At 75.3% G+C, this 227,136-nt stretch carries 228 protein-coding genes, 4 pseudogenes and 1 riboswitch (2 of these 233 cut by a window edge); of the genes and pseudogenes, 88 read left to right on the top strand and 144 right to left on the bottom strand.

Annotation, left to right across the window (positions count from 1 at the left end):
* Both BM158_RS02505 and metX read left to right on the top strand, forming a co-directional pair.
* Positions 1–929 carry the 3' portion of a bifunctional o-acetylhomoserine/o-acetylserine sulfhydrylase gene (locus BM158_RS02505; RefSeq protein WP_091554400.1) on the top strand. It extends 358 nt beyond the left edge of the window, so only the last 929 of its 1,287 coding nucleotides appear in the window; the start codon falls outside the window, past its left edge; it ends in the stop codon at positions 927–929.
* Position 930: 1 nt separating this feature from the next.
* Complete coding sequence (metX, locus tag BM158_RS02500; RefSeq protein WP_091554396.1) at positions 931–1,941, top strand: homoserine O-acetyltransferase MetX; 1,011 nt, start codon at positions 931–933, stop codon at positions 1,939–1,941.
* A 3-nt stretch (positions 1,942–1,944) separates the two neighbouring features.
* On the opposite strand, the gene BM158_RS02495 is transcribed toward metX, so the two are convergent.
* The 11 genes from BM158_RS02495 to BM158_RS22605 all read right to left on the bottom strand — a co-directional run bounded on the left by BM158_RS02495 (position 1,945) and on the right by BM158_RS22605 (position 12,661).
* On the bottom strand, positions 1,945–2,433 hold the full coding sequence (locus BM158_RS02495; protein WP_091554393.1) for a hypothetical protein: 489 nt from the start codon (positions 2,431–2,433) through the stop codon (positions 1,945–1,947).
* Complete coding sequence (locus BM158_RS02490) at positions 2,430–2,792, bottom strand: response regulator (protein WP_091554390.1); 363 nt, start codon at positions 2,790–2,792, stop codon at positions 2,430–2,432. The genes BM158_RS02495 and BM158_RS02490 overlap by 4 nt, the downstream gene beginning before the upstream one ends.
* Entirely contained in the window at positions 2,789–3,283 is a 495-nt protein-coding gene (locus tag BM158_RS02485) for a chemotaxis protein CheX (protein WP_091554386.1), read from the bottom strand. The genes BM158_RS02490 and BM158_RS02485 overlap by 4 nt, the downstream gene beginning before the upstream one ends.
* On the bottom strand, positions 3,280–3,657 hold the full coding sequence (locus BM158_RS02480; protein ID WP_091554382.1) for a response regulator: 378 nt from the start codon (positions 3,655–3,657) through the stop codon (positions 3,280–3,282). Before BM158_RS02480 ends, BM158_RS02485 begins: the two co-directional genes overlap by 4 nt.
* A 1-nt stretch (position 3,658) precedes the next feature.
* Complete coding sequence (locus BM158_RS02475) at positions 3,659–4,489, bottom strand: CheR family methyltransferase (RefSeq protein ID WP_091554380.1); 831 nt, start codon at positions 4,487–4,489, stop codon at positions 3,659–3,661.
* The gene (locus tag BM158_RS02470) at positions 4,486–5,577 is read right to left on the bottom strand and encodes a protein-glutamate methylesterase/protein-glutamine glutaminase (RefSeq protein ID WP_091554376.1); all 1,092 of its coding nucleotides are present in this window, start codon (positions 5,575–5,577) and stop codon (positions 4,486–4,488) included. Before BM158_RS02470 ends, BM158_RS02475 begins: the two co-directional genes overlap by 4 nt.
* A gap of 82 nt (positions 5,578–5,659) precedes the next feature.
* Positions 5,660–6,565, bottom strand: coding sequence for a hypothetical protein (locus BM158_RS02465; protein ID WP_191328573.1), 906 nt, complete (start codon positions 6,563–6,565; stop codon positions 5,660–5,662).
* Between the two features lie 2 nt (positions 6,566–6,567).
* Positions 6,568–8,178 (bottom strand): methyl-accepting chemotaxis protein, encoded by a 1,611-nt coding sequence (locus BM158_RS02460; RefSeq protein WP_229827501.1) that lies wholly within the window; start codon positions 8,176–8,178, stop codon positions 6,568–6,570.
* 26 nt (positions 8,179–8,204) lie between these two features.
* Complete coding sequence (locus tag BM158_RS02455; RefSeq protein ID WP_229827502.1) at positions 8,205–9,833, bottom strand: methyl-accepting chemotaxis protein; 1,629 nt, start codon at positions 9,831–9,833, stop codon at positions 8,205–8,207.
* Positions 9,834–9,924: 91 nt separating this feature from the next.
* Positions 9,925–10,371, bottom strand: a complete 447-nt coding sequence (locus BM158_RS02450) for a chemotaxis protein CheW (RefSeq protein WP_091554372.1) — start codon at positions 10,369–10,371, stop codon at positions 9,925–9,927.
* A 1-nt stretch (position 10,372) separates the two neighbouring features.
* Entirely contained in the window at positions 10,373–12,661 is a 2,289-nt protein-coding gene (locus BM158_RS22605; protein ID WP_091554369.1) for a chemotaxis protein CheA, read from the bottom strand.
* Positions 12,662–13,047: 386 nt separating this feature from the next.
* Between BM158_RS22605 and BM158_RS02440 the strand changes: the two genes are divergently transcribed.
* Positions 13,048–14,628: a peptide chain release factor 3 gene (locus tag BM158_RS02440; protein WP_091554366.1), complete on the top strand. Its 1,581-nt coding sequence runs from the start codon at positions 13,048–13,050 to the stop codon at positions 14,626–14,628.
* On the opposite strand, the gene BM158_RS02435 is transcribed toward BM158_RS02440, so the two are convergent.
* Positions 14,597–15,142, bottom strand: coding sequence for a gamma carbonic anhydrase family protein (locus tag BM158_RS02435; protein WP_091554363.1), 546 nt, complete (start codon positions 15,140–15,142; stop codon positions 14,597–14,599). The two genes, BM158_RS02440 and BM158_RS02435, sit on opposite strands and share 32 nt — an antisense overlap.
* 48 nt (positions 15,143–15,190) lie before the next feature.
* On the opposite strand from BM158_RS02435, the gene BM158_RS02430 reads away from it, so the two are divergent.
* The gene (locus BM158_RS02430) at positions 15,191–15,454 is read left to right on the top strand and encodes a DUF1905 domain-containing protein (RefSeq protein ID WP_091554360.1); all 264 of its coding nucleotides are present in this window, start codon (positions 15,191–15,193) and stop codon (positions 15,452–15,454) included.
* Positions 15,455–15,456: 2 nt separating this feature from the next.
* Here the strand turns inward: BM158_RS02430 and BM158_RS02425 are convergent, their stop codons facing one another.
* The 3 genes from BM158_RS02425 to BM158_RS02415 all read right to left on the bottom strand — a co-directional run bounded on the left by BM158_RS02425 (position 15,457) and on the right by BM158_RS02415 (position 17,251).
* Entirely contained in the window at positions 15,457–15,855 is a 399-nt protein-coding gene (locus BM158_RS02425) for an RNA polymerase-binding protein RbpA (protein ID WP_229827503.1), read from the bottom strand.
* Between the two features lie 75 nt (positions 15,856–15,930).
* Positions 15,931–16,212 carry a hypothetical protein gene (locus BM158_RS02420; protein ID WP_091554356.1) on the bottom strand — a complete coding sequence of 94 codons (282 nt, stop codon included), beginning with the start codon at positions 16,210–16,212 and terminating at the stop codon, positions 15,931–15,933.
* Positions 16,213–16,282: 70 nt separating this feature from the next.
* Positions 16,283–17,251, bottom strand: a complete 969-nt coding sequence (locus BM158_RS02415) for an EamA family transporter (protein ID WP_091554352.1) — start codon at positions 17,249–17,251, stop codon at positions 16,283–16,285.
* A gap of 80 nt (positions 17,252–17,331) precedes the next feature.
* On the opposite strand from BM158_RS02415, the gene BM158_RS02410 reads away from it, so the two are divergent.
* Positions 17,332–17,889, top strand: coding sequence for a CGNR zinc finger domain-containing protein (locus BM158_RS02410; RefSeq protein WP_091554348.1), 558 nt, complete (start codon positions 17,332–17,334; stop codon positions 17,887–17,889).
* Here the strand turns inward: BM158_RS02410 and BM158_RS02405 are convergent.
* Genes BM158_RS02405 through BM158_RS02390 form a run of 4 tightly spaced genes read right to left on the bottom strand, consistent with a single transcriptional unit; the run spans position 17,853 to position 20,474 of the window.
* Positions 17,853–18,215 (bottom strand): ArsR/SmtB family transcription factor, encoded by a 363-nt coding sequence (locus BM158_RS02405; RefSeq protein WP_091554345.1) that lies wholly within the window; start codon positions 18,213–18,215, stop codon positions 17,853–17,855. The two genes, BM158_RS02410 and BM158_RS02405, sit on opposite strands and share 37 nt — an antisense overlap.
* Positions 18,216–18,854: an SRPBCC family protein gene (locus tag BM158_RS02400; protein ID WP_091554341.1), complete on the bottom strand. Its 639-nt coding sequence runs from the start codon at positions 18,852–18,854 to the stop codon at positions 18,216–18,218.
* Positions 18,855–18,895: 41 nt separating this feature from the next.
* Positions 18,896–19,768 (bottom strand): NAD(P)H-hydrate dehydratase, encoded by an 873-nt coding sequence (locus tag BM158_RS02395; RefSeq protein ID WP_091554338.1) that lies wholly within the window; start codon positions 19,766–19,768, stop codon positions 18,896–18,898.
* Positions 19,752–20,474, bottom strand: coding sequence for a histidine phosphatase family protein (locus BM158_RS02390; RefSeq protein WP_091554335.1), 723 nt, complete (start codon positions 20,472–20,474; stop codon positions 19,752–19,754). The genes BM158_RS02395 and BM158_RS02390 overlap by 17 nt, the downstream gene beginning before the upstream one ends.
* A gap of 48 nt (positions 20,475–20,522) precedes the next feature.
* Between BM158_RS02390 and BM158_RS02385 the strand changes: the two genes are divergently transcribed.
* Positions 20,523–21,095, top strand: coding sequence for a YdeI/OmpD-associated family protein (locus BM158_RS02385; protein WP_091554333.1), 573 nt, complete (start codon positions 20,523–20,525; stop codon positions 21,093–21,095).
* 93 nt (positions 21,096–21,188) lie between these two features.
* Entirely contained in the window at positions 21,189–22,577 is a 1,389-nt protein-coding gene (locus BM158_RS02380; protein ID WP_091554329.1) for an aspartate aminotransferase family protein, read from the top strand.
* A 92-nt stretch (positions 22,578–22,669) separates the two neighbouring features.
* On the opposite strand, the gene BM158_RS02375 is transcribed toward BM158_RS02380, so the two are convergent.
* Complete coding sequence (locus tag BM158_RS02375; protein WP_091554325.1) at positions 22,670–23,086, bottom strand: universal stress protein; 417 nt, start codon at positions 23,084–23,086, stop codon at positions 22,670–22,672.
* Positions 23,087–23,102: 16 nt separating this feature from the next.
* Positions 23,103–24,623: an APC family permease gene (locus BM158_RS02370; protein ID WP_091554322.1), complete on the bottom strand. Its 1,521-nt coding sequence runs from the start codon at positions 24,621–24,623 to the stop codon at positions 23,103–23,105.
* Between the two features lie 161 nt (positions 24,624–24,784).
* Here BM158_RS02370 and BM158_RS02365 point away from each other — a divergent pair, with 161 nt between their 5' ends.
* The gene (locus tag BM158_RS02365) at positions 24,785–25,996 is read left to right on the top strand and encodes a saccharopine dehydrogenase family protein (RefSeq protein ID WP_091554319.1); all 1,212 of its coding nucleotides are present in this window, start codon (positions 24,785–24,787) and stop codon (positions 25,994–25,996) included.
* Between the two features lie 61 nt (positions 25,997–26,057).
* A pseudogene (locus BM158_RS22210) lies at positions 26,058–26,525 on the top strand (DedA family protein); the annotation flags it as partial.
* A gap of 138 nt (positions 26,526–26,663) precedes the next feature.
* Here the strand turns inward: BM158_RS22210 and BM158_RS02355 are convergent.
* The 4 genes from BM158_RS02355 to BM158_RS02340 form a co-directional block, all read right to left on the bottom strand.
* Entirely contained in the window at positions 26,664–27,692 is a 1,029-nt protein-coding gene (locus BM158_RS02355; RefSeq protein ID WP_207506114.1) for a C40 family peptidase, read from the bottom strand.
* A 169-nt stretch (positions 27,693–27,861) separates the two neighbouring features.
* Positions 27,862–28,164, bottom strand: a complete 303-nt coding sequence (locus tag BM158_RS02350) for a hypothetical protein (RefSeq protein WP_091554313.1) — start codon at positions 28,162–28,164, stop codon at positions 27,862–27,864.
* 102 nt (positions 28,165–28,266) lie between these two features.
* The gene (locus BM158_RS02345) at positions 28,267–28,632 is read right to left on the bottom strand and encodes a hypothetical protein (RefSeq protein WP_091554310.1); all 366 of its coding nucleotides are present in this window, start codon (positions 28,630–28,632) and stop codon (positions 28,267–28,269) included.
* Entirely contained in the window at positions 28,620–28,826 is a 207-nt protein-coding gene (locus tag BM158_RS02340; RefSeq protein ID WP_091556186.1) for a hypothetical protein, read from the bottom strand. The genes BM158_RS02345 and BM158_RS02340 overlap by 13 nt, the downstream gene beginning before the upstream one ends.
* 207 nt (positions 28,827–29,033) lie before the next feature.
* Between BM158_RS02340 and BM158_RS02335 the strand changes: the two genes are divergently transcribed.
* Both BM158_RS02335 and BM158_RS02330 read left to right on the top strand, forming a co-directional pair.
* Positions 29,034–30,248, top strand: coding sequence for a hypothetical protein (locus tag BM158_RS02335; RefSeq protein WP_091554307.1), 1,215 nt, complete (start codon positions 29,034–29,036; stop codon positions 30,246–30,248).
* 247 nt (positions 30,249–30,495) lie between these two features.
* Positions 30,496–32,355, top strand: coding sequence for a hypothetical protein (locus BM158_RS02330; protein WP_091554303.1), 1,860 nt, complete (start codon positions 30,496–30,498; stop codon positions 32,353–32,355).
* Positions 32,356–32,498: 143 nt separating this feature from the next.
* On the opposite strand, the gene BM158_RS02325 is transcribed toward BM158_RS02330, so the two are convergent.
* From BM158_RS02325 to BM158_RS02315, 3 genes are all read right to left on the bottom strand, one after another.
* Positions 32,499–33,926: a glycine hydroxymethyltransferase gene (locus tag BM158_RS02325; protein WP_091554298.1), complete on the bottom strand. Its 1,428-nt coding sequence runs from the start codon at positions 33,924–33,926 to the stop codon at positions 32,499–32,501.
* Between the two features lie 19 nt (positions 33,927–33,945).
* A riboswitch (ZMP/ZTP riboswitch) is annotated at positions 33,946–34,027 on the bottom strand.
* A gap of 36 nt (positions 34,028–34,063) precedes the next feature.
* Positions 34,064–35,476 (bottom strand): metallopeptidase TldD-related protein, encoded by a 1,413-nt coding sequence (locus BM158_RS02320; protein WP_091554294.1) that lies wholly within the window; start codon positions 35,474–35,476, stop codon positions 34,064–34,066.
* On the bottom strand, positions 35,473–36,987 hold the full coding sequence (locus BM158_RS02315; RefSeq protein WP_091554290.1) for a TldD/PmbA family protein: 1,515 nt from the start codon (positions 36,985–36,987) through the stop codon (positions 35,473–35,475). Before BM158_RS02315 ends, BM158_RS02320 begins: the two co-directional genes overlap by 4 nt.
* A gap of 43 nt (positions 36,988–37,030) precedes the next feature.
* On the opposite strand from BM158_RS02315, the gene BM158_RS02310 reads away from it, so the two are divergent.
* Both BM158_RS02310 and BM158_RS02305 read left to right on the top strand, forming a co-directional pair.
* Positions 37,031–37,534 carry a low molecular weight protein-tyrosine-phosphatase gene (locus BM158_RS02310; RefSeq protein WP_207506110.1) on the top strand — a complete coding sequence of 168 codons (504 nt, stop codon included), beginning with the start codon at positions 37,031–37,033 and terminating at the stop codon, positions 37,532–37,534.
* 10 nt (positions 37,535–37,544) lie between these two features.
* Positions 37,545–38,342 carry an MBL fold metallo-hydrolase gene (locus tag BM158_RS02305; protein WP_091554286.1) on the top strand — a complete coding sequence of 266 codons (798 nt, stop codon included), beginning with the start codon at positions 37,545–37,547 and terminating at the stop codon, positions 38,340–38,342.
* On the opposite strand, the gene BM158_RS02300 is transcribed toward BM158_RS02305, so the two are convergent.
* Positions 38,339–39,628, bottom strand: coding sequence for an amidohydrolase family protein (locus tag BM158_RS02300; protein ID WP_091554283.1), 1,290 nt, complete (start codon positions 39,626–39,628; stop codon positions 38,339–38,341). The two genes, BM158_RS02305 and BM158_RS02300, sit on opposite strands and share 4 nt — an antisense overlap.
* A 34-nt stretch (positions 39,629–39,662) precedes the next feature.
* Between BM158_RS02300 and BM158_RS02295 the strand changes: the two genes are divergently transcribed.
* The 4 genes from BM158_RS02295 (at position 39,663) to BM158_RS02280 (ending at position 43,393) form a co-directional block, all read left to right on the top strand.
* Positions 39,663–40,367 (top strand): DedA family protein, encoded by a 705-nt coding sequence (locus tag BM158_RS02295; RefSeq protein WP_091554279.1) that lies wholly within the window; start codon positions 39,663–39,665, stop codon positions 40,365–40,367.
* A complete protein-coding gene (locus tag BM158_RS02290; RefSeq protein WP_091554276.1) occupies positions 40,364–41,038 on the top strand; it encodes an HAD-IA family hydrolase in 675 nt (224 codons plus the stop codon). Before BM158_RS02295 ends, BM158_RS02290 begins: the two co-directional genes overlap by 4 nt.
* Positions 41,039–41,120: 82 nt before the next feature.
* Entirely contained in the window at positions 41,121–42,782 is a 1,662-nt protein-coding gene (locus BM158_RS02285; RefSeq protein WP_091554272.1) for a MinD/ParA family ATP-binding protein, read from the top strand.
* Entirely contained in the window at positions 42,779–43,393 is a 615-nt protein-coding gene (locus BM158_RS02280) for an alpha/beta hydrolase family protein (protein ID WP_091554268.1), read from the top strand. Before BM158_RS02285 ends, BM158_RS02280 begins: the two co-directional genes overlap by 4 nt.
* Before the next feature lie 106 nt (positions 43,394–43,499).
* On the opposite strand, the gene BM158_RS02275 is transcribed toward BM158_RS02280, so the two are convergent.
* The 10 genes from BM158_RS02275 to BM158_RS02230 all read right to left on the bottom strand — a co-directional run bounded on the left by BM158_RS02275 (position 43,500) and on the right by BM158_RS02230 (position 56,330).
* A complete protein-coding gene (locus BM158_RS02275) occupies positions 43,500–44,336 on the bottom strand; it encodes an SRPBCC family protein (protein WP_091554265.1) in 837 nt (278 codons plus the stop codon).
* A 76-nt stretch (positions 44,337–44,412) separates the two neighbouring features.
* Positions 44,413–45,273, bottom strand: a complete 861-nt coding sequence (locus BM158_RS02270) for an FAD binding domain-containing protein (RefSeq protein WP_091554263.1) — start codon at positions 45,271–45,273, stop codon at positions 44,413–44,415.
* Between the two features lie 28 nt (positions 45,274–45,301).
* Positions 45,302–47,776, bottom strand: a complete 2,475-nt coding sequence (locus BM158_RS02265) for a xanthine dehydrogenase family protein molybdopterin-binding subunit (RefSeq protein WP_091554259.1) — start codon at positions 47,774–47,776, stop codon at positions 45,302–45,304.
* Positions 47,773–48,258, bottom strand: coding sequence for a (2Fe-2S)-binding protein (locus BM158_RS02260; protein ID WP_091554256.1), 486 nt, complete (start codon positions 48,256–48,258; stop codon positions 47,773–47,775). Before BM158_RS02260 ends, BM158_RS02265 begins: the two co-directional genes overlap by 4 nt.
* 219 nt (positions 48,259–48,477) lie before the next feature.
* Positions 48,478–49,668, bottom strand: coding sequence for an MFS transporter (locus tag BM158_RS02255; protein WP_229827504.1), 1,191 nt, complete (start codon positions 49,666–49,668; stop codon positions 48,478–48,480).
* Between the two features lie 34 nt (positions 49,669–49,702).
* Complete coding sequence (locus BM158_RS02250) at positions 49,703–51,022, bottom strand: sigma-54-dependent transcriptional regulator family protein (RefSeq protein ID WP_091554253.1); 1,320 nt, start codon at positions 51,020–51,022, stop codon at positions 49,703–49,705.
* A gap of 54 nt (positions 51,023–51,076) precedes the next feature.
* Complete coding sequence (locus BM158_RS02245; protein ID WP_091554252.1) at positions 51,077–52,333, bottom strand: multidrug effflux MFS transporter; 1,257 nt, start codon at positions 52,331–52,333, stop codon at positions 51,077–51,079.
* A gap of 39 nt (positions 52,334–52,372) precedes the next feature.
* Positions 52,373–53,776, bottom strand: coding sequence for a mycofactocin biosynthesis glycosyltransferase MftF (gene mftF / locus BM158_RS02240; protein WP_091554248.1), 1,404 nt, complete (start codon positions 53,774–53,776; stop codon positions 52,373–52,375).
* On the bottom strand, positions 53,773–54,468 hold the full coding sequence (gene mftE, locus BM158_RS02235; protein ID WP_091554245.1) for a mycofactocin biosynthesis peptidyl-dipeptidase MftE: 696 nt from the start codon (positions 54,466–54,468) through the stop codon (positions 53,773–53,775). The genes mftF and mftE overlap by 4 nt, the downstream gene beginning before the upstream one ends.
* Positions 54,462–56,330 carry an oxidoreductase gene (locus BM158_RS02230; protein WP_091554242.1) on the bottom strand — a complete coding sequence of 623 codons (1,869 nt, stop codon included), beginning with the start codon at positions 56,328–56,330 and terminating at the stop codon, positions 54,462–54,464. Before BM158_RS02230 ends, mftE begins: the two co-directional genes overlap by 7 nt.
* Positions 56,331–56,393: 63 nt before the next feature.
* Between BM158_RS02230 and BM158_RS02225 the strand changes: the two genes are divergently transcribed.
* On the top strand, positions 56,394–57,362 hold the full coding sequence (locus tag BM158_RS02225; RefSeq protein WP_091554239.1) for an ABC transporter substrate-binding protein: 969 nt from the start codon (positions 56,394–56,396) through the stop codon (positions 57,360–57,362).
* On the opposite strand, the gene BM158_RS02220 is transcribed toward BM158_RS02225, so the two are convergent.
* Entirely contained in the window at positions 57,363–58,229 is an 867-nt protein-coding gene (locus BM158_RS02220; protein ID WP_091556180.1) for an alpha/beta fold hydrolase, read from the bottom strand.
* A 43-nt stretch (positions 58,230–58,272) separates the two neighbouring features.
* On the opposite strand from BM158_RS02220, the gene BM158_RS02215 reads away from it, so the two are divergent.
* Positions 58,273–59,055, top strand: coding sequence for a DUF1275 family protein (locus BM158_RS02215; protein WP_165628811.1), 783 nt, complete (start codon positions 58,273–58,275; stop codon positions 59,053–59,055).
* Between the two features lie 368 nt (positions 59,056–59,423).
* On the opposite strand, the gene BM158_RS21640 is transcribed toward BM158_RS02215, so the two are convergent.
* Positions 59,424–59,759: a hypothetical protein gene (locus BM158_RS21640; protein ID WP_091554232.1), complete on the bottom strand. Its 336-nt coding sequence runs from the start codon at positions 59,757–59,759 to the stop codon at positions 59,424–59,426.
* 7 nt (positions 59,760–59,766) lie between these two features.
* Here BM158_RS21640 and BM158_RS02205 point away from each other — a divergent pair, with 7 nt between their 5' ends.
* On the top strand, positions 59,767–60,165 hold the full coding sequence (locus BM158_RS02205; protein WP_131801960.1) for a hypothetical protein: 399 nt from the start codon (positions 59,767–59,769) through the stop codon (positions 60,163–60,165).
* Between the two features lie 112 nt (positions 60,166–60,277).
* Here BM158_RS02205 and BM158_RS02200 read toward each other — a convergent pair whose 3' ends face one another.
* Complete coding sequence (locus BM158_RS02200; RefSeq protein WP_131801959.1) at positions 60,278–60,484, bottom strand: hypothetical protein; 207 nt, start codon at positions 60,482–60,484, stop codon at positions 60,278–60,280.
* Between the two features lie 123 nt (positions 60,485–60,607).
* On the opposite strand from BM158_RS02200, the gene BM158_RS02195 reads away from it, so the two are divergent.
* Positions 60,608–62,332, top strand: coding sequence for an endo-1,4-beta-xylanase (locus BM158_RS02195; protein ID WP_165628810.1), 1,725 nt, complete (start codon positions 60,608–60,610; stop codon positions 62,330–62,332).
* A gap of 12 nt (positions 62,333–62,344) precedes the next feature.
* Here BM158_RS02195 and BM158_RS02190 read toward each other — a convergent pair whose 3' ends face one another.
* The 8 genes from BM158_RS02190 to mftA all read right to left on the bottom strand — a co-directional run bounded on the left by BM158_RS02190 (position 62,345) and on the right by mftA (position 69,739).
* Complete coding sequence (locus tag BM158_RS02190) at positions 62,345–63,274, bottom strand: vWA domain-containing protein (protein ID WP_165628809.1); 930 nt, start codon at positions 63,272–63,274, stop codon at positions 62,345–62,347.
* Between the two features lie 60 nt (positions 63,275–63,334).
* Positions 63,335–64,285: an AAA family ATPase gene (locus tag BM158_RS02185; protein WP_229827505.1), complete on the bottom strand. Its 951-nt coding sequence runs from the start codon at positions 64,283–64,285 to the stop codon at positions 63,335–63,337.
* A gap of 53 nt (positions 64,286–64,338) precedes the next feature.
* Entirely contained in the window at positions 64,339–65,175 is an 837-nt protein-coding gene (locus BM158_RS02180; protein WP_091554223.1) for a mycofactocin-coupled SDR family oxidoreductase, read from the bottom strand.
* Positions 65,172–66,008, bottom strand: coding sequence for a mycofactocin-coupled SDR family oxidoreductase (locus tag BM158_RS02175; protein WP_091554220.1), 837 nt, complete (start codon positions 66,006–66,008; stop codon positions 65,172–65,174). Before BM158_RS02175 ends, BM158_RS02180 begins: the two co-directional genes overlap by 4 nt.
* Before the next feature lie 154 nt (positions 66,009–66,162).
* Positions 66,163–68,079: a mycofactocin system FadH/OYE family oxidoreductase 1 gene (locus BM158_RS02170; RefSeq protein WP_091554216.1), complete on the bottom strand. Its 1,917-nt coding sequence runs from the start codon at positions 68,077–68,079 to the stop codon at positions 66,163–66,165.
* Between the two features lies 1 nt (position 68,080).
* Positions 68,081–69,295 carry a mycofactocin radical SAM maturase gene (gene mftC, locus BM158_RS02165; RefSeq protein ID WP_091554213.1) on the bottom strand — a complete coding sequence of 405 codons (1,215 nt, stop codon included), beginning with the start codon at positions 69,293–69,295 and terminating at the stop codon, positions 68,081–68,083.
* Entirely contained in the window at positions 69,292–69,624 is a 333-nt protein-coding gene (gene mftB / locus BM158_RS02160) for a mycofactocin biosynthesis chaperone MftB (RefSeq protein WP_229827506.1), read from the bottom strand. Before mftB ends, mftC begins: the two co-directional genes overlap by 4 nt.
* Positions 69,625–69,628: 4 nt before the next feature.
* Complete coding sequence (mftA, locus tag BM158_RS02155) at positions 69,629–69,739, bottom strand: mycofactocin precursor MftA (protein WP_091554209.1); 111 nt, start codon at positions 69,737–69,739, stop codon at positions 69,629–69,631.
* A gap of 86 nt (positions 69,740–69,825) precedes the next feature.
* Between mftA and mftR the strand changes: the two genes are divergently transcribed.
* Positions 69,826–70,404 (top strand): mycofactocin system transcriptional regulator, encoded by a 579-nt coding sequence (mftR, locus tag BM158_RS02150; protein WP_229827507.1) that lies wholly within the window; start codon positions 69,826–69,828, stop codon positions 70,402–70,404.
* Positions 70,405–70,411: 7 nt separating this feature from the next.
* Here mftR and BM158_RS02145 read toward each other — a convergent pair whose 3' ends face one another.
* The 11 genes from BM158_RS02145 to BM158_RS02095 form a co-directional block, all read right to left on the bottom strand.
* The gene (locus BM158_RS02145) at positions 70,412–71,614 is read right to left on the bottom strand and encodes a cysteine desulfurase-like protein (protein ID WP_091554204.1); all 1,203 of its coding nucleotides are present in this window, start codon (positions 71,612–71,614) and stop codon (positions 70,412–70,414) included.
* Between the two features lie 94 nt (positions 71,615–71,708).
* Positions 71,709–73,079, bottom strand: a complete 1,371-nt coding sequence (locus tag BM158_RS02140; protein WP_091554201.1) for a bifunctional 3-(3-hydroxy-phenyl)propionate/3-hydroxycinnamic acid hydroxylase — start codon at positions 73,077–73,079, stop codon at positions 71,709–71,711.
* Positions 73,076–74,854 carry a SpoIIE family protein phosphatase gene (locus BM158_RS02135; RefSeq protein ID WP_191328575.1) on the bottom strand — a complete coding sequence of 593 codons (1,779 nt, stop codon included), beginning with the start codon at positions 74,852–74,854 and terminating at the stop codon, positions 73,076–73,078. Before BM158_RS02135 ends, BM158_RS02140 begins: the two co-directional genes overlap by 4 nt.
* 111 nt (positions 74,855–74,965) lie before the next feature.
* Positions 74,966–75,556 (bottom strand): Asp23/Gls24 family envelope stress response protein, encoded by a 591-nt coding sequence (locus tag BM158_RS02130; protein ID WP_091554195.1) that lies wholly within the window; start codon positions 75,554–75,556, stop codon positions 74,966–74,968.
* Entirely contained in the window at positions 75,553–76,083 is a 531-nt protein-coding gene (locus BM158_RS02125) for a DUF6286 domain-containing protein (RefSeq protein WP_091554193.1), read from the bottom strand. The genes BM158_RS02130 and BM158_RS02125 overlap by 4 nt, the downstream gene beginning before the upstream one ends.
* Complete coding sequence (locus tag BM158_RS02120) at positions 76,084–76,473, bottom strand: Asp23/Gls24 family envelope stress response protein (RefSeq protein ID WP_091554190.1); 390 nt, start codon at positions 76,471–76,473, stop codon at positions 76,084–76,086.
* Positions 76,470–76,664: a hypothetical protein gene (locus BM158_RS02115; protein WP_091554187.1), complete on the bottom strand. Its 195-nt coding sequence runs from the start codon at positions 76,662–76,664 to the stop codon at positions 76,470–76,472. The genes BM158_RS02120 and BM158_RS02115 overlap by 4 nt, the downstream gene beginning before the upstream one ends.
* A 17-nt stretch (positions 76,665–76,681) precedes the next feature.
* Complete coding sequence (locus tag BM158_RS02110) at positions 76,682–76,909, bottom strand: hypothetical protein (RefSeq protein WP_091554184.1); 228 nt, start codon at positions 76,907–76,909, stop codon at positions 76,682–76,684.
* On the bottom strand, positions 76,906–77,232 hold the full coding sequence (locus BM158_RS02105; protein WP_091554181.1) for an Asp23/Gls24 family envelope stress response protein: 327 nt from the start codon (positions 77,230–77,232) through the stop codon (positions 76,906–76,908). The genes BM158_RS02110 and BM158_RS02105 overlap by 4 nt, the downstream gene beginning before the upstream one ends.
* On the bottom strand, positions 77,229–77,678 hold the full coding sequence (locus tag BM158_RS02100; RefSeq protein WP_091554177.1) for an Asp23/Gls24 family envelope stress response protein: 450 nt from the start codon (positions 77,676–77,678) through the stop codon (positions 77,229–77,231). Before BM158_RS02100 ends, BM158_RS02105 begins: the two co-directional genes overlap by 4 nt.
* A gap of 59 nt (positions 77,679–77,737) precedes the next feature.
* Positions 77,738–79,900, bottom strand: a complete 2,163-nt coding sequence (locus tag BM158_RS02095) for a putative bifunctional diguanylate cyclase/phosphodiesterase (protein ID WP_091554174.1) — start codon at positions 79,898–79,900, stop codon at positions 77,738–77,740.
* A gap of 198 nt (positions 79,901–80,098) precedes the next feature.
* On the opposite strand from BM158_RS02095, the gene BM158_RS02090 reads away from it, so the two are divergent.
* Both BM158_RS02090 and BM158_RS02085 read left to right on the top strand, forming a co-directional pair.
* Positions 80,099–80,365 carry a GlsB/YeaQ/YmgE family stress response membrane protein gene (locus BM158_RS02090; RefSeq protein WP_207506108.1) on the top strand — a complete coding sequence of 89 codons (267 nt, stop codon included), beginning with the start codon at positions 80,099–80,101 and terminating at the stop codon, positions 80,363–80,365.
* A 167-nt stretch (positions 80,366–80,532) separates the two neighbouring features.
* On the top strand, positions 80,533–81,210 hold the full coding sequence (locus BM158_RS02085) for a DUF4232 domain-containing protein (RefSeq protein ID WP_165628808.1): 678 nt from the start codon (positions 80,533–80,535) through the stop codon (positions 81,208–81,210).
* A gap of 22 nt (positions 81,211–81,232) precedes the next feature.
* Here the strand turns inward: BM158_RS02085 and BM158_RS02080 are convergent, their stop codons facing one another.
* Both BM158_RS02080 and BM158_RS02075 read right to left on the bottom strand, forming a co-directional pair.
* Entirely contained in the window at positions 81,233–82,141 is a 909-nt protein-coding gene (locus BM158_RS02080; RefSeq protein ID WP_091554168.1) for a sensor histidine kinase, read from the bottom strand.
* Positions 82,141–82,854 (bottom strand): response regulator transcription factor, encoded by a 714-nt coding sequence (locus BM158_RS02075; RefSeq protein WP_091554165.1) that lies wholly within the window; start codon positions 82,852–82,854, stop codon positions 82,141–82,143. The genes BM158_RS02080 and BM158_RS02075 overlap by 1 nt, the downstream gene beginning before the upstream one ends.
* Before the next feature lie 133 nt (positions 82,855–82,987).
* Between BM158_RS02075 and BM158_RS02070 the strand changes: the two genes are divergently transcribed.
* Positions 82,988–83,533: a hypothetical protein gene (locus tag BM158_RS02070; RefSeq protein ID WP_091556168.1), complete on the top strand. Its 546-nt coding sequence runs from the start codon at positions 82,988–82,990 to the stop codon at positions 83,531–83,533.
* Positions 83,534–83,563: 30 nt separating this feature from the next.
* On the opposite strand, the gene BM158_RS02065 is transcribed toward BM158_RS02070, so the two are convergent.
* Complete coding sequence (locus BM158_RS02065; RefSeq protein WP_091554161.1) at positions 83,564–85,393, bottom strand: AAA family ATPase; 1,830 nt, start codon at positions 85,391–85,393, stop codon at positions 83,564–83,566.
* Positions 85,394–85,423: 30 nt separating this feature from the next.
* Positions 85,424–85,921: an MOSC domain-containing protein gene (locus BM158_RS02060; RefSeq protein WP_242657449.1), complete on the bottom strand. Its 498-nt coding sequence runs from the start codon at positions 85,919–85,921 to the stop codon at positions 85,424–85,426.
* A gap of 99 nt (positions 85,922–86,020) precedes the next feature.
* Here BM158_RS02060 and BM158_RS02055 point away from each other — a divergent pair, with 99 nt between their 5' ends.
* On the top strand, positions 86,021–88,549 hold the full coding sequence (locus BM158_RS02055; RefSeq protein WP_091554158.1) for a SpoIIE family protein phosphatase: 2,529 nt from the start codon (positions 86,021–86,023) through the stop codon (positions 88,547–88,549).
* A gap of 3 nt (positions 88,550–88,552) precedes the next feature.
* Here BM158_RS02055 and BM158_RS02050 read toward each other — a convergent pair whose 3' ends face one another.
* The 3 genes from BM158_RS02050 to BM158_RS02040 are packed head-to-tail and all read right to left on the bottom strand — an operon-like array spanning position 88,553 to position 91,720.
* Positions 88,553–89,674, bottom strand: a complete 1,122-nt coding sequence (locus BM158_RS02050; protein WP_091554155.1) for an XdhC family protein — start codon at positions 89,672–89,674, stop codon at positions 88,553–88,555.
* Entirely contained in the window at positions 89,667–90,812 is a 1,146-nt protein-coding gene (locus BM158_RS02045; protein ID WP_091554151.1) for a vWA domain-containing protein, read from the bottom strand. The genes BM158_RS02050 and BM158_RS02045 overlap by 8 nt, the downstream gene beginning before the upstream one ends.
* The gene (locus BM158_RS02040; RefSeq protein WP_091554149.1) at positions 90,809–91,720 is read right to left on the bottom strand and encodes an AAA family ATPase; all 912 of its coding nucleotides are present in this window, start codon (positions 91,718–91,720) and stop codon (positions 90,809–90,811) included. Before BM158_RS02040 ends, BM158_RS02045 begins: the two co-directional genes overlap by 4 nt.
* Before the next feature lie 164 nt (positions 91,721–91,884).
* Here BM158_RS02040 and BM158_RS02035 point away from each other — a divergent pair, with 164 nt between their 5' ends.
* A complete protein-coding gene (locus BM158_RS02035; RefSeq protein WP_229827510.1) occupies positions 91,885–93,429 on the top strand; it encodes a GAF domain-containing protein in 1,545 nt (514 codons plus the stop codon).
* A gap of 52 nt (positions 93,430–93,481) precedes the next feature.
* Positions 93,482–93,772 carry a YciI family protein gene (locus BM158_RS02030; RefSeq protein WP_091554143.1) on the top strand — a complete coding sequence of 97 codons (291 nt, stop codon included), beginning with the start codon at positions 93,482–93,484 and terminating at the stop codon, positions 93,770–93,772.
* Positions 93,773–93,775: 3 nt separating this feature from the next.
* Here the strand turns inward: BM158_RS02030 and BM158_RS02025 are convergent, their stop codons facing one another.
* The 4 genes from BM158_RS02025 to BM158_RS02010 are packed head-to-tail and all read right to left on the bottom strand — an operon-like array spanning position 93,776 to position 97,175.
* The gene (locus BM158_RS02025) at positions 93,776–94,648 is read right to left on the bottom strand and encodes an ATP-grasp domain-containing protein (RefSeq protein ID WP_091554139.1); all 873 of its coding nucleotides are present in this window, start codon (positions 94,646–94,648) and stop codon (positions 93,776–93,778) included.
* Between the two features lie 39 nt (positions 94,649–94,687).
* The gene (locus BM158_RS02020; protein ID WP_091554136.1) at positions 94,688–95,503 is read right to left on the bottom strand and encodes a MetQ/NlpA family ABC transporter substrate-binding protein; all 816 of its coding nucleotides are present in this window, start codon (positions 95,501–95,503) and stop codon (positions 94,688–94,690) included.
* Between the two features lie 20 nt (positions 95,504–95,523).
* Positions 95,524–96,183 (bottom strand): methionine ABC transporter permease, encoded by a 660-nt coding sequence (locus BM158_RS02015; RefSeq protein ID WP_091554132.1) that lies wholly within the window; start codon positions 96,181–96,183, stop codon positions 95,524–95,526.
* Entirely contained in the window at positions 96,180–97,175 is a 996-nt protein-coding gene (locus BM158_RS02010; protein ID WP_091554129.1) for a methionine ABC transporter ATP-binding protein, read from the bottom strand. Before BM158_RS02010 ends, BM158_RS02015 begins: the two co-directional genes overlap by 4 nt.
* A 305-nt stretch (positions 97,176–97,480) precedes the next feature.
* On the opposite strand from BM158_RS02010, the gene BM158_RS02005 reads away from it, so the two are divergent.
* The 3 genes from BM158_RS02005 to BM158_RS01995 are packed head-to-tail and all read left to right on the top strand — an operon-like array spanning position 97,481 to position 99,912.
* The gene (locus BM158_RS02005) at positions 97,481–98,464 is read left to right on the top strand and encodes a sulfotransferase (protein ID WP_207506106.1); all 984 of its coding nucleotides are present in this window, start codon (positions 97,481–97,483) and stop codon (positions 98,462–98,464) included.
* Positions 98,461–99,345, top strand: coding sequence for a glycoside hydrolase family 32 protein (locus BM158_RS02000; RefSeq protein WP_207506104.1), 885 nt, complete (start codon positions 98,461–98,463; stop codon positions 99,343–99,345). The genes BM158_RS02005 and BM158_RS02000 overlap by 4 nt, the downstream gene beginning before the upstream one ends.
* 27 nt (positions 99,346–99,372) lie before the next feature.
* Entirely contained in the window at positions 99,373–99,912 is a 540-nt protein-coding gene (locus BM158_RS01995; protein ID WP_091554122.1) for a hypothetical protein, read from the top strand.
* Here BM158_RS01995 and mftD read toward each other — a convergent pair.
* From mftD to BM158_RS01980, 3 genes are all read right to left on the bottom strand, one after another.
* Positions 99,909–101,105: a pre-mycofactocin synthase MftD gene (mftD, locus tag BM158_RS01990; protein WP_091554118.1), complete on the bottom strand. Its 1,197-nt coding sequence runs from the start codon at positions 101,103–101,105 to the stop codon at positions 99,909–99,911. The two genes, BM158_RS01995 and mftD, sit on opposite strands and share 4 nt — an antisense overlap.
* Before the next feature lie 82 nt (positions 101,106–101,187).
* Positions 101,188–101,373, bottom strand: a complete 186-nt coding sequence (locus BM158_RS01985) for a hypothetical protein (RefSeq protein ID WP_091554114.1) — start codon at positions 101,371–101,373, stop codon at positions 101,188–101,190.
* Positions 101,374–101,476: 103 nt separating this feature from the next.
* Positions 101,477–102,322 (bottom strand): DUF2382 domain-containing protein, encoded by an 846-nt coding sequence (locus BM158_RS01980; protein ID WP_091554112.1) that lies wholly within the window; start codon positions 102,320–102,322, stop codon positions 101,477–101,479.
* A gap of 120 nt (positions 102,323–102,442) precedes the next feature.
* On the opposite strand from BM158_RS01980, the gene BM158_RS01975 reads away from it, so the two are divergent.
* Positions 102,443–103,186, top strand: a complete 744-nt coding sequence (locus BM158_RS01975; RefSeq protein ID WP_091554109.1) for a hypothetical protein — start codon at positions 102,443–102,445, stop codon at positions 103,184–103,186.
* Here BM158_RS01975 and BM158_RS22600 read toward each other — a convergent pair.
* The gene (locus tag BM158_RS22600; RefSeq protein WP_268247904.1) at positions 103,183–103,308 is read right to left on the bottom strand and encodes a hypothetical protein; all 126 of its coding nucleotides are present in this window, start codon (positions 103,306–103,308) and stop codon (positions 103,183–103,185) included. The genes BM158_RS01975 and BM158_RS22600 overlap by 4 nt on opposite strands.
* A 143-nt stretch (positions 103,309–103,451) precedes the next feature.
* Here BM158_RS22600 and BM158_RS01970 point away from each other — a divergent pair, with 143 nt between their 5' ends.
* Complete coding sequence (locus tag BM158_RS01970; protein WP_091556162.1) at positions 103,452–104,261, top strand: DUF3097 domain-containing protein; 810 nt, start codon at positions 103,452–103,454, stop codon at positions 104,259–104,261.
* A gap of 102 nt (positions 104,262–104,363) precedes the next feature.
* Here BM158_RS01970 and BM158_RS01965 read toward each other — a convergent pair whose 3' ends face one another.
* The 3 genes from BM158_RS01965 to BM158_RS01955 are packed head-to-tail and all read right to left on the bottom strand — an operon-like array spanning position 104,364 to position 107,759.
* Positions 104,364–105,200: an aldo/keto reductase gene (locus BM158_RS01965; RefSeq protein ID WP_091554106.1), complete on the bottom strand. Its 837-nt coding sequence runs from the start codon at positions 105,198–105,200 to the stop codon at positions 104,364–104,366.
* 59 nt (positions 105,201–105,259) lie between these two features.
* Positions 105,260–106,450: a GNAT family N-acetyltransferase gene (locus BM158_RS01960; RefSeq protein ID WP_091554104.1), complete on the bottom strand. Its 1,191-nt coding sequence runs from the start codon at positions 106,448–106,450 to the stop codon at positions 105,260–105,262.
* A 46-nt stretch (positions 106,451–106,496) separates the two neighbouring features.
* Positions 106,497–107,759: an MFS transporter gene (locus BM158_RS01955; protein ID WP_229827511.1), complete on the bottom strand. Its 1,263-nt coding sequence runs from the start codon at positions 107,757–107,759 to the stop codon at positions 106,497–106,499.
* Positions 107,760–107,883: 124 nt separating this feature from the next.
* Here BM158_RS01955 and BM158_RS01950 point away from each other — a divergent pair, with 124 nt between their 5' ends.
* The 7 genes from BM158_RS01950 (at position 107,884) to BM158_RS01920 (ending at position 112,950) form a co-directional block, all read left to right on the top strand.
* Positions 107,884–108,408: a hypothetical protein gene (locus BM158_RS01950; RefSeq protein ID WP_131801958.1), complete on the top strand. Its 525-nt coding sequence runs from the start codon at positions 107,884–107,886 to the stop codon at positions 108,406–108,408.
* A gap of 125 nt (positions 108,409–108,533) precedes the next feature.
* Entirely contained in the window at positions 108,534–109,586 is a 1,053-nt protein-coding gene (gene moaA, locus BM158_RS01945) for a GTP 3',8-cyclase MoaA (protein WP_207506102.1), read from the top strand.
* A gap of 1 nt (position 109,587) precedes the next feature.
* A complete protein-coding gene (locus BM158_RS01940) occupies positions 109,588–109,830 on the top strand; it encodes a MoaD/ThiS family protein (RefSeq protein ID WP_091554094.1) in 243 nt (80 codons plus the stop codon).
* 68 nt (positions 109,831–109,898) lie between these two features.
* Complete coding sequence (locus BM158_RS01935) at positions 109,899–111,299, top strand: hemolysin family protein (protein ID WP_091554092.1); 1,401 nt, start codon at positions 109,899–109,901, stop codon at positions 111,297–111,299.
* A complete protein-coding gene (locus BM158_RS01930; protein ID WP_091554090.1) occupies positions 111,292–112,317 on the top strand; it encodes a hemolysin family protein in 1,026 nt (341 codons plus the stop codon). Before BM158_RS01935 ends, BM158_RS01930 begins: the two co-directional genes overlap by 8 nt.
* 10 nt (positions 112,318–112,327) lie before the next feature.
* Entirely contained in the window at positions 112,328–112,513 is a 186-nt protein-coding gene (locus tag BM158_RS01925; protein ID WP_091554087.1) for a hypothetical protein, read from the top strand.
* 116 nt (positions 112,514–112,629) lie between these two features.
* On the top strand, positions 112,630–112,950 hold the full coding sequence (locus tag BM158_RS01920; RefSeq protein WP_131801957.1) for a hypothetical protein: 321 nt from the start codon (positions 112,630–112,632) through the stop codon (positions 112,948–112,950).
* Between the two features lie 36 nt (positions 112,951–112,986).
* Here the strand turns inward: BM158_RS01920 and BM158_RS01915 are convergent, their stop codons facing one another.
* From BM158_RS01915 to BM158_RS01900, 4 genes are read right to left on the bottom strand one after another with little or no spacing between them, the layout of a single operon-like run.
* Positions 112,987–114,570: a SpoIIE family protein phosphatase gene (locus BM158_RS01915; RefSeq protein ID WP_229827512.1), complete on the bottom strand. Its 1,584-nt coding sequence runs from the start codon at positions 114,568–114,570 to the stop codon at positions 112,987–112,989.
* 20 nt (positions 114,571–114,590) lie between these two features.
* Positions 114,591–115,001 carry a molybdenum cofactor biosynthesis protein MoaE gene (locus tag BM158_RS01910; protein ID WP_091554079.1) on the bottom strand — a complete coding sequence of 137 codons (411 nt, stop codon included), beginning with the start codon at positions 114,999–115,001 and terminating at the stop codon, positions 114,591–114,593.
* Between the two features lie 10 nt (positions 115,002–115,011).
* Positions 115,012–115,575 carry a nucleotidyltransferase family protein gene (locus BM158_RS01905; protein WP_091554075.1) on the bottom strand — a complete coding sequence of 188 codons (564 nt, stop codon included), beginning with the start codon at positions 115,573–115,575 and terminating at the stop codon, positions 115,012–115,014.
* A 20-nt stretch (positions 115,576–115,595) separates the two neighbouring features.
* Positions 115,596–116,075, bottom strand: a complete 480-nt coding sequence (locus tag BM158_RS01900; protein ID WP_229827513.1) for a phosphohydrolase — start codon at positions 116,073–116,075, stop codon at positions 115,596–115,598.
* Between the two features lie 20 nt (positions 116,076–116,095).
* Here BM158_RS01900 and BM158_RS01895 point away from each other — a divergent pair, with 20 nt between their 5' ends.
* Together BM158_RS01895 and BM158_RS01890 are read left to right on the top strand one after the other, a co-directional pair.
* A complete protein-coding gene (locus tag BM158_RS01895; RefSeq protein ID WP_091554068.1) occupies positions 116,096–117,997 on the top strand; it encodes a heavy metal translocating P-type ATPase in 1,902 nt (633 codons plus the stop codon).
* 69 nt (positions 117,998–118,066) lie between these two features.
* Complete coding sequence (locus BM158_RS01890; RefSeq protein WP_091554064.1) at positions 118,067–118,468, top strand: hypothetical protein; 402 nt, start codon at positions 118,067–118,069, stop codon at positions 118,466–118,468.
* On the opposite strand, the gene BM158_RS01885 is transcribed toward BM158_RS01890, so the two are convergent.
* The 3 genes from BM158_RS01885 to BM158_RS01875 are packed head-to-tail and all read right to left on the bottom strand — an operon-like array spanning position 118,437 to position 120,757.
* Positions 118,437–119,120 carry a GntR family transcriptional regulator gene (locus BM158_RS01885; RefSeq protein WP_091554061.1) on the bottom strand — a complete coding sequence of 228 codons (684 nt, stop codon included), beginning with the start codon at positions 119,118–119,120 and terminating at the stop codon, positions 118,437–118,439. The two genes, BM158_RS01890 and BM158_RS01885, sit on opposite strands and share 32 nt — an antisense overlap.
* Positions 119,104–120,009, bottom strand: coding sequence for a DMT family transporter (locus tag BM158_RS01880; protein WP_091554057.1), 906 nt, complete (start codon positions 120,007–120,009; stop codon positions 119,104–119,106). Before BM158_RS01880 ends, BM158_RS01885 begins: the two co-directional genes overlap by 17 nt.
* Positions 120,010–120,040: 31 nt before the next feature.
* On the bottom strand, positions 120,041–120,757 hold the full coding sequence (locus BM158_RS01875; RefSeq protein WP_091554053.1) for an aldolase/citrate lyase family protein: 717 nt from the start codon (positions 120,755–120,757) through the stop codon (positions 120,041–120,043).
* A 107-nt stretch (positions 120,758–120,864) separates the two neighbouring features.
* On the opposite strand from BM158_RS01875, the gene BM158_RS01870 reads away from it, so the two are divergent.
* Positions 120,865–121,998: a GGDEF domain-containing protein gene (locus BM158_RS01870; RefSeq protein ID WP_091554050.1), complete on the top strand. Its 1,134-nt coding sequence runs from the start codon at positions 120,865–120,867 to the stop codon at positions 121,996–121,998.
* A gap of 104 nt (positions 121,999–122,102) precedes the next feature.
* Complete coding sequence (locus tag BM158_RS01865; protein WP_207506100.1) at positions 122,103–123,305, top strand: phosphatidylserine decarboxylase; 1,203 nt, start codon at positions 122,103–122,105, stop codon at positions 123,303–123,305.
* Positions 123,306–123,311: 6 nt separating this feature from the next.
* Here the strand turns inward: BM158_RS01865 and BM158_RS01860 are convergent, their stop codons facing one another.
* Positions 123,312–123,785: a MarR family winged helix-turn-helix transcriptional regulator gene (locus BM158_RS01860; protein ID WP_229827514.1), complete on the bottom strand. Its 474-nt coding sequence runs from the start codon at positions 123,783–123,785 to the stop codon at positions 123,312–123,314.
* Positions 123,786–123,880: 95 nt separating this feature from the next.
* On the opposite strand from BM158_RS01860, the gene BM158_RS22205 reads away from it, so the two are divergent.
* From BM158_RS22205 to BM158_RS01830, 7 genes are all read left to right on the top strand, one after another.
* Entirely contained in the window at positions 123,881–124,360 is a 480-nt protein-coding gene (locus BM158_RS22205) for an NADP-dependent oxidoreductase (RefSeq protein ID WP_229827515.1), read from the top strand.
* Positions 124,361–124,363: 3 nt separating this feature from the next.
* Positions 124,364–124,822, top strand: coding sequence for a zinc-binding dehydrogenase (locus BM158_RS22200; RefSeq protein ID WP_229827516.1), 459 nt, complete (start codon positions 124,364–124,366; stop codon positions 124,820–124,822).
* A 90-nt stretch (positions 124,823–124,912) separates the two neighbouring features.
* Complete coding sequence (locus BM158_RS01850; RefSeq protein WP_091554043.1) at positions 124,913–125,695, top strand: ATP-binding cassette domain-containing protein; 783 nt, start codon at positions 124,913–124,915, stop codon at positions 125,693–125,695.
* Entirely contained in the window at positions 125,692–126,477 is a 786-nt protein-coding gene (locus BM158_RS01845) for an ABC transporter ATP-binding protein (protein WP_109504816.1), read from the top strand. The genes BM158_RS01850 and BM158_RS01845 overlap by 4 nt, the downstream gene beginning before the upstream one ends.
* A gap of 33 nt (positions 126,478–126,510) precedes the next feature.
* Positions 126,511–128,028 (top strand): ABC transporter substrate-binding protein, encoded by a 1,518-nt coding sequence (locus BM158_RS01840; RefSeq protein ID WP_091554040.1) that lies wholly within the window; start codon positions 126,511–126,513, stop codon positions 128,026–128,028.
* Between the two features lie 2 nt (positions 128,029–128,030).
* Positions 128,031–129,782 (top strand): ABC transporter permease subunit, encoded by a 1,752-nt coding sequence (locus BM158_RS01835; protein ID WP_207506093.1) that lies wholly within the window; start codon positions 128,031–128,033, stop codon positions 129,780–129,782.
* Between the two features lie 23 nt (positions 129,783–129,805).
* A complete protein-coding gene (locus tag BM158_RS01830) occupies positions 129,806–130,606 on the top strand; it encodes a TSUP family transporter (protein WP_191328577.1) in 801 nt (266 codons plus the stop codon).
* A 4-nt stretch (positions 130,607–130,610) separates the two neighbouring features.
* Here BM158_RS01830 and BM158_RS01825 read toward each other — a convergent pair whose 3' ends face one another.
* The 7 genes and pseudogenes from BM158_RS01825 to BM158_RS01800 form a co-directional block, all read right to left on the bottom strand.
* A complete protein-coding gene (locus BM158_RS01825) occupies positions 130,611–133,238 on the bottom strand; it encodes a putative bifunctional diguanylate cyclase/phosphodiesterase (RefSeq protein ID WP_131801956.1) in 2,628 nt (875 codons plus the stop codon).
* A 69-nt stretch (positions 133,239–133,307) separates the two neighbouring features.
* Positions 133,308–133,685, bottom strand: coding sequence for a TOBE domain-containing protein (locus tag BM158_RS22840; RefSeq protein WP_423221520.1), 378 nt, complete (start codon positions 133,683–133,685; stop codon positions 133,308–133,310).
* A 198-nt stretch (positions 133,686–133,883) separates the two neighbouring features.
* Positions 133,884–134,321 (bottom strand): annotated as a pseudogene (locus tag BM158_RS22835) (ATP-binding cassette domain-containing protein); the annotation flags it as partial.
* 29 nt (positions 134,322–134,350) lie between these two features.
* Positions 134,351–135,097, bottom strand: coding sequence for an ABC transporter permease (locus BM158_RS01815; RefSeq protein ID WP_229827517.1), 747 nt, complete (start codon positions 135,095–135,097; stop codon positions 134,351–134,353).
* A 59-nt stretch (positions 135,098–135,156) separates the two neighbouring features.
* On the bottom strand, positions 135,157–135,957 hold the full coding sequence (modA, locus tag BM158_RS01810) for a molybdate ABC transporter substrate-binding protein (protein WP_091554029.1): 801 nt from the start codon (positions 135,955–135,957) through the stop codon (positions 135,157–135,159).
* Complete coding sequence (locus BM158_RS01805) at positions 135,954–136,349, bottom strand: TOBE domain-containing protein (protein WP_091554026.1); 396 nt, start codon at positions 136,347–136,349, stop codon at positions 135,954–135,956. The genes modA and BM158_RS01805 overlap by 4 nt, the downstream gene beginning before the upstream one ends.
* Before the next feature lie 57 nt (positions 136,350–136,406).
* On the bottom strand, positions 136,407–137,231 hold the full coding sequence (locus tag BM158_RS01800) for a PIG-L family deacetylase (RefSeq protein WP_207506091.1): 825 nt from the start codon (positions 137,229–137,231) through the stop codon (positions 136,407–136,409).
* Between the two features lie 116 nt (positions 137,232–137,347).
* Here BM158_RS01800 and BM158_RS01795 point away from each other — a divergent pair, with 116 nt between their 5' ends.
* From BM158_RS01795 to BM158_RS01785, 3 genes are all read left to right on the top strand, one after another.
* Positions 137,348–139,042 carry a RecQ family ATP-dependent DNA helicase gene (locus BM158_RS01795; RefSeq protein ID WP_242657448.1) on the top strand — a complete coding sequence of 565 codons (1,695 nt, stop codon included), beginning with the start codon at positions 137,348–137,350 and terminating at the stop codon, positions 139,040–139,042.
* A gap of 70 nt (positions 139,043–139,112) precedes the next feature.
* Positions 139,113–139,571 (top strand): DUF4383 domain-containing protein, encoded by a 459-nt coding sequence (locus BM158_RS01790; protein ID WP_091554022.1) that lies wholly within the window; start codon positions 139,113–139,115, stop codon positions 139,569–139,571.
* A gap of 46 nt (positions 139,572–139,617) precedes the next feature.
* Positions 139,618–140,829: an acyl-CoA dehydrogenase family protein gene (locus BM158_RS01785; RefSeq protein WP_091554019.1), complete on the top strand. Its 1,212-nt coding sequence runs from the start codon at positions 139,618–139,620 to the stop codon at positions 140,827–140,829.
* Positions 140,830–140,833: 4 nt separating this feature from the next.
* Here the strand turns inward: BM158_RS01785 and BM158_RS01780 are convergent, their stop codons facing one another.
* The 4 genes from BM158_RS01780 to BM158_RS01765 all read right to left on the bottom strand — a co-directional run bounded on the left by BM158_RS01780 (position 140,834) and on the right by BM158_RS01765 (position 143,674).
* A complete protein-coding gene (locus tag BM158_RS01780; protein WP_091554017.1) occupies positions 140,834–141,037 on the bottom strand; it encodes a hypothetical protein in 204 nt (67 codons plus the stop codon).
* 80 nt (positions 141,038–141,117) lie between these two features.
* On the bottom strand, positions 141,118–141,318 hold the full coding sequence (locus BM158_RS01775; RefSeq protein ID WP_091554014.1) for a hypothetical protein: 201 nt from the start codon (positions 141,316–141,318) through the stop codon (positions 141,118–141,120).
* 32 nt (positions 141,319–141,350) lie between these two features.
* Positions 141,351–142,496: a xylose isomerase gene (gene xylA, locus BM158_RS01770; RefSeq protein WP_091554011.1), complete on the bottom strand. Its 1,146-nt coding sequence runs from the start codon at positions 142,494–142,496 to the stop codon at positions 141,351–141,353.
* A complete protein-coding gene (locus BM158_RS01765) occupies positions 142,493–143,674 on the bottom strand; it encodes an ROK family transcriptional regulator (protein WP_229827519.1) in 1,182 nt (393 codons plus the stop codon). The genes xylA and BM158_RS01765 overlap by 4 nt, the downstream gene beginning before the upstream one ends.
* Before the next feature lie 71 nt (positions 143,675–143,745).
* On the opposite strand from BM158_RS01765, the gene xylB reads away from it, so the two are divergent.
* A complete protein-coding gene (xylB, locus tag BM158_RS01760) occupies positions 143,746–145,131 on the top strand; it encodes a xylulokinase (protein WP_091554008.1) in 1,386 nt (461 codons plus the stop codon).
* A 112-nt stretch (positions 145,132–145,243) separates the two neighbouring features.
* Here xylB and BM158_RS01755 read toward each other — a convergent pair whose 3' ends face one another.
* Positions 145,244–146,797, bottom strand: a complete 1,554-nt coding sequence (locus tag BM158_RS01755) for an aldehyde dehydrogenase family protein (protein WP_091554005.1) — start codon at positions 146,795–146,797, stop codon at positions 145,244–145,246.
* Between the two features lie 126 nt (positions 146,798–146,923).
* Between BM158_RS01755 and BM158_RS01750 the strand changes: the two genes are divergently transcribed.
* Both BM158_RS01750 and BM158_RS01745 read left to right on the top strand, forming a co-directional pair.
* Positions 146,924–147,226, top strand: a complete 303-nt coding sequence (locus BM158_RS01750; protein ID WP_091554002.1) for a PTS lactose transporter subunit IIB — start codon at positions 146,924–146,926, stop codon at positions 147,224–147,226.
* A gap of 11 nt (positions 147,227–147,237) precedes the next feature.
* On the top strand, positions 147,238–147,705 hold the full coding sequence (locus BM158_RS01745; protein ID WP_207506081.1) for an SRPBCC family protein: 468 nt from the start codon (positions 147,238–147,240) through the stop codon (positions 147,703–147,705).
* Positions 147,706–147,709: 4 nt separating this feature from the next.
* On the opposite strand, the gene BM158_RS01740 is transcribed toward BM158_RS01745, so the two are convergent.
* Entirely contained in the window at positions 147,710–149,482 is a 1,773-nt protein-coding gene (locus tag BM158_RS01740; protein ID WP_229827520.1) for an LCP family protein, read from the bottom strand.
* 174 nt (positions 149,483–149,656) lie between these two features.
* Complete coding sequence (locus tag BM158_RS01735; RefSeq protein WP_091553996.1) at positions 149,657–150,208, bottom strand: GNAT family N-acetyltransferase; 552 nt, start codon at positions 150,206–150,208, stop codon at positions 149,657–149,659.
* A 71-nt stretch (positions 150,209–150,279) separates the two neighbouring features.
* Here BM158_RS01735 and BM158_RS01730 point away from each other — a divergent pair, with 71 nt between their 5' ends.
* Together BM158_RS01730 and BM158_RS01725 are read left to right on the top strand one after the other, a co-directional pair.
* Positions 150,280–151,242, top strand: a complete 963-nt coding sequence (locus tag BM158_RS01730) for an acyl-ACP desaturase (protein WP_091553992.1) — start codon at positions 150,280–150,282, stop codon at positions 151,240–151,242.
* A 131-nt stretch (positions 151,243–151,373) separates the two neighbouring features.
* Positions 151,374–152,171 carry an exodeoxyribonuclease III gene (locus BM158_RS01725; protein WP_091553989.1) on the top strand — a complete coding sequence of 266 codons (798 nt, stop codon included), beginning with the start codon at positions 151,374–151,376 and terminating at the stop codon, positions 152,169–152,171.
* Here BM158_RS01725 and BM158_RS01720 read toward each other — a convergent pair.
* On the bottom strand, positions 152,168–152,548 hold the full coding sequence (locus BM158_RS01720) for a hypothetical protein (RefSeq protein WP_091553985.1): 381 nt from the start codon (positions 152,546–152,548) through the stop codon (positions 152,168–152,170). The two genes, BM158_RS01725 and BM158_RS01720, sit on opposite strands and share 4 nt — an antisense overlap.
* A gap of 79 nt (positions 152,549–152,627) precedes the next feature.
* Here BM158_RS01720 and BM158_RS01715 point away from each other — a divergent pair, with 79 nt between their 5' ends.
* The 4 genes from BM158_RS01715 to BM158_RS01700 all read left to right on the top strand — a co-directional run bounded on the left by BM158_RS01715 (position 152,628) and on the right by BM158_RS01700 (position 156,246).
* On the top strand, positions 152,628–153,707 hold the full coding sequence (locus BM158_RS01715; RefSeq protein ID WP_091556141.1) for a spore photoproduct lyase family protein: 1,080 nt from the start codon (positions 152,628–152,630) through the stop codon (positions 153,705–153,707).
* 22 nt (positions 153,708–153,729) lie between these two features.
* Entirely contained in the window at positions 153,730–155,100 is a 1,371-nt protein-coding gene (locus BM158_RS01710) for an AAA family ATPase (RefSeq protein WP_091553983.1), read from the top strand.
* A gap of 11 nt (positions 155,101–155,111) precedes the next feature.
* Positions 155,112–155,861, top strand: a complete 750-nt coding sequence (gene yaaA, locus BM158_RS01705; protein ID WP_091553979.1) for a peroxide stress protein YaaA — start codon at positions 155,112–155,114, stop codon at positions 155,859–155,861.
* Positions 155,862–155,925: 64 nt separating this feature from the next.
* Entirely contained in the window at positions 155,926–156,246 is a 321-nt protein-coding gene (locus BM158_RS01700) for a putative quinol monooxygenase (protein ID WP_091553976.1), read from the top strand.
* Positions 156,247–156,295: 49 nt separating this feature from the next.
* Here the strand turns inward: BM158_RS01700 and BM158_RS01695 are convergent, their stop codons facing one another.
* Positions 156,296–157,336, bottom strand: a complete 1,041-nt coding sequence (locus BM158_RS01695) for an NAD(P)-dependent alcohol dehydrogenase (RefSeq protein WP_278247541.1) — start codon at positions 157,334–157,336, stop codon at positions 156,296–156,298.
* A gap of 95 nt (positions 157,337–157,431) precedes the next feature.
* Complete coding sequence (locus BM158_RS01690; protein WP_091553969.1) at positions 157,432–157,920, bottom strand: GNAT family N-acetyltransferase; 489 nt, start codon at positions 157,918–157,920, stop codon at positions 157,432–157,434.
* A gap of 64 nt (positions 157,921–157,984) precedes the next feature.
* Between BM158_RS01690 and BM158_RS01685 the strand changes: the two genes are divergently transcribed.
* The 5 genes and pseudogenes from BM158_RS01685 to BM158_RS22190 all read left to right on the top strand — a co-directional run.
* The gene (locus BM158_RS01685; protein ID WP_091553966.1) at positions 157,985–159,400 is read left to right on the top strand and encodes an amidase; all 1,416 of its coding nucleotides are present in this window, start codon (positions 157,985–157,987) and stop codon (positions 159,398–159,400) included.
* A gap of 33 nt (positions 159,401–159,433) precedes the next feature.
* Positions 159,434–161,089 (top strand): glycoside hydrolase family 13 protein, encoded by a 1,656-nt coding sequence (locus tag BM158_RS01680; RefSeq protein ID WP_229827522.1) that lies wholly within the window; start codon positions 159,434–159,436, stop codon positions 161,087–161,089.
* A 20-nt stretch (positions 161,090–161,109) separates the two neighbouring features.
* Positions 161,110–161,658 (top strand): hypothetical protein, encoded by a 549-nt coding sequence (locus BM158_RS01675; RefSeq protein WP_091553959.1) that lies wholly within the window; start codon positions 161,110–161,112, stop codon positions 161,656–161,658.
* 86 nt (positions 161,659–161,744) lie between these two features.
* Positions 161,745–162,167 (top strand): annotated as a pseudogene (locus BM158_RS22800) (response regulator); the annotation flags it as partial.
* Between the two features lie 118 nt (positions 162,168–162,285).
* Positions 162,286–162,468 (top strand): annotated as a pseudogene (locus tag BM158_RS22190) (winged helix-turn-helix domain-containing protein); the annotation flags it as partial.
* Here the strand turns inward: BM158_RS22190 and BM158_RS21630 are convergent.
* The 5 genes from BM158_RS21630 to BM158_RS01650 form a co-directional block, all read right to left on the bottom strand.
* Positions 162,423–162,854, bottom strand: a complete 432-nt coding sequence (locus BM158_RS21630; RefSeq protein WP_165628783.1) for a hypothetical protein — start codon at positions 162,852–162,854, stop codon at positions 162,423–162,425. The pseudogene BM158_RS22190 and the gene BM158_RS21630 sit on opposite strands and share 46 nt — an antisense overlap.
* Positions 162,851–163,381 carry a S26 family signal peptidase gene (locus tag BM158_RS21255; RefSeq protein WP_109504815.1) on the bottom strand — a complete coding sequence of 177 codons (531 nt, stop codon included), beginning with the start codon at positions 163,379–163,381 and terminating at the stop codon, positions 162,851–162,853. Before BM158_RS21255 ends, BM158_RS21630 begins: the two co-directional genes overlap by 4 nt.
* Before the next feature lie 12 nt (positions 163,382–163,393).
* Positions 163,394–164,041 carry a hypothetical protein gene (locus BM158_RS01660; protein WP_091553950.1) on the bottom strand — a complete coding sequence of 216 codons (648 nt, stop codon included), beginning with the start codon at positions 164,039–164,041 and terminating at the stop codon, positions 163,394–163,396.
* 122 nt (positions 164,042–164,163) lie between these two features.
* Positions 164,164–169,098, bottom strand: coding sequence for an NAD-glutamate dehydrogenase (locus tag BM158_RS01655; protein WP_091553947.1), 4,935 nt, complete (start codon positions 169,096–169,098; stop codon positions 164,164–164,166).
* Positions 169,099–169,152: 54 nt separating this feature from the next.
* Positions 169,153–169,539, bottom strand: coding sequence for a phage holin family protein (locus BM158_RS01650; RefSeq protein ID WP_207506079.1), 387 nt, complete (start codon positions 169,537–169,539; stop codon positions 169,153–169,155).
* Between the two features lie 100 nt (positions 169,540–169,639).
* Between BM158_RS01650 and BM158_RS01645 the strand changes: the two genes are divergently transcribed.
* Positions 169,640–170,131, top strand: a complete 492-nt coding sequence (locus BM158_RS01645; RefSeq protein WP_091553943.1) for a hypothetical protein — start codon at positions 169,640–169,642, stop codon at positions 170,129–170,131.
* 70 nt (positions 170,132–170,201) lie between these two features.
* Complete coding sequence (locus tag BM158_RS01640; protein ID WP_091553940.1) at positions 170,202–171,026, top strand: alpha/beta hydrolase; 825 nt, start codon at positions 170,202–170,204, stop codon at positions 171,024–171,026.
* A 6-nt stretch (positions 171,027–171,032) separates the two neighbouring features.
* Here BM158_RS01640 and BM158_RS01635 read toward each other — a convergent pair whose 3' ends face one another.
* The 6 genes from BM158_RS01635 to BM158_RS01610 all read right to left on the bottom strand — a co-directional run bounded on the left by BM158_RS01635 (position 171,033) and on the right by BM158_RS01610 (position 178,047).
* A complete protein-coding gene (locus tag BM158_RS01635) occupies positions 171,033–171,500 on the bottom strand; it encodes a GNAT family N-acetyltransferase (protein ID WP_091553937.1) in 468 nt (155 codons plus the stop codon).
* A 17-nt stretch (positions 171,501–171,517) separates the two neighbouring features.
* On the bottom strand, positions 171,518–173,143 hold the full coding sequence (locus BM158_RS01630; RefSeq protein WP_091553933.1) for an ABC transporter ATP-binding protein: 1,626 nt from the start codon (positions 173,141–173,143) through the stop codon (positions 171,518–171,520).
* Positions 173,144–173,145: 2 nt separating this feature from the next.
* The gene (locus BM158_RS01625) at positions 173,146–174,057 is read right to left on the bottom strand and encodes an ABC transporter permease (RefSeq protein WP_091553929.1); all 912 of its coding nucleotides are present in this window, start codon (positions 174,055–174,057) and stop codon (positions 173,146–173,148) included.
* Positions 174,054–175,067, bottom strand: a complete 1,014-nt coding sequence (locus BM158_RS01620) for an ABC transporter permease (protein WP_268247905.1) — start codon at positions 175,065–175,067, stop codon at positions 174,054–174,056. Before BM158_RS01620 ends, BM158_RS01625 begins: the two co-directional genes overlap by 4 nt.
* Before the next feature lie 72 nt (positions 175,068–175,139).
* The gene (locus BM158_RS01615) at positions 175,140–176,693 is read right to left on the bottom strand and encodes an ABC transporter substrate-binding protein (RefSeq protein WP_165628807.1); all 1,554 of its coding nucleotides are present in this window, start codon (positions 176,691–176,693) and stop codon (positions 175,140–175,142) included.
* Between the two features lie 97 nt (positions 176,694–176,790).
* On the bottom strand, positions 176,791–178,047 hold the full coding sequence (locus BM158_RS01610) for an aminotransferase class III-fold pyridoxal phosphate-dependent enzyme (protein ID WP_207506078.1): 1,257 nt from the start codon (positions 178,045–178,047) through the stop codon (positions 176,791–176,793).
* Between the two features lie 150 nt (positions 178,048–178,197).
* On the opposite strand from BM158_RS01610, the gene BM158_RS01605 reads away from it, so the two are divergent.
* Complete coding sequence (locus BM158_RS01605) at positions 178,198–178,797, top strand: TetR/AcrR family transcriptional regulator (protein WP_165628806.1); 600 nt, start codon at positions 178,198–178,200, stop codon at positions 178,795–178,797.
* Between the two features lie 3 nt (positions 178,798–178,800).
* Here BM158_RS01605 and BM158_RS01600 read toward each other — a convergent pair whose 3' ends face one another.
* Complete coding sequence (locus tag BM158_RS01600) at positions 178,801–180,582, bottom strand: NAD(P)/FAD-dependent oxidoreductase (RefSeq protein ID WP_091553920.1); 1,782 nt, start codon at positions 180,580–180,582, stop codon at positions 178,801–178,803.
* A gap of 81 nt (positions 180,583–180,663) precedes the next feature.
* On the opposite strand from BM158_RS01600, the gene BM158_RS01595 reads away from it, so the two are divergent.
* A complete protein-coding gene (locus BM158_RS01595; protein ID WP_091553917.1) occupies positions 180,664–181,314 on the top strand; it encodes a class II aldolase/adducin family protein in 651 nt (216 codons plus the stop codon).
* A complete protein-coding gene (locus BM158_RS01590) occupies positions 181,311–182,276 on the top strand; it encodes a carbohydrate kinase family protein (RefSeq protein ID WP_091553913.1) in 966 nt (321 codons plus the stop codon). Before BM158_RS01595 ends, BM158_RS01590 begins: the two co-directional genes overlap by 4 nt.
* On the opposite strand, the gene BM158_RS01585 is transcribed toward BM158_RS01590, so the two are convergent.
* From BM158_RS01585 to BM158_RS01570, 4 genes are all read right to left on the bottom strand, one after another.
* A complete protein-coding gene (locus tag BM158_RS01585; protein WP_091553909.1) occupies positions 182,273–183,193 on the bottom strand; it encodes an AEC family transporter in 921 nt (306 codons plus the stop codon). The genes BM158_RS01590 and BM158_RS01585 overlap by 4 nt on opposite strands.
* Positions 183,194–183,321: 128 nt before the next feature.
* Positions 183,322–183,891: a hypothetical protein gene (locus BM158_RS01580; protein ID WP_091553906.1), complete on the bottom strand. Its 570-nt coding sequence runs from the start codon at positions 183,889–183,891 to the stop codon at positions 183,322–183,324.
* Positions 183,884–184,903 carry a hypothetical protein gene (locus BM158_RS01575; RefSeq protein WP_091553903.1) on the bottom strand — a complete coding sequence of 340 codons (1,020 nt, stop codon included), beginning with the start codon at positions 184,901–184,903 and terminating at the stop codon, positions 183,884–183,886. The genes BM158_RS01580 and BM158_RS01575 overlap by 8 nt, the downstream gene beginning before the upstream one ends.
* The gene (locus BM158_RS01570; protein WP_091553900.1) at positions 184,900–185,421 is read right to left on the bottom strand and encodes a SigE family RNA polymerase sigma factor; all 522 of its coding nucleotides are present in this window, start codon (positions 185,419–185,421) and stop codon (positions 184,900–184,902) included. The genes BM158_RS01575 and BM158_RS01570 overlap by 4 nt, the downstream gene beginning before the upstream one ends.
* 205 nt (positions 185,422–185,626) lie before the next feature.
* Between BM158_RS01570 and BM158_RS01565 the strand changes: the two genes are divergently transcribed.
* The gene (locus tag BM158_RS01565) at positions 185,627–186,286 is read left to right on the top strand and encodes a TVP38/TMEM64 family protein (protein WP_165628805.1); all 660 of its coding nucleotides are present in this window, start codon (positions 185,627–185,629) and stop codon (positions 186,284–186,286) included.
* On the opposite strand, the gene BM158_RS01560 is transcribed toward BM158_RS01565, so the two are convergent.
* Positions 186,283–186,885, bottom strand: a complete 603-nt coding sequence (locus BM158_RS01560; protein WP_091553893.1) for a hypothetical protein — start codon at positions 186,883–186,885, stop codon at positions 186,283–186,285. The genes BM158_RS01565 and BM158_RS01560 overlap by 4 nt on opposite strands.
* A 67-nt stretch (positions 186,886–186,952) precedes the next feature.
* Here BM158_RS01560 and BM158_RS01555 point away from each other — a divergent pair, with 67 nt between their 5' ends.
* The 3 genes from BM158_RS01555 to BM158_RS01545 are packed head-to-tail and all read left to right on the top strand — an operon-like array spanning position 186,953 to position 189,260.
* Complete coding sequence (locus BM158_RS01555; RefSeq protein ID WP_091553890.1) at positions 186,953–188,143, top strand: ATP-binding protein; 1,191 nt, start codon at positions 186,953–186,955, stop codon at positions 188,141–188,143.
* Positions 188,144–188,175: 32 nt separating this feature from the next.
* Positions 188,176–188,697 carry an RNA polymerase sigma factor gene (locus tag BM158_RS01550; protein ID WP_091553886.1) on the top strand — a complete coding sequence of 174 codons (522 nt, stop codon included), beginning with the start codon at positions 188,176–188,178 and terminating at the stop codon, positions 188,695–188,697.
* A complete protein-coding gene (locus BM158_RS01545; protein WP_091553885.1) occupies positions 188,694–189,260 on the top strand; it encodes a hypothetical protein in 567 nt (188 codons plus the stop codon). Before BM158_RS01550 ends, BM158_RS01545 begins: the two co-directional genes overlap by 4 nt.
* A 1-nt stretch (position 189,261) precedes the next feature.
* Here the strand turns inward: BM158_RS01545 and BM158_RS01540 are convergent, their stop codons facing one another.
* A complete protein-coding gene (locus BM158_RS01540; RefSeq protein WP_091066490.1) occupies positions 189,262–189,723 on the bottom strand; it encodes an Lrp/AsnC family transcriptional regulator in 462 nt (153 codons plus the stop codon).
* 78 nt (positions 189,724–189,801) lie between these two features.
* On the opposite strand from BM158_RS01540, the gene BM158_RS01535 reads away from it, so the two are divergent.
* Complete coding sequence (locus BM158_RS01535; RefSeq protein ID WP_091553882.1) at positions 189,802–190,272, top strand: DUF2000 domain-containing protein; 471 nt, start codon at positions 189,802–189,804, stop codon at positions 190,270–190,272.
* A 92-nt stretch (positions 190,273–190,364) separates the two neighbouring features.
* On the top strand, positions 190,365–191,114 hold the full coding sequence (locus BM158_RS01530) for a ZIP family metal transporter (RefSeq protein WP_091556133.1): 750 nt from the start codon (positions 190,365–190,367) through the stop codon (positions 191,112–191,114).
* Positions 191,115–191,185: 71 nt separating this feature from the next.
* Here BM158_RS01530 and BM158_RS01525 read toward each other — a convergent pair whose 3' ends face one another.
* The 5 genes from BM158_RS01525 to BM158_RS01505 form a co-directional block, all read right to left on the bottom strand.
* Positions 191,186–192,523 (bottom strand): ABC transporter substrate-binding protein, encoded by a 1,338-nt coding sequence (locus BM158_RS01525; protein ID WP_091553880.1) that lies wholly within the window; start codon positions 192,521–192,523, stop codon positions 191,186–191,188.
* 34 nt (positions 192,524–192,557) lie between these two features.
* On the bottom strand, positions 192,558–193,268 hold the full coding sequence (locus tag BM158_RS01520) for an SDR family NAD(P)-dependent oxidoreductase (protein WP_091553877.1): 711 nt from the start codon (positions 193,266–193,268) through the stop codon (positions 192,558–192,560).
* Positions 193,265–194,557 (bottom strand): flavin-containing monooxygenase, encoded by a 1,293-nt coding sequence (locus BM158_RS01515; protein ID WP_091553875.1) that lies wholly within the window; start codon positions 194,555–194,557, stop codon positions 193,265–193,267. The genes BM158_RS01520 and BM158_RS01515 overlap by 4 nt, the downstream gene beginning before the upstream one ends.
* 102 nt (positions 194,558–194,659) lie before the next feature.
* The gene (locus BM158_RS01510) at positions 194,660–195,601 is read right to left on the bottom strand and encodes a LysR family transcriptional regulator (protein ID WP_207506073.1); all 942 of its coding nucleotides are present in this window, start codon (positions 195,599–195,601) and stop codon (positions 194,660–194,662) included.
* 94 nt (positions 195,602–195,695) lie between these two features.
* Positions 195,696–197,096, bottom strand: a complete 1,401-nt coding sequence (locus BM158_RS01505; RefSeq protein ID WP_091553872.1) for a cation:dicarboxylate symporter family transporter — start codon at positions 197,094–197,096, stop codon at positions 195,696–195,698.
* Positions 197,097–197,203: 107 nt separating this feature from the next.
* Here BM158_RS01505 and BM158_RS01500 point away from each other — a divergent pair, with 107 nt between their 5' ends.
* Both BM158_RS01500 and BM158_RS01495 read left to right on the top strand, forming a co-directional pair.
* Positions 197,204–198,808 carry a sensor histidine kinase gene (locus BM158_RS01500; RefSeq protein ID WP_191328580.1) on the top strand — a complete coding sequence of 535 codons (1,605 nt, stop codon included), beginning with the start codon at positions 197,204–197,206 and terminating at the stop codon, positions 198,806–198,808.
* Positions 198,805–199,482: a response regulator gene (locus tag BM158_RS01495; protein WP_229827524.1), complete on the top strand. Its 678-nt coding sequence runs from the start codon at positions 198,805–198,807 to the stop codon at positions 199,480–199,482. Before BM158_RS01500 ends, BM158_RS01495 begins: the two co-directional genes overlap by 4 nt.
* A gap of 19 nt (positions 199,483–199,501) precedes the next feature.
* Here the strand turns inward: BM158_RS01495 and BM158_RS01490 are convergent, their stop codons facing one another.
* Complete coding sequence (locus BM158_RS01490; protein WP_229827525.1) at positions 199,502–201,658, bottom strand: MMPL family transporter; 2,157 nt, start codon at positions 201,656–201,658, stop codon at positions 199,502–199,504.
* A 91-nt stretch (positions 201,659–201,749) separates the two neighbouring features.
* Here BM158_RS01490 and BM158_RS01485 point away from each other — a divergent pair, with 91 nt between their 5' ends.
* Both BM158_RS01485 and BM158_RS01480 read left to right on the top strand, forming a co-directional pair.
* A complete protein-coding gene (locus BM158_RS01485; protein ID WP_091553867.1) occupies positions 201,750–202,196 on the top strand; it encodes a MarR family winged helix-turn-helix transcriptional regulator in 447 nt (148 codons plus the stop codon).
* Positions 202,197–202,218: 22 nt separating this feature from the next.
* Positions 202,219–204,084: an alpha-amylase family protein gene (locus tag BM158_RS01480; RefSeq protein WP_207506071.1), complete on the top strand. Its 1,866-nt coding sequence runs from the start codon at positions 202,219–202,221 to the stop codon at positions 204,082–204,084.
* Between the two features lie 4 nt (positions 204,085–204,088).
* Here BM158_RS01480 and BM158_RS01475 read toward each other — a convergent pair whose 3' ends face one another.
* Positions 204,089–208,174 carry a fibronectin type III domain-containing protein gene (locus tag BM158_RS01475; protein WP_131801954.1) on the bottom strand — a complete coding sequence of 1,362 codons (4,086 nt, stop codon included), beginning with the start codon at positions 208,172–208,174 and terminating at the stop codon, positions 204,089–204,091.
* A 148-nt stretch (positions 208,175–208,322) separates the two neighbouring features.
* Between BM158_RS01475 and BM158_RS01470 the strand changes: the two genes are divergently transcribed.
* Entirely contained in the window at positions 208,323–209,201 is an 879-nt protein-coding gene (locus BM158_RS01470; RefSeq protein ID WP_091553862.1) for a dioxygenase family protein, read from the top strand.
* Positions 209,202–209,204: 3 nt separating this feature from the next.
* On the opposite strand, the gene BM158_RS01465 is transcribed toward BM158_RS01470, so the two are convergent.
* The 10 genes from BM158_RS01465 to crcB all read right to left on the bottom strand — a co-directional run bounded on the left by BM158_RS01465 (position 209,205) and on the right by crcB (position 219,019).
* Positions 209,205–210,815 carry a methyl-accepting chemotaxis protein gene (locus BM158_RS01465; protein WP_229827526.1) on the bottom strand — a complete coding sequence of 537 codons (1,611 nt, stop codon included), beginning with the start codon at positions 210,813–210,815 and terminating at the stop codon, positions 209,205–209,207.
* On the bottom strand, positions 210,812–212,365 hold the full coding sequence (locus tag BM158_RS01460) for a methyl-accepting chemotaxis protein (protein WP_268247906.1): 1,554 nt from the start codon (positions 212,363–212,365) through the stop codon (positions 210,812–210,814). The genes BM158_RS01465 and BM158_RS01460 overlap by 4 nt, the downstream gene beginning before the upstream one ends.
* Before the next feature lie 179 nt (positions 212,366–212,544).
* Positions 212,545–212,952 carry a universal stress protein gene (locus BM158_RS01455; protein ID WP_091556121.1) on the bottom strand — a complete coding sequence of 136 codons (408 nt, stop codon included), beginning with the start codon at positions 212,950–212,952 and terminating at the stop codon, positions 212,545–212,547.
* Positions 212,949–214,508 carry a tripartite tricarboxylate transporter permease gene (locus BM158_RS01450; RefSeq protein ID WP_091553857.1) on the bottom strand — a complete coding sequence of 520 codons (1,560 nt, stop codon included), beginning with the start codon at positions 214,506–214,508 and terminating at the stop codon, positions 212,949–212,951. Before BM158_RS01450 ends, BM158_RS01455 begins: the two co-directional genes overlap by 4 nt.
* Positions 214,508–215,041: a tripartite tricarboxylate transporter TctB family protein gene (locus tag BM158_RS01445; protein ID WP_165628804.1), complete on the bottom strand. Its 534-nt coding sequence runs from the start codon at positions 215,039–215,041 to the stop codon at positions 214,508–214,510. The genes BM158_RS01450 and BM158_RS01445 overlap by 1 nt, the downstream gene beginning before the upstream one ends.
* A complete protein-coding gene (locus BM158_RS01440; RefSeq protein ID WP_091553851.1) occupies positions 215,038–216,021 on the bottom strand; it encodes a Bug family tripartite tricarboxylate transporter substrate binding protein in 984 nt (327 codons plus the stop codon). Before BM158_RS01440 ends, BM158_RS01445 begins: the two co-directional genes overlap by 4 nt.
* A 92-nt stretch (positions 216,022–216,113) precedes the next feature.
* Positions 216,114–216,848: a trehalose-phosphatase gene (otsB, locus tag BM158_RS01435; RefSeq protein ID WP_091553849.1), complete on the bottom strand. Its 735-nt coding sequence runs from the start codon at positions 216,846–216,848 to the stop codon at positions 216,114–216,116.
* A complete protein-coding gene (locus BM158_RS01430) occupies positions 216,845–218,251 on the bottom strand; it encodes an alpha,alpha-trehalose-phosphate synthase (UDP-forming) (RefSeq protein ID WP_091553847.1) in 1,407 nt (468 codons plus the stop codon). The genes otsB and BM158_RS01430 overlap by 4 nt, the downstream gene beginning before the upstream one ends.
* A 40-nt stretch (positions 218,252–218,291) precedes the next feature.
* The gene (locus BM158_RS01425) at positions 218,292–218,645 is read right to left on the bottom strand and encodes a fluoride efflux transporter FluC (RefSeq protein ID WP_091553845.1); all 354 of its coding nucleotides are present in this window, start codon (positions 218,643–218,645) and stop codon (positions 218,292–218,294) included.
* The gene (gene crcB / locus BM158_RS01420; protein ID WP_091553842.1) at positions 218,642–219,019 is read right to left on the bottom strand and encodes a fluoride efflux transporter CrcB; all 378 of its coding nucleotides are present in this window, start codon (positions 219,017–219,019) and stop codon (positions 218,642–218,644) included. Before crcB ends, BM158_RS01425 begins: the two co-directional genes overlap by 4 nt.
* A gap of 41 nt (positions 219,020–219,060) precedes the next feature.
* Here crcB and BM158_RS01415 point away from each other — a divergent pair, with 41 nt between their 5' ends.
* Positions 219,061–220,161, top strand: a complete 1,101-nt coding sequence (locus BM158_RS01415; RefSeq protein WP_229827527.1) for a CaiB/BaiF CoA transferase family protein — start codon at positions 219,061–219,063, stop codon at positions 220,159–220,161.
* 55 nt (positions 220,162–220,216) lie between these two features.
* On the opposite strand, the gene BM158_RS01410 is transcribed toward BM158_RS01415, so the two are convergent.
* Positions 220,217–220,666, bottom strand: a complete 450-nt coding sequence (locus BM158_RS01410; RefSeq protein WP_091553837.1) for a peroxiredoxin — start codon at positions 220,664–220,666, stop codon at positions 220,217–220,219.
* A gap of 116 nt (positions 220,667–220,782) precedes the next feature.
* Positions 220,783–222,264, bottom strand: coding sequence for a S8 family serine peptidase (locus BM158_RS01405; RefSeq protein ID WP_191328582.1), 1,482 nt, complete (start codon positions 222,262–222,264; stop codon positions 220,783–220,785).
* Positions 222,265–222,423: 159 nt separating this feature from the next.
* Between BM158_RS01405 and BM158_RS01400 the strand changes: the two genes are divergently transcribed.
* Entirely contained in the window at positions 222,424–222,789 is a 366-nt protein-coding gene (locus tag BM158_RS01400) for a hypothetical protein (protein ID WP_091553834.1), read from the top strand.
* Positions 222,782–223,321, top strand: a complete 540-nt coding sequence (locus tag BM158_RS01395; protein ID WP_091553831.1) for a hypothetical protein — start codon at positions 222,782–222,784, stop codon at positions 223,319–223,321. The genes BM158_RS01400 and BM158_RS01395 overlap by 8 nt, the downstream gene beginning before the upstream one ends.
* Here BM158_RS01395 and BM158_RS01390 read toward each other — a convergent pair.
* A complete protein-coding gene (locus BM158_RS01390) occupies positions 223,225–223,833 on the bottom strand; it encodes a hypothetical protein (RefSeq protein WP_091553829.1) in 609 nt (202 codons plus the stop codon). The genes BM158_RS01395 and BM158_RS01390 overlap by 97 nt on opposite strands.
* Before the next feature lie 111 nt (positions 223,834–223,944).
* Here BM158_RS01390 and BM158_RS01385 point away from each other — a divergent pair, with 111 nt between their 5' ends.
* A complete protein-coding gene (locus BM158_RS01385) occupies positions 223,945–226,251 on the top strand; it encodes a SpoIIE family protein phosphatase (RefSeq protein WP_091553826.1) in 2,307 nt (768 codons plus the stop codon).
* A gap of 30 nt (positions 226,252–226,281) precedes the next feature.
* On the opposite strand, the gene BM158_RS01380 is transcribed toward BM158_RS01385, so the two are convergent.
* Together BM158_RS01380 and BM158_RS01375 are read right to left on the bottom strand one after the other, a co-directional pair.
* The gene (locus BM158_RS01380; protein ID WP_091553824.1) at positions 226,282–226,794 is read right to left on the bottom strand and encodes a flavin reductase family protein; all 513 of its coding nucleotides are present in this window, start codon (positions 226,792–226,794) and stop codon (positions 226,282–226,284) included.
* A 19-nt stretch (positions 226,795–226,813) separates the two neighbouring features.
* On the bottom strand, positions 226,814–227,136 hold the 3' portion of the coding sequence (locus tag BM158_RS01375; protein ID WP_091553821.1) for a VOC family protein. It continues 85 nt past the right edge of the window; only the last 323 of its 408 coding nucleotides appear in the window; its start codon lies off the right edge, out of view; it ends in the stop codon at positions 226,814–226,816.

Here is a 227,136-nt window from a genome sequence, read left to right as displayed (position 1 = left end):
ACTCGCTGCCCAAGCTCGGCATCACGGTGTCCTTCGTGGAGGACCCCGACGACCCGCAGGCCTGGCAGGCCCTGGTCCAGGAGAACACCCGCGCCTTCTACGCCGAGACCATCGGCAACCCGAAGGGCGACGTCCTCGACATCGCCGCGGTCAGCGAGGTGGCGCACCGCAACGGCGTCCCGCTGATCGTGGACAACACCATCGCCACGCCCTACCTGATCCGCCCGATCGAGTTCGGTGCCGACGTCGTCGTGCACTCGGCGACCAAGTACCTCGGCGGGCACGGCACCGCCGTCGCCGGGGTCATCGTCGACAGCGGCAACTTCGACTGGACCCAGGGCAAGCACCCGATGTTCACCACCGCCGACCCGACCTACCACGGCGTGGTCTACGCCGACCTGGGCGCGCCCGCCTACGCGCTCAAGGCCCGGGTGCAGCTGCTGCGCGACCTCGGCCCGGCGATCAGCCCGTTCAACGCCTTCCTCGTCGTCCAGGGCATCGAGACGCTGTCGCTGCGGCTGGACCGGCACGTGGCCAACGCCCAGGCCGTGGCCGAGTGGCTCGAGGCCCGCGACGAGGTCGAGTCGGTGCACTACGCCGGCCTGCCCTCCTCCCCGTGGCACGCCGCCGCGCAGAAGTACGCCCCCAAGGGCCCCGGCGCGGTGCTCGCGTTCGAGATCGCCGGCGGCGTCGACGCCGGCAAGGCGTTCGTGGAGGCCCTGGAGCTGCACAGCCACGTGGCCAACATCGGCGACGTGCGCAGCCTGGTCATCCACCCGGCCTCCACCACGCACTCCCAGCTGACCCCTGAGGAGCAGCTGACCACCGGCGTCACCCCGGGCCTGGTCCGGCTCGCCGTGGGCCTGGAGGGCATCGAGGACATCCTGGCCGACCTCGAGGCGGGTTTCCGCGCAGCGAAGGGCGCCTGAGGTGGCGGGCGCCTGGCGGGAGGGGGACCCGTCCGGCGCCCGGCAGTTCCTCGACCTCGGCCCGCTGGAGCTCGAGCGCGGCGGGTCGCTGCCGGGTGTCCGGGTGGCCTACGAGACCTGGGGCGACCCGGGTGACCCGCCGGTGCTGGTCGAGCACGCCCTCACCGGCGACAGCCACCTGTTCGGCGACACCGGGCCCGGCCACCCCACACCCGGCTGGTGGGCGGCCCTGGAGCAGCGGGTGACCGGCCACTTCGTGGTCTGCGCCAACGTGCTCGGCGGCTGCCAGGGGACGACGGGTCCGGCCTCGGACGCACCCGACGGCGGGCCGTGGGGGTCACGGTTCCCCGAGGTCACCATCGCCGACCAGGTCGCGGTCGAGGTGGCGCTGGCCGACGCGCTGGGCATCGACCGCTGGTACGCGGTCATCGGCGGCTCGATGGGCGGCATGCGGGCCATGGAGTGGGCCGTCGCGCACCCCGAGCGGGTGGCGCGGCTGTTCTTCCTGGCCTCGGGCGCGGTGGCCACCGCCGACCAGATCGGCACGCAGACCACCCAGCAGGCCGCGGTCGCCCTCGACCCGGTGGGCGGCCTGGAGGTGGCCCGCCGCATCGCGCACCTGACCTACCGCAGCGCCTTCGAGCTGCAGACCCGCTTCGGGAACGAGGTGCAGCCCGACGGCCGGTTCGCCGTCACGAGCTACCTGGAGCACCACGGCGCCAAGCTGGCCGGCCGGTTCGACCCGGACAGCTACGTCGTCCTCACCCAGGCCATGAACACCTGGGACGTCGGCCGCGGCCGCGGCGGGGTGGAGGCGGCGCTGGCGCGGGTCACCGCGCGCAGCCTGGTCGCCGGCATCGACTCCGACCGGCTGTACCGGATCGAGGAGCAGCAGCGGGTGGCCGACGCGCTCGGCGTCCCGCTGCGGGTGGTGGAGAGCCCCTACGGCCACGACGGCTTCCTGGTCGAGACAGCGGCCGTGGGGGCCCTCCTCCGCGAACTGCTGGACTGACCCCTAGGCGAGGACCACCGACAGCGAGCCGCTGCCGTAGCCGGCCACCGTGACGTCGATGTCGACGCGGTTGGTGGAGGCGGTCAGCCCGGCGATGTCGCCGGGCAGCGCCTCGCCGGGGGCGTAGAGCCGGTCCAGCTTGGAGTGCGTGACACCACCGGCGTTGAACAGCGACGCGGCCACGTTGACCACCTCGTGCAGCACCTCGACCTGCATGTCGGTCAGCTCGCCCTCCTCGACGGAGTCCTCGCAGCCGCCCTTGGGCAGCAGCGCGAGCGCGCCGGCGCACCAGGCCGACAGCGGCAGGTCGATCAGGACGATCGCGTTCAGCCGCGAGGTCGGGTCCACGTAGGCGGCCACGGCCGCCGGCCGGGACGGGTTCGGCGTCACCGGGGCGCCCGGGCCGACGGTGACGTCGCGGCCGAGCAGGCCCTCCAGCAGGTCGCGGACCGCCTTGTTGCTGGGCAGCCCGGTCTTGGCCGGGGCGGTCACGCCAGCACCGCGTCGAGCGCGTCGCGGAAGGTGTCCGGCGTGAACGGCTTGGCGATGAGGAACAGCGCGCCGGCGTCGGAGGCGGTCTCGCGCATCTCCGGCGAGCCCTCCGAGGTGACGAACCCGAACGGCACGGCCGAGCCCTGGGCGCGCAGCGCGCGCAGGCACTCGATGCCGGTCATGTTCGGCATGTTCCAGTCCGACAGGACCAGGTCGGGGGACTCGCTGCCGACCTTGGCCAGGCAGTCGGCGCCGTCCTCGGCCTCGACGACGTCCACGTCGTCGTAGCCGGCCTGGCGGAGGGTGCGGACGACGATCTGCCGCATCACCCGGCTGTCGTCGGCGACCAGGATCTTCACTTGGGGACCTCCGTGGTGTGGTGGGCGGGCGCCTCCGAGGCGCCCTGGATGGTGATGGCGAGGTCGTGGCCCCGCCAGCTCGCGGACACGCGGCAGGTGTCCTCGTCCTCGGCGCGCAGCGGGGCCGGTCCGGTCTCCGGCAGCCCGAGGGCCGACGGTCCGGGGAGCAGCGACTTGACGTTGCCGCCGAGGATGTTGGCCAGCTCGCGGAGCACGTCGTCGACGTCCTCGGCGGTGGGCTGCTCGTCGTCGTCCAGCTGCAGCACCGACCGGGTCAGGTCGGCGGTGCCGGACGCGCCGCAGGTGAGCACGACGACGCCGTCCCAGGGGCCGGTGACGGTGACCCAGGCGCTGGGGCCGTCGACCGCCGGGGCGACCGGGCCGAGGCCGGGCAGGAGGAGCTCCCCCTCGCCGACCAGCGCGCTCCACACCTCGCCGGCGACCGCGGTCACGGTCTCGCCGTCGAGCAGGGCGGTGATCGGGGCGCTCACGCCGGCACCGGCATCAGGCCGAGCAGGGACAGCTTGTCGCCGATGGCGTCGGCGGTGAAGGGCTTGATGACGTACTCGTGCGCGCCGGCGGCCAGCGCCTTGACGATCTGGCCGTGCTCGCTCTCGGTGGTGACCATCATCAGCGTCACCTGCCGCCAGGCCGGGACCGCCCGGACGGCGGAGACGAACTGCAGCCCGTCCATCACCGGCATGTTCCAGTCGATGCAGGCCAGGTCGGGGACCCAGCCCTCCTCGAGGACGTCCAGGGCCTCGCGGCCGTGCCCGGCGGGCCGGGTCTCGTACCCGAACCCCTCCAGGATGGAGGCGACGATCCGGCGCATCGCGCGCGAGTCGTCGATCACCAGCGCTCGCATGTCACTTCCCCTTCATCGGTCGGTAGGCGGAGCCGCGGCCGCAGGGGACCCGCTCCCAGGAGTCGTCGACGCCCAGCGTCGTCTCGGCGGCACCCAGGAACAGCCAGCCGTCCGGGCGCATCACCTGCCGCACCTTGCGCAGCACCTCGCGCTTGGTGGGCGGGTCGAAGTAGATGAGGACGTTGCGCAGGTAGACCACGTCGAAGGGACCGAGCCGGGGCAGGGGCCCAGCGAGGTTGAGCTCGCTGGCGGTCACCATCTGGCGCAGGGCGGGCGAGATCTCCCACTCCGCGCCCACCCGGCTGAAGTGCCGGACGAGCATGGGGGCCGGCAGGCCCCGGTTGACCTCGAGCTGGCTGAACCGGCCGGCCCGGGTGCGGTCGACCATCGCGCGGGAGAGGTCGGTCGCGGTGATCCGCACGCGGGTGGTCGCCGACGGCAGGGAGTCGGCCAGCAGCATCGCGATCGTGTACGCCTCCTGCCCGCTGGAGCAGGCGGCCGACCAGATGCTGATCGGCTCGCCGGGCCGGCGGGCGGCCTGCAGGGCGGGGACGACGGTGCCGGTGAGCGCGGTGAACGGGTCGCCGTCGCGGAACCACGAGGTCTCGTTGGTGGTGAGCGCCTCGACGATGCCGCGGGTGATCGCCGGCTCGGGCCGGGCGCGGACCCGCTCGACGAGCTCGGCGACGCCGGACAGCCCGAGCTGGCGGGCCAGCGGCATGAGCCGGGCCTCGACCAGGTACTCCTTGCCGGGCGCGAGGACGATGGCCGACTCCCGGCGCACGAGCTGGCAGACCCAGTCGAAGCCGGACGTGGCGAGGCTGGCGGTCATGGGCGGGCTCCGACCAGGGACGGGGATCGGGTGGTGAGGCGGAGGACGGTGTCGGCCACCCGGTCGAGCGGGACGACCTCGTCGGCGTGGCCGGCCTGGGTGACCGCACCGGGCATCCCCCAGACGACGGAGGTGGCCTGGTCCTGGGCGACGACGGTCCCGCCGGCGGCACGGACCTGGCCGGTGCCGACCTTGCCGTCGGACCCCATGCCGGTGAGGACGACGGCGAGCACGGCGCCGTCGTAGGCGGCCACCGCGGAGCGGAAGAGCACGTCGACGGCGGGGCGGCAGAAGTTCTCCGGCGCACCCTGGTCCAGCGCGGTGCGCCGCGGGCCGGCGCCGGCGGCGACGGTGAGGTGGAAGTCGCCGGGGGCGATGTGCACGGTGCCCGGGGCGACCGGGGTGCCGGCGGTGGCCTCGACGACGCGCAGCGCGCTGAGCCGGTCGAGCCGGGCGGCGAACTGGGTGGTGAACACCGGGGGCATGTGCTGCACGACCAGCACCGGGAGCGGGAAGTCCTTCGGCAGCCGGGGCAGGACGCGGGTCAGCGCGTCGGGGCCGCCGGTGGAGGACCCGATGACCAGCACGGCGGGGGCCTTGCGGACGCCGCGGGCGACCGGGGCGGGCGCGGGGGTGGCCGGCCGGGGGGCGGCGGCCGGGGCGGCGGGCAGCCCGACGGGGCGGCCGGTGAGCACCTTGATCCGGGGGATCAGCTGGGCCCGGACGCTCTCCATCGACTGCTGCACGCTGCCGACGTTGGCGGGCTTGGTGACGTAGTCGTCGGCGCCGGCGGCCAGCGCGTCGAAGGTGGCGGACGCGCCGCGCTCGGTGAGCGTGGAGAACATGATGATCGGCGTGCGGCGGCCGGCGGCGCGCAGCGCCCGGACCGCGGCGATGCCGTCCATCTCCGGCATCTCGATGTCCATCGTGATGACGTCGGGGCGCAGCTGGTCGACCTTGGCCAGGGCGACCTTGCCGTTGACCGCGGTGCCGACGACCTCGATGGCGGGGTCCGCGCCGAGCACGTCGGTGACGATCTTGCGGACGACGACCGAGTCGTCGACCACCATCACGCGGATCGGGGGCACGGTGTCCTGCTCTCTGCTCGGGCCGGGGTTCGGCCGTGGGGTTGGTTTCGGCACGGGATCGTCAGGAGTTGAGCCGGGTCGCTCAACCGGCGGGCGGCAGCACCCCCGACGGGTGGTCGCCCTCGGCCAGCAGCCAGGGCAGCAGCAGCTGGTCCAGCGCGGCGCCGTCGACCAGGTCGGCCATGGCGACGCCCTGCACGCAGCCGGCGACGGCGTTCCAGACCCCGCGGGCGCCGTCCCCGGGAGTGAAGCCGGCGGCGCGGAAGGCCCGGACGGCGGCCAGCAGCGCGGCGGCCAGGGCCCGGGTGCGGCCGGAGACGTGCGCGGCCCAGGAGGCGCCGTGCATGGCCGCGGCCCAGTCCTGCCGGGTGTCGCGGACCTCGTCGACGGCCACCCGCCACCGGCCCAGCACGACGGGGTCGGCGGCGGCGAGGTGGTCGAGCATGCCGAGCAGGGCGGTGGTGGCCGGGCCCAGGTCGGGCAGCGGTACGGCGCCGACCCGGTCGAGCACCTGGGCGAGGGCCCTCCGGTCGCGCTCGGGGACCGTGGCCGAGGCCCAGCCGGCGACGGCGGCGTCGGCGAGCACGTCGGCGGCCAGCTGGGCGACCTCGGGGGGCACCGCGGCCACCGCGGCCGACTCGGGTCCGAGCACGTCGTCGCGGAGCACCCGCTCCACGGCGGCGGCGTCGCCGAGCATGCCCTGCTCGAGCAGCGCCACCAGCGCCTCGCTGCGGGTGTGCTCGGCGCGGACGTCGCGCAGGCCGGGCACGCCGGCGGCGGCGAGCTCGCGCACCCGGACGGACCGGTCCGCCCACCGGGTCCGCTGGGCGGCGCTGCCGGACACCACCGGGTGCCCGGCGGCCCACCCGTGCAGGTGGTCCGGTCCGGCGCCGAGGCCGGCGAGCAGCACGGTGGCGACGTCCGGCCCGCCGGGGAGGCGGACCAGGTCGAAGCCGATCGTGGCCGCGCTGACCAGGGAGTAGGGCATGGTCAGTGGGTGAAGCGGCCGACGGTGGTGCGCAGGTCGCTGGCCATCCGGGACAGCTCGTCGACGGCGACACGGGTCTGCGACAGCGCCTGCGTGGTGGAGTCCGCGGCGGTGGAGACGCCGGTGATGGTGGCCGCGATCTCGGTGGTGCCACCGGCGGCCTCGGCCACGCTGCGCGACATCTCGTTGGTCGTGGCGGTCTGCTCCTCGACGGCGCTGGCGATGGTCAGCTGGTAGTCGTTGATCTGCCCGATGACCGCACCGATCCGGCCGATCGCCTCGGTGGCCCCGGTCGTGTCGGCCTGGATGGCCTCCACCCGGCGGGCGATGTCCTCGGTGGCGCGGGCGGTCTCCTGGGCCAGCTCCTTGACCTCGTTCGCCACGACGGCGAAGCCCTTGCCCGCCTCGCCGGCCCGCGCGGCCTCGATGGTGGCGTTGAGCGCCAGCAGGTTGGTCTGCTCGGCGATGCTCGTGATCACCTTGACCACGTCGCCGATCTCCTTGGACGAGACGCCGAGCTTGGTGATGGTGGCGTTGGTGGTCTCGGCCTCCGCGACGGCCTCGGCCGCCACCCGGGCCGCCTCGTTCGCGTTCTGCGCGATCTCCCGGATCGAGGCGCTCATCTCCTCCGCACCCGCCGCGACCGTCGCGACGCTGCGCGAGACCTCGTCGGCGGCACCGGACACCGCACCGGACTGCGCGCTGGTCTGCTGGGCCGACGCCGAGATCTGGGCGGCCGAGGCGGACAGCTCCTCGCTGGAGGTGGCCACGGAGTCGGCGGAGCCGGCGACGGTGGCCATCAGGGCGCGCAGGTCCACCAGCGCGCTGTCCAGCAGGGCCGCGGTCTGCCCCACCTCGTCGGCGCTGGTGATGCCGGTCTGCACGGTCAGGTCACCCCCGGCCAGCGCGGTCGCGGTGGCCTGCAGCCGGCCCAGCCGCCGGACGAAGGAGCGGGCGACCGCGTACCCGATGCCCAGTGCCAGCCCGACGCCGAGCACCAGCACCACGGCGAGCTCGGTGCGCGTGGACCGGTAGGCCGCCGCGGCCGCCGCGGCGTCGTCGGCCGCGGACGCGGTGCGGTCCTGCACCAGGGCGTCCAGGGAGTCGACCAGGCCGGTCATCAGCGGGGTCACCTGGCCGTCGCGCAGCCGGGTCCACCCCGCGGTGTCGCCGGCCGCGGTCAGCGCGTCCAGCTCCGCGGTCAGGTCGATGTACTCCCCCACCCCGTCGACGGCGCCCTGCACCGTGTCCCGGTTGGCCGGGGTCAGCTCGACGGTGTCGAGCAGCTCCTCGCCGGCCGAGGTCAGGCCGTCCACGGCCTCGCCGCGGGTGGTGGTCCACCGGGCCAGGGACTCGGTGTCGCCGGCCCGGGCGGCGTTGGTGCGGCTGGACTGCGCGAAGCGGATGGAGACCAGCTGGAAACGCATCTCCTGGGCGAGCAGGACGCCGCGCACGTCGTCGGAGTACACCGACTGGGTGCGGTCGGCGGAGGCGGACAGGGCGGTCAGCCCGGCCAGGCCGACGGCGCCGGCGACGAGCGCGGCGACCAGGACGGCGGCGAGGACCTGGGCGCGGACGCCGAGGGAGCCGAGGTGGCGGCGGAGGGTGGTCACGGGGGCTCCAGGGAGGTGTCGGTCGGTCAGGTGGTGAAGCGGCCGACGGCGGCGCGCAGGTCGGTGGCCATGCGGGAGAGCTCGTCGACCGACACCCGCGTCTGGCCCAGGGCCTGGGTGGTGGCCGACGCGGCGCCGGAGACGCCGGCGGTGTTGGCGGCGATCTCGGTGGTCCCGGCGGCGGCCTCGGCGACGCTGCGGGACATCTCGTTGGTGGTGGCGGTCTGCTCCTCCACCGCGGAGGCGATGGTGAGCTGGTAGTCGTTGATCTGGCCGATGACCGCACCGATCCGGCCGATCGCCTCGGTGGCGCCGGTGGTGTCGGCCTGGATGGCCTCCACCCGGCGGGCGATGTCTTCGGTGGCCCGCGCGGTCTCCTGCGCCAGCTCCTTGACCTCGTTCGCCACGACGGCGAAGCCCTTGCCCGCCTCACCGGCCCGCGCCGCCTCGATGGTCGCGTTCAGGGCCAGCAGGTTGGTCTGCTCCGCGATCGAGGTGATCACCTTGACCACGTCGCCGATCTCGCGGGAGGACTGGCCCAGCTTCTGGATGGTCGCGGTGGTCGCGTCGGCCTCGCTGACGGCCTCGGCGGCCACCCGCGCGGCCTCGTTCGCGTTCTGCGCGATCTCCCGGATCGAGGCGCTCATCTCCTCCGCACCGGCGGCGACGGTCGCGACGCTGCGCGAGACCTCGTCGGCCGCGCCGGACACCAGGCCGGACTGCGCGCTGGTCTCCTCCGCCGAGGCGGCGATCCGCCCGGCCGAGGCCGACAGCTCGGTGCTGGCCGCGGCGACCGCGTCGGCCGAGCCGGTGACCGAGCCGACCACGCCGGCCAGCTGCTCGGTGGCCCGGTCCAGCGCGGCGCCGGCGCGGCCCATCTCGCCGTCCCCGGTCAGCCCGGTGCGGCGGGTGAGGTCCCCGCTGCCGATGCCCTCGGCGACGTCCCGGATGCGGTGCAGCGGCCCGACCAGCGAGCGGGTCAGGTGCCAGGCCAGCCCGCCGGCCAGCAGCAGGCCGAGGACGCCGGCGGCCACCAGCAGCCAGGTGGCGCGGGTCTGCGCAGCCGACTGCCGGTCGCCCAGTGCGGTCAGCCGGTCCTCCGCGGAGCCGGCGATGGTGTCGGCGATGCCCAGCACCACGGTGTAGGCCTCGCCGGCCTCACCGCCGTTGATCGAGGTCTGCGCCTCGGCGAGCCCGGCCTGCGTGCCCGGGCGGACCCACTCCACCACCTGGTCGTCCCAGCGGTAGTAGTCGTCCCACGCCGGCCGCAGCTGGTCGAAGGCGGCCCGCTCGGTGGCGTCCATGCCCGAGGTGTCGACGCCGTCCAGCCACGCGTAGATCGAGGCCTTGCTGGCCAGGAACCCGGCCCGGTTGTAGGAGTCGTCGCGCAGCGACTCCTCCGGCCCGAAGGCGGCGACGTCGGCCAGCACGAAGCCCTGCCAGCCGGTGGCGTCGGCGATCTGGAAGCGCATGGTCTCCGCGTCGCGGAGCACGCCGTCCACGGCGCGGACCTGGCCGGCGAGCTCGCGCTGCTGGGCGACGGCGGCGACGCCACCACCGGCGCAGCAGAGGACGACGAGGGCGACGACGCCGAAGGCGAGTCCGAGGCGGGTCCGCAGGCCGAGGTCGGCGAGGCGGCGTCCGGGTGTTCTCACGGGATGGCCTTCCGGGCAGGGGTGGGGCCGGGTCGCCGGCGACGGGGTCGCCGGCGGTCCGGTGCGGGAGGGGGCGGGCGGGTCCGGCGCGTCAGGCGGCGACGGCGCGGGAGACGTCCAGGGCCAGCAGCAGCCGGCCGTCGAGCTTGTAGGCGCCGAGGATGAGCTCCCGGGCCCGGCCGTCGAGGGTGTCCGGCGGCTGCTCGAAGTCCGCGGCGTCGACGTGCACGACGTCGGCGATCCCGTCGACCAGGAAGCTGACGGCCTCGCCGTGCATCCGGACCACGATGACGACGGACTCGGCGTCGGCGGCGCGGGCCGGGCGGCCGAGCCGCTCGCGCAGCTCGATGGCGGTGACCACCTGGCCGCGCAGGTTGATCAGGCCGGCGACGGCCGGCGGGGCCAGCGGCACCCGGGTGAGCTTCTGCGCCCGGAGCACCTCCTGGACGTGCTCGACCTCGACGCCGTAGAGGTCGCCGTCCAGCCAGAAGGTGGCCAGCTGGGCGGTGCCGGTGCGGGGGGCGGTTGCCGTGCTCATGTCAGACCACCATCAGGTCGTCGCGGGCCGGCGAGCCGGCGGCGGTGTCGAAGGCGTAGAAGCCGGGGTCGGCGGCGAGGATCGCCGCGCGCACGTCGAGCAGCTCGGTGACCTTGTCGCCGAACACCGCCGAGCCGAGCAGGCCCATGTCGTCGATGTCGGAGTGCTTGGCCTCGCTGTCGTCGATGATGTCGAGGATCTCCTCGACCACGATCGCGACGCTGCGGTCGCGGTCGGCGTAGACGATGACCTCCAGCGTCTCGGGGGCCGGCTCGTCGTAGCCGTAGGACGACGTCGCGCCCAGGTGCCGGTCCAGCCGGACGATGGGCAGGATCGCGCCGCGGTACTGCACCACCTCCCGCGAGCCGACCCGTTCCACCGAGGCGGTGCGGATCTGCTCCAGCCGGGTGACGGTGTCCAGCGGGATCGCCACCCGGCGGCCGCCGCCGATGGAGGCCAGCAGCATCCGCTGCCGCTCGGCGCCGGCGCGGGCGGTGGCCGCCGCGACGCTGGCCGCGGTGCGCTGCTCGGCCCGCTCGACGGTCTCGGCGCGCAGCGCCCGGCGGGCCAGGGCCTGCACGTCGAGGATGAGCGCGACGGTGCCGTCGCCCAGGACGGTGGCCCCGGAGTAGAGGCCGATGGACTTCAGCTGGGCGCCGACTGCCTTCACCACGATCTCCTCGGTGTTGATGACCCGGTCCACGACCAGGCCGAAGCGGCGGCCCTCGGACCGCAGGACGGCGATGACCACGTGCCCGTCGTGCCGGTCGGAGCTCAGCCCGAACACGTCGGCCAGCCGGACCAGCGGCAGCAGCTCGCCGCGCAGCCGGTAGACCTGCGCCCCGCCGATCTCCTCGACCGCGGCGGCGGCCTTCTCGGCGTCCAGGCTGACCAGTTCCTGCAGGCTGACCTGCGGGATGGCGTAGCGGTCGCCGGCGCACTCCACGGTCAGCGCCGGGACGATGGCCAGGGTCAGCGGGATGCGCAGCCGGGTGCAGGTGCCGGTGCCCGGCTCGGACTCGATCTCGATGGTGCCGCCGATGGCCTCGATGTTGGTCTTCACCACGTCCATGCCGACGCCGCGGCCGGAGACGTTGGTGACCGCGGCGGCGGTGGAGAAGCCCGGGGCGAAGATCAGCTGCAGGACGTCGGCGGTGGCCATCCGGGCCAGCGCGTCGGGCGTCACCAGGCCCTTGCGGACCGCGCTCTCCCCGATCCTGGCCGGGTCGATGCCGGCGCCGTCGTCGATGACCTCGACCACGACCTGGCCGGACTCGTGCCGGGCCCGCAGGCTCAGCACGCCCTCGGCCGGCTTGCCGGCGGCGCGGCGGGCCTCGGGGGTCTCGATGCCGTGGTCGACGGAGTTGCGGACCAGGTGGGTCAGCGGGTCCTTGACCGCCTCGAGCAGCGTCTTGTCCAGCTCGGTCTCGTTGCCCTCCATCGCCAGCCGCACGGACTTGCCGCACTGCTGGCCCAGGTCGCGGACGACGCGCGGCAGCTTGGACCAGATGTGGTCGATGGGCTGCATGCGCGTCTTCATGACGCCCTCCTGCAGCTCGCTGGCGATGAGGTTGAGCCGCTGGCCGGCGCGCACCAGGTCGGTGTCGGTCTGCCGGGAGACGTACTGCACGATCTGGTTGCGGGTCAGCACCAGCTCTCCGACCAGCTGCATCAGGGCGTCGAGCAGGTCGACGTCCACCCGGATGGTGGAGTCGGCGACCGCCCGGCGGGGGGCCTGCTCGTCCTCGGCGGCCGGCGCCGGGGCGGGGACCGGGGCGGCGGCCGGGACCGGGACCGGGGCCACCGCGACCGGGGCCGGGACCACGACGGGCGCCTCGACCACCTCGGCGACCACCTCCGCGACCACGGGCTCCGCGGCGGCCGGCTCGGCGGCGGGGGCCGGCTCGTCGTCCATCGCGGCGGTGATCAGCTCGACCGCGCGGGTCACGTCGACCGCGCCCTCGCCGCCGGCGGTCTCGATGGAGCCCAGCAGCTCGCGCACCGTGTCCACCATCGCCAGCAGCGCGTCGGTGCGGTGCGGGGTCAGCTCCAGCACCCCGTCGCGCAGCTTGGAGAGCATGTTCTCCCCGACGTGGGCGACCTGCTCGAGCTTGCCGAAGGCCAGGAAGCCACTGGTGCCCTTGATCGTGTGGATCGTGCGGAAGATGCTCGAGAGCCGCTCCCGCGAACCCGGGTCCTGCTCCAGCGCGACCAGGTCGCGGTCGAGCTGGTCCAGGTTCTCGTGGCTCTCGACGAGGAAGTCCTCGACGATGTCGTCCAAGCCGTCCACGGTCGTCCTCCCCTGCTGCGGGGCGCTGTCCGCCCCGCGTCGTCAGGACCGGTTACGGCAGCCCCGCCACGTCCTCCACTCGAACCGCTCCAGTTCCGTCCCCTTTCTGCCGATGCGCGCGACCGTTCTCCGGCACCATTCCGGTGACCCTTCCCGCGCCATTCGGCGACCACGGGAGGAAACCCCCCTCGGAGGGGTGAACCTGCAGGTCGGGGGCGGTTGCGCACAATGGGGTGGAATGGTCGGCGCCATTCCGGGTCGACGTGTCGACACCCCTGCGGACGGTGACCGTCACCGTTGTCGACACGGGCCCGCGGACCATTCCCCGGAGTGCGCCCGGGATCACAGCGCGGGGTGGTCGGCGTCCCGGTCGTAGACTCGTCGGAATGAGCACTGCCGCCGGCGAGGCCGCGCGCCGTCGGACCTTCGCGGTCATCAGCCACCCGGACGCCGGGAAGTCCACCCTCACCGAGGCGCTGGCGCTGCACGCGCACGTGATCGGGCGGGCCGGCGCGGTGCACGGCAAGGCCGGCCGGGGTGCCACCGTGTCGGACTGGATGGACATGGAGAAGGCCCGCGGCATCTCCATCACCTCCGCGGCGCTGCAGTTCGCCTACCGCGACGCGGTGGTCAACCTGCTGGACACCCCGGGCCACGCGGACTTCTCCGAGGACACCTACCGCGTGCTCACCGCCGTCGACGCCGCGGTGATGCTGGTGGACGCGGCGAAGGGCCTGGAGACCCAGACCATGAAGCTGTTCGCGGTCTGCAAGCACCGCGGCATCCCGATCATCACGGTGATCAACAAGTGGGACAGGCCCGGCAACGAGGCGCTGGCGCTCATGGACGAGATCGCCGAGCGCACCGGCCTGCAGCCCACCCCGCTCACCTGGCCGGTCGGCATCGCCGGCGACTTCCGGGGCGTGCTGGACCGCCGCGACGGCAGCTACCGGCACTTCACCCGCACCGCCGGCGGCGCGACCATCGCCCCGGAGAAGGTGATGGACGCCGACGCCGCGCTCGCCCAGGAGGGCGACGCCTGGACCACCGCGCTCGAGGAGAGCGAACTGCTCGAGGAGACCGGCGCCCAGCACGACCAGGAGCTGTTCCTCGCCGGCGCCACCACCCCGGTGCTGTTCGCCTCGGCGGTCTCCAACTTCGGCGTCGCGGCGCTGCTGGACACCCTGGTCGACCTGGCCCCGCCCCCGGCCGACCGGCCCGACGCCGACGGCAAGCCGCGCGCCCTGGATGACCCGTTCAGCGCGTTCGTGTTCAAGGTGCAGGCCGGCATGGACACCGGCCACCGCGACCGGCTGGCCTACATCCGCGTCTGCACCGGCGTCTTCGAGCGCGGGATGGTGGTCACCAACGCCGCCAACGGCCGGCCCTTCGCCACCAAGTACGCCCAGCAGGTCTTCGGCCGCGACCGGGAGACGATCGAGACCGCCTACCCCGGCGACGTCGTCGGCCTGGTCAACGCCAGCGCGCTGGGCGTCGGCGACACCCTCTACACCGACACCCCCGTCGTCTACCCGCCGATCACCACGTTCGCGCCCGAGCACTTCGCCGTGGCCCGGGCCGCCGACACCAGCAAGTACAAGCAGTTCCGCAAGGGCATGGACACCCTGGCCGGTGAGGGCGTCGTCCAGGTGCTCATCTCCGAGCGCCGCGGCGACGGCGCGCCGGTGCTCGCCGTCGTCGGCCCCATGCAGTTCGAGGTGGCCAGCCACCGCATGGAGCACGAGTTCGGCTCACGGATCAGCCTGGACCACCTGCCCTACACCGTGGCCCGGGTGACCGACGCGGAGTCCGCACCCGAGGTCGCCAAGGCCCGCGGCGCCGAGGTGATGACCCGGCCGGACGGCGAGCTGCTGGCGCTGTTCACCGACAAGTGGGCGCTGCGCACGCTCGAGCAGAACAAGCCGCACCTCACGCTCACGCCGTTGGTGGCTGCCCAACTGGCCTGAGGGCGCGGTGCTGGTCCAGCCGGTCGGTGTAGCTGACCGCGTTGGCCCGGATGCGCTCGACGGCGCTGTCACCGAGGTCGCGGACGACCTTCGCGGGGACGCCGGCGACCAGCGACCCCGGCGGCACCTCCGCGTTCTCGGTCACCACCGCGCCGGCCGCCACGATCGAGCCCGAGCCGATGTGCGCGCCGTTCATCACCACCGCGCCCATGCCGACGAGGACGTCGTCGTCCACCCGGGCGCCGTGCAGCACCACCCGGTGGCCCACGGTGACCCGGTCGCCGAGCACCAGCGGGTAGCCGGGGTCGCTGTGCAGGGTGGAGCCGTCCTGCACGTTGGAGTCCGCGCCGATCCGGATGGACTCCGCGTCGGCCCGGACCACCGCGCCGTACCAGACCGAGGCCCGCGGACCGAGGGCCACGTCGCCCACCACCACGGCGGACGGCGCGACGAAGGCGGTGGGGTCGACGGCGGGGACGCGGTCCCCGAGAGCGGCGATGAGGGGTGCGGTCATGCGCACCTGCCTACCGCACGGGCCCCGGACCCGGCACCATCGGCGCCCGTGACCGTGTTCCGGACCACCCTGGAAGCCACCGGCGGCACCAACGTCGGCATCGTCGTGCCCGAGGACGTCGTCCTCGGCTTCGGTCGCGGCAAGCGGGTGCCCGTCGTCGTGACGATCGACGGCGACTACACCTACCCGACCACGATCGGCGTGATGGGCGGCCGGTACCTGGTCTCGTTCAACGCCGAGACCCGCAAGCGCACCGGCCGCGGGGCCGGCGACGAGGTCGAGGTCGAGCTGGTGGTCGACCCCGACCGCTGAGGTCAGGAGGCGCGGGTCCGCCGGGCGCGCAGCACCTCGAGACGCTCGGCGAGCAGGTCGTCCAGGTCGGCGATGTCGCGGCGCTCGAGCAGCATCTCCCACGGGGTCTTGCTGACCCGGGGCGGACCGGTCTTGCGGGCCCGGCCGCGGCGGGGCTGCTCCTCGTCCTCGCCGACCGGCGGGGCCACCGGGGTGTCCGGGGTGACCACCAGCGCGGCCGGCGTCCCGTGCCGGGGGCAGGTCCAGGTGGACGGCGGGACGGCGTCCGCAGCGAAGGTCACCTGCACGTCGTGGTCACGCGTGCAGACGTAGGTGTGGGTGGCGGCGTCCGCGAGCACGGCCCCGCGGACGCTCTCCAGGCTCGTGGCCCCCATGCGGGAGCCGCGCAGGTTGTCGGGCACGGCAGCCTCCTCGTCGGCGCGGTCTGACTACCACCGTACGCCGATCTGCAAACTGCGTTTACGCAGCGGGAAGGCTCAGCCGAACGGGCTCGGCACGATCCGCGGCGCGCGGGGGGCGCGACCTTCGGCCTCGGCGGCGCGGCGCGCGGATACCAGCTGGGACACCCGGTTGCGGGTCACCCCGGCCTCGCGGGCCACGGCGGAGGGCGCGTGGCCGGCGTCGACGGCCGCCACGAGGGCCGCCTCCCAGCGCCGCTGGGCCTCCCGCGCAGCCGCCTGGGCGGCCTGGCGCTCGGCGTCGGCGGCCCGGATGGCCTGCACGGCGGCGTCCTTGGCGGTGTCCTGGCTGCCGGTCATCACCCCACGATAGGCGCTCGCACGCCGGCTGGGGGGTCCGACGGGGCCGTGACCAGCCCGGATGTGCAGGTCAACGGCCGGGTGCGGGCGCCCCGGCGGGCTCGGGCAGCGGCTCGACGGCCGGCACCGGGCGCTGCTCCCCCACCCGGACCAGCACGATCCCGGCCAGCACGACCAGCCCGCCGACCAGCTGCACCGGCCCGGGCTGCTGACCCAGCGCCAGCCAGGCGAAGCCGACGGCGAAGAGCACCTCGGTGAGGCCGACGAAGGAGCTGGTCCGCGAGCCGAGCCGGCGGATGGCGGCGACCCCGGTGGCGTAGGCGAAGGCCGCGGCCAGCAGCGCCAGGCCCAGCACGGGGACCAGCCAGCTCACCCCGTGCCCGGCCAGATCGACCGGCGCGGCGGTGGTCCGCCACGGGACGACGCCGACGGCCGCGGCGACGCCCAGGGCCACCGCGCCGACGCCCAGACCGCCCCAGGCGCTGACCAGCGGGGGCAGCGCGTCGTCGGTGCGGCCGGAGACGACGAAGTAGACGGCCAGGCCGACCGCGGCCAGCAGACCCCAGAAGACGCCGAGCAGGTCGATCCGGGCGCCGGAGAGCACGTCGAGGACCAGCACCAGCCCGGCCACGGCCACGACGACGCCGGCCGCGGTGACGGGGCTGGGGCGCTGGCCGTGCCGCAGCCAGGTCCACAGCACCACGAGGACCACGCCCGAGTACTCCAGGAGCAGCGCGACGCCCACCGACAGCCGGCTGATGGCCAGGAAGTAGGCGAGCTGGCAGCCGGCGACGGCCAGCAGGCCGAAGGCGAGCACGGAGCCTGCGTTGGCGCGCAGCAGGTGCCACCGGCCGCGCAGCTGCAGCACGGCGGGGACGGTCAGCACCACCGCGGCCAGCCCGACCCGGACGGTCACCGCCGCCGCGGCGCTCCACCCGGCGTCCAGCAGCGCGGAGGCGAAGACGCCGGAGGTGCCGAAGGCGGCCGCGGAGGCCAGTGCGAGCAGCAGACCGGTCAGCCCGGCACGACGGTCCAGCACGGCGTCCTCCTCGAGACCCGTCAGGACCGAAGGGACGTACGATCCTGATGTGCGCGACCGTAGCAGACGTCAGGAGCAACATGCTCTTCGCTCATGACACCGAGGTGGCGCTGCAGGCGGCGGCCGCCCTGGTGAACACCGCCACCGGCTCGGGGACCGGCACCGAGCTGCTCCCCGACCCGGCCGCGCTCGACGCGTTCCTGGACACCTGGGGCTACACCGGCGACCGTGCCGGCGACGCGGGCGAGCTCGCCGCGGTGCACCGCCTGCGGGCCCGGCTCGGCGAGATGTGGGACGACGAGTCCGACGCCGTGGTCGGCGTGGTGAACCGGCTGCTGCGCGACGGCGACGCCCAGCCGCAGCTGGTCCGGCACGGCGAGTGGGGCTGGCACATCCACGCCACCGAGCCGCACGCCCCGCTGGCGCACCGGATGGCGGTGGAGGCCGCGATGGCGGTGGCCGACCTCGTGCGCGCCGGGGAGCTGGACCGGCTGGGCCGCTGCGAGGCCGAGGGGTGCGGCGCGGCCCTGGTGGACCTCACCAAGAACCGGTCGCGCCGCTTCTGCGACACCAGCTGCGCCAACCGCACGCACGCCGCGGCCTACCGGGCGCGCCGGGCCTCCACCCCGGGCGACTGAGCCCCCGCCCGGGCTCGGCGGCCGCGGGCGACCTCGGTGGCCAGGGCGTCCAGGGGCTGCGCGAAGGGGTCGACGAGACGGGCCAGCCAGTCCCCCGCGGCGGCGACCGCGGCGTCGTCCACCGCGTGGAACCGGCGGGTGCCCTCGGCGCGCACCCGCACCAGGCCGGCGTCCCGCAGCACGGCCAGGTGCTGGGAGACCGCCGGCTGGGAGATCCGGCCGAGCGCGGCGACCAGCTCCCCGACGGTGCGCTCGGTGCCGGCCAGCAGCTCCAGGATCCGGCGGCGGGTGGGGTCGCCGAGCGCGCCGAACGGGTCGGCGGCCACTCAGTCGGCGCTGGTGCCGGTGTAGAACGCGGCGGTCTGCGCGGCGGCCGCCCGGGCCGCGGCCGGGTCGTCGCCGTCCGCCACCGCGGCGTCGGCCCAGTCCCGCGCCGCGGCGCCGACGAACGCGTGCCCCTCGGGCGTGGTCGCGAAGGCCAGCCCCTCGTCCGGGTCGACCGGGGCGCCGGTGTCGACGTGCAGGCCCAGCCCCATGAGCCCGAGGTCCCAGCCGACGCCGACCGCGCCCGGGCCGTAGGTGTCCCACATGGTCGGGTCGACCGGCGCCTCGTGCACCAGCTCCAGGTCCGTGCCGCCGTCGGCCTCGGCGAGGGAGACGGTCACCCAGGACACCATCGGGCCCATCTCCCAGGTGACCGCGAACGACTCCGGGGCGGCGCAGCGCTCGACCACGCCGCCGGCGTTGCCCTGCAGCTGGTAGCGGCCACCCTCGTGCAGGTCGCCGGTGACCGGGAGGAACCAGCGCGGGATGCGCTCGGGGTCGGTGACGGCCTGCCAGAGGTCGGCGCGGTCGGTGCGGTAGCGGCGCCGGGCGACGACCAGCCGGGTGGGGACGCCGTCCCGGGAGCCGGTGCGCACCTCCCGGACGACGAGACCGGCGGTGGCGACGGGGTCAGTCAGCATAAGCAGCAGCTTATGGATGCCCCCCGTCGTCCGGCAAGGCCCTACAGGTCGACCTCGCTGATCACCCGGGGCAGCTCGGGCGGCAGCTCGCGGGCGAGGAAGCCCAGCCGGCCGACCGCCGCGGCCAGCCGCTCCCCCGCGCGGCCGTGCAGGTGCGCCGCCCACACCGCGGCCTGGGCGGGGTCCGCGCCACGGGCCAGCAGCCCGGCGACCACCCCGGCCCGCACGTCGCCCGAGCCGGAGACGCCCAGGCCGGCGCCGCCGCTCTCGTCCCGCCACAGCCGGCCGTCGGGGGCGGCCACCCAGCTGGTCTCCCCGCCGAGGGCCACCACCGCCCGGGCGCGCCGGGCCATCTCCGCCGCCGCGGCCGGGGCGTCGTCCACCTCGTCGACGTGCAGGCCGAAGGCGAGCTCCGTCGGGTTGGGGGTGAGCACCACCCGGCCCCCCAGGTGGTGCAGGCAGGTCGGGTCGGCGGTGACCGCGGCCAGCCCGAGCGCGTCCAGCGCGAGCGGGCCGGTCAGCTCGGGGAGCAGTCGCTCGACCAGCTGCCGGGTCTGCGGCTCGTCGACCATGCCCGGCCCGACCAGCACCGCGGCGGCCTGCTGCGCCAGGTCCAGCACCCGCTCGGCGGCGTCCGCGCGGACCGCGCCGTCCTCGGTCTCGACCAGGCCCCGGACCAGCGCCTCGGGCAGCGCCGCCGACGTCACCGGCGCCAGGCTGCGCGGGACGGCGACCTGCAGCTTCCCCGCGCCGGACCGGAGCGCTGCCTCCGCGGCGAGCAGCACCGCCCCGAGGGTCTCGGTGCTGCCGCCGACGACGAGCACGGAGCCGCGGGCGTCCTTGCCGCCGGTGGGCTCGGGCAGCCGCCAGCCACGCAGCAGCTGCGGGGTGACGAGGTCAGGGGTCGGGGACATCGGGCTCCTCGGTGACACGGGTGCCCGCCAGGTGCTCGACGGCGTTGAAGTCCTGCAGCTCCCACCCGGCGCCGGCGGCGCGGTAGCGGGTGAGGGAGGCGTTGGCGACCTGCTCGGCGCGGTCGAGCTCGAGCAGCCGCTGCTCGGAGAGCTCCTCGAGCACGTACCGGAAGACCATGACCACGGCCTGGTGGCTGACCACGAGCAGCCGCTCGCCGTCGTGCCGGAGCGCCTCGGTGGCCAGCGCGCTGCGCACCCGCAGGGCGACGTCGGCCCAGCTCTCCCCGCCCGGCGGGCGGTACCAGAACTTGCCGAGCAGCTCGCGCCGCGCGGCCTCCTCGGGGTAGCGCTCGCGGATGCCCCGGCCGGTCATGCCGTCGAAGGCGCCGAAGTCCCGCTCGCGCAGCCGCTCGTCGAACCGCACGGGCAGGCCCAGCGGCTCGGCGGCACGGCGCGCGGTGTCGGCGGCCCGGGTGAACGGCGAGGCCAGGACGGCGGTGGGCCGCTCGGCCAGCCCGGCCAGGTGCGCGCCCAGCGCGTCGGCCTGCCGCTCCCCGGTCGGGGACAGCGGGACGTCGGGGTCGCGGACGTCGAGGTCGAGCCGGTCGACGCCGAGCTCGTGGGCGCGGGCGTCGGCGAGGTTCCCCTGGCTCTCCCCGTGCCGCACCAGCCACAGTTGCTCCGGGCCGGGAGGTCGTCGGGTCACCCTCGACCCCTGACCGTCCGGGCAGGTTCCGAAACGCGGGGAGGGCTCGTGGTGGAGCGGGAGTTCGAGGTGCGGTCCTTCGCCGACGGCGCCGAGCTGGACGCGTGGCTGGCCGAGCACGGGGCGTCGGCACCGGGCCTGTACGTCCGGCTGGCCAAGAAGGGGGCCGGCTTCCCGTCGGTGACCTGGGAGGAGCTGGTGGAGGGCCTGCTCTGCCACGGCTGGATCGACGGCCGGGCCAACCGGCTGGACGAGGAGAGCTGGACGATCCGGGTCACCCCCCGCCGCCCGCGCAGCGTCTGGTCGGCCAAGAACGTCGCCACGGTGACCCGGCTGGTCGACGCCGGCCGGATGCGCCCGGCCGGGCTCGCCCAGGTGGAGGCGGCACGGGCCGACGGCCGGTGGGCCACGGCCTACCCGGGGTCGGCGGCCATGCCGGTGCCCGAGGACCTCGCCGCGGCGCTGGCCGCCACCCCCGGCGCACGGGCCGCCTTCGACGCACTGGACGCCGCCGGCCGGTACGCGGTGCTGTACCGGGTGCACACCAGGCGGACCGCCGCCGGGCGCGCGTCGGCGATCGCCGACGCGGTCGTGCGGCTGACCGATCCGGAACGGACGTGACGACGGTCTCGCTTTCCGGGGGGCCTCCTCGCTACGCTCTGCTTCGTCGACCCGTCGTCCGACGACGGAATCCGCAGTTCGAGGAGTGCTGACATGACCACCACCGAGCAGCCGGTCACCGAACCCGGGCACTACGGCCCGGCCGACGTCGACAACCTCTGGCTGCACTTCTCCCGGATGGGCGGCTACGCCCAGCAGGCGCCGCCGGTCATCGTGAAGGGCGAGGGCTGCTACATCTGGGACGACCGCGGCCGGAAGTACCTCGACGGGCTGGCCGGGCTGTTCGTCGTCCAGGCCGGGCACGGCCGCCGCGAGCTCGCCCAGGCCGCCGCCGCGCAGGCCGAGCAGCTGGCCTTCTTCCCGATCTGGTCCTACGCGCACCCCTCGGCCATCGAGCTGTCGCAGCGGCTGGCCGCCGCGGCACCGGGGGACCTGAACCGGGTCTTCTTCACCACCGGCGGCGGGGAGGCCGTGGAGACGGCGTGGAAGGCGGCCAAGCAGTACTTCAAGCTGGTCGGCAAGCCGGCCAAGCACAAGGTGATCAGCCGGGCCATCGCCTACCACGGCACCACCCAGGGGGCGCTGTCGATCACCGGGCTGCCGGCGCTCAAGCAGGACTTCGAGCCGCTGGTGCCCGGCGCCTTCCGGGCCGCCAACACCAACATCTACCGGGCGCCGTACTTCGGCGACGACCCCAAGGCCTTCGGCCACTGGGCGGCCGACCAGATCGAGCAGGCCATCCTCTTCGAGGGCCCCGACACCGTCGCCGCGGTGTTCCTGGAGCCGGTGCAGAACGCCGGCGGCTGCTTCCCGCCCCCGCCCGGCTACTTCGACCGGGTCCGCGAGATCTGCGACCGGCACGACGTGCTGCTGGTCTCCGACGAGGTCATCTGCGCCTTCGGCCGACTGGGCACCACGTTCGCCTGCGAGAAGTTCGGCTACGTGCCCGACATGATCACCTGCGCCAAGGGGATGACGTCGGGCTACTCCCCCATCGGCGCGATGATCGCCAGCGACCGGGTCATGGAGCCCTTCCTGCGCCCGGGCGTCACCTTCCCGCACGGCTACACCTTCGGCGGGCACCCGGTGTCGGCCGCCGTCGGGCTGGCCAACCTGGACATCTTCGAGCGCGAGGGCCTCAACCAGCACGTGCTGGACACCGAGCACGACTTCCGCCGCACCCTGGAGAAGCTGACCGACCTGCCAATCGTGGGCGACGTCCGCGGCGACGGGTTCTTCTACGGCATCGAGCTGGTCAAGGACAGGACGACCAAGGAGACCTTCGACGCCGACGAGAGCGAGCGGCTGCTGCGCGGCTTCCTCTCCGCCGCCCTGTTCGACGCCGGGCTCTACTGCCGGGCCGACGACCGGGGCGACCCCGTCGTCCAGCTCGCCCCGCCGCTGACCGCGGGCCAGGCCGAGTTCGACGAGATCGAGCAGGTCCTGCGCGGCGTCCTCAGCGAGGCCTGGTCCCGGCTCTAGGCGCCGTCCTCCTGCACCGGGGTCCGTCCTCCTGCGCCAGATCTGGCGCAGGAGGACGGACGTCGATCAACCCCCCTGATCCACGCTGGGGGTCAGGCCTCGGCGGGGACGCAGAGGACCGGGCGCGGGGACAGGTGCAGCAGCTTGTGCGGCACCGACCCGAGGATCGCGCCGCGCAGCGGGGTCTCGCCGTAGGTGCCGACCACGATGACCCGGGCGTCGTGCCGGTCGGCCGAGTCCAGCAGCGCGTCCACCGGCTTGGCCGGCAGCACCTCCACCACGGTGCGCACCCCGGCGGCGTCGGCGGCCTCCACCGCGCCGGCGACCGCCGTGCCGCCCATCTCGGCCAGCGCCTGCGCGTGCGCGCCGGACTCCTCGCCCACGGTGCCCGGCGGGGCGGCGCCGAAGACCAGCACCAGCTCCTCGTCCAGCCGGCCGGCCAGGTCGATGGCCAGGGACAGCGCCCGGCGGGCGCCCGGGGACTCGTCGTAGCCCAGCACGATGCTCACTGCTTGCTCCAGGGGGTCACGAGGCGGGGTCCTCGACGGCGGCGCCGGAGCGGCCGGCGGCGATGTCGGCCTGCATGCGGTCCGACGTCGTCGTCTGCTCGGCCCAGAACCGCTTGTCCTTCGCCCGCCAGAACAGCATGAAGACGACCCCGACGAGGAAGATCGCGATGCCCATCACCAGCGGCGGGCCGAGGCCGAACCAGGCGGTGCCGAGGTCGGAGTTGGCCGGGTCGGCCAGGTCGCCGATCGACTCGACCAGCAGCCAGATCAGCAGCGCCGAACCGATCAGCGGCCCGACGCCGATGAGCAGGAAGTCCTTGACGCTGCGGGTGAGCTGGCGGCGGTGGAACACCGCGCAGGCGATGCCGGTGAGTGAGTAGTAGAAGGCGATCAGCAGCGAGAGCGCGGTGAGCGAGTCGAACAGCGCGTTCTCGCTGATCAGGTTGACCACCACGTACCAGGCGGCGGCGATGACGGCGACCAGCCAGGTGGAGACGTCCGGCGTCCGGAACCGGGGGTGGATGCGGGCCAGCGAGCGGGGCATGGCGTGCCGCCGGGCCATCGACAGCCCGGTGCGCGACGCGGGCAGGATCGTGGTCTGCGTCGACGCGATCGCCGAGGTGGCCACCGCCAGCAGCAGCACCCAGTCCCAGCCGCCCAGCACCTCGGTGGCCATGGTCGCGAAGATCGTCTCGGCCTCGTCCTCGCGGGAGGCGAGGAAGTCGGTGCCGAAGTAGCTGAGGATCGCGATCGTGACGCCGAGGTAGGTGATCAGCAGGACGACGGTGGACACGATCGCCGCCTTGCCGGGGGTCGACTCCGCGTCGGAGGTCTCCTCCGTCAGGTTGACCGCGGACTCCCAGCCCCAGTAGATGAACACGCCCAGCAGCAGCCCGCCGGTCAGCGCGGCACCGCCGGCGCCGAAGGGGTTCAGCCAGTCCAGCGACGGGGTCAGGTTGCCGCCGTCGGCCTCGCCGTTGCCCGACAGGCCGGCCACCAGGGCGACGACGGCGAACACCAGCAGCGCACCGACCTGGGCGATGATCAGGCCGTTCTGCAGCTTGGCGCTCACCTCGGTGCCGATCACGCAGATCCAGGTCATGGCGAAGATCAGCAGCACGGTCAGCGTGCGCACCAGGAAGGTGTTGTCGGCCAGGCCGTCCAGCTGCAGGGCGAGCAGGCCGAACCGGACGCCGGTGTCGGCGAGGGACCCGATGACCAGCACGCCGGTCATCGAGATGGCCCAGCCGCCCATCCAGCCCACCCACGGGCCCATCGCCCGGGTGACCCAGGAGAACGTCGTCCCGCAGTCCTGGTCGGCCTTGTTCAGGTAGTAGAAGGCCGAGGCGATGAGCAGCATCGGGACGAAGGACGCGAGGAAGACGCCGGGCGCGTAGACGCCGACGAGGGCGACGACGGCACCCACCACGGCGGCCAGCGAGTAGGCCGGTGAGGTGGACGCCAGGCCGATGACCAGGGCGTCGACGAAGCCGATCGCGCCCTGCTTGAGCTGCGGCTCCTGCGAGGGGGCGCTCATGGGGCGCCCGGGCTGTCCGTCATCCCACGGTTATCGCAGGTAGAGACCTTCTTCACAAGGGTTTCCCGTGTTACGACTTGGTGAGGCGACGGAAGCCGTCGCCCTCGTGATCGTCGTCACCTACAGTCGGCGCACCCGTCCCGCGAGAGAAGAAGGTCCCCATGCGCATCCTCCTGGTCGGTGCCGGCGGCGTCGGCAGCGCCTTCGCCGCCATCGCCGCCCGTCGCGCCTTCCCCGAGGCCGTGGTCGTCACCGACTACGACGGCGACCGGGCCCGGGCCACCGCCGAGGCCGTCGGGGACCCGCGGTTCAGCTCCGCCGGGTCGGTGGACGCCGGGGACGCCGACGCGGTGGCCGCGCTGCTGGCCGAGCACCGCTGCGACGTGCTGATGAACGCCGTGGACCCCCGGTTCGTCATGCCGCTGTTCCGCGCGGCGCTGGCCGGCGGGGCGACCTACGTGGACATGGCCATGTCGCTGTCCCGCCCCCACCCGGAGAACCCGTACGCCGAGACCGGCGTCAAGCTCGGCGACGAGCAGTTCGAGCTGGCCGGCGAGTGGGAGGCCGCCGGGCAGCTGGCACTGGTCGGCATGGGCGTGGAACCGGGGCTGTCCGACGTGTTCGCCCGCTACGCCGCCGACCACCTGTTCTCCTCGATCGACGAGCTCGGCGTGCGCGACGGGGCGAACCTCGAGGTCAGCGGCTACGACTTCGCCCCGTCGTTCAGCATCTGGACCACGATAGAGGAGTGCCTGAACCCGCCGGTGGTCTACGAGGCCGGCCGCGGGTTCTTCACCACCCCGCCGTTCAGCGAGCCCGAGGTGTTCGAGTTCCCCGAGGGCATCGGCCCGGTGGAGTGCGTGAACGTGGAGCACGAGGAGGTGCTCCTCATGCCGCGCTGGGTGGACGCCGGCCGGGTCACCTTCAAGTACGGCCTGGGCACCGAGTTCATCGACGTGCTCAAGGCGCTGCACAAGGTGGGCCTGGACCGCACCGACCCGGTGACGGTCAAGGGTGTGCAGGTCAGCCCGCGGGACGTCGTCGCCGCGTGCCTGCCCGACCCGGCCGGGCTGGGCGACCGGATGACGGGCAAGACCTGCGCCGGGCTGTGGGTCACCGGTACCGGCCAGGACGGCGAGCCCCGGCAGGTCTACCTGTACCACGTGGTGGACAACGAGTGGTCCATGCGCGAGTACGGCCACCAGGCCGTGGTCTGGCAGACCGCGGTGAACCCGGTGGTGGCCCTGGAGCTGCTGGCCGCGGGCACCTGGTCGGGCTCGGGCGTGCTGGGTCCGGAGGCCTTCGACGCGGTGCCGTTCCTGGAGCTGCTCACCGCCTACGGCTCGCCCTGGGGCATGCGCGAGGGCGGCTGATCCCCGGGGACCCACAGGGTCCGGACAGCCACGGCCCAGTCGGTGGGGCACGACCCGTCGCATGACCGCCCTGCTCGAACGCCTGCTGTCGGTCCCGGCGATCTGGGTCTACGCGGTCGTGGTGACCCTGGTCGTCGTCGAGGACGCCCTGTTCGTCGGCTTCGTCGTACCGGCGGAGACCGCGGTCGTGCTGGGCGGGGTGGCCGCCTCGCAGGGCCACGGCGACGTCTGGCTGCTCGGCGCCCTGGTGGTCGCGGCGGCGGTCGTCGGCGACAGCCTGGGCTACGAGGTCGGCAGGCGGTTCGGGCCGCGCCTGCTCGCCGGCCGGCTGGCGCGCCGGCACCAGCAGGGCATCGACGCAGCGTCGGACACCCTGGCCCGGCGCGGCGGCCCGGCGGTGTTCCTGGCCCGGCTCACCGCGTTCCTGCGCGCGGTCACCCCGGCGCTGGCCGGGGCCGCCCGGATGCGCTACCGGACCTTCCTGGCCTGGAACGCGGTCGGCGGGCTGGTCTGGGGCGTCGGTGCGGTGCTCCTCGGCTACCTGGCCGGGGCCTCGTGGGAGACCGTGGCCTCGAAGGTCGGCACCACCGGTGCGGTGGTCGCCGCCGTCGTGGTGGTCGCCGTCGTCGTCGCGTGGAAGGTGCGCGGGCGGCGGTCGCGGAAGCGGTCAGGCGACGCGGCGCGCGCCGACGTAGCCCCGCTGGTCGACGCTGGTGACGGCGACCGGACGGCCGCTGACGCTGGCGTGCACCATCTGCCCGTTGCCGATGTACATGCCGACGTGGCTCACCGGTGAGTAGAAGAACACCAGGTCACCGGGCTGCAGCTCGGCTCGCGAGACCGGCGTCCCCAGGCCGGACTGGGCGCGGCTGGAGTGCGGCAGCGAGATGCCGGCGGCCGCGTAGGCGTACTGCATGAGACCCGAGCAGTCGAAGCCGTCGGGACCGGACGAACCCCACACGTAGGGCTTGCCGAGCTGGGCGAGGGCGGCCTCGATCGCGACCCCGGCCGCCTCGCTCGGTGCGGCCGCGGGAGCGGCGGCCGCCGCGTCGGCCATCGCCGCGGCGGACAGCTCCGGCCCGGCGACGGCGCGGTCCACCTGCGCCTGCAGCGGGGCGGCCAGCCGGGCGTAGTCGGCGCGGTAGGCGGCGAGCTGGGCCTGCACCTGGTCCTGCTGCGCCTCCAGGTCGGCCAGCGCGGTGGCGGCCTGCGCCGCGGCGGCGTCGGCGTCGGCGCGGGCCTGCTGCGCGGCCTGCTGGGCCAGCGCCAGCTGCCCGAGGACGGCGTCGGTGTGCGAGGTGAGCTGGTTGATCGTGGACACCCGCTGCAGCACCTCGTCCGCGGAGTCGCTGCTCAGCATGGTCTCCAGGCCCGACGGCACGCCGTCGACGAAGCCGCTGCGCACGATGGCGTCGACCTGGGGCTGCAGGGCGGTCACCGCGGCGGCGGCGGTGTCGGCCGCACCCGCGGCGGCGGCGGCCGCGGCCTGCTGGTCGGCCACGGCGAGCTCGGCGTCGTGGACCTGCTCGCCCAGCGCCTCGACCTGCTGGGCGGCCTGCGTGACCGCGTCGGCGGCCTCGGCGGCGGTGGTCGGCTCGGCGACGGCGGGCCCCGCGGTGAGGGTGAGCAGCACGCCGGCCACGACGGCCGGCACCGCCGTCCGGGTCCAGCGTCGCGCGGTCGATCGCGGTGCCATGGATGCCTCCGGTCCCTGCCCGCGCACCCGGGGAGGGGTGACGTCGCCGAGCGGGTCGGAACGCAACGTAACGAGGCCGGTGCTGACGGTCCGGACACTCGCGGAGGTGTGTCTGTCCCACCCGCCCCATCCGTCACAGCCCCTGGTCACCGCAGGACGGCGGCGTCCATCAGCCGGCGGTGCGCTCCCGTGCCTCGAGGGCGGCGACCGCGGCCACGTCCCGGAGCACGGCCCGCAGCTCGTCGACCCTCCACGGTCGGCAGCACCCGCACCCCGCGGCCGTGAAGCAGTGCAGCCCCAGCGTGCCGGCGACCCGGTCCTCGCTGATCCGCAGCTGCCCGCCCGCGGGGTCGCGGTGGCAGGCGCACCGGCCGGCGCACATGCCCAGGCCCCACCCGGAGACCACGGTGTCGCCCCCGGTCCCCTCGACCGCACCGAGCTGGAAGATCGACGGCCTCTGCTCCCGCACCACGCTGCCTCCCCTCGACCGGGCCCCGCACCGGGCGCCGGGACCCGGAGTCTGGTCCGGCGGCGTTCCCACCCGGTTCCGCGGTCGTGACGGGCGGGTTCCGTCTCAGGACGCCCGCAGTGCGCGCGCGATCTGGTGGACCGACTCCACCCGGCCGGTCATCACCCCGGTGACCAGGTCGACCGCGTCGGGGCCGGAGATGGTGGCCGGCTGGTCGTGCAGGCCCAGCAGCACGAGGGCGGCGGCGAGCGCGAAGGGCCGGTTGCCGGTGGCCAGGGGGCCGTTGAGCGCCAGCGAGTGCAGCAGGGCGGCGGCCTTCTCGGTCGGGCCGGGGTACACGTCCTCGCCGTCCACCACCGCCGTCACCCGGGCGACGGCGGCCGCGAGCAGGCCGTGGTCGGCGACCACGACGTCGGGCCCGACCACCCGGACGGCGACCTGCAGCAGGTCGTCGGTGGTCAGTCCGTCCACCGGGCCAGCTCGGCGAGCGCGTCGGCGTAGCGCGGGATCTCGGTGTCGAGCACGAGGTCGAGCGGGGTGGTGCGGCCGTGGTGGTCCAGGTACTCCGACACGGCCCGCTTGGCGACGTCCTGCATCGACGCGCCCTCGGCCCGCGCCTGGATCCGCAGCGCCTCGCTCTGCGCGGCCGACAGCCGCAACGTCATCGCCACCCGGGGCCCCCTCGCCCACCGCACCGACCCGTTCCGGTGATACCAGCATGGTGTCACGCGTCACACCGACGAGGGAAGGGTCAACCCAGCGTGATGGAGACGGAACGGTCCGTCGATCCGGCGGGCCCGACACGCCGTGCAACGGACCAGGGGTGACTCGTTTCGTGGTCAGGACCTTGCGGTCTCCCTAACTTCCGACCCGTGACCCAGGCCGACCTCCCCGGAGACGGCCGACCGCCGTCCGGTGGTCGGCCGTGGCGCCGTCGGCTGCTCACCGGGGCCGTCCTCGGCCTCGGTTCCGCGGCCGCCTGGGTCGCCCTCGCCGGGCCCGCGTCCGCCGACGAGGCGAGCGGCGCCGACCCGGGCACCGCGGCCGTCGAGACCGCCGGGAGCCCGGGCACCGGGACGGCGGAGAGCTCCACCGCCGCCCCCGAACCCGCCCCCGACAGCGGCGTGGCGACCTACGTCGTCACCCCGACGGAGCCGGCCCCCGCCGACCCCGCACCGGCCGAGCCGTCGTCCGGGCAGCCCGCGGACCCCGCGCCCGCCGAGCCGCCACCGGCCGGGCCCCCACCCGCCGACCCCGCCGCGGCCGGCGACACGACGTCGTCCGGGACCACCAACGGCACCAGCTCCACCACGAGCCCGACCACCAGCACCACCCCCAGCACCACCACCACCAGCACGACCGCCGCGTCGAGCCCGGCCGCGGGCGGCGCGACGGGCAGCGCGGCGTCGTCGGACCCGGCCACCGCGACGACCTCCACCGGGACGACATCCACCGGGACGACCTCCACCGCCGGGACGGCCACCACCACCGGGACGGGCACCGCGGCCGGCACGACGACCGGCACGACGGCGGCCGCCGGCTCGGACCCGGCGACCGCGGACACCGCGGACCGCCCCGCCACCGCGGACGCCGCCACCGCCGTCGCCGAGGCCGCCGCCGCGCAGGCCGCCGGGGCGACCGACGCCGGGACGACCGCTCCCGCCACCGCCGCCGCCGGGCCGCTCTGCGGACCGGCCACCGCCGCGGTCGAGGCCCCCACCGGCACCCCGGCCCGCACCGCCGCCCACCACCGCCCGACGGCCCTCACCCAGCACGCGGTCATCGCGCCGGCGCAGGCCCCCGCCCCCTGGGCGGTCCCGGTCGCCCCCGCCGGCCCGTCCGCGCTCGGTGCGCCCGCGCCGCTGCCGGCCCCTGGCTCGCCCGACGCCCCGGTCGCCGTCCCCGCGCCCTGCAGCTCCGGCGGCGGCACCTCGACCGCCTCCGCACTGACCGGCGGCGGCAACGCCTCCGCCGTCCTCGGCTCCGCCGTCCCCGCCGCCCCGGCCGGGACCGCCACCGCGCGCACCCTCGCCGCCGTGGCCACCGTCGTCGACACCGACGACGACCCGGGCTCCCGCCCGGACTGACCGCCTCCTCGCGCGGTCCCGCCCCGTCCCCGGTGTGCCCACGGGGGGCACATCACGACGGGCGACCACCCCGGGCCTGGCCAGTCCGGCACCCGCGCAGCAGCCCCGCCCCGACCGAGCCCGGCTCGGCGGACCGGCACCACGGGTCCGCGGTCCCCACGGGGGCTCGAGACCGCACCACCCTGCGCCACCCATCCCGCACCACCCGCTCGTGCGCAACGACGCACACCAGCACGAAGGACACGACATGAACCGAACCGTGCGCAACGGCCTCGCCGTTGCCACCATGGCCGGGGGCATCTGGCTCCTCGGCCAGGCGGTCGCCTCGGCCGACACCGGGGCCACCTCCGAGTCCGTCGGGGGCGGCACCGCCGTCACCGAGGTCGGCAACTCCTCGACCGGCGGCGACGCCGACGCGGTCGGGCACGACGTCTACGTCGCCCCCACCCAGGTCGCCGGCAGCGGCGGCAACGAGGGCGTCGCGAACAGCGGCAACGAGGTCTCCGTCGGCGGGGCGGACGTCCACAGCGACGGCAACGGCAACCCGCAGACCAGCAGCGGCAGCGCCTCGGTGAGCAACACCGGGGGCAACGCCGGCAACTCCGTCGGCGACACCACCGTCACCGGCACCACCACCGCGACGGGCGGCAACGCCTCCACCGGCAGCACGTCCGGCTCGTCCGAGGCGGTCGGCACCGGCGGCAGCAGCTCCGGCGGCGGCTCCGAGGCCGTCGCGTCCACGTCGGGCGGCGGCTCGGGCGCCTCGACCTCCGTCGACTCCTCCGCGACCGGCGGCGACGCCACCGCCGGGGGTCACGTGGTGGGTGTCGAGCCGACGCAGGGGGCGATCTCCGGCGGCAACTCGGGTGCGGCGAACAGCGGCAGCACGGTCTACGTCCTCTGCCTCAACTACAAGAGCCACTCCAACTGCAGCCCCGTGACCAGCACGGGCAACGCCTCGGTGACCAACACCGGCGGCAACGCCTCCAACACCGTCGGGGACACCACCGTCGGCGGGAACACCTCCGCCACCGGGGGCAACGCCTCGACCGGGAGCGCGTCGGGCAGCTCGGAGAGCGTCGACGTCTCGGACTTCCTGTCCTGGCTGAACGGCTGGTTCTACGGCAGCTCGTCGGGGGCCGACACCTCGGTGTCGAACTCGGCCGGCGGCGGTGACGCCGAGGCCTACGGGCACGGCGTCACCGTCGCCCCGTGGCAGTTCGCCGGCAGCGGCGGGAACACGGGCGCGGCGAACAGCGGCAACACCGTCCACGTCATCTGCTTCAACTTCAAGAGCAACGACAACTGCAACCCGGTGACGCACAGCGGCAACGCGTCGGTCAGCAACAACGGGGGCAACGCCTCCAACCACGTCGGTGACACCACGGTCAGCGGCAACACCGGCGCCACCGGCGGCAACGCCTCCACGGGCAGCGCCACCGGCTCGTCCGAGAGCGTCAGCCTGGGCTCCGGCTCGGGCGGTGCCAGCACCGGCGTCGGCAACTCGGCCTCCGGTGGGGACGCCGACGCCGAGGGCCACTGGGTCGAGGTCGCCCCGTGGCAGTGGGCCTGGACCGGCGGCAACAAGGGCTGGGCCAACTCCGGCAACACCGTCGTCGTCCACTGCTTCAACTACAAGAGCGACAACAACTGCAACCCGATCACCACCAGCGGTGACGCCACCGTCGTGAACGAGGGCGGCAACGCCTCCAACCACGTCGGCGACACCACGGTCGACGGCTGCACCTCCGCCGTCGGCGGCTCGGCCAACGGCGCCGCCTCCGGTTCGGGTTGCTCCGCCGAGGAGCCGACCAGCCCGGCCGGTCCCACCCACCCGGCGCAGCCGGGGACCCCGGCCCAGCCGGCCCAGCCGGCCCACCCGGCCCCGGCCGCCCCGGCTGCCGCGCACCCGGCCGCCGCGGTGCAGCACGCCGCCCCGGTCGTCGCCGGCTCCGGCCACGGCACCACGGTGAACGCGTCCTACTCGGCTCCGTCGTCGCTGGCCTACACCGGTGCCGACGTCTCCGACGCGGCCGCCCTGGGCCTGCTGGCCCTGGCGGGTGGCCTGGGCCTCGCCCTGGCCGGCCGTCGCCGCTCGGCGGCCTGACCGAGCCCGGTCCGCCGACCCTCTGACCCCGGGCCGGCGGACCACCCCTCCCGCTCAGCGATGACCAGGGAGGTTGATCGAAGTCCGGCCCCCTGCACCAGATCTGGTGCAGGGGGCCGGACTTCTGCGCGGGAGGACCCGGGTCAGACCAGCTCGACGCCCGGGTACAGCGGGTGCGCGCCAACGATCTCGGCGGCCCGGGCGCGGACCCGCTCGGCCACGCCGTCGGCGATGGTGAACTTGACCTTGGAGTCGCCCACCGCGGTGGTGGCCTCGAGGACGTCGGCCATCAGGTCGCCCACCTCGGCCAGCTCGGCGGTGCCCAGCCCACGGGTGGTCAGCGCAGGTGTGCCCAGCCGGATGCCGGAGGTGTACCAGGGTCCGTTCGGGTCGCCCGGCACCGCGTTGCGGTTGGTGACCAGGCCGCTCTCCAGCAGGGCCGCCTCGGCCTGCCGGCCGGTGAGCCCGACGCCGGAGACGTCGGCGAGCACCAGGTGGTTGTCGGTGCCGCCGGTGACCAGCACGACGCCGCGGCGCAGCAGCGACTCGGCCAGCGCCCGGGAGTTGTCCACGATCCGCTGCGCGTAGTCGGCGAAGTCGGGCCGGCGGGCCTCGGCGAACGCGACCGCCTTGGCGGCCATCACGTTGCCCAGCGGGCCACCGAGCACCAGCGGGCAGCCGCGGTCGATGGAGGGGGCGTACTCCTCGGTGGCCAGCACCATGCCGCCGCGCGGGCCGCGCAACGACTTGTGCGTGGTGGTGGTGACGACGTGGGCGTGCGGCACCGGGTCCTCGTCGCCGGTGAACACCTTGCCCGCGACCAGCCCGGCGAAGTGGGCCATGTCGACCATCAGGGTCGCGCCCACCTCGTCGGCGATCTCGCGCATCGCGGCGAAGTCGACCCGCCGCGGGTAGGCCGAGTACCCGGCCACCAGGATCAGCGGCTTGAACTCGTTCGCCTGCTTGCGCAGCGCGGCGTAGTCGATGAGCCCGGTCTCGGGGTCGGTGCCGTAGCTGGCCTGGTGGAACATCTTGCCGCTGATGTTCGGCCGGAAGCCGTGGGTGAGGTGGCCACCGGCGTCCAGGCTCATGCCGAGCATCCGCTGGTCGCCCAGCGCGCGGCGCAGGTTCGCCCAGTCGGCCTCGCCGAGCGCGTCGACGTTCTTCACCCCGGCCTCGGCGAGCGCCGGGGTCTCCACGCGGTGGGCGAGGATCGCCCAGAAGGCGACCAGGTTCGCGTCGATGCCCGAGTGCGGCTGCGGGTAGGCGTACTCGGCGCCGAACAGGGCGCGGGCGTGCTCGGCGGCGAGCCGCTCGACGGTGTCGACGTTCTGGCAGGCGGCGTAGAAGCGGCGGCCGGGGGTGCCCTCGGCGTACTTGTCGCTGAACCAGTTGCCCATCGCCAGCAGCGTCGCCGGGGAGGCGTAGTTCTCGCTGGCGATGAGCTTGAGGCTCTCGCGCTGGTCGTGCAGCTCCTGGCCGATCGCGGCGGCCACGGCGGGCTCGACGTCGGCGATCACCTGCAGCGCGGCCTGGAAGGCGGTGCTCTCGGGCGACGGGGTGGTGGTCATCGGGGCTCCTCCGTGGATGGCTCGGTGCCCAGGCGCGCGGCGGTCACGTCGGAGCCGCTCCCCGGTGGTGGACCACCTGTGCGCCAGTCACGGCCCGGCGACGAGGGTACCCACCCCCGCGCCGGGCCCGACCGGGATCAGCTCGCCGGCGAGACCGAGCTCATGTTGAAGTCCGGCACCCGCAGCATCGGCATGGCCGCGCGGGTGAACCAGTCGTTCCACTCCCGCGGCAGGGTGCGCTCGGTGACCGAGGCCTGGGTGGCCCGGCCCAGCAGCGACACCGGCGACTCGTTGAACCGGAAGTTGTTCACCGCGCCGGTGACCTCGCCGTCCTCGACCAGGAAGACGCCGTCGCGGGTGAGCCCGGTGAGCAGCAGCGTCTGCGGGTCGACCTCGCGGATGTACCAGAGCGTGGTCAGCAGCAGGCCGCGCTGCGTCGAGGCGATCATCTCGTCGGTGGTCGCGGTGGCGCCCGGGTCGCTGAGCACGATGTTGTCCAGCGCGGCGACGGCGGGGGCGGTCTGCTGCAGCGCCCACGCCCGCGGCCGGACGAGGTTGGTCAGCACGCCGCCGGAGATCCAGTCGGTGGCCGGGGTGGCCATGCCGTTGTCGAACACCGACGCCGCCCCGGAGGACCCGCCGACCACCTGGAACGGCGCGCACTCCAGGCCCGGCTCGGCCGGGTCGCTGCGCAGGGTCAGCGGCAGCCCGCAGATGCGGTCGCCGATGCGGTTGCCGCCCCCGGGCCGGGCGTAGACGTTGCGGCCCTCGTCGGCGTCGCGGGCCTCCATCGTCCAGTAGGCGTAGATCATCAGGTCGCTGACGGCGGACGGCGGCAGCAGCGTCTCGTACCGGCCGGCGGGCAGGTCGACCCGGCGCTGCGACCAGGCCATCTTGCGCTGCACGTCGGCGGCCAGCGCCTCGATCGAGACGTCGGTGAAGTCGCGGGTGCCGACGCCGGCCCACACGGAGCGGCCGAAGTCGCGGCTCTTGCCGTTGAGCTCCACCCGGCCAGTGGGCTGGTCGTGCCGCAGCCGCAGGCCGGTGGAGGTGCCCAGCCAGGTGGTGGACATCTGGTGCTCGGCGAACCCGAACAGCAGCTCGTCGCGCCCGCCGGCCTCCCCGAAGGCCTGGCCCAGCGCCGGGGCGACGTCGCGGAACACCTCGATGGACGTCGTGGCCGGGTCGGCGTCCCAGTCGCCGGTGGACACCGGGGCCATCGGGTCGCCGGGGCCGATCAGCGGCACCGCGTCCTCGGCGGGCCCGGCGTCGCGGGCGGCCTGCTCGCTGGCGGCGACCAGCTCGGCGACGTCCGGCGTCCCGGTGCGGGCGACGGTGCCGGCGGCCATGCCGGCGCCGCCGTCGACGAAGCTGATGACGACGACCTGGCGCGAGCGCATCGCGCCGTTGGTGGTCAGGCTGTTGCTCGCCCAGCGCAGGTTGGCCTCGGAGCTGTCGACGACGTAGGCCACGGCCCCGTCGGCGGTGGAGGCGGCGAGCGCGGCCTCGACGATCTGCTGACCGGTCTGCGACTTCGACTGAGCGCTCACTGGCCGCCCTCCTGCACCGTGTTGAGGATGGTCGTGCCCTCGAAGAGGGCGCTCGGGCAGCCGTGGCTGACCGGGGCGACCTGCCCCGGCTGGGCCTTGCCGCAGTTGAAGGCGCCGCCCAGGACGTAGGTCTGCGGGCCGCCGACCCGGCTCATCGAGCCCCAGAAGTCGGTGGTGGTGGCCTGGTAGGCGACGTCCTTGACCTGCCCGGCCAGCTTCCCGCCCTCGATCCGGTAGAACCGCTGACCGGTGAACTGGAAGTTGTAGCGCTGCATGTCGATCGACCAGCTCTTGTCGCCGACGACGTAGATGCCGCGCTCGACGCCGGAGATGATCTCCTCGGTGCTCGGCCCGTCGGGGGCGGGCTGCAGCGACACGTTGGCCATCCGCTGCACCGGCACGTGGCCGGCGGAGTCGGCGAATGCGCAGCCGTTGGAGCGGCCCATCCCGCGCAGCCGGGCCATGTTGCGGTCGACCTGGTACCCGACCAGCACGCCGTCGGAGACGATGTCCCACTGCTGGCCGGCGACGCCCTCGTCGTCCCAGCCGATGGTGGACAGGCCGTGCTCGGCCGTGCGGTCGCCGGTGACGTTCATCAGCGACGAGCCGTACTGCAGGCTGCCGAGCTTGTCGACGGTGGCGAACGAGGTGCCGGCGTAGGCGGCCTCGTAGCCCAGCGCGCGGTCGAGCTCGGTGGCGTGGCCGATCGACTCGTGGATGGTGAGGAACAGGTTGGAGGGGTCGACGACCAGGTCGTAGCGGCCCGGCTCGACCGAGGGCGCCTTGGTCCTCTCCCGCAGGTGCTCGGGGATCTCGGCCAGCTCGCCGCGCCAGTCCCAACCGGTGCCGGTGAGGTACTCCCAGCCGCGGCCGGCCGGCGGGGCCAGCGTGCGCATCGACTCGAACCCGCCGGTGACCCGGTCGACGGTGAGCGCGGTGAAGGTCGGGTGGATGCGCACCCGCTGCTGGCGGGTGCGGGTGCCGGCGGTGTCGGCGTAGTACTTCTGCTCCTTGACGTGCATGACGTCGGACTGCACGTGCTCCACGCCGTCGGCGGCCAGCAGCTGCTCGGACAGCTCGACCATCAGGCCGGTCTTCTCGGCCTCGGGGACCTCGAAGGGGTCGACGTCGTAGGCCGACACCCACTCGGCGTCGGGGTAGGCCGGCTCGGGGGCGAGCTCCACGCGGTCGGTGTTCAGCGCCGCGGAGACCTGGGCGACGGCGACGGCCTCCTCGGCCAGCCGGACCGCCTCGGCCGCGGTGAGGACGACGCCGGCGGCGAACCCCCACGTGCCCTCGTGCACGACCCGGACGGCCAGGCCGAGGTCCTCGCCGTCGGCGGCTGCCTCGACCCGGGCGTCGCGCAGCCGGATGGTCTGGGTGCGGATGCGCTCGACCCGGATGTCGGCGTGCTCGCAGCCCAGGTCGACGGCGCGGGTGAGCGCGGCGTCGGTGAGCGCGGACAGCGGGAGGGCCAGGAACGACGCGTCCACGGAACGGGGTTCTGCCACCTGTCCTTCCTACCAGTCGGGGGCGACGGGGACACTGGAGTTCGTGAGCACGGCTACCGGTCCCTACCGCGTCTCGATGGTCTGCCTGGGCAACATCTGCCGCTCCCCGATCGCCGAGGTGGTGCTGCGGGGGATGGTCGAGGCCGAGGGGCTGGACGTCGTCGTCACCTCGGCCGGCACCGGCCCCTGGCACGTGGGCGGGCCGATGGACCCCGGGTCGGCCGCCGTCCTGGCCGAGCACGGCCTGGACCCCAGCCGGCACGTCGCACAGCAGATGACCGCGCGGCGGGTCGGGGAGTTCGACCTGCTGGTGGCCATGGACCGCTCGAACCGCGACGACCTGCTGGACATGGTCGGCGACCGGCCGCACCCGCAGGTGGTGCTGCTGCGCGACTTCGACCCCGACGGCGAGCCGGACCAGTCCGTCCCGGACCCCTACGGCGGCGGGGCCGAGGGCTTCACCACCGTGTACCGGCAGGTCGAGGCGGCCTGCGCCGGCCTGGTCGCGCAGCTGCCGGCACTCATGGACCGGCGCGCAGCGGGGTAGGGGGTCGGGGGTGCCCCCCGACGACGTCACCCTCACCTTCGGCGGGACGGCGACCACCCTGCTCCGGCTCGGCCCGGTCACCCTCCTCACCGACCCCAACTTCCTGCACCGCGGCGAGCGCGCCCGCCTCGGCTACGGCCTGTCCAGCCGGCGGCTCACCGACCCGGCCCTGCAGCCCGACGACCTGCCCGAGCTCGACGCCGTCCTGCTCTCGCACATGCACGGCGACCACTGGGACCGCCGGGCCACCCGCGGCCTGCCGAAGCCGTCGCGGGTGCTGACCACGCCGGAGGCCTCCCGCTGCCTGGCCGACCGCGGGTTCACCGCCACCGAGGACCTCCGGCCGTGGCAGACCACCACCGTCGAGCGGGACGGCGTCGTCGTCCGGGTCACCTCGGTGCCCGGCGTGCACGGCCCGGGCCCGCTGGCCCGGCTGCTGCCGCAGGTGATGGGCAGCGTGCTGGAGCTGGTGCGGGACGGCGAGGTGCGCTGGCGCGGCTACGTCACCGGCGACACCCTGTTCCGCCCCGCGCTGGCCCAGGTGCTGGAGCGGTGCGGCCCGCTGGACGCGCTGGTGCCGCACCTCGGCGGCACGAAGCTCGGCCCGTTCCTGGTCACCATGGACGGCCGGCAGGGCGCCGACCTGGTCGAGCTGCTGCGGCCCGGGGTCACCGTGCCGGTGCACTACGACGACTACGGCCTGTTCAAGGACCCGCTGGGCACCGTCGTCCAGGAGGTCGCCCGCCGCCGGCTGCCCGGGACGCTGCGCACCGTCGTCCGCGGCCAGACGGTGTCGCTGGCGCCCTAGCCGCGGGCCAGGCGGAGGCCGCGCTCCTGCACCTGGGCGCGCAGCTCCGCCTCGTCCACGGTGGTGGAGACGCCGTCGCGGACGACCTGGCGGCCGGCGACCCAGGTGTCGCGGACGTGCCGCGAGCCGACCGACCAGACCAGGTGGGTGACCAGGTCGGTGAGGTCGCCGACCGGGGTGAAGGCGATGTCGTCGGCGTCCACGTGCACCAGGTCGGCCCGGCGGCCCACCTCCAGCTGACCGAGGTCGGGCCGGTCGATCGCCGCGGCCGCCGCGCCCGTGGCCAGCCAGAACGCCTCGGGCGCGGTCAGGGCGAGGGCGTCGCGCTCCCGCAGGCGGGCCAGCTGCGCGGCCAGCCGGAGGTCCTCGAACAGGTCGAGGTTGTCGTTGGACGCCGGGCCGTCGGTGCCGATCCCGACCCGGATGCCGCGGTCGAGCATGTCGCGCAGGCGCGCCGTCCCGCTGGCCAGCTTGGTGTTGGAGCCCGGGCAGTGCGCGACGGCGACGTCGTGCTCCCGCCAGATCTCGAGGTCGGCGTCGTCCATGTGCACGCAGTGCGCGCCGATCACCCGGCCGCCGAGGACGTCGTGGGCGGCGAGCAGCTGCGGCACCGACACCCCGTGCTCGGTGAGCAGGTCATCGCCCTCGGTGGCGGTCTCGGCGACGTGCACGGTGAGCAGCAGGCCGTGCTCGCGGGCGGCGGCCCCGGCGTCCCGGAGCACGGGCAGCGGCACGGTGTAGGCCGAGTGCGGGCCGATGCCGAACTCCACCTGCTCGTCCGAGGACGCCGCGAGCCCGACCGCGGTGGCCAGCTGCTCGTCGAAGGTGCCGAACCCGGGCAGCCCGATCAGCGGGTTGGCCACCACCGCCCGGGCACCGGTGGTGCGCACCGCGGCGGCCAGCCGCTCGGGCTGGAAGTACATCTCCACGCTGGTGGTGACGCCGTGCCGCAGCATCTCCGCCGACGCCGCGGTCATCGCGACCTCGATGTCCTCGGGGGTCAGCCGGGCCTCGCGGGGCCACATGACCTCGCGCAGCCAGCGGTCCAGCGGCAGTCCCTCGCCCTGGCCGCGGAACAGCACCATCGGCGCGTGCGAGTGCGTGTTCACCATGCCGGGCACCAGCACCCCGGGCAGCCGGGTCCCCTCGGCGTCCGACGCGGGCGCCTCGCCGGCGGGCCCGACCCAGCTGATCAGCCCGTCCTCGACGTCGAGCACGGCATCGGGGACGACGGTGCCGGCCCGGTCGCCGACGACGACGGCCCGGGCGGTGAATCGGTGCGCCATGCCCCCGGACGCTAGCCGCCGATACCGTGGGCGCATGTCCGTCCTCGCCGCGACCTCGTCCGACCAGGGTGGCATCACCGGGTTCCTGCTCGACCTGATCGAGACCCTGGGCCCGGTGGGCGTGGGGATGACCATCTTCATCGAGACGGTCGTCCCGCCCATCCCCAGCGAGGTCGTGCTCAGCGCCGCCGGGGTGCTCATCAACGACGGGCGCATGGCGCTGGTCCCGGTGATCCTCTTCGCCACCCTGGGGTCGGTGCTCGGCGCGGCCGTGCTCTACCAGGTCGGCCGCTCGCTGGGCCCGCGCCGGTCGCACGCCTTCCTGGACCGGCTGCCGCTGGTCAAGACCGAGGACGTCGACCGCACCTTCGAGTGGTTCGAGCGGCACGGCCGGCCGGCGGTGTTCTTCGGCCGCATGGTGCCGATCGTGCGCAGCTTCGTGTCGGTGCCCGCCGGGGTGGTCAAGATGCCGTGGGCGCAGTTCCTGGCCTACACGACCGCCGGGTCGCTGATCTGGAACTCGCTGCTCATCGGCCTGGGCGTGGCCCTGGGCGACGTGGTGAACGACTACCTGCAGTACTTCGACTACGTCATCTACGCCGCCGTCGTGCTGGTCGTCGCCTGGTTCGTCTACCGCGCGGTGAAGGAGAAGATCACCCAGGGCGACGTCGAGCCCGACCGCAGCGCGGCCGACCGCATCCTGGAGGCCGACCGGCGGCGGGAGGAGGACGACCGGTGACCCGCACCCGGCCGGCCGTCGTCGCCTTCGACGTCGTGGAGACGCTGCTCGACGTCGGGCCGGTGGCCGCGGCGCTCGCCGACCGCGGCGTGCCCGCCGAGCTCTTCGGCACCGTCTTCGGCCGCACCCTGGGCACCGGGTTCGCCGCCACCCTGACCGGGGCGTGGTGCTCCTTCCGCGACTCCTTCGACGCCGCACTCGCCCAGCTGACCGACCTGGACGACGAGGCCCGCTCGGCGGTGGCCGACGTGTTCGGCGACCTGGCGCCGCACCCCGACGTCCGGCCCGCCCTCGATCTGCTGGCCGGGGCCGGCGTCCGGGCCGTCACCCTCACGCACGGCGGTCCCGGCGTCGCCGAGGCCGGGCTCGCCCGGGGCGGGGTGGACCACCTCGTCGAGCGGTCCCTGTCCTCGCAGGCGATCCGGGCGTGGAAGCCGGCGCCCGAGGTCTACCTGTGGGCGGCGGGGGTCTGCGACGTCGTCCCGGCCGACCTGGCCCTGGTCGCCGTCCACGGCTGGGACGTGCACGGCGCGCAGCGGGCCGGGCTGACCGGTGGCTGGGCCGCCCGGGCCGAGCGTCGCCACGCCCCGGTGCTCGACGAACCGCACGTCAGCGGCGCCGACCTCGTCGAGGTCGTCCGCGGGCTGCTGGCACTGCCCCCGCAGGGGTGATCGGACGAGCCGGGGCCACAACCCTGCACTAGCGTGGCCCCGGCCTGCAGGTTCCGTCCCAGACTCCCGATGGGGGCCATCCGTGCCAGACCGCCCGACCGACCCCGCCGACGCACCCGCCGAGGGGTCGCCCGCCGACACCGGGGTGCCGTCGGACGAGGCGCGCCGCCGCACCGACGGCGACCGCTGGCAGGCCGCGCTGGACAGCTGGTCGGGCCCGGCGCCCGAGGGCGGCACCCGGGAGATCCGCCTGGACGGCGGCGCGGGGTCCTGGGAGCAGACGGCGCAGCAGCCCAACGTCCCCGAGGACCAGCGGCCCTGGGACCAGCAGTCCGCCGAGCACATCGCGTCGTGGCAGCAGCCGCCGTCCTGGCAGCAGGAGGCCCAGGCCCGGCAGGCCGCCGAGCCCGCGCCGGCCCCCTCGCAGCCCGCCGACCAGGGTGGCGAGCCGAGCTGGCGGCCGGCCGACCAGCCGGTCGGGCAGCCCCCGACGTGGGAGCAGCAGAGCTGGGACAACCGGTCCTGGGACCAGCAGGGCGGCCAGGCCCGGCAGGCACCGGCCGAGCAGCCCCGGGCCTGGGAGCCGCCGCCGGGTGCCCGCCCGTGGGAGCAGCAGCAGACCCCGCAGCCGCCCGCCCAGCAGGCACCTGCCCAGCAGGCACCTACCCAGCAGGCACCCGCCCAGCAGGCCCCGCAGCAGCCGCAGCAGTGGGGGCAGCAGCCCTCGGGCGGGTGGGGCAGCCAGGGCAGCACGTCCTGGACGCCGCAGGGTGGTGCACAGGGCGGTCCGGGCGGTGGTCCGGCGACTCCTCCGCCGTCGCTGACCTCGCAGTCCCTGCTGCGCCAGGCGCCCGAGGCCCCCACCCGGGGTTGGCGCCGGTTCGTGCACAAGGCCACCGGTGGCAGCTACAACCCCGGGCTGTCGCAGGCCGAGATCGAGCACCGGGCGATGGTGCAGCGGGTGACCACGCCGGTGCGCGGCTCCAACCGCATCGCCGTCGTCTCGCTCAAGGGCGGCATCGGCAAGACCACCACCACCTGCTGCCTCGGGCTGACCCTGGCCCACCACCGCGGTGACCGGGTGGTCGCCGTCGACGCCAACCCCGACGCCGGGACCCTGGCCGAGCGGCTCACCAACGTCACCGACGTGACCGTGCGCGACCTGCTCGCAGCCAAGGACCGCATCCGCTCCTTCACCGACGTCTCGGCGTTCACGTCGCTGGCCGGGCGGCTGCAGGTGCTGGCCAGCGACCAGGACCCGGCGCTGTCGGAGGCCTTCAGCGAGGAGGAGTACACGACCGTCGCCGACATCCTGGCGCGGTACTTCAACATCATCCTCACCGACTCCGGCACCGGCCTGCTGCACTCGGCGATGTCCGGGACGCTGGCCATCGCCGACTCGCTGGTCGTCGTCGGCGCGCCCTCGGTCGACGGCGCCAGCCGGGCGAGCAAGACCCTGGACTGGCTGATCGCGCACGGCCACGAGGAGCTCGTCGCGCGCTCCGTCGCGGTGATCTCCAGCGTCCGGCCCAACACCGGCGACGTCGACATGGGCATGGTGCGCGACCACTTCGCCGCCCGGTGCCGCGCGGTGGTCGAGATCCCCTACGACCCGCACCTGGTCACCGGCGGGCTCATCGACCTCGACCGGGTGGGCGCACCTGCCCGCACCGCGTACCTCGAGCTCGCCGCGCACGTCGCGGACGGGTTCGCCCTGCCGCCGCTGCAGCGCCGCCCGGCGTGACCACCCGGGACGTCGACACCCCGCTCGGCCCCGCCCGGGTGACCGTCGACGACCCGGTGGGGAACGTCGCCGGCACCCTGCTGCTGGGGCACGGCGCCGGCGGCGGCATCGAGGCACCGGACCTGCTCGCGGCCACCGACGCCGCGGTCGGGCTGGGCTGGCGGGTGCTGCGCGTCGAGCAGCCCTGGCGGGTGGCCGGCAAGCGCGTCGCCGCGGCGCCGCCGAAGCTCGACGAGGGCTGGACGGCGATCCACGGCGCGGTCGGCGACCTGCTCACCGGCCCGGTCGTGCTCGGCGGCCGCAGCGCCGGCGCGCGGGTGGCCTGCCGGACGGCGGGGGCCCTGGGTGCGGCGGGTGTGCTGTGTCTCGCGTTCCCGCTGCACCCGCCGGGCAAGCCGGAGAAGAGCCGGGCGGGCGAGCTGACCGCGGTCGCCGTCCCCGTGCTGGTGGTGCAGGGCGACAGCGACGCGTTCGGCGGGCCGACCGCGGTGGTCGCCGAGCTGGGCGAGCACCCGGCGACCGTGGTGGCGGTGCGCGGCGACCACGCGCTCAAGGCCGACCCGCCCGCCGTCCGCGCCGCCGTGACGACCTGGCTCGCCGCGCTCCCCTAGGCCCAGCAACGATCAGGGGGGTTGATCGAACTCCGTCCTCCTGCACCAGATCTGGCGCAGGGAGCGGGAGTTCGACCAACCCCCCTGATCAACGCTGCGGGGAGGGCTACCGCCGGCGGCGGCGGACGACGAGGGCGACCAGCAGCAGCGCGCCGACGCCGATCGCGGCGGGCTTGGCGAACCGGGTGAACGCCGCACCGCCGGCGACGTCGAGCAGGTCGATGGGCTCCGGCTCGGCCTGCGGCGTGCGGGCGGCCGGGGTGGCGGCGACCGGCTTCGCGGCCTCCTTCTTGGCCTCCTCCGCCCTGTCGGCGGCGGCGTCGGCGGCCTGCACCGTCGTGGAGGCGGCCTTGCGGGCGGCCTCGGCGATCGGGGTGTCGCCGTCGACGCCCGCGACGGACTCGGCGACCTCGCCGACCGCACCGGCGGCGGTGGCCGCGGCGTCGGCGGCCTTCTCCTTGACGGTGCTCTCGACCGTCGGCTCCTGCGCCGGGGCCTCGGTCTCGCCGAGCTGGGCGGCGAGCTTGTCGGCGAACTGGCCGAGCAGCTTGTTGCCGACGTCGGTCATCACGCCGCGGCCGAACTGGGCCGGGCGGCCGGTGATGTTGAGGTCGGTGAGGACGTCGACGCGGGTCGAGTCGCCCTCGCTCTTGAGCTGGGCGGTGACCACGGCGGCGGCGGTGCCGTTGCCGCGCTGGTCCTTGCCGCGGGCGTCGATGACGGCCTTGTGCGCGGCCTCGTCCTTCTCGATGAAGGACGCCTTGCCGGCGTAGGTCAGGTTGATCGGGCCGAGCTTGACCTTGACCCGGCCGGTGAAGTCGTCGCCCTCCACGCTGTCGAGCGCTGCGCCGGGCATGCACGGCGCGATCCGCTCGATGTCGAGCAGCACCTTCCACGCGTCGTCGACGGGGACGGGGACGAGGAACGAGTTCTCCAACTGCACGGGTGGGACCTCCGTAGGTGGGGCGGCCGACCCGCCCGGGCGGGGCGGGTCGGCCGTGAACTGCTTGAGACGGACGCTACAGCCCGGCGGCTGCCCGCACCGCTCGTCCGGTGAGCACCCGGGCGAGGTGCTGCCGGTAGTCGGCCTGGGCGTTGAGGTCACTGCTGGGCTCGGTGCCCTCGGCGGCCTGGGCGGCCGCCGCGGTGACCGTCTCGAGGCTGACGTCGGCACCGACCAGGGCCTGCTCCGTCGCGGTCGCCCGCAGCGGGGTGGAGCCCATGTTGGTCAGCCCGATGCGGGCCTCGGCGATGGTCGAGCCCTCGCGCCGGACGGCCGCGGCCACCGCCACGATCGACCAGGCCTGGGCGACGCGGTTGAACTTCTCGTACCGCACCCCCCAGCCCTCGCCCAGCTTGGGCACCCGCACCTCGACGAGCAGCTCACCCTCCTCCAGCGCCGTCGTCAGGTAGTCGACGAAGAACGCCGAGGCCGGCACCGAGCGCCGCGCACCGCCGGGACCGGCGATGACGAACTCGGCGTCCAGCGCCAGGGCCACCGCCGGCAGGTCACCGGCCGGGTCGGCGTGCGCCAGGGCGCCGCCGAAGGTGCCCCGGTGCCGGACGGCGGGGTCGGCCACCGTCTCGGTCGCCTCGGCGATCAGCTTCCCGTACCGGGCGACCAGCGGGTCGCGGAGGATGTCCGAGTGGGTGGTCATCGCCCCGATGACCAGCGAGTCGCCGTCCTCCCGGACGCCGCGCAGCTCGGTCACCTTCGTCAGGTCGACGACCGTCTCGGGGGCGGCCAGGCGCAGCCGCATGACCGGGATGAGCGACTGCCCACCGGCCATGATCTTCACGTCCTCCCCGCCGGCGGCGATGGCCTGCAGGGCCTCGTCGACGGTGGTGGGGCGGGCGTAGGCGAACGATGCGGGGATCATGGCTCCACTCCGAAGTCGTTTCCGCGGATCACTGCGCTGCCTCCTCGATGCCGGACTCGGTGGTGCGGGCACCGCCGTAGGCGTTGCTGCCCTCGGCGGCGCGGTCGCCGCCGTCGCCGCCCTGGTGGATGGCCCGCCAGACCCGCTCGGGGGTCAGCGGCATCCGGATGTCGGACACGCCCAGGTGCCGGACGGCGTCCAGCGCGGCGTTGACCACGGCCGGGGTGCTGGCGATGCACCCGGCCTCGCCGACGCCCTTGGCACCCAGCGGGTTCGACGTCGCCGCGTGCACCGTGTTGCCGGTGTGGAAGGTCGGCAGGTCGGCGGCCGAGGGCAGCAGGTAGTCCACGAACGTGCCGGTGGTCAGGTTGCCGTCGGCGTCGTAGATGGCCTCCTCGTACAGGGCCTGCGCGATGCCCTGCGCGAGACCGCCGTGCATCTGGCCCTCGACGATGATCGGGTTGACGATCGTCCCGATGTCGTCGACCGAGGCGTACTTGCGGATCTTGACGAAGCCGGTCTCGGTGTCGACCTCCATCGCGCACAGGTGGGTGCCGTGCGGGAAGGAGAAGTTGACCGGGTCGAAGGCGGCCTCGGCGTCGATGGAGGGCTCGATGCCCTCCGGGTAGTCGTGCGCGGCGAAGATCGCCAGGGCGATCTCCTGGATGCCCAGCCCGGCGCCCGGCGTCCCCTTGACGGAGAACGTGCCGCCGGAGAACTCCAGGTCGTCCTCGCTGGCCTCCAGCAGGTGCGCGGCGATCTTGCGGGCCTTGGCGACCACCTTCTCCGCGGCCTTGACCACGGCGGTGCCACCGACGACCAGGGAGCGCGAGCCGTAGGTGTCCAGGCCGCGGCTGGAGATGGCGGTGTCGCCGTGCAGCACCTCGACGTCCTCGAACGGCACGCCCAGCTCGTCGGCGACGATCTGGCTCCAGGCCGTCTCGTGGCCCTGGCCGTGCGGGGTGGAGCCGGTGACGACCTCGACCTTGCCGGTGGGCAGCATCCGGATGGAGGCCTGCTCCCAGCCGCCGGCGCCGAAGCTGAGCGACCCCAGCACCCGGGAGGGCGCCAGGCCGCACATCTCGGTGAACGTCGAGATGCCGATGCCCAGCTGCACCGGGTCGCCCGACTCGCGGCGCTGCTTCTGCTCGGCGCGCAGCTCGTCGTAGCCGAGCAGCTCGAGCGCGGCCTGGGTGGCCTGCTCGTAGTCACCGGAGTCGTACTCGAGACCCGCGACCGTGGTGAAGGGGAACTCCTCCGCCCCGATCCAGTTCTTGCGGCGGAGCTCCATCGGGTCCATGTCCAGCTCGACGGCGAGCTCGTCCATGATCCGCTCGATGGCGAAGGTGGCCTCGGGCCGGCCGGCGCCGCGGTAGGCGTCGGTGGGCACCTTGTTGGTGAACACGCCGTCGCACTCGAAGCGATAGGCCGGGAACTTGTAGATGCCGGGGAACATGAACGCACCCAGCGCCGGGACGCCGGGGGTGATCAGCCGCAGGTAGGCACCCATGTCGGCCAGCAGCCGCACGCGCAGGCCGGTGACGGTGCCGTCCTTCCTGGCCGCGACGTCGATGTACTGGATCTGGTCGCGCCCGTGGTGGGCGGTCATCAGGGACTCCGAGCGGGTCTCGGTCCACTTGACCGGCTTGCCCAACCGGCGGGCGACCAGCAGCGCCAGGATCTCCTCGGGGCAGACCTGCAGCTTGCCGCCGAAGCCGCCGCCAACGTCGGGGGCCACCACGCGCAGCTTGTGCTCGGGGATGCCGGTGGTCAGCGCGCCCATCACCCGCAGGATGTGCGGGATCTGGGTGGCCGACCACAGGGTGAAGTTGTCGCCCTGCACGCCGACGACGGCCGAGCGCGGCTCCATGAACGCCGGGATGAGGCGCTGCTGCACGAAGCGGCGGGAGACGGTGACCTCGGCGTCGCGGAAGGCGGCCTCGGTGTCGCTGCCGGTGCCGGCCTCGCCGGCGTCGAAGACGAAGTGGTAGCTGGTGTTGGACGACGTCGAGGCGTGCACCAGGTCGGCGCCGTCCTTGACCGCCTCCTCCATGTCCAGCACGACCGGGAGGTTCTCGTAGTCGACGTCGATGGCCTCGACGGCGTCCACCGCGGCGGTGCGGGTGCGGGCCACCACGATGGCCACGGCCTCGCCGACGTGGTTGACGGTGTCGACCGCGATCGAGGGGTGCCCGGGGTTGACCATGTCGGGGGTGACCGGCCAGGCGCAGGGGATGGTGCCCTGCTCGTCCTTGAAGTCCTGCCCGGTGAAGACCGCGACGACGTTCGGGCGGTCCTTGGCGGCGCTGACGTCGAGGTGGCTGATCGTGGCGTGCGCGACCGGGGAGCGCAGGAACGCCATGTGCAGCATCCCCGGCAGGACCATGTTGTCGGTCCAGGTGGTCTTGCCGGTGATCAGCCGGGCGTCCTCCTTGCGGAGGCGGGCGTTGCCGACCTCCTTGGCCGGCGCCTCGGCGGTGGTGGGCTCGTCGGTGAGGGTCATGCCTGCGCTCCTGCCGTGCTGCTCATCTCGCCGGCGGCCTGCTGCACCGCGCGGACGATGTTCACGTAGCCCGTGCAGCGGCAGAGGTTGCCCTCGATGCCCTCACGGATCTCGGACTCGCTGGGGTCCGGGTTGTTCTTGAGCAGGTCGATCGAGGCCATGATCATCCCGGGGGTGCAGTAGCCGCACTGCAGCCCGTGCTTCTCGTGGAAGGCCTTCTGCATCGGGTGCAGCTCGCCGCCCTCGGCGATGCCCTCGATGGTGGTGACCTCGCTGCCGTCGGCCTGCACGGCCAGCACGGTGCAGGACTTCACGCTCTCGCCGTCCAGGTGGACGGTGCAGGCGCCGCAGTTGCTGGTGTCGCAGCCGACCACGGTGCCGACCTTGCCGAGCTGCTCCCGCAGGTAGTGGACCAGGAGTGTCCTGGGTTCGACGTCGTCCGAGTAGGACGCCCCGTCGACCCGCACGTTGATCTGCGTCATGTCCTCCGCCTCGTTGCAGGGTCGTGTGACGGCGGTCTCCCGCCACCTGCAGCGAGTGTGCCGACGGACACACTTCTTAGGCCACGCTTACCTCGCGGCGCCCGGTGCCGCCGTCCGACGGTGCGGATCGAGAGGCGGCCAGGACCCGCAGGTGCGGGGCAGTGGCGAGGAGAGGTCCGCAGATCCGAGAGGCTGCAACGTTGCAGCGGGTTGCAGACGTCAGCGCAGCTCGCGGCGCCGCAGCACCGCCGACCAGGCCAGCACGCCCAGCCCGAGGACGGCGAGGACGACGCCGACCAGCGCGGTGGACCGGTAGCCCCACCCGGAGGCGATCACCCAGCCGCCCAGCAGCGCCCCCAGACCGTTGGCCGCGTTGAGCGCGGAGTGGTTGAGCGCGGCGCCCAGCAGCTCGGCCTCGCGGGCGACCTCCATGAGCCGCAGCTGCAGCGTCACCACCAGCACCGACGTGACGACCGTGGTGCAGAGGGCCAGCGCGACCAGCGACACCACCGACCGCGAGCCCACGTACACCGCGCCGAGCAGGACGCCGGTGGCGGCCATCGACCAGACCAGCGAGCGGAACAGTGCGACGTCGGCGAGCTTCCCGCCGAGCACGGTGCCCAGCACCCCGCCGACGCCGAACGCCAGCAGCACCAGCGGCACGAACCCGGCTGGGGCACCGGCGACCTCGGTGGTCAGCGGCGCGATGTAGGCGTACAGGGCGAAGAACCCGCCGAACCCGACGACGGCGACGCCGAGGGTCAGCCAGACCTGCGGCCGGCGCAGTGCCCCGAGCTCGGAGCGCACGGTCGCCCGCGGGTTGCCCGGCGTCCGCGGCACGACGGCCAGCACCGCGAGCAGGGTGAGGACGGCGACGGCGAGCACCGCCACGAACGCCGTCCGCCAGCCCAGGTGCTGCCCCAGCCAGGTGGCCGCGGGTACCCCGGCCAGCGTGGCGGCCGAGAGCCCGAGCATCACCGAGCTGACCGCCCGCCCCTTGGCCTCCGGGGCCACCAGCGAGGCCGCGACCAGGGACGCGACGCCGAAGTAGGCGCCGTGCGGCAGGCCCGCGACGAACCGGGCGGCGAGCAGGGTGCCGTAACCGGGTGCGACCGCGGTGAGCACCGTGCCGGCCAGGAAGGCGGCGAGCAGCCCGACGAGCAGGCCCTTGCGGGGCAGCCGGGCGGCGGTGGCCGCGATGACCGGGGCGCCGACGACGACCCCGAAGGCGTAGGCCGACACCACGTGCCCGGCGGTGGGGATGTCGACGTCCACCCCGCGGGCGATCTCGGGCAGCAGACCCATGACGACGAACTCGCTGATGCCGATGCCGAAGGCACCGCAGCCGAGCACCGCGATGGCCAGGGCGGCCCGGCGGGTGGCCGTCGGGCGGGTCGCGGTGGCGGTCACGTGGCCCGAGCATGCCAGCGCGGCCGGGCGGGCGTCAGGGGCGGCGGGGGGCGCGGCGCAGCCGGAGCAGGTGGTTGGCCGCGGCCGCCCGGCGCGGCGAGCTGACCGGCAGCACGTCCAGCAGCGCCTGCCAGACGGCGGGGTCGTCGACCGCCTCGGGGAGCCGGCTCCAGCGCAGCAGGAGGTCGGGGCGGGGGCTGCGCAGCACGGCGGCGCGCAGCGACCCGGCCAGCCGGGCCCGGGCGGCCCGCACGCCGGGCGCGTCGGAGCGGGGCAGGACGGGCCCGGTGTAGCGGTCGAGGGCGGTGGCGACCTGGCCGCGGGCCAGCAGCCGGCGGACCTGGTCGAGGTCGGTGTCCAGCGGCGCGGTGAGCCGGTAGGGGCGCGAGGCGAGCAGCTCGTCGCCGAGCAGCTTGCGCAGCCGGGAGAGCTCGGCCCGCACGGTGACCGGGGCGGCGTCCCCGCCGTGCACCTCGATGGCCAGCTGCTCGGCGGTGCGGCCACCGCCGGAGTGCGCGGCCTCGGCCAGCAGCAGGACCAGCTCGGAGTGCCGGAGGGAGAGCTCGACCGGCCCGTCGGGGGTGACCAGCCGGGCGCGGTCGCGGCCGAGGACCTCCAGCAGCGGGCTCGCCGGGCGGGGCCGCGGCGGGGCCGGGGCAGGGGTGGCGAGCTGCTCCCGGTGCAGCCAGCGCAGCTCGGACTCCGCGGCGGCCACGGTGGCCCGCACCAGGGTGAGCACGGCGGGGCTGGCGACGTGGTCGCCGCCGGTGACGTCGATGGCGCCGAGCAGCTGGCCGGTGACCGGGTGGTGCACGGGAGCGGCCGAGCAGCTCCAGGGCTGCACGGTGCGGCTGTAGTGCTCGCTGCCGTAGATCTGCACCGGGGTGTCCAGGGCCAGCGCGGTGCCCGGGGCGTTGGTGCCGACGACGTCCTCGCTCCAGCGGGACCCGGCGACGAAGTGCATGCCCTCGGCCTGGCTGCGCAGCCGCCGGTCGCCCTCGACCCAGAGGATGCGGCCGGCGGCGTCGGCGACCGCGACGATCATCTTGTCCACCTCGGCGTCGGCGACCAGCAGCCGGCGGATGACCGGCATGACGGCGGCCAGCGGGTGGGCGTCGCGGTAGCTGACCAGGTCGTCGTCGAGCAGGTCGACCGGCGCGGCCCCGGCGTCGGGATCGACACCGCTGCCCAGGCTGCGCCGCCAGGAGTCCCAGACGACGGCGCGGACGTCCTGGCCGGCGCGCGGGGGCCCGCCGCGGGTGACCAGCGCCTCGTGCGCGGCGCGCAGGCGACGGGTCAGCAGCGGCCCCGGGGCGCCGTCGGGCAGCGCGAGCCACGGGTTGACCGCGGTCACGCGGTCACCCGAGGCAACGCTGCCCGGTGGCTCATGTCACCGCCATGGTGACCGCTACCGGGCGATCACGCCAGGGACCTCCGCCTCCTGCACCACGGCGGGCTCGTCGACGTCGGGCAGGGACCTGGGCCGCACGACCAGGAACAGCACCAGCACCGCCAGCGCCGCGGCAGCCAGGATGACCGACCCGAGCGCGAGGGCGTCGTTGCCGAGCAGGCCGACGACCGGGGAGACGGCGGCGCCGACGCCGAACTGCACCGCACCCAGCAGCGCGGCGGCGGTGCCGGCGGCCTCGCCGTGCCGGGACAGCGCGAGGGCGGGGGCGTTGGGCATGCCGAGCCCGGCGCTGGCCAGCACCAGCCACAGCGGGACGGCGACGCCGAACAGGCCGCCGAACCCGGTGGCGGCGGTGACCACCAGGAGGGTGGCCGAGACCAGCCCGGCGAGCACCGCGACGGTGAGCAGCACCTGGGGGGAGGTGCGGCGCAGCAGCACGGGGTTGAACTGGGTGGTGCCGATCAGGAAGACCGCCCCGGCGCCGAACAGCAGGCCGAACTGCTGCTCGTCGAGGCCGAACTGCTGCTGGTAGACGAACGAGGCGCCGGAGACGTAGCTGAACAGCCCGGCGATGACCAGGCCGGCCACGAGCACGAGACCGACGTAGGCCCGGTCGCGGAACAGCCGGCCGTAGTCGGTGACGGTGCGGCGGAAGCGCAGCGGGTGCCGGTGCCGGGCCGGCAGCGTCTCGGGCAGCGTGAGGGCGACCGCGACCAGCGAGGCGGTGCCGATGAGGGCCAGCGCGACGAACAGCCCCCGCCAGGAGGTGAACCGCAGCAGCTCCCCGCCCAGGGTGGGCGCGAGCACCGGGGCGACGCCGATGACCAGGAACAGCCGGGACAGCAGGCTGGCCGCGGCCCGGCCGGAGTACAGGTCCCGGACGACGGCGAGGGCGACCACGGCGCCGGCGGCCGACCCGATGCCCTGCAGCACCCGCAGCGCGCCGAGGACCTCCACCGTCGGCGCGACGAGGATGAGCAGCGAGGCCAGCACGTGCAGCGCGGTGCCGGCCAGCAGCGGCTTGCGCCGGCCGACGGCGTCGGAGAGCGGGCCGAGGACGAGCTGGCCGAGCGCGAGGCCGGCGAACGTGCCGGTCAGGGTGAGCTGCACCGCGGCGTCGGTGGTCATCAGGTCGCTGGCGATGGTGGGCAGCGCCGGCAGGTACAGGTCGATGGTCAGCGGGCCGAGCGCGACGAAGGCACCGAGGACCAGGGTGACCTTGAGCGGGCTGAGCGCGGGCTGGGAGGGCGGCACGGGAGGGGCAAGGCCGGACCGGGAGGTCTTGTTCCCGGGTCAGCGTGGCCGGGCGGGCGACAGCGCGCGAACGCTGCGTGCCCGCAGTGCACCCCGCCAGAGCCCGGCGCCGTAGGCCAGGTCCTCGAGCCGCCGACCGGCCGCGAACCGGAGCGGGCCGACCTCGTGGCGGTGCGGCCACCAGGCGCCGGCGGCGTCGACGGCCGCGGCGGCCAGGACCAGCCGGCGGACCCGGCGGGTGCCCAGCAGCGGGACGACGAGCGGCCAGTGGTGCCGGGTGACCGACCGGGCCAGGGTGCGCCCGGCCGACCAGGAGCCGCGGACGACGAGGGTCGCGGCGAGACCGGCGGGCGGCGGGTCGCCCAGCCGCGGGGCGAGCTTCGCCGTCGCGCCGCCGAGCACCGCGGCCGCGCCGAGCAGCCCCGGCCGCCCGCCGAGCAGCGCCAGGCCCCAGGCGGCGGCCGACCAGGGCGACATGACCACCGGCGCGACGGCGGAGCCGTGCCGCTGCGCGAGCAGCGCGGCGCCGGTGCCGTAGTAGGCCCGGCGGCGCAGCCAGGCCCCGGTGCGGGCGGGGTGCTCGTGGGCGACCCGGGCGACCGGGTCGTAGCGGACCCGCCAGCCGGCGGCGGCCAGCCGCCACACCAGGTCGACGTCCTCGGCGACCTGCATGTCCTCGTCGAAGCCGCCGCCGAGGGCGGTGCGCCGGGCGAGCAGGGCGGCGCTGGGCACGTAGGAGACGCCGGTCAGCGGGGCGACGGGGGCCGGGCGCGGTCCCATGTCCAGCGCGCTGACGGCGTCCTCGTAGGCGCCGACCCAGCCGGGCCGGTCCGCGGGCAGCGCGACGACCCGGGGGGCGACGACCGCCAGCCGGGGGTCGACCAGGTGCGCGGCGAGCACGCCCAGCCACCCGGGCACCGGCACGCAGTCGGAGTCGACGAACGCGACGGCGGTGGTGGTCGCGGCGGCGAGGCCGGCGTTGCGGGCGGCGGACGGCCCACGGGCGGTCGCGTGCCGGATGACCCGGGCACCGGAGGCGGCGCAGACGCCGGCGGTGGCGGCGGGGTCGGCCGAGCCGTCGTCCACCACGAGCAGCGGGGTGCCGGGCAGGTCGGCGCGCAGCGCGCGCAGCAGGCGGTCGAGCTCGGCGGTGCGGTCCTTGACCGGGACGACGACGGTGACGTCGGCCGGGTCGACCGGGGGCAGGTGCGGGTGGGCGAGGCCGGCGTCGAGCAGCCGGGCGGCGAGCGCCGCGGTGGTGGGGTCGGTGACGGTCAGCGCGTCGCCGGTCAACAGCGCGCGGGCGCGGGGGGCCAGTCGCAGCAGGCGCAGCGGGGAGCCGCCGAGCAGGGCGGCGCCGCCGTCCCGCCGCCGGGTGCGGGGGTCGAGCACCACCCGGAACCCGTCGGGCAACCGGTCGGCGGGCGGGGCGGGCAGGGTCACCCGGCCAGCCGCCCGTCGGCGCCCACGTCCCAGGTCTGCACCGCGGCGGCCAGCCGGTCGACCAGGTCGGCCAGCATCCGTGCACCCTCGTCCGCCGAGGCGCCCGCCGGGTCGCCGAGCACACCGTTCGGGCTGACCGCGGCCAGCCCGCCGGCCCGCAGCCGGGGCAGCAGCTCCGCCACCGGCGCGGTCTCCCCCGCCTCGGCCAGCTCCGGCCGGACCGCGCCGGGTTCCACGTGCAACATCAGCGACGTCTCGGTGCGCCCGGCGTGCGCGTCGCCGCCGCGGACGCCGCACGGGAACCAGGCGACGTCCCGGCCCTCGTGCCGCAGCAGGGGGACCGACGAGCGCAGCGCGTCCAGGTTGCCGCCGTGGCCGTTCACCACCAGCACCCGCCCGGCCCACAACCCGGCCGAGCGGCCCAGCTCGACCAGCAGCGTGCGCAGCGCCCCGGTGCCGATCGAGACGGTGCCGGGGAAGCCCTCGTGCTCGCCGCTCGCGCCGTAGGGGACGGCCGGGGCCAGCAGCAGGTCGGGCCGCCGCCCCACCAGGCCGGCCGCGGCCGCCGCGGCGACGGCGGTGTCGGTCGCCAGCGGCAGGTGCGGCCCGTGCTGCTCCACCGACCCCAGCGGGACGACGACCGTGGGCCGCTCCACCACCTCCGGCGACCGCGCCGACCCCAGGATCACCACGACCCCACCACCCGCTCCGCCGTCGCCACGGCCACCGCGAGGCCGGCCGGGGCGAGGCAGTCGCCGACCCGGTGCACCGCGACGCCGGCGGGCACGGCGGGGCCCGGCACGGGGTCGGGCGGGGTGGCGGCCACGACCCAGTCCACCACCCGCTCCTCGACGTCCCCGGTCAGGTGGTGCAGCAGGGTCACGACGCCGTCCTGCACCGACAGCGGCACCCGCTCCACCGTCTGCACGATCCCGGCCGCCGCGGCCCGCCGGTGCCAGGGCCCGCGGTCCAGCGTCGGGCCCAGCCGCTGCGCGGCGACCAGCGCCCCGGTGACCACCTCGACCGCGCAGCCCCGGGCGGCGAGGAGCTCCGCGGTGGAGGTGGCGTGCGGGCCGCCGAGCTCGTCGACCACCAGGACCCGACCGGACGGCGCGGCCACCCCGGCGAGCACGTCGGCGACGTCGACCACCCGCTCGGCGTCCCCGGCCCAGGCCGGCCGGGCCGGGACCGCGCCGCAGGCCAGGACGACGACGTCGGGCCGCAGCTCGACCAGGTCCTCGTCACGGGCGCGCACCCCGGTGCGGACGTCGACGCCGTGCTCCGCGCACGCCCGGACGTCGGCCTCGACGAACCCGGCCAGCTCCCCCCGCCCGGGCGCGGTGGCGGCCAGGGCGAGCGCCCCGCCGAGCCGCTCGGCGGCCTCCAGCAGCGTCACCCGGTGGCCGCGGGCGGCGGCGTGCGCGGCGGCCCGGAGCCCGGCCGGTCCGCCGCCGACCACCACGACGTGCCGCGCCCGGGCCGGGACGGCGGGCACCGGCAGCACGCCCTGCACGCAGCGCATCGGCAGGCCGGCCCCGATGCCCGCGGCGCACTCGTTGCAGCCGGTGCACGCCCGCACCGGGTCGCCGCGCAACGCCGTGGCGGCGAAGTCGGGGTCGGCGAGCTGGCCGCGGACCACCCCGACCAGGTCGCAGTGCGCCAGGGCGGCCTCGGCCTCGGCGGGCGTGGTCACCCGGCCGACGCCGATGACCGGCAGGCCCGCGGTCCGCAGCCGGGCGGCCAGCGGCAGCGCGTACCCGTGCGGGCCGGCCATGGAGGGCTCGACCAGGTGCAGGGAGGCGGTGGCGACGCCGGTGGTGGTGGACAGCCAGTCCACGGCGCCGGTCGCGGCCAGCCGGTGCGCGGTGGCCACGGCGTCCTCCGTCGTCGTCCCCCCGGGCTCGGCGGTGGCCAGGCGGACGCCGAGCAGCAGGTCCGGCCCCAGCGCCCCGCGGACGGCGGCGACCACCTCGAGCAGCAGCCGGGCGCGGTCGGTGCCGTAGCCGTCCGTGCGCCGGTTGGTGGAGGGGTCGAGGAGGGCGCGCAGCAGCGAGGACTGGGAGGCCTGCAGCTCCACGCCGTCCAGCCCGCCGTCCCTGGCGTGCCCGGCGACCCGGGCGAACCCGGCGACGACGGCGGCCAGGTCAGCCGGTGTCGCCTCGCGCGGCACCTCGCCGAACAGCGGGTCGGCGACCGGGGAGGGCGCCACCAGCGGGGTGCGGGAGTGCAGGGAGCTGCCCTGGCCGCCGTTGTGGTTGAGCTGGGCGACGACCAGTGCGCCGTGGGCGTGCACCGCGGCGGCGAGCTCCCGGTACCGGTCGACGACGGCGGGGTCGGTGCCGTCGACGACCTTCTCGTAGGGCTGGTCGGCCGGGTCGACGGCCTGCTCCTCGGTGATGACCAGCGCGGCGCCGCCGGCGGCGCGGGCGGCGTAGTAGGCGGTGTGCGCGGGCGACGGGAGCCGGTCGACGGCCTGGTTGGTCAGGTGCGCGCAGAACACCAGCCGGTTGCGCAGCACGCGGCCGCGCAGCACCAGCGGGTCGGTCAGCGCCACCCCGCGGACTGTGCCGCACGCCCCGCCGACCAGGCGAACTTAGGTCACCCTTACCCTTCCGAGGTGCTCCGCGCCGTCGTCGTCCTGCTGGCCCTGGTCCTCACCGCGTGCTCGGCCGACCCGCCCCCGGACGCCGCCGCGGCGGCCGCACCCGTGTCCGGGGTGGCCCCGCAGGAGCTGCCCGGGGGGTACGGCTCGACCGCCGCCGACGGGGAGTTCCCCCGCGACGTCGTGCACTTCGGCGGGACGACGACCCTCCCGGCGGAGCCGCAGCGGGTGGTGGTCATCAGCACCGGCCAGCTGGACGGCGTCCTCTCCCTCGGGGTGGTCCCGGTGGGCGCCACCCAGGCCAGCGGCGCGGGCCTGGTCCCGGCCTACCTGGCCGACGCCTTCCCCGACGCCGACCTGACCTCCGTCGGCTCCGTCGGGCTGCGCCTGGAGCCCGACCTGGAGGCGATCGCAGCGCTGCAGCCGGACCTGGTGCTGGTCAACACGGTCGGCGCGGAACCGATCGGCGCGGCGCTGTCCGGGATCGCCCCGACCGTGGTCACCGAGGGCACCGGGGTGAACTGGCAGCAGGACCTGCTGCTGGTCGCCGCCGCGCTGGGCCGCACCGCTGCCGCCCAGGACCTGCTGCAGGACCTGCTGGACGACGCCGCGCAGGTCGGCGCGGGGTTCGGGGACGCGACGGCGTCGGTGGTGCGGGTCAGCGGCGACCGGACCCGGATCTGGGGCACCGGCTCCTTCGTCGGCAGCATCCTGGCCGCCGGCGACGTCGCCCGCCCGGCCGACCAGCGGTTCACCGGGACCTCGCAGGACCTCTCCGACGAGGAGCTGCAGCGCGCCGCCGGCGACCGCCTGTTCTACGGGGTGCAGGCCGGCGCCGAGGACGCGACCGCGCTGGCCAGCCCGCTGTGGACGGGGCTGCCGGCGATCGCGGACGGCACCGCGGTCCGGGTCGACGACGAGGCGTGGTTCCTCAACGCCGGCCCGGCCGCGGCCCGCGTGGTGCTGGACCAGCTGGCGGGGTGATCAGCCCGGCAGGTGGGCGCGCAGCCAGCGGACGACGTCGACGGTGACGGCGTCCCGGACGGTCTCGTTGACCAGCTCGTGCCGGGCCTCGGGGTAGAGGGTGGTCGTGACGTCGGTCAGGCCGGCGGCGCGGTAGCGGTCGCCGAGCGCGGTGACGTTGGTGCCGCCGCGACCGCCCACCGGGTCGCGGTCGCCGGAGACCAGCAGCAGCGGCAGGTCGTCGCGGACCGACGAGGGGTCGGCGGCGCGGCCGGCCTGGCCCAGGACGCCGCCGATGATGGCGTCCTCGGTGGGGAAGCCGCACAGCGGGTCGGCCACGTACGCGTCGACCTCGGCGGCGTCGCGGCTGAGCCACTCGAAGCCGGTGCGCGGCTTGAAGCCGGCGTTGAACGCGGCCAGGCCGGGCGCGTCGGCGGGCAGCCCCGCCAGCACCTCGCCGAGGCCGTCGAGGGTGGTGGAGCCGCTGAGCACGACGCCGGCGTAGCGGACCGGTTCGTCCAGCAGGGCCAGCTGCATGCCCATGGAACCCAGCGAGTGCGCGAAGGCGAACAGCGGCAGGTCGGGGTGCTGCTCGGCGAGCTGACGGGCGTGGGCGCCGATGTCGGCCACGAACCCGTCGACGCCGGCCGCGCCGAAGCTGCCCAGCGGCACCGCGTCGGACACCGAGGCGCCGTGCCCGCGGTTGTCGGCCGCGGAGACCACGAACCCGGCGGCGACCAGCGCCTGGGCGAAGCGGTCGTACCGGGGGCCGTGCTCGGCCAGGCCGTGCACCACCTGGACGACGCCGACCGGGGCGCCGGGGACGTCGTCCCAGGTGTAGGTGGCGATGGCCAGTCCGTCGGCCGGGGAGGGGAAGGAGGCAGGCATGCCCGCATCCTGGCCCGCGCCGGGGCGGGACGACGATGCGGGGGTGACCGCGCGACCGACGTCCGGCGACCTGCGCACCCGGCAGGTCCTGGTCGCGGCGCTGGCCGCGCTCAGCGGGGCGACCGACGCCGTCGGCCTGCTCGCGCTCGGCGGGGCGTTCACCAGCGTGATGACCGGCAACCTGGTGCTGCTGGGCACGGCGTCCACCACCACCAACGGTGCCCTGGCCCTCTCCTCGGGGACGGCGGTCCTCGCGTTCTGCCTCGGCGTCGCGCTGGGCACGCTGCTGGCCGGGACACCGCGGCGCGAGGACGGCGTGTGGCCGGCCAGGGTGACCGTGGCGCTGGCGGTGGAGGGCGCGCTGCTGGTCGGCTACGCGGCCGGCTGGTGGGTGACCGGCGCCGACCGCGGTGCCACCGCCGCACTGCTGCTGCTCGCGACCACCGCCGTCGCGCTGGGGGTGCAGAGCAGCACGGTGCAGCGGTTCGGGGTGCCGGGGTTGTCGACGACCTTCCTCACCGGGACGCTCACCGGGATCGTCGTCCGGCTGACCACCCGCCGTCCGCTGCGGGAGGTCCTGCCGGGCGTCCAGGTCGTGGTCGGCCTGGTCGCCGGTGCCGCCGCGGGCGCGGCGGTGGTGTCGGCCCTGCCCGGCGCGGCCCCGGCCCTGCAGCTGGCCCTCGTCGCGGTGGTGCTCGTCGTGGCGTCGCTGCGCTTCCACCGCGGACGTGCGGCGACCTCACCGGGACCGCACAGGGAGACCACCGCGGACGTGCAGGAACCGGGGGCACCGTCGGGTCCACCGACACCTGGAGGTCCCCGATGACGACGATCGTCGCGCTGCTCGCCTTCTTCGCCCTGCTGTCCGTCGCCGACCTGCTCCCCTCGGCCGTCCGCTGACCGGTAGCGACGCTGCGCGCGTTTCCGCGGAAACGCTCCCGGCCGCGCTCCCGCGGGAACACCTGCTCGTCGCCGAGATCGCGGCCGGGGACCTCGTCCGCGTGGGCGCGACGCCAGGAGCGGTCGTCCGGGCCTGTAGCCGACCTGCTGCCCGCTCAGTCGCGCTGCCACGGGCCGGTGAGCAACCACGCCGGCAATGCGCGAGGTTGCCCGCCCGCATGCGTTGCACGACGTCTCCGTGGAGACCTTGCCCGGGGGCCGGCGCATCCTCCCCCTGTCCCCGGACACGGCCGACTACCGGGACGTGCGCACGTCCGAAGACAGATTGACCTCGCGTTCGGTCCCGGTACCGGGGTGCGTAGTGGGTTGGTCGTCGGGCGAGAGCCGGCTGTCGCGCATGAGCGAGAACGTCTCTGCGCCGTCGCCCGGGACATCGGAGAGAGCAGAGGAGTGTGCGAACCGTAGGTTGCTGACCCCCTGCGGGCCGATCACGTACTCCTCCGCCTCCGTCTCAGCCTGCTCGATGGCCAGCTCGGCTGACGAGACGATCCACAGCGTGAGCCGCTCCTCGTCCGTGCCGTCCTCCCCGCCGGACGGGCTGCCAACGCCTGCGGGAAGGGCTCCTAGCATCGACCCTGTGCCTGTGCGCCTGCAGTTGCTGCCCTTGGTCGTGGCCAGCGCGACCTTGACGCTGGTGGGTTGTTCGTCCGGCCCGCAGGACGCCGAAGTCGGTGATTGCACGACCCGGCCCATCGAGCTGCTGGAGACGGTGGACACGCAGGAAGAACTTGATGAGGCACTCGCCGGTGACGGCACGGGAGCTGACAGCATCACGGTCGTCGACTGCGAGGACGATGGCGCCGAAGCCAGGATCGTGAAGGTCGTCCCAGGCGTCACCTTCGGCGAATCCACGGCGAACGCCGTTGCTCTCTGCCGCCTCGAGGACGATGAGCCGCAGGTGGACGATTCCGTCTGGTTGGGACCGTACAACGCTCCCGACAGCGAGGACACGCTCCTCTGCCTGCAGACCATCTGAGGCGCAGTGGCCGGTCTCGCCGTTGACGTAGACGGGCTGGCCCTGCTCGAACGCCGCCGCCGTGTCCGATGCGACCTCTCGGAAGGGGCGTCGTGCGGCACATCCCGCGGGCCTACCGGGACCGTTCGCCGTCCGTTCGCTCGACCCGCTGCGCTGAGGTGCGGATGACGGCCCGGACGAGGTAACCCGCGACGAGTGCACCGAGCAGGACCCAGAACCGGTCCCAGCGGGACACCTGCACCACGAGCTCCCCGACCAGGACGAGCACCAGTGGGAAGACCAGTTCATGCAGCTCACGACGAACGACCTGTGCGCGCATGCCCCACATTCCTACGGCAGCACCCACCTCGTCCACCCGCCCCCCGGCGAACCGCCTCGACAGGGCTCCGACGTCACCCCGTGACGGAGCGGGCGGACGCGGCACAGGCCCTAGGCTGCCGGCGTGCTCGGCGCTGCGGGACCCCCGTCACGGGGTCGCGCAGCCGGGCACGCCCGCGCGCTCGTCCCGCTGGCGTCGGCCGTGGCGCTCGCCCTCGCGGGGTGCAGTGCGCCCGCCGCGGCGCCGGGACGGGACGTCGTCGACCTGCTGCAGCAGGACTGGGGCGACGTCCCGGGGGTGACCGCCGACGGCGACGGTCTGCGGGTCACCGCGACCGGGCTGGGCATCGTCAGCCAGGACGGCGGGGACCGCCAGGCCAACCCGCTGCTCGACCTGGCCGGCACCCACCTGGTCGTCGACGGCGACTTCACCCTCGGCGCGCGGTTCGCCGACGTCACCGCCGATGCCACCTGGGCCGTCTACGACAGCCCGCCGGTCGTGGCGGACGAGTTCCGCATCGAACCGGCGGGCATCCGGCTCACCCTCGACGGCGACGACCTGCGGATCGCCGTCCTCGACGGCGCACCCCAGCAGGACGTGACCGACCCGCGCCCGGTGCTCGACCAGCAGGTCACGGTCCCCGGCCCCGCAGCCGAGGTCTCGGTGCGCCGGTCCGGGGAGCTGCTCGAGGTCGCGAGCGGCGGGGAGACGCTGGCCTCGGCGCCCCTCGGCGGGGTGTTCGGGTCGGGCGAGCTCTGGTTCGGGCTGTCCAGCGACGAGGGCACCTTCCGGGTCGCCTCGCTCACCGCCGCCGCGCCGGACGGGGCCTCGCTGCGCACCGCGGGCCCGGCGTTCGAGCAGGCCGAGCCGTCACCCGAGGGGCTGCAGGCGCTCGCCGCCCGCACCCGTCCCGACCTCCCGATCGGTGCGGCGGTGGCACTCGGCCCGCTCGCCTCGGACACGGACTACGCGCAGCAGCTGATCGGGGAGTTCGGCGCCCTCACGCCGGAGAACGCGATGAAGCCGCAGGCCCTCTCGCCCCTGCCCGGCGTGTACACGTTCGAGGAGGCCGACGCGCTGCTCGACGTGGCGGAGAGCCGGGGCATGGCGGTGCACGGGCACACGATCGCCTTCACCGAGGCCATGCCGCGCTGGATGCAGGAGCTGCCCACCGACTCCGCGGAGGACCGCGCCGCCAGCGCCGACGCGCTGCTGGGCTACGTCACCACCGTGGTGACCCACTTCCGGGGCCGGCTCGCCTCCCTGGACGTCGTCAACGAGCCGTTCGACGTCGACCAGGGGACCGACCTCCAGCAGAACGTCTGGTACCGGACCTTCGGGCCCGACTACCCGGTGGTCGTGTCCCGGGCCGTGCACGACGCCGACCCCGACGTCGCGCAGTTCGTCAACGAGAACGGGGCCGACGTGCCCGGCGAACGCCAGGACGCGCTGCTCGACCTGGTCCGCCGCACCAACGAGCTGGGCGGGTACGTCGACGGCGTCGGCCTGCAGGCCCACGTCTACGACCTCGGTACGGACGCCATCTCCGCCGAGGACCTCGCGACCACGCTCGACACCTTCGGGGCGGCGGGACTGCAGGTCCGCATCTCCGAGAACGACGTCACCGACGCCGAGGGGGCCGACGCCCAGGCCGAGCAGTACGCGACGGTGCTGACCACCTGCCTGGGATCACCCACCTGCGTCGCGTACACCACCTGGGGCGTGGACGACCGCTACGACTGGTTCGTCGACGACGACGGCGACCTGCGGCAGGGCCACGACCTCCTGTTCGACGACGGGCACCCGACGCCCGCCCTCGAGGCACTGCGGCGGGCGCTCGGCGGCTGAGCGCCGACCCCGCTACTCCGCGAACACCGCCGTCAGCGCGCGGGCGACGTCGGTGTGGTCGCGCACCAGCCGCACCCGGCCCCGGCCGACCGTCGCCAGGTCACGCCCGAGGTCGACGTCCTGCTCGCCCGAGGTGTCCAGCAGGACGTCCAGCCGCGGCAGCCGCCCGGCCACCAGACGGGGGTCGGGGCCGGCGTTGTGCACGCAGTCGGACAGCAGCAGCACCCGGGCGTCGCGCGGCGGCACCCCGGCCAGCAGCCGGCCGGCGGTCTCCAGCGCGAACGAGACGTTGGTCAGCCCCTGGGTCGGCACCCGCAGCAGCAGGTCCAGCACGGCCAGCGGCTCGACCGGCTCGCCCAGCGGCACCAGCACCGCGGCGTCGGACCAGAAGGCGACCACCCCGAGCGCGTCGCGGCCGAGCTGCCCCGCCAGCGCCCCCACGGTGGCCGCCGCCGTCCGCAGCCGTTCGCCCTTCATGGAGCCGGACACGTCCACGACCAGCACCACCGACCGGCGCCGCCGCAGCCGCTCCCGCACCACCACGTCGTCGTCCTCGGGCCAGGGCTTGCCGGCCAGCGCGTCGACGGTGCGGTCCAGGTCGAGCTCGTCGGAGCCGCCGGTCCAGCGCACGCTGGTCAGCTCCCCCACCCCGCGCCGGGCCCGCCGGTCGCGCGGCGGGCGCGGCACGGCCAGCCGCCGGGCGATCTGCCGGGCCCGCGCCCGGGTCACCGCGTCGGCCTCCGGCAGGGTCGCCAGGTCCGCCAGCGGGATGAGGTCGGCGGGCTCGTCGGTCGTCCCCGGCGTCGAACCGCCGCCGACCGCCTTCGCGCGCTGCCGCCGCCGGTCACCCGACGAGAGCGCCAGACCGGCGCCCCCGCGCGAGGGCTCGTAGGTGGCGGGCTGCTCGGTGAGCTGCTTGGGACGGCGGCGCAGCGGCCGCATGCCCCGCGGCGCCCCGGGCCGGTCCCGGCGGGTGACCGGCGAGTCGGCCTCGACCGTCCTTCAACCGGGCGCGGCGGCGGCCGGCTGCAGCAGGAAGTGGTCCTCCCAGATCTCGCGCAGCACGCCCTCCGGTGTCTGCTCGGCGATCTCGTCCAGGTGCACCCGGCCGCTCAGCGCCACCAGCATCGCGTCCCACACCACCGCGGTGTAGTCCTCGGGCAGCCCGCGCAGCTCGTCGGTGTCGGGGACGGCGACCCCGCGCATCGCAGCCAGCTGCGACGCCACCAGCGCGACGTCGATCGCCCCGCGCACGCTGCTGCCCTGTCGGACGTCGTCCCGCTCCCGCGTCGCCCGGGTCAGCGCCACGGCGTCGGCGACCAGCCGGCGCGCCTCGATGCCGGTCCGCCGGCCGACGATCCCGCGCTCGGCCTCGGCGTCCTGGTAGCCGACCGCCAGCCGGCACATCCGGTCCGACACCGACGTCGGCATCCGGGTCGTGCCCACCGCGTCGTAGGGGTTCATGCTCGCCACCACGCGGAAGGTGTCCGCGGCGCGCACCGTGCCCATCGTCGGCACCGTGACGGAGCGTTCCGCCATGGCCGTGAGCAGCGTGTTCAGGGTGTCCTCGGGCGCCCGGTTGAACTCCTCGACGTAGAGGAAGCCGCCGGTGCGCATCGCCTCGACCAGCGGGCCGGCCACGAAGTTGTCGGCGGTGTAGTCCTCCCGCAGCACCCGGGCCGGGTTGTGGTGGCCCACCAGCCGGGTCGGGGTGAGGTCGGCGTTGCCCTCGACGAACAGCAGCGGGATGCCCCACTCGCCGGTGATCGCCCGCAGCAGCGTCGACTTCGACGTCCCCGGCGGGCCCTCGATGAGCACGTCGCGGCCGGCGGCGACCGCGGCCAGCAGCAGGTCGGTCTCGCGCTCGCGGCCGACCAGGTGGGTGGCGACGCGCTCGCGCACGGCGCGCACGTCCGCCGCCGCGGACGACGTCGTCCGGTTGATCTCGTCCAAGGGAGTCCTGTCGTGAGGGGGCGGCGCGAGGTCGCCCCCGCGCCGCCCGGGGGTCACTTGACCGTGTAGCCGGCGTCGACCGGGAGGGTCACGCCGGTGATGTACCGCGCCTCGTCCGAGACCAGGAAGAGGATCGCGTTGGAGATGTCCACCGGCTCCACCCACGGGATGGGCAGGGCGTTGGTGGAGGTGAAGATCGGCTCGGCCTTCTCGCGGCTGGGCGACGGGTCGTCGGGGGCGAACAGCCCCCACGTCTTCTCGTTCTGGATCATCACCGTGTCCACCCCGGTCGGGTGCACCGAGTTGACCCGGATCGAGTGCGGCGCGAACTCGTTGGCCAGGGTGCGCATGACACCGACGACGCCGTGCTTGGCCGCCGTGTAGTGGATCGTGTTCGGCGTCCCCTTGAGCCCGGCCGTGGAGCTGGTCAGCACGATCGCGCCGCCGCGGCCGCCCTCGACGAGGTGCGGCAGGGCCACCTTGCAGGTGTTCCAGACCCCGGTCAGGTTGATGTCGATCATCTCCCGCCAGGCCTCGTCGGAGAGCTCCAGCGCGGGCTGGATCTCGAACACCCCGGCGTTGCCGAGCACGATGTCCAGCCGGCCCAGCTGCGCGACCCCGTCGTCCACGGCCGCCTTCATGGCCGCGACGTCGCGGACGTCGGCCTTGGTGGCCACGATCCGCCGGTCCAGCGCCTCGACCTGGCGCACGGTCTCCGCCAGGTCCTCCTCGGTCGCCGGCGGGTACATGCCGATCGAGTCGATCGGCCCGCAGACGTCGACGGCGATGATGTCGGCGCCCTCCTGGGCCAGGCGCAGCGCATGGCTGCGGCCCTGGTTGCGCGCCGCCCCGGTGATGAAGGCGACCTTCCCCTCGACCCGGCCCGTCACTTCTGCACCGACCCGGCGTCGACGGGCAGCTGGACGCCGGTGACGTACCGGGCATCGTCGCTGACCAGGAAGAGGATCGCGTTGGAGATGTCGACCGGCTCCACCCACTCGATCGGGAGCGCGTTCAGGGTCTTGAACGACTCGCCGGCCTCCTCGCGGGTGACCTCCGACGCCGCCTTGTCCGGACGGAAGAGCCCGTACGTGAACTCGTTGTGGATCATGTCCGTGTTGACCGAGGTCGGGTGCACGGAGTTCACCCGGATCATGTCCGGGGCGAACTCGTTGGCGAAGGTCTTCATGAGCCCGACGACGCCGTGCTTGGCCGCCACGTAGTGCGCCAGGTTGCCCAGGCCCTTGATGCCGGCCGTGGAGCTGGTCAGCACGATCGCCCCGCCCCGACCCCCGGCCCTGATGTGCGGGATCGCCGCGCGCACGGTCTTGAAGACGCCGGTGAGGTTCACCCCGACCATCTCGTCCCACATCTCGTCGGTGAGGTCCTCGACCGGCGCGAAGCTGGCGATCCCCGCGTTGGCCAGCACGATGTCCAACCGGCCCAGCTGCGCGACGCCGTCGTCCACCGCCGCCCCGAGCGCCGCGGTGTCGCGGACGTCGGCCTTGCTCGCGATGATCCGCCGGTCCAGCGCCTCGACCTGGCGGACCGTCTCGTCCATGTCGGCCTGCGTGGCCTGCGGGTAGCCGACGCTGGCCATGTCCTGCAGGTGGTCGACGGCGATGATGTCGGCGCCCTCCTGCGCCAGGCGTACGGCGTGGCTGCGGCCCTGGCCGCGCGCCGCGCCGGTGATGAAGGCGACCTTGCCCTCGAGCTTGCCCATCAGTGGTTCCTCTCGGTGTTCCCCCGCTACGGCTGTGACTGGTGCACAGGGCCCCGGAGGGCCGCGGCCTGGAGCCGCACGGGTCTCGGCTTCCAGGCGGCCGGGCCGCGCAGGTACCAGGGCTTGGCCACCCGGAGGTGGGCCAGGGCAGGGGTCACGGGGCGACCGCCAGCGCCGCCCGCCGGCCCTCGAGGACGGCGTCGAGCACCGTCCTCGGGGCGACGACGTCACCGGCGAACCGCGCACGGCCGGTGTCGGGCAGGGTCCGCCCGGGGAGCCGGTGCCCGGCGTCGACCACCGCGGCGCACGGGACTCGGATCTCGCCGCCGGGGCGAGGGATCCCCTCCACCACGGACGGAGCCGATGCGTGGGGGAAGGGCTCCCCTGCCTCGGCGGGGAAGGGAGCGGCGAACACCGGCTCGAGGACCGCCTCGGCGCCGTCCCATGACACCAGCCGGACGGCGGTCAGCCGGCGCACGCCCGCCCGGGCCAGCCGGCGGTTGGCGCCCACCAGGTCGCCGGCCGGGCCGAGCCGGGTGCCGACGACGTCGTCCGGCGTGGCCAGCACGACCGCGCGGCCGCCGGCGGCGAGCAGCTCGGCGACCCCGACCCCCACCGGCCCGCCGACCGGGTCGTGCACCAGCACCGGGCCCTCCGGGAGCGCCGCGCCGGCCAGCACGTCGGCCGCGGGGACGGCCCCGGGGACGGCGGCCGCGCCGGGCAGCCCGCCGGTGGCCACCACGTCGGCGTCCTCCGTCGTCCCCGCGGTGAACCGGACGCCGAGCCGGGTGCACTCGGCGGCGAGCCAGTCACCGAACCGGTGGAATCGATCCCGTCCCGGCGCAGCCGCCACCACGGGCAGCAGCCCGCCGACCGCGGGGGCCACCACCTCGACGTCGTGGCCGCGCAGCGCGAGCACCCGCGCCGCCTCCAGCCCGGCCGGCCCGGCCCCGGCCACCACCACCGGCCGACCGCCCGGGACGGGGACGTCGACGTCGGGCTCGGTGGTCTCGTGGCCGCTGCGCGGGTCGACCACGCAGCTGACCGGTGGGTTCCGGGTGTCGAGCACCTGGCAGGCCTGGTTGCACAGCAGGCACGGCCGCGGCGCCCGGCCGGCCCGGACGGCGGCGACGAACCCGGCGTCGGCGATCTGCGCGCGGGTCAGCTCCACCGCCGCGTACCCGGCGGCCAGGAGCTCCTCGGCGTGCGCGGGGTCGACCACCGAGCCCTGCGCGACGACCGGGGTGGCGCCCGCGGCGACGAGCAGTTCCACGTGGAACCCCGGCCGGCGGTGGGCGGTGGGCCGGTAGGCCTCGCCGTCCAGCGCGCTGCCGCGGACCAGGGTGAGCAGGTCGACCAGCGGGGCGAGCTCGGCGACCAGCGGGGCCGCGCCCTCGGGTGCCAGCCCGGCCCAGGGCGCCTGCTCGTCGACGCACAACCGCAGCGCCAGCACCCGGTCGGGGCCCTGCGCGGCGCGGACGGCGGCGAGCACCTCGCGCAGCAGCCGGGCGCGGTCGGTGCCGTACCCGTCGTCGCGGGTGTTGGTGAGCGGGGAGAGGAACTGGCGGAGCAGGGCGCGCGGGCCGGCGTCCACCTCGACGCCGTCCAGCCCGGCCGCGACGGCGGTGGCCGCGGCACCCGCGAAGCCTGCGACGAGGGCAGCGACCTCGGCGTCCCCCATCGGGACGGGGACCAGGCCGGTGACGACGTCGGGCACCCTGCTCGGCCCCCACGGCGGGGCCTGGGTCCAGGACGCCGAGCCCTGGCCGCCGGTGTGGGTCAGCCCGGCCAGCACCACGGTGCCGTGCGGCCGGCAGGCGTCGCCCACCGCGGCCCACCCGGCGGCGCAGTCGGCGGCCAGCGGCGCGCGCTCGTAGGGGTGGTCGGAGGGGTGCACCGAGGCGGCCTCGGTGACCAGCACGCCGGTGCCGCCGGCGGCCCGCCGCGCGTAGTAGGCGACGTGCCGCGCGGCGAGGCCGCGACCGGTCCCCAGGTTGGTCTCGTGGGGGCCGAAGAGCGTCCGCGAGGGCGCAGTCCTCCCCGCGAGGTCCCAGGGACCGGTCAGCGGCACGTCAGCGCAGGTCGAGCCCGGCCAGCGGCGACTCGTCGCAGATCTTCGCCGGGATGCTCGGCATGCCCAGCAGCGTGGGCTGCCCGCGCACCGGGCCCTTGTGGGAGTGGTCGATGTGCGACTTCGGCGTGACGAGGTCCAGGTCCCGGGCGGCCAGGGCGTTCTCGCCGTAGCCCTGCACGCACTCGGGGTCCGGGCCGTCCAGGGGCAGGCCGGTGAAGAACTTCGCCGCCATGCAGCCCCCGCGGCAGGCGTCGAAGTGCGCGCACTTGGTGCAGGCGCCGCCGGTCTGCGGGCTGCGCAGCTCGGTGAACAGGTCCGAGGTCTGCCACACCCGCTGGAAGCCGCCGGGGGACCGCACGTTGCCGGCGAGGAAGTTCTCGTGGATGGCGAACGGGCAGGCGTAGACGTCGCCGACCGGGTCGATCAGGCACACCACGCGCCCGGCGCCGCACAGGTTGAGCCCCGGCAGGGCCTCCCCGAAGGCGGACAGGTGGAAGAACGAGTCACCGGTGAGGACGCCGTCGCCGTTGGCCAGCAGCCAGTGGTAGAGCTCCTTCTGCTGGGCCATCGTCGGGTGCAGCTCGTCCCACACGTCGGCGCCGCGGCCGCTGGGCCGCAGCCGGGTGATGCGCAGCTGCGCGCCGAAGGAGTCGGTGAGGGCCTTGAACTCGTCGAGCTGCCCGGCGTTCTCCCGGGTGACGACGACGGAGACCTTGAAGTCCTTCATCCCGGCCTCGGCCAGGTTCTCCAGCGCCCGGATCGCGGTGGCGTAGGAGCCGGTGCCCCGCACCCGGTCGTTGACCTCGGCGGTGGCGCCGTCCAGGGAGATCTGCACGTCGACGTAGTCGGTGCGGGCCAGCTGCGCGGCGCGCTGCTTGTCCAGCTTGACGCCGTTGGTGGAGAACTTGACCCCGACGTCGTGGCCGATGGCGTAGTCGAGCAGGTGCCAGAAGTCCGGCCGCACGGTGGGCTCGCCGCCGCCGACGTTGACGTAGAAGACCTGCATCCGCTGCAGCTCGTCGATGACCGCCTCGGCCTCGGCGGTGGACAGCTCGCGGGGGTCGCGCCGCCCGGAGCTGGACAGGCAGTGCGCGCAGGCCAGGTTGCAGGCGTAGGTGAGCTCCCAGGTCAGGCAGATGGGGGCGTCCAGGCCGTACTCGAACTGGTCGATCAACCGGCCACCGGTGGGCCGCTGGGGCAGGACAGCCGTCACGGGGTCCTCCTTTCGATCATCTGGGAACGCGACAGGGTCGCCAGGGCGGTCACGTAGGCGGGGTGCTGGGCCTCGGGGACGTCGCAGGCCCGCAGGGTGGACGCGACGTCGGGGTGGGCCTCCAGGGCCTTGACCACCGCGACCAGCGGCTTCGACTTCAGGAACGACAGCTTGCGGTTGCCGAAGTGGTAGACCAGCGCGCCGAAGGGCTCCGGGCGCAGCGCCACCGACGGCGACTTCCGCCAGCCCACGGTGGGGTCGAAGGGGACCTCGTCAGCGGGGATCGTGACCGGGCCCGTGCCGGGCCCGGTCACGAGGGTGTCGGCCAACGGCTCAGTACACGCCGCACATGCCGTCGATGGAGACCTCCTCCACCAGGGACTCCTCGGTGAGGACCTCCTCGGCGGCGGGGGCGGGGGTCTCGGTCTCGGTCTGCTCCGGCACGGATGCCTCCTGGTGAGCTGGGTCACGGACACGGCCGACGCTAGTGGCACCCAGTGCCACCGGGCAAGAGGGGGATGATGCGCGTCGTGAGCGAACCCGCCACCCGCGAGGTGACCCGCGCCCGCATCGAGGCCGCCGCCCTGGAGCTGTTCGCCGAGCGCGACTTCGACGCCGTCACCGCCGACGAGCTCGCCGACGCGGCCGGGATCAGCCGGCGCACGTTCTTCCGGCACTTCGCCACCAAGGCCGACGCGGTGTGGGGCGACTTCCACGCCCACGTCGTCCGGCTCCAGGAGCTGCTGGCCGCGACGTCGGAGGACCAGCCGGTGCTCGCCTCCATCTGCGCCGCCTACGTCGAGGTCAACGACTACCCCGGCGCCGACCTGCCGCTGCTGCGCGAGCGGATGCGGCTGATCCTCACCGAGCCGGCGCTGCAGGCGCACTCGCAGGTGCGCTACGCCGACGTCGACCGGGTGGTCGCCGAGCACGTCGCCCGGCGCACCGGCTGCCGCCCCGACTCCCTCGTGCCGCGGCTGGTCGCGCTCTCGACCCGTGCCGCGGCGACCACCGCGTTCGAGGCGTGGCTGGCCGGCGAGGGCTCGCTGGCCGACGACCTGCACGCCGCCTTCGACCAGCTCGCCGGCGGGTTCCCCACCCTCCGCTGACCCGCCCTCAGGCCCGGGCGAGGAAGCCGCGCAGGCCCTCCAGCAGGCGGTCGACGTCCGCGTCGTCGCTGTAGGGGGCCAGACCGATGCGCAGGCCCCCGGTGTCGCCCAGGCCCAGCCGGCGCGAGCACTCCAGCGCGTAGAACGACCCCGCCGGGGCGTTCACCCCGCCTGCGGCGAGGTAGCGGTAGGCGTCGGCGGCGTCCCGGCCCTCGAAGGTGACCAGCAGCGTCGGCGTCCGGCGCTCGGCACGGGACCACAGGGTCACCCCGGGGAGCTCGCGCAGCCGGTCCTCGAGCGAGGCGCGCAGCGCGTCCTCGTGCTCCTCCAGCGCCGCCATGCCGGTCAGCAGCCGCTCCCGCCGGGTCGCGCCGGCGCCGAGACCGGCCAGGAAGTCCACCGCCGCGGTGGTGCCGGCCAGCAGCTCGTAGGGCAGCGTGCCCAGCTCGAACCGCTCGGGGACGGCGTCGGTGGAGGGCAGCAGCTTGTCCGGGTGCAGCGTCTGCAGGAAGGCCGGGTCGGCGACCAGCACGCCGCAGTGCGGGCCGAGGAACTTGTACGGCGAGCAGGTGAAGGTGTCGCAGCCCAGCTCGGCGAGGTCGACCGGGGCGTGCGCGGTCAGGTGCACGCCGTCCACGTGCAGCAGCGCCCCCGCGGCGTGCACCACGCCGGCGATCTGCGGCAGCGGCGGGCGGGTGCCGATCAGGTTCGACGCCCCGGTGACGGCGACCAGCCGGGTCGCGTCGGTGACCACGGCCGCGACGTCGGCGGCGGTGAGCTCGCCGGTGGCCGGGTCGAACTCCGCCCACCGCACCGTCGCGCCGGCCCGCTCGGCGGCCTGCACCCACGGGCGCACGTTGGCGTCGTGGTCCAGCCGGGTCACCACCACCTCGTCGCCGGGCCCCCAGCCGGCGGACAGCGTGCGGGCCAGGTCGTAGGTCAGCACGGTGGCGCTGCGGCCGAACACCACGCCGCCGGGCTGCCCGCCGACCAGGTCGGCCACTGCCTGCCGCGCGGCGCGCACGACGTCGTCGGCGTTGCGCTCGGCCTGCGTCGTCGCCCCGCGGTTGGCCATCGGGGCGACCAGGGCCGCGTGCACGGCGTCGGCGACCGGGGTGGGCACCTGCGTGCCGCCGGGGCCGTCGAAGTGGGCGGCGCCGCCCTGCAGCGCGGGGAAGTGCGACCGGACGGCGGCGACGTCGAAGCTCATGGGCCCGATCCTGCCCCGCCGTCCTCCTGCACCGGACGCCGTCCTCCTGCACCAGATCTCGCGAGGGAGGACGGACGTCGATCAACCTCCCTGATCAACGCTGGACGCGGGGGCCGACGGCGGCGACCACCCGGTCCGGGCGCACCAGCACCCAGCGGTCCCGCAGCGCCGGGCCCAGGTCGGGCAGCGCACCCCGGTGCAGCACCCGCGGCCGCGCCCCGCCGGGCAGCACCGGCAGCTCGGGCACCTCGGTGGAGCAGACCAGCAGCGCCCACCCGGGCCCGAGGACGTCGTCCAGCCGGCGGCCGCGGCGCAGCTCGACGTCGGGCACCGGCCGCCCCACGCCCCGGGACGGGCCGACCCGCGGACGGCGCACCCACGGCCCGCGGCGCAGCGGCGGGGTGCCGGCGGCCAGCAGCGTGCGGGGCAGCAGCCGCAGCACCACCCGGCGCACCCGGGCGGCGCGCGGGCCGCCGGCGGTCATCAGCCAGCCGGTGAACGCGGCCAGCCGGACCAGCGCGCGGGCGTGCGCGGCCCGCTCCCGGCCGTGGGTGTCCAGCAGCGCGTCGGGCGCCCCGGCGAGCACCGCGTCGACCTTCCACGCCAGCTGGTGCACGTCCCGCAGCCCCAGCCCGAGGCCCTGGCCGATGAACGGCGGGGTGAGGTGGGCGGCGTCCCCGGCGATCAGCACCCGCCCCGACCGCCAGCGCCGGGCCACCCGGGCGCCGTAGGTGTAGTCGGTGGCCCGCACGACCTCGCAGTCCTGCGCGCCGAACCGGGCGAGCTCGGCGGGCAGGTCGAGCGGCTGGCCGGTCACCCGGAACTCGGCGCGGTAGCGCCGTCCGGACACCGGCATGAACGTCGCCGCCCGGTCGGGGTCGCACACCTGGTGCACCCCCGGCCAACCGGCCAGCGGGGCGGGGGCCAGCAGGTCCACCACGTGCCAGCGGTCCGGGCGGGCCAGCTGCCGCCACCGGGCGCCGACCTCGCGGGCCACCACCGAGTGCGCGCCGTCGCAGCCCAGCACGACGTCGGCGGCCAGGGTGGACCGGTCCGTCTCGACCTGCGCGCCCCGCCGGGTGCGCCGGACCCGCTGCACCTCGACCCCGGTGACCAGCTCCACGCCGGCGGCGGCCGCCGCACCGCGCAGCAGCTGCTCCAGGTCGGGCTGGTGGAACATCGACGCGGCGCCCGGCTCGCGGGGGAACTCGGCGAGCACCCGGTGGTCGGCGTCCAGCAGCCGCAGCCCCGCCCCGGGCGCGCTGACCCGGGCGAACGCCTCGCCCACCCCCGCGTCGGCGAGCACCCGCCGCGCCTCGGCGTCCAGGTGCACCGCGCGGGGCAGCTCGGAGGGCCCGGTGCGCCGCTCCAGCACCTGCACGTCGTGGCCGCGGCGGGCCAGCAGCAGGGCCGCGGTCAGCCCCACCGGCCCGGCGCCCACGACCACCACCCGCCCGCGCGTCATGGCGCGGCGGCCACCTCCGCGGGGTGCCGGTAGACCAGCAGCGCGACGTCGTCCTCCTGCTCGTCCAGCAGCTGGTCGACCAGGACCGAGGCGAGCACGTCCGGGGACAGCGCCCGGCCCTCGACGACCGCGGTGACGGCGCGGGCGATGCCCTCGTCCAGCGCCTCGTGCCGCCGCTCGACCAGCCCGTCGGTGTAGAGCAGCAGGCTGTCGCCCGGCGCCAGCGCGACCTCGGCCTCCGGGCGGGCCAGGCCGGTGCGCACCGCCAGCGGCAGCGACTGCGCCCCGTCGAGCAGGCGGGTGCCGCCGTCGGCCCCGCCCAGCACGGCCGGCAGGTGCCCGGCGCTGCTGTAGCGCAGCGTGCCGGCGCGGCGGTCGACCACGGCGCAGAACACCGTGCTGCAGGCCGCGCCCTCGACCAGCTCGGCGAAGCGGTCGAGCGCGGAGAGCACCTGGGCGGGGCCGTTGGCCTCCAGCAGCAGGGCCCGGCCGGCGCTGCGCAGCTGGCCCATCACGGCCGCGGCCGGCAGGCCGCGGCCCACGACGTCGCCGACCACCACGCCGAACACCTCGTCGGCGAGCTCGACCACGTCGTACCAGTCGCCGCCCACCTCGAGGGCGCGGGCGGCCGGCTCGTAGCGGACGGCGAACCCCCCGGGCAGCTCGACCGGGCCGAGGATGGAGCGCTGCAGCGTCACCGACACCTCGACCGCGGCGCGGGCCACCTCGCGCTCGGCCTCGGCGCGCTCGGCCGACCGGCGGCGCTCGGCCTGGTAGGCCTGCGCGTCGGTGACCACGGCAGCGACCTGCCCGGCGACCAGCTCCAGGAAGGAGAGGTAGTCCTCGTCCAGCCGCAGCTGGGGGGCGACGCCGACGACCAGCACGCCGATCGGCGCGGACTGGCCGGCCACCACCAAAGGCAGCGCGACGGCCTGGTCGACGTCGGCGGGGGTGAGCGCGTCGGGCCGCGGCGGCACCAGCCCGGGCAGCCGGGCCGCGAGCCCCCCGGTGACCTGCACGGTGCCGGTGGTGATCGCCTCCCACGCCCAGTCGGCGACGCCGCCGGTGGGCAACCGGGGCACCAGCGGGGCCGGCGGCGGCCCGGACTGCCAGGTGGTGGCCGCCAGGTGCGCCGACCGGCCGTCGGGGTCGAGCAGGTAGACCAGGCCGAACGGGACGTCGTCGGGCGCGCGGGTGAGCGCGGCCATCGCCGCGTTCGCCGCGCGGTCGGTGTCGCCGTGCCGGGCCGCGCCGACCTCGGCGAAGGCCTGCAGCGCGGTCAGCCTGCGGGCGCCGAGCACCCGGCCCGTGGTGTCGCTGGTGGTGTTCAGCACCCCGACCACCCGGCCGTCGGGGTCGGTGATCGGGGAGTAGGCGAAGGTGAACCAGGTGGCCTCGTCGAAGCCGTGCCGGTGCATGAGCAGCGGCAGGTCGACGTCGTAGGTGGCGGTGCCCGCCAGCACGCCGTCCAGCCGGCCGCGGATGGTCGGCCAGAGCTCGGCCCACACCTCCGCGCACGGCCGGCCCATCGCCCACGGGTGCTTGTCCCCGAGGATCGGGGCGTAGCCGGCGTTGTAGACCATGACCAGCTCGGGGCCCCACATGACGAGCATGGGGAACGGGTTGTTCAGGCAGATGCCGACGGCGGCGCGCAGCGACTCCGGCCAGGTGCTCACCTCGCCCAGCGGGGTGGCCCCCCAGTCGGTGGCCAGCACCACCTCGCGGATGCCGTCGTCCAGCCCTGCGGTGAACAGGGTCGCGGTCTTCTCGGCCACCCGTCCCCCTCGTCCCCGCCCCCGGGTCCCGCGAGCTGACCCGATCATGCCCCACACCCCCGACAGCGGCAGGTCACCGGTCGGCCGTGTTCCGGGATCCCGGGGTCCGGTTCACGACAGGGGCCGTCCGGTGGCGCGCGGCAGGTCCAGCTCGACCCGGGCCGGCAGGCGGTCCAGCTCGAGGGCCTCCCGCGCCCTGGCCAGCACCTCCCCGGTGACCGCGCGGTGCACCTCCCCGGGGTCGGCGCGGCCGGCCAGCCGCACCCGCAGGTGCAGCCGCGGCGCCGCCGACGTGCCGGACAGGTGCGCCGAGGCGCGGGCCACGCCCGGCAGCGCCTCGACCTCCTCCTCGACCACCCGGGTCAGCGCGGCGCCGTCCAGCACGGTGCGGCCGCCGTCGGCGTCCTCCAGCCGGATGCGGGCCAGCCGGTCGGTGCGGGCCTGGAGCACCAGCCACCAGGCCGAGAGCCCGGCCACCGCCAGCCCGCCGGCCCCCACGACCGGCGCCACCCACCCCGCGGTCCCGCCGCCGGGCAGCACGGCCCGGTCGGCCCGGTCGGCGCCGAGCGCACCCAGGCCGAGCAGCAGGACGAGCACGCCGGCGGCGAGCAGCACCGCGCCCAGCACGGCGAGCACCACCCGGTTGACCCGGACCGCGCCGGGCGTGCGGGTCGCCGGGGCCAGCGCCGCGGGCCCGCTCACGCCGCCACCCGCTGCAGGTCGACGTCCAGCGCCGGCGCGGCGGCCAGGCCCAGGCCCGCCAGGGCCGCCGCTGCCCGCTCGCGCACCTGCGCCTCCAGCTCCGTGCTGTCCCGGAGCGCGGTGCGCACGGTGAGCCGCGCGGTCCGCCGGCCGACCCGGGAGCGGGTGCCGTCCACGCCGGGCACGGCGGCCACCGCCTGCTCCAGCGCCCGGCCGACGCCGCCGCGGGTGACCGCGGTGACCACGTCGGGCTCCTCGGTCGCCACGACGAGCAGGGTGCGGCGACGGGGGGCGAGCTCCGCGGCGAGCAGCAGCAGGCCCAGCGCCGCGAGCCCGGCGCCGACCGCCAGCACCCACGCCCCCGACCAGGTCTGCTCCCGCAGCCAGCGGGCCGCGCCCTCGTACGGCACGACCAGGTGGCCCGGCCGGCCGAGCAGGGCCTGCACCACCTCGGCGGCCAGCAGCACCCCGCCGCCCAGCCCGGCCAGGCCGAGCACGAGGGCCAGCACCCGGTCCACGCCGCGCACCTAGACCACCCTCCGCTGCTCCGGGGCCCGCTCGGGGACCAGCGCGCCGACCCGGACGTCGACCCGGACGTCGCGCAGGCCCAGCAGGCCGGTGAGCTGCTCGACCACCCGTGCGCGCACCTGGCGGGCGACCTGCCGCACCGGCGCGGGCCAGGCGACCGCCAGGTCGACCTCGACGGTGGCCTCGTCGCCGTGCACCCGGGCGGTCACCCGGGGCAGGTCGGCGGCGCTCACCGGCACGCCCAGCACGCGCCGGGCGCTGCCGGTGGCCAGGTCCACCTCGGCGGCGGCCGCGGCGGCCACCCGCTCGACCGCGCGGTCGGCGATCGTCGTCCGCCCGCGCTGCTCCGGCTCGGGCAGCGGCGGGACGGCCGCGGGCGGTGCGGTCACCGGTCGCGGCGGCGGCCGCGGTCGCCGGGGCCGAGGAGGGAGGACAGGTCGAGCTGGCCCTCCACCACCTTGCCGGCGACGAAGCCGAGCGCGGCGAGGACGGCGACGAGGACGAAGGCACCGAACCCGCCGAAGGCGCCGGCGAGGCCGAGCACCATCCCGACGAGCAGGCCGACCGTGCTGGGACGCATGGGGATCTCCAGGGGTGTCAGTCGAGACGGGAGGAGCGCTGCGCGGCGCGGCGGGCCCGGCGCAGCCGGCGCAGCAACCGGGCGGGGGCCGTCCGCCGGGTGGCGACGACGGTGACCGGCCCCGGGGTGGCGGTGGCGCCGGCCCGCAGCGCCGCGAGGCCGGCCACGAAGACCGCGGGGTCGCCGCCGACGTCCGGGTGGTGCGCCCGGACGAAGGCCCGCTCGGCCGCCCGGTCCCGGGTCACCGCCGGTCCTCCCCGGTGTCGACGTCCTCGACCCGCACGTCGACCCGCGACCCGGGTGCCGCGGTGGCCAGCGCGCTGCGCACCTGGCCGGCCACCTCGGCGACCGGCACCCCTGCCCGGCAGACCAGGTGCACCGCGACGTCCGGCGGGCCCACGGCGGTCTCGCGGACGACGACGCCGGTCACCCGCTCACCGGGCAGGTAGGTGCCGACGCCGCCGAACGGCCCGCCGGACAGGCCGGCGACGCCGGGGCAGGCCCGCACCGCCGCGGCGAGGACCCGCGGGTCCAGGCCGGCGACGAGGGCGGCGGCCGCCGTGGTCACCGGACCCGGCTGGGCACGGGCTCGGCGTCCTCGGTGTCGTCGGAGGGCAGGTGGATGTCGTCGACGGCGATGTTGACCTCGACGACCTGCAGGCCGGTCATCTGCTGCAGGCTCTGGATCACGTTGCGCCGGATCCCGGCCGCCACGTCGGCGATCGCGACGCCGTACTCGACGACCACGTCGATGTCGACGGCGGCCTGGGTCTCGCCCACCTCCACCGAGACGCCCTGGCTGACGTTCGGCCCGCCCGAGCCCGGGATCCGCTCCCGGATGGCCCCGAACGCCCGGGCCGCGCCGCCGCCGAGCCGGTGCACGCCGTGCACCTCGCGGGCCGCCATCCCGGCGATCTTGGCGACGACGGTGTCGGCGATCGTCGTCCTCCCCTGGCTGGAGACCAGCTCGGTGGAGGAGGTGGCGGCCGGGGCGGGCGTGCTGGGCTCGGTCATCGCGGTCCCTTCGCGGTCGGTGGAGTCGCTCCACCCACCGTGCCACGCCCCGCCCGCGGTCACACCTGGACGGCGACCCCCGGGGCCGGGGCCAGCAGCGCGGCGGCCTCCACCAGCGGCACGGGCTTGGACCACAGGTAGCCCTGGCCGTAGGTCGCCCCGGCCGCGGTCAGCCAGGCGGCCTGCTCGGGGCCCTCCACGCCCTCCGCGACGGTGGTCAGGTGCAGCGACTGGCCCATGGCGATGATCGCCTCAGCCAGGGACGCGCCCTGCTCGTCGCCGACGACGTGGTCGACGAAGGACTTGTCCACCTTGAGGACGTCGACCGGCAGGTCACGCAGGTAGGACAACGAGCTGTAGCCGGTGCCGAAGTCGTCGATGGCGATCCGGATGCCCGTGGCGCGCAGCTGGCCGAGCAGCGGGGCGACCACGTCGGCGCCGGCCAGCAGGGAGGTCTCGGTGATCTCCAGGACCAGCTGCTGCGGGGCCAGGCCGCTGTCGGCCAGCGCGTCGGCGACCAGCTGGACGAACCCGGGGGCGGTCAGCTGCGCGACGGCCACGTTGACCGACATCGCGATCGGCGGGCGGCCCGGCAGCTGCAGGGTCACCGCGGCGCGGCAGGCCTCCTGCAGCACCCAGGTGCCCATCGGCACGATCAGGCCCGACTCCTCGGCCAGCGGCACGAAGTGCACCGGGGGCACCAGCCCGCGCTCGGGGTGCTGCCAGCGCACCAGCGCCTCGAACCCGTGGACGGTGGGGACGGCGCCGTCGTCGGCGAGGGTGATGGTCGGCTGGAAGTGCAGCACCAGCTCGCCCTCGACCAGCGCCCGCTCCAGGTCGGCGCGCAGCTGCAACCTCTCCAGCGCCGCGGAGTGCAGGCAGGGCTCGTAGACCGCGGTGCCGTGCTTGCCGCCGTCCTTGGCCAGGTACATCGCCACGTCGACGTGCTGCAGCAGCTCCTCGCCGGTGACCCCCTCGGCCGGGGCGTCGGCCAGCCCGACGCTGGCGCTCACCGCGATGGTGTGCCCGTCGACGAGCACCGGCGCGGCCAGCCACTCGTGCACCCGGTCGGCCACCTCGCGGGCGCCGTCCAGGCCGGTGTCCTCCAGCAGCAGGGCGAACTCGTCGCCGCCGAGGCGGGCCACGGTGTCGCCCTCGCGGGCCACCGTGCGCAGCCGGGTGGCCACCTCGACCAGCAGCTGGTCCCCGACGGCGTGGCCCAGCCGGTCGTTGACGTCCTTGAAGTCGTCGAGGTCGCACAGGAGGACGGTGAGCTCGCGGTTGCCGCGGCGGCGCAGCGCGTGGTCCAGGCGGTCGGCGAACAGCCGGCGGTTGGACAGCCCGGTGAGCGGGTCGTGCAGGGCCTGGTGGGTGAGCTGCCCCTCGAGCTCGACCCGGGCGGTGACGTCGCGCAGGGTCAGCACGAGGCCGCCGACACCGGGGTCGTCGAGCAGGTTGGTGAAGGTCCCCTCGACCCGCACGGTGCGGCCGTCGGGGCGGGCCAGCCGGAAGCCGACCTCGGCGTCGCCGTCCGGCCGGGCGTCCAGCAGGGCGACCAGCGGCTCGGCGTCCCCGCCCAGCACGCGCTCGTGCAGCCGGGAACCCAGCAGCTCGGCGACCGGGGCGTCGAACATGCCCGCGGCGGAGTCGGTGGCGTAGGAGACCCGGCCGTCGGTGCCGAGCACGACGATGACGTCGGCGCTGCGCCGCACGAGGCTGGCCAGCCGGCCCTCGCTGGCGACCAGGGCGGCCTGCTCGGTGACCTCGGCCTGCAGCCGGCGGTGCCGGGAGACCAGGCGGCGGAACCAGACCATCCAGCCCACCGAGGCGATGACCAGCATGCCGGCGTAGGCCAGCCCGGCCTGGACGTCGAGCGCGGCGCTGTGGTCGGCGAGGTCCTCGGCCAGCGCGGTGACCTGGGACAGGGCGGCGCCGGGAGCGGCGTCGGCGGCGTCGCGGAGCACCTGTGCCTGGGCGTCGTCGGCCCCGGCGGCGGACAGCCGGCCGGCGAGGGCGGCCAGCTCGGCGGTGTCGCCGGCCTGGACGGACCCGACGGCCTGGGCGACGACGGCGCGCTGCTCGGCGACCGGGGTGGACCGGGCGTAGACGCCGAAGAGGAGCACGAACTCCACGCCGATGACGGCGAGGGTGCCCAGCAACGTCAGCAGGACGCGCCACGGCGACGCCTGCGGGGCCGTCGGCCCTCCCCCGTGCTGCTCCATGGTCCCTCCGTACGGACCCCGGGCGGGTCCTCGCAGAGACGTTCGACAGCAGGAGCGCGTCGCTTGACCGGGCCGTGCACCGGTGACCCGCCCGGGTGAGACGGGCCACGGTGTGTGGACCACGCGCGACCGGGGTAGCAGGCGTGCACCCGCGGCCGTCGAGGAATGGCGGTCGCCACACGTCAGGAGCGCACCACCATGGGCATCATCGGCTTCCTCGTCTTCGGGTTGGTCGTCGGCGCCGTCGCCCGGCTGATCAAGCCCGGCAAGCAGAACCTCTCGATCCTGGCGACCCTCGGCCTCGGCGTCGTCGGCTCGCTGATCGGCGGCGTCGTCGCGTCCGCGCTGGGCACCGGCAGCTTCACCGAGCTCAACGTCCTCGGCGCGATCGTGGCCATCGTCGCCGCGGTGCTGCTGATCGGTGTCGCCGAGTCGGTCACCGGGCGCAGGGCCGTCCGTCGCTGACCCCCTGATCCCGACGGCCCCGGACGCGTGCTGGCGTCCGGGGCCGTCGTGCGTCCGGGGCCGTCGTGCGTCCGGGGCCAGGACGTCACCGATCCGTGACACCGGTCGCCCGGATGGTGACGTCCGCGCAGGTGAGAGCGGTGGTTGCACGGGGCAACATGGTGGTCATGACGAACTCGACGAAGCGGTTGGCCCTGCCCGTTCTCCTCGCCGCCGGGGTCCTCACCAGTGCGTGCTCGTTCAGCGGGGGCACCGAGGACGCCGCGGCCGCCACCGGCAGCGGCACCTCCGCCAGCAGCGCACCGGCCTCCACCCCGGCCGCGACGACCACCGCCGCAGCGCCCACCAGCAGCAGCGCGGCCGCGGTCACCGCCGCCCCGGAGTCCGGCGACCCGCAGCCCACCGCCGCCGGCGACCCCGACCGCTGCCACACCAGCGAGCTGGCCGGCTCGCTGTCCGAGGGCGACGCCGCGGCCGGCAACCGGTACGCCACCCTCACGCTGACCAACACCGGCGGCGAGGTCTGCACCGTCTACGGCTACGGCGGCATCGGCCTGGTCGGCCCGGGCGGCAGCGTCGTCCCCAGCACGCAGGAGCGGGTGCCCGCGCAGGACGGCTCGGGCGGCCGGCGCACCACCCTGCAGCCCGGCGACTCCGTCTCGGCCCAGCTGCACTGGACCGTCGTCGCCACCGGCCCCGAGCCCACCACCGGCCAGTGCGAGCCCACCCCGTCGGAGCTGACCGTCATCCCGCCGAACGAGACCGACAGCCTCTCCGTGGCCTGGACCTTCGGCCCCGTCTGCAGCATGGGCGAGATCGAGCAGACGCCGTACGCCCCGGCCTGAGGCGGGCCCCCGCGGTGGGTCATCAGCACGGCAACGCCAGCCTGACGAGGGTGCCGCTGCCGACGCGGCTGTCGGCGTGGACGGAGCCGCCGTGGCGCTGGACGACGGCGCGGACCAGCGGCAGGCCCAGGCCGCTGCCGGGGACGGCGCGGGCCGACGGCGAGCGGTACATCTCCTCCCACACCTGCGGCAGCTCGTCGGGCGGGATGCCCTGGCCGGTGTCGGCGACCTCGACCAGCACCTCGCCGGCGGCCTCCCGGGCGCGGACTTCGACGCGGCCGCCGGGCGGGGTGTACTTCAGCGCGTTGTCCAGCAGGTTCGCCACCGCCAGCGACAGCAGGTCGGCGTCCCCGGGGACCGGTGGCAGCGGCCACGGCGCGCGGGGCAGGTCGACCGAGATCTGCCGCTCCGCGGCGCCGGGCAGGTCGCGCGCGACGTCGACCATCTCCTCGATCAGGTCGGTGAGGTCGACCGGACGGCGCTCGACCCGGGCGCTCTCGATGTCGGCGATCTTGCGCAGGTCGGTGGTGAGCCGGCTCAGCCGCAGCACCTGCTCCTCGATCGTCCCGACGGCGGCGTGCTGCGCCGGGTCGGCGACCGCGGCCAGGTTGGCGGTGGCCGCGCGCATGGCGGTGAGCGGGTTCTTCAGCTCGTGGTCCAGCCGCGACAGCAGCAGCCGCCGGTCCTGGCCGGCCTCGGCGACCCGCTCGGCCAGGCGCCGCCGCCAGGTCCGGTCGCGCAGCGCGGCGGTGCCCAGCGCGACCACGGCCAGCAGGGACAGCGCGGCGCCGGCGGCCAGCGCCCAGTCGCCGGGCAGCGCGCTCAGGAACAACCGCTGCCCGGGCAGGTGCCCGGCCCGGCCCAGGACGGCGAGCACCGTCCCCGCGGCCAGCGGCAGCAGTGCGGCGACCGGGAGGAGCGCGCGGCGCATCAGACGGCCTCGACGGGGCCGGCGAACCGGTAGCCCTCGCCGGGCACGGTGACCACCAGCTGCGGGTCGCCGGAGTCGGCCTCCACGGCGCGGCGCAGCTCGGCGACCCGGGTGTCGACGGTGCGGGTGCTGGTGTGGAACGACCAGCCCCACACCTCCTCCAGCAGCCGCTCCCGCGACACGGTCTCCCCGGCGTGGGTCATCAGGTAGGCCAGCAGCGTGGTGGCCCGCGGGGTGAGCACCACCTCGGCGCCGTCCCGGAGCACCCGCTGGGAGGTGCGGTCGAGCACCAGCGACCCGCTGCGCAGCCGGTGCGCGGCGCTCAGCGAGGGCCCGGCGGCGGGGGTGCCGCGGCGCAGCACGGCCCGGATGCGGGCGACCAGCTCGTGCGGGTCGAAGGGCTTGTTGAGGTAGTCGTCGGCGCCCTCCTCGAGCGCCATCGCCCGTTCGACGGACTCCCCGACCTGGGTGAGCAGGATGATCGGCACGGTGCTGCCGCCCTGCCGCAGCTCGCGGAGCACCGAGCGGCCGTCGCGGCCGGGCATGAGGACGTCGAGCACCACCAGGTCGGGCCGGCCGGCGGCGACCCGGGCGAGCGCGGCGTCGCCGTCCCCGGCCACCACGACCTCGAAGCCCGAGCGCTGCAGGAACGACGCCAGGTTGTCGGTGATCGCGGTCTCGTCGTCGACCAGCAGGACGGAGGGCACGGTCACCGATTCTCACCCCGCCGCGGGCGCCCCGCCCGGGTCGGTACCGGCTCGTACCGGATCGGGGCGTGAGCCCCCAGGCGGCCCGGGTAGCCCGGTGGTGCGCACGCTGCGCACCCCGACACCCCTGGGAGCCCTCATGGCCCGCAACACGCTGTCCCGCTCGCTGCACGACGTCGGCCTCGCCGCCTGGTTCGGCGGCACCCTCGCCAACGCCGTCGCGCTCAACCCCGCCGCGGCCAGGGCCGGCGGTGACCAGGCCACCGGCGACGTCGCCAACACCGGGTGGGACCGGTGGACGCCGGTCAACGCCGTCGCGATCGGTGCCCACCTCATCGGCAGCCTGGGCCAGCTGCGCGCCCACGCCGACCGGGTCGCCGGTCAGCAGGGTGTCGCCACGATGTCCACGGCCAAGACGCTGCTGACCGTCGCCGCCCTCGGCGTCACCGGGTACAGCCGGGTCCTCGGCCAGCGCGTGTCCGCGGCCGGTGCACCCGGTCGCTCGGGCACCAAGCCCAGCAAGAGGACCAGGGCCGACGCGGCCGCCGCGCAGGAGCAGCTGGACAAGCTGCAGTGGGTGGTCCCGGCGCTGACCGGCGCGCTGGTCGCGGTGAGCAGCTACGCCGGGGAGCAGCAGCGCCCGTCCGAGGTGCTGCCCGGCACGGCCGCCACCTCCCGCTCCTGACCCCTCCGGTTCCGGCGGCCGGTCGGCCCGTCACCCCAGGAGGCGGGTGAGGGCCGGCCCGGTCTCGGTGACGGTGCGCACCATCTCGGCCCGTCCGGCACCGCGGGCGGCCAGCGCGCGGGAGGCGGCCTCGGCGGGCTCGGTGGGCAGCGGGCACAGCACGTGCAGCCGGTCGATGCCGGCCAGCGCGGCCTCCGGCGGGTCCCCGGCGGTGTGCAGGCAGTCCGACAGCAGCACGACGACCCGCTCGTCGACGACGGCCGGGGCCAGCTGCCGGGACGCCGCGCGCAGGGCAGCGGCGAGGTCGGTCATGCCGTGGCCGCGCAGCGCGACCAGCCGGCCGACCAGCTCCTCGGGCGGCACCGGCCGGCCCAGCGGCTGCAGCTCGGTGACCTCGCCGGCGAAGCTGACCACGCTGGTGGTGAGCTTCTCGTCGGCGGCCAGCACCACCCCGGCGGCGGCGACCGCGGCGATCGCCACGCCCAGCCCCTGCATCGAGCCCGAGGCGTCGACCACGAGGCAGGCGGCGCGGCGGTGGCCGGTCCACGTGCGGGTGACCAGGTCCTCGGCGGCCGGCGGCCACTCCCCGGTCCAGCGGTCCAGGGTGAGGTCGAGGTCCAGGTCGCCGTCGGCGCGCCGGTTGGCGACCAGCCGGCGGGTGCCGCGCGAGCGGGCGGAACCCACCCGGGCGACCTGCACGAACACCCGGCGGGCCAGCCGGTGGGCCGCGGCGCGCAGCTCCCGGTCGGTGGCCCGGCCGAGGTCGGCCAGCATCGCCGCGGCGGCGTCGGGGTCGGTGGCCAGCAGGTCGGAGAAGGCGCCCTCGTCCAGCTCGCCGGCCTCGGGGCTGACCTGGGTGAACTGCTCGTGCTGCTGGGCGAGCTCGGCGCGCGGGGTGGACCGGGAGCGCTGGGGGTCCTTGCGGTCGCGCCGGGCCGGGCCGGGTCGGTCGGGGCCCGCAGGCTGCTGCGCCTGCGGGCCCTCAGCTTTTCCCGGCTGCTCCTCCGGCTCGTCGGCTGGCTCGGGCGGCGGGGCGTCGGCGGGCCAGACGTCGTCCAGGATCTGGTCCAGCACGGCCTCGGGGGTGCGGTCGACGCCGTCCACGACCTTGACCCGGCCCGACAGCGCGGCGTGCGCGGCGTCGCGGACGGTCTCCCGGCCCTCGGCCAGCTGCTCCCCGCGCATCCGCAGCAGGCCCGACAGCAGCAGCACCAGGTCGTTGGCCCCCCGGACCGAGGAGCCGGTGCGCAGGTCGCGGTGCTCGCGGGTGGCCCGGACCAGCCGGACGGCCAGCGTCACCAGCTCGGGGTCGGCCGCGGTCACCTGGGTGACGATGGCGCGCTCGGCGTCCGCGTCCTGGTAGCCGAGCACGACCCGGCACATCCGGTCGGCGATGGCCTGCCCGACCCGGGCGGTGCCGATGGCGTCGAAGGGGTTCATCGCGGCGATCAGCCGGAACCCGGCGGCCGCGCGCACCCGGCCCAGGCGGGGGACGGCGATCTCGCCCTCGGTGAGCACCGTGATGAGGACGTTGAGCGTCTCCTCGGGGATGCGGTTGAGCTCCTCGAGGTAGAGCAGCCCCGACCCCCGCATGGCGGTGAGCAGCGGGCCGTCGGTGAAGCTGCCCGGCACGTAGCCCTCGGCCATCACCGCCGCGGGGTCGTACTGGCCGACCAGCCGGGCGGGGGTCAGCTCGGCGTTGCCCTCGACGAAGACCACCTCGGTGCCCACCTCGGCGGCGATCGAGCGCAGCAGCGTCGACTTGCCGGTGCCCGGCGGGCCCTCCAGCACCACGTGCCGGTCGGTCTGCAGGGCCACGGTGAGGACCTCGCGCTCGCGGCGCAGCCCGATGACGTCCATGGCCGGATCCTGCCTGCCCGGTGACGCCGGTCACCCGGCGGGGTCGACCTCCAGCGTGGTCGGGCCCAGCCGGAGGACGCCGTCGGTCAGCGGCCGGCAGCGCACGCCACCACGCCCCCGCAGCCCGCGGTGCGCACCCGGGGCGAGGACGACGTCCATCCAGCGGCACGGGTTCGCGGCCCGGCCGCCGAGCAGGGTGACCCCGCCGAGGGTGAAGGTGCGCCCGCGCAGGGCGTCGACGTCGGCGCCGCGCAGCACCACGTTGCGACGCGCCAGCAGCGGGTCGAAGGCAGGGGCGCCGAGCTCGGCGGCCAGGGCCTCCAGCGACTCCACCGCCAGCACGGTGACCGAGGCGTCGCGGTGCGCCGGCTTCCCGGCGTAGCGGTCGCCGACGACCCCGAACCCGGCCCGCACGACGAGCTCGTCGCGCCGGTCACCGGCCTGCTCGGGCACCTCGGTGCCGGGCCGGCCGGCGTAGCGGTGCCCCGGCGACGCCATGAGCGACACGACCTCCACCTGCACGTCCACAGTCCACCAGACAGCCCGGGCGAGCCGCAGGCCGTACGCTCGGCCCACCCCTGACACGCGTCCGACGTCGGGATTCGCGACCGACCGGGACGGAGGAGCATGACTGCCCTTCCTCCGTCGACCCCGCTGCCGGCCGCGTCCGACCCCGCCTTCGAGCGCTTCGTCCGGCTGGTGCGCACCGGCCTCGGCGTCCCCGTGGCCCTGGTGTCCCTGGTGTCGCAGGAGGAGCAGGTCTTCCCCGGTGCGGCCGGCCTGCCCGAGCCGTACCAGACCCGGCGCAGCACGCCGCTGAGCCACTCGTTCTGCCAGTACGTGGTCGTCTCCGGGGAACCGCTGGTGATCGCGGACGCCCGCGAGCACCCGCTCGTGCGCGACAACCTGGCCATCCCCGACCTGGGCGTGGTCGCCTACGCCGGCATGCCGCTGCGGGTCGAGGACACCGTCGTCGGGTCGCTGTGCGCCATCGACACCGAGCCGCGCACCTGGGCCGAGCGCGACCTGGCCGTGCTGCGCGACCTGGCCGAGGCGTGCAGCTCCGAGCTGACGCTGCGCCGCACCCAGGGGCGCAACGTGGAGATGGCCGCCCGCCACGAGAGCGACCGGGCGCGCTGGGCGCTGGCCATGGACGCCGGGCAGATCGGCAGCTTCGACTGGGCGCTCGCCGACGACGTGCTGACCTGGGACGACCGGCTGCTGGAGATCTTCGGCATGACCGAGGAGACCTTCGGCGGCACCATCTCCGCGTTCGACGACGCCGTGCACCCGGCCGACTCCGAGCGGGTCGCGCACGCCATCCAGCGGGCCCTGGACACCCTCGGCATCTACGAGGCCGAGTACCGGATCCTGCTGCCCGACGGCCGCACCCGGTGGGTGCAGGCCCGGGGCCACGCGCTCGCCGGGCCCGACGGCACGGCCGAGCGGCTGATCGGCGTCGCCTACGACACCACCGCGGTGCACGACGGCGAGGCCCGCACCTCGCGCGTGCTGGAGGCGATGCCGACCGGCTACCTGTCGGTCGACCACGACTGGCGGTTCACCGTGCTCAACAGCGCCGCCGAGCGGCTGCTCGGGCAGACCCGCGACGAGCTGCTGGGCCGCAGCCTCCTCGAGGCCTTCCCGGCCCACGCGGGCAGCGACTTCGAGCGGGCCTACCGCGCGGCGGTCGACACCGGGCAGCCGCAGGAGGTCGAGGCGTACTACCCGGCCCCGCTGGAGGCCTGGTACCAGGTGCTGTGCTGGCCCTCGCCCGACGGGCTGAGCCTGTTCTTCACCGACGTCACCGAGCGGACGCAGACGACCCGGCGGGCCGAGGCGTCCAGCGCCCGGCTGTCGATGCTGGCCGCCGTCGCCCGCTCGCTGGTCGACTCCACCGACGTCCCCGACTCCGTCGCCGACCTGCCCCGGCTGGTGGTGCCGGTGCTGGCCGACGGCTGCGTGGTCACCCTGCTGGCCGAGGACGGCCGCCCGCACGACGTCGGTTCCTGGCACGTCGACCCGGCGCAGCGGTCGCTGCTCCAGCGCTACACGCGCACCCGGATCGCGGCGCAGTCGATGACCTCCCCGCTGGCCCGGGCGCTGACCGGCGGCGACGTGCAGCGCACCACCGCGGCCGAGGTGCGCGCCTCCCTCGTGGAGGGCGAGGCCCGCGACCTGCACGACCAGCTCGACGCCGTCGACGTGCTGGTGCTGCCGGTGCACGGCCGCGACAGGGTGCGCGGCGCGATCACCCTCTACGCCGGCCCCGGCCGCGTCCACGACCCCGAGGACGAGGCCACCGCCCGGGAGATCGCCGACCGCGTCGGGCTGGCGCTGGACAACGCCGCGCTGCTGCTGAGCCAGTCGCAGGTGGCCGAGGGTCTGCAGCGCAGCCTGCTCACCGAGCCGCCGGCGCCCGAGGACACCGAGATCGTCGTCCGCTACGTGCCGGCCACCCAGTCGGCCAAGGTGGGCGGCGACTGGTACGACGCCTTCCTGCAGCCCGGCGGCACCACGATGCTGGTCATCGGCGACGTGGTCGGCCACGACATCGAGGCCGCCGCCGCGATGGGCCAGCTGCGCGGGCTGCTGCGCGGCATCGCCGCCTACAGCGACGCCGGCCCGGCCGAGGTGCTGCGCGGGCTGGACTGCGCGATGGACGTGCTGGCGGTGTCCACGCTGGCCAGCGCCGCGGTGGCCCGGTTCGAGCAGACCCCCGAGGAGCGGGCGGCGGGCACCACGCGGATGGTGTGGTCCAACGCCGGCCACCTGCCCCCGGTCGTGGTGCACCCCGACGGCGCGATCGCGGTGCTCACCGACCGCCGCGCCAACCTGCTGCTGGGCGTCGACCCCGACACCGAGCGCACCGAGCGGGAGGTCCTGCTGGCCCGCGGGTCGACGATCCTGCTGTTCACCGACGGCCTGGTCGAGCGCCGCGCCAGCAACCTCGACGACGACATCGCCCGGCTGCAGGACGCCGTCGCCGACCTGGCCGGCGTGGGCCTGGACGCGCTGTGCGACGGGCTGGTCGGCCGGCTGGTCGACGGCAGCAACGACGACGACATCGCCCTGGTCGCCGTCCGGCTGCACCCGCAGGCCGCGCCGGCGACCACCGCTCCCCACCGGGTGCTGCCCGGGGTCGTCACCCCGTAGCGGTCACCGCTCCGCGGTGGCGTGGATGGGGCCGCTGGCGCCGGTCAGCCGTTCCCCGGTGCCGCCCCAGCGGCCGGCGATGATCTCCGCGGCGATGCTGATCGCGGTCTCCTCGGGGGTGCGGGCGCCCAGGTTCAGGCCGATCGGGCTGGACAGCTTCGCCAGCTGCGCGTCGGTCAGGCCGGCCTCGCGCAGCCGGTCCAGCCGCTCGTCGTGCGTGCGCCGCGACCCCATCGCGCCGACGTAGGCGACGTCGAGGTCGAGGGCCACCTCGAGCAGCGGGACGTCGAACTTCGGGTCGTGGGTGAGCACGCACAGCACCGTGCGCTCGTCGATGCGCCCGGCGTCGACCTCGGTCCGCAGGTAGCTGTGCGGCCACTCCACGACGACCTCGTGCGCGTCGGGGAACCGGCGCTTGGTGGCGAACACCGGGCGGGCATCGCAGACGGTCACCCGGTAGCCCAGGAAGGCCCCGACCCGGGCGACGGCGGCGGCGAAGTCGATGGCGCCGAAGACGACCATGCGGGCCGGCGGGGCGAAGGAGGAGACGAACAGGGTCAGCTCGTCCCCGCGCCGCTCGCCGTCGTGGCCGTAGGTCATCGTGGCCGTGCGGCCGGCGGCGAGCATGCCGCGGGCGTCGGCGGTGACGGCGTCGTCGAGCCGCTGCGAGCCCAGGGTGCCCGAGGTGCGGTCGTTCCAGATGACCAGCCGGTGGCCCAGCCGGTCCTGCGCCCCCTTGACCACGGTGACCGTGCAGACCGGCTCGTGCGCGGCGACCGAGTCGGCGATGTCGCCCAGCTCGGGGAAGCTCTCCCGGTCGACCTTCTCCACGTAGACGTCGAGGATGCCGCCGCAGGTCAGGCCCACGGCGAAGGCGTCGTCGTCGCTGACGCCGTAGCGCTCCAGGGTCGGGGTGCCCGAGGCGACGACGTCCTTGGCCTCCTCGTAGACCGCGCCCTCGACGCAGCCGCCGGACACGCTGCCCACCGCGGTGCCGTCGGGGCCGACCAGCATCGACGCCCCGGCCGGCCGCGGCGCCGAGCGCCAGGTGGCGACGACGGTGCCCATGCCGACGGTCTCCCCCGCCCGCCACCACCCGACGAGGTCCTCCAGGACGTCACGCATTCTCGATCACTCCAGCCAGTTCCTCGAAGGCCGCGAGGCTGTGCCCGGCGACGAAGTGGTCAACCGCGGGCAGGGCCGCCTGCATCCCGCCGGTCAGCGGCTCGTACCCGGCGCGGCCCTTGTGCGGGTTCACCCACACCACGCTGTGCGCCAGCCGCTGCAGCCGGACCATCTGCTCGGCCAGCAGCTCGGTGCCCCCGCGCTCCCAGCCGTCGCTGCACAGCACGACGACGGCGCCGCGGGCGGTGCCGCGCTGGCCCCACCGGTCCAGGAAGGCCTTGAGCACCTCGCCGATGCGGGTGCCGCCCGACCAGTCGGGGATGGCGTGGCCGCTGGCGGCCAGCGCCTTGTCCGGGTCGCGCAGCCGCATCTCGCGGGTGACCCGGGTCAGCCGGGTGCCGATGGTGAGCACCTCGGTCGAGGACGGCCGGGCCCGGACGGCGGCGTGCGCGAAGCGCAGCAGCGCGTCGGCGTAGGGGCTCATCGACCCCGAGACGTCGACCAGCAGCACCACCCGGCGGGGCCGCGGTCGGGGCCGCCGACGGCGCAGCGAGGTGATCTCGCCGCCGTCGCGCAGCGCGTGCCGGATGGTGCGGGCCATGTCAACCCCGCCGTGGTGGTCGGGCCGGCGGCGGCGCGAGGGCCGCATCGGCGCGGCCGGCACCAGCAGCGCGAACAGCCGGCGCAGCTGGTCGCGCTCGGCGACGGTCAGGTCGGCGACGTCGCGGCTGCGCAGCACCTCGGCCTCGCTGGCCGCGGCCTTGAGGTCGGGCGCCTCCTCCTCGGCGTCGGTGCCGCCGCCGTCGGTCGCGCCCAGCGGCGCGGACTCGGCCAGCCGCTGCTCCTGCGTCGAGCTGGTCCGGCTGGCCCGCGGCGCCTCGCCGGCGAAGTAGGCGTTGAACGCGGCCTCGTAGCGGTCCAGGTCGTCGGGGCTGCCGCACAGGGTCAGCCGGCCGGCCCAGTACACGTCGCCGGGGTCGAGCACGTCCAGGTGCCCGACGGCGGCCAGCATCGCCTCGACCCGGTCGGGCGAGGCCGCGACGCCGGCGTGCCGGAGGGTGCGGGCGAAGCCGAGCACCACCTCGACCACGTCGCGCTGCCGCCGCTCGGCGGCGGCGGAGAAGGCCAGGGACGTCATCCGAAGAGCGCGCCCCGGGTGAGCGCGTGCACCCGGTCGGTGTCCTCGCGGTACTTCAGCACCGCGCCCAGCGTGCGGGCGGCGGTGTCGGGGTCCAGCTCCCGGGCGCCGAGGGTGTGCAGCGCGGTGGCCCAGTCCATCGCCTCGGCGATGCCCGGGGGCTTGAGCAGGTCCAGGCTGCGCAGCTTCGCCGTCGCCCGGGCCACCTGGCGGGCCAGGTCCTCGGTGACCTGCGGCAGCCGGCGGCGCAGGATCGCCACCTCGCGCTCGAAGTCGGGGTGCTCCAGCCAGTGGTAGAGGCAGCGGCGCTTGAGCGCGTCGTGCACCTCGCGGGTGCGGTTGGAGGTCAGCACCACCAACGGCGGGACCTCGGCGCGCACGGTGCCGAGCTCGGGGATGGAGATCGTGTAGTCGCTGAGCAGCTCGAGCAGGAAGGCCTCGAACTCGTCGTCGGCGCGGTCGACCTCGTCGACCAGCAGCACGCTCGGGGAGTCCTCCAGGGCCTGCAGCAGCGGGCGGGCCAGCAGGAACCGGCGGTCGTAGAGACCGGCCTCCAGCGTGGCGGTGTCCGCACCCTCGCCGGCGGCCTCGGCGGCGCGCAGGTGCAGCAGCTGCCGGCCGAAGTCCCAGTCGTAGAGCGCCTGGCTGGCCTCCAGGCCCTCGTAGCACTGAAGGCGGTGCACCGGCCGGCCGGTGACCTCGGCCAGCGCGTGGGCCAGCGCGGTCTTGCCGACGCCGGCCTCGCCCTCCAGGAACAGCGGCCGGTGCATGGCCAGCGCCAGGAACGCGGCCGTCGCCAGGCCCTCGTCGGGCAGGTAGCCGGTGGCCTCCAGCGCCGCGGCCAGCTCCTGCGGGTCGGCCGGGGAGGCGGCGTCCGGGCGGGAGGGGACGGCTGTGGGCTGGCTCACCGGCCCACTTTCCCACGCACCGTGCGCGGCCGCGTTGCAGACCGTTGCAGTCCGCCGTTCCGCCCTTTCTCGTTCCATGGTCGTCCCGGCTGGAGGGCGCGGGGTGGATGGCCGACAACCCGGTCGTGCGGCAGCCGTCCCGCGCCCCGGCCCCGAGGAGCACCGTGTTCGCCAGCCGCACCGCCCGCACCACCGACCCCGAGCCGGTCGACGCCGCCTCGGACGTCGACGCCGTCACCGCCGTGGTCACCGCGCTGGCCGCGGCGACCGACCTGCAGGGCGCCGTGGTCGCCGCGATGACCGCGGTGCGGGAGGCCTTCGGCTACGCCTACGCCTCGCACTGGGTGGTCGACCCCGCCGACGGGGCGCTGCACTTCTCCTCCGAGTCGGGCTCGGTGAGCCCGGAGTTCGCCGCGGTCACCGCCCGGGCGACCTTCCCGAAGGGCGTCGGGCTGTCCGGCCGCGCCTGGGCCACCGGCGACCTGGTCTTCACCAGCGACCTGGGCAGCGTCACCGACTGCGTGCGCGCCCCGGTGGCGCAGCGGGTCGGCGTCCGGTCCGGGATCTGCTTCCCGCTGGTGAGCGACGGCGTCGTCACCGGGACCATGGACTTCTTCTGCATGAAGGAGCTGACCCCCGACCCGCGCCGGCTGCGCACGCTGCGCTGCGTGGGCACCCTGGTCTCGCAGAGCATCGCCCGCTTCGCCGCCGTCGAGGCCGACCGCAAGACCGCCCAGGACGTCGCCGCGGTCACCGCGGTGCTGCAGCAGCTGACCACCGCGACCGACGCCGACGCCGCGCTGCGGATCGCGCTGGACACCGTCCGCACCGGCTTCGGCTGGGCCTACGGCTCGTTCTGGCGGGTCGACCCGGCCGCCGGGGTGCTGCGCTTCGCGCGGGAGTCCGGCGACGCCGGCCCCGAGTTCCGCGCGGTCACGCTGGCGGCGACCTTCGCCCCCGGCGTCGGGCTGTCCGGGCGCACCTGGCGCAGCCGGGACCTGCTCTTCGTGCCCGACCTCGGCGAGATGACCGACTGCGTGCGCGCCCCGGTCGCCCAGCGGGCCGGGGTGCGGTCGGGCGTCTGCCTGCCCGTCGTCTGCGGCGGCGAGGTCATCGGCACGATGGACTTCTTCGCCACCTGGACGATGGTGCTGTCGCCGGGCCGGGAGGCGGCGCTGCGCAACACCGCCTACCTGCTGGGCCAGGCGCTGGACCGGATCGCGGCCACCGAGCGGTTGGCCGCGGCCGGCAAGGAGCTGGTGGCCAGCATCGAGGAGGTGGAGCGCAACGTGCTGTCGGCGACCACGGTGGCCACCGAGGGCCGCTCGCTGGCCGAGGCGGCCAACCGCGCCGTCGCCCTGCTCGGCGAGTCCAGCCAGCAGGTCGGCCAGGTCGCGCACACCATCGGCGGCATCGCCGCGCAGACCAACCTGCTGGCCCTCAACGCCACCATCGAGGCCGCCCGCGCCGGGGAGGCCGGCCGGGGCTTCGCCGTCGTCGCCGGCGAGGTCAAGGAGCTGGCCCGGGAGACCGCGGCGGCCACCACCGACGTCGGCGACCGGATCGGCGCCATCCAGGAGCAGGTGGACGCCGTCGTCGCCTCCCTGGCCTCCATCGGCGGGGTGATCGAGACGATCAACGAGACCCAGGCGGTCATCGGCGGCGTGCTGACCGAGCAGGTGGCCGTCACCCGGGCGATCGTCGGCTGACCGGGCGCGGCAGGATCGCAGACGCCCGCACCCCTGACCGGCAGGAGCCCCCGTGATCGTCGCCGTGACCTACCGCTACACCGAGGACACCGCCCTCCGGGACGAGGTCCGCCCCGAGCACCGCGCCTACCTGCGCGAGCTCGCCGACGCCGGGTCCCTGCTGCTGTCCGGGCCGTTCGGCGCCGGGGCGCCGGCCGGTGCGCTGCTGGTCTTCCGGGCCGACGACGAGGCCCAGGTGCAGGGCTGGGTGGACGCCGACCCGTTCAGCGTCCGCGGCGTCGTCGCGTCGGCCACCCTGGCCGAGTGGCAGCCGGTGCTCGGCTCGCTCTCCGGGGCGCTGTAGGCCTCACCCCAGCCGGGCGACCACCGCGTCGGCGAACCGGTCGGCGGCGCCGTCGGCCACCGCCAGGTTGAGGCTGGGCTCGGTGAGCTCCAGCTCGATCACCTGCGGCGTGCCGTCGGCGCCGGGCACCAGGTCGACCCGGGCGTAGAGCAGCGGCCCGCCGGACCGGTCGGCCGCCCACGCGACCACCCGGTCACCCAGGGCCCGCTGCTCGTCGGTGGCGGTCCGGGCGGTGATGGTCTCCTCGGCGAACAGGCCCTCGCCCAGCGGACCCGCCGCGAGCAGCGCGCCCTTGCCGAACGCGTGGCTGTACGCCCCGTCGAGGTGGACCAGGCCCGTCTCGCCCTCGCCGTCGAGCCGCTCGAGGTAGGGCTGCACCATCGCCGTCCGGCCGCCGTCGACCAGCGCGCGCACGTGCGCGACCGCGGCGTCCCGGTCGGCCGGGGCGAAGCGGGCCGTGTCGCGGGCACCGGCCGAGACCGCCGGCTTGACCACCACGTCGCCCGGCCAGGCCGCGACGGCGGCCACGGCGTCGTCCCCCGGCCCGACCCAGCCGGTGGGGACGACGGGGACGCCGGCCGCCGCCAGGTCGCGCAGGTAAACCTTGTCGGTGTTCCAGGTCAGCACCGCCGCCGGGTTGAGCAGCGTGGCGACCCGCTCGACCCGCTCGGCCCAGGCCAGGAACTCCGGACGCCGGCGCGCGTAGTCCCACGTCGAGCGGACCAGCACGAGGTCGGCCGCCCAGTCGACGGCGGGGTCGGCCCAGTCGGCGGCACGCGCGGTCACCCCGCGGGCGGCCAGCGCGGCCACCAGCAGCGGTTCGTCGTCGTCCCGGCCGAGTGCCTCGGCGCAGCTGGCGATCAGGAGGTCGGGCATGCCCCGATCCTGTCAGCCGGGGCCGGGCGGGGTGACCGGTCAGAAGGCGGGGAGCACCGCGCCGTCGTACTCGTCCTCGATGTACCGGCGCACCTCGTCGGAGTGCAGCAGCTCCTCCAGGGTGGCGATGCGCTCGTCGCCCTCGTCGCCGGCCCGCACCACGAGCAGGTTGGCGTTGGGGTTGCCCTCGGCGTCCTCCAGCGCGAGGGCGTCCTCGGCCGGGGAGAGGTCGGCGTCGATGGCGTAGTTGCCGTTGATGACGGCGATGTCGACGTCGGCCAGCGAGCGGGGCACCTGGGCCGCCTCGACCTCGGAGATCTCCAGGTCCTTCGGGTTCTCCTCGACGTCCAGCGAGGTCGGCGCGGCGTCACCGGTGTCGGCCAGGGTGATCAGGTCGGCGGACTCGAGCAGCCGCAGCGCGCGGGCGGCGTTGGTCGGGTCGTTCGGGATGGCCACCGTGCCGCCGTCGGGCAGGTCGGCGAGGTCGGTGAGGCTGTCGGAGTAGATGCCCAGCGGCTCGATGTGCACCGGCTCCAGCGCGGTGAAGTCGTAGCCGGCGCTGGCCTCCTGCTCCTCCAGGTAGGGGATCGTCTGGAAGAAGTTGGCGTCGAGCGAACCGTCGTCGAGGGCCACGTTGGGCTGCACGTAGTCGGTGAACTCCACGACGTCGAGGTCCAGCCCGGCGTCCTCGGCGAGGTTCTCGTCGATGAACCGCAGGATCTCGGCGTGCGGCACGGGCGAGGCGCCGACGCGCAGCGGCTCGTCGGCCGCCGACAGCTCGGCGTCCCCGCCACCGCAGGCCGCCAGGACGGCGGTGGCGGTGAGGGCGGACAGGGTGAGGGCGAGGCGTCGCACGGTGGTGGTCTCCAGGGTCGTCAGCGGCGCGCCAGGCGGCGCGCCCAGGTGTCGCCGCCGAACTGCAGCGCCTGGACGACGACGAGCAGCAGGACGACGGTGAGCAGGGTGATGTCGGTGCGGAATTGCTGGTACCCGAACCGGATGGCGAAGTCGCCGAGCCCGCCGCCGCCGATCGCGCCGGCCATGGCGGAGTAGCTGATCAGCGCGACGACGGTGACGGTGACGCCGGCGACCAGCGAGGGCAGCGCCTCGGGCAGCAGCACGGTGCGCACCACCTGCCGGCGCCGGGCGCCCATGGCCAGCGCGGCCTCGACCTTGCCGTGCGACACCTCGCGCAGCGAGGTCTCCACCAGCCGGGCCAGGAACGGGACGGCGCCGATGGTCAGCGGCACGATGGCCGCGGTGGAGCCGATGGTGGTGCCGACCAGACCGCGGGTCACCGGTGCGACCAGGACCAGCAGGATGATGAAGGGCAGCGACCGGCCGAGGTTGACCAGCAGGCCGAGGACCCGGTGGGTCCAGCGGTGCGGGGCCAGCCCGTCGGGGGCGGTGACGATGAGCAGGACGCCGAGCGGGATGCCCGCCAGCACGGTGAGCGCGGCCGAGACCGCGACCATGTAGAGGGTCTCGCCGGTGGCGTCGGCCAGCTGCGGGGCGATCCGGGACCAGTCGCTCATGCCGCCACCCGCTCGACCTTCGAGCCCTCGGCGCGCAGCCGGGTCAGCGCGGTGTCCAGGCCGGACAGGTCGCCGTCGGTGATCCGCAGCAGCAGCCGGCCGTGCCGGCCGCCGGCCACGGTCTCCACCGAGCCGCCGGCCACCTCGACCGCGAGGCCGAGCCGGCCGACCAGCACCCGCAGCACGTCGGCCTCCGGCGCGGTCTCGGTGACGGTGACCCGCAGCAGGGTGCCGGCGACGCGGTCGTCGGCCACCGGGGCCGGCAGCAGCGCCGCGGCGAGCGGGGAGTCGTCCCGGGTGAGGACGTCGTCCAGCCGGCCGCCGTCGACGACCCGGCCGGCCTCCAGCAGGACGGCGGAGTCGCAGACCGCCTTCACCACGGCCATCTCGTGGGTGATCAGCAGCACGGTGAGGCCGAGCTCGTCGCGCACCCGGCGCAGCAGCTCGAGCACGCCGGTGGTGCTGGCCTGGTCGAGCGCGGAGGTGGCCTCGTCGCACAGCAGCACCTGCGGCCGGGCGGCCAGTGCGCGGGCGATCGCCACGCGCTGCTTCTGCCCACCGGACAGCTGCCGCGGCCGGGCACCGGCGCGCTCGGCCAGCCCGACCAGGTCCAGCAGGTCGGCCGACCGGCGGCGGCGCTCGGCCCGGCCGACGCCGGCCAGCTCCAGCGGGTGCTCGACGTTCTCGGCCGCGGTGCGGGAGTCCATCAGCTCGAAGTGCTGGAAGACCATCCCGATGGAGCTGCGCGCCTGCCGGACCTGGTCGGCCGGCAGGTCGGTGAGCACCCGGCCGTCGACGGCCACCGACCCGGACGTGGGCCGCTCCAGCAGGTTGACCAGCCGGATGAGGGTGCTCTTGCCCGAGCCCGAGGGGCCCACGACGCCGGCGAAGTCACCGGCCGGGACGGCGAGGTCGACGCCGTCCAGGGCGACGACGTCGGCACCGCCGCGGCGGCCCGGGAAGACCTTGCGGACGTGGTTCAGCTCGATCACGGGGTTCCTCGGGGCAGGCGACGGGTGCGAGGGGGTTCCTCGGCAGGACGGCGTCGTCAGCGACAGAGGGAACTGGCGGTGCCGGCGTGGTCGACGGCGCGGTCGCGCGTCAGGAGCAGCCGGGTCACCCGGCCATCGTGCCCACCTGGGTGCACTCTCTACAACTTCGGTGCACCAGCTGTGACGAAGGGCTCAGGCCCGGTCGGCCGATGAACCAGAACCCGGAGCACGCCTCGGGGCGCGGGTTCGACGGCGCGGGGATCAGCATTCATCACCAAGCCGGTAGGGATGGTAGGCATGCACCCGTGACCGACCGGCTGCCGCAGTTCGTCCTCGCCGGCGCCCCCAAGGCCGGCACGACGGCCCTGCACGCCGCGCTGGCCACCCACCCGCAGCTGTACCTGTCCCCGGTCAAGGAGCCGAAGTTCTACCTGACCGACGGCCGCCCGCCCCCGGCCCGCACCCAGCGCGGTCCCGGGGACGCGCACAGCGCCCGGGAGTGGGTGTGGCGGCGGGACCGCTACCTGGCGCTGTTCGACCGCGCGCCGGCCGACGCCGTCCGCGGGGAGAGCACGCCGTTCTACCTCCACGACCTCGCCGCCCAGCGCCGGCTGGTCGCCGACGTCCCCGACGTCAAGGTGGTCGCGGTGGTGCGCGACCCGGTCGACCGGGCGCTGTCGAACTGGGTGCACCTGCGCGCCGACGGCCTGGAGCCCGAGGCCGACTTCGGCCGGGCCGTCGAGCTGGAGGACCGGCGGGTGGCCGACGGCTGGGCGCCGTTCTGGCACTACACCCGGATGGGCCGCTACGGCGAGCAGCTGCAGCACCTGCTGACGCTGCTCCCCCGCGAGCAGCTGCTGCTGCTCCGGTTCCGCGAGGTGGTCTCCGAGCAGGCCCGCACCCTGGACCGGGTGAGCGAGTTCCTCGGGGTGCGCACCGGGGTGGCCCGCGCCGTCCCGCCGGAGAACGTCAAGCCCTACGTGGCCGACACCCCGCGGTACCGCGCGCTGGCCCGGCTGGCCCGGGCCGGGGCCGCCGCGGGCGCGCACGTGCCGCCGCAGGTCTGGCGGCAGGCGAGCCGGCCGCTGCTGGCCGCGCTGCACGCCGGCGCGACGGCCCGCCCGCCGCTGCCGGTCGAGGTGCGCCGGGCGGTGCAGGACCGGGTGCTCGACGACGTCGCGCTGCTCGAGGAGGTCACCGGGGAGTCCTTCGCGGACTGGCGGGCCGACACCGGGCGCGGGGACTACGCCAGCCGGGCCGCCGCCCGGGAGACGGACCCGGCCCCGTGACGCTGCCCCTGGACGTCGACCGGTTCCTCGCCGACGCCGAGCTGGTCGCGGCCCCCGAGGACCCCCGGCCCGGCTCGTGGGCCGGCGGGCCGAGCGCGCAGTTCGTCGACGGCACCTGGTGGCTGGCCTGGCGGCTGCGCCGCCCCGTCGGCGAGGGCCGCGGGTTCGCCAACGTGGTGGGCCGCTCCGCCGACGGCGTGCACTTCACCCCGGTGGCGACGGTGCGGCGGGAGTCCTTCGCCTGCGACTCCCTCGAGCGCCCGGCGCTGGTGCGCACCCCCGAGGGCCGGTGGCGGCTCTACGTCAGCTGCGCGACACCGGGCACCACGCACTGGCGGGTCGACCTGCTGGAGGCCGCCCGCCCCGAGGAGCTCGCCGGCGCCCCCGCGCGCACCGTGCTCGCCTCGGGCCCGGTGCCGGGGTCGGCGGTCAAGGACCCGGTCATCCGGCACGACGGGGCGCGCTGGCACCTGTGGGCCTCGGTGCACCCGCTCGACGACCCCGACGCCACCGACCGGATGACCACCGAGCACGCGGTCAGCGCCGACGGCGTCGCCTGGACGTGGGCGGGCACCTCGCTGACCGGGACGCCGGGCGGGTGGGACGCCCGCGGCGTCCGGTTCACCGCCGTGCTCGACGGCTTCGCCCTCTACGACGGGCGGGCCAGCGCGGCGGAGAACTGGGAGGAGCGCACCGGGGTCGCCGTCCGCGACGGGGACGGGTGGACGGCGCTGCCCGGCGGCCCGCACCTGCAGGGGCCCGACGGCGGCCTGCGGTACGCCGACGCGGTGCCGCTGCCCGGCGGCGACGTCCGCTGGTTCTACGAGATCACCCGCCCCGACGGCGCGCACGAGCTGCGCACGGTGCTGCTGCCGGGCTGAGCGGCGCCCGCCAGGCATGATCGCCCCGTGGAGGGGACCCGGGAGGCGACGACGGCCCGGCTGCGGCCCCTGCTGCGGGCAGTGCACGAGGCCCTGGTCGCCGGGGTGGCGGTCAGCCAGCAGATCCACCGGCAGCACGGCTGGCAGCGCGCCGCCGACCCGCACCTGGACCGGCAGCTGGTCCGCCGGCACGCCATGGAGCAGCTGCTGCCCTGGTCGGCGTCGATCGGTGAGCAGCTGACCTTCGACGTCGGCGACAACGCCGGGGAGAACCTGGGCCTGCCGATGAGCGGGCTGATCATCACCACCGAGACCGACGTCGTCCGGGTCTGGTACTCCGAGGACGGCGAGCTGCCGCCGGCCGACACGTCGGCCCTGCGCGCGTTCTACGCGCAGGCGCCGACCACGCAGCTGGCGCTGGACGGTGCGCCCCCGGTCGGCAACCACCTGGCGCTGCTGTGGGCCGACCGGGGAGGGGTGCTCGTCCGGCTGGAGCTGGTCCGCCCGTGGTGGCGCGGCGGCCGGCACCCCGAGGCCGACTGGCGGGTCGACCTGCTGGGCTCCTAGACCACGTGCTGCTGGTCGGGGGTGCCGAGCACGCGGGGCCACCCGGCGGGGACGACGACGTCCTCGGGGCGCAGGTCCTTGACGTCGCGGTGCCCCAGGCCCAGGACGGCGGAGTCGATGCCGCTGCGGAGGATTTCCAGCACGTTCTCCACCCCGGCCTGCCCGTTGGCGGCCAGGCCCCACAGGTAGGCGCGGCCGATCATCGCGGCCTTGGCGCCCAGGGCGAGGGCCTTGACGACGTCGGAACCGCGGCGGATGCCGCCGTCGGTGACGATCTCCACCTCGTCGCCCACGGCCTTGGCGATCGCCGGGAGCGCCCGAATGGGGGCGGGGGTGCCGTCGAGGTTGTTGCCGCCGTGGTTGGACACGGAGATGGCGGTGACGCCGGCGTCGACGGCGCGCTTGGCGTCGTCGACCCGCATGACGCCCTTGAGCATGAACGGCCCGCCCCACTGCTCGCGCAGCCAGGCGACGTCGTCCCAGGTCGGCAGCGGGGTGCCCATCCACTCGCCGTAGGCGCCGAAGAAGGTGGGCGCCTCGCCGCCGCCGGGCGGGGCCAGGTTGGGGGTCTTGAGGTCGGGGATCTTCCCGGTCTTGGCGAAGGTCCACAGCCACTGCGGCTTCAGCGCCACCTCGGGGGCGAACTTCACGGCGGTCTTCAGGTCGATCTTCTCCGGGATGGCCGGGGAGCCCCAGTCGCGGCCGTTGGAGAACGACCAGTCCAGGGTCATGATCAGCCCGACGCAGCCGGCGGCGCGGGCGCGCTCCATCCGCTGCACCAGCACGTCGCGGGACCCCACCCAGTACATCTGGAAGAACGTCTGCGGGCTGGCCGCCGCGACCTCCTCCACCGGCTTGGACGCGAACGACGACAGCCCCATGGTGATGCCGCGGGCGGCCGCGGCGCGGGCCACGGCCACCTCGCCGTCGGGGTGCACCGCCTGCACGCCGGTCGGGGAGATCATCACCGGCATCGACAGCGGCTGACCCATCACCGTGGTGGACAGGTCGCGCTCGCCCTGCAGGCCCGCCACGTGCGGGGCGAAGCCGAGCTCGCCGTAGGCGGCGGTGTTGTCCTCCACGGTCAGACCGCGCTCCGAGCCGGCGATCAGCGCTCCGTAGACGGAGGCGGGCAGCCGCCGCTTGGCCCGCCGCTGCGCCTCCGCGACGGTCTCGAACCAGGGGTTGGCCATGGGGTCCTCCTCGACGCCGGCTGTGCTGTGGACCACAGCATGCCAGGGGGTGGCACTCAGTGCCACCCCCTGGTGGACGACCTCAGCGGTCGGTCACCACGCCGGTGGCCCGGTCCTCCTCGGTGACCGCGCGGCCGGTGGTCCCGGCAGCGGCCTCGGCCGTGGCCTCGGTGACGACGTCGTGCTCGCGCCCGGCGGCGTCGCGGTCGCGGCCGGTCAGCAGGTCGTCGGTGGCGTCGGGCGTGCGGGGGTCCTGGGCGTGGGTCACGGGGTCCTCCTCGGGTGGGTCGGGCTCCCGGGGTGCCCGGGGCGGGCCCGGGCCAACCGGCCGGGCCGCCCGCGCCGGTGCGCGGGGCGGGCGGCCCGGGGCCTCACCGGGTGGTGCCGCGGGTCCCGCCGTCCTCGACCTGCTCGATCTCCTCGTGCGCGACCTGCTCGCTCACCTGGGCCTGGTCGGTGACCGTCTCGGTGCCCAGCCGTACCCGCTCGACCGGCACGGTCTCCTTCTGCACCACCGGCTGCTCGGCGTGCAGCGTGACCTCGTGCTCCTCCTCGGACAGCTCCGGGCCGTCGAGGGCTGCGCCGCGGTTGGCCTCGGTGATCGGCTCGCGCTCGATGCGCACCTCCTCGCGGGAGACCGGCACCGTCGTCGTCACGTTCTCGGTGACCACGTGCTTGCGCAGCCGGGCGCGGCCGACCTCGGTGGCCTCGGTGCCCACCTGCAGGCGCTCCTCGGAGCGGGTCATCGCGTCGTCGGTGGTGGGGCCGGAGGTGTCCCGGCCCTGCACCCCGTCCTCGGTGCGGCGGGGTGCGTGCTGGCCGCGGTCGTCGAGGTCGTCACCCAGGCGGGCCTCGCCGGCCATCCGGGTGCCGCGGTCGTCCAGGCCGTCGCCGTGGCCGGCCTGGCCCGTCATGCCGTAGTAGCGGTAGAGCTCCTGCTCCTCCTCCGGGGACAGGTGCTGGTCGGCATCCACCTTGGGGGCGTCCTTGACCGCGGCCTTGCTGACCGGGACGCGCACGCCGTCGCCGGTGAGGTCGGCGTCGCGCAGGGGGACGAAGCTGGAGCGGGTGCCGAAGAGGCCGGTGCTCACGGTGACCCACTCGGGGTTGCCGGACTGGTCGTCCAGGTAGACCTCGGTGGCGGAGCCGATCTTGTCGCCGTCCGCGTCGTAGACGTCGCTGCCGATGACGCGGTCGATGTTCTCGGTGCTGATCACGGGGTTGCTCCTCGATCTGGGGGAGGTGCTCGGAGCCGGACCTTGCTTGCCGACCGGGAGGGCTTTCTCGGAACCGCTCCGAGCGAAACCTGGTCCGGCGTGTCGTGCGAGGCTGCGCCGGTGAGCCGCCTGCCCGCCGTCCTCGCCTGGGTCGGGGGTACCGCCCTGCACCCGGCCGGGCTCGTCGCCGGGGCCGGTCTGCTGGTCGGCTCGGTGCTGACCACCGGGTCCCCGACCCCCGGCGCGCGGGTGGCCGGCGGGCTGCTGTGGGGCGCGGGCCCGGAGAACTCCCTGCTCGCGGTGGCCGCGTCGGCACTGGCGTCGGCCGGCGCCCGGGAGCGGGTGCTGACCGCCGACGAGGAGGCCTGGGCGCGCGCCGAGCTGCTCGGCGACGCACTGCCGCCCCGCGGGCGGGTGGTCGTCACCGACACCGTCGGCGCCGGGGACCGGCCCTTCGTCGTGCCACGGTGGGACGGCGCGGTCACCGTCAACCTGGGGCCCGACCTGTTCGCCGACCCGGCCGGCACCGACCCGCACACGTTCCTGCACGAGCTGGTGCACGTCTGCCAGGTGCAGGCGCTGGGCGTGCGGGCGTTCACCACCCGGGCCGCGCTCACCCAGGTCGCGCACACGCTCGGCCGGGACGCCTACGCCTACGACGGCCCGGTGCGGCCGCTGGCCGGCTATGGGCTGGAGCAGCAGGCGCAGCTGCTGGCCGACTGGTGGCGGGGGTCGCCGGGGCGCCGGGGCCGGCCGGTGCCGCGGGCCGGGCTGCGCGGGCACACCCGCCGTCCCCGCGACCCGGCCAGCCCGTGGGCGGCCTGCGTGGCCGACCTGCACGCCGGCCGCCTCCGGCCCCGCTAGCGGGCCTTCTGCGCGATGGCGTCGACGGCCCCGCCCTTGAGGCTGGGCTGCGAGGCGTTGTTCTTGACCTTGGCGGCCTTGGGCTTCTTGGCCTCGCGGCCGCCCTTGTTCTTGCCGGACATGGGGGACTCCTCGCCACCGGTTCGCCGGTGGTCGATCACGGAGCGTGGTCCGAGGTGGCGTGCGCCTGCGGCTGGACCACGGACGCTACGCGCACCGCGTGTCGTTCCGCCGACCGGCGCGGCCCGCTGCGCAGACTCGGTCGGTGCCTCCCCGCTCGCAGTACGACAACCTGGTGCACCCGCGCACGGTGAAGAAGCCACCCGTGCAGGTCGAGGCCGAGAAGGACCTCGTCGTCGAGGACCCGAGCTCGGGCTTCGTCGGTGCCGTGGTGCGCTGCGAGAAGGACGTGGTCCACCTCGAGGACCGCTTCGGCCGGGTGAAGGGCTACCCGCTCGGGCCGGGGTTCTGGGTCGAGGGCCGGCCGGTGACCCTGGTCCGGCCGCGCGCCGCCGCGCCCGTCGCCCCCACCCGCAGCGCCTCGGGGTCGACCTACGTCGCGGGTGCCCGGGCCCGGGTGGCACGGGAGGGCCGGGTCTACGTCGAGGGCAAGCACGACGCCGAGCTGGTGGAGAAGGTCTGGGGCCACGACCTGCGCATCGAGGGGGTCGTCGTCGAGCCGCTGCACGGCGTGGACGACCTGCCCGGGATCGTGCGCGAGTTCCGGCCGGCGTCGGGCCGGCGCCTCGGCGTGCTGGTCGACCACCTGGTGGGCGGGTCGAAGGAGTCGCGGATCGCCGCGCAGGTCACCGGCGCGCACGCACTCGTGGTCGGGCACCCCTACATCGACATCTGGCAGGCGGTGAAACCCTCCGTCGTGGGGATCCGGGCGTGGCCGACCGTGCCGCGCGGCGAGGACTGGAAGACCGGCGTGTGCCGGCGGCTCGGCTGGGAGGACGACACCGGCTACGTCTGGGCGCAGCGGATCCTGGCCCGGGTGCGCACCTGGACCGACCTGGAGCCCGAGCTGATCGGCCGCGTCGAGGAGCTCATCGACTTCGTGACGGCCGACTGAGCGTCCCCCTGCACGGGAGTCCGTCCTCCTGCACCGGATCTCGTGCAGGAGGACGGACGTCGATCAACTCCCCTGATCAACCCTGGACCAGGGGCGGGCGGGTCAGCCCGGGATGTAGTTGAAGGTGTCCGGGTCGGGGCCGGTGCGCTCGTCGCGGTTCAGGCTCGTGATCGCGGTGACGTCCTCGTCGGTGAGCTCGAAGTCGAACAGCGCGAAGTTCTCCTCCACCCGGCTGCGGGTGACCGACTTCGGGAACACGATGTCGCCGCGCTGGATGGCCCACCGCAGCGTGACCTGGGCCGGGGTCTTCCCGTGCCGCTCGGCCACCCGGACGATCTCGGCGTCGTCGAGCACCTTGCCCTGCGCGATCGGCGACCAGGCCTCGGTGGCGATGCTGCGCTCGGCGTTGAAGGCGCGCAGCTCGTCCTGGGTGAGGTACGGGTGCACCTCGATCTGGTTGACCGCCGGGGTGATGTCGGTCTGGTCGCGCAGCCGGTTGAGGTGGTTGGTCTGGAAGTTGGAGACGCCGATCGCGCGGGCCTTGCCGTCGCGGTAGATCTGCTCCATCGCCTTCCAGGTCTCGACGAAGTCGACGTCGATGCCCGGCAGCGGCCAGTGCACGAGGAAGAGGTCGAGCTGCTCGACCTGCAGGTCGGCCAGGGTCTGGTCCATCGCGCGCAGGGCGTCGTCGTGGGCGTGGAAGCCGTTGTTCAGCTTCGAGGTGATGAAGACGTCGGCGCGGTCCAGGCCGGAGTCGCGGAAGCCCTCGCCGACCTCCTTCTCGTTGCCGTACATCTCGGCGGTGTCGATGTGGCGGTAGCCGACCTCGAGCGCCGTCCGCACCGCCTCGCGGGTGTTCTCGGGCTCGATCTGGTAGGTGCCGAACCCCAGCTGCGGGATCTCGACACCGTTGTTCAAGGTGATGTTCGGGACGGTCATGCAGGGTGCACTTCCCTGGCGCACCGCCGGTCATGCAGGCGGTCCGGGACGTCACAGGTTCAGAAGTAGTCCAGCAGCTGCGGGGGGCGACCGCAGGCGAGCAGGTCCAGCGCGGCCGGGTCGCCGGGGCCGGTGACCAGCCCGGCGTCGGCGACGGCCCGGCCACCGGCCGCGGCGGTCCACAGCAGGGCCAGCCCGCGGGGGCCGAGCACCAGGTCGGGGTCGCCGCCGGTGCGGGTGGCCCGGCCCTCGCCGCCGTCGAGCTCCAGCCGCCACGCGCCGCTGTTCCACGGCGCGACGTCGTCGACCACCCGGACGTCGAGCACCCCGCGCACGTGCGCCGGCCAGCCCCGGGCCGCCACCGCGGCGGGCAGGTCGACCACCCGGTGCATGAAGACCTGGGTGCCACGGCGGGTCGCCCGCTCCAGCGGCAGGACGGCGGAGACGGCGTCCCCGGCCAGCAGGGGGACGTCGACGCTGCGGGTCACCGTCCGCCACCCGGAGAGGACGTCGACCAGCGCGCGGGCCGCCGCCGGGGTGGTGGCCAGCAGGTCGCTGACGTCGAGGGCGGCCTCGGGACCGTAGCCGCGGCCCCGCTCGTAGCCCAGCGCGCCGGTGACGACGCCGTCCTCCTCGGCCAGGGTGAGCAGGTCGACCCCGGCGCCCAGGGGCTGCTCCTCCGGCGGCGGGGCGTCCCAGCGGCCGCCCCGGCGGGTCAGCGGGCCGTCGTACCCGCGGACCACCTGCTCGTAGAGGTCCACGACGGCACCGCGGTCGGCCGGCGTCCCCGCCCGGAGCAGCACGCCGGGCTCCCGCGCGGACGGCAGCGCGGCGGTGTCGAGCACCGCCGACCCGAGGACGCCGGTGACCTCCCAGCCCAGCGCGCGGTAGGCGGCCGAGACCGTCGGGTACAGCGCGCTGACCACGGCCCCGCGCTCGCGGGCGGCGGCCAGCGCAGCGGTGAGCAGCTGCCGGGCGAGCCCGCCGCGGCGCACCTCCGGGGAGACCGCCACGCCGCTGACGTGCGCCGACGCCAGCGCCCGGCCGCCCCACCAGGAGTGCTCCTCGTGGTCGGTGACCTTGCCCAGCAGCCGGCCGGTGGCGGTGTCGTAGGCGCCCCAGCGGTGCGTCTCGGGCAGCACCCGCATCGCCTGCGGCGGCGCCTCGGCCGGCCCGCCGAAGGCCCACCGGCCCAGCGTCCAGGACTCGGCCAGGTCGTCCTCGGTCATCAGCCGGATGGTGGTGGCCACGCCCCGACCCAACCAGACGCCGCCCGGCGGCCGCCCGGCCCGGCGATCACGGAGCCGGGGACACCTCGTCGCGGCGCGCCGCGGGTGCAGGTCCGTGGTCACCGGGTGCCGGGGCGGGACCGCGCACCAGCAGGCCGCCGAGCAGGGCGAGCGCACCGGCCGCGGCGGCGCCGAGTGCGGGCACCAGGAACGCCTGCTCCCCGCCCCAGGCGTCCACCGCGGCACCGGCGGCCGCCGCGCCCGCGGTCACACCGAGCGTCAAGCCGGTCGACGTCCAGGTCAGGCCCTCGTTGAGCGCGGCGCGCGCGACCCGGGACTCCACCAGCGACATGCCCGCGACCAGCACCGGCGCGATGGTCAGCCCGGCCAGGAAGACCGCGACCACCAGCACCGGGACCGACCCGACGAGGAACAGCGTCTGGGTGGCGACGGCGAACAGCAGCCCGCAGCCGACGAACCGGGCCAGCAGCGACCCCGGCAGGGTGAGGATGCCGTAGAGCAGGCCGGACACCAGGCTGCCCGCCGCGTAGGCGGCCAGCGCGACCCCGGCCATGACCGGCTGGCCCTGCTCCTCCGCGAAGGCCACGACCACGACGTCCATCGCGCCGAACACCGTGCCGACCGCCAGGTAGGAGACCGCGACGACGAGCAGGGCGGGGCTGAGCACCGAGGTGGCCGACCGCGTGGTCCCGGGCTCCGCGCGGTGCACCGGCGGCTGGGTGGCGGTCTGCCGGGACAGCCAGACGGTGCCGCCGATCCCGACCAGCAGCCCGACCACGAACCCCGCGGGCGGGGCGATGAGCGTGGCCAGGAAGGTGATGGTCGGCGGGCCGACGACGAAGACGACCTCGTCGACCACCGACTCGAAGGCGAACGCGGTCTGCCGGGCCTCGGCGGCGGGCAGGGCGTGCGCCCAGCGCGCCCGGACGGCGGCCCCCACGTTGGCGGCGGAGGCGCCGGTCAGCGCGGCCAGCACGAACCACGACCACAGCGGCGCCCCGCCGACGACGACGCCGACGAACGCCGCGCCCAGCAGCAGGTAGACCGCGGCCGACACCGCGAGCACCCGGCCCTGGCCGAGCCGGTCCATGCCGCGGGCCCACTGCGGGCTGCCGACGGCGAAGGCCAGCGCCAGCGTGCCGGAGACCGCGCCGGCCAGCCCGTAGCTGCCGGACTCGCCGGCCACCATGAGCACCGAGCCCAACCCCATGCTCGACATGGGGACGCGGGCCAGCCACCCGGCGAAGGAGAACGAACGGGACCCCGGGACCGCGAAGATGCGGCCGTACGGGGCGAAGGGGTTGCGCACGGGATCGATCTCGACTTCCTGGCCACAGGCGGAGACAGGGGGGCCTGCCGTGTGTCCGGGTGGCGTTGCCGATGCTAACGACCGCGTCCACGCAGAACGGTCCCGCGGCGAGAAGGATGCCCGCATGTCCCAGTCACGCGTGGTACGCCCGCTGACCCGCCGGCGGCACGACGTCGACCCGCACCGCGCCGAGAGCCGGGTGTCGGCCTACGTCTACGGCACCGTGCTGGTGCTCGCCGCCGTCGTCGGCGTCTCCCCGGAGGCGGTCGACTCCGGGGCCGGGGTGGTGGTCGTGCTGGGCACGGTGCTGTCCACCTACGTCGCGCACGTGCTGGCGCACACCGTCGGCTCGCTTCTCACCGGGGGCCGCCACGTCGAGCTGCGCAACGCCGTCCGCGACGCGACGCCGATCCTCAGCTCGGGCGCGCTGCCCGCGCTGGTCCTGCTCGTGACGGCGCTCGGCTGGCCGTCGGAGGCGTGGGGCCAGTCGCTGGCCGCGGCGGTCGGGCTGGTCCGGGTGGCCGGCATCGGCGTCGTGCACCGGCGCCTGCAGGCCGACGTCCCCTTCGGCCGCGCGGTGGCCGTGGGTGCCGTCGCCGCCGCGGTGGCCCTGCTCGTCGTCGTCCTCAAGCTGACGCTGACCCACTAGTCGCAACCCTCTGCAACCCGCCCGTGCGGAAGTCGGGAGAGCGAGGCGCCGCAGGTGCGGATCCGGGTGTGACCGAGGGCACGGTGGCTCCGGACGGCGTGACCAGCCGCTCTACAGTCGGGCGGGTGACGACGCACAGCCCGCTCCCCGACCCCGTCGTGCGGGCGCCCGCGCCGGCCCCGGGCACCGGGGGGCTGGTCGACCGGCACGGCCGCACCGCCACCGACCTGCGGGTCTCGCTGACCGACCGCTGCAACCTGCGCTGCACCTACTGCATGCCGCCCGAGGGGCTGCAGTGGCTGCCCAAGGTCGAGCAGCTCACCGACGACGAGGTCGTCCGGCTGGTCCGCATCGGCGTCGAGCAGCTGGGCATCCGCGAGGTCCGGTTCACCGGTGGCGAGCCGCTGCTGCGCCCCGGCCTGACCGGCATCGTCGCGGCCACCACCGCGCTCGCCCCCCGCCCCGAGGTCAGCCTCACCACCAACGCGATCGGGCTGTCGCGGATGGCGCCGGCGCTGGCCGAGGCCGGCCTCGACCGGCTCAACGTCAGCCTGGACACCCTGGACCGGGAGCGGTTCAAGCAACTCACCCACCGCGACCGCCTCGCCGACGTGCTCGCCGGGCTGAAGGCCGCCAAGGACGCCGGGCTGACGCCGGTGAAGGTCAACGCGGTCCTGCTGCGCGGCATCAACGAGGACGACGCCGTCCCGCTGCTGGAGTACTGCCTCGAGCACGGCTACGAGCTGCGGTTCATCGAGCAGATGCCGCTGGACGCCCACCACGCCTGGACCCGCGGCGAGATGGTCACCGCCGAGGACATCCTGGCCCGGCTCACCGCCTCGCACACCCTGGTCCCCGACGTCGAGGAGCGCGGCGCGGCCCCGGCCGAGCGCTGGCTGGTCGACGGCACCGACCTCACCGTCGGCGTCATCGCCTCGGTCACCCGCAGCTTCTGCGGCGCCTGCGACCGCACCCGGCTCACCGCCGACGGGCAGATCCGCAACTGCCTGTTCGCCCGCGACGAGTCCGACCTGCGGACGGCGATGCGCGAGGGCGCCACGGACGCCGAGCTGGCCGACCGCTGGCGGATCGCCACGCTCACCAAGCTGCCCGGCCACGGCATCGACGACCCCTCGTTCCTGCAGCCCAGCCGGCCGATGTCGGCCATCGGCGGCTGAGGTGGCGGTCACCGTCCGGTACTTCGCCGGGGCCCGCGCGGCCGTGGGCACCGACACCGAGGTGCGCGACGCCACCACGCTGGAGGAGCTGGTGGCGCTGATCGTGGACGACCACGGTGCCAAACTGGAGCGCGTGCTGACCGCGTGCTCCTTCCTGGTCGACGGGACGTCGACCCGGGACCGCGCGGTGGCACTCCACCCCGGGGCGGTCGTCGACGTGCTGCCCCCCTTCGCCGGAGGCTGATCCACCCCCCTCGTGAGCTCGCTGCCTCACAGTCCCCGACCCGCCGACCCCCACCGGCGGGTGCCCGCATGACCGAGTGGTTGCTCGTCGGGGTCGGTCTGCTCCTGGTCGCCGCCTGCGCCGCCTTCGTGGCCTTCGAGTTCTCGCTGGTCACCGTCGACCGCGCCTCGGTCGAGCGCCGCGCCGCCGAGGGCGAACGGGGCGCCGACGGCGTCCTGGCCGCCATGCAGACGCTGTCCACCCAGCTCTCGGGCGCCCAGCTCGGCATCACGGTCACCAACCTGGCCATCGGCTTCGTCGCCGAGCCCTCGATCGCGGCGCTGCTGGCCGGGCCGCTGGAGTCCGTGGGGCTGTCCGGGGGTGCCGCCCGCTCGGTGTCGATCACGCTCGCGCTGGTGCTGGCCACCGTGCTGACCATGGTGTTCGGCGAGCTGGTGCCCAAGAACCTGGCGATCAGCAAGCCCTACGAGGTGGCCCGCACCGTCTCGGGTTTCCAGCGCGGGTTCACCCGGGGCACCGCGCTGGTCATCCGGGCGCTCAACGGCTGGGCCAACGCGATCCTGCGGCGGGTCTTCTCCGTCGAGCCGCAGGAGGAGCTCGCCTCGGCCCGCTCGGCGGAGGAGCTGACCTCGCTGGTCCGCCGGTCGGGCAGCACCGGGACGCTGGAGGCCGGCACCGCCGCGCTGCTCGAGCGCGGGCTGGCCTTCGGCGAGCTGCGCGCCAACGACGTGGCCACCCGCCGGGTGCGGATGACGACGGTGCGCAGCGACGACCCCGTCGCGGTGGTGCTGGCCAGCGCCCGCGACTCGGGCCACTCCCGCTTCCCGGTCACCGGCCCCGACGGCGTGGACGACGTGGTCGGGCTGGTCCACGTGAAACACGCGCTCGCCGTCCCCCGGCCCGGGCGCAGCACCGTGCTGGTCGCCGACGTCATGGTCGAGGCCCTCTTCGTGCCGACGTCGCGGCAGCTGGACGAGCTGCTGGTCGACCTGCGCCGCGGCAGCCTCCAGATGGCCGTGGTGGTCGACGAGTACGGCGGCACCGACGGCGTCGTCACCATCGAGGACCTGGTCGAGGAGCTGGTCGGCGACCTGTCCGACGAGCACGACGACGACGCCGCCACCGACGACGTCGTCGACCTCGGCGACGGCACCTGGTCGGTGTCGGGGCTGCTGCGGCCCGACGAGGTCGCCGCGGCCACCGGGCTGACCGTGCCCGCCGACCGGCACTACGACTCCGTCGGCGGCCTGGTGCTGCACCACCTGGGCCGCATCCCCGAGGTCGGCGACCGGGTGGAGGCCGAGCGGGTGCTCCCGCCGGAGTACGCCGACGAGGCCGAGGGCCACCCCGGTGGCGTGTGGGTCGAGGTGACCGCCGTCGAGGGCGCCCGCGTGGACCGCGCCCGCTTCGGTGAGCTGGTGCCCACCCCCGCCGACGACACCGACGACGAGGAGGCCGACCGTGGGTGACTGGCTGGGCGTGGGGCTGGCCGTCGTGCTGCTGGCCGCCAACGCCTTCTTCGTGGGCGCGGAGTTCGCGCTGATCTCGGCCCGCCGGTCCTCGATCGAGCCGCTGGCCGAGGCCGGCAGCCGGCGGGCGCGCACGACGCTGCGGGCGATGGAGCAGGTCTCGATGATGATGGCCGGCGCGCAGCTGGGCATCACCGTCTGCTCGCTCGGCCTCGGCGCCATCGGCGAGCCCGCGGTCGCGCACCTGCTGGAGCCGCTGTTCGACGCGGTCGGCGTCCCCGAGGGCGCGGTCTACCCGATCTCGTTCGTGATCGCGCTGACCGTGGTGGTCGCGCTGCACGTGGTGATCGGCGAGATGGTGCCCAAGAACCTGGCACTGGCCGGCCCCGACCGCGCGGCGCTGTCCCTCGCACCGCCGCTGGCCGCCGTCGTGACCGTCCTCAAGCCGGTCATCGTCGTGCTCAACGCGCTGGCCAACGCCGTGCTGCGGCTGCTGCGGGTCGAGCCCAAGGACGAGGTCGCCAGCTCCTTCACCCGCGACGAGGTGGCCGGCCTGATCGACGAGTCCCGGGCCGGCGGGCTGCTCGACGACGCCGACCACGACCTGCTCACCGGCGCCCTGACCCTGTCGGACCGGGAGACGCGCACGGTGCTCATCCCCCGCGCCGAGCTGACCGTGCTCTCCCCCGCCGACGACGCGCTCGCCGTCGAGCGGGCGGCGGCCACCACCGGTTTCTCCCGGTTCCCGGTGGTCACCGCCGGGGAGCTGTCGGGGTACGTGCACGTCAAGGACGTGCTGGTCGCCGACGGCGAGCCCGACGTCCGGGTGGCCGACATCGAGCGCCCGCTCCCCCGGGTCGACGCCGGCAGCGACCTGCGCAGCACGCTGCAGACCATGCAGGGCGACCGTGCGCAGCTGGCCGCCGTCGTCGATCATGACCAGGTCGTCGGCGTGGTCGCCCTGGAGGACATCCTCGAGGAGCTGGTCGGCGAGATCCGCGACGGCGTGCACCGATGAGGAGGGGCAGATGAGCCTGTTCGACAAGGCCAAGGCCAAGGCCGAGGAGCTGGTGGGCCGGGCCACCGAGGTCTACGGCGAGTCCCACGGCGACGCCGCGGCCGAGGCCGCCGGCGAGGCCCGCCGCCTGGAGGGCGAGGCCGAGGAGGAGGCCCTCGAGGCCCGCGAGCACGGGGACCGCCCCGGCCCGCACTGACGCACCCGCCCGCGACGCGCCGGTCGGGTTGCCGCAGGTCGGCGGCCCGGGGGACGCTGCTCGTGGTGCACCGTCGCGCCGCCGTTCCCGAGACCGCCGGAACCGTGGGAGACGCCGTGGACGCACCCGAGGAGACCCAGCACGTCGAGGTCGTGGACGACGGACGGGTGGTGGCCAGCGCCGACGTCGCGGCCACCGGCCCGGCCGCCGTCGCCGCCCTGCACGTGGAGCCCGGCCAGCTGCCGCCGGGCACCCGCACCGAGCTCGTTGACGCCGTCCTGGACGTGCCCGAGGTCGCCGGCGCCGACCGGCTGACCACCGCGGGCCCGGCCGGGGACGTCGAGGTGGCGCAGCGGGTGCGCGAGCGGCTGGACGACGTCGAGACGCGCAGCGCCGGCGCCACCACCTTCCACGACGGCAGGGTCCCCCGCACCTGACCCGTCGGCCCCCACCCCGCCGAGGGCGCGGCGGGGTCAGGCGAGGCGGACGGCAACCAGGGCGACGTCGTCGTCGGGGCGGCCGTGCACGATGCGGTCGACCACCTCGTCGCACAGCTCCTGCAACGGCCGGTCGGCCAGCTCCGCCACCGTGCTGCGCAGCCGGGCCAGGCCGGTGTCGAGGTCCTCGTCGCGCCGCTCCACCAGGCCGTCGGTGAACAGCAGCACCGTCGACCCGGCCGGCAACGCCACCCGGTGCTCGGTGCGGGCGGCGAGGCTGTCGACACCCAGCAGCAGGTCCCCGGGCCAGGGCGAGGGGTCGGCCAGCGAGCCGTCGGGGTGCAGGACCAGCGGGGGCAGGTGGCCGGCGCTGGACCAGACCATCGTCGCCCCGCAGCCCTCCTCCCGGGTCAGCTGGGCGACCGCCGCGGTGGCCAGCGTCGGGAAGGACAGCTGCGCCATGGCGGCGTCCAGCCCGCGCAGCACCTCCCCCGGCCCGGCGTCGGAGTAGGTGGCGATGCCCCGCAGCAGCCCGCGCAGCTGCCCCATGGCCGCGGCCGCGGCGGTGTCGTGCCCGACCACGTCGCCGATGACCAGGGTCATCGCCCCCGACGGCGACCGGAAGGCGTCGTACCAGTCCCCGCCGACGCGGGCGGCCTCCGCGGCCGGGGTGTAGCGGACGGCGACCTCGGCACCCTCGGGCTGCACCGGCTGGGTGAGCAGGCTGCGCTGCAGCTCCTCGGCCAGAGCGGCCTGCAACCGGTAGAGGCGGCCGTTGTCCAGCGCCAGGCCGATCCGCTCGGCGGCCTCGCGGGCGGCGGCCAGGTCCTCGGCGTCGGGCGTGCGGCCGTGCCGCCACCACAGCGTGATGACGCCGAGGGTGCGGCCGCGGCCCAGCAGCGGCAGGTACAGCCCGGTCCCGGTGGCCAGCCGCCGCTGCAGGTCGCGCGCCTCGCCCGGGGGCAGGCTGCCGTGCACGTCGGCGGCGGTGACCGGGGTGGTCTCCTGGGTGTGCATCGAGCGCACCAGCGGGGCGGTGGCCGGCAGCGCGCCCAGCCGCAGCTCGCTGTAGCGGGCCAGCACCGGCCGCATCTCCGGCTCGCTGTGCCAGCAACCGACGTCGCGGGGCCGGCCGTCGTCGTCCAGCACGGTGACGACGGCCCAGTCGGCTAGCACGGGCACCAGCGCGCGCGGGATCCGGCTCAGCGACTGCACCGCGTCGGGGGTGTCGGCCAGCTCCGCGCTGACCCGCGCCAGCACGGCCAGCCGCTCCTGGATGCGGTGCCGGGCCGTGCTGTCGCTGAAGAAGGCGTTGATGCGCCCGCCCTCGGCGGGGACCAGCCGGACCTCGAACCAGACCCCGCGCGCCACCGAGTAGGACTCGAACAGCTCCGGGCGGTGGGTGGCGGCGACCCGGCGGTAGGCGCGGCCCAGCAGGCTGTCCTCGTTGCCCGGGAAGGCCTGCCACGCGCTGCGGCCCAGCAGGTCGGCGCGGCGGCGGCCGAAGGCGCGCTCCGCGGCGGCGTTGACGTAGGTGATGCGCCAGTCGGCCGCAACCTGGAGGAAGCCCATGGGCATGCCCTCGAGCACGCTCGTGCCGGCCTCCGCGACCACGGCCACCCCCTCAGGCTGCTCACAGCCTAGGGGCAGGCCACCCATTCCTCGGCGCCATCCAGGAAGACCTGCCGTTTCCAGATCGGCAGCCGGGCCTTGACCTCGTCGACCAGCTCGGCGCACGCGGTGAACGCCTGACCGCGGTGGCTGGCCGAGACCGCGCAGGCCAGCGCGACGTCGCCGATGCCCAGCAGGCCGACCCGGTGGCTGATCGCGACCGCGTGCACCTCGGGCCGGGCGGCGAACTCCGCGGCGATCTCCTCGACGAGCGCCTGCGCGGTGGGGTGCCCGACGTACTCCAGCTCGGTGACCGACTTCCCGCCGTCGTGGTCGCGGACGACCCCGGCGAAGCTGACGGTGGCCCCGGCCGCGGGGTGGGCGACGGCGGCCTCGTGGGCGGCGACGTCCAGCGGCTGGTCGCTGATGGCGGCGATCACCCGGGGGACGTTACGCGCGCGGGGTGTCGTGGTCGGTGGGGTCGCCCAGCCCGGTGCAGTCGACCTCGGTGACCTCGTGGGTGCGCAGGTACGCCCGCGCCCCCTCGTCGCCGGTCGCCGACGCCGCGACGCCGTCCCAGTGGTCCCGCCCGATGAGCACGGGGTGCCCGGGGACGCCGTCGAAGACGGGGACGACGAGGGCGCCGGGTGCGGCGTGCGGCAGCAGCTGCTGCAGCACGTCGGGGGTGGTCCCGGGGACGTCGACCAGCATCACCGCGGCCGCCTCGATGCCCGACCCGAGCGCCTGCAGGCCCTGGATGCCGGTGCGCAGCGAGGAGGCCATGCCGGTCTCCCAGTCGCGGTTGCCGACGACGGTGGCGCCGTCCAGGTCGGCCCGCTGCCAGACCTCGACCATGGCTGCGCCCAGCACCACCAGCACGGGGTCGCACGCCGTCCGGGCCGTGCGCACGGCGCGCTCGACGAACAGCTCGCCGTCGGGCAGCGGGGCCAGGGCCTTGGGCATTCCGTAGCGGGAGCCGCCCCCGGCGGCCAGGACGAGCGCGGCGACGGACACGCCCCCACCCTGCCAGCCGGTCAGAGGCCGAGTGCCTCGCGGGCGGTGCGGTACTTCTCCTCCAGCCGCTCCCGGGTGGCCGGGTCGAGGCGGGCCAGCCGGTCGGGGTCGGTGTTGGAGCCCAGGTCGGCGTGCTTGACCCGCAGCGCCAGCGGGTCGGCCGCGACCCGCCGGTAGTAGGCGGCACGGTCCTCGTCGGGGCCGTGGGTCAGCGCGTCGACGGCCGCCACCACCTGGTCGGGGAACGCGGCGACCAGCTCGTCGCGGGTGCCCGCGGGGCCGTCCTCGACGGTGTCGTGCAGCCAGGCGACCGTGCGGCCCACCTCGTCCTCGGGGTCCAGGCGGCCGACCACGTCGGCCACGTGGGCGGTGACGTAGTCCTGTCCGGCCTTGTCCACCTGGCCGGCGTGCACCTTCCGGGCCAGCTCCTCCGCGCGGTCCTCCATGCCCCGCGCCCTGCCCGGCCGGCAGCCGATGCACACCTGCACACCTTCGCGCATGCGCAGGTACTGTCCCAGCCGTGACCGCGACCCTCGACCGGCCCCCGTCCCGCTCGGTCCGCCCGGGGGCGGGTATCCGGGTGGCCGCCACCCTCCCCGAGGTCCGCTGGGCCGCGCTGTCGCTGGGCCTGTTCCTCGTCGGCCTGGTGCTCCAGCTCGCCGGCGCCCCCGCCGCGGTGACGTGGGCCGCCTACCTGGCCTGCTGCGCCGCCGGGGGCTGGGAGCCCGCGGTCGCCGGGTGGGAGGCGCTGCGGGCCCGGACCCTGGACGTCGACCTGCTCATGGTCCTGGCCGCGGCCGGCGCCCTGGCCATCGGCCAGGCCCTGGACGCCGCGCTGCTGATCGTCATCTTCGCGACCTCGGGCGCCCTGGAGGCCTTCGCCACCCGGCGCACCCGGGACGCCGTCTCGGCGCTGACCGACCTCGCACCCGTGCAGGCCACCCTGCTGACCGACGGCGGCGAGGAGCGGGTGCCCGCCGCGGACCTGCAGGTCGGCGACCGGGTGCTGGTGCGCCCCGGTGACCGGCTGCCCGCCGACGGCCGGGTGGTCGAGGGCGCCTCCGAGGTCGACCAGGCCTCGATCACCGGCGAGCCCCTGCCGGTCGACCGGCACCCCGGCGACGAGGTCTACGCCGGCACGGTGAACGGCACGGGCGCGCTGGTGGTCCGGGTCGGCCGGCCGGCCCACGACAGCGTCGTCGCCCGGATCGGCGCGCTGGTGGAGCAGGCCGCGGAGACCAAGGCCGGCACCCAGCTGTTCGTCGAGAAGGTCGAGCAGCGCTACGCCGTCGGCGTCGTGGTCGCCACGCTCGCGGTCTTCGCCGTCCCCCTGCTGCTGGGCGCGCAGCTGCAGGACGCGCTGCTGCGGGCGATGACGTTCATGGTCGTGGCCTCGCCGTGCGCGCTGGTCCTGGCCACCATGCCGCCGCTGCTGTCGGCGATCGCGACCGCCGGGCGGCGCGGCGTGCTGGTCACCTCGGCGGTGGCGATGGAGGGCCTGGGCCAGGTCACCGCGGTGGTGGTGGACAAGACCGGCACGCTCACCGACGGGACGCCGGCCGTCGTCGCCACGGGGCCGGCGCCCGGCACCGCCGAGGACGAGCTGCTGGCGCTCGCCGCCTCCGCCGAGGCGCCCAGCGAGCACCCGGTCGGCCGGGCCGTGGTCGCCGCGGCCCGCCAGCGCGGGCTGGCGCTGCAGCCGGTCACCGGGTTCCGGGCCGCCGTCGGGCGCGGGGTCACCGGCACCGTCGACGGCCGGGTGGTCGCGGTCGCCGCCGCCGACCCGGCGACCGCGCCCGAGCAGCAGGAGCGTGGTCGCACCGTCGTCGCGGTCACGGTGGACGGCGCCCCGGCCGGGTGGCTGGCCCTGGCCGACCGGCTGCGCCCGGAGGCCGCGGCGACGGTGGCGGCGCTGCGGGGGTCCCTCGGCCGCCCGCCGGTCCTGCTCACCGGGGACGGCCGGCGCGCCGCCGCCGCGCTGGCCGGCGAGCTGGGCATCACCGACGTCCGCGCCGGGCTGCTGCCCGAGGACAAGGTGGCCGCCGTCCGCGGGCTGCAGGCGCAGGGCCACCGGGTGCTGGTGGTCGGCGACGGGGTCAACGACGCCCCGGCGCTGGCCGCCGCCGACGTGGGTGCGGCCATGGGCGGGGTGGGCTCGGACCTGACCGTGGCCAGCGCGGACGTCGTCGTGGTGCGCGACGACCTGGCCACCCTGCCCGCGCTGGTCGGCCTGTCCCGCCGGGCCCGCCGGGTCGTGGTGCAGAACCTGGTGCTGGCCGGCACGGTGATCGCCGCGCTGGTCACCTGGGACCTGGTCGGCCACCTGCCCCTGCCCCTGGGCGTCGCCGGGCACGAGGGCTCCACGGTGCTGGTCGCGCTCAACGGCCTGCGCCTGCTCCGCCGGGGTGCCTGGCGCCCCTGACCTGTGGGTTCGGTGTGCATCCGGCGACCGGGCGAGCGGTCGCCGGTGCCGCGTCCCCACACTCCCCGCATGACCCGAGCCACCCCCGCCGTCGGCACCACCGCGCCGACCGCCGTCGTCCGCGTCCTCCAGGTCGCCACCGTGCTCACCGCGCTGGGCGTGCTGTTCCAGTTCGTCACCGCGGGCCAGTTGTTCCCCAGCGGCGGGCCCGAGGAGCTGCACGCCGCCGGGGCGGTCGCGCTGCACGTCGTCTCCGGCGTGGGCGCGCTGGCCGCGGTCGTGCTGTGGCGGCAGGGCCGGGCCCGGGTCGGGCTGGCCGCACTGGCCGTCGCGGTCTTCCTGGCCACCATCGCGCAGGCCGCGGTGGGCGGCCGGGACACCCTCTGGGTGCACATCCCCGGCGCGATGGTGCTCACCGCGGGGGTGGTCTGGCTGCTGGTCACCGTGCTGCGGCCGCTCCCCCGCCCCTGACCCCCCGGGCGGCCAGGATGGCCGCGGTGCTGCCGGCCAGGTGCTCGCGGACCGCGACCGGACCCCGGGCCTGCACGTCGTCGAGGTAGGCCTCGTGCTCGGCGACCAGGCGCGCGACGTCGTAGGCCGGGGCGACGTGCACCAGGAGCAGCAGCAGCTCCGAGTGCAGCCGGGTGTAGGCGTCGGTGATCCGCGGGCTGCCGGCGGCGGTGACCAGCGCGGTGTGCACCCGGGCGTGCGCGGCGGCCACGGCCGGCCAGTCGTCGCCGGCCAGCGCGCCCAGCGCGGCGACCGCCGTGCGGGCGGGGGCGAGGACGGCGGCCGGCCAGCGCGGGCCGTGGGCGTCGGCGAGCAGCTGCACCGCGGCGCTCTCCAGGGCACCGCGCAGCTCCTGCAGGGCCACCACGTCGGAGTCGGCGAAGGCGGTCACCCGCACGCCGCGGTAGGGCTCGGCGACCAGCAGCCGCTCGTCGGCCAGCCGGGCCAGCACCGCGCGCACGGTGTGCCGGGAGGCGCCGGTCGCCGCGGCGAGGTCCTCCTCGCGGACCGGCTCGCCCGGGCCCAGCTCCCCGGCGAGGACCTGCCGGCGCAGGTCGGCGGCCAGCCGGTCGACCGCGGTGGGCCCCGGCGGCGCCTCACGCCGCCGGGGCACCGGCCACCGCCCGGGTGCGCCGCCGCGCGGTGAGGACGGCGATGCCCAGCCCCAGCACGACCACCCCCGCCGACGCCGGCCCGCCGAGCCGCTCCCCCAGCAGGCCGACGCCCAGCAGCGCCGCGCACACGGGCTCGGCGAGGGTCAACGTGGCGACGGTGGTCGCCGGGAGCCGGGCCAGACCCCAGCCGAAGAGCAGGTAGGCCACCGTGGTGGTGACCACGCCCAGCCAGAGGGTGAGCAGCAGACCGTCGACGGTGAGCAGGCCGGCCGGGCCCACGACCAGCAGCAGCGGCAGCGCCACCGCCGCGGCTGCCCCGAACACCGCGCCCACCGCGGGGCCCGACGACCAGCCGCGGTCGAGCAGCTCCTTGACCGCCACGGCGTAGAGCGCGTAGGAGGCCCCGGCGCCCACCGACCACAGCACCCCGCCGCCGGCCGACCCGCCGCCGGACCCGCCGGCCACCAGCACCAGCCCGACCAGGGCCAGGCCGGTCGCGGCCCACCACCGGCGCTCGGGTCGCCGGGCGCGCAGCCCGGCGTCGAGCAGCCCGGTGGCCACCGGCGCCGAGCCGAGGGCCACCACGGTGCCGATGGCCACGCCGTTGGACGTCGTCCCGGCGAAGAAGGTGGGCTGGTAGGCCAGCACGCCGGCGGCGCCGGCCGCGACCACCAGCCCGGTGGGCACCCGGGCCAGCAGCCCGGTGCCGGGCGCGCCGCCCGCGGCGGGACGGCGGCGCAGGGCGACCGCGGCGAGCAGGCCGCCGCCCAGGGCGATGCGGGCCAGGCCCACCACCAGCGGGGAGGCGTCGACGTCGAGCAGGGCCTGCGCGGTGCCGGTGGTGCCGAAGCAGACCGCGGCGAGCAGGACGGCGGCGACGGGCTTCACGCGGCGGATTGTTGCACAAAGTTCCCCGGCGTCAGCCCAGCGCCGCGGCCGCCCCCGCCTGGGTGATCCACAGGTCGGTGGCCACCGCCAGGCAGTCGACGCCGTGCGCCCGGAACCGCTCCGCCGTCGCCGGGTCACCGCCGTAGGCGCCCACCGGGACCCCGGCCGCGGCGCACGCCGCGGTGATGCGGGCCAGCGGCGAGCCCGGGGACCGGTCCTCGAGCAGCGCGTCGACCGTCGTCCCCAGGGACAGCGACAGGTCGTTGGGCCCGACGAACACCATGCCCACCCCGGGCACGGCGGCGATCGCCTCGACGTCGGACAGGGCGGCCGCCGACTCCACCATCACCGCGCACAGCACCTCGTCGCGGGTCGGCCCACCCCAGGTCGGCCCGAGCTGGCCGGCGCTGCGGCGGCCCAGCGGCGGGTAGTGCGCGGCCTCGACGGCGGCGCGCGCCTGCGCGGCGTCCTCGACCTGGGGGACGACGACCGCGGCCGCCCCGGCGTCGAGCGCGAGCCCGATCGAGGGGGGGTCCAGCGCGGGCACCCGGACGACCAGCTCGGCCGGGCCGAGCCAGCCGCGGGCGGCCTCCAGCAGCTCCCGCCGGTCGTACCGCCCGTGCTGGAGGTCCACCGACACCCAGTCGAAGCCCGCGCCGGCCAGCCGCCAGAGCCCGCCGGGCCCGGCCTCGCTGCACCACACGCCGCGGCTGCGCGGACCGAACCCGGACGTCGGCGAGGTCGTCATCGGCCGATGATGGCACCGGCACCCATCCGCCCTCTGCACCTCACCCCCACGGGGCACGCACAGCGACGTTCCCGCAGGTCGGGGGCCGGACCGGCCGATGGGGAGGCATGACCGACGACCCACGGCTGGACGCCGAGGCCGCCCGCCGCCTGCGCCTGCGGGCCCGCACGAGCGGCCTGGCGCTGTCGACCGGGGCGGTGGTCCTCTACCCGCTGTGGTCGTTCTTCGACCGGGCGCTGGAACCGGCCCCGCTGGCGGAGACCCTCACCGGGGTGCGGCTGGCCGGCACGGTGCCGATGGCGCTGCTGGTCCTGCTGCTGTGGACCACCCCGCTGGGCCGGCGGCGCCCCGCCGAGGTCACCACCGCCGTGCTGGCCGTCGTCCAGCTCTCCGTCGGCTGGATGCTGCCGCAGGTCGACCACCTGGAGCTCTACCTGCTGGGCGCGACGCTGGTGCTCTACGCCTGCGGCGCGATCCTGCCGGCGAGCTCGCTGTGGACCCTGCTGCTGGTCGGGGTCACCGCGGTGGGCTTCCTCGCCGGCTGCGCGACCGCCGGGACGGTCGACGCCGACGGGCTGGTCGCCACCGCCTGCTACCTGGGCAGCGCCGCCGTGGTCGCCACGACCGGGCACGCACTGCGCTGGAACGCGCTGCGGGGCGAGGTGCACTGGAGGTGCGCGCTGGAGGCCGAGCAGGCCACCACCCTGGAGCTGGTCGGCGAGCTGCGCCGGCTGAGCACCCAGGACGCGCTCACCGGCCTGGCCAACCGGCGGTCGTGGGACGAGCACCTGCAGCGGGCCTGCGACCAGGCCACCGAGGGCGCCCCGGTCGCCGTGGCGCTCATCGACGTCGACCACTTCAAGGCGGTCAACGACACCCGCGGGCACGACGGCGGGGACCGGGTGCTGCAGCGCATCGCCGGGGTCCTCGGCCGCACCGTGCGCGCCGACGACCTGGCCGCCCGGCTCGGCGGCGACGAGCTGGCCCTGCTGCTGCCCGCCACCGGTCCGGTGCAGGCGCAGCTGGTCGCCCAGCGGGTCCGCCGCGAGGTCGAGCTGTTCGCCGCCGGCGGGGTGGGCGAGCCGGTGACCGTCTCCGTCGGGGTCGCCGTCGGTGCGGTCGGCGCCCGTCCGGAGGAGCTGCTGCGTGCCGCCGACACCCACCTCTACGAGGCCAAGCGGCTGCGCAACGCCGTCGTCGTGCAGCCCGGCCCCCGCGCGGTGGTCGGCAGCACGGCCTGAGCACCGGGGGCGCGCAGGGCGGGCGGCCCGGGACGGCGGACCCCAGGGTCGGGTGCGCAGGTCGCGGTCGAGCTCGGGCCGGTCCCCGCACCGAGAGGTCCGCCGTGCCGCCCACCCACGCCCGCCCCGACGTCCTGGCCGCGCTGGACGCGCTGCTGGCCGACGACCCGCGCCTGTGCGACCGGCTGGAGCACTCCCTGGTGCTGGCCGCCGAGCGGGCCCGCGCCGGCCTGGACCCCGAGGTCCTCGGCGTCCTCACCTGGCCCACCGACCTGGCCGCCTACCGGTCCTACCTGCACGACTTCCTCCGGTGGATCCCGCAGGAGAGCGACCACCCGGCCTGGCGCGAGCCCGACCCCGCCCACCGGTCCGCCCAGGAGGTGAGCACCCGCCTGGCCCACCTGTTCTGGCTGGTCGACCAGCACGACGAGGACGAGCCGCGCGCGGTCGAGGAGTCCGCCGACTTCGCCGACCGGCTCACCGACTACGCGCGGGAGTGGGGCGCGTTCCTGGACACCCCGGAGTCCTTCGGCCCGGAGATCCTGCAGTCTTTCCTGGACGACGCGCCCGACTACACCGTCGAGGAGTCGATGGTCGACGGCTTCCCGAACGCCCCCAGCGGGTGGCTGACGTTCAACCAGTTCTTCGCCCGCGAGCTCAACCCCGGCCTGCGGCCGATCAGCGCGCCCGACGACGTCCGGGTGGTCACCTCGCCGGCGGACTGCTCGTTCGTGCACCACTACGACATCGGGGCCGACCACCGCATCCCGGCCACGAGCATCAAGCGCACCCACACCTACGGGTCGATCCCCGAGCTGATGACCGGCAGCGAGCACGCCGAGGCCGTCGCCGGCGGCACGTTCACCCACTACATGCTCCCGCCGTCCTCCTACCACCGGTTCCACCTTCCGGTGGCCGGGCGGGTGCTCGAGGCCCCCGTGGTGCAGGGCCACGCGTACATGCAGGTGGACCTCGTCGACGGCCAGCTCGAGTCGGTCGACGCGGCCGACAGCGGCTACGAGTTCCACCAGACCCGCGGCTGGGTCGTGCTGGACACCGCGGTCGGCAACGGACCGGACCTCGGCCTCGTCGCCGTGGTCGCGGTCGGCATGGCCCACGTCGCGTCGGTGCGGATCACCGCGGTGCCCGGGACGACGGCGGCCAAGGGCCAGCAGTTCGGCTTCTTCCAGTTCGGCGGGTCCGACATCGTGGTCCTGCTGCAGGCCGGCGTCGCCGACCACGTCGACACCGACCCGGGTCCCCGGAAGGTCGGCTCGGTCATCGCCACCGCCCACCCGCGGGGCTGAGCCGGCTCAGCGCCGGCGGGCGGAGCGGGGCGGACGGGCGCGCATCCGGTCGCGCAGGTCCTGCAGCAGCGCGGTGAGCCGACCGGAGTCCTCGGGGTCCAGGTGGTCCAGCAGGGCGCCCTGGACGACGTCCTCGTGGCCGGGCAGCACCTGGTCCACCAGGGCCCGCCCGGCATCGGTGATGGTGACGACGGTGCCGCGGTCGTCGACGGGGTCGGGCGAGCGGGTGACGAGCCCGCGCTTCTCGAGCACCCCGGCCTGGTAGGTCAGCCCGCTGCGGCTGTGCACGACGCGGTCGGCGATGTCGGTCATCCGCTCGCTGGGCCGGTCCCCGAGCGCGAGGCCGGCGAGCACCTGGAACTGCACCCAGCTCAGCGGCCCGTCATCGCGCAGCTGCTGCTCCACGGCGTACTGCAGCAGGCTCGCGGCCTCCATGAGGGCGAAGTACACCTCCAGCTGCTGCGGTGCGAGGCGGGCCACCCGGGGATCGTAGCGACCACTGTTGCTACGAATTCGAAGTACTGCTCGCGTCATCGATGTTGCGAATTCGAAGCACATCGAGAGAGGTCACGGCCATGCAGGCAGTCCGGTTCCACGAGTTCGGCACCCCCGACGTCCTCCGCCTCGAGGAGGTCCCGCTCCCCGCGCCCGGCCCCGGGGAGGTGCGGGTGCGGGTCGCCGCCACCTCCTTCAACGCCGTCGACGGCAACATCCGCCTCGGCGTCATGCAGGGCCCCTTCCCGGTCGCCCTGCCGCACGTCCCCGGCGTGGACCTGGCCGGCACGGTCGACGCGCTCGGCGAGGGCGTCACGGGCTGGGCGGTCGGCGACCGGGTGGTCGGCTTCCTGCCGATGGTCCCCGACGGCGCCGCCGCCGAGCAGGTGCTCGCCCCCGCCGAGGTGCTCACCCCCGCGCCCGCCGCCGTCCCGATGGTCGACGCCGCGGCCCTGCCCCTGGTGGGGCTGACCGCCTGGCAGGCGCTGTTCGACCACGGTGGCCTGACCGCCGGTCAGCGGGTGCTGGTCGTGGGGGCCGGCGCCGCGGTCGGCGGGTAGGCCGTGCAGCTCGCGGCCGCGGCCGGCGCGCACGTCGTGGCCACCGCGAGCCCCCGCAGCCGGGACGCCGTCCTGGCCGCCGGCGCGGCAGAGGTCGTCGACCACACCGCCGGCGACCTGGCCGCCGCCGTCGCCGAGCCGGTCGACCTGGTGCTCAATCTGGCCCCGCTGGAGCCCGACGCGTTCGCCGCGCTGGCCGGCCTGGTCCGCGACGGCGGGGCGGTGGTCAGCACGACGGTGTGGATGCCGGCACCCGCCGACGAGGCCCGGGGCGTGCGCGGGGTCGACGTCTACGTGCGCAGCGACGCCGCCCAGCTGGCCGAGCTGGTGGCCCGGGTCGACCGCGGCGAGCTGCGGGTCGCCGTCGGCGAGCGGGTGCCGCTGGCGCAGCTGGCCGACGTGCACGCCCGGGCCACCCGCGGGGAGCTGGCCGGCAAGGTCGTCGTCGAGGTCGGGTCCTGACGCGGGTCGCGCCGCTGGGCCGTCGCGACCTGCTGGACCCCCGAGCACCCGGTCGCGACCCGGGAGACCACCTCCGCTAGCTTGTTGAGAATGATTACCAGTACCGACACGGCGGGGTCCGCCCTGGAGGTGACGGACCTCGTCGTGTCGGTCGGCGGCACCCGGCTGCTGCACGGCGTCGACCTCGTCGTCCCCGCCGGGTCGCGCACCGCGCTCGTCGGCGCCTCGGGTTCGGGCAAGTCGCTCACCGCCGGCGCCGTGCTCGGCCGGCTGCCCGCCGGGGCGGTGGCCACCGGGTCGGTGCGGGTGGCCGGCGAGGAGGTGCTCGGCGTCCCGGCCGCGCGGCGGGCCGCGGCCACGCGGGTCGCCGCCGTCGCCCAGGACCCGCTGGCCGCGCTCAACCCGCTGGTCACCGTGGGCGCCCAGCTGGCCACCCCGCTGCGCCGGCGGGCCGGGCTGCGCGGGTCCGCCGTCCGGGCCCGGGCGCTCGAGCTGCTGGCCGCCGTCGGCCTCGCCGACCCCGAGCGGGTGCTGCGCAGCGTCCCCGGTGAGCTGTCCGGCGGCCAGCGGCAGCGGGTCTGCACCGCGATCGCGCTGGCCGCCCGGGCCGGCCTGCTGGTCGCCGACGAGCCCACCACCGCGCTCGACCTCGTCACCCAGGCCCAGGTCGTCGACGTGCTGCGGGAGCACACCCGCGGCAGCGCCCTGCTGTTCGTCACCCACGACGTCGCCGTCGCGGCCGCGCTCTGCGACCGGGTCGCGGTGCTGTGCGGGGGCCGGGTCGTCGAGCAGGGCCCGGCCGGCGAGCTGGTCGGCGCGCCGGCGTCGGACCACCTGCGCGAGCTGGTCACCGCCGCTCGGGCCGCCGCGTGAGCGCCGTCCTCGCCGCGGCGGGCCTCGAGCGCACCCACCCCGGCACCCGGCCCCGCCCCTGGGCGCGCCGGGAACGGCACCGGGCCCTGCGCGGCGTCGACCTGCAGCTGGCCCCCGGCGAACGGCTGGGCCTGGTCGGCCGGTCGGGCTCGGGCAAGTCGACGCTGCTGCGCTGCCTGCTCGCCCTCGACGTCCCCGACGCCGGCACGGTGCACTGCGACGGCCGCCCCGTGCGGCCCGGCCGCGCCCCCGGCCTGCGCTGGTTCCGCCGACGGGTGCAGTACGTGCCGCAGGACCCGGCCAGCACCCTGGACCCCCGCATGACGGTGGGCGCCCTGGTGGCCGAACCGCTGCGCGCCCTCGCCGTCCCCGATGACCACCGCGCCGCCGTCGCCACCGCGCTGCGGCGGGTGCGCCTGGACCCCGCGCTGACCGACCGGCGCCCCGGCGAGCTGTCCGGCGGTCAGGCCCAGCGGGTCGCGCTCGCCCGCGCGCTCGCCCCCGCGCCCGAGGTGCTGCTGGCCGACGAACCGGTCAGCGGCCTCGACCTCGCGGTCCGGCGGCAGGTCGTCGAGCTGCTCGGCGACCTGTCTGCCGAGGGCGGCCTCGCCCTCCTCCTCGTCTCGCACGACCTCTCGGTCGTGTCCCGGCTCTGCCCCCGCACGGTGGTGCTCGACGACGGCGTGGTCGTCGAGGACCGCGCCACCGGCGCGCTGCTGGCCGACCCGCACCACCCGGCCACGCGCGCCCTTGTCGCCGCGGTCCCGCGCCTGCCGGCCTGAAGCCCGTCCCCCACCCACGAGGAACCCCCGTCGATGAAGGCCGTCCGCACCACGCCCACCCGCCGCCCGCTGCTGCGCACCGGCGTGCTCGCCACCACCGCCGCCCTGCTGCTCAGCGGCTGCTTCAGCACCGCCACCGACCCGGCCGCCGCCGACGACGGCCGGATCTCCCTCGCCATGCTGCAGCCGCCCCGGTCGGGGCTGTCCCCCCTCTCGGACGACGCGTTCAAGCTCTCCCGCTGGAGCACCGCCGAGACCCTGGTCGTGCTCGACGAGGACGGCGAGGCCCAGCCCGCGCTCGCCACGGAGTGGACCCGGACCGACGACCTGACCTGGCGCTTCACCGTCCGCCCCGACGTGCGGTTCCACGACGGCACCACCCTGACCGCCGAGCAGGCCGCCGCGTCGCTGACCGCGGCCACCCAGGCCTCCCCCCGGCCCCGCATCCTCGACGGCGTCGAGCTCACCGCGGTGGCCGACGGCGACGAGGTCGTCGTGACCACCGCCGTGGCCGACCCGCTGGTGCCCCAGCGCCTGTCCAGCCCGCAGCTGGCCGTCCTCGCCGCCTCCGCCTACGCCGAGGACGGCACGGTGAGCCCGATCGGCACCGGCACCGGCCCCTTCGAGCTGGTGGCCGTCGACGGCACCTCCGGCGCCACCCTCGACCGGTTCGACGGCTACTGGGGCGAGCCGGCCGCGGCCAGCGGCCTCGACGTCGACTTCGTGCCCGACGGCACGGCCCGCGGCGCCGCCCTGCGCACCGGGACGGCGGACGTCGTCGAGGCCATCCCGGTCTCCCAGGCCGCGCTGCTGGACCCCGCGCTGGTCCACGAGGTGCCCATGCCGCGCACCAACACCCTCTACCTGAACACCGGGAGCGGTCCGTTCGCCGACCCCGCGGTCCGCGCCGCCGCCCGCGACGCCGTCGCCCGCGCCACCATCGTGGAGAACGTCTACGAGGGCCGGGCCGACGTCGCCGAGGGCCTGCTCGGACCGGCGCTGCCCTGGGCGGCCGAGGGCCGCGGCGAGCTCGACCTGCCCGCCGCCGGCACGGTCCCGCCCGGCACCCCGATCACGCTGGGCACCTTCACCGACCGGGCCGAGCTGCCCGAGGTCGCCGTCCTGGTGCAGCAGCAGCTGGAGGCCGTCGGGTTCACCGTGACCCAGGACGTGCGCGAGTACTCCTTCATCGAGGCCGACGCGCTGGCCGGCGCCTTCGACGCGTTCATCCTGTCGCGGGCCACCGTGCTCGACTCCGGCGACCCGGTCGCCTACCTGACCAGCGACTTCTCCTGCGCCGGGTCGTTCAACATCTCCCAGCTCTGCGACCCGGCCGTCGACGCGGCGCTGCAGGCGGCGGCCGCGGCCCCCGCCGGTGCGCAGCGGCGGGCGCTGGTCCTGCAGGCCGAGGCGGCGGTGCTGGCCACCGGCGCGGCGGTGCCGATGCTGCACGAGCGGGTCGTCCAGGGCGAGCAGGCCGGGGTCACCGGCGCCGCCCGCGACCCCCGCGAGCGCGTTCTGATCACCACCGAGACCGCGGTCGGGGACTGACGGTGGCCGGCCGGCTGGGCGTGGGCGCCTCGCGACTGCTCTCGCTGGCCGGGGTGGTGGCGCTGATCGGCGTCCTGCCCTGGCTGTCGGGGCGCAGCCCCGAGCTGTCGGTGCTGCGCGCCCGGTCGGCCGAGCAGGAGGCCACGCCCGAGGCGCTGGCGTCGATCCGGGCCGACCTCGGCCTCGACCGGGGACCGCTGGCCCTGCTGCGGTCGTGGTCGGGCGGGGTGCTGCGGGGCGACCTGGGCACGTCGTGGGTCTCGGGCACGCCGGTCGGCCCGGGCACCCTCACCGCCCTGGGGGTCTCGCTGACCCTCATGGGCCTGGCGGTGGTGGTCGCGGCGGCCGTCGCCGCGGCGCTCTGCGCGCCCGCGCTGCGCCGGGCCGTGCAGGGCAGCCCGGGCCGGCCGTCCGGCGTCGCCGGCGCGGCGCTCGTCGCGCTGCCGGAGTTCCTGCTGGCGTCGGTGCTGCTGGTGGTCGGCGCGGTCTGGCTGGGCTGGTTCCCGCCCTACGGCTGGGACGGCCTGCACTCGGCCGTGCTCCCCGCCCTGGCGCTGGGCCTGCCGGCCGGCGGCCTGGTCGGCCGGCTGCTGGCCGACGCGGTCACCGCGGCGAGCACGGAGCGGTGGGTGCTGACCTGGCAGGTGTCCGGTGCCTCGGCCGGCCAGCTGGTGCGCGCCCTGCTGCGGCGCACGCTGCCGGCGCTCACCACCCAGGTCGCCCTCGTGCTCGTCGGGCTGACCGGCGGTGCGGTCGCCGTCGAGCAGGTCTTCGCCGTCCCCGGGCTCGGCCGGCTCACCCTCGGGGCGGCGGAGTCCCAGGACCTGCCGGCGCTGCAGGCCGCGGTGCTGGTGCTGCTGGCCCTCTCGGCGGTGCTCGGCACCGCGGCCGGCGCGCTGCGGGTCCTGCTGCTCGGCCGGGCAGTGCGCACCGGCACCGTGCCGGTCGCCGAGCCGGTGCGCACCTGGCGACGGCGGGACCGGGTGCTGCCCGGGGTCTGCCTGGCGCTGCTGGCCGGCACCGTGCTGGCCGGGATCGGCCGGGACCCGCTGACCTCGGCCCACCCGAGGCTGGCCCCGCCGAGCTGGGCGCTGCCCCTGGGCGCCGACGCCAGCGGGCGCGACCTGCTGGCCCGGGTCGCGCACGGCGCGGTCGACACCGTCGGCACCGCCGTGCTGGTCACCGCGGCCAGCCTGCTGGTGGGCCTGCTGGTCGGGTTGCTGCCCCGGGCGTCGGTCGGCCCGGTCGAGGTCGCGAACGCCGCCCCGCCGGTGATCGTGGGCGTGCTGGTCGCCGCGGTGGCCGGCTCGTCGCTGGCGGGTGCCGCGGTCGCCGTCCTACTGGTCAGCTGGGCCCCGGTGGCCGCGCACGTCGCCGCCGCGACCGGCGAGGTGCGCGCCTCGGCGCACGTGCGGGTCCTGCCGGTGCTCGGCGTGGGCCCGGCCGCGGTGACCTGGCGGCACGTCGTCCCGGCGGTGCTCGGGCCGGTCACCCGCAACGCCGTGCTGCGGCTGCCCGGCATCGCGCTGGCCCTGGCCGCGCTGGGCTTCCTGGGGCTCGGACCCACCCCGCCCACCCCCGAGTGGGGGCTGCTCCTGGCGGAGGGCATGCCCTACGTCGAACGGGCGCCGTGGGCGGTGCTGGCCCCCACCGCGGCCCTGGTGACCACCTCCGTGCTGGCCGTCTCCCTGTCCGGGTGGTCGCGTGCCCGCGCGCCGTTCCACGTGGAACCCCGGCCCGCCGCGCCGGTCTGAGGCCCGCACTACCGTCGTGCCCCGTGCCGTGGGACCTGCTGCCACCCGACGGGTCGGCCACGTCGCTGCTGGTCCTGCTGCTCGCCGCGGCCGCCGCCGGGTGGGTGGACGCCGTCGTGGGCGGCGGCGGGCTGGTGCAGCTGCCCGCCCTGCTGCTGGTCGGCGGCCTGTCCCCGCTGCAGGCGCTGGCCACCAACAAGCTGGCCTCGGTCGCCGGGACCACCACCAGCGCGCTCACCTACCTGCGGCGCACCGGCACCGACCTGCGCACCGCGCTGCCGATGGCGGCCGTCGCCTTCGTGCTCAGCCTGCTCGGGGCGTCGGTGGCCGCCAGCTTGCCGGCCGAGGCGATCAAGCCGGTCATCGTGGTGGCGCTGGTGGTGGTCGCGGCGGTCACCGCGCTGCGGCCCTCGCTGGGCGACCTGCCCCGGCCCCGGCGGGAGGCGCTGGCGCACTACGGCCTGGCGATGGTGCTCGCCGCGGTCATCGGCTTCTACGACGGCGTCCTCGGCCCCGGGACCGGCACGTTCCTGGTGATCGGGCTGATCGCCGTGGTCGGCCACGACTTCCTGCGGGCCAGCGCGACGGCGAAGGTGGTCAACGTGGCCACCAACCTGGGCGCGCTGGCCTTCTTCCTGCCCACCGGCGCCGTCCTGGTCGGCCTGGGCCTGCTCATGGCCGCCGCCAACGTGGCCGGCGCCTACCTGGGCGCCCGGATGGCGATCGCGCGCGGCAACCGGTTCATCCGGGTGGTGTTCCTGGTCGTGGCCGCCGCGCTGGTGGTGCGGCTGTCCTACGACGTCTGGGCCGACCACCGCGGCTGACCGGTCAGCCGACGACCACGCCCCGGCCCGCGGTGTCCAGCTCGGCCAGCACGCCCGGCAGGTCGTCGGGACCGACCGGGCAGGAGAAGACGTAGCCCTGCACGAAGCGGTGGCCCATGCCGTGCACCAGGTGCAGCTCGGCCTCGGTCTCCACGCCCTCGACCACGACGGGCAGACCCAGGCTGCTGCCCAGGTGCAGCACCACCCGGCACAGCGCCTGCCGCTGCGGGTCACCGACCAGACCGGCGAGGAACTGCTTGTCCATCTTCAGCAGGTCCACCGGCAGGCCGGCCAGGTAGGCGAGCGAGGACCACCCGGTGCCGAAGTCGTCGACGGCGATGCGGACGCCGAGGTCGCGGAGGGCCTGCAGGTCCGCGGCGACGTGCCGGTCCTCGAGCAGCACCGACTCGGTGATCTCCACGACCAGACGGGTGGGGGGCAGCCCGCTCCCCCGCAGCGCGGCGGCGACGTCGGCCACCAGCGAGCCGCTCACCAGGTGCGTGGTGGACACGTTCACCGCCACCGAGACCCGGCTGTCGGCCAGCTCGGCCACCCGCGCGGTCGCCGTCCGCAGCACGTGCCGGCCCAGGTCGGCGACCAGGTGCGCCTCCTCGGCCAGGGGCACGAACTCGTCGGGCGAGACCGGGCCCAGCACCGGGTGGGTCCAGCGGACCAGTGCCTCGACGGTCGCGGCGCGGTGCAGCGCCAGGTCGACGACCGGCTGGTACTCGACGGCCAGCGCGCCGCCGGCGACCGCGGCGGGCAGGTCGGCGCGCAGCACCGTCCGGCGGTCCTGCTGCAGCCGGGCCGCGGTCGACCAGCCGGCCACCCGTTCCTCGTCGGTGGTCGCGGCCTGCGCGACGCCCAGGGTGGTCTCCGCCCGGCGCAGCAGCTCCCCGCTGCCGGCACCCGCCTCGAGCCGCACCACCCCGGCCGCGCTGCGCACCGCCGTCCGGCCCGCCGACGGGCGGACGCGGTCCAGGGCGTGCAGCACCCGCCGGGCCACGACCAGCGCGTCGGCGTCGCCGCCGGCGACGAGGACGGCGAACTGGTCCGGCGCCGGGCGGGCCAGCCAGTCGCCGTCGCGCAGCACCCGGGTGAGGGCCCCGAGCACCTCGAGCAGGACGACCGACCCCGCCTCGGGCAGGCCGCGGACGCCGACCAGCAGCAGCGCGCCCTGACCCTCGGCGGCGCCGGGCACCCGGGCCTCGGGCTGCAGGCGGCGGGCCAGCGCGGTGGCGTTGGGCAGGCCGGTGTCCGCGTCGACCACGGCCGCCGACGGCCGGGCGGTCTCCCGGGGCACCGACCCGGTGTCGGTGACGTCGCGGGCGTAGAGCACGAGGGCGGCGACGTCGGGGTCGGCGCGCAGGTCGCGGACGCGGGCCCGGATCAGCCGCCAGCGGCCGTCGCGGTGGCGCAGGCGGACGGTGACCACCTCGGCCGCGGCGGGCACGCCCGCGGCGCCGGTGAGCGCCTCGCACAACCACGCGACGTCGTCCGGGTGCGCCGCGCTGACCAGCGGCTGGCCGACGACGTCCTCCGGCGCGAGGCCGAGCAGGTCGTCGATCGTGGAGGAGACCCAGCTGACCCGGAGCTGCTCGTCGAGCACCACCACCGGGTCCTCGCTCCCCCGCACCAGGGTGCGGAACCGGGCGTCGCTGCGCCGCAGGTCCTCCCCCAGCGCGGACATCGCCCGCCAGGCCACGAACTGGTGCACCACGAGCAGGCCGAGGCCGACGACGCCGAGCGCGGTCGAGACCAGGTCCAGCGAGCCGGTCACCGGGACGCTCACGATGAGCCCGGTGCCGCCCACCAGGGCGACCACGTGCGGCAGCATCGCGGCGACCGCCGATCGCCGCCCGGACGCCGGCCCCGCGGGCCCCGGGGCCGCCGCCTGGTCCAGCCGGACCGCCCGCAGCACGGCGACGACGGCGCCGCAGCTGGCGAGCAGGGTGACCGACTGCAGCGGGGAGGCCAGGTCGCGGGGGGTGAGCTGGGCCGACAGCGCGACCAGCGACCAGCACGCCTGGCCGACCAGCAGCGTCGCACCGCGCTGGCGGGACGCCGCCCCGCGGGTGGAGTAGACGGTGAGCGCCGAACCGGTGACCAGCGCGATGCCGGAGCACAGCAGCAGCGAGGCCTGCGGGTCCAGCGCGGGCGGGATGCCGGGCAGCGCCGCCAGCATCCGCAGGGCGGTGTGCAGCGCGAGCTGGGTGGCGACCACGTACAGCGCGAGGGAGGACAGCACCACCGACCGCTGCGCGCGCAGCGCGGACCGGTCGGCCATCAGCAGGATCGCCGTCGTCCCCAGGACCTGGCCGGGGAGGCTGGCGAGGACGGCCTCGCGGGTCGAGCCGGCCACCGCCTGGACCGCGCCGGTGGCCACGCAGCCGATGAGCAGGGACGTGCCGTAGACGCGCCAGGCCCGGGGGTGGGCGGTGCGGCCGGCCCGGCGCAGCACGACGCCCGCGGTCACGGTCGTCGCGGTCAGCGCACCGGCGCCGACCAGGGCCACGCCCACGGTCCGCGGGAGGGCGCCGGCCGCGAGCAGCCCCCCGGCGGCGAGCAGAGCGAGCAGCGCGACCACCGCGGCGGCGCGCGCGGCGGCCGGCCGGGGGCGGGACCTCGTCACGCCGCCAGTTTCGACCCAGGAGGTTCCGTTCTGAACCCCGTCGTGCGCCACCTGACCCCGCGGGGGTGGTCAGCGGGGGTAGACGGCGACCTCGGAGGCCTTGACGCTGGCCCACACCCGGGCGCCGGGCTGCAGCCCCAGCTCGGCGAAGGCGGTCGCGGTGACGTCGGCGGTCAGCGGCACCTCGCCGTCGAGGTCGCAGCGCACCGTCGACCCGTGCGGCGTCGCCGCCACCAGGGTCGCGGGCCAGACGTTGCGCGGGCTGCCGTCGGGCCGGGACAGGTACAGGGAGACCGTCCCGGGCCGGACGGCGACGAACACCGGGCCCTGGGCCTCCTCCGCCACCGCGACCGCGCCCCCGCCGTCCAGCTCGACCGACCGGCCCCGGCCCACCCCGGGCAGCAGCGACAGCCCGACCAGCCGGGCGACGTAGTCGGTGCGCGGCATCCGGGCCACCTCGGCCGGCGTCCCCTCCTGCACGACCCGGCCGTCCTCGACCACCAGCACCCGGTCGGCCAGCGCCATCGCGTCGACCGGGTCGTGGCTGACCAGCACCGCGCAGCCGGCGAACTCGGCCAGGTGCCGGCGCAGCTCGGCGCGCACGGTGAGCCGGGTGCGGGCGTCCAGCGCGCTGAGCGGCTCGTCCAGCAGCAGCAGCCGGGGCTCCCCCACCAGCGCCCGGGCCAGCGCCGCCCGCTGCGCCTGCCCGCCGGACAGCTGGGTGGGCCGGCGGTCGCCGAACCCCTCGAGGCCGACCCTCCGCAGCCACCCCTCGGCCGTGCTGCGGGCCTCGGCCCTGCGCACGCCCCGGGTGCGCAGCCCGAACGCCACGTTGTCGGTGGTCGACAGGTGCGGGAAGAGCAGGTGGTCCTGGAACACCATGCCCAGCGGGCGCCGGTGGGCGGGCAGGTGCCGGTCGCCGTCGTCCCAGACGTCGTCCCCGACGGCCACCCGGCCGCCGTCCGGGACGAGCAGGCCGGCCAGCACCCGCAGCACGGTGGACTTGCCGGCCCCGTTGGGGCCGAGCACGGCCAGCACCTCGCCGTCGGCGACGGCCAGGTCGACGTCGACCAGCAGCGCCCCCCGCCGGACGACGACGTGCGCGCGCAGGCTCACGTCGGCACCCCCGACCGGCCCAGCCAGCGGTCGCGGAGCAGCAGGAGGGTGGCCAGCGAGACCGCCAGCAGCACCAGCGAGAGCACGATGGCGCCCTCCGGGTTGCTCTGCAGCGCCAGGTAGACCGCCAACGGCATGGTCTGCGTGGTCCCCGGGAAGTTGCCGGCGAAGGTGATCGTGGCCCCGAACTCCCCCAGCGCCCGGGCCCAGCACAGCACCGCGCCGGCCGCCACCCCCGGGGCGACGAGCGGCAGGGTGACCCGGCGGAACGTCGTCCACCGGTCGGCGCCGAGGGTGGCCGCGGCGTCCTCGAACCGGGCGTCGGCCGCGCGCAGCGCGCCCTCGACGCTGATCACCAGGAACGGCATGGCGACGAACGTCTCGGCGATGACGACCGCGGTGGTGGTGAACGGGATCGTGTAGTCGAAGGTCTCGTACAGCCAGCGGCCGAGGATCCCCTGCCGGCCGAGCACGAGGAACAGCGCGACGCCCCCCACCACCGGCGGCAGCACCAGCGGCACGGTGACCAGCGCGCGCAGCACCGACCGGCCGCGGAGGGTCGAGCGGGCCAGCACCCAGGCGATCGGGACGCCGAGCACCAGCGAGACGAGCGTCGCCAGCGTCGCGCTGACCAGCGACAACCGCAGCGCCTGCCCGACCTGCGGCTGCGTCAGCTGCGGCCAGAGCTCCGACCACGGCGCACGGACCAGCAGGCCGAGCAGGGGCAGCACCAGGAAGGCCACGCCCAGCAGGGCCGGCAGCAGCAGGGGCAGGGGGACGCCGTTCCCCCGTCGGGTGCGGCTCAGGACGTGGGGCTCCGGAACCCGGCGTCGGTCAGCGCCCGCTGACCGGCCTCGGACTCCACCAGGTCGAGGAAGGCCCGCGCGGCCCCCGGGTTCTGCGACCCGGCGAGCGTGCAGATCGGGTACTCGTTGACCGCGTCCTCGGCCTCCGGGAACCCGATGCCCTCCACCTGGTCGCCGGCGGCCTGCACGTCGGAGGCGTAGACCAGCGCGGCGTCCACCTCGCCCAGCTCGACCTTGGTGAGCGCTGCGCGCACGTCCTCCTCCAGCGTGTCGGGCTGGGCGGTGATGCCGGCCGCCTCGAAGACCTGCTCGGCCGCGGCGCCGCACGGCACGTCGGGCGCGCAGACCGCCAGCGTCAGGTCGGCGTCCGCGAAGTCCGACAGCCCGGTGACGTCGGCCGGGTTGTCCGGCGGGACGGCGATCTCCAGGACGTTCTCGGTGAACACGGTCGGGTCGCCCTCGGCCAGCCCGGCGCCGGTGACGACGCCCATCTGGGTCTGGTTCGCGCTGGCGAACACGTCGGCCGGGGCGCCCTGGGTGATCTGGGTGGCCAGCGCGGAGCTGCCGGCGAAGTTGAACGTGATGTCCAGGTCGGGGTTCTCGGCCATCAGCTGGTCGCCGAGGCCGGTGAAGACGTCGGTGAGGCTGGCCGCGGCGAAGACGGTCAGGGTGCCGGTGAGCTCGCCCCCGCTGCCGGACGACGAGGACGTCCCCGCGGCGTCGGGGGACGCGGACCCCCCGCAGGCGGTGAGGGAGAGCAGACCGGCGACGGCCAGGGCCGGCAGGGCGCGCCTCACGGCACGTCCACGCTGACCTGGGTGGCCTTGACCGTGGCGACGGCGCGGACGCCGACCTCCAGGCCCAGCTCGTCGGCGGCCTCGCGGCTCATCAGCGAGACCATCCGGTAGGGCCCGCACTGGATCTCGACCTGCGCCATCACCGTGTCGCGGACGACCCGCGTGACGATGCCGGTGAGCCGGTTGCGGGCGCTGGAGCCACGCGTGGTACCCGGCGCCGGCGCCTCGTGCAGCTCGGTGGCCACCCGGGCGAGGTCGGTGCCGTCGACCTGGGCGGGGCCGGTGCCGCCGCGGTGGGCGGCGAGGCGGTCGCTGTCGATCCAGCGCCGGACGGTGTCGTCGCTGACGCCGAGCAGCTGGGCGGCCTCGGCGATCCGGTAGGTGGCGGTCACGAGCGGCACCCTAGACGCAGGTGCGGCCCCGTGGGGGCCCAGGCTCCGCGGATGCGGTCAGCGCAGCCCGTGGAACAGGTCGTCGGCGACCGGGCCGCCCGGCTCGCGGGGCGGTCGGGCCTGCACGAAGGCCTCGTGGCCCATCGCGGCGCGGAAGGTGTCCGGCGACAGCTTGAGGAAGAAGATGTTCTCCACCTGGCTGGCGTGGGCGGCGAGGGAGTCCCGCTTGGCCCGGGCGAACTCCTGGACGTCGACCTCGACGGCGACCTGGTCGTCCTCGGCCCCCATCTCGGGCATCTCCTGCCCCTCCTCGGCCTCCGGCATCTCCTCCCCCGCCTCGCGCAGCAGCTCGCCGAACCGGGCGAAGTCCGAGCGCCGGACGGTGGAGTAGTAGAGCCGGGCGTCCGAGCCCGCTGCGTCGAGGGCCGCGACGGTGACCCGGTGCGCCTGGATGTGGTCGGGGTGGCCGTAGAAGCCGTTCTCGTCGTAGGTGACGACGACGTCGGGCCGGTGCTGCCGGATCAGCTCCGCCAGCCGGGCGACCGGCTCCTCGAGCGGCGTCGTCCAGAAGGCGCCGGGGGCGTCGTTCTGCGGCCAGCCCATCATCCCGCTGTCGTGGTAGCCGAGCTGGTGGGCGTGGGTGACGCCGAGGATGCGGCAGCTCTCCGCGAGCTCGGCCGCGCGGGCGGCCACGACCTCCTCGGTGGAGTGCCCCTCCTCCCCCGGCTTCACCGTGCCGGCGTCGCCCAGCGCCCCGTCGGTGCAGGTCACGAGCACGGTGGTGACGCCCTCGGCGGCGTACTTGGCCAGGACGCCGCCGGTGGACGTGGCCTCGTCGTCGGGGTGGGCGTGCACGGCCATGAGGGTGAGCGGGCGGGACACGGAGCACAGTGTGCGCGACCGTCCTACGGAACTCGATCGGGCGCTGACCTGCGGCTCGTTTGAGGCCCCTCCGACGGGGGGCAGCAGCGGCTGGTGACCCCCTCCGGCACCGCCTCGTGACCAGCACCAGCACCGTTTCCCGCCGCCCCGTGGCGGGGGCCTCCGTGGCGGTGCGCACCCGCCGCATCCGGGAACGCACCCGCGAGCTGCTCGGCGACGCCGACGCGGTCTTCCGGCCCGGCCAGGAGGCCGCGCTGCAGGCGGTCTGCGCCGGGCAGGACACCCTGGCCGTGCTGCCCAGCGGCGCCGGCAAGTCGCTGGTCTACACCGTCGCCGGCGAGCTGCTGGAGGGCCCGGTGGTCGTGGTCTCCCCGCTCATCGCCCTGCAGCGGGACCAGGTGCAGCGCCTGCACGACCTCGGCCTGGCCGCCGCGCTGCTGAACTCCGCGGAGTCCGCGACCGACCAGCAGGCGGCCCTCGACGGCCTGCGTGACGGATCGGTCCGCTTCCTGTTCCTCGCCCCGGAGCAGCTGGCCCGCGCGGAGGTGGTCGCCGCGCTGGCGGTCACCGTCCCGGCGCTGTTCGTCGTCGACGAGGCGCACTGCGTCTCCGCCTGGGGCCACGACTTCCGCCCCGACTACCTGCGGCTGGGCGCCGTCGTCGAGCAGCTGGGCTCCCCCACCGTGCTGGCGCTGACCGCCACCGCCGCCCCCCCGGTGCGCAGCGAGGTCGTCGAGCGGCTGCGGATGACCGACCCCGCCGTCGTGGTCGCCGGGTTCGACCGGCCGGAGATCCGGCTGGAGGTCGAGCACCACGCCGACGCCGACCGCAAGACCGCCGCGCTGCTCGACCGGGCCGTCGCCGAGGCCGGGCACGGCACCGGCATCGTCTACAGCGCCACCCGCAAGGGCACCCTCACCCTCGCCGACGCCCTCGCCGAGCGCGGCCTGCGGGCCCGGGCCTACCACGCCGGGCTGCGCAAGGCCGAGCGCGAGGAGGTGCAGGAGGCCTTCATGGGCGGGGACCTGGACGTCGTCGTCGCCACCACCGCGTTCGGCATGGGCATCGACAAGCCCGACGTCCGGTTCGTGCTGCACGCCGAGCCCGCCGACTCGGTCGACAGCTGGTACCAGGAGATCGGCCGCGCCGGGCGGGACGGCGAGCCCGCCGTCGCCGTCCTGTTCTTCCGGCAGGAGGACCTCGGCCTGCGGAAGTTCTTCGCCGCCGGCGTCCCCGACCTCGAGGACCTGCAGCACGTGGCCGGGCTGGTCCGGGCCGGCGCCGAGGCCGGGGTGCGGGTCGACGTCGCCGCGCTGCGCGAGGAGACCGGGCGCGGCGCCAGCCCGCTCACCCGCGACCTGAACCTCCTCGACCAGGTGGGCGCGGTCCTGCTCGCCGACGACGGCACCGTCACCCCCGCCCCCGACGGCCCGGCACCGGGCGCGGCGGCCGCCGCGGCGCGGGAGCTGGCCGAGCACCGGCAGCGGGTCGACGAGAGCCGGGTGGAGATGGTGCGCGGGCTGGCCGACACCACCGGCTGCCGGCGCCAGTACCTGCTGGGCTACTTCGGCGAGGAGCTCGCCGAGCCGTGCGGCAACTGCGACACCTGCTCGGCGGGTACGTCCGAGCGGCAGGAGGCCCCCGACGGCGACCTGGTCGCCGACGCGGCGGTGGAGCACACCGAGTGGGGCGCGGGCCGGGTGATGCGCACCGAGGGCGACCGCGTCGTCGTCCTGTTCGACTCCGTGGGGTACCGGACGCTGTCCATCCCCGCGGTCGAGGAGCACGGGCTGCTGCGCCGGGTGGGTTGAGGTCCGGGCGGCGACGGGTAGGGGGGCCAGCACGTCCAGACAGGGGCGACCTGCTGCACGGAGGTCCCCCATGGACCCGATCGACCCGGCCGCCCACCAGACCCGCTGGACGTGGCCCCAACTCGTCGCCGGCGCGGTCGGCGCCGTCTACCTCCTCGTCGGCGTGGTCGGCTTCGTGCTGACCGGGTTCTCCGACTTCTTCGACCACACCGAGACGCTGCTGGGCTTCATGGTCACGCCCCTGCACAACACGGTGCACGTGGTCGTCGGACTCGCCGGTCTTGCCCTGGCCAGCACGCTGACGCGCGCCCGGGTGTTCGGCTGGCTGCTGGCCATCGGCTACGGGGCCACCTTCGTCTACGGCCTGTTCGCGGTCGGCCAGGACTGGGACCCGCTGGGCATCAACACCGCGGACAACTGGCTGCACGGCCTGTCCGCGCTGCTGGGGCTGGTGATCGCGTTCGGCCCGGTCCACCGGGACCGGACGCCGGTGAAGGAGGTCCGGGCCGGGCACCGTTCCGAGCCCTGACCCGGCCGGTCCGCGGCGCGGAGGTGACCCCGGTTACCGTCCGGGCATGGACTTCGCGCTGTCGGACCGGGCCGAGGACGTCACCGGCCGGATGTGGGACTTCATGCGGGAGCGGGTGTTCCCGGCCGAGGCGACCTACCACGCCTGGCGCCGCGAGCGCGGCCACGACGACCACGGCCTGCCGCCGGTCATCGAGGAGCTCAAGGCCGAGGCGCGCTCCCGCGGGCTGTGGAACCTGTTCCACCACGAGCTCGCCGGGCTGTCCAACCTCGAGTACGCCTCGGTCGCCGAGATCACCGGCTGGTCGCCGGTCATCGCACCCGAGGTGATCAACTGCGGGGCGCCGGACACCGGGAACATGGAGACCCTGATGCTGTTCGGCACGCCCGAGCAGAAGCAGCAGTGGCTCGAGCCGCTGCTGGCCGGGGAGATCCGGTCGGGGTTCGCGATGACCGAGCCCGACGTCGCGTCCTCCGACGCCCGCAACATCTCCACCTCGATCGTGCGCGACGGCGACGACTACGTCATCAACGGCCGCAAGTGGTGGATCACCGGCTCGGCCGACGAGCGCTGCGCGATCTTCATCGTGATGGGCAAGACCGACCCCGACGGCCCGCCGCACCGGCAGCAGTCGATGATCCTGGTCCCCCGCGACACCCCGGGCCTGGAGATCGTCCGCCACCTGCCCGTCTTCGGGTACCAGGACCAGCACGGGCACTCCGAGCTGCGGTTCACCGACGTCCGGGTGCCCGCGCGCAACATGCTGGCCGGCGAGGGCGACGGGTTCATGATCGCCCAGGCCCGGCTCGGCCCCGGCCGCATCCACCACTGCATGCGGGCGATCGGCATGGCCGAGCGGGCCCTGGCGCTGATGGTGAAGCGGACGCAGGAGCGGGTGGCGTTCGGCCGGCCACTGGCCGAGCAGGGCACCGTGCGCGAGCAGATCGCGCTGTCGCGCATCGAGATCGACCAGGCCCGGCTGCTGGTGCTCAAGACCGCCGACCTGATCGACAGGTACGGCGCCAAGGGCGCGCGCACCGAGATCGCCGCGATCAAGGTGGCCGCACCGAAGGTGTGCCTGGACGTCATCGACCGCGCCATCCAGGTGCACGGCGGCGCCGGGGTCAGCGACGACACCCCGCTGGCCGAGTTCTGGGCACACGCCCGCACGCTGCGCATCGTCGACGGCCCCGACGCCGTGCACATCCGCTCGGTCGCCAAGGAGGAACTGGCCCGCGAGCGGCCCTACGCGGGCTGAGCGCTCACATGGTCATGTTGCCGCCGATGGCCCCGGCGGCGATGTGGCCCTGCAGGGTCGCCTGGTCCAGGCCCACGGCGGTCAGGGCATCGGCGTCCCGCGCGGTGTCGATCGTGTCCGGCAGGTCGGCCGCGGCCAGAGCGTCGGCGGTGTCGTTGTCGCCCTGCCCGTGCAGCATCTGCACCAGGTCCTGCTTCGCCAGCTCCACGCCGAGCCTCCCGTCGCCGCGGGGGCCCGACGCCCCCGTCGGCGCAGGTGGTTCCCGTCACACCTCGGCGTAAACGCTGCTTACGGGGTCTGGGCGCGCTTGACCAGGAAGCCGCCCACCCCGGCCAGCAGCAGGGCGACCACGATCTGGGCGACCGCCACGGCGGTCTGGTCGCGGGTGAACCAGGTGGGGCTGGAGAACAGCAGCACCACCGCGATGCCGAGCAGGAGCAACCCCACCAGGCGTTCGCGGCGGGCGTTGCGGGTGCGGGGCTCGGCCATGCCTGCAGCCTAGGAGCCCCGCACCCGACCGGTCAGCGGACGCCGAGCAGGTGGTCCATGGCCAGCTGGTCCAGCCGCTCGAACGCGCAGCCCCGGGCCGCCAGCGCCTCGACGTCGAAGGACTCGGCGCGGACGTCGGCCAGGGTCTCCCCCGCGCCGATCGTCGGCTGGGACAGCTCGGCGACGCGGGAGGTGGCCAGCGCCTCCTGCACCTCGGGGTCGGCCCGGAACGCGGCGGCCTTCTCCTTGAGCACCAGGTAGTTGGCCATGCACGCCCGCGCGGACTCCCACACGCCTTCGACGTCCTCGGTGCGCGGGGGCTTGTAGTCGAAGTGCAGGTAGCCGTCGTAGCCCATGGTCTCCAGGGTGTCGACGGTCCAGAACGCCCCGCGCAGGTTGCCGGCGCCGAAGCGCAGGTCCTGGTCGTAGCGGGGACCGTGCTGGCCGTTGAGGTCGACGTGGAAGAGCTTGCCGTGCCACAGCGCCTGGGCGATGCCCGCGGCGAAGTTCAGCCCGGCCATCTCCTCGTGCCCGACCTCGGGGTTCAGGCCGACCATCTCGGAGTGCTCCAGCTCGCTGATCAGCGCCAGGGCGTGGCCGATCGTGGGCAACAGGATGTCCCCGCGGGGCTCGTTCGGCTTGGGCTCGATGGCGAACCGCAGGTCGTAGCCCTGCTCCTTCACGTAGGCGCAGAGGGTGTCCATGCCCTCCTTGTAGCGCTCCAGCGCCGCGCCGATGTCCTTGGCGGCACCGGACTCCGCGCCCTCCCGGCCACCCCAGAACACGTAGGTGGTGGCGCCCAGCTCGGCGGCCAGGTCGATGTTGCGGGCGGCCTTGGCCAGGGCGTACCGGCGGACGTCGCGGTCGTTGGCGGTGAACGCGCCGTCCTTGAACACCGCGGCGCCGAACAGGTTGGTGGTGGCCATCTCCACACCCATGCCGGTCTCGGTCAGGGCGTCCCTGAACCGGGCCAGGGTGGCGTCGCGGGTGGCGTCGTCGGGCACCAGGTCGTCGTCGTGGAAGGTGACGGCGGCGGCGCCGAGCTCGGCCAGCTTGTGCACGGCCTCGACCGGGTCCATCGGCTCGCGGACGGCGCCGCCGAAGACGTCGACGCCCTGCCAGCCGACGGTCCACAGACCGAAGGAGAAGCGGTCGGCTGGGGTGGGGGTGCGGGTCATGCGGAGGCCTCCAGCGGCACTGTGGTCGGATCGGTGAACACCGGTTGCAGCGCGACGTGCGCGCCGCCCCGGACGGCTGCGGTGAAGCCGAGGGTGGACAGGGCCACCCGGTCGGCGGCGTCGACCCGCTGGGCCAGGGCGGTCCGCAGCGGGTCGAGCAGGAACTCGCCGACCACGGCGAAGTACCCGCCCAGGACGACGACGGCGGGGTCGAAGAGCGCGACCAGGACGGCGGCGCCGACGCCGAGCCCGGTGCCGATGCCGGTCAGCGCCTCCAGCGTGCGGGCGTCGCCGTCGCGGGCGCGGGCGAGCAGGTCGGCCAGCCGGTCCTCGAGATCGCGGCCGGGGTCGCGCAGCGGGTCGTCGGGGTCGGCGGCGGCGCGCAGCAGCGCGCCCAGGCCGACGACGGTCTCCCAGCAACCGCGCCGGCCGCAGCCGCAGGGCGCGTCGCCGGGGGTGAGCGCGAGGTGGCCGACCTCGCCGCCGAGGCCGGTGCTGCCGCGCAGCAGCTGCCCGCCGGTGACCACTCCCCCGCCGACGCCGACCTCACCGGTCAGGTAGACCAGGTCGGGCACGCCGGCGTGCGGGCCGGCCGAGACCTCGGCAAGCGCCGACAGGTCGGCGTCGTTGCCCACGGTGACCGGCAGGCCGAGGTCGGCGAGGCCGGCCGCGACGTCCGTCCCGACCCAGCCGGGCAGGTTGGGGGCGGTGCGGACGACGGAGCCCTGCACCCCGCCCGGCACGGCGACGGTGATCCCGACGGCGCCCGCGGCCCCGCCCGCGCGGGCCTCGGCCACCATCGCCGACGCCCGGGCCAGCACCTCGACCGGGCGTAGACCCGGGACGTCGAGGGCCAGCCGGGACTCCCACCGCACCGCGCCGCCCAGGTCGAGGGCGAGGACGGCCAGGTAGTCGACGTTGACCTCGACGCCGATGCCGCAGACCCCGCGGCCGTCGAGCTCCACCAGGGTGCCCGGCCGGCCGACCGAGCCCGGGCGGTGCACGGCGCCCTCGGCCACCAGCCCGCGCTCGACCAGCTCGGCGACCAGGCTGGACACGGTGGCCTTGGTCAGCCCGGTGTCGGCGGCCAGCCGGGCGCGGCTGCGCGGGCCGCCGTCGCGCAGGCAGGCCAGGGCCGCGGCGAGGTTCGCACTGCGCACCTGTCCCTGCGACTGCACCGGCCACTCCCATTCGTTCGGTCCCTGCACTATTGTCTGCGCCACATCACCGCGTCAACAGGAGGTCCCTCGTGCCGCTCGTCGCCGGCGTGGACAGCTCGACCCAGTCCTGCAAGGTCGTCGTCCGCGACGCCGAGAGCGGCGACCTGGTGCGCGAGGGCCGGGCGCGGCACCCCGAGGGCACCGAGGTGCACCCCGACGCCTGGGAGGCCGCGCTCACCGAGGCGGTGGCCGCCGCCGGCGGTCTCGACGACGTCGCCGCCCTGTCGGTGGGCGGCCAGCAGCACGGCATGGTCTGCCTGGACGACGCCGGTGAGGTGGTCCGCCCGGCGCTGCTGTGGAACGACACCCGCTCCGCCGACGCCGCCGCCGACCTGGTGGCCGAGCTGGGCGGCGGGCAGGCCTGGGCCGACGCGGTGGGCGTCGTCCCCGTCGCCTCCTTCACCGGCGCCAAGCTGCGCTGGCTGGCCGACGCCGAGCCCGGCAACGCCGACCGCACCGCCGCGGTGTGCCTGCCGCACGACTGGCTGACCTGGCGGTTGTCCGGCGCGCAGGGCCTGGACACCCTGGTGACGGACCGGTCCGACGCCAGCGGCACCGCCTACTGGTCCGCGCGCACCGGGGAGTACCGCCGGGACCTGCTGGAGCTGGCGCTGCGCGGCCGCTCCCCCGCCGTCCCGCGGGTCGCCGGCCCGGCCAAGGCGGTGGGCCGGCACCGCGACGTCGTCCTCGGCCCGGGCGCCGGGGACAACGCGGCCGCCGCCCTCGGGCTGGGCGCCGGCCCGGGCGACGTCGTCGTCTCGATCGGCACGTCGGGCGTGGTGACGGCGGTGTCCGACGTCCCGGCCGCCGACCCCACCGGCACCGTGGCCGGGTTCGCCGACGCCACCGGCCGGCACCTGCCGCTGGTCTGCACGCTGAACGCCGCGCGGGTGCTGGACGCCGCCGCAGCCATGCTCCGGGTGTCCCTGGACGAGCTGGCCGAGCTCGCGCTCAGCGCACCCGCCGGCGCCGACGGCCTGGTGCTGGTGCCCTACCTGGAGGGCGAGCGGACGCCGGACCTGCCGCGCGCCACCGGCTCGGTGCACGGGCTGACGCTGCGCACCTCCACCCCGGCGCACTGGGCGCGCGCCGCCGTCGAGGGCCTGCTGTGCGGGCTGGCCGACGGCATCGACGCGCTGGTGGCGCAGGGCGCGTCGGTGGAGCGGGTGCTGCTGGTCGGCGGGGGAGCGCGGTCGGCGGCGGTGCAGCAGATCGCCCCCGCGGTGCTCGGCCGGCCGGTCGTCGTCCCCGCGCCCGGCGAGGCGGTGGCCGACGGCGCGGCCCGGCAGGCCGCCTGGGTGCTCACCGGCGCGCTGTCGGGCTGGGCCGGGTCGGCCACCCGGACGCTGGAGGCCGACCCGACGCCGACGGTGCGCGAGCGCTACGCCGAGGTCCGGCCCCGCACCGACCGCTGACCCCCGCTGCGCTCAGCGTTGATCAGGGGAGTTGATCGACGTCCGTCCCCCTTCACCAGATCTGGTGCGGGAGGACGGACGTCGATCAACCTCCCTGATCGACGCTGGACCCTCAGATCGAGGCGGGGTAGCGGGAGTGCTCCGGGAAGTTGCCGTAGAGCAGCTCGCCCTCCGGGCCCTGGGTGACCGCCTGCACCAGCAGCTCGCCGCCCACGAAGCAGCCCAGCCAGGAGGCGCCCCGGCCGCCGAAGGGCTCGGCACGGTCGCCGCGGGAGCGGGGCTTGTTGATGCCGACCTTGAACGCCTGCACCTCGCGGGCCAGCCGGTGCGCCTTGTCCTCGTCGTCGCAGGCCAGCGAGGCCACGAGCGCCCCGTTGGAGGCGTTCATCTGGGCCAGCAGCTCGGCCTCGCTGTCCACCACGACGATCGTGTCGACCGGGCCGAAGGGCTCGGAGTGCATGAGCGCCGAGGCGCCGCCGGGGGAGAGCAGCGCGGCGGGGGCGACGTAGGCCGAGGTGTCCTGGCCGGCGATGAACCGGCCGTCGGCCAGCGACCCGCGCCAGAGCGGGACGGCGCCGCGGTGCAGGCTGTCCGCGACCCGGTCGCGTAGCTCGGCTGCCTTGCCCGCGCTGATCACCGGCCCGAAGTCCAGCACCGGCAGCTCGTCGTCGTCGTGCTCCACGGCCAGCGGGTGACCGAAGCGCAGCGACTGCACGACCGGCAGGTAGGTGGCCAGGAACTGGTCCACCAGCTCGCGCTGCACGACGTAGCGCGGGTAGGCGGTGCAGCGCTGCTTGCCGTACTCGAAGCCCTTCTTGAGGTGCGCGGCGAGGCCGTCCCAGTCGGAGAACTCCCAGATGCCCCAGGCGTTGAGGCCCTCCTGCTCGAGCATGTGCCGCTTGCCGGTGTCCAGCAGGCCGGCGGCGACCTTGCCGCCGTTGGAGCGCCCGCCGACGAAGGCCAGCGCACCGACCTCGGGGGAGCGGACCAGCACGCTGGACAGCTCCGCGCCACCGCCCGACAGCAGGGTGACCGGCAGGCCCTCCCGGGCCATCAGCGCGTGCGCCAGGGTCAGGCAGGCCGCCCCGCCCTGGGACGGGGTCTTGGCGACGACGGCGTTGCCGGCCAGCAGCTGCACCAGCTCGGCGTGCACCAGCACCGACATCGGGTAGTTCCAGCTGGCGATGTTGGACACCGGCCCGTCCAGCGGGGTGCGGTCGCCGAGCATGCCGTCGATCTCCTCGACGTACCAGCGCACGCCGTCCAGGGCGCGGTCGACGTCGGCGCAGGCCAGCTTCCACGGCTTGCCGATCTCCCAGGCCAGCAGCAGCGCGAGGTCGTCGCGGGCGTCGGCCATCGCGTCGACCGCGGCGCTCACCCGGGCCTTCCGCTCGGCGACGGGGGTGGTCGCCCACTCCCGGTGGGCGGCCGCCGCGGCCAGCACCGCGTGCTGCGCCTCGCCGGCGGACACCTTGGGCAGCCCGATGAGCTTCGAGCCGTCCACGGGGGAGACCAGGGTCTCGGGGTCGCCGATCGGGCGCCAGGACCCGTCGACCAGGTTGTGCAGGCGGTCGGCGCCGAAGGCCTCCGGCGCGCGCTCCGCGGACCGGCCGAGGACGGCGGCCCACTCCGTCCCGGGCTTCACGTGCAGTGACGTCGCTGTCATGTCGGCACCCTGCCAGAACCTCACCCGCAGGGTGGGTGACCGCGATCACGGTTGAGAACAGCGTCACACCTGCCGACGACAGGGGAGAATGAGAGCTCACCCACCAGCGAGAGGCCCTGTTCCACCATGCCCACCATCGAGGGAACCGCCGTCCGCAAGCTCGTCATCGCCTGCGATGCCGGCATGGCCAGCAGCGTGCTGATGAGCGTCCAGCTGCGCAAGCACCTCGGGGGCGTCGTGGTCGAGCACAGCCCGCTGGACGCCCTGCCCGAGGACGCCGACGTCGTCCTCACCCACGGCAAGCTGGCCGACCGGGTGCGCGCCGCCGCCGGCGACCGCCCGGTGATCGCCTACACCGCCGTGGTCGGCGACCCCGCCGTCCGCGACCTGGTGGCCGCCATCCGCGCGGGCGAGCCCATCTCCGGCTGAGCATGGCCCAGGTGACCGCGGAGGTCGTCGTCCCGGTCCCCCCGGACGTCGCCTTCGCCGTCTCCCAGACCACCGGTGCCACCCGCTACCGGTGGGACCCCTTCGTGCACGAGCAGCACTTCCTCGACGGCGCCCCCGCGCCCGGCAAGGGTGTGCGCACCGCGACCACCTCCCGGCACCGGCTGCGGATGGTCAGCGAGTACGTCAGCTGGGCGCCCGGCTCGCACGTGGGCATGCGGATGACCGCGGGGCCCTGGTTCTTCGAGGTCTTCGCCGGCAGCTGGCGGTTCACCCCGGCCGGCGACGGCGGCACCCGGGCGGTGTGGCGCTACGTCTTCCGCTGCCGTCCGCGCTGGGCGGCCCCGCTGGTGGAGCGGGTCGGCGAGGTCGTGCTCGGCCGGGACATCCGCCGCCGCATCGCCGGGTTCGCGGCCGGCTGCGCCGACCCCGTCGTGCTGGCCGCAGTGCAGCGGCCCTGACCGGTCAGCCGCGGGTCGGGGGCTCCCCGGCGTCGATGGCCTCCTGCGCGGCGACCGGGTCGTAGGCGCAGGCGTCGGCGACGTCGGTCGCGGGGTCGGCGGCCGGTGCCGGCGTCCCCGGGGCCGGGGCGGACGACGCCGTCGTGGGCGCGGCCGACGCCGAGCTCGACGGCGCTGCGCTGGTAGCCGGCGCGGTCCCGATGGCCTGCTGCACCAGCGCCCGGATCTGGTCGTAGTCCGGGTAGGCCGGGCTGATCACGGTGTCGTCGAAGACCACGCTGCGGATCTCGGCGTCCTTGACCAGGAAGGCCAGGTCGACGAAGTCGTCGAGCACCGACTGCGGCATGTCGGTGGACACGATGTCCGACGTGGTGGCGGCGAGCTGCTGGTAGCGGGTGAGCAGGGTGACCGGGTCGGCCTCGGCGACGATCGCGTCCAGCACGCAGCGCTGCCGGTCCATCCGCTGGTAGTCGGTGAGCCCGATGCGGCCGCGGGCGAAGGCGAGCGCGGTGGCGCCGTCCATCTGCTGGTCCGGACCGGGGGCGATGTAGGAGTCGGGCAGCTGGGCGTTGGGGATGCCGCCCACCGGGACGTAGTAGTTGACGTTGACCGTGATGCCGCCCAGGGCGTCGACCAGCTGGCTGAACCCGTCGAGGTTGACCAGCACGTAGTAGTCGATGGGCAGGCCGAGGGCCTCGCCGACGCCCAGCTTCAGCCAGTCGGCCCCGGGGTTGTCGGTGGGGGCGCCGAGGGCGTCGGGGTACAGGGCCGGGCCGTTGCGGTAGACGGCGTTGAGCAGGCTCTCGCTCTCCGAGCCGGCGTCAAACCCGTCGGGGAACAGTTCGGCCAGCTGGGTCCCGGCCGGGAAGGGCAGGTCCTCGAGGTTGCGCGGCAGGCTGAACAGCGTGGTGTCGCCGGTGTCGGTGTCGATGCTGGCCACGATCACCGTGTCGGTGCGCACGCCGTCGCGGCCCTCGCCGCCGTCGCCGCCGAGCAGCAGGACGTTGACCCGCTCCTTGTCCCCGAAGGGGTTCACCGGGTCGGCGGGTTCCTGCACGGTCGCGCTCTGCCCGTCGGCGAAGACGGTGTCGACCAGCCCGCGCTGCGCGCCGGCCAGCCGGACGGCGGTGACCGCGGGGACGGCGACGGCGGCGACCAGCAGCGCGACCAGCACCACCCCGACGCCGTGCTGCAGGCGCGACGCACGCCGGGGGAGCAGCAGCCGGTAGCCGGCGACCACCACGGCGATCCACAGCACGGCCAGCACCCCGACGCCGACCATCACGCCGAGCAGGACCTGGGGGTCGACGGCGGCCCGGACGGCGGTCCGCTGGCCGGCGGTGGCCAGCCAGGCCGCGCCGCCGAGCAGCAGGACGAAGACGGCGAGGACGGCGGCACCGGTGCGGCGCCACCCGGCGGCCAGCAGGCCGGTACCCGGGACGACGGCCCCGAGGACGGTGAGCCCGACCGCCCGGCCGAAGCTGCGGACGGACCGGTCCTGCTCCGCGGGCACCCGCACACGGGCGGTCTCGTCGTCGTCGGAGGTGGGCGGGTGCACCGGGACCGACGTGGCCACGGGCATCGGCGGCAACCCGGCCGCCGCCCGGGCCTGCGCGGCGAGCCCGGGGTCGGTGCCGCCCTCGGCGCGGCGCCGGCCACCGGTGGTCGGGCCGGGCACGGGCGGGGGAGCGGCGCCGGGCACCGGCGGCAGCCCGCCGCGGCGGGGGATCCGGGTGGTGTGGTCGATCGGGTCGGACGGGTCGGCGGGTCCGGTCACGGGATCACCCGCACGCCTTTCCCCCGCTCCGGTTCCCTCCGACGCATTCGCCCATGATCGCACCGGTTCGGCGGGTGGGTCGCCCAGGGCGAGCGAGGTCACCCGTCGGCGGTACGCGGCAGCGGCCCGGCGGCAGCGCGCCCGGACCGAGCACGGTCGACCGCTGACGGACCGTCAGGGCCGGGGCGCCCCGAGCAGGGCCGCGGTGTCCAGCTCGAAGTGCACGGTCTGCAGCTGCTCGCCGGGGACCCGCTCGTCGAGGACCTCGACGACGGGCAGCGACCGCCAGAACGCCTCGGCGCCGGGGACGGCGGTGTCGGTGTGCAGGCAGAGCGTGCCGTAGCCGCCCTCGGTGACCGCCCACCGCGCGGCGGCCGTGACCAGGGCGCGGGCGACGCCGCGGCGGCGGTGCTCGGCGAGCACCCACACCCGCACCAGCTGCGCGACCGGCCGGCCGGCGTACCGGTCGACCAGCACCTGCGGGCTCCGCGGGCCGCCGGTGCGGACGGCGGTGGTGCCCATGAGCACGCCGTCGTCGTCCCGGGCCAGCAGGAGCACCTGGCCGGGCGTGCGCAGGTAGGCCGTCGCCGGGTCGGCGACGTCGGCGTGCCACTCGGGGCGGAACCCGTAGCCGAGGTCCTCCTCCAGCACCCGCAGCATCAGCGCCCGCGCGGGGGCGACGTCGTCGGGACCGGCCGGCTGCACGTGCACCCTTGTTGCAAGCATCAGGCAACAGCGTGCCACAGCCGGGGGCCGGGTAGCGTCGGGCCCGTCGGCCCCACCCCTGGAGGTGCACGGTGTCCCGGACCCCCGCCACGACGGCCCTGCTGACCGAGCTCGAGCCGGTCGTCGAGGAGAACCTGAACCGTCACGAGAAGATGGCCCAGGAGTGGCACCCGCACGACTACGTGCCGTGGTCCGAGGGTCGCGACTTCGCCTTCCTGGGCGGGGAGGACTGGGCGCCCGAGCAGTCCCGGCTCGACGCCACCGCCAAGGCGGCGATGATCACCAACCTGCTCACCGAGGACAACCTCCCCAGCTACCACCGGGAGATCGCCACCCGGTTCAGCCGGGACGGCGCCTGGGGCACCTGGGTGGGCCGCTGGACGGCGGAGGAGAACCGGCACGGCATCGCCATCCGCGACTACCTGGTGGTCACCCGCGGCGTCGACCCGGTCGAGCTGGAGCGGGCCCGGATGGACTACATGACCTCGGGCTACGACTCCGGGGACAAGACCCCGCTCGAGGCGGTGGCCTACGTGTCCTTCCAGGAGCTGGCCACCCGGGTCAGCCACCGCAACACCGGCAAGGCGACCAACGACCCCGTCGCCGACCAGATGCTCGCCCGGATCGCCAAGGACGAGAACCTGCACATGGTCTTCTACCGGAACATCGTCGCCGCGGCCCTGGACATCGCCCCCGACGAGACCATGCGCGCGATCGCCGACGAGGTCATCGGGTTCGAGATGCCCGGCGCCACGATGGCCGGGTTCCGGAAGAACTCCACGATCATCGCCAAGGCCGGCATCTACGACCTGCGGCTGCACCACGACGACGTCGTCGCGCCGATCCTGCGGCACTGGAAGGTCTTCGACCGCACCGGCTTCGGGCCGGAGGGGGAGAAGGCGCGCGAGGAGCTGGCCGCGTTCATGTCCGGCCTGGACGCGCAGGCCACGAAGTTCGTGGAGTCCCGCCAGCGGATGCGCGACCGCCTGCAGGCCAAGCAGGACACCGAGATCGCCCCCCTCTCCCAGGCCTGAGGCGCACGCCGCCCACGCGGCCCCACCCGTACCGCCGCCCGTTCCTCCGCGGCACAGCACGGACGAAGGGGCGCCGAGGTGGGTCAACCCCCGGGACGGCGGCGGGGCTCCGTCGTCCTTAGGGTCGTGCCGTGCGCCTGGCGACCTGGAACGTGAACTCCGTCCGGACCCGGGTCGACCGGGTCACCGCGTTCCTGGAGCGCAGCGACGTCGACGTGCTGGCCATCCAGGAGACCAAGTGCCGGGACGACCAGTTCCCGCACATGCCCTTCGAGGCCATCGGCTACGAGGTCGCCCACGTCGGCCACTCGCAGTGGAACGGCGTCGCGGTCGTCTCGCGGGTCGGGATCGAGGACGTGCAGGTCGGCTTCGACGGGATGCCGTCGTGGTCGTCCAAGGAGGGCGTCGAGCCCGCCCCCGAGGCCCGGGCGATCGGGGCGACCTGCGGCGGCGTGCGCATGTGGTCGCTGTACGTGCCCAACGGCCGCCAGCTCGGCGACCCGCACCTGGCCTACAAGCTGGAGTGGCTCGAGGCGCTGCGGACGACGGCCGCGGGCTGGCTGGCCGCCGACCCCGGCGCGCAGATCGCGCTGACCGGCGACTGGAACATCGCCCCGCAGGACGACGACGTGTGGGACATGGCGGTCTTCAGCCACTCCACGCACGTCAGCCCGCCCGAGCGCGCCGCGTTCGCCGCCGTGGTGGACGCCGGGTTCGCCGACGTGGTGCGCCCGCACACCCCGGGGGAGTTCACCTACTGGGACTACACCCAGCTGCGCTTCCCGCGCCGCGAGGGCATGCGGATCGACTTCCAGCTCTGCTCACCGGCGCTGGCCGCCCGGGTCACCGGGGCCTCGATCGACCGGCAGGAGCGCAAGGGCAAGGGCGCCTCCGACCACGCCCCGGTCCTGGTGTACCTGGCCGACTAGCGGACGCCGCCCCCCTTGCCGAAGGGGCGGACGTCGCCGACCTCGGCGAGCCGGTCCAGGGCCCGGCGCCACCGCGGGGTGCGCTGCTGCTCCAGCTGGGCGATCCGGGCCTCGAGCTCGTCGACCCGGTCGACCGCGCGCACCGGGGGCACCGGCGGCGGGGGCACCGCGAGCTGGGCGAGCTGGGTGGTCAGCGCCTGCACCACCTCGGCGGCGTCGGCGGGGGACAGGTGCACGGTGCCCACGCAGACGCTCTCGCGCCACACGCTCAGGTTGATGGCGTGCAGGTCGGGGTGCCGGGTGATCCGCACCCCGCGGCCCTGACCGCGCCGGTCGAGCACCCACGAACCCATCCGCGACACCGCCGGCACCGTCATGGGACGACGGTCCTGGCCGGCGCCCGGTTCGTCAACAGAGGGGGAAGCGGACCCCCCGGTGCCGGTGTTCTCCCTGGTGATGACCACTGCTGCTCCCACCCGCGTGTGGACCCCGTCCCGCGTACTGGTGACCGCGTCCGCCGCCGCCCTCCCGTACGGCCGCGCCGTCCTCGACCGCGTGCAGGCCGCCGGCGTCCCCGACGTCCGCGTGCTGGCCGGTGACCGGCTGCCCAACCTGCGCGGGGACGGCGACCGGGCCGCGTTCATGGCCGCCAAGGACACCCTCGCCGTCGTGGTGGGCGCGCCGTCGCGGCGGAAGCTGCAGCCCATCCCGCCGTCGGCGGACTGGCGGTTCGACCTGGCCGAGGGCTGCCCCGCGCACTGCCAGTACTGCTACCTGGCCGGGTCGCTGAGCGGGCCGCCGATCACCCGGGTGTTCGCCGACCTGCCCGACGTCCTGGCGTCGCTGGACGGCTACGTCGGGCGCGGGGCGGTCACCTCGGGCACCGCGGAGCGCGGCCACGAGGGGACGACGTTCGAGGCCTCCTGCTACACCGACCCGCTGGCCATCGAGCACCTCACCGGTGGGCTGGCCACGGCGATCACGCACGTCGGCACGCACGACTGGCCCGGGCCGGTGCAGCTGCGGGCGACCACCAAGTTCGACGACGTCGAGCCGCTGCTGGACCTGCCGCACCGCGGCCGCACCCGGCTGCGCTTCTCGGTCAACGCGGCCACGGTCGGCCGACGGTTCGAGGGCGCCACGTCGCCGGTGCCCGCCCGGGTCGCAGCGCTGGGCCGGGTGGCCGAGGCCGGCTACCCGGTCGGGCTGACCATCGCGCCGATCATGCCGGTGGAAGACTGGCGCACCGAGTACGGCGAGCTGCTGGACTCCGTGGCCGCCGTCCTGCCCGCCGGGGCCGACCTGACGGTCGAGTGCATCACGCACCGGTTCACGCCGGGCAGCAAGGCCACGCTGCTGGACTGGTACCCGCGCACGAAGCTGGAGATGGACGAGGACCTGCGCGCCCAGAAGCGCGGCAAGTTCGGCGCGGTCAAGCACGTCTACCCGAAGCCGGTCATGGCCGAGCTGCGCGGCTGGTTCACCGACGCGGTGGACCAGCGGCTGCCGGGCGCTCGCCTCCTGTACTGGACATGACCGTTCAGTAATCTTCCGCCGCGTGGAGCCCACCGAGTTCGCCCGCCAGTTCTCCCGGTTCATGAGCTGGGCCCACGAGGCCGGCAGCGGCCAGGCCGACGGCCCGGTGACCTCCGCGCTGCGCGGCCACCTGGGCGCCGACGCCGCCGACCTGCCGGTGGTGGTCCGGGAGCTGGCCCCGTTCGAGCAGGTCAACCTGCAGATCGCGCTGGAGCGGTGGGCGGCCGACCGGGAGGTGGAGGTGGTGGGCTACTCGGTGCCCCCGCACCACATGCACCCCGAGCTGGCCCAGCTGCTGTCCGGCGACGGTCTGCCGCCGCTGCGCCGCACCGCCCCACCGCTGGCCGACCTGCCCTCGGGCCCGGGCCGGACGACGGCGGTCTGGCGGACGGCGCTGCTGCTGGTCGGCGACGACCGGGGTGACTACGCGGTGCTGGTCCGCGGGCCCGAGCGGCACCACGAGCCGACGCTGACCGTCGAGGTGGCCGGGCTGGCCGGCCCCCAGGCGCAGGAGGTGCTCGCCGAGCTGGACGAGCTGCGGGCCCGGCACAACGTGTACCGCGGTCAGGTGCTGGAGCTGCGGCAGAGCAACGCGGGCACGGAGGTGCTCTTCCCGGTGCTGCCGCGCACCGAGCGGGCCGACGTCGTGCTGCCCGAGGCGGTGCTCGCCCGGGTCGAGCGGCACAGCATCGGCATCGCCGAGCAGCGCGACGCGCTGCGCGCGGCCGGCCAGCACCTCAAGCGCGGGCTGCTGCTCTACGGCCCGCCCGGCACCGGCAAGACGCACACCACCCGCTACGTGGTGCAGCACGTCCCCGGCGCCACCGTGCTGCTGCTGTCGGGCCGGTCGCTGCACCTGGTGGGTGCGGTGACCCAGCTGGCCCGCGACCTGGAGCCCGCCGTCGTCGTCCTGGAGGACGTCGACCTGGTGGCCGAGGACCGCGGGCACTCCCACGGCCCGCAGCCGGTGCTGTTCGAGCTGCTGGACGCCATGGACGGCGCGGCCAGCGACGCCGACCTGCTGTTCGTGCTCACCACCAACCGGGCCGAGGCGCTGGAGCACGCGCTGGCGGCCCGGCCGGGCCGGGTCGACGTCGCGGTGGAGATCGGCCTGCCCGACGCCGACGCCCGCCGCCGGCTGCTCGAGGTCTACGGCCGGGGGAGCGGCCTGGCCGTCGACGCCGCCGACGGCGACCACGTGGTCGCCGCGAGCGCGGGCGTGACGGCGTCGTTCATCAAGGAGCTGGTCCGCCGGGCGGTGCTGGAGGCGCTGCTGGCCGGGGCGGTCGACGGCACGGTGACGGGGGAGCACCTGCGCCGGGCGCTGGACGACCTGCTCGACAGCACGCAGGAGGTCACCCGCGCCCTGCTCGGGGTACCGGGGCAGCCGTAACCTGGCTCCCCGTGCTCGTCCTGCTGCCGCCCTCGGAGACCAAGCACACGGGAGGGTCGGGCCCGCCGCTGGACCTGGCTGCGCTGACCGCCGCCGAGGAGCTGACCGGGGTGCGCGGGCAGCTCGTCGACGCCCTGGTCGCGCTGGCCGACGACGTGCCGGCGTCCCGGTCGGCGCTCGGGCTCTCGCCGAAGCAGGACGACGAGGTCGAGCGCAACGCGGCGCTGCGGACAGCGCCCACCCTGCCGGCCGTCCAGCGCTACACCGGGGTGCTCTACGACGCCCTCGACGTCGGCACGCTGACCAAGGCGCAGCGGGCCAAGGCCGACGCCCGCCTGGCGGTGGGGTCGGCGCTGTTCGGGGTCGTCCGGGCGGGGGACCCGATCCCGGCCTACCGGCTGTCGGCCCACTCGCACCTGCCGGGCCTGCCGAACCTGCGGGCGGTGTGGAAGCCGGTGCTCGCGCCCGTGCTCGCCGCGACGGAGGGCCTGGTCGTCGACCTGCGGTCGGGCAGCTACCAGGCGCTGGCGCCGGTGCCGGGCGCGGTCACCGTGGACGTGGTGAGCGAGCGCGCCGACGGGTCGCGGGCGGTGGTCAGCCACTTCAACAAGGCGCACAAGGGCCGGGTGGCCCGACTGCTGGTGACCAGCCGCGCCGAGCCCGGCGACGTCACCGCGCTGGTGGCGCTGCTGCGGCGGGGCGGGTTCCACGTGGAACGCGCCCGCGGCGGCTCGGCGCTGACCCTCGTCGTCCCTGCCTGAGCTGTCGCATATCGAGACAGCCGCCCGGGCGCGGACCGGGCAGGACCGCGCCAGACTGGCCCGCATGATCTTCATCTGCGTCCGATTCCCGGTGAAGCCCGAGCACGCCGACCAGTGGCCCGAGCTCTCGAAGGAGTTCACCGAGGCCACCCGGGCCGAGCCCGGCAACCTGTTCTTCGAGTGGTCCCGCAGCCTCGAGGACCCGAACGAGTACGTGCTGATCGAGGGCTTCCAGGACGACGCCGCCGAGGCGCACGTGACCGGTGAGCACTTCAAGAAGGCGCAGCAGGAGCTGCCGCAGTACCTGGTGGAGACCCCGCGGATCCGCAACATGCAGATCCCCGGCGACCACTGGGACCGGCTGGGCGAGTTCGAGGTCGCCTGAACGCACGCGTGCCCCCGACCCGGCCGGGTCGGGGGCACGCGGTGCTCGCTCAGAGCTGGGCGATGTCGATCACGAAGCGGTAGCGGACGTCGGAGGCGACGACCCGCTCGTAGGCCTCGTCGATCTGGTCGCCGCCGATGACCTCGACCTCGGCGCCCAGGCCGTGCTCGGCGCAGAAGTCCAGCATCTCCTGGGTCTCGCGGATGCCGCCGATCTTCGAACCGGCCAGCGAGCGCCGGTTCTGGATGAGGGAGAACGCGGCCTCCTTCATCGGCTCCTCGGGGGCGCCGACCTCGACCAGGGTGCCGTTGACCCGCAGCAGACCCAGGTAGGCGTCCAGGTCCAGGGTGGCCGAGACGGTGTTGACGATCAGGTCGAACTCGCCGGCCAGCTTCTCGAAGGTCTCCGGGTCGCTGGTGGCGTAGTAGTGCTGCGCACCCAGGCGGAGCCCGTCCTCCTGCTTCTTCAGCGACTGCGACAGCACGGTGACCTCGGCGCCCAGGGCTGCGGCGATCTTCACGCCCATGTGGCCCAGCCCGCCCAGGCCGACGATCGCGACCTTCTTGCCCGGGCCCGCGCCCCAGTGCTTGAGCGGGGAGTACAGGGTGATGCCGGCGCACAGCAGCGGGGCGGCGGCGTCGAGCTCGATGCCCTCGGGGATGCCGAGCACGTAGTTCTCGTCCACGACGATCTGCTCGGAGTAGCCGCCGTCGGTGGGCTTGCCGTCCTGCATGCCGCCGTAGGTGCCGGTCTCGCCCTTCAGGCAGTACTGCTCCTCGCCGGCCTTGCAGTTCTCGCACTCGCGGCAGGAGTCGACGAAGCAGCCGACGCCGACCCGGTCGCCGACCTTGTACTTGGTGACCTCGCTGCCGACCTCGGCGACGGTGCCGGCGATCTCGTGGCCGGGCACCAGCGGGTAGTTGGCGGCACCCCACTCGTCGCGGGCGGTGTGGATGTCGGAGTGGCAGATGCCGGCGTAGGCGATCTCGATGCGGACGTCGTGCGGCCGGACGTCGCGGCGCTCGATGGTGGTGCGCTCGAAGCTGCCACCGGCGCTGGCGGTGGCCCGGGCGGTCACGGTCGTGGGCACAGGTGTCTCCTCGGATCGGGTTCGGGGGGGCGCCGCGGAGCAGCGCCACCTCCGCCTACCCAGGCGCATTGCGCGCAATGCATGTGGGACCGGGTTCACAGGTCCTTCGCGAACCAGGCGGTGTCGACCCAGCGGCCGAACTTGTGACCGACCTCGCCGAGCGTGCCGACGTGGGCGAAGCCGAAGGAGCGGTGCAGCGCCTCGGACGCCGGGTTGGGCTGGGCGATCACCGCCAGCGCCCGGTGCAGGTCCTCACCGGCCAGCGCCTCGAACAGCGCGGTGTACAGCGCCGTCCCGAGGCCTTGCCCGGTGGCGTCGGGAGCGAGGTAGACGCTGGTCTCGATCGTGGCGTCGTAGGCCGGACGGGGCCGGAACGGCCCGCTGGCCGCGAACCCGACCACCGCGCCGTCCCGCTCGGCGACCAGCACGCGGTGCCGGCCGCCGGGGTGCGCGGCCAGCCACGCGGCCCGGTCGGCCTCGTCGGGAGGGACCGTGTCGAAGGTGGCCACGGAGTGCAGCACGTGGTGGCCGTAGACGGCGGTGATCGCGGGGACGTCGGCGGGGCCGGCGGGGCGCACGGGCATCGCCCCAGTCTGGTCCCGCCGAGATGTCTCACCGCTGAGGTACTTCGCGCGCTACGGTCCCGGGGTGACCGACGAGCTGTGCACCCGCCCCGCCACCGAGCTGGCCGACCTCGTCCGCCGCCGGGAGGTCAGCGCCCGCGAGCTGCTCGAGGCGCACCTCGCCCGGATCGACCGGTACGACGGCGAGGTCAACGCGATCGTGACCCGCGACGACGACGCGGCCCGGGCAGCCGCCGACGAGGCCGACGCCCGGCTGGCCCGCGGCGAGGTGGTCGGCCCGCTGCACGGCGTCCCGGTCGCGCACAAGGACACCCACCAGACCGGCGGCATGCGCACCACCTGGGGCTCCCCGCTGCACCGCGACACCGTGCCCGCCCGTGACGAGCTGGTGGTCGCCCGGCTGCGCGAGGCCGGGGCGATCCGCGTCGGCAAGACCAACGTGCCGGAGTTCGCCGCCGGGTCGCACACCTTCAACACCCTCTTCGGGGCCACCCACAACCCGTACCGGCACGGCCTGTCCGCCGGCGGGTCCTCGGGCGGGGCCGCCGCCGCCCTGGCCGCCGGCTTCGTGCCGCTGGCCGAGGGCAGCGACATGGGCGGCTCGCTGCGCAACCCGGCCGCGTTCTGCAACGTCGTCGGCCTGCGGCCCACGCCGGGCCGGGTGCCCTCGCACCCCACCGCGATCGGCTGGTCCCAGCTGTCGGTGCAGGGCCCGATGGCCCGCACCGTCTCCGACGTCGCCCTCGGCCTCTCGGTGCTCGCCGGGCCCGACCCCCGGGTGCCGATCTCGCTGTCCGACCCGGGGGCGGGCTTCGCCGCTCCGCTGCCCACCGACCTCACCGGGCTGCGCATCGCCTGGACGCCGGACCTCGGCGGGCGGGTGCCGGTCGACCCGGCCATCACCGAGGTGCTCACCGCGCAGCTGCAGGTCTTCCGCGACCTCGGCGCCGTCGTCGAGGAGGACTGCCCCGACCTGACCGGTGCCGACGAGGCGTTCGGCACGCTGCGGGCGTGGCTGTTCGAGGCCTCCTTCGGCGAGGCGGTCCGCCGCTCGCCGGAGCTGGTCAAGGACACCATCAAGTGGAACGCCACCGTCGGTGCGTCCCTCACCGGCGCCGACGTCGGCCGGGCCGAGGTCGCGCACACCGCGCTGTACGAGCGGGTGGTCGAGTTCTTCACCCGCCACGACGTGCTGCTGGCCCCGGTCACCCAGGTGCTGCCCTTCTCGGTCGAGCAGGAGTACCCGACGTCGGTGGCCGGCACGGAGTTCGAGGACTACCTGGGCTGGATGCGCTCCTGCACGCTGATCAGCGCCACCGGCTGCCCGGCGCTCAGCGTCCCCGGCGGGTTCACTCCCGACGGGCTGCCGGTGGGCCTGCAGGTCATCGCCGCGCCGCGCGCCGACCGGCGGGTGCTCGAGGTGGGCCACGCGTTCGAGCAGGCCACCCGGTTCGGGGAGCGCCGGCCCGACCTCGGCTGAGCCGCGGCGGGCCGGGCAGGCAGGATGGTGGGGGTGACGTCCCCGACCCCGCCGTGGTGGACCGCCGCCGTCGTCTACCAGGTCTACCCCCGCTCCTTCGCCGACTCCGACGGCGACGGCATCGGCGACGTCAACGGGATCCGCGGGAAGCTGGACCACCTGGCCGACCTCGGCGTCGACGTCGTCTGGCTGTCCCCGGTCTACCGCTCGCCGCAGGACGACAACGGCTACGACATCAGCGACTACCGCGACGTCGACCCGGTGTTCGGCACCCTCGCCGACCTCGACGCCCTGATCACCGAGGCGCACGACCGGGGCATCAAGGTCGTGATGGACCTGGTGGTCAACCACACCAGCGACGAGCACCCCTGGTTCGTGGAGTCCCGGAGCTCGACCACCAACCCCAAGCGCGACTGGTACTGGTGGCGCGACCCGCGGGACGGCGCCGAGCCCACCGGCTGGCGGTCCTTCTTCTCCGGCCCCGCCTGGGAGCTCGACGAGACGACCGGCCAGTACTACCTGCACCTGTTCAGCCGCAAGCAGCCCGACCTGAACTGGGAGAACCCCGAGGTCCGGTCCGCGGTGCACGAGATGATGCGCTGGTGGCTCGACCGCGGGGTCGACGGCTTCCGGATGGACGTCATCAACATGATCAGCAAGGACCCCGCCCTGCCGGAGGGGACCGAGGGCTGGCTGTTCGGCCCGCGGCTGCACGAGTTCCTCGCCGAGATGCACCGCGAGGTGTTCGCCGGCCGGGACGCCGACCTGATCACCGTCGGCGAGATGCCCGGCGTCACCGTCGAGCAGGCCCGCGAGGTGACCGACCCCGCCCGCGCCGAGCTGGACATGGTGTTCCAGTTCGAGCACGTCGGCCTCGACCACGGCGACTCCAAGTGGGACGCCCGCCCGCTGCGGCTGACCGACCTCAAGGCCTCGCTGGGCCGCTGGCAGGAGGGCCTGGCCGACGTCGGCTGGAACTCCCTCTACTGGGACAACCACGACCAGCCGCGCGCGGTCTCCCGCTTCGGCGACGACTCACCCCGGTACCGCCGCGACTCCGCCACCTGCCTGGCCACCCTGCTGCACGGCCACCGCGGGACGCCCTACGTCTACCAGGGCGAGGAGATCGGCATGGCCAACTCCACCTGGGGCGGCGTCCGGGACTTCCGCGACATCGAGACGCTCAACCACGTCGCCGAGGCCGTCGCCGCCGGGCAGGACGTCGAGCAGGTGCTGGCCGCGGTGCGCCCGGCCAGCCGCGACAACGCCCGCACCCCGGTGCAGTGGGACGCCACCGCCCACGCCGGCTTCACCACCGGCGAGCCGTGGATCGCGGTGAACCCCGACCACGTCGAGTGGAACGTGGCCGCCCAGCGCGACGACCCGCACTCCGTGCTGGCCCACCACCGCGCACTGATCGCGCTCCGGCACGCGAACCGGACCGTGCAGCTGGGTGCGTTCGCGATGCTGCTGCCCGACCACGAGGACGTCTACGCCTACACCCGGACGTCGGACGACGAGACCCTGCTCGTGGTGTGCAACGTGTCGGCCACCCCGTACCCCCTCGGCGAGCTGCTGCCCGAGGCCGGGGGTGCCGAGCTCGTCCTGGGCAACCGCGACCACCTGCCCGACCACGACCCCGCCGTCCTGGGTCCCTGGGACGCCCGCATCCTCCGTCTGGCCCGCTGACCCCGGGCAGGATGGACCGGGTGAGCCACCCGCCGCAGCCCTGGGACCAGCCCGCGCAGCCCTGGGGCCAGCCCGCGCAGCCCCGGGGCCAGCAGCCCCCGCCGTACCCGCCGCAGCAGGCATGGGGGCAACGAGCCCCTGCGCGACCCGGGGGCGGTACGGCGCTCCTGGTCCTGGGCCTGCTCACCGCCGTCCTCGGCCTGGCCGGCGCCGTCCTGCCCTCGTACTCCTACCCGCAGGACGTCGGCTGGAGCAGCCCGCTGGCGCAGCGCTTCGGGGACAGCACGCAGTTCCTGGCCGCCGGGCTGGTGCTGCTCACCGGCCTGGTCCTGGTGGCCGTGGGCTCGCTGGTGCAGCGCGGCCGCGCGCTGGTCGGCACCGGCCTGGCGCTGGTCGGTGCCGGGATGGTGGGCCAGGTCGGGATCGCGGTGCTGGTCAACGCGCTGCAGGTCGCGGTGACCTCCGACCCGACGTCGCTGGCGGTGGGCGGGGTCCTGCTCGCGCTGGCGGGCTGCGCCGCCGTCGCCACCGTCGTCGTCGGCCTGGTCCGGCTGGCCCGGCTGCGCTGACCCGGGATCGGTGACCCTCGGTCACCATCTCGGCCCGATTCACCGGACGGTTCCGTTCCGGAGCTCGATCGGGTGGCGCACGGACGGTGGGCGGGCGCCCGACGCCGCGCCCCGTCAGCGTCGGGAGGACCACCGGCGCCGGCCGCGGCGCCGCCGACCACCGGAGTGCGCCGTACCCCAGCCCACCCCCGCAGCCAGGTCCGCCGTCCCGCGGCAGGTCCTGCGGTGACGCGCGGGTCGGTCCTCGTGGTGGAGGACGCCCCCGACCTCCGCGCGCTGGTGACCACCACGCTGGCCGGGGCGGGTCTCGGGGTGCGCGCGGTCGGCACCGCCCGGGAGTGCCTGGCCGAGTGGGGCGGACCCACCCCGACGTCATCGTGCTGGACCGGGGCCTGCCCGACGCCGACGGCGCCGAGCTGTGCCGCGAGCTGCGCAGCCGCACCGAGGCCTACGTGCTGATCGTGAGCGAGCGCGCCGAGGAGGTCGACGTCCTGGTCGGGCTGGCGGCCGGGGCCGACGGCTACATGGCCGTGCCGTTCTCCCCGCGCGAGCTGGCCGCCCGCGTGCAGACCTTCCTGCGCCGGCCCGTGACCCGCCCCGCCCCCGGGCCCGGCAACCTGGGACAGCGACTGGGAGGGCGACCTGCGGCTGGTCGAGGCGCACATGTCCAACCTCCGGCGCAAGCTCACCGCGGCCGGGCTGGACCCCGCGCGGGTGCGCACCGTGCGCGGCGTGGGCTACCGGCTCGACCGGGTCACGCCGGGTCAGCACGTGTACACCGCCGTCGCCGGCACCGACGTCCACCCGTAGCTGGTCACCGCGACCACCGCGAGCTGGTGGGTGACGGTGGTCAGCAGCGTCTTGCTCGCCGTCCGGCTCCAGGACGTCGTCGAGACGGTGACCGGCGCCCGCGCGACGCCCCCGACGGTCTCGGTCACCCGGTAGGACGAGACCCGGGCGCTGGCGCTCGCGGTCCAGGACAGGCGCACCGTGTAGCTGGTGGTCAGGCCCGGCACGCAGGCGGTGGACCCCGCCGTGCCCGGCGACGTGGGCGGCGCGACGCTCGCGGTGGTCGCCGTCGCCGCGGCCACGACCCGGGTGGTGAAGGACGCCGCCGCCGGCCCGGGGGAGGCAAGCGGGACGGCGACCGCGGCCCCCAGCAGCACCAGCGCCAGCCGGGCGCGGGCCCCGGTCACGGCTCGTCCGGGCGGGGCCGCCAGACCGCCACCAGCACCCACCCGGCCAGCAGCACGGGCACGCCCACGACCAGCGCCTGGGACAGGCCCGGCGTGCGCAGCACCTTGATGACCCGGCCCGCGCCCGGCACCACCGCGCGCACCTGCCAGGCGGTGTCGCCGGCGGCGAAGGTCGCCGTCCACGGGTCGTCGGCCTCGTTGGCGTCGCCCCGGGTGCGCACCGTGACGGACCCGTCCGGTGCGGTCTCGGCGCTGAGCACCCGGTGGCTCACGACCCGCCGGTCACCGACCGGGATGTGGTAGGTGATCACCATCCCCGGCTCGACGGCGGTGACCGGCAGCGCGGTGTCCAGCACGACGTCGCCGGCGTCGATGGTCGGGGCCATGCTCGTGGTGAGCATCGTGGCCGTGCGGTAGCCGAGCACGTGCGGGCCGACGACCAGGACGGCGAACGCGGCGATGCTCCCCAGCAGGACCAGGTCGACCAGCCGGCGCGCCGTCCAGCCGGCCGCCCGCGCGACGGTCACGGCCGGCCCCCGTCAGCGGGCGGTGCCGCTGCGCTGGGTGCCGACGAACTCGAACTGGATGGTCGAGGTCTTGGCCTGGTAGGCGTTGTCCGCGGCCACCGGCAGCGCCAGCTGCACCACCAGGTTCGCGGTGCCGCCCGGCGCGAGCAGCGAGGGCACCGCGATCGGCAGGCCGGTGCCCAGCACCGCGCGGGTGGCCACCACGGTCGTCGCCGTCCCGCTGCACGTGTAGGTGAAGGCGGGCGAGGTGCCGGCCTCGGTCCACGGCACGGAGCAGGCCAGGACCGTCATCGTCAGCCCGTTGGTCCCGGTGTCCAGGATGCTCGAGGTGGTGGCGGTCGTGTTCAGCACGACGCTGCCCAGCGACTGGTCCGGGGCCTGGCCGCCGTTGGTGAGCGTCACCGCCCGGCTGATCGTGTCCCCGGGGACGACGGCGCCCGCGGTGACCGACAGGCGGTTGGCCGCCGACCCCGCCGTGCCGATGACGAGGGAGACCGTGCCGGTGTTCACCGTCTCGGTGGCGGTCGTGCTGCTGGTGAACGTCCCGAAGGTGCCCAGCCCGGCGACCGCGGCGGCGGCGCCCACGGCCGCCGCCGAGATGCCGAGCCGGCGCCCGGTGCTGCGCCGGCTGCGGCGGCTGGTGGTCGTGGCGGTGGTCATGCGGCGTGCTCCCCGTGTCGGCCCGGGCCGGGAGGTCCCGGCGTCGGGCTCGACCCTGGCCGCCGAACCGCATCCCGGCCCGCAGCGTTCCGCAAGGTTCCCGCAGGACCGCGGGCACCGGGTCAGGCCCGGCGCAGCCCCCGCAGGGTGCGGACGGCGACCACCAGCTCGGCCAGCTCGTGCGACTCCCCGGCGGCCAGCTCGGCCAGCTGGGCGGCGGCCCGGCGCTGACCGGTGTCCCAGCGGTCGGCCCAGCGGGTGACCAGCGCGCCGGGGTCGTCCTCGTCGGAGCCCCGACCCCGCAGCACCTCCGTGGTGAGCGCGGCCTGCTCGCTGGTGAGGTCGTCCCGCAGCGCCGCGCGGGCCATCGCCGGCCACCGCCGGTCGCGGGGCAGGCCCGTGATCAGCTCGCGCAGCGGCACCAGGTCGAGCCGGGCGGCGAGGGCCTCCCAGACGCGGCCGGCCAGCGGGATGGGTGCGCCGGTGCTCTCCGCGACCACGGCGAGGTCGAGGGCGCCGGGCAGCAGCGGGGCGACGGCGGCCGCGGCCGCGAGGTCGGCGGGCACCCCGGCGGACCGGAACCCGGCGGCGCGCTCGGCGTAGGCCTCGGCGTCGGCACCCAGCAGCCACTCGGGCTGGCCGGCGACCACGGTGGCGACCGGGCCGGCGAACCGGGCGGTGAGCACGGCGATCGAGGGCGCGGGCTCGGCGGCCAGCTCGGGCTGGCGCAGCAGCCAGCGCGCGGCCCGCTCGGCCAGCCGGGTGGCCTCGGTGCGCAGCTGCACCTGGACCGCGGCGGGCACCCGGTTGTCCAGCGGCCGGGCGGCGTCCCACAGCCGGTCGACGTCGAAGACCGCACGGGCCACCGCGTGCGCGCGGACGACGGCGACCAGCGGCGCGCCGGTCTCCTCGCCGAGCCGGAACAGCCCGGTCACCCCGGCGACGTTGACCGCCCGGTTGACCAGCGCGGTGGCGATGATCTCGCGGCGCAGCGGGTGCCTGTCGACCGCGTCGGGGAACCGCTCGCGCAGCGCCGTCGGCACGTACTCGGTGAGGAGGCGCCCCAGCGCGGGGTCGTCGGGCAGCGTGGAGTGCAGCACCGCGGCGTCGGCCTCGAGCTTGGCGTAGGCCAGCAGCACCGACAGCTCGGGCGAGGTGAGCGCCTGGCCGTCGCGGCGGCGCTCGGACAGCGCCCGGCCGTCGGGCAGCGCCTCGACCGCGCGGTCCAGCCGGCCCGAGCGCTCCAGGGACCGCATGAACCGGGTGTGCGCGTCGAGCAGGCTGCGGGCGCTGGTGACCTCGGCGGCCAGGGTGGCGTTCTGCGCGTAGTTGTCGGTGAGCACCTGGCGGGCGACCTCGTCGGTCATCGAGGCCAGCAGGTCGGCGCGCTCGTCGGGGGAGAGCTGGACCGCGTTGAGCGCGATCTTGATGTTGACCTCGTGGTCGGAGGTGTCGACGCCGGCGGAGTTGTCGATGGCGTCGGTGTTCACCCGGCCGCCGGCCAGCGCGTACTCGACCCGGCCGCGCTGGGTCAGGCCGAGGTTGCCGCCCTCGCCGACCACCCGGACGCGCAGCTGCTCGCCGTTGACCCGCACCGCGTCGTTGGCCTTGTCCCCGACGTCGAGGTGGCTCTCGGTCGTGGCCTTGACGTAGGTGCCGATGCCGCCGTTGAACAGCAGGTCCACCGGGGCCAGCAGCACCGCGCGCACCAGCTCGGCCGGGGTCAGCTGCTCGACGTGCTCGTCCAGGCCCAGGGCCTCGCGCACCGGCTCGCTGACCGGCACCGACTTCGCCGTCCGCGGCCACACCCCGCCCCCGGCGCTGATCAGCATCGGGTCGTAGTCGGCCCAGCTGGACCGGGGCAGCTCGAACAGCCGCTTGCGCTCGGCGAACCCGGTGGCGGCGTCGGGGGTGGGGTCGACGAACACGTGCCGGTGGTCGAAGGCGGCCACCAGCCGCAGGTGCTCCGACAGCAGCATGCCGTTGCCGAACACGTCGCCGCTCATGTCGCCGACGCCGACGACGGTGATCTCCTGGCTCTGCGTGTCGATGCCCAGCTCGCGGAAGTGCCGGGTGACCGACTCCCAGGCGCCGCGGGCGGTGATGCCCATGGCCTTGTGGTCGTAGCCGACCGAGCCGCCGGAGGCGAAGGCGTCGCCGAGCCAGAAGCCGCGCTCGACGGCGACGGAGTTGGCCAGGTCGGAGAAGGTCGCCGTCCCCTTGTCGGCCGCGACCACGAGGTAGGTGTCGTCGCCGTCGTGCCGCACCACGCCCTCGGCCGGCACGACCTCGCCGTCGACGAGGTTGTCCGTGAGCGACAGCAGCGCGCCGATGAAGAGCTTGTAGCAGGCCTGGCCCTCGGCCAGCCACGCGTCGCGGTCGGCCGGCGGGCGCAGCAGCACGAACCCGCCCTTGGCGCCGGTGGGCACGATGACGGTGTTCTTCACCGTCTGCGCCTTGACCAGGCCGAGGATCTCGGTGCGCAGGTCCTCGCGCCGGTCGGACCAGCGCAGCCCGCCGCGGGCGACGGCGCCGAAGCGCAGGTGCACGCCGGTGACCCGCGGCGAGGACACCCACACCTCGCGGGCCGGGCGGGGCTCGGGCAGGTCGGGGACGGCGTGCGGGTCGAGCTTGATGGCCAGCGGGGTGCCGTCGGTGAACGCGCCGGCGGTGTAGGCGGTGGTGCGCTGGGTGGCGCGGACGGCGGCGAGCAGCGCGGTGAGCACCCGGTCGGCGTCCAGGGAGTCCACGGCGCCGATCCGGGCGGTCAGCCGCTCGACCAGCTCGCGCTGCTGGGCGGCCCGGTCGCCGGGGTGCCGCGGGTCGAAGCGGACCGCGAACAGGTCGACGACCCCGGAGACCACCTCGGGGTGCCCGGCCAGCACGGACTCCACGTAGCCGGCGGAGAAGGGCAGCCCGCCCTGCCGCAGCCACTGGACGTAGGCCCGGACGACGGCCACCTGCTGCCAGGTCAGCCCGGCCACCAGCACCAGTGCGCCCAGTCCGTCGTCCTCGGCGTCCCCGCGCCAGACGGCGGAGATCGCGTCGGTGAACCGGCGGGGGAGGGAGTCCAGCGCGGGCAGGTCGCCGGTGGATTGGGCCCGGGGCCCAGTCATCGTGAGGCCGAAGTCGTAGACCCAGGCCAGCGGGGAGCCGATCCGGTCGATCTCGTAGGGCCGCTCGTCGACGACATCCACACCCAGGTGCTGCAGGACGGGCAGCACCTCGCTCAGCAGCAGCCGCTCGCCGACCCGGAAGACGGTCAGCCGGCGCTCGCCGGGGGCAGCGTCGCGGGGGGTCCACAGCCGCAGCGCCAGCTCGCCGGGCTCCAGGGCGTCCAGCCGGTCGAGGTCGGCGACGGCGGTGGAGGCGGGGAAGTCGGCCTGGTAGGCCGCGGGGAAGGCGTCGGCGACCTGGGCCAGCCGGCGCTCGGCGTCCGCGCCGTACTGGGCGGTGAGGACGTCGGTGAGGTCGTCGGTCCAGCTGCGGGCGGCGGCCGCGAGCTGCCGCTCCAGCTCGGGGACGTCGACGTCGGGCAGTGCGGCGACCCCGCGCCCGCTCTGCACCCGGACGACGAAGTGCAGCCGGGCGAGCACCGACTCGGTGGAGCGGGCGGTGTACTCGATCGAGGAGCCGCCGAGGGTGGTCAGCAGGATCTGCTGCATCGCCAGCCGGACCTCGGTGGTGTACCGGTCGCGCGGCAGGTAGACCAGCGCGGAGAAGAACCGGCCGAACGGGTCGCGGCGCAGGAACAGCCGGGTCTGCCGACGCTCGCGCAGGTGCAGCACGGCCAGCGCGACCGGCAGCAGCTCGTCGACGTCGACCTGCAGCAGCTCGTCGCGGGGGTAGGTCTCCAGGACGTCGAGCAGCTCCTTGCCGGTGTGGCTGTCCGGCTCCACGCCCGAGCGCTCGAGGACCTGGGCGGCGGTGCGCCGGACCAGAGGCACGTCGCTGACGCTGGCGGTGTAGGCGCCGGTGGGGAACAGCCCGACGATGCGGTGCTGGCGGCCGCGGGTGCCCTGCGGGCCGGGCAGGGTGACCGCGACGACGTCCAGCCAGGCCGGGCGGTGCACGGTGGAGCGGACGTCGGCCTTGGTCACCACGACCCGCCGGCCCACCACGTCGCGGGCGGCCGCGCCGACCGGGACGACGGGGGTGCTCATGTCGGTGTCGCTGCGCAGCACGCCCAGCCCGGTGCCGGGGACGGCGGCGGTGGCGGGGGAGCCGTGCTCGTCGACCAGGTCGACGTCCCGGGCACCCAGGAAGACGAAGTTGCCGTCGGCCATCCAGCGCAGCAGGGCGGCGGCCTCGTGCGGGTCGCCGAGCGCGACGTCGGCGGGGTCGGTGGGGTCCCAGGGCTCCTGCTCCAGGAAGTGCGCGAGGTCCAGGGCGCGCTCGCGCAGCTTGCCGGCGTCCTCGTGCACGCCGCGGACGTCGGCGAGCACCGTGCGCAGGCCGGAGACCAGGTCGTCGGCGGCCTCGTCGTCGATCGTGCCGGCGAGGACGACGGCGATCCAGGACTCGGCGATCGCGTCGGGCAGGTCCTTGCCGTCGCAGAACTGGAGCAGGGTCCCGGTGACGTCGCGGCGGACGCTGACCACCGGGTGCACGACGTGGTCCAGGACGACCTTCTGCCGGACCACCTCGGCGGTGACCGAGTCGACCAGGAAGGGCATGTCGTCGGTGACCACCCGCAGCACGGAGGCACCGCCCTGGGTGCGGTCGACGGCGACGAGCGCGGCGCCCTGCGGCCGGGTGGCGGCCAGCGCGAGGTGGTCGAGGGCGAGGCGGGCCAGCGAGCCGGGGTCGTGGCCGACGACCTCGGCGGCCGGCTCGCCGCGGAAGTAGGAGTGCACGACGGCGGGGACGTCGTCCTCGGTCAGCCCGGCCGGGAGCTCCGGCACCTCGTCGCTGGCCAGGGACTCCCCGGCCAGGTCCAGCAGGTGCGCCTTCTCGGTGCGGTCGGCCTCCAGCGCGGCCATGTCGGCCGGGCGGCCGGTGTCCGGCGAGGGCTCCGGGGTCGCGGTGGGTGGGTGGGCGGTCCCGGGCCGAGCCATGACCCCGACGCTAGTGGCCGGACGTCCCAGACGTCAGCCGAGGTGGCCGGTGTGTCAGGCCTTGACCTTCAGCGGCAGCAGCAGCTCGGCGACCCAGCTGAACACGGCGATGAGGAAGCCGCCGACGACCGCCGTCCAGAAGCCGTCGACCTGCAGCCGGTCGCTGATCGCGGCGGTGATGCCCAGCAGCGCGGCGTTGACCACGAGCAGGAACAGCCCGAGCGTGAGGACGACGAACGGCAGCGACAGCAGCCGCACCACCGGGCCGACGATCGTGTTGACGATCGCGAACAGCAGCGCCACCCACAGGTAGGTGCCGGCCTCGCCGAAGGTGCCCTCGGTGTTGCCGACGACGGTGATGCCGCTGACCAGCTGCGTGACCACGTAGATGATCACGGCCAGGACGACGACGCGGAGCGCGAACCTCACGACGGTGGACACGGCTGCACCCTAGGTCCGCCCGCCCGCATCGGCGCCTCTACGCCTGTCTAGCGAACTGGCTAGACCACCGCAGAGTGACCTGACGACCTACGCTCCCGGCGTGCGCACCGGCCCCGACGGCGTCCTCCACCTCGCCGTCCAGGGCCGTGCGGTGGCCGGGTGGGTGCTGGCGCTGGCCGTCGTGGCCGCCGCCGGGCTGGCCGATCTCCGGTGGGGGAGCGGTGCGGTGGCCGTCGCCTGCCTCGCGGTCGTCCTCCTGGTGGGGACCGTCGTCCTGCCGCCGGTGCTCGGCTCCGTCAGCGCGCACCCCGAGGGCCACCTCGTCGTCCGCTGGTTGCTGGCTTCGCACCGCTACGAGATGGAGGAGATCGACTCAGTCGTCGTGGCCCCGGCCGGCCCCCAGCTGTCCGGCTCCGCGCTATTCGGGCAGCGGGGGATCGCCCTGTTCGCCCGGGGTGCCGAATTGGTGCTGTTCTCCGGTGCCGAGGTGCCGCTGCGCAGCACCCAGGTCCTGGTCCTCCCTCCGCTGCTGCGCAGGCTCGACCGCGAGGTCGCTGCCCTGCAGGCGTGGCTCGACGAGGGACCGGCCTGAGGCGGACGTGCTGCTCGGTTCGGCGGTGGACTGCGCGGTGGTCGTGCCTGGTCGGGGCTAGCCTGCCGCCGTGGCGACGCACACCGACGGGCACCTCTCGACCGGGCAGTACCGGCACACCTGGACCCCGGACGGCGAGGTCACCGGGGTGGTCGTGCTGGTGCACGGGCTGCACGAGCACGCCGGCCGGTACGGGCACGTCGCGGAGCGGCTGGGCCGCGCCGGGTACGCCACCTGGGCGCCCGACCACCCCGGCCACGGCCGGTCCCCGGGCAGCCGCGGCAACATCGGCTCGCTGGCGGCCACGGTCGCCGGCGTCGACGAGACCGCGCAGTCGGCTGCCGCCGCGCACCCCGGCGTCCCGCTGTTCGTCTACGGGCACAGCATGGGCGGCCTGGTCGCCGCGCAGTACCTGACCGGGACGCCGTCGGTGACCGTGCGGGGCGCTGTGCTGTCGGCGCCCGCGCTCGACCTCTCCTCGGCCAACCGGGTGCAGCAGCTCGCCGCCCCGCTGCTGGGGAAGCTGCTCCCCGACCTCGGGGTCCTCGAGCTGGACGCCGACGCGGTCAGCCGCGACCCCGCGGTGGTGGCCGCCTACCGGGCCGACCCGCTCAACCGGATGGGCAAGGTCCGTGCCCGCACCGGCGCCGAGATGATCACCGCGGTGGCCGCGATGCCGGCCCGGCTGCGGCGGCTGACGCTACCGGTGCTGGTCGTCCACGGCGGCGCCGACCGGCTCGTGCCGCCCGCTGCGAGCGAGTTCGTGGCCACCGGGACCTCGTCGTCCGACGTGACGCACACCGTCTACCCGGGGCTGTTCCACGAGCCGCACAACGAGCCCGAGCAGGAGCAGGTCCTCGACGACGTCGTCGGCTGGCTGGACGCCCACCGCTGAGACCGGTCAGGCCCGGCGGACCCGCCACACCACGTCGCCCACCGCGCTGGGCTCGACGTGGTCCACCACGAAGCCCTCCCGCTCGTAGAACGCGGCGGCCCGCTCGTTGGCGGCGAAGTGCTCCAGCAGCACCCGGTCGCCGTCCAGCCCGGCGGTGAGCTCGGCCAGCAGCCGCGGCCCGAGCCCCGTGCCCCGGTGGTCGGGGTGGACGTACAGCTTCCACACCACGTGGTCGGCGCCCCACCGCCCGCGCTGCGCCATCCCGACGACCGAGCCGCCGTCCTCGGCCAGCACCACCTGGCCGGCGGCCACCGCCGCGGCCAGCTGCTCGGGGCGCCACCAGTCGCGGACCTGGGCCCGGGCGGCCGCCTCGCCGATCAGCGGGGCGTAGTGGGCCGGCACGACGTCCTCCCCGAACCGGACCAGCGCGGGGACGTCGTCCGGCCCGGCCACCCGCAGCAGCACCTCAGCCATGCCGGCATCCTGCCCGGTCAGGCCGGCGTGGCCTCCCCGACCGGGATCGCGGCCAGCAGCGCCTGCGTGTAGGGGTGCTGCGGCTGGTCGAACAGCTGCGCCGGGCTGCCGCTCTCCAGGACCGCGCCGGCCTTCATCACGTGCACGACGTGGCAGAGCATCCGGACGACGGCCAGGTCGTGGCTGATGAACAGGTAGCTCAGGCCCAGCCGCTGCTGCAGGGACACCAGCAGCTCGAGGATCTGGGCCTGCACCAGCACGTCCAGCGCCGACACCGCCTCGTCGAGGACGACGACGTCGGGCTCCAGGGCCAGAGCGCGGGCGATCGCGACCCGCTGGCGCTGGCCGCCGGAGAGCTCGTGCGGGTAGCGGCGGGCGATCTCGGGGTCCAGCGCGACCTGCGAGAGCAGCTCGGCCACCCGGGCGCGGCGCTCCGCCGGGGTGCCCACGTCGTGCACGTCCAGCGGCTCGCGGACGGTGTCCCCGACGGTGTAGCGGGAGTCCAGCGCGGCGTAGGGGTTCTGGAAGACCGGCTGCACCCGGCGGCGGAAGGCGAACAGCTCGGCGCCGGAGATGCCGGTGACCGGCTTGCCCCCGAACAGCAGCTCCCCGGCGGTGGTGTCCTCGAGCTTGAGCACCATCTTGGCCACCGTCGACTTGCCCGACCCGCTCTCGCCGACGATGCCGACGGTGGTGCCCCGCGGGATGGTGAAGCTGACGTCGTCGACCGCGGTGAACGGGGTGCGGCGGCCCAGCGCACCGCTGCGGACCGCGTACTCCTTGCGCAGGCCGCGGACCTCCACGACCGGGTCGGCCTCGGCGGCCGGGCCGACCAGCGACTCGGTGGCCAGGCTGGGGGCGGCCGCGATCAGCAGCCGGGTGTAGTCCGCGGTCGGGGCGGTGAGCACGTCGTGCACCGAGCCCTGCTCGACCACCCGCCCGCGCCGCATGACCACCACGTGGTCGGCCCGCTCGGCGGCCAGCGCCAGGTCGTGGGTGACCAGCAGGACGGCGGTGCCCATGGTCGCGGTGAGCTCGTCGAGCTGGTCGAGCACCCGCTTCTGCACGGTGACGTCCAGCGCCGACGTCGGCTCGTCGGCGATGAGCAGCTGCGGGCGCAGCGCGAGCCCCATGGCGATGAGCACCCGCTGCCGCATGCCGCCGGAGAACTCGTGCGGGTACTGGCCGTAGCGCCGGGCGGCGTCGGTGATGCCCACCCGCTCCAGCAGCTCGACCGCCCGCCGCTTGGCCTCCCGCCCCCGGGCCTCCTTGTGCACGGTGAGGACCTCGGCGATCTGCGAGCCCACGGAGCGCAGCGGGTTCAGGTTCGACATCGGGTCCTGCGGTACCAGGCCGATCTGCTTGCCGCGCACCGCGTTCATCTGCCGCTCGGACCGCGCCAGCAGGTCCTGCCCGGCGAAGGTGACCGTGCCGGAGGTGACCCGGCCGTTGGGCGCCAGCAGCCGGTTCACCGCCGCGGTCAGCGTCGACTTGCCCGACCCGGACTCGCCCACCACCGCCACGGTCTGGCCCGGGTGCACGGTCAGCGAGGCGCCCGAGACGGCCTCCACGTCGCCGCGGTCGGTGCGGAAGGCCACCGAGAGGTCACGGACGTCCAGCAGGGCCCCGGTGTCGGCGGTCATCGTCAGCGTCCCCTGTTCTTGACGTCGAACACGTCGCGGAGCCCGTCGCCCAGGAAGTTGACCGCCAGCACGACCGACACCATCGCGATGCCGGGCCCCGCGGCGATCCACCACTGGTAGAAGTTCGCCGCGCCGTCGGTGATCATCGCGCCCCACTCCGGGGACGGCGGTAGCGCGCCCAGGCCCAGGAAGCTCAGCGACGCGACCAGGATGACGATCTGGCCGAGGTCCATCGTGGCGTTCACCGAGACGGGGGTCAGCGCGTGCGGCAGCACGTGCTTGCGCAGGATCGCCGTCCGGCGCATGCCGATCGCCCGGGCGGCCAGCACGTGCTCCCGCTCCTTGATGGACAGGATCTGCCCGCGCACCAGGCGGGCGTAGATCGGCCACCACACCGCGGTGATGGCCAGGAAGGCGTTGGTGAGGCCCGGGCCCAGCGCGGCGGCGACGGCCATCGCGAGCAGGATTGAGGGGAAGGCCATCGTGATGTCGGCCAGCCGCATGAGCACCGCGTCGACCCAGCCGCCGAAGAAGCCGGCGACCGCGCCGACCAGGCTGCCGACCAGCACCGCCAGCACGATCGCCACGGCGGCGACGGGCAGGGACAGCCGGGCCCCGTGCAGCACCCGGGAGAAGACGTCCCGGCCGAGGGAGTCGGTGCCGAACAGGTGGTCGGCCGAGGGCGGCAGCAGCCGGCCGCCCGAGGCGGCGAACGGGTCGTGCGGGGCGAGCAGGCCGGCGAAGGCGATCACCAGCAGCCAGACCAGCACGACGGAGGCGCCGAGCACGATCTGCGGGCGGGCCAGCCGCCGCAGCCGGGCGCGCAGCGGCAGCCGTTCGTCGTCCAGGGGTACCTGCGAGGGGGCCGTGCCCAGGGGGGACGCCTCGGGGAGGGCGCCGGCGATGAGGGTCATGACAGCCGCACCCGGGGGTCGATGGTGGCGTAGGCGACATCGGTGAGCAGGTTGCCCACCAGGAACAGGACGCCGCCGACGAGGCAGACGCCGGTGATGGCCGGGAAGTCCAGCGCGCGGGAGGACTCCACCGCGTAGGTGCCGATGCCGTTCCAGCTGAAGATCGTCTCGATCAGCACCGCACCCATGATCAGCAGGCCGACCGAGACGCCCACCAGGGTGACCACCGGGGTGATGGCGTTCTTCAGCACGTGCCGGTCGAGCACCTGGCCGCGTGACATGCCCTTGGCCCGCGCGGTGCGCACGTAGTCCGCGCCCTGCTCCTCGAGCATCTGCGAGCGGACCAGCCGGGCGACCGTGCCCAGCAGCGCCAGGCTCATGATGAACGCCGGCATGAGCAGGTGCTCGAAGGCGTCGACGAACAGCGGCCAGTCCCCGGCCAGCAGCGCGTCGACGGTGTAGAGCCCGGTGACGTCCGGCGGGGGGATGACACGGGCCGAGAGCCGGCCCGGGCTGGGCGCGATGCCCAGCGTCGCGTAGAAGACGAAGAGGAAGACCAGCCCGACCCAGAACACCGGCAGCGACGAGCCGACCAGGGCGGCGACCCGCACCGCGCCGTCGACCACCCCGCCCTTGCGCCGGGCCGCGACGACCCCGAGCAGCGTGCCGATGACCAGCGCGATGACCAGGGCGAACAGGGCCAGCTCGGCGGTGGCCGGGAGCCGGGTGCCCAGGTCGGACAGGACGGCGGACTTGGTGCGGAACGAGGTGCCCAGGTCACCGTGCAGCAGGTTGGTCAGGTAGAGCCAGTACTGCTCGGGCAGGCTCTTGTCCAGGCCCCACCGGGCGGTCGCGGCGGCCACGACCTCGGGGTTCCCCAGGTTGCGCTCGCCGACGATGGTGGCCAGCGGGTTGTCCGACACCGACCGGGACAGGAAGAACGCGATGGTCACGATGCCCCACAGCAGGAGGGGCATCAGCGCCAGGCGCCTGAGGGTGAAGCGAAGCACGGGCAGCTCCCGGGGTGGGGGTGGCTCCGGTTCCCGGGGGGCGCGGGCAGCGCCCCCCGGGATGACCAGGGATCAGTCTGCGAACGTCAGCCGGGTCAGGTCCAGGTTCCGGGTGATGTCGTAGTTGTTGCCCTCGAGGTCGGCCGAGCTGGCCAGGATGTACTTGGGGTTGACGACCGGCAGGATGATCGCGTCGTCGTACATCAGCTGCCCCAGCTGGGCGTAGGTCGCCGTCCGCTCGTCACCGGACTGCGCGAGGGCCTGGGCGACCAGCGTGTTCTCCTCCGGGTTGACCGGCATTCGCGCCCGGCCGGCCCAGACCGACCCGTCGATCAGCGAGAAGTACTGGAAGTACTGGATCGTGTCGGGGTGGTCGGGGGCGAAGTAGATCGCGGTCACCGGGTAACCGGTGGTGCCGATCGCGTCGCCCCAGGTGGAGAAGTCCACCGGTGACAGGTTCAGCGTCACGCCGGCCTCGGCCAGGCTCTGCTGGATCGACTGCATCTCGGTGTTGGAGTTGACGCCGTAGGCCGAGAAGGTCGGGTAGGTGGCGTCCAGGGTCAGCCCGTCGGGGTAGCCGGCCTCGGCGAGCAGCGCCTTGGCACCCTCGGGGTCGAAGTCCGGGATGGGCAGGTCCTCGGCACCCTCGAACCCGTTCGGGATGCCCGTGGACTGCCGCTCGCCGTTGCCGGCCAAGGTGGCGTCGATGACCGTGTCGTAGTCGATGCCCATCCGGATCGCGTTGCGCACCCGTACGTCCTGCAGCGCCTCGCCGCCGGCCACGCCGGGGGAGAGGGCGAGGTAGAGGAAGTTGTACGAGGGGACGACGTCGGTGGTCAGCGACTCGTCGGACTCGATCTGGTCCAGGGCGTCGAAGCTGATCTGCATCGCCAGGTCGATGTCGCCCTGCTGCAGCTGCTGCAGCTGCGCCGAGGCGTCGGTGACCTCCTTGATGGTCACGCTGGAGAAGTTGGGCTCCTCGCCCCAGTACTGGTCGTTGGCCGACAGCACGATCTCCGAGCCCTCGGCGTAGGAGTCCAGCACGTACTGGCCCGAGCCGGCGGAGTTGGCGAGGAACCACTGCTCGGCCGAGTCGCTGGTGGCGGCGTCGGCGTCGGCGGTGGCCCCGTTCTCGGCGGCCACGTCGGAGTTGACGATGCCCATGTAGGAGGCGGACGTGATGTTGAGGAATGCCGAGTTCGGTGCCGCCGAGGTGACGACGACGGTGCGCTCGTCGGGTGCCTCGACGCCGGTGATGCCCTGCATGAAGTAGCTGGGCAGGCCCTGCAGGTTCTGCAGCCGCAGCCAGGACCAGGCGACGTCCTTGGCCTCGACGGGGGAGCCGTCGGCGAACACCGCGTCGGGGTCGAGGGTGAAGGTGAACTGCGTGGAGTCCTCGTTGGCCTCCCACGACTCGGCCAGCAGCGGGTCGAGCTCGCCGTCGGGGGTGGCCCGCACGAGGGTCTCGTAGACCGCGGAGTTGTAGATCTGGCAGGTGTCGCACAGCGACCGGGAGATGTCGAGGGAGTTCACGTCCATCGCCCGGCCGATGATGATCCCGGTCCGGTCGGTGGTCGCCGGCCCGGTCGAGGAGCAGGCCGCCAGAGCCGTGGCCGCGAGCACCACGACCCCTGCCCGTGCTGCGGTTCGTCGGCGCTGCGGTGCACTCGGGCGGACGCTGCTCATGGGTCTCCTCTGCCGTACCGGGTGGGGGTGGGGTGGGTCAGACGTCGAGCTGGGTGAGCTCGTCGAAGGCGTCCTGCGTGCGCAGCAGCGCCTCGTCGACGACCTCGTCGGTGTGGGCCGTGGAGAGGAACATGTTGTGCCAGGGGTGCAGCAGCACCCCGCGCCTGATGGCGGCGTCGGTGAAGGCGAACGCGCGCTTCTTGTGCACGTCGTCGGCGAAGACCAGCAGCGGCATCTGCTCGGGCCCGGTGAGCTCCAGCGGCATCCCGGCGGCCACCGACTGGGCCTCCAGGCCGGCCTTGAAGCGGGCGCCGGCCGACCGGGTCAGCGCCGGGGCGTCGAGGGCGACCGCCTCCCGGATGGTCGCGATGCCGGCGGCCATGGGCACCGCCGAGGACCAGAACGACCCGGTCACGTAGACCTCGGAGGCGGCGGCCGACAGCGCGTCGGTGCCGACCAGGGCCGCGATCGGGTAGCCGTTGGCCAGCGCCTTGGAGAAGGCGGTCAGGTCCGGCCGGACGCCGAGGGACTCCCAGGCCCCGCGGACGTCGAGCCGGAAGCCGGTGCGCACCTCGTCCAGCAGCAGCGCCGCGCCCTCGGCGGTGGCCGCCTCGCGGGCCGCCCGGGCGAAGGCGGGGTCCACCAGCTCCTGCGGCACGAAGGCGTCGTGCCGGAACGGGGTCACGATGATCGCCGCGATCTCGCCGGAGTGGGCGGCGACGGCGGCGCGCAGCGAGGCGACGTCGTTGTACTCGAACTCGACGATGTTGGCCCGGTCGGCGTCGGTCACCCCGGCCGTGCGCGGGGTGAACCAGTCGTTGGCGCCGTGGTAGGCGACGGCGGCCTTGAGGAACTTGGCCTTGCCGGTGGCCGCCCGGGCGATCCGGATGCCCATGGAGGTGGCGTCGGTGCCGTTCTTGGCGAACATGGCCCAGTCGGCGTGCGCGATGGTGCCGGTGAGCACCTCGGCGAGCTCCACCATCCGGGCCGAGGGGCCGGTGAGGGTGTCGCCGAGGGCCTGCTGCGCGGCGGCCGCCGCGTCGACGCGGGGGTTGCGGTGGCCCAGCAGCATCGGCCCGAACGAGCAGAGGAAGTCGATGTAGCGGTTGCCGTCGACGTCCCAGGTCAGGGCGCCCTCGCCGCGGTCGTAGAACTGCGGGAAGGACGGCGGCATCGTGTGCTCGTTGACCAGCATGTGGCCGTACATGCCGCCGGGGATGACCCGGGCGGCCCGGGCGCGCAGCTCGCCGTCCCGGGTGCGGGTCTCGGTCAGGCGTTCATCGGCGACGGTCACGGCGGTCCTCCAGGGGGTGGTACGACGTCCGGACTATTTATGTCGGATGTTCGAGATAAGTTAGAGTCCGGCTACGCTGCTGTAAAGGCCTCAGCACCTGCTTCCCGTGACCGGGGTCACCGCCGGTCACAGCCGTCACCGAGGAGCTCCGTGCCGAAGATCGTCGACCACGCCGAACGGCGACGAGAGGTGCTGGACGCCACCTGGCGGGTCATCGCGCGGGCCGGGCTCGACGCGGCCACCACCCGGGCGATCGCCGAGGAGGCCGGCTACTCCATCGGGGTCCTCACCCACTACTTCAGCGACAAGCAGGACATCCTGGTCTCGGCGCACCGGCTCGCCTTCGCCCGGGCGCGCGACCGGATCCTGGTGGCCACCCGCGACAGCGCCGGCGTCACCGCGCTGCGGCTGGCCATGCTCGAGGCGCTGCCGCTGGACGACGAGCGCTTCGTCGAGGCCCAGGTCGACGTCAGCTTCCTGGGCCAGTCGGTGGGCAACGCGTACCTGCGCGGCATCCGCAGCGCGTCCTACGAGGGGTCCCGCCGGCTGTGGCGCGGCTTCCTCGACCAGGCCGCCGCCGCGGGCGAGCTGGCCGAGGACGCCGACCTGCCGCGGCTGGTCGACGACGTCGTGGGCATGGTCGACTCGCTGTCGATCCAGGCGATCGTCGACCCCGGCCACATGACCCCGGACCACCAGGTGCTCCTGGTCGACCGGTTCCTGGAGCGGATCGCGCGCACCGCCCGCTGACCCTCAGCGCGGGTGGTGCACCGGCGCCCGCTCGGCGACCGGGGTGGGGATGCCCTCGTACCGGGCCTTGAGCTGCAGCGCCAGGTACAGCGAGAAGTGCCGCGACATCGCCAGGTTGCCGCCGTGGAACCACAGCTGCGGCACCGCGGTGGGCTTCCAGACGTTGCGCAGCTCGCCCTCCCAAGGCCCGGGGTCGCCGGTGGTGCCCGAGCCCAGGCCCCAGACCCGGCCGAGCCGGTCAGCGGTGCCCTGGTCGACCAGGTCGGCCACCCAGCCGTTGGCCGGTTCGTAGCCGGTCGCGTAGACCACCAGGTCGGCCGGCAGCGCCGTCCCGTCCGCGAGGACGACGGCGTCCTCGGTCAGCTCGCGCACCTGGCCGCGCGCCAGCGCGACCGAGCCGTCGGCGACCAGCTCGGAGGCGCCCACGTCGATGTAGTAGCCCGAGCCCCGGCGCAGGTACTTCAGCGACATGCCGGTGTCGTCCTCGCCGAAGTCGAGCTCGAACCCGGCGGCCTCCAGGCGGGCGTAGAACGCGGCGTCCCGCTCGCGGATGCGGTCGTACACCGGCTTCTGGAAGCGACCGAGCAGCGCCATCGGCACCGACGCCCCGACCAGGTCGGCCCGGGCGGTGGTCATCCCGGCGGCGACCGCGGCCTCGGAGTAGGTGCCGGCCATCGACTGCAGCACGGCCTCGGAGCGCACCACCAGGGTGGAGCTGCGCTGCACCATCGTGACGTCGGCGCCGTGCTCCCACAGCGCGGCGCAGATGTCGTGCGCGGAGTTGTTGGACCCCACGACGACGACCTTCTTGTCCCGGTACTGCTCCGGTCCGGGGTGCTGGGAGGAGTGCTGCTGCTCCCCGCGGAAGCGGTCCATGCCGGGGAACTCCGGCATCCGGGCCTTGCCGCTCATGCCGGTGGCGAACACCAGCTCGGTGGGGTGCAGGGTGAGCCGCTCGCCGTCACGGGTGACCTCGACGTCCCACCGCCCGGCCGCCTCGTCGAACGAGGCGGACTCGACCGTCGTGGAGCTCCAGTAGTTCAGCTCCATGACCTTGACGTACATCTCCAGCCAGTCGCCGATCTTGTCCTTCGGCGCGAACACCGGCCAGTTCTCCGGGAACGGCAGGTAGGGCAGGTGGTCGTACCAGACCGGGTCGTGCAGGCACAGCGACTTGTAGCGGCTGCGCCACTGGTCCCCGGGGCGGGCGTGCCGGTCCACCACGATCGTGGGGACGTCGAGCTGGCGCAGCCGGGCACCCAGCGCGATCCCGCCCTGCCCACCGCCGATGACCAGCACGTAGGGCTGGCGGGTGTACCCGAGCTCGCCGGCCTCGGCGTCGCGGCGCTCCAGCCAGGTCTGCCGGTCCTTGTTGGCCCCGTGCTCGGCCCCCACCGGCCGCCGCGTCCCGGACGGCTCCTCGTGGCCGGTCAGCTCGTACAGCGTGGTGAGCAACGTCCAGGCCTTGCCGTCCTGCAGCCGCAGGTGGCCCCGGCCGCGCCCGACCGAGGTCTCGAACTCGACCCACGCCTCGTCGACGCCGCCGCGGCGGGTCGGCACGGTGCCCTCCTCGACGCGGAAGCCGGTGGGGTCGACCCGGTCCAGCACCTCGACCAGCCGCGCCCGGACCGCCTCCGGCCCCTCGGCGGTGGCGATGTTCCAGGTGAAGGCGACCAGGTCCCGCCAGAAGCACTCCGGCCCGAACAGCGCCACCGCCGCGTCGACGTCCCGCGCGGTCAACGCGGCCTGGAACCGCTCGAGCCAGGCCTGCGGGTCGACGGTCATCGGGCGCCTCCGGGATCTTTTGCATATCAAGCGTTCGAGATACGTTAGGCCGATGGAGCTCGTCCCACCAGGTCCTGCACGATGACCGACCTGTCTGCCGTGCAGGCGGCCCGGGAGGCGGTCGCCGCGGGCGGTCGACGGCTGATCGACGAGGGCCTGGTCACCGGGACGGCGGGCAACGTGAGCGTGCGGGTCGGCGACCTGGTCGCCATCTCGCCGTCGTCGGTGCCCTACGACCAGGTGGGACCCGAGGACGTGTGCCTCGTGCACCCCGACGGCAGCCCGGCCGAGGGGTCGAGCAGCCTGCGGCCCTCGACCGAGACCGGGCTGCACCTGTCGGTGTACGCCGCGACCGGCGCCGGGGCGGTCGTGCACCACCACGGCCTGCGCAGCGTGGCGGTCTCCACCGTCGTCGACGTCCTCCCGCCGCTGCACTACTACGCCGTCCGGCTCGGGGGCGCCCCCCGGGTGGCGCCCTACCACCGCTACGGCACCCCCGAGCTGGCCCGCGCCGTCACCGAGGCGCTCGCCGACCGCACCGCAGCGCTCCTGCAGAACCACGGCGCCGTCACCCACGGCGCATCCCTCGACGACGCCTTCGAGCGGGCGCACCTGCTCGAGTGGCTGTGCGAGCTGTTCGTCACCGCCACCGCCCTGGGCCGGCCCCGGGTGCTCACCGACGACGAGCTCGCCGAGGTCGTCGCGTCCCGCTACGGAGGTCCCGCCACGTGAACCCGTACGTCGTCTGCATCGGCCCGCACATCGTCGACGTCCACGTCCGGCCGGTGGCCGACATCCCGCCGGGGCAGGGCGGCGCGCTGGTCGAGGACGCCCGGGTCACCGCGGCCGGCACGGCCGCCGGCACCGCCGTCGACCTGGCCAAGCTCGGCGCCCGGGTCACCTCGGTCGGCGCGATCGGGGACGACGCCCTGGGCCGGCTGCTGCGGATGCTGCTGGCCGACCACGGCGTGGAGACCGACCGCCTGGTCGTCCGGGAGGGCGGCCGGACGTCGACCACGATCCTGCCGATCCGGGCCAACGGCGAGCGCCCGACGCTGCACCTGCCCGGCGTCACCGCCACCCTGACCGCCGCCGACGTGGACCCGCAGCTGGTCGCCGACGCCGACGTCCTGCACCTGGGCGGCCCCGACGTGCTGGGCCCCTTCGCCACCGAGGTCGCCCCGACGCTGCTGCGGCACGCGCGGGAGTCGGGCACGACGACGACCGTGGACCTGCTGCGCTCCGGCGCCGGGCCCGACGTCCTCGAGCAGCTCGACCCGGTGTGGCCCTGGGTCGACCTCTTCGTGCCGAACGACGACCAGCTGCGCTCGATGACCGGCCAGGACGACCTCGAGGCGGCCGCCCGGGTGCTGCTGGACCGGGGCGTGGGCACCGTCGTCGTCACCCGGGGGGCCGAGGGGTCCCTGGTCGTCGGCCCGGACGGCGTGCACGCCGTGCCGGCCTTCACCGTCGACGTCGTGGACACCACGGGCTGCGGCGACGCCTTCACCGCCGGCCTGGTCACCGGGCTGCAGCGCGGCTGGGACCTGCCGGTCGCCGCCCTGCTGGCCACCGCGGCGGCCGGGCTGGTCGCCACCGGGCTGGGCTCCGACGCCGGCGTGGTGGACCTGCCGACCACGCTGGCCTGGTGGGCCGAGCGCGCCGACCAGGTGGGCGCGGCCCCGCCGGTCTAGGGCCCGAGCAGCGCCGCGACCACCAGCAGCACCGGGATCGACCCGGCGGTGGTCACGGTGACCGTCTGCTGGGCCAGCCGCTCGCCGGTGCCGTAGGCGACCGCGTAGGTGTAGACGTTCTGCGCCGTCGGCAGCGCCGAGAGGACGACGACGACGAACAGCTCGGCGCCGCCCAGGCCCACCGCCGCGGCGAGCGCCCAGGCCAGGCCCGGCATGACCAGCAGCTTCAGCGCGCTGATCGCCAGCACCGCCCGGCGCTCCGGGCCGCGGCCGGGGACGGGGGCGCCGCGCAGCGAGATGCCGTAGGCCAGCAGCACGGCCGGGACGGCGAGGGAGGCCAGCAACTGCAGCGGGTCGAGCACCAGGTCGGGCACCCGCCAGCCCGCGGCGCTGACCACCAGCCCGGCCACCGACGCGAGGAGCACCGGGTTGCGGAACGGCGCGGTGAGCCGCAGCCAGCGCGGGGTGCCGTCGTCGGGGGCGGAGAGGTCCAGCGCGACCACGGCGGCCGGCACCAGCACGACCAGCTGGAAGAGCAGGAGCGGGGCGACCAGGGTGGCGTCGCCGAGCACGTGGACGGCGATCGGGATGCCCAGGTTGGCCGAGTTGACCATGCCGGCGCTGATCGCGGCGATCGTGGTCCGGCCGGTGCCCCAGCGACGCACCACCCCGGTCACCACGACCACCGCGGCGACGGCGAGCGCGGCGGCCGAGGTGACCCAGAGCGTGCCGGAGAAGACCTGGCCCAGGTCGGCGGCGGCGAGGGTCACGAACAGCAGCGCCGGGGTGGCGACCCGGAACGAGGTCTGCGCCAGCACCAGCTGGGCGCCCTCGGGCAGGATGCCGCGGCGGGCGGCGAGGTAGCCGACGGCGATCACCACGCCGATGACCACGAACCCGGTCAGCACCCCCGCCACCGCTGCAGTCTGCGTGCCGCCACCCGGCCCCGCGCCACCGCCGTCGCGTTTCCGCGGAAACGCCTCCGCCCCACCGACTGTGCAGCCAGCGCCCTCCAGGACCTCGCCGCGGGGCCACAGCTGCACACTCAGGGCGCGGGGACCACGATCCGCGCCTCGGCGTTGCCGCCGCACTCCGCGGTGCCGTCGACCCGCACGAACTCCGGGCGCACGGTCACCTCGGCGACCACGGCCCCGTTCTGCCGCACCCGCGCCGTCACCTCACCGGGCCGCTCCACGTACAGCGCGAGCCGGGCGGTCCCGTCGTCGTCCAGCTCCAGCACCGGGTCGTCCGGTGCAGGGGCCGGGGTCGACGACGTCGGGGCGGCCGGGGTGCCGGGCATCCCCGGTACGGGGATCGGGGTGGGCTGGTCGAGCAGCACGACCGGCAGGGGACAGGCCGGGTCGCAGTCCAGCTCCACCGAGCGACCGGAGCCCGCCGGCCAGTCGCGGGACAGCTCGACGACCAGCACGCTGCCGTAGCCGATGGCCGGGCAGACGGTGTCCCCGGCGCCGCATCCCGCCGTGCCGAGGACACCGGCGGCCAGCAGCACGGCGCGGACCTGGCGGGCACGGGTCCGCCGACCCGGGGGCACGAGCCGGTACAGCGCTTCGACGGCGAGCTGGCGAGCGACGACGACCGAGGCCGGCTCAGTCATCGGGTTGCCCCGACGCCGCTGCCGCGGCCAAGGCCTGGACGGCGCAGGCATCGATGGCCGTCAGCAGCGCCTCCGCCTGGACCTGGGAGGACGGGTTGGGGACCTGGAGGCCGCCGTCTGCATCGCGCTGCAACCAGCCACCGAGCACGAGGCACTCGGATGCGTCGTCCCCGATCTCCGGGTCGGAGACCACGTCCAGCAACAGGTTGATGACGTCGGGGCGGGTGGACAGGTCCGAGGAGTCGAACTGGACAGGCCGACGAACACCGGCCGCACTGCTGACGCGGTAGGCGGGTGGCTCCACACCGTCGAGCGTGACGACGTCCGCGAGACCGATGCCGTCCTCCACCCGGAACGAGCGGATCTCCGGCAGTTCCGACGCCGCGGCGAACGGTTCGAGGGTGACGTCGTCCCCGGGCTCGCCGACGACGACCATCGGCCCGTGGTCGCCCGCGCCGTCCAGCAGCGCGACCGGAACCCCGGGCATCGTGCGCGCAGGGGGGACCGACAGGCGGAAGGTCCGGGGATCAGCCGGGTCAACCAGCTGGAACCAGGCGTAGGCGAGCTGGCCGCCGGTGCGACCCATCACCAGCGCCCACACCGTTCCACCGGGGACGTCACCGACGAATGCCACGTGCCGGTCCGCCGGCGCCGGGTCCAGGATGTCGCCCGAGTTCGTCGGGTAGCCGACGTCCCAGCTCGCCGCCAGCGCGGCGGCGACCGCCCGCCCGTCGTCGGCCAGGGAGCCGCGGGTGGGGGCGTCGAAGAGGCTGGCCACCTCGGCGGTCCCGCCGGAGGTGGCGGCCGAGGTGTTGCCGGACCCGGAGCGGTCGACGAGAGCGGGCACGACCGCCACGACCACCGCGATCGCGGCGGCCACCCCGGCCCGGCGCAGCCGGCGTCGGTCCTGCGCGCGGTGCAGGTCGACGACCAGGTCGGCGGTCTCCTCGCCGCGGCCGCGGGGGGCATCGGCGGCCAGGTCGTGCAGCAGGGTGCGGACGTCGGTGCTCACGAGGTCCTCCGGGCGTAGATCGAGGTGTCGGTGTCTGCGGCGGTGGCGTCCAGGTGCCGCCGGAGGGTGGCCAGCCCACGGGCGGCGTGGGTGCTGACCGTGCTGGTCGAGCAGCCGAGCACCCGCGCGGTCTCGGCCTCGGTCAGGTCCTCGAACCACCGCAGGACGACGACCGCCCGCGCCTTGGGCGACAGCTCGCGCAGCGCGGCGCGGACCAGGTCGGTGGTGGCCAGCCGGTCCTGCAGGTCGTCGCCGGGCCGGTCGGGGACGGTCTCGATGACCTGCTCCGACGTCGACATCCGGCGCCGCCAGCTGACGTGGGAGGTGACGAGGATGCGCCTGACGTAGGCCAGCGGGGAGTCCGCGCGCTGCACCTTCGCCCAGTGCCGGTGCGCCTTGACCAGCGCGGTCTGCACCAGGTCCTCGGCGTGGCCGTGGTCGCCGGTGAGCAGGTACGCCGTCCGGAGCAGCGGTGCCTCCACCTCGACGACGAAGTCGGTGAACCCGTCGTCGCTCACCCGCCGCTCCCCGCCGTGGTCGTCACACCCGGTAGACGCCGCGACCGGTCCGGACACCCGACACCACCGAGGTCACGATCCCGTCACGGCACCTCCGGCCCGCCGTCGATCGACGCTCGTCGACCATTCCGCGCCCGGAGTGATCGATCACCGTCGATGGATGGTGCCGCCACGACCGTTCGGGACACTGGGCTGCGTGGCGCGGGTGAGCAGGGGCGAGGCGGTGCGCGCGGTGCTGCTGCTCGCGATCCTGCTGGCCGGCGCCGTCGTCGCGCTGACCACCGACCTGCCGACGGTCGACCAGCTGCGCGACCGGGTCGCCGACGCCGGGCTGCTGGGGTGGGCCGCGATCGCCGGGGGCACCGCCGTCGCCGTCCTCGCGCCGATCCCGCGCACCGCGCTGGCGCTGCTGACCGGGATCCTGCTCGGCTTCTGGCCCGGCCTGCTGGTCACCGTCGTCGGAGCGCTGGTCGGGGCGCTGCTGGGGTTCGGCCTCGGCCGCGCGCTGGGCCGGGACACGGTGCTGCGGCTGGCCGGGCCCCGGCTGCGCAAGGCCGACCAGCTGGCCATGGACCGCGGGTTCACCGCCGTCCTGCTGGCCCGGCTGACCCCGGTGCTGCCGTTCTTCCTGGTCAACTACGCCGGCGGGCTCTCCGGCGTCCGGCTGCCCGTCTACCTCGCCGCCACCTTCGTCGGCCTGCTGCCCGGCGCGGTGTTCAACGTCGCGGTCGGGTCGGTGGCCGGCGGACTGGGGGAGTGGGGCCTGGCGATCACCGTCGGGCCGGCGGCGGTGGTGCTGGCCGTGCTCGGGGTGCGGTGGTGGCGCCGTCGAGGTCGCTCTACCCCGGTCTCGGCCACGAGCTAGAGAGCCGTAGACGACCCGATCGTCGTCGTCACCCGGACGACGGACGGCGTCGGCGGCACCGAGCCGAACCCGAACCGCACCGGCGGGTCCACCCGCGCCAGGCCGCCGAGGTCGGCGCCGTCCCACGTCGCCGACACCGCGCGCAGCAGGTGGAGGTCCTGGACGCCGTACCACTCGGTGCGCCCGTTGCCCGCCGTCCCGCGGGTGCGCACCCCGGCGAGCCGGGCGACCGGGTCGAGCAGCCCGACCCACGCCGGGGTGCGAGCCAGTGGTGACGGAACGGTCCGGAGCAGCCAGCCGAGGGCCGGACGGCGGCCCACGGTCACCCGCAGCGCGAGCGGGCCGGCGTGCACCACCCACTGGTCGCCGGCGCGGCCCACGGTCACCGGCACGACCTGGACCTCGTCGAAGGTGTAGGTGCCCGCGACGAACTCGGCCAGCTCGGCGGTCTGGGCCAGCAGCACGCGGTGGCCGTCGGGCCGCTCGACCATCACGTCGGAGACCGGGCCGAGCGGGGAGCGGGGCCAGTGCCCGACCACCAGCCGGGTGCCGGACGTCGTCCCGGTGCCGAGGATCCAGCCGTCGTACCGCACGCGCATGCGACACGCGCTACCCCGTTCTACGCAGGTCTACGTCCCGGGCTAGAGAGCGGAATACGGTGCCGACATGGATCCCGTGCGGAACCCCTACGCCCCCGGCGCCGGCCAGCGCCCGCCGGAGCTCGCCGGCCGGGACGCCGAGCTGGGCGCCTTCGACGTCGTCCTGGAGCGGATCGCGCACGGCCGGCCGGAGCGGTCGCTGGTGCTCACCGGGCTGCGCGGGGTCGGCAAGACGGTGCTGCTCAACCACCTGCGCTCGGCGGCCATCGCCCGCGGGTGGGGCACCGGGAAGATCGAGGCCCGGCCCGACCAGTCCCTGCGCCGGCCGGTGGCCAGCGCGCTGCACATGGCGCTGCGGGAGCTCGGTCCGCGGCACGGCAACGCCGAGGCGGTGGCCGACGTCCTCGGGGTGGTCAAGGCGTTCGCGCAGTTCCAGCCCGCGGACGCCAAGATCCGCGACCGCTGGCAGCCCGGCATCGACGCCCCCGCCGCCACCGGCCGGGCCGACACCGGCGACATGGAGATCGACCTGGTCGAGCTGCTCTCCGACGCCGCCGGCGTCGCCGCGGACACCGGCAAGGGCATCGCGCTGTTCATCGACGAGATGCAGGACGTGCAGCCCGACGACGTCAGCGCCATCTGCGCGGCCTGCCACGAGCTGTCCCAGCAGGGCGCGCCGCTGATCGTGGTGGGCGCCGGGCTGCCGCACCTGCCTGCCGTCCTGTCGGCGTCGAAGTCCTACTCCGAGCGGCTGTTCCGCTACCTGCGGATCGACCGGCTGGACCGGGCCGCGGCCGATCGCGCGCTGGTCGGCCCGGCCGAGCGGGAGGACGTCGAGTACACCCCCGAGGCGCTCGACGCCCTGTACGCCGCCGCCGACGGCTACCCCTACTTCGTGCAGGCCTACGGCAAGGTCACCTGGGACCTCGCGGCCACCACCCCGATCACCGCGGACGACGTCGCGGTGGCCGCCCCGGCCGCGGAGGCCGAGCTCGCGGTGGGCTTCTTCGGCTCCCGCTACGACCGGGCCACCCCGGCCGAGCGGGAGTACATGCACGCCATGGCCGACCTGGGCGGGCCGGCCGGCGCCGCGGTGAGCACCAGCGACGTCGCGGTCTCGCTGGGCCGCAAGCCCGCCTCGCTGTCCCCGGCGCGGGACTCGCTGATCAAGAAGGGCCTGGTCTACAGCGCCGAGCGCGGGCAGATCGCCTTCACCGTGCCGCACTTCGGCCGCTACCTGCTGCGCCAGCCCGACTGAAAGAGCGGCCCGTGTCCCGGACAGAGGGGGGCGTGGAGGAGTTCGAGTCGGTGGCGCGGGCCGTCGTGGAGCCGGTGCGCCGCTACCTGCGGCGCCGCACCGATGCCGCGACCGCCGACGACGCGCTCGGCGAGGTGCTGCTGGTGCTGTGGCGGCGCGCCGCCGACGTCCCCGCCGACCCGTTGCCGTGGGCGATCGGGGTGGCCCGGCTGTGCCTGGCCAACGCCGAGCGCAGCCGGCGGCGCCAGCACCGGCTCGCCGCCCGGATCGGCCCGGCCCTCCCCGAACCCGACCCCACCGAGGACGTCGCCGGCGCGCTGGACGACGCCGCCCGCGTCCGCGCCGCGCTGGCGACGCTGAAGGACGCCGACGCCGAGCTGCTGCGGCTGTCCGCCTGGGACGGGCTCACCCACGACCAGCTGGCCCAGCTGCTGGGCACCACCACCAACGCGGTGGCCATCCGGCTGCACCGGGCCCGCGGGCGGCTGCGGGACGCGCTGGAAAGGGAGGGGCCCGAGCCGGACAGGACGGCACGAGGGAAGGAGCAGGCATGACCGACGACGAGCTGCACGCCCGGCTGCGGGCCGCCGACCCCCTCCCCGACCTGCCCCCGCTCGCCCCCGAGCGGCTCGACCAGCTCCTGGAGGACACCGTGACCGGCACCGAGGCACCCACGACCCGCCGTCCCCGCACCCTGCTGCTCGCCGCGGCGGCCGCCGCCGCCGTCGTCGTGGTCGGCGGGGGAGCACTGGCCCTGACCGGCCGGGACGGCGGGACGACGACGCTCGCCCTCGCCCCGCCCGACGTCTCCGCCAGCTGCGCCGCACTGACCCCGGAGCTGCTGGCCGGCAGCGACGTCGCCTTCGCCGGGCGGGTCACCGCGGTCTCGGGCGACACCGTGGTGCTGGAGACGACGCAGCGGTTCACCGGCGAGGTCGGGGACACCGTGGAGGTCACCCAGGGCGACGGCAGCGTGGTGGACGGCGCCGCCCTCACCTTCGAGCCGGGGCAGGTCTACCTGCTGACCGCCGACGACGGCACGATCGGTTCCTGCAGCGGCAGCGGCCCGGACTCACCCGAGCTGCGCGCCCTCTTCGACCAGGCCTTCGGCGGCTGACCTAGCGGCCGCCCGCCTCGATCCGGGGCGGGCGGCGCAGGTGCTCGTAGACCACGCTGGTCCGCACGTCGGCGACCTCGGGCCGCTGGGTGAGCCGGTCGATGACGAAGGCGTAGAGCGCCTCGTTGTCCGCGACCGCCACGTGCACCAGGAAGTCCTCGGTGCCGGTGGTGACGAACAGGCCGATCGTCTCGGGGAGGCCCTGCACCCAGTCGCGGAAGGCCTCGATGGCCCGGCGGGACGGCGGACGCACCCGGATCGCGATGAGGGCCTGCACCGGCCGGCCGATCGCGGCCAGGTCGACGTCCAGGGTCGCGCCGCGGATGACACCCCGGTCGCGCAGGGCGCGGGTGCGCTCCAGCGCCGTCGACGGCGCGACACCCACGTCGGCCGCGACGTCGCGGTTGCTGCGCCGCGCATCGGACTGGAGGGACCGCAGGATCGCCGCATCGAGTTCGTCCACCCGCCCATCGTCGCGCACGTTGCCGAACGAAGTTCGGCACAGCGCCGTCGCGGCCGTCGATGTGCTTAGCGTCGGGGCATGACGACGCACGACGCACCCGCCTTCACCGCCGACGAGGTCGTGACGGCCGAGCCCACCCGCAACGCCCGGCTGAAGTGGGTGGTGGTCGTGGACGCCGGCGTGCCGGCCGGGGAGATGGTCAACGCCGTCGCGTGCACCGCGGCGGCCACCGGCGCGGCCGTCGACCACCTGCTGGCCCACGGCGGTCCGGACGCCGACGGCGCCCACCACCCGGGCCTGCCGTGGGCGGGGTGCAGCGTGCTGACCGCCCCGGCGCACGAGCTGGCCGCCGTCCGGGCCAAGGCGGTGGGGTCGCCCGGCGTCCTGGTCGTGGACATGCCCCGGGCGGCGCAGACGCACCGGGTCTACGACGAGTACCTCGCCGAGCTGGCCGGCACCGCGGGGGAGGACCTGGCCTGCCGCGCGGTGAGCATCGTCGGGCCGCGCAACCGGGTCGCCGCACTCACCAAGCGGCTCGGCCTGCTCTGACCCCGCCCACCGGTTGAGCCGCGGCCCGGCGGGGCAGGAGCGGCCCGGCGTCCAGACCCCGGCGTCGTGCGACGACGAGCGGGGTGGGTGCGGTGCCGACGTGGCTGGAAGCCGGGTTGTGGGGGCTGCTGGGCGGCGGCGCGCTGGTGCTGGGTGCGCTGGTCGCCTGGTTCCTGCGCGTGCCGCAGGTGGTCGTCGCCTCGGTCATGGCGTTCGGGTCCGGGGTCCTCATCTCCGCGGTGGCCTTCGACCTGATGGCCGAGGCCGCGGAGACCGGCGGCCTGGTGCCCACGGCGCTGGGCTTCCTCGGCGGCGCGGTCGCCTACCTCGGCGCGAACGCACTGCTGGCCCGGCGCGGGGCCCGGCACCGCAAGCGCTCGGGGGACCAGCAGCCCTCGGAGGGCGAGCAGCAGGGCAGCGGCGCGGCCATCGCGGTGGGCGCGCTGCTGGACGGCGTCCCGGAGTCCGTCGTCCTGGGGGTGGGCCTGCTCGGCGGCGGGGCGGTGAGCCTGCCGGTGCTCGCCGCGGTGTTCATCTCCAACGTGCCCGAGGGACTGTCCAGCGCGGCCGGGATGAAGCGCAGCGGCCGGTCCGCCGGCTACGTCTTCGGCGTCTGGGGCGGCATCGCGGTGCTCTCGGGCCTGTCCGCGCTGGTCGGCTACGTCGCCCTGGGCAGCGCGCCGCCGGAGGCCATCGCCGTCATCACCGCGGTGGCGGCCGGCGCGATCCTGACGATGATCGCCGACACGATGATCCCCGAGGCCTTCGAGCGCACCCGGACCTGGACCGGCCTGATCACGGCACTCGGCTTCCTGCTCGCCTTCGCCATCGAGCTCGCCTGACCCGTTCCACGTGGAACGAGGGACGCACCCGGCCCCACGGGGGGAGGGCCGGGTGCGTCCGGTCGGGAGGGTCAGCGCTGCGGGCCGATGCCCTGCGCGTTGAGGCCCTGGATGATCCGGCTGGTCTCCTCGAACCCGATGACCAGGATGGCGTCGGGGTTGAACTCGACCATCTGCGAGACCTCGCTGTCGAAGTTCGCCGCCGTGGGGTCGTAGACGAGCGAGCGGATCGAGTCCTCGGACAGCCCGTCGGCGACCAGGTCGGCGGCGGTGTTGTCGGCCAGCCCGGTGCCGTAGGGGTCGTTGAGCGCGAGGATCCCGACGGTGTTGTTGCCGTCGCCGCCGATCAGGTCGGCCAGCGCCCGGGCCTGCAGGGTGTCCGGCGGCACGGTGCGGAAGAACAGACCCTGGTCCGGGTAGTCGGTCAGCCGGTCGGAGGTGCTGGCCGGGCTGATCATCGCGACACCGGCACCGGTGATCGCGTCGATGACGGTCAGCGTCACGCCCGAGGACGACGCCCCGATGACCACGTTCGCGCCCGACTGCAGCAGCCGGTCGGCGGTCTGGGTCGCGGTGTCGGTGCTGGCGTCCCCGGAGTCACCGGTGTTCAGCTGCACCGGGCTGCCCAGCACCCCGCCGGCGGCGTTGACGTCGCCGACCGCGAGTTCCAGAGCCGCGATCTGCTGCGGTCCCTGGTAGGAGAGGCTGCCGGTCAGCGGGGTGAGGCTGCCGATCACCAGCGGTGCCCCCGTGGTGCCCGGCGCGGCCGGTGCCGGGCCCTCGTCGGTGGCGGCGTCGGCCAGGTCGCCGGCCTGCACGAATTCGCGGGCGTCCAGGTCGATCTGGTTGTCCTCGGTGAAGCTCTCGATGGCGAAGCTCGCCACCGACGGCTCACCGGGCTCGGTGAAGGCCAGCGGGCCGTTGACGCCGTCGTAGTCGGGGTTGCCGCCGGCCTGGATGATCGCGTTGCACGACTCGAAGTCGGTGCAGGTCTCCCCGCCGAAGGTCACCCCGTTGACGTAGGGCGCCCAGACGGTGGCCTGGTTGCTGCCGGCCAGCTGAGCGGCGAGCGAGGCGATGACCACCGCGTCGTAGGTCTCGGCGGCGGTGTTGAAGTTGGTCAGCGACGGGTCGAGGGCCAGCAGCCGGTCGCGGAAGTCCTGCCCGACGTCGGTGAGCAGCACCGTGCCGCGCATGCCGGCCAGCGCGCCGGGAGAGCTGGCGAAGTCCTCACCCAGACCGTTGTTCATGTTGCCGTCGGCGCCGTAGACGTTGACCTGCTTCGCGCCGTCGGAGCCGGCCGCGCTGCCTGCTCCGGGGTCGCCGTCGTCCGAGCCGCCGCCGCAGGCGGACAGCGCCAGCAGGGTCGCGGCGGCGAGCGCACCGGCGCGGAGGTGGGTGGTGCGCATCTGTTCTCCTTCGTGGGGGTGGGTGGAGCGGAGGTCAGCGCATCGCCGAGCCGCCGGCGATGACCACGGTCTCGCCGGTGACGTAGCCCGGTTCCAGCAGCCGCTGGACCCAGACGGCGACCTCGTCGGGGTCGGCCACCCGGCCCAGCGGGATGCCGGCGGCGGCCTCGGCCATCCGGCCGGTGGCGGCGTTGCCCGGGGTGTCGACCCAGCCCGGCGCGACGGCGTTCACCACGACCCGGTCGGGGGCCAGCTCGATGGCGAGGGACTTGGTCAGCGACAGCACCGCTGCCTTGGACGCGCTGTAGAGCAGCTGGCCCGGGGAGACGGCGAAGGCGTCGACGGAGGCGAAGTTGACGACGGCGCCGCCGCCGGCCGCACGCAGGTGCGGGACCGCGGCGGCGGTGACCACCAACGTGCCGAGCACGTTGACGTCGAAGACCGCGCGGTAGGTCTCGTCGGTGAAGTCGTCGAGCCGGGTGGGCGGGTAGATGCCCGCGCAGTTGACCACGCCGGTGAGCCGCTGCCCGGCGACGAGCCGGTCGACCGCGGCCGTGACCCCGGCCCGGTCGGTGACGTCGACGGGCACCGGCACCAGCTGCTCGCCCAGCTCGCCGGCCAGCGCACCCAGCGCGTCGGCGGCCCGGTCGAGGGCCAGCACCCGCCAGCCGGCGCCGACCAGCCGCTGCACCAGCGCCCGGCCCATCCCGCTCGCGGCCCCGGTGACCAGCACGGTGTCGCTCATCGGGGGACCTCCTGCGCGGTGCGGGCGGGGCTCGCCGGGCGGACGGCGTCCAGCACCGCTGTCGCCCGGGCCATCTGCTGGGTCCAGAGCGGGCGGAGCACGTCGACCTGGTCGGTCGGCGCCCCGGCGGCCAGCAGCAGCTCTGCCAGCGGCCGGTCGGTGCGTCCCTCGAGCCCGAGCAGCCGGACCGCGAGGGCGGACTGTGCGCTGAACACCGGGAACTGCGCACCGCGCGGGCTGGCCAGCCCCACCGTGTAGAGCCGGGAGGTGCCGACCGGGACGACCATGCCGCCCACCCGCAGCGGGGCACCGCCGGACCAGGTCAGCTGGTCCGGCGCCAGGAACGGCAGGCTGACCCGGAAGCCGGTCGCCCACAGCACGGTGTCGAACTCGGCACTGGTGCCGTCGGCGAAGTCGACCGTGCGGTCGTGGGCCCCGACCACACCGGTGCGGGCGGTGATCCGGCCGTGCTGCAGCCAGTAGAGGAGCAGGTCGTTGACGACCGGCAGCTGCTCGTTGAGGTTGCGGGTGACCGGGGGCTGCAGCCCCGGGTAGTCGGCGTGCGTGCCCACCGAGACCCGCACCAGGGCGCGCTGCACCCGCTCGGCGGCCCACGGCGGGAGCTTGGCCAGGAACGGCAGCTGGTTGCGGCCCCGGCCGAAGAAGGTCTTGGGCTGGAACACCTGCCCGTGCCGCATCGCGATCGACACGTCCAGCCGGGCGTTGGCGGCGTCGACGGCGAGGTCGCACCCGCTGTTGCCGGCCCCGACCACGAGCACCCGGCGGCCCTCGACGTCGGCGACCGACCGGTACTGCGAGGAGTGCAGCGAGCGGCCGGTGAACCCCTCGGCGACGGCCGGGAGCCTGGGGTCCCAGTGGTGGCCGTTGGCGACGACCACGGCGTCGAACCGCTCGGTGCCGCCGTCGGTGGTCACGTCCCAGCCGGAGACGCCGTCGTCCGGGCTGGTCACCGCGGTGACCTCGGTGCCGAGGCGGACGTGTTCGAGCAGGCCGTGGTCGGCGGCGAACGCGTCGAGGTAGGCGACCACCTGCTCGCGGCTGGGGAACAGCGGGTAGGACGACGGCATCGGCACGCCGTCGAAGCAGGAGACGTCCCGCGGCGTGATCAGGTGCAGCGCCTCGTAGTCGGTGTGCCAGTGCCCGCCGGCCCGGTCGCCGCGCTCGTACGCGACCACTTCGTGCCCGGCGTCCCGGAAGACCCGGACCGCCTCCAGCCCGGCCGCGCCGGCGCCGACCACGCAGACGCGCTGTGCGGTGCTGCTCGCCACGGCGTCCTCCCCCCTTCGCCGGCCCGTGCGGCCGGTCCTGGAGCGAGTCTCGGGGGGCCCGGGCCCGTTGTGAACGGCCAGTTCGCGAGGCCAGCTCAAGGCTCAACCTCTGGCAGGACCACCGTCCGCCGCCTGCTGCAGCGCCCTGATGTGGGTGTGCGCCAGGTCCATGAACACCCGGGTGGCCGGGCTGAGCGTGCCGCCGGCCCGGGTGATGAAGGCGAAGCGCTCCACCACCGGCGGGTCCAGCGGCGCCCAGTGCAGCCGGCCGGGGTAGCCCGACCAGCGGGTGACCAGGTAGCTGACCAGCGAGTCGCCCAGCCCGTGCGCGGCCAGCTCGACCGCAGCGGTCTGGAACTCGACCTCGATCTGGGGCTGCAGGACCAGGCCTGCCGCGGCGGCCCGCTCGGTGAGCACCCGGCGCAGCGGGTCCTCGGCGCCCCACCGGGCCTCGGACAGGATGAGCGGGGCGGCGGCCAGCTGCTGCACCGTGACCGGTGCCCGCGCCCGGTCGCCGTCGGTGCTGACGTAGACGACGGAGTCCACGAGGACCGGGGGTCCGACGTCCAGGCCTCGCTCGTCGATCGGCAGCTGCACCAGCCCCGCCTCGAGCTCCCCGCGGCGGACCTGGGCGGCGACCTCCGAGCTGTTGAGCCCGACCACCCGGGTGACCACCCCCGGGTACCGGGACCGGAAATCACCGATCAGCGCGGTCAGCAGGTACAGGTGCGCGCTGGAGAAGGTGCCGAAGCTGACCGTGCCGCCCGCCAGCTCGCGCACCCCTCGCGCGCTGTCGGCCAGCGCCTGCGCGTCGGCCAGGGTGCGCCGAGCCGCCGGCAGCAGGGCCCGGCCGGCCTCGGTGAGCTGCAGGCGGCGGTTGGTCCGCACGAAGAGGGTGACGCCGAGGGTGTGCTCGAGCCGCCGCACCTGCTCGGACAGGCTGGGCTGCGCGACGTGGGTGGCCTCGGCCGCGGCGACGAACGAGCCGTGCTCGACCGCGGCCACGAAGTAGGCCAGCTGCTGCAGGGTCGGCAGCCGGGCCACGCCCGGGACGGTACCGGCCGACCGGCCCCGGGCAGCACGACGCCCGCACCTCGTCGGGGAGGTGCGGGCGTCGGCGTCCCGGGGGGGGTGGGGGTCAGCGGGTGGTGGCTGCCCCCGCGAGCTCGCGGCGCTGGTCGCCGGCGTCCTCGACGTCCGGGGCGGCGTGGCCGTCGTCGAGCATCGTGGTCTCGTCGAAGGGACGCTCGCCGGCCAGCACGGCCGTCATCTGCTCGCGGTCCAGCTCCCTGGTCCAGGTGGCCACCAGCATCGTGGCGATGGCGTTGCCGGAGAAGTTGGTGACCGCGCGGGCCTCGCTCATGAACCGGTCGATGCCGACGATGAGGCCGACGCCGTCCAGCAGCTCGGGCCGGTGGCTCTGCAGGCCGCCGGCCAGGGTGGCCAGGCCGGCGCCGGACACGCCGGCCGCACCCTTCGAGGCGATGATCATGAAGACCAGCAGGCCGATCTGCTCGCCGATGCTCAGCGGGTCGCCCAGCGCCTCGGCGATGAACAGCGAGGCCATGGTCAGGTAGATCGCGGTGCCGTCGAGGTTGAAGGAGTACCCGGTCGGCACGACGATTCCGGCGACCGGCTTGCTGACGCCGACGTGCTCCATCTTCGCGATGAGGCGGGGCAGCGCGGTCTCCGAGGAGGACGAGGAGACGATCAGCAGGTACTCGCGGCCCAGGTACTTGAGGAACGAGAACACGTTGATCCCGACGACCACCCGCAGGATCGTGCCGAGGAAGACGAAGACGAACACCGCGCAGGTCAGGTAGAAGCCCAGCATCAGGATGCCCAGGCTCTTCAGCGCGTCGACGCCGGTGGCGCCGACGACCGCGGCGATCGCGCCGAAGGCACCGATCGGGGCGACCCACATGATCATGGCGAGGATGCGGAAGACGAGCTTCTGCAGGTGGCCGATGCCGGTGAGGATCGGGGCACCGGCCTTGCCCATGGCCTGCAGCGCGAAGCCCACCAGCAGCGCGACCAGCAGGGCCTGCAGCACCGACCCGCTGGTCAGCGAGGACAGCAGGGTGGTCGGGATCAGGCTGAGCAGGAATCCGGTGGTGCCCTCCGGGGCCCCCTCGGCCGACTCGCTGACCAGGTCGGCGCCGGCACCGCGCACCTCGTCGGTCAGCTGCAGGCCGTCACCCGGGTGGAGGACGTTGCCCACCAGCAGGCCGATGAACAGCGCCACGGTCGACATCGCGATGAAGTAGCCGAGCGCGAGCCCACCGATCCGGCCGACCTGCGTGGCCTTCCGGATGGCGCCGATGCCCAGGACGATCGTGCAGAAGATGACCGGCGCGATGATCATCTTGATCAGGTTGACGAAGAGCGTCCCCAGCCACTTCAGCTCCTTGCCGAAGTCCGGGAACACCAGCCCGACGACGATGCCGGCGACGACGGCGACGATCACCGCGATGTAGAGCCAGTGGGTCTTGTCGCGCTTGTGCCGCGGCGCGGCTGCGGCGTCGGTGGTGGTGGCCATGACTGCTCCTGTGGAGTCGGCGGGGTCGCCGGGTGCGGCGACGTCATCACCGTGCCGCCCCGCGTGACCCCGGTCACCGTTGCGTTCATTGCGTGCACACTTCCCCCGTGCGCATCCCCGCCGTGCTGGCCCGCAGCCGCCGAGAACGCGGCAGCCTGGCCCGCCAGCTGCTGGGTCTGCAGGCCCTCGTGCTGGTCGTCGTGGTGCTCGCGCTGGGCTGGACCGCCGTCGCCGACGCCCGCGGTGCCGTGGAGGACCGCGCGGCCAACCAGGCCCGCAGCATCGCCGAGACGATCGCGGACTCCCCCCTGGTCCGCGAGGCCGTCGTGGAGCCCGACCCCACCGCGGTGCTGCAGCCCTACGTGGAGCAGGTCCGGGCCGACACCGCGACGTCCTTCATCACCGTCATGGCGCCCGACCGCACCCGGTTCACCCACCCCGACCCCGAGCAGATCGGCAAGCCGTTCCGGGGCAGCATCGACCGGGCGCTGCGGGGCACCACGTTCACCGAGACCTACAGCGGCACCCTGGGCCCCTCGGTCCGCGCGGTCGCCCCGATCTTCGCCGTCGGCAGCAGCAGCGACGTCGTCGCCCTGGTCAGCGTGGGCATCACCGTCACCGCCATCGGGGACGACGTCGCTGCCGCGCTGCCCGGCGTCCTCGGGGTCGCGGTCGCCGTCCTCGCCGTCGGCGCGCTGGGCAGCTGGCTGATCAGCCGCCGGCTGCGCCGGCAGACCCACGGCCTGGGCGCGCAGCCGCTGGCCCGGATGCTCGAGTACTACGACGCGGTGCTGCACGCCGTCCGCGAGGGCCTGCTGCTGCTGGACGGCGACCGGCGGGTGCAGCTGGTCAACGACGAGGCCCGGCGGCTGCTCGGGCTCGAGGGCGACGTCGCCGGGCGGCACGTCACCGAGCTGGGGCTGTCCCCCGAGCTGGCCGGCACCCTGTCCCAGCAGCGGCTGGCCGTCGACGAGGTGCACGTCAGCGGCGACCGGGTGCTGGTGGTCAGCCAGATGCCGGCCACCCCCAAGGGCCGGTCGGTCGGCGCGGTGGTGACCCTGCGCGACCACACCGACCTGCAGGCCCTCACCGGTGAGCTGGACAGCGTGCGCGCCTTCGCCGAGTCGCTGCGCTCGCAGGCCCACGAGGCGGCCAACCGGCTGCACACCACGGTGTCGCTGGTCGAGCTCGGCCGCACCGAGGAGGCCGTCGAGTTCGCCACCGCCGAGCTCGCGGTGGCCCAGCGGCTCACCGACCGGGTGGTCGAGGCGGTCGAGGAGCCGGTGCTGGCCGCGCTGCTGCTGGGCAAGGCGGCCACCGCGCACGAGCGGGGCGTGACCCTGGAGATCGACCCGGCCACCTCGGTCGGCGCCACCGGCATCCCGGGCGGGGACCTGGTGACCGTCGTCGGCAACCTCCTGGACAACGCCATCGACGCCGCGCTGGCCGGCGACCCGCCCCGCGAGGTGCAGCTGTCCCTGTGGCAGGCCGACGGCCGCCTCGAGCTGCGGGTCGAGGACACCGGGCCCGGCGTCGACGACCCCGACCAGGTGTTCCGCCGCGGCTGGACCACCAAGGCCACCGGCCAGGGTCTCGGCCTCGCGCTCGTCGCGCAGGCGGTGAAGCGCAACGGCGGCACGGTGTCGGTGCGGCCCGGACCGGGCGCGGAGTTCGCCGTCTCGCTGCCCGTCCGCACCGCGGTGCCCTCGTGACCGACCTGGCGGTGCTGGTGGTCGAGGACGAGCCGGTCGCCGCGGAGGCGCACCGCGCGCACGTCGACCGCGCCCCCGGGTTCCGCTGCGTGGGCGTCGCCGGCACCGGCCGCGCCGCGTGGGACGCGCTCGGGCGCACCGAGGTCGACCTGGTGCTGCTGGACATGAACCTGCCCGACACCCACGGCACCGAGCTGCTGCGCCGGCTGCGCGCAGCCGGCCGCGACGTCGACGTGCTGGCCGTGACGTCGGCCCGGGAGCTCGCCACCGTCCGCGCCGCGGCCGCGCACGGGGTGGTCGGCTACCTGCTCAAGCCGTTCACCGGCTCGGCGCTGCGCGACCGGCTGGCCGCCTACGCCGAGCACCGCGCCGTGCTGCGGGCCGAGGGCGACGTGGCCGGCCAGGACGCCGTCGACCGGGCACTGGACCACGTCCGCCCGGCCCGCCCGGCGCCGCTGCCCAAGGGCATGGGCCGGGAGACCCTCGACGCGGTGGTCGCCGTGGTCCGGGCGCGCGACGGCGTGAGCGCCGGGGAGGCCGCCGAGGCCATCGGCGCCTCCCGGATCACCGCCCGGCGCTACCTGGAGCACCTGGCCGACAACGGCCTGGTCAGCCGCCAGCCGCGCTACGGCGGCGCCGGCCGCCCCGAGCTCGAGTACCGCTGGCAGGCCTGACCCCCTCCCGGCGGGCAGGTCAGGCGGCGGGCTCGGCCTTCGCCAGCCTGCTGGGCCACCAGACCTTCTTCCCCAGCAGCAGCACCGCGGCCGGGACCAGCAGCGACCGGACGACGAAGGTGTCCAGCAGGACGCCGAAGGCCACCAGGAAGGCGATCTGCAGCAGGAACAGGATCGGCAGCACACCCAGGGCGGCGAAGGTCGCAGCGAGCACGATGCCGGCGCTGGTGATGACCCCGCCGGTCACCGACAGACCGGTGAGCACGCCGGCCCGGGTGCCCTGGTGCAGCGACTCCTCGCGCACCCGGGTCATCAGGAAGATCGAGTAGTCGATCCCCAGCGCGACCAGGAAGACGAAGGCGTACAGCGGCACCGTCGGGTCCCCGCCGGGCAGGTCGAGGACGTGGTCGAAGACCAGCGCCGCCGCGCCCAGGGTGGCCGCGAAGGACAGCACGTTGCAGACCAGCAGCAGCAGCGGAGCCACCAGCGAGCGCAGCAGCAGGGCCAGCACCACGAAGACCACCAGCAGGATCACCGGGATGATCCGGTCGCGGTCGGCGGTGGAGATGTCCTTGACGTCCAGCGCCTGCGCCGTCGTCCCGCCGACCAGGACGTCGGGGCCGACGTCGTCCAGGTCGGTGCGCAGCGCGGCGACGGCGTCCTCGGCGGCGGGGGAGTCGGCCGGGTCGTCGAGGGTGACCTGCAGCTGCACCAGGCCGTCGACCACCCTCGGCTGGCCCGTCGCCGGGTCGGGGGTGGGCGCGACGGCGGAGACGCCGTCGGCGGACTCGACCGCGCTGGTCACCGCGGCCAGGTCGGCCTCGGGTGCCAGCACCAGCGTCGGCGAGCCCGAGCCGGCCGGGAAGTGCCGGGCCAGCGCCTCGCCGCCGACCACGGACTCCACCCGGTCCAGGAACGTGTCGCTCTGCGAGACGCCGTCGCTGGGCAGCGTGGGGGAGAAGGCGGCCAGCACCAGCAGGAACAGCGCGCTGAGCACGCCGACGGCGACCGGACGGCGACCGACCAGCCGGGAGACCCTGGCCCACGCGCCGGTGGACTCCGGGCCCCGCGAGCCCACGTGCGGCACCGCGGGCCAGAACACCCAGCGGCCGTGCTCGCCCCCCGACGTCCGGCCGGGCAGCACCAGCAGTGCGGGCAGGAAGGTGAGCGCGGCCAGCACCGCGGCCACGATGCCCACCGCGGTGACCGGGCCGAGGCCGCGGGTGGGGCCGATGTCGGCGAGCAGCAGGCACAGCAGGCCCAGGACGACGGTGGCCGCGCTGGCCAGCACCGGCTCCAGCGTCTGCCGCCAGGCCCGGCGCATGGCGTCGTAGCGGTCGTCGTGCCGGCGCAGCTCCTCGCGGTAGCGGGCGACCAGCAGCAGCGAGTAGTCGGTGGCCGCACCCACCACCAGGATCGACAGGATGCCCTGGCCCTGGCCGTCGAGGGTGACGACGCCGGCGTCGGCGAGCAGGTAGACCACCAGGCTGGCGGTGGTGAGGGCGAACCCGGCGGTGAGCAGCACGAACAACGGCAGCACCGGGGACCGGTAGACGACCAGCAGGATGACCAGGACGGCGATGCCGGCGACCAGCAGCAGGGTGCCGTCGATGCCGCCGAAGGCGGTGACCAGGTCGGCGGTGGTGGCGGCGGGCCCGGCGACGTAGACGGTGGACCCGGGCAGGTCGGGCTCGGCGTCGCGGATCTGCTGCACGGCCACCGTGATCGGGCTCTCGCCGTCGGGCAGCTGCGCGGAGAGCTCACCGGCGTCGAAGGAGACCAGCGCCAGCGCGGCCCTGCCGTCCTCGCTCGGGATGACCGGGATCGGGCCGGGCACCAGGAAGTCGCCCACCGTGCGGCCGTCGGCGACCTCGATGCCGGGCACCGACCGGGCGAAATCGCCGAAGGCGGCGAGCTGCTCCTGGGTCAGCGCGCTGTCGGACTCCACCAGCAGGAAGGCCGGGAAGGAGTCGGAGTCGCTGAACCCGGCGGAGAGCTCGGCGACCCGCTGGGACTCCGCGGAGCCGGGCAGGAACTCGCTCTGGTCGTTGGACTGGACCTCCGACAGCTTGCCGCTGTACGGGCCGGCGACCCCCGACAGGGCCAGCCAGCCGAGCACGAGGAGGGCGGGCAGCAGCCACCGCAACCGGCGGCGGGGAGGGGGGTTCTCGGGCACGGAGGTCTCCTGGGGGGCCACAATGGTCAGCCTGCTGAGCGAACGGTAGACGATGCTCAGCCTGCTGACCATTCGACGGGGGAGGTAAGGCGTGTCGCAGCCGTCCGACCTGTCCGGCTGGGCCACCGGCCGGCTGCTGTCCACCGCCGCCCGGCTGGCCGAGCACGCCTGGGACAGCCACCTGGGGCGCTGGGACCTCAACCACGCCAGCTTCGCCGTCCTGCACCTGCTCGCCGCCGCGCCCCGCTCGCAGCGGGAGCTCGCGCACGCCATGCAGGTCGAGGACCAGACGATGAGCCGCATGCTCGAGCGGCTGGAACGACAGGGCCACGTCGTCCGCGAGCGCTCGACGACCGACCGCCGCCGGGTCGAGGTCCGGCCGACCGAGTCCGGCCGCACCGCCCTGGCCGAGGCCGGTGCCGACGACGCGGCCGAGCGGGTCCTGGGCGAGGCGGTCGAGGACCTGCCGGGGCTGCGCGCCCAGCTCGCCACGATGGTCGAGGAGCTGTCCGCCCGTCGCTGGGCGCCCCCGTCCTGAGCTGGGCTGCGATGCTGCACCGGTGCCTCCCGTCGACGCCGTCCTCGCCGACCTCCCCGCGCACCGTCGCGAGCTCTTCGACGCCCGGGTCGAGCGGTGGCTGCCGGACCTGCTGGCCGGGCTGAGCCCGCTCTACGACGACCCCGCCGCGGTCGCCGACCGGCTGCTGGGCGCCGCGGCCCGCGCCTACGCCGCCCGGGACGAGGAGCTGCACGCGCTGGACCTGCGCCGGTCGCTGGCCCCCGACTGGTTCCAGCGGCCGGACGTCGTGGGCTACGCCGCCTACGCCGACCGGTTCGCCGGCGACCTGGCCGCGGTCGCCGCACGCGTCCCGTACCTGGAGTCCCTCGGCGTCCGCTACCTGCACCTGATGCCGCTGCTCACCCCCGGCCCGCCGCCCAACGACGGCGGCTACGCGGTGGCCGACTACGGCTCGGTGCGCCCGGACCTCGGCACGATGGACGACCTCGAGGCGCTCACCCGGGAGCTGCGCGGGCGCGGCATGAGCCTGTGCCTGGACCTGGTGCTCAACCACGTCGCCGACACCCACGCGTGGGCGCTGGCGGCCAAGGCCGGCGACCCGGTGAAGCGGGCCTACTTCCACGTCTTCGCCGACCGCACGCAGCCCGACGCGTACGAGGCCACCCTGCCCGAGGTCTTCCCCGACCTGGCGCCGGGCAACTTCACCTGGGACGACGACCTGGACGGCTGGGTCTGGACGACGTTCAACAGCTACCAGTGGGACGTCGACTTCGCGAACCCCGACGTGCTGTGCGAGTACGCGCAGGTGGTGCTGGACCTGGCCAACCGCGGGGTCGAGGTGCTCCGGCTGGACGCGATCGCCTTCACCTGGAAGCGGCTGGGCACGACCTGCCAGAACCAGCCCGAGGTGCACGCGCTGACCCAGGCGCTGCGCACGGTGGCCCGGATCGCCTGCCCGGCGCTGCTGTTCAAGGCCGAGGCGATCGTCGGCCCGCGCGACCTCATGCCCTACCTGGGCACCGGCGAGCACTGGGGCAAGGTCAGCGACCTGGCCTACCACAACGGGCTCATGGTGCAGGTCTGGTCGATGCTGGCCAGCCGGGACGCCGTGCTGGCCTCCCACGCCCTGCAGCAGCTGCCGGTCCCGCCCTCCACGACGGCGTGGATCACCTACGTCCGCTGCCACGACGACATCGGCTGGGCCATCGACGACGGCGACGCCGCGGCGGTGGGCATCAGCGGTCACGAGCACCGGCGGTTCCTGTCCGACTGGTACTCCGGCGACTTCTGGCAGTCCTGGGCGCAGGGCCTGGTGTTCGGGGAGAACGAGGCCACCGGCGACCGGCGGATCTCGGGGACGGCGGCGTCGCTGGCCGGCGCGGGCGCCTGGGACCCGCAGGCCGCCGCCCGGGTGCTGCTCGCCCACGCCGTGGTGATGGGGTTCGGCGGCATCCCGGTGCTGTGGTCCGGCGACGAGCTGGGCCTGCAGAACGACCCGCGGTGGGCGGAGGAGCCCGGGCACGCCGACGACAACCGGTGGGCGCACCGGCCGCGGCTGACCTGGGGCCCCGACGACCGGCCGGTGCCCGACTCGCCGGCGATCGCCGAGGGCATCGCCGCGCTGGTCCGGGCGCGGGTGTCCCTGCCCCAGCTGCACGCCTCGGTGCCGGCCACGGTGCTCGACCCGCACGACCCCGCCGTCCTGCTGGTCGCCCGGCACCACCCGCTGGGCACCGTGCTGGGCGCCTACAACGTCGCGCCCGAGCCCCGGCACGTGCCGCTGGACCTGCTGCGCGAGCTGGGCCTGGACCCGGCGGCCGTGGTCGACCACCTCACCGGCGCCGGCCCGCGGATCGCCGACGGTGCGGTGCAGCTGGCGCCCTACCAGGCCGTCTGGCTGCGCTGAGCGGTCACCCCGGCACCGGCGACTGCACCGCCCCGCCGGCCAGGTCCTTGACGTAGAGGTCGCGCAGCCGGTTGGTGTCGGCCGGCAGCAGCGCCTGCGACGTGGTCAGCACGACCAGGTCGCCGGTGACCGGGACGACCCGGCCGTACTCCGCCGGCGCCACCGCACCGGTCGGTCCGCCGACCGGGCGGCCGTCGGCGTCGGCGGTGACCAGGGTGAGCACGCCGGTGGCCAGGTCCCGCCGGAAGGTGTCGGTGTGCCCGTTGGTGTCGCCCGGGGTCAGCGCCGCGGTGGTGGTGAAGAAGGCGTACCGGCCGGTGGGGTCCAGGCCGAGCTGGTGCTCCCACGCACTGGTCTGGCCGTCGCCGAGGGCGGCGACCGCACCGGTGACGGTGTCCTTGCGGTAGGCCAGCTGGGTCGACCAGGAACTCGTCGGGGCGGTGGGCTTCGCCGACGTCGCGAACACCACGTACCGGCCGTCGTCGGAGAGGTCCACGTCGCCGAGGTCGCGGGCGACCGCGACCGGGGTGGCGCCGAAGGTGCTGACCACGACCGGGTCGGCCCCGCCGGTCAGGGTGGTCCGGTAGAGCACCACCGGACCGCTGGAGCCGGTGGCCGGGAAGAGGGCGTACCGGCCGTCGGGGGTGATGGCCAGCGCCGGGCCGGCGGCCTGGCGGGTCAGCTCCCCGCCCGCGGCGGTGGCCGACACCCGGGTCACCGCGCCGGTGGACAGCCGCTTGGCGTAGACGTCGACCACGCCGTTGCCGTCGGTGGGGCCGAGGTCGTTGCGGGCGGAGTAGAAGAGCACCAGGTCGCCGTCGCCGCTGATCACCACCGACGGGCCGGTGGCGTAGACCGAGGACGAGGTCTGCAGCACCGTACCGGCCACCGAGGCGTTGACCCGGCCGTTCGCCGGCACGCTGACCAGCGTCCAGGTGCCGGTGCGGGTGTCGAGCCGGTAGACGTCGGCGCGGCCGTTGGTGTCGGCGGCGACCAGCGCCGCGGTGGTGGCCAGCGCGACGTAGCGGCCGTCGTCGCTGATCGCCGGGGCGGCGGAGTTGGTGGCGTCGGCGGCGGTCGCCGAGGCCGCCAGCGGGGCGATGCGGGTGGCGGTGCCGGCCACCCGGTCGAGGCGGTACAGCTCGTAGGCGCTGTTGGTGTCGGAGGGCTCGAGCCGGGCGCGGGTGCCGGTGACCACGTAGCGGCCGTCCGAGCTGACCGCCAGCGCACCGGTCTCGCCCGACCCCTGCGCCGGCACGGTGCCGGCCAGGGGGACGACGACGACCGCCGCGGAGACCACGGAGACGTTGCCGCTGGGGTCCACCGCCTGGACGGTGAAGGAGTACGAGGTGCCGTTGGTCAGCCCGGTGACCGTCGCGGTCGTGGCGCCGGTGGTGGCCACCTGGACGCCGTCCCGGAGGACCCGGTAGGTGAGCGGGTCGACGTCGGCGGGGGCGGTCCAGGTCAGGGTGACCACGGTGCTGGCCGGCCGCCCGGCGAGCCCGGTGGGGGCGGCCGGGGCGGTGCGGTCGTACGGCGTGGCGGTCACGGTGGCCGAGACGGCCGAGACGTTGCCGTGCCCGTCGACCGCGACGACCACCAGGTCGACGGCGGTGCCGGGTGCCAGGCCGGTGACCGTGGCGGAGGTGCCGGTGGTCGCGGCGACGACGGCGCCGTCGCGCAGCACCCGGTAGCCGACGACGTCGGGATCCGCGGGCGCGGTCCAGCTGACGGTGACCTCGCGCTCGCCTGCGGTGGCCGCGGGGGAGACCGGGACGCCGGGCGCGGTGAGGTCGGTGGGCGTGCCGTCCACGGCGGCCGAGGGTCCCGAGACGTTGCCGTGCCCGTCGACGGCCACCACGGTGTACCGGTAGACGGTGTCGTTGGTGAGCCCGGTGTCGGTCCAGGACGTCCCGGTCACGGTGGCCACCTCGACGCCGTCCCGCAGCACCCGGTAGCCGGCCACGTCGGGGTCGGCCACCGGCGCCCAGCTGACGGTCACCTGGCCGTCGCCGCGGTCGGTGGCGACGCCGGTGGGTGCGGCGGGGGCGGTGAGGTCCGTCGGGGTGGCGCCGGCGGGTGCGGACGCGGTCGACCGGTTGCCGTGCGTGTCCACGGCGACCAGGGAGAACGACGTCGGTTGGTCGTTGGGCAGCCCGGTCACGGTGTAGGTCGTGCCGGTGACCGTGGCGATCTCGGTGCCGTCGCGCAGCACCCGGTAGGACGCCAGGTCGGGCTCGGTGTTCGCCGTCCAGGTCAGCACCACCTGGCCGTCACCGCGGGTCGCGACCAGCCCGGCCGGCGCGGCCGGGGGGGTGAGGTCGGTGGGGGTGGCCGGGACCGCCGGGTCGGAGGCGGTCGACCGGTTGCCGTGGGTGTCCACCGCCACCAGCCGGTAGGCGTAGGTGCGGTCGTTCACCAGCCCGGTGTCGGTGTACGACGCCCCCGTCACGGTCGCGACCTCGACGTCGTCGCGCAGCACGCGGTAGGCGGCGACGTCGGTCTCCGGGTTCGACGGCCAGCTCAGGGCGACCTGGCCGTCGCCGCGCACCGCGGTCAGCCCGGTCGGCGCCGCGGGCGGGGTCAGGTCGGTCGGGGTGGCGCCCACCGGGTCCGACGGCGCGGACCGGTTGCCGTGGGTGTCCACCGCGACGACGCGGTAGACGTAGCTGCGGTCGTTCACCAGACCGGTGTCGGTGTAGGTCGTGCCGGTGGCGGCGCCCACCTCGACGCCGTCGCGCAGCACCCGGTAGCCGGCCAGGTCGGGCTCGCCGTTCGCCGTCCAGCTCAGGTCGACCCGCCCGTCGCCGCGCACGGCGACCAGCCCGGTCGGCGCGGCCGGCGGGGTCAGGTCGGTGGGTGTCGCGTCCACGGCGGCGCTCGGCGCCGACCGGTTGACGTGGGTGTCCACCGCGACCAACCGGTAGGCGTAGGTCCGGTCGTTGACCAGACCGGTGTCGGCGTAGGACGTCGTGCCACGCGGGACGGTCGCGATCTCGACGCCGTCCCGCAGCACCCGGTAGGTGTCCAGGTCGGGCTCGCCGTTCGCCGTCCAGGTCAGGTCGACCCGCCCGTCGCCGCGTGCGGCGCTCAACCCGGTGGGCACCGCGGGCGGGGTCAGGTCGGTGGGGGTGGCGTTGATCTGGGCCGTGGGGGTCGACCGGTTGCCGTGCGTGTCGACGGCGACCAGCGAGTAGCGGTAGGTGCGGTCGTTGACCAGGCCGGTGTCGGTGTACCCCCGGGAGCTCACCGGGATGGTGGCCACCTCGACGCCGTCCCGCAGCAGCCGGTAGGAGGCCACGTCGGGCTCGGGGTTCGCGGCCCAGGACAGCGTCACCTGGCCGTCCCCGCGTTCGGCGAGCAGCATCGTGGGCGTGCCCGGCGGGGTGAGGTCGGTGGGCGTGGCCGACACCTGCGGCACGGAGGGGTTGGACCACTGCCGGGAGACGTCGACCGCCTCCACCGCGTAGCGGTAGGTGGTGTCGTTGACCAGCCCGGTGTCGACGAAGGTGCGGGCGGTCAGGGTGCCGCTGACCACGGCGCCGTCGCGCAGCACCCGGTAGCCGGCCAGGTCGGGCTCGGTGTTCGCCGCCCAGGACACGGTGACCTGGCCGTCGCCGCGGACCACCGTCACGCCGGTCGGGCGCGCCGGCGCCACGCCGTCCCGGGGGTAGCTGGTCGCCGTCGCCGGGACGGTGCCGGTGCCGGTCTGCAGGCCCAGCAGGTTGTAGCTGGTGCGGGTGTAGACCTCGACGGTGTAGTCGGTGCCGTTGGTCAGACCGGTGATGGCCGCGGTGGTCGAGGTGGCGTTGGCCCCGAACACGGTGGTCGAGTACGAGCCCAACCGGACCACGTAGCCGCTGCGGTTCGGCTCGGTCGAGGGCGTCCAGCTGACCCGGGTGAACTCCCCGTTCCCGGGGGTGATGACCACGTTGGTCGGGGGCAGCGGGTCGGCGTCGCTGGCCGCGACGAGGGCGGGCCGGCCGAGGGGTGCCGACACGTCGGGCGCCAGGACGGCGAGCGCGCCGGCGGCGAGGACCAGCAACAGGACGCCGCGCGCCCACCGGCGCACGACCCGCTCTCGCTCCACGTGGAACATCCCCCGCTCCGGACCCACGGTGGGTCCACCTCGATGTTCGGCAGCCGGCGCGATGAGTTGCGTCCTACCGGGTCCCGGTCACCTGAACGGGTCGGGAAGTTTGCTTGAAGTCTCAAACACATGCGCGTACGGTCGGCGCATGACCTCGATCTTCGACCCCCAGGTGCCGGCCGGCGCCTTCGACGAGTTCCTCGTCGACGCGCTCCCCGCCGCCCGGGAGCAGCGCACCTGGAGCGACGGCGACGGGGCCCTGCCCAGCCTGTACCTCAGCCACGGCGCACCCCCGCTGTTCGACGACGGCCCGTGGATGCGCGAGCTGCACACCTGGGCGCTGTCGATGCCCAAGCCCAAGGACGTGCTCGTCGTCAGCGCGCACTGGGAGTCCGCCCCGCTGTCGATCTCCTCGTCGGCCGCGCACACCCCGCTGGTCTACGACTTCGGCGGGTTCGCCCGCCGGTACTACGAGATGACCTACGAGACCCCGGACGCCTCCGACCTCGCCCGCCGGGTCGCCGCGGCGATGCCCGACCGCGAGACGGTGCACGAGCACCGCAGCCGCGGCCTGGACCACGGCGCGTGGGTGCCGCTGAAGGTCATGTACCCCCTCGGCGACGTCCCGGTGCTGCAGCTGAGCCTGCCCACCCACGACCCGCACCGGCTGCTGGACCTGGGCCGGCGCATCCGCGAGCTGCGCAGCGAGGGCACCCTGGTCATCGGCTCGGGCTTCATGACCCACGGCCTGCCGTTCCTGACCCGCGAGTCGATCGCGTCGGGCACCGTGCCGGGCTGGTCGCGCGACTTCGACGCCTGGGCCGCCGAGCTGCTGGCCGCCGGCGACGTCGAGGGCCTGGCCCGCTACGCCGCCGACGCCCCGGGGCTGCCCTACGCCCACCCCACGGTGGAGCACCTGAGCCCGCTGTTCGTCACCCTCGGTGCCGCCGACGACCCCGGGACGCCGGCCACCACCACGGTCGAGGGCTGGATGATGGGCCTGTCCCGCCGCTCCTTCCAGGTCTGAGGGTCAGGTCCGGAAGGTCGCCACGGTCGCCCGCAGCTCCCCGGCCATCCGGGCCAGCTCGTCGACGGCGACCTGGCTCTGCCCGAGCGCCTGCGTCGTGGAGCGCGCGGCACCGGCGACGCCGTCGATGTTGGCGGTGATCTGTGCGGTGCCTGCCGCGGCGCCGGAGACCGAGCGGGTCATCTCTGCGGTGGTCGCGGTCTGCTGCTCCACCGCGCTGGCGATGGTCAGCTGGTAGTCGTTGATCTGCTCGATGACCGCGCCGATCCGGCCGATCGCCTCGACCGCGCCCCCGGTGTCGGACTGGATGGCCTCGACCCGGCGGGTGATCTCCTCGGTGGCCCGGGCCGTCTCCTGCGCCAGCTGCTTGACCTCGTCGGCGACGACGGCGAAGCCCTTGCCGGCCTCCCCGGCCCGCGCGGCCTCGATGGTCGCGTTGAGCGCGAGCAGGTTGGTCTGCCCGGCGATGGTCGAGATCAGCTTGACCACGTCGCCGATCTCCTGGGACGACGCGCCCAGCCGGGCGATCGTCTCGTTGGTGGCGGCGGCCTCGCTGACCGCCCCCGCGGCGACCCGCGCGGCCTCGTTGGCGTTCTGCGCGATCTCCTTGATGGAGGCGCCCATCTGCTCGGCGCCGGCGGACACGGTGGCCACCGACCGGGACACCTCCTCCGCGGCGGTGCTCGCCGCGCCGGACTGCCCCGACGTCTGCTCCGCGGACGCGGAGATCTGCGCGGCCGAGGCGGCCAGCTCGGTGCTCGCCGCGGCGACCGCCGCGGCCGAGGTGACCACCGACCCGATGACCTCCCGCAGCGAGGTCTGCGCCCGCTGCAGGGTGCGGCCCATCTGGCCGATCTCGTCGGTGCCGCGCACGCCCAGGTCGGCGGTGAGGTCGCCGTCGGCGAGGGCCTCCAGGCCACGCTTGAGCCGGCCCACCGGGCGCACCACCGACAGGTAGGTCGCCTTGCCCACCCGGGCGACGACCGCCAGGCCGAGCAGCGCCACCAGCGGGCCCACCCACGTGGTGACCAGCAGGGTGCGGTCCAGCGCGGCCTGCGCCGCGGCCTGGTCGGCGTCGAGCGCGTCGGCGGCCTCGGCGACCGCCTTCCCGGCGGTGTCCTCGGCGGCCTGCACCTCGGTCCACCGCGGGCGGGCGGCGTCCTGGTCGGCGACGGCGTCGTCGACGAAGGCCACCGCGGTGCGCGCGTACTCGGCAACGGTGCCGGACAGGCCCTCGACCAGCGACCGGGCGGCGGAGTCGCCGGGGACGGCGGTCAGCTGCGCCACCAGCTCGTCGACCTGGGCCGAGAGCCCGGCCACCTGGTCGCGCTGGCTCTGCGGGTCGGCGCGGACCAGCGCCTCGTAGGCCTCGACCTGCAGCTCGCTGGTCCGGTTGCCCAGCTCCAGGACCGCGGTCCGGGCCGCCGTCAGCGCCTCGAGCCGGGCCGACGACGCCGCGATGGCCGCGTTCCCGACCACCAGCGCGGCGAGCAGCCCGCCGACGGCGGCGAGCACCACCCCGCCCAGGAACAGGCCCTTGAACCGGAGCGACCGGTAGGCGAGCCCCCGCTTGCGCCGGACCTGCCGGCCACCCTCGACCACCGTCTCGGTCACCACGTGAAGGTGCCCACCGTCGTCCGCAGCTCCCCGGCCATCCGGGCCAGCTCGTCGACGGCCACCCGGGTCTGCCCCAGCGCCTGCGTCGTCGTCCCGGCCGCCGCCGAGACGCCGGTGATGGTGGCGGCGATCTCCGTCGTCCCGCCCGCGGCCTCGGCCACGCTGCGCGACATCTCGTTGGTGGTCGCCGTCTGCTCCTCGACCGCGCTGGCGATGGTCAGCTGGTAGTCGTTGATCTGCCCGATCACCTCGCCGATCCGCCCGATCGCGGCCACCGCACCACCGGTGTCGGCCTGGATCGCCTCCACCCGCCGCGCGATGTCCTCCGTCGCCCGCGCGGTCTCCTGCGCCAGCTCCTTGACCTCGTTCGCCACCACCGCGAAGCCCTTCCCCGCCTCACCGGCCCGCGCCGCCTCGATGGTCGCGTTCAGCGCCAGCAGGTTCGTCTGCTCCGCGATCGAGGTGATCACCTTGACCACGTCGCCGATCTCCTTCGAGGACAGCCCCAGCTTCTGGATCGTCTGGTTGGTCTCCTCGGCCTCGGTGACCGCCTCGGCGGCGACCCGGGCGGCCTGGTTGGCGTTCTGCGCGATCTCCCGGATCGACGCGCTCATCTCCTCCGCGCCGGCGGCCACCGTGGCGACGGACCGGGAGACCTCGTCGGCCGAGCCGGAGACGACGCCGGACTGCGCGCTGGTCTGCTCGGCCGAGGCGGCGATCTGGGCGGCGGAGGCGGACAGCTCCTCGCTGGAGGCGGCGACGGCGTCGGCGGACCCGACCACCGAGGCCATCAGCGAGCGCAGGTTGGTCTGCGCGGTCGCCAGCGCGCCGGCCATCCGGCCCAGCTCGTCGCCGGAGTGGACGGTCGGCGCGACGGTGAGGTCACCGCGCTCGAGCGCCTCCAGCGACCCCTGCACCGAGCGGACCGAGCGCCGGATGCCGCGGACGACCACCCAGGCGAGGGCCGAGCCGAGGGCGACCATGAGCACCAGCCCGCCGACCAGCAGCCACACCGCGCGGGCGGCTGCCGCGTCGGTCTCCACGATCTGGGTGGCGGCCTCGTCGCTGGACCGGTCGGACTCGGCGGAGAAGTCGTCCATGACCGAGTCCACGGCCGACTGCAGCGAGCCGGTGAGCACGATGGCGACGCCGGTGTCGTTGCCCGCGTCAGCGGCGCCGACCAGCTGCTGGTCGGCGATCGTGTAGTAGGTCTGCAGGTCCGAGCGGAACTGGGCCCACGCCGACGGGTCGATGGCGTACCGGCCGTAGTCCTCGATCTTGGCGTCGATGTCGGTGCGCCGCTCGGCCAGCTCGGCCTTCATGTCCACCCGGTCGGCGTCGCTGAGCAGCGCGTAGCCGGCGTAGCGGGCGCGGTCGCCCTGGTAGGCGCGCTGCAGCTCACCGAGGGCGACCAGCTGCACGACGTGGCCGTGGTAGAGGTCGTTGGCCTCGGCCCGAAGGTAGGACAACCGCGAGAGGGCCAGCCCGCTCAGGGCAGCCGCCATCAGGCAGACGACGGCGACGATCGCGCCGATCTTGACGGACACGGACCGGTCGGTGAACCAGCGCACGGCGGACTCCAGGGCGACGTGCCGGCCGGGCGCCGGTCACACGCGTCACAACGGCCCCGCGCGTCACAGCTTGAGCCGCCCGGTGGCGATGTCACCGAACCGCGTCCCGACCTGCGGGTCACCGCCCCGCGGCGGTCGACACGTCGACGGCGACCTCAGCCCTCCCGGGGCGGGCTCTTGACCCCCAGCACCGGGCACTCGACGTCGAGCAGGATGCGCTGGGCGGCCGACCCCATGAGCAGCTTGCCCACCGCGGAGCGCCGCTTCAGGCCGATGACCAGCAGTTCTGCGCCGGTCTCGGTGCAGACGGCCGACAGCTCCTCGGCGACGTCCCGCCCCCGCACGGGCTGGCGGACCTCGGTGCGCAGCCCGCTGGCGGCCAGCTCGTCGTGCAGCGCGCGCAGCTGGTCACCCCGGAGGAACTCCTCGTCGACGAGCGCGTCGCCGCGGGAGGAGTTGACCACCACCAGCAGCGCGTCGCGGCGGTGCGCCTCGGCGATCGCGTGCTCCAGCGCGGCCCGGCCCCGGGGGTTGGGCACGTAGCCCACGACGACGACGCTCATGCGCCCCACCCTTCCCGGTTCCCGGCCTTCTGCACCTCGCGGTCCTCCTGCTGCTGGGCGCTCTCCTCGGGGGTGGCCCGGCGTCCCCGGACCGCGCGCAGCACCACCGGTCCGACCAGGGCCAGCAGCGCCAGGAGCAGCACGACCCGGCTGAACCAGCTGTCCACCAGCACCGAGAGGTCGCCGTCACTGATCGCCAGCGCCCGGCGCAGGTTGGTCTCGGCGATCGGGCCCAGGATCAGCCCGATGACCGCCGGCGCCACCGGCCAGCCGAACCGGCGCATCGCGAACCCGAGCAGGCCCAGGCCCATGAGGATGACCAGGTCGAGCGGGTCGGCGTTCACCGCGAAGGAGCCCAGGGAGGCGAAGGTCAGGATGCCGGCGTAGAGGTACGGGCGCGGGATCCGCAGCAGCTTCACCCAGAGCCCGACCAGCGGCAGGTTGAGCACCAGCAGCATCGCGTTGCCGATGAACAGCGAGGCGATCAGCGCCCAGACCAGCGGACCCTCGGTGGTCAGCAGCGTCGGGCCGGGCTGGATGCCGTAGCCCTGGAACGCGGCCAGGATGATCGCCGCGGTCGCCGAGGTCGGGATGCCCAGGGTCAGCAGCGGCACCAGCACGCCGGCGGCCGAGGCGTTGTTGGCCGCCTCGGGCCCGGCGACGCCCTCGATCGCGCCGTGGCCGAACTCCTCGGGGTGCTTGGTGAGCTTCTTCTCCGTCGCGTAGGAGAGGAAGGTCGGGATCTCGGCGCCGCCGGCGGGCATGACGCCGAACGGGAAGCCGAACGCCGTGCCGCGCAGCCACGGCCCCCAGGACCGCCGGAGGTCGTTGCGGGTCATCCAGCTGCCCTTGTGGTCGATGACCTGCACCGACCCCTTGCGCAGCCGGCTGGCCACGTACAGGGACTCCCCGACCGCGAACAGCGCCACGGCGACCACGACGACGTCGATGCCGTCGGACAGCTGCGGGATGCCGAGGGTGAAGCGCTCCTGGCCGGTGAGCACGTCGGTGCCGACCAGGCCCAGGTAGAGCCCGAGGCACAGCGACGCCAGGCCGCGCAGCGGGGAGGACCCCAGCACGCTGGCCACCGCCACGAAGGCCAGCACGGCCAGGGCGAAGTAGTCCGCCGTCGTCACGTTGATCGCCACCTGCACCAGGGCGGGGGCGACCAGCGCGAGCAGCAGCGTGGCGATCGTGCCGGCCACGAACGAGCCGATCGCGGCGGTGGCCAGGGCCGCGGAGCCCCGGCCGGCCTTGGCCATCTTGTTGCCCTCGAGCGCGGTCATGATCGACGCGGACTCGCCCGGGGTGTTGAGCAGGATCGACGTGGTGGACCCGCCGTACATGCCGCCGTAGTAGATGCCGGCGAACATGATCAGCGCGCTGGTCGGCTCCAGCACGTAGGTGGCCGGCAGCAGCAGCGCGACCGTCATGGCCGGGCCGATGCCGGGCAGCACGCCGACCGCCGTCCCCAGCACGACCCCGAGCAGGGCGAACAGCAGGTTGACCGGCGTGATCGCGTCGGCGAACCCGCCGAGCAGGTCGGAGATGCCCATCAGAACCAGCTCGTCAGGAACTCGAGGACCGTCCCGCCGGGCAGCGCCACGTTCAGCGCCTTGACGAAGACGATCCACACCACGCAGCCGACGGTCAGCCCGACCAGGAACGGCCGGACGGCGGCCCGCGGGGTCATCCGCCCCTGCAGCGTGGTGGCCACCGCGGCGAACATCAGCGCCACCGCCAGCGGCCAGCCCACCACGTTGATCAGCAGGGCGTGCGCGACGAAGGCGACCACGATGACCGCCACCGCCCGCCAGTCGGTGGGGGCGTCGGGGTCGACGTCCTCGCCGTCGTCGGCCGGGCCGCGGTCGCCGCGCAGCACCCGCAGCGCCAGCAGCGCCCCGGTGGCCAGCGTCAGCCCGCCCACCGCGTAGGGGAAGAACCGGGGCCCGACCGTGTTGCTCGAGCCCGGGATCGCGATCGCCCCGGCGTCGACCAGCAGGTAGACCCCGAGCGCGGCCAGCAGCACCGCCCCGACCAGCTCGCCGCTGAACCCCTTCCGGGTCGGCTCGGTCGTCGACGTGCTCACTGGATCAACCCGATCTCGGTCAGCACCTGGCGCACGCGGGTCTCCTCCTCGGCGAGGAACTCGCCGTACTCGTCGCCGGTCTGGAAGGTGTCCAGCCACCCGTTGGCGTCCAGCGCCTCGGCCCACTCGTCGGTGTCGTGCGCCTCGGTGACCAGCCCGATCAGGTCCTCGCGGGCGCCGTCGGACATCCCCGGCCGGGCCATGAGCCCCCGCCAGTTGGTCACCTCGACGTCGTAGCCGCTCTCGATGATCGTGGGGACGTCGGGGACCTGGCTCGACCGGTCGGCGGTGGACACCGCGATGCCCTTGAGGTCCCCGGACTGCACCTGCGGCCCGTAGTCGGCGGTGCCGGAGATCCCGGCGGCCACCTGGTTGCCCAGCAGCGCGGCGAGGGACTCCCCGCCGCCGGAGTAGGCGATGTAGTTGACCTCGACCGGGTCGATGCCCACGGCCTGGGCCAGCAGGCCGGCCAGGATCTGGTCGGTACCACCCGCCGACCCACCGGCGATCGGGGTGCCGCGCGGGTCGGCGGCCCAGCCGGCGACGAAGTCCTCGAGGGTGTCGTAGGGCGAGTCGGCCGGGACCACGATCAGCTCGGTCTCCGCGATGAGCTGGGCGATCGGGGTGACGTCGTCGAGCCGGGTGGTGGAGTCGTTGGTGTCGATCGCGCCCACCATGACCAGGCCCATCATCATCAGCAGCGCGTCGTCGTCCTCGCGGGCGAGCTGGCCGATGCCGATCGTGCCGCCGGCGCCCTCGACGTTGAACACCTGCACGTTGCGGGCCAGACCGGTCTGCTGGATGACCCGCTGCAGGGTGCGGGCGGTGGTGTCCCACCCGCCGCCCGGGCTGGCCGGGACCATCATCCGCAGCCGGGACAGGTCACCGGGCTGCACGACGGTGCCGGCGCAGGCGGCGAGGGTGGACACGGCCGGGAGGGCGAGCGCGCCGGCCAGGAAGCCGCGGCGGGTCAGCGGCACCGGGGCCGCCCGGGATGGTTGCCGATCACACCCAGGAACGTAGGTGAGGGTGCGCTGTGCGTCACGTGTTCGTTGTGTACGAAACGGTGGGGTCAGACCCCGAGCGCCTGCGCCAGCTCCTCCAGCAGCTCGCGGACGCCGTCCAGGTCGGCCACCCGCAGCTGCGCGGCGGTCTCGCCGTCCCCGACCTTCACCGTGGTGCCGTCGCCGGCGAGGGCCCGGAAGGCGTCCTCGTCGGTGACGTCGTCGCCGAGGTAGAGCACGCCGTCGGCGCCGAGCTGCTCGGCCAGCCGGCGCACCGCCGTCCCCTTGTCCGCGTCGGTGACGGCGAGCTCGAGCACGTCCTTGCCGGGCTTGGCGGTGTGGTGCGGGCCGGCGGCCGCGGCGGCGCGCTCGAGCAGGGCGGTCGCGGCGGCCCGGTCGGCGACGGTGCGCACGTGCACCGCGACCGCGGCCGGCTTGACCTCCAGCCGCGCGCCCTCGACCGCGTCGACCAGCGGGGTGAGCGCGTCGACCAGCAGGTCGCGCTCGGCGGCGACGGCGGGGTCGAGCCCGTCGTCGTGCTCGGCGCCGTGGCTGCCGACGAACCGGAACGGCTCGGCCAGGCCCGACGTCGCCCGCAGGTCGGCGACGCCGCGGCCGCTGACCAGGGCGACGACGACGCCGTCGGCCGAGGCGAGGCGGCGCAGCAGGCCCGGGGCCCACTCCTCGGGCACGGCCTCGCCGGGCACGTCGCGCAGCCTGGCCAGCACGCCGTCGTAGTCGGTGGCGACCAGCAGCGGCCGGCGGGCGGCCAGCCGGGCCACCGCCCCGGCGTGGGCGGTCACTGCGCCTCCGCCTGGAGCGCGGCGAAGAAGGACCCGGCCCAGTGCTCGAGGTCGTGCCTGGCCAGGTAGCGGCGCATCGCCTTCATGGCCTTGGCCGCCTCGGCGGGGTCGGCCCGCAGCGCCCGCATGAGCTGCTTCTTGACGCCGTCCTTGTCGTGCGGGTTGACCAGGTAGGCCTGCTTGAGCTCGGCGGCGGCACCGGCGAACTCGCTGAGCACCAGCGTGCCGCCGTTGTCGCTGCGGGCGGCGACGTACTCCTTGGCGACCAGGTTCATCCCGTCGCGGTAGGGCGTCACGAGCATGACGTCGGCGGCGCGGTAGAGGGCGGCGAGCTCCTCGCGCGGCATCGACTGGTTGAAGTAGTGCACCGCGGGCCCCGAGGTGGAGCCGAAGACGCCGTTGATGTGGCCGACCTGCTGCTCGATGGTCTCGCGCATGGTCACGTAGTGCTCGACCCGCTCGCGCGAGGGCGTGGCGACCTGCACGAACACGGTGGACGGCGCCTCGACCAGCTCGTCCTCCAGCAGCTCCAGGAAGACCTCGAGCCGGACGGCGATGCCCTTGGTGTAGTCCAGCCGGTCGACGCCGAGGATGACCTTCTCCGGGTTGCCCAGCTCCTGCCGGATCTCCGCGGCGCGGGCCTCGACCTCGGGCCGGCGGGCCAGGGACTCGAAGTCGGCGACGTCGATGGAGATCGGGAACGCCTTGGCGGTGACGGTGCGCCCGTCGTAGGAGATCGTGCTGCCCTTGGCGGGCAGGTCGTGCAGCCGGCGGGCCAGCTGCACGAAGTTCGCCGCCCCGGCCGGCATCTGGAAGCCGATCAGGTCGGCGCCGAGCAGGCCCTCCACGATGGCGTTGCGCCACGGCAGCTGGGTGAACAGCTCGTAGGGCGGGAACGGGATGTGCAGGAAGAACCCGATGGTCAGGTCGGGGCGCAGCTGGCGGAGCATGGCCGGGACCAGCTGCAGCTGGTAGTCGTGCACCCAGACGATGGCGTCCTCGGCCGCGACCTCGGCGGCCTTCTCGGCGAACCGGCGGTTGACCTGCACGTAGGTGTTCCACCAGGTGCGGTGGTACTCGGGCTTCTCGACGACGTCGTGGTACAGCGGCCACAGCGAGGCGTTGGAGAAGCCCTCGTAGTAGAGGTCGACGTCGTCGTCGGACAGGCCGACCGGCACCAGGTGCATGCCGCCGGACTCGAAGGGTTCGGGGGCCTCACCGGCCTTGCCCGACCAGCCCACCCAGGCGCCGCCGCGGCCGGCCACGAACGGCTCCAGCGCGGTGACCAGGCCGCCGGGGCTGCGGGTCCAGCTGACCGACCCGTCGGCGGCGACCACCTGGTCCACCGGCAGCCGGTTGGCGACCACGACGACGGGGCTCTCGGACCTCTGCTTGTCAGCCATACCGGCCCCGACCCTACTGAGGGCCGGTGCCGCCCGCAGGTCAGCGGACGGCGGCGTACCCGGTCGCCGCGGCCGCGAGCCCCAGCACCAGCGACCCGGCCAGGTAGGCCAGCGCGCGGCCCACCCGGCGCTCCTCGACCAGCCGGACGACGTCGGCCCCGAAGGTGGAGAAGGTGGTCAGGGTGCCGCAGAACCCGGTGCCGACCAGGGCCACCACGGCCGGGGCGAGGTCCCGCGCGCCGAGCAGCGCACCCAGCACCAGGCTGCCCAGCACGTTCACCGCGAGGATGCCGACGACGCTGCCCGAACCCCGCCACCGCACCGCGGCCCGGTCGGCCGCGAGCCGGGCCGAGGCACCCACCGCGGCGCCCAGGGCCACCCACAGCGCGGTCACCGGGCCACCCGTCGTCCCGCGGTCAGGCCCACGACCACGGCCAGCAGCCCGCCCAGCGCGCTGACCAGCACGTACGCCGCGGCCGTCCCGGCCCGGCCGGCCTCGACCAGCTGGACGGCGTCGACGGCGAAGGTGGAGAACGTGGTGTACCCGCCGAGCACCCCGGTGGCCAGGAACGGCCGCAGCCAGGGGTGCCCGGGCCACCGGGCGAGCAGGACGGCCAGCAGCACCCCGATGGCCAGGCAGCCGGTCAGGTTGACCGTCACCGTCGCCCACGGCCAGCTGCCGGGCGCGTGCGGCAGCCCGAGCGAGACGCCCCAGCGGCCCAGCGCCCCCAGCACCCCGCCGAGGGCCACCACGAGGTAGGTCCGCACGGTGCGGCAGCATGCCACCGACGACGAGGAGAGGCGGCAGCGTGGCCGGACCTTTGCAGGGCGTGCGGGTGGTGGAGTTCGCGGGGCTGGGTCCGGGGCCGTTCTGCGGCATGCTCCTGGCCGACCTGGGCGCGGACGTCGTGCGGGTCGACCGCCGTTCCCGCGCGGGCGGGCTGGTCGGCTCGCTGGGCGCGACGTCGCTGCTGGACCGCGGCAAGCGCTCCATCGCCCTCGACCTCAAGGACGACGCCGACCTCGCCGTCGTCCGGGCGCTGGTGGGCCGGGCCGACGTGCTGCTGGAGGGCTTCCGGCCCGGGGTGATGGAACGCCTGGGCCTGGGCCCGGAGCAGGCGCACGCGGCCAACCCGGCGCTGGTCTACGGCCGGATGACCGGGTGGGGCCAGACCGGACCGCTGGCGCACAGCGCCGGCCACGACATCGGCTACGTCGCGCTCACCGGCGCACTGGGGGCCACCGGGCGGCCGGGCGAGCGCCCGGCGCCGCCGCTGAACCTGCTCGGTGACTTCGGCGGCGGCGGGGTGTTCCTGGCCCTGGGCGTGGTGGCCGGCCTGCTGCACGCCCGCACCACCGGGGAGGGCCAGGTGGTCGACGCGGCGATCGTCGACGGCACCGCCGTCCTCACCACGATGATCCACGGGATGCTCGACGCGGGCGCCTGGACCGACGAGCGCGGGGTCAACCTGCTCGACACCGGCGCGCCGTTCTACGACGTCTACGCCTGCGCCGACGGCACCTTCCTGGCCGTGGGCGCGCTGGAGGAGCAGTTCTACGCCGCGCTGCTGGAGGGCCTGGGCCTGGCCGACGACCCGGCGCTGCCCGACCGCCGCGACCGCTCGGCCTGGCCCGCGCTGCGGGAGCGGTTCACCGAGGTCTTCGCGAGCCGCACCCGGGCGGAGTGGTGGCAGGTCTTCGCCGGCACCGACGCCTGCGTGGCGCCGGCCTGGTCACTGCTCGAGGCCACCACCGACGAGCACAACCGGGAGCGCGGGGTCTTCGTCGAGGTGGACGGCGTGGTGCAGCCCGGCGTCGCCCCGCGGTTCTCGGCCACCCCGGGCGCCGTCGGCCGGGTGCCGGCCGTCGGCGAGCACGACGCGGAGATCAGGGCCGAGCTCGGCCTGTAGCACCGGCCGGGCGGGGGAGTGGCCACCGCCCGGCCGGAGGATCAGGGCCGGCGCCTCAGGACGGGCTCAGCGCGGAGAGCGCCTTGTCGGCGTGCTTGGCGAACTTGAACTCGCTCTTGATGACGTCGCGCACCCGCCCGTCGGTGCCGATCACGACCGTGTGCCGCTTGACCGGGGCGGCCTTCCAGCCCCGGTTCGTGCCGTAGGCGGTGCAGACCGCGCCGTCGGCGTCGGACAGCAGCGGGTAGTCGAAGCCGTTGCCGTCGGCGAAGGCCTTCTGCTTCTCGACGCTGTCCTGGCTGATGCCCACGCGCTGGGCACCGACGGCGGCGAAGCGGGCGGCCTCGTCGCGGACGGTGCACATCTCGGTGGTGCAGCCGCCGGAGGAGGCCAGCGGGTAGAAGAACAGCACCACGGGGCCGTCCTGCAGCATCGTCGACAGCCGGCGGGGGCGGCCGTCCTGGTCGGGCAGCTCGAAATCGGGTGCGACGTCACCGGTCTTCATGCCACTCCTTCGTCCCGGGTGGGCCGGGCGGTTCACGCGGACGGTCCGGCAGATGGTCCACGTGGAACACCGGGGGCTCCCCCACCCGCCCCGTGGCCGGGTGGGGGAGCGGGAGGTCACCCGGCGCGCAGCGCCTCGACCGCGGCGACGACGTCGACCAGTCCGGCACCCTTGTCGTAGGACGTCGTCCGGTCGCCGACGGTCTGGTAGGCCGCGCCGTCGGTGTACCGGTGCGCGGTGCCCACCAGGGCCGCCTCGACCTCGGCCGGGGTCGCGGTCGGGTCGGCCTGGAACAGCTGCGCGACGATCCCGGCGATGTGCGGCGCCGCCATCGACGTGCCGCTGATGGTGTTGAACGTGCCCACGTCGAGCAGGCCCGGTCCGTTCTGCGGCGCCAGACCGGTGGCGCAGATCGGCAGGTACAGCCGGCAGGAGGAGGTGATGTCCTCACCGGGCGCCGACAGGTCGGGCCAGGTCGACGAGTCGGCCGCGGCGCCCCGCGAGGAGAACTCGCTGACCACGCCGTCCCGGGTGCCGGTCGCCTCGTCGTAGTAGGAGGCGACGGAGAGGATGCCGCCGGTCGGGTCCTGGCCGGGCGGGTTGGTCAGCGAGGTCGAGCCGTCGCCGCCGTCGTTGCCGGCCGCCCACACGGTGACCACGCCCTCCTCCACGAGGGCACGCTGCAGCTTCACCGTGGCCGAGTTGGGGTCGAAGGCGCCGCCGCCGGAGGGGCCGTAGGAGTTGTTGGTGACCTTGATCGGCGGGCAGACCTCGGCGCTGACGCCGGGCCCGCAGGGCGCGTCGTGGTTCTCCAGCACCCAGTTCAGCGCGGAGTCGGCGCCGACGATGAGCAGTGCGGCGCCGGTGGAGATCGACACCAGCGAGGCACCCGGCGCGGCACCCTGCAGCTGGGTGCCGTCGGCCAGCGTGGTGGGCCGGCCGGCGACGATGCCGTTGACGTGGGTGCCGTGGCCGCCGACGGAGAGGGTGTCGGTGTCGACGAGGTTCGGCACCGGGACCACGCAGTCGGTGGTGGTCGTGGACTCGTCCAGGCAGATGCTCTTCAGGCTCGCCACCACCGCGTCGGTGCCGTCGGCGTCCTGCAGGTAGGGGTGGGTCGGGTCGACGCCGGAGTCGATGACGGCGATGGAGACCCCGCTGCCGTCCAGCGCCAGGCCGTCCGCCCCCCTGAGGGTGTCGACCGCCTCGGCGCCGCGGGTGGCGAGGTTGGAGGTGGAGTCGGCGAACTCGATCGGGGCGTTGCCCTCGAGGTAGGTGACACCGGGCTGCGTGCGGGCGGCCTCGACCTGGTCGCCGGTGCCGCGGGCGACGACCACGCCGATCCGCTCGAACTCGGTGACGGTGTCCATGCCGGTCGCGGCGACGGCGGCACGGGCGGCCGCGGCGTCGGTGCCGTGCACCAGCACGGTGGTGGGCAGCCCGGCGGCGAGGGTGCCGAGCTGGTCGGCCAGGAAGGCCTGGACCGGGGCGGCGGCTGTGCTCGCGGGTTTGGCGGCGGCGGGGCTGCTGGTGGCGAGGACGCCGGCGACGAGCGCGGCACCCCCCACCAGTCCGACGGTGCGGCGGTACCTGTGCACGGGCTCTCCTCGACGGCAGGGGGCGCGACGACGGTGTCGCGCCGCTGTGCGTGCGCTGTGCCGGGACAACGAGGGCCACCCGAATGGGTTACCCCCGGACACACCTACCGGCGTGTCGCCCCCCGCCGGCCGCCGCGGCCGCGCTGGGAGGATGGCCCCGTGAGCACCCCCCTCGTGGCCCTGGCCAGCGCGGTCGCGCTGGTGCTGGCCGCCCTCGGCGGGCTGTCCACGGCGCTGCGCCGGCGCACCGGCCTGGCGCACCTGGTCGCCGCCGGCGCGCTGCAGGCCGTGCTGCTGGTCCAGCTGGTCCTCGTCGTCGTCGCGATGGCCGGCGGCCAGCGCCCGCCGGAGACCGCGACCTTCCTGGCCTACCTGGTCAGCGTCGTGCTGGTGCCGGTCGCCGGGGTGCTCTGGGCGCGCAGCGAGCCCACCCGCTGGGCCGGCACCGTGCTCGCCGTCGCCGGCCTCGTCGTGGCCGTCATGGTCTGGCGGCTGCTGCAGCTGTGGGAGGCCACCGGTGGCTGACCGCCTCGGCGCGCCCGCGGCGGAGCCCGGCGACGCCAGCACCGCCCGCGGCCCGGGCCGGGTGCTCGTCGCCGTCTACGGCACCTTCGCCCTCGCCGCGGGCGCCCGGGCCGCCGTCCAGCTGGCCACCCAGTTCGACGAGGCGCCGGTGGCCTACCTGCTGTCGGCCTTCTCCGCGGTGGTCTACCTCGTGGCCACCGTCGGCCTGGCCCGCGGCGGCCGCGGCGGACGGCGCACCGCCGTGGTGGCGTGCCTGGTCGAGCTGGTGGGCGTGCTGGTGGTGGGCACGCTGTCGCTGGCCGACCGGGCGGCCTTCCCCGACGCGACCGTGTGGTCGGTGTACGGGCAGGGCTACGGGTTCATCCCGCTCGCCCTGCCCGTCCTCGGCCTGCTCTGGCTGCGCCACCTCGGCGAGGTGGAGCGGGAGGAGGCGGATCAGAAGTCGCCGCCACCGCCGAAGTCTCCGAAGTCCCCGCCGCCGAAGTCACCGCCGGCGTCGGCACCCGGGTCGCCCCCGGCGCCGTCCTCGTAGCCCTGGGCGTAGGCCTCCTCGTCGCCGCCGCCGAACAGGCCGCCGTCGCCCATCCCGGTGTCGAACAGCGCGTCAGCCACCGCGGTGCCGACGACGACGCCGGCCACGGTGCCCAGCAGCGAGGCGCCGACCATCGACCCGAAGCCCGGGCCGCCGCGACCGCCCATCCCGCCGCCGCCGAACGAGCGCTCCAGCGTGCCCGGCTGCCGCACCTCGGCGCGGGTGGCCGCGCGGGCCAGCTGCTGCGGGTCGTCGGAGGTGGGCCGTTCGCCCGGCGGGACGGCGTCGCCGAGCTGGGTGAGCACCTGCTGGCGCTGCTCCGGGGTGAGCTTGGCGAAGGCCTCGGCGTGCGCGGCCTCGACCTGGTCCGGCGGCGCGGTGCGCAGCAGGTAGCGGTAGCGCTCGACGGCCTGCTCGTCGGCCGACCGCGGTGGGCCGACCTGCGGTGCGGCGGGGGGTGCGGTGGGTCGCGGGGCGGGGTCGCGTCCCAGGAGCCGGTCCAGGAAGCCCATCGTCGTCGTCCTCTCGTCGGGAGCTGCACCCCGCTCACGACCGGCGCGGGCCATCCGTTCCCCCGATCGGCGGACCGGTCGGTCCGCTGCACCCCCGGTACCATCCCCGGCGTGCCACCGGCCCCCGAGCCCGCCGGCCCCGACGCCGCGGACGTACCACCCGAGGCCGCAGCCGTCGTCGCGGACGCCGCCGCCGGCGCCGCGCCCGACCGCGGACGGGAGCACCAGGCCGGCGCCGTGGGTGCCGCGGCCGCCGTGGTGTCGCAGTCCGGTGACGGCGCCCGGTCGGCGCTGCCCGGGGTGCTCGCCGACGTCCCGGTCGCCGTCCTGGTCATCGACCAGAACGCCGGCACGGTGGTCTACGCCAACTCCGCCGCCATCGAGCTGGCCGGTGACGTCCGGCTGCCGCTGCCCATCGACGAATGGGGCACCAGCGCCGGGCTGACCGACCTGGGCGGGCAGCCGCTGGCCAGCTCGGGCAGCCCGCTGTCGCTGGTCGCCGAGGGCACCCCGGTGTCGGGCGAGGCGGTGCGGCTGCGCCCCGCCGACGGGTCGCCCGGGCGCACGCTGTGGGTCACCGGGTTCCCGCTGTCCCCGGTGCCCGACGCCGAGCAGCTGGCGCTGGTGGTGTTCCTGCAGATCGACGCCGACCGCGTCGACGACGAGGCGCAGCTGCAGGCGCTGCGGGAGCGCGCGGTGCTGGCCACCGACATCTGCTTCACCATCACCGACCCCCGCCGCGAGGACGACCCGCTGGTCTGGGTCAACCCCTCCTTCACCCGGGTGACCGGCTACACCTACGAGGAGTCCGTCGGCCGCAACTGCCGGTTCCTGCAGGGGCCGGCCACCGACCGCGCCGTCGTTGCCCGCATCCGGGCCGGCCTGGACGCGCGCCGTCCGGTCACCGAGACGCTGCTGAACTTCCGCAAGGACGGCACGGCCTTCTGGAACCAGGTCTCGATCAGCCCCGTCCTCGACGGCGCCGGTGAGCTGGTCAGCTTCGTCGGCGTGCAGACCGACGTCACCGAGCGGGTGCGGGTCGAGCGCGAGCGCGAGGCCGCCTTCGCCGCCGAGCAGGCGGCCCGCCGCGAGGCCGAGGTCGCCCAGGCCGTGGCCGAGCAGGCCCGCGCCGACGCCGAGGAGGCCCGCGAGGAGGCCGAGCTCGCCCAGGAGCGGCTGGGCCTGATGGCCGAGACGACCAGCTCGCTGAGCGCGACGCTGGACATGACCGAGCTGCTGGACCGGCTGGCCGACCTGTGCGTGCCGCTGCTGGCCGACTGGGTCTTCGTCACCGTCGTCGACCCGCACGGCGACGTGCAGGAGACCGCGGCACGGCACCGCCGGGGCCTGTCCGACGAGCTGCGCGCCATCAGCACCGAGCACGCCCTGCACCTGACGCCGGGCTCGCCCAGCCGGCAGGCGATGGAGACCCGGCAGCCGGTGCTGATGGCCGAGGTCACCGACGAGGTGCTGGACGACGTGTTCGCCCGCGAGAGCACCCGCCAGGCCTTCCACCGCCTCGGCGGGCGCTCGGCCCTCGCGGTGCCCATGATCGCCCGCCGCCGGGTGCTGGGCGCCGTGGCGCTGGTGCGGCAGTCCGAGGACCGCCCCTTCGACGACCACGACGTCGACCTGGTGCAGGACCTCGCCCGCCGGGCCGCGCTGGCCCTGGACAACGTGCGGCTCTACCAGGCCGAGCACCAGGTCGCGGAGACCCTGCAGCGGTCCCTCCTGCCGGCCCTGCCCGAGATCCCGGGGGTGGCCGCGGCGGCGCACTACGTCAGCGCCTCCACCGCCGCCGACGTGGGCGGGGACTTCTACGACCTGCTGCAGCTGCCCGACGGCGCGGTCGGCGTGGCCATCGGCGACGTCGTCGGCCACGACGTCGCCGCCGCCGCCGCGATGGGCCACCTGCGCGGGCTGCTGCGGGCCTGCATGTGGGACGCGCCCGACCCCGACCCGGGCTCGGTGCTGGGCCGGGTCGACCGGCTGGTGCAGGGCCTGCACGTGGCGTCGATGGCGACCATGGCCTACGTGCGGGCCGAGCCGCCGACGGGCGAGGGCCGGCCGTGGCGGCTGCTGGTGGCCAGCGCCGGCCACCCGCCGCTGCTGCTGCGCCTGCCCGACGGCGGGGTGCGGGTGCTCGACGAGGCCGCCGGCCTGCTGGTCGGCGTGGACGCCGACACCCGGCGCTCCACGGTCGAGGTGGAGGTGCCGGCCGGCGCCGTGCTGGTGGGCTACACCGACGGCCTGGTCGAGCACCCCGGCGCGGACCTCGACGACGGCATCGCCGCGCTGGTGCGACGGCTGGGCGCCGCCCCGGTGGGCGCCGGCCCGGCCGACCTCATCGCGCACGCCGTGGCGACCGACCTCGACCGCCGCGACGACGTCGCCCTCATCGCCGTCTGCTTCGGCTAGTCCGCCCCTGCGTCCCCCACGGGGGCGCTGCTACGCGCCGGGGGGCGGGACCACGGCGGCCTGGAGGCCGTACGCGCCGCGGTGGAAGACCAGCGGGGTCCGCTCGGCGGTGGCGCCCAGGTCGAGCACCCGGCCGACCACGATGGTGTGGTCGCCGCCGTCGTGCTCGGCGTGCAGCTCGCAGTCGATCCAGGCCACCACGCCGTCCAGCACCGGTGAGCCGTGCGCGCTGGGCGACCACCCCACCCCGGCGAACTTGTCGGTGCCCGACCGGGAGAACTGCGTGGACAGCCCGTCCTGGTCGTCGGCCAGCACGTTGACGCAGAACCGGCCGATGGCCCGCAGCCGCGGCCAGGTGGTCGAGCTGCGGGCCGGGGCGAAGCTGACCAGCGGCGGGTCCAGCGACAGGGAGCTGAACGACTGGCAGGTGAACCCGATCGGGCCGGACTCCTCCACGGCCGTCACCACGGTGATGCCGGAGGCGAAGTGGCCCAGCACGTCCCGCATCACGCGGGGGTCGACGATCTCCTGCGGCTCGGTCATGCGTTGATCTTGCCTCGCCTCACCCCTGGCCGCCGATGTTGAACATCCACGGGGTGCCGAAGCGGTCGGTGCAGGCGCCGTACTCGTCGCCCCACATCTGCACCGCCAGCGGCGTCTGCACCTCGGCGCCGTCGGAGAGCTGGGCCCACCAGCCGCGCAGCTTCTCGGTGTCGGTGCCGCTGAGGCACACCACCGTGCCGGCCGGCTTCTCGAAGCCCATCCCCGGCCCGGTGTCCGAGCCCATGAGCAGGATGCCGTCGGGGGTCTCCAGCTGGCCGTGCATCACCTTGTCGGCGTCGGGGCCGTCCATGCCGAACTCCCCGAAGGTGTTGATGGTCAGGG

This window comes from Klenkia taihuensis, assembly GCF_900112525.1.
Taxonomy (GTDB): domain Bacteria; phylum Actinomycetota; class Actinomycetes; order Mycobacteriales; family Geodermatophilaceae; genus Klenkia; species Klenkia taihuensis.
Note: the sequence above shows the minus strand (reverse complement) of the source record. Positions and strands in the feature narration are given on the sequence as shown.

Bases quoted from the DNA above. Each gene is read 5' to 3' on its own strand.
- BM158_RS02480 (WP_091554382.1), bottom strand. From the start codon at position 3,657: ATGCGAGCGCTGGTGATCGACGACTCGCGCGCGATGCGCCGGATCGTC.
- BM158_RS02475 (WP_091554380.1), bottom strand. From the start codon at position 4,489: ATGACCGCCAGCCTCGCCACGTCCGGCTTCGACTGGGTCTGCCAGCTC.
- BM158_RS02465 (WP_191328573.1), bottom strand. From the start codon at position 6,565: ATGCCCTACTCCCTGGTCAGCGCGGCCACGATCGGCTTCGACCTGGTC.
- BM158_RS02450 (WP_091554372.1), bottom strand. From the start codon at position 10,371: ATGAGCACGGCAACCGCCCCCCGCACCGGCACCGCCCAGCTGGCCACC.
- BM158_RS02440 (WP_091554366.1), top strand. From the start codon at position 13,048: ATGAGCACTGCCGCCGGCGAGGCCGCGCGCCGTCGGACCTTCGCGGTC.
- BM158_RS02435 (WP_091554363.1), bottom strand. From the start codon at position 15,142: ATGACCGCACCCCTCATCGCCGCTCTCGGGGACCGCGTCCCCGCCGTC.
- BM158_RS02420 (WP_091554356.1), bottom strand. From the start codon at position 16,212: ATGACCGGCAGCCAGGACACCGCCAAGGACGCCGCCGTGCAGGCCATC.
- BM158_RS02410 (WP_091554348.1), top strand. From the start codon at position 17,332: ATGCTCTTCGCTCATGACACCGAGGTGGCGCTGCAGGCGGCGGCCGCC.
- BM158_RS02400 (WP_091554341.1), bottom strand. From the start codon at position 18,854: ATGCTGACTGACCCCGTCGCCACCGCCGGTCTCGTCGTCCGGGAGGTG.
- BM158_RS02395 (WP_091554338.1), bottom strand. From the start codon at position 19,768: ATGTCCCCGACCCCTGACCTCGTCACCCCGCAGCTGCTGCGTGGCTGG.
- BM158_RS02380 (WP_091554329.1), top strand. From the start codon at position 21,189: ATGACCACCACCGAGCAGCCGGTCACCGAACCCGGGCACTACGGCCCG.
- BM158_RS02370 (WP_091554322.1), bottom strand. From the start codon at position 24,623: ATGAGCGCCCCCTCGCAGGAGCCGCAGCTCAAGCAGGGCGCGATCGGC.
- BM158_RS02365 (WP_091554319.1), top strand. From the start codon at position 24,785: ATGCGCATCCTCCTGGTCGGTGCCGGCGGCGTCGGCAGCGCCTTCGCC.
- BM158_RS02355 (WP_207506114.1), bottom strand. From the start codon at position 27,692: ATGGCACCGCGATCGACCGCGCGACGCTGGACCCGGACGGCGGTGCCG.
- BM158_RS02340 (WP_091556186.1), bottom strand. From the start codon at position 28,826: ATGACGTTGCGGCTGTCGGCCGCGCAGAGCGAGGCGCTGCGGATCCAG.
- BM158_RS02330 (WP_091554303.1), top strand. From the start codon at position 30,496: ATGAACCGAACCGTGCGCAACGGCCTCGCCGTTGCCACCATGGCCGGG.
- BM158_RS02325 (WP_091554298.1), bottom strand. From the start codon at position 33,926: ATGACCACCACCCCGTCGCCCGAGAGCACCGCCTTCCAGGCCGCGCTG.
- BM158_RS02300 (WP_091554283.1), bottom strand. From the start codon at position 39,628: ATGGCGCACCGATTCACCGCCCGGGCCGTCGTCGTCGGCGACCGGGCC.
- BM158_RS02295 (WP_091554279.1), top strand. From the start codon at position 39,663: ATGTCCGTCCTCGCCGCGACCTCGTCCGACCAGGGTGGCATCACCGGG.
- BM158_RS02270 (WP_091554263.1), bottom strand. From the start codon at position 45,273: ATGATCCCCGCATCGTTCGCCTACGCCCGCCCCACCACCGTCGACGAG.
- BM158_RS02265 (WP_091554259.1), bottom strand. From the start codon at position 47,776: ATGACCCTCACCGACGAGCCCACCACCGCCGAGGCGCCGGCCAAGGAG.
- BM158_RS02260 (WP_091554256.1), bottom strand. From the start codon at position 48,258: ATGACGCAGATCAACGTGCGGGTCGACGGGGCGTCCTACTCGGACGAC.
- BM158_RS02220 (WP_091556180.1), bottom strand. From the start codon at position 58,229: ATGCCTGCCTCCTTCCCCTCCCCGGCCGACGGACTGGCCATCGCCACC.
- BM158_RS21640 (WP_091554232.1), bottom strand. From the start codon at position 59,759: ATGCTAGGAGCCCTTCCCGCAGGCGTTGGCAGCCCGTCCGGCGGGGAG.
- BM158_RS02200 (WP_131801959.1), bottom strand. From the start codon at position 60,484: ATGCGCGCACAGGTCGTTCGTCGTGAGCTGCATGAACTGGTCTTCCCA.
- BM158_RS02190 (WP_165628809.1), bottom strand. From the start codon at position 63,274: ATGCGGCCGCTGCGCCGCCGTCCCAAGCAGCTCACCGAGCAGCCCGCC.
- BM158_RS02175 (WP_091554220.1), bottom strand. From the start codon at position 66,008: ATGGGCAAGCTCGAGGGCAAGGTCGCCTTCATCACCGGCGCGGCGCGC.
- BM158_RS02145 (WP_091554204.1), bottom strand. From the start codon at position 71,614: ATGAGCTTCGACGTCGCCGCCGTCCGGTCGCACTTCCCCGCGCTGCAG.
- BM158_RS02140 (WP_091554201.1), bottom strand. From the start codon at position 73,079: ATGACGCGCGGGCGGGTGGTGGTCGTGGGCGCCGGGCCGGTGGGGCTG.
- BM158_RS02115 (WP_091554187.1), bottom strand. From the start codon at position 76,664: ATGCGTCCCAGCACGGTCGGCCTGCTCGTCGGGATGGTGCTCGGCCTC.
- BM158_RS02100 (WP_091554177.1), bottom strand. From the start codon at position 77,678: ATGACCGAGCCCAGCACGCCCGCCCCGGCCGCCACCTCCTCCACCGAG.
- BM158_RS02095 (WP_091554174.1), bottom strand. From the start codon at position 79,900: ATGGAGCAGCACGGGGGAGGGCCGACGGCCCCGCAGGCGTCGCCGTGG.
- BM158_RS02090 (WP_207506108.1), top strand. From the start codon at position 80,099: ATGGGCATCATCGGCTTCCTCGTCTTCGGGTTGGTCGTCGGCGCCGTC.
- BM158_RS02085 (WP_165628808.1), top strand. From the start codon at position 80,533: ATGACGAACTCGACGAAGCGGTTGGCCCTGCCCGTTCTCCTCGCCGCC.
- BM158_RS02080 (WP_091554168.1), bottom strand. From the start codon at position 82,141: ATGCGCCGCGCGCTCCTCCCGGTCGCCGCACTGCTGCCGCTGGCCGCG.
- BM158_RS02070 (WP_091556168.1), top strand. From the start codon at position 82,988: ATGGCCCGCAACACGCTGTCCCGCTCGCTGCACGACGTCGGCCTCGCC.
- BM158_RS02065 (WP_091554161.1), bottom strand. From the start codon at position 85,393: ATGGACGTCATCGGGCTGCGCCGCGAGCGCGAGGTCCTCACCGTGGCC.
- BM158_RS02055 (WP_091554158.1), top strand. From the start codon at position 86,021: ATGACTGCCCTTCCTCCGTCGACCCCGCTGCCGGCCGCGTCCGACCCC.
- BM158_RS02050 (WP_091554155.1), bottom strand. From the start codon at position 89,674: ATGCGTGACGTCCTGGAGGACCTCGTCGGGTGGTGGCGGGCGGGGGAG.
- BM158_RS02045 (WP_091554151.1), bottom strand. From the start codon at position 90,812: ATGACGTCCCTGGCCTTCTCCGCCGCCGCCGAGCGGCGGCAGCGCGAC.
- BM158_RS02025 (WP_091554139.1), bottom strand. From the start codon at position 94,648: ATGCCCGACCTCCTGATCGCCAGCTGCGCCGAGGCACTCGGCCGGGAC.
- BM158_RS02015 (WP_091554132.1), bottom strand. From the start codon at position 96,183: ATGAGCGACTGGTCCCGGATCGCCCCGCAGCTGGCCGACGCCACCGGC.
- mftD (WP_091554118.1), bottom strand. From the start codon at position 101,105: ATGGCCAACCCCTGGTTCGAGACCGTCGCGGAGGCGCAGCGGCGGGCC.
- BM158_RS22600 (WP_268247904.1), bottom strand. From the start codon at position 103,308: ATGTCCGGCAAGAACAAGGGCGGCCGCGAGGCCAAGAAGCCCAAGGCC.
- BM158_RS01965 (WP_091554106.1), bottom strand. From the start codon at position 105,200: ATGACCGTCCCGAACATCACCTTGAACAACGGTGTCGAGATCCCGCAG.
- BM158_RS01950 (WP_131801958.1), top strand. From the start codon at position 107,884: ATGTCCCAGTCACGCGTGGTACGCCCGCTGACCCGCCGGCGGCACGAC.
- BM158_RS01935 (WP_091554092.1), top strand. From the start codon at position 109,899: ATGACCGAGTGGTTGCTCGTCGGGGTCGGTCTGCTCCTGGTCGCCGCC.
- BM158_RS01925 (WP_091554087.1), top strand. From the start codon at position 112,328: ATGAGCCTGTTCGACAAGGCCAAGGCCAAGGCCGAGGAGCTGGTGGGC.
- BM158_RS01900 (WP_229827513.1), bottom strand. From the start codon at position 116,075: ATGCGCGAAGGTGTGCAGGTGTGCATCGGCTGCCGGCCGGGCAGGGCG.
- BM158_RS01890 (WP_091554064.1), top strand. From the start codon at position 118,067: ATGACCCGAGCCACCCCCGCCGTCGGCACCACCGCGCCGACCGCCGTC.
- BM158_RS01875 (WP_091554053.1), bottom strand. From the start codon at position 120,757: ATGACGACCTCGCCGACGTCCGGGTTCGGTCCGCGCAGCCGCGGCGTG.
- BM158_RS01870 (WP_091554050.1), top strand. From the start codon at position 120,865: ATGACCGACGACCCACGGCTGGACGCCGAGGCCGCCCGCCGCCTGCGC.
- BM158_RS22205 (WP_229827515.1), top strand. From the start codon at position 123,881: ATGCAGGCAGTCCGGTTCCACGAGTTCGGCACCCCCGACGTCCTCCGC.
- BM158_RS01850 (WP_091554043.1), top strand. From the start codon at position 124,913: ATGATTACCAGTACCGACACGGCGGGGTCCGCCCTGGAGGTGACGGAC.
- BM158_RS01840 (WP_091554040.1), top strand. From the start codon at position 126,511: ATGAAGGCCGTCCGCACCACGCCCACCCGCCGCCCGCTGCTGCGCACC.
- BM158_RS22840 (WP_423221520.1), bottom strand. From the start codon at position 133,685: ATGCCGCGCACCGACTACGTCGCCCGGCTGGTCGGGCTGTCGCTGCTG.
- BM158_RS01790 (WP_091554022.1), top strand. From the start codon at position 139,113: ATGGACCCGATCGACCCGGCCGCCCACCAGACCCGCTGGACGTGGCCC.
- BM158_RS01785 (WP_091554019.1), top strand. From the start codon at position 139,618: ATGGACTTCGCGCTGTCGGACCGGGCCGAGGACGTCACCGGCCGGATG.
- BM158_RS01775 (WP_091554014.1), bottom strand. From the start codon at position 141,318: ATGGCCGAGCCCCGCACCCGCAACGCCCGCCGCGAACGCCTGGTGGGG.
- xylA (WP_091554011.1), bottom strand. From the start codon at position 142,496: ATGACCCGCACCCCCACCCCAGCCGACCGCTTCTCCTTCGGTCTGTGG.
- BM158_RS01755 (WP_091554005.1), bottom strand. From the start codon at position 146,797: ATGACAGCGACGTCACTGCACGTGAAGCCCGGGACGGAGTGGGCCGCC.
- BM158_RS01750 (WP_091554002.1), top strand. From the start codon at position 146,924: ATGCCCACCATCGAGGGAACCGCCGTCCGCAAGCTCGTCATCGCCTGC.
- BM158_RS01735 (WP_091553996.1), bottom strand. From the start codon at position 150,208: ATGCTTGCAACAAGGGTGCACGTGCAGCCGGCCGGTCCCGACGACGTC.
- BM158_RS01720 (WP_091553985.1), bottom strand. From the start codon at position 152,548: ATGACGGTGCCGGCGGTGTCGCGGATGGGTTCGTGGGTGCTCGACCGG.
- BM158_RS01715 (WP_091556141.1), top strand. From the start codon at position 152,628: ATGACCACTGCTGCTCCCACCCGCGTGTGGACCCCGTCCCGCGTACTG.
- BM158_RS01700 (WP_091553976.1), top strand. From the start codon at position 155,926: ATGATCTTCATCTGCGTCCGATTCCCGGTGAAGCCCGAGCACGCCGAC.
- BM158_RS01690 (WP_091553969.1), bottom strand. From the start codon at position 157,920: ATGCCCGTGCGCCCCGCCGGCCCCGCCGACGTCCCCGCGATCACCGCC.
- BM158_RS01660 (WP_091553950.1), bottom strand. From the start codon at position 164,041: ATGACCACCGCCACGACCACCAGCCGCCGCAGCCGGCGCAGCACCGGG.
- BM158_RS01655 (WP_091553947.1), bottom strand. From the start codon at position 169,098: ATGGCTCGGCCCGGGACCGCCCACCCACCCACCGCGACCCCGGAGCCC.
- BM158_RS01635 (WP_091553937.1), bottom strand. From the start codon at position 171,500: ATGGCTGAGGTGCTGCTGCGGGTGGCCGGGCCGGACGACGTCCCCGCG.
- BM158_RS01630 (WP_091553933.1), bottom strand. From the start codon at position 173,143: ATGACCGCCGACACCGGGGCCCTGCTGGACGTCCGTGACCTCTCGGTG.
- BM158_RS01625 (WP_091553929.1), bottom strand. From the start codon at position 174,057: ATGACCCTCATCGCCGGCGCCCTCCCCGAGGCGTCCCCCCTGGGCACG.
- BM158_RS01600 (WP_091553920.1), bottom strand. From the start codon at position 180,582: ATGACCGTCGACCCGCAGGCCTGGCTCGAGCGGTTCCAGGCCGCGTTG.
- BM158_RS01595 (WP_091553917.1), top strand. From the start codon at position 180,664: ATGACCGACCTGTCTGCCGTGCAGGCGGCCCGGGAGGCGGTCGCCGCG.
- BM158_RS01580 (WP_091553906.1), bottom strand. From the start codon at position 183,891: ATGACTGAGCCGGCCTCGGTCGTCGTCGCTCGCCAGCTCGCCGTCGAA.
- BM158_RS01560 (WP_091553893.1), bottom strand. From the start codon at position 186,885: ATGCGCGTGCGGTACGACGGCTGGATCCTCGGCACCGGGACGACGTCC.
- BM158_RS01555 (WP_091553890.1), top strand. From the start codon at position 186,953: ATGGATCCCGTGCGGAACCCCTACGCCCCCGGCGCCGGCCAGCGCCCG.
- BM158_RS01545 (WP_091553885.1), top strand. From the start codon at position 188,694: ATGACCGACGACGAGCTGCACGCCCGGCTGCGGGCCGCCGACCCCCTC.
- BM158_RS01535 (WP_091553882.1), top strand. From the start codon at position 189,802: ATGACGACGCACGACGCACCCGCCTTCACCGCCGACGAGGTCGTGACG.
- BM158_RS01525 (WP_091553880.1), bottom strand. From the start codon at position 192,523: ATGCGCACCACCCACCTCCGCGCCGGTGCGCTCGCCGCCGCGACCCTG.
- BM158_RS01520 (WP_091553877.1), bottom strand. From the start codon at position 193,268: ATGAGCGACACCGTGCTGGTCACCGGGGCCGCGAGCGGGATGGGCCGG.
- BM158_RS01505 (WP_091553872.1), bottom strand. From the start codon at position 197,096: ATGGCCACCACCACCGACGCCGCAGCCGCGCCGCGGCACAAGCGCGAC.
- BM158_RS01470 (WP_091553862.1), top strand. From the start codon at position 208,323: ATGACCTCGATCTTCGACCCCCAGGTGCCGGCCGGCGCCTTCGACGAG.
- BM158_RS01455 (WP_091556121.1), bottom strand. From the start codon at position 212,952: ATGAGCGTCGTCGTCGTGGGCTACGTGCCCAACCCCCGGGGCCGGGCC.
- BM158_RS01450 (WP_091553857.1), bottom strand. From the start codon at position 214,508: ATGGGCATCTCCGACCTGCTCGGCGGGTTCGCCGACGCGATCACGCCG.
- BM158_RS01430 (WP_091553847.1), bottom strand. From the start codon at position 218,251: ATGGCTGACAAGCAGAGGTCCGAGAGCCCCGTCGTCGTGGTCGCCAAC.
- BM158_RS01410 (WP_091553837.1), bottom strand. From the start codon at position 220,666: ATGAAGACCGGTGACGTCGCACCCGATTTCGAGCTGCCCGACCAGGAC.
- BM158_RS01390 (WP_091553829.1), bottom strand. From the start codon at position 223,833: ATGGGCTTCCTGGACCGGCTCCTGGGACGCGACCCCGCCCCGCGACCC.
- BM158_RS01380 (WP_091553824.1), bottom strand. From the start codon at position 226,794: ATGACCGAGCCGCAGGAGATCGTCGACCCCCGCGTGATGCGGGACGTG.